This window comes from Lysinibacillus sp. COL-1, from assembly GCF_059814265.1.
Genome location: NZ_JCAWSJ010000004.1, coordinates 401,573 through 632,258 on the forward strand (window position 1 = coordinate 401,573; position 230,686 = coordinate 632,258).

Genomic DNA, 230,686 nt, shown 5'->3' on the forward strand with positions numbered 1-230,686 from the left:
TACTATTAGTTTTGTTGGAGATGATGAAATATTAAAAACTTATACACTCACAAAAGATAACAATGTAATTAAAGTTGATATCCCAATTGATGTGAAAAGGACATTTGGAGTAATTATAGAAGGTGACGTAACGGATTACTCAATTGTCACATTACTAGGATCAAAATTTATAAATAAGTTGAACAGGTAACTTATATAAAAAAACTTTATTTGTAGGCAGTAAGCCACTAATGCGTTTAAAAAGCATCTAATGAAAAGTGGACTCTTTCAAACCTCAAAATGCATATTATGGAAGATAACCCTGAATACATATAAAAAATTAAAATAATCGTCGTATTAAATATGTATAATTTCCATTTCTTAAGTAATTGGAAAAATAAAAAAAGTAGCTAATTTATCTTGAACTGAACCCCGAATAGTGGACACTTTAAAAAAAGTGGACCTATTCGGGGTTTTTTTATTTTCAACATTTGAAAACCCCGTTATACTAACCATACCATTTATGAACGGGAGAACATCATGAGTAAAATAATTTTTAACGAACACCAACGCAGACAAATTGAAGCGAATCCAAATGTCGCCTCAGTATCCGACCGCTCAATTCAATATACAGCCGACTTTAAATTAAAAGCTGTTCAGGCAAATTTACAAGGAAAAGGTCCAGTCCAAATCTTCAGAGAAGCGGGATTTGACTTAGAGCTGATAGGAATTAAGAAAGCTAAAAGCGCAATTAGCCGTTGGAAGAAAACATATCAAACACATGGTAAGGAAGGTTTTTTAGAGGAACGTCGTGAAAAAGAGAGTACTGGTCGTCCACGCCTTGAAAACTTATCCGCAGAAAAGAAACTTGAGAAAGCGGAAGCGCGTATTCAACTGTTAGAGGCAGAGCTTCATCTGCTAAAAAAGCTCGACGAAATGGAAAGGCAGGCGAAAAAGAATCGTTTTTAACACCGAAAGAGAAATACACGCTTTACGTGAAGAAGCTGATTATCAAGATTACATCTTATTAAAATCAATTTATGATCAAGCGAAAGGGAAAATTGGTTATCGTGGATTTTATATGGCACTGGTAGATGTGCTGGACACACCGATGAACCATAAAAAGATTCTTCGTCTGATGCGTAAGTTCAATTTATATGCGAAAGTACGTCGTGCGAATCCGTATCGTCTGTTAGAAAAAGCAACAGAGGCGCATCGCCGTATACCGAACCATTTAAACCGAGCATTTAAGCAAGAAGAGCCAGGAAAAGTATTCTTAACAGATATTACGTATCTGCAATATAGAGGTGGTTAAAGGGCGTATTTATCATGCGTGAAAGATGTCGCAACACGAGAAATTGTAGCATACGAATTATCTACTACGTTAAAGATGTCCCTTGTCTATAAGACGCTTGAAAAGTTAAAAACACATCTAGAGGGCAATCTTCATCCAGAAGCGCTGATTCACTCGGACCAAGGTATTCATTATACACACCCAGAATATCAGCAGCGTGTAAAAGAAATGGGACTTCTTCAGTCAATGTCCCGCAGAGGAAATTGTCTTGATAATGCGCCAATAGAATCGTTTTTCGGTCATTTCAAAGATGAAGTAGACTATAAACAAGCAGAAAGTTTGGCAGAATTACACACAATAGTGATGGACTATATGAACCATTATAATCACACACGAAAGCAATGGACATTAAAAAAGATGGCTCCGGCAACTTACCGAAGCCATCTCATTGCGGCTTAACTTAAAACTACATCCCTTTTTATTAAACTGTCTACCAAATAGGGTTCAGTTCATTTTACAAATGGCTTTTTTTCGTATAGATTGTTGCTTCCGAAAAAGTTTCTGAAAATATTATCGAAGTAAAGATAAAAAAGAAGCAGCAGCATAAATTATCACACCAATACCTATGATTGCCAATCCCATACTAATCAGTCTCCAATGGCCCGATTCTTTTTGCATCTCCTTATAACATTTTGTCGTCAAAAATGCACCAGTCATCATTATGACCACACAAGCCGCATACGAAAGAATTCCCCCACCATCAATCTTACTTTGATCGATGATTCGCATCGCTATATAGTTTATAAAAGACACAATTGAAAAAAGAGATGTTTCCTTTTTTTCTAATTTTCTATCTTTCTTTTTTGACACTCTATACTATTTTTTCACATCTCCTTGAGATACATATTGCTCAACAATAGCTTCTACTTGTCCTGCATATTCTTTTCGAAATTTGACTGCATAAAACACTATGTATACTTCATTATTTTTTTTCGAGCGGAGTCTTTCGGACGGCTGCCTTAAAATATCTTTGATGCCTAGTTCAAACGGAACGCTTTTTCTATCTAAGTGTTCGATAATTGCCTGGACAGTATCTTCTGAATGACCAACTAATATTTTCTTTTTAAACAAACTCAGCACCTCTTACGAAACATGTTAAATACCCTTAATTATACTATTTCATTAGACCTTTCCAATGATCCAAAATATAACAATATCTTTTAAATATCTAATGCTTTCATTTAGCAGCATTCTTTGAAAAAGGCTATTTTCTTAAAGATTATTGTTATTCAGCTAACGTGGCCGGTTAGTTGAAGAGTGTTGTTTAACTTGTTGTTCAAAAATCGGGCCGTACTCTTGAGGAATGTTTAATTATAGGAAACATTTACCATAAATTTTCGTTCTCTATATTGAGATTATGAATAATTGTATTTAAAGCAAAAAGGAAATTTAAGGGTTATAGAAAAACACTTCGAGGTGAGTAAAGAAGTGGAGATTATGGTGAAGTTCCAATAAAGTGTACAGGTGTTGCAATTGTTCTATTAAAAAAGATTGAAAACGAGTATAAAGTACTGTTATTGAAAAGGTCTACATCTGTTTTTAAAAATGTTTGGTGTTATATTGGCGGAGGTATCGAGGAAGGGGAATTGCTTGGGAGTCTGCTGTAAGAGAGATCAAAGAAGAAACTAGTATTACAAAGGTTTTATTATATACTACTAATAAATTTGTTCATATATATTCACCAAAAGAAAATTATATTTATGTTGCACCTGTATTTGTTGGATATGTTGAAGAACAACAAGAAGTCACATTAAATTACGAACACAGCGAATATAAATGGTTATCGTTTAAAGAGGCAATTGCCATGGTTTCTTTATCTAGAAATGATGAAGTCTTAATGTCTATTGAAAAACATTTTGTCATGAGAAATCCTTCCGAATATTTGCGTATTCGCGTATAGAAAACTAATGCACATTAGTATTATTATATGACATAAATAAAAATATATGGAGGTATAGTTATGTGGATAATATTAGGGATTATTGCAATAGTAGCAACACTTATAAATTTTTATATGTATGTAGCAGGAAAGGATTATAAGCTTGCTATGGCGATAGGATTATCATTTACAGCATTAACACTTTGTTCAGAATACAGTCTTGTATCAGGGTGGGTAAAAGTGGAAGACTGGCCAGCTCTATTGGATGTAGTACCTGGTATGGAAATGGCATTATGATTTTTGACAATTTTTTTTATATTACTAAATATAACTCCTATACTTTTAGAACTAAAAGGTAAGAGATAATTACATATTGTCTCATCATTTATATAATATGCAATTATTATGTCTGTTTGTATAACTAACAAGGGCGCTTTTGGATTATCTATTGGATTTCCATATCTTTCACAAGTGTTAATCTCAGGAATTACGTTTGGGATTGTTCATGGTGCATGGCTATTATTGCGAGGAGAAATAAAAATTGCACTTCCAGCCATTCTTTCAACTACGATCTTAGGTTGTCTTCTTGCTATGCTCTACATATATACAGGAAGGAGCATCCTCGCTCCAATTATAGCGCATGTTTTAATCAATATGGTAATAGAGCCATGGTTTTGTTATCTGCCATTACAGGGAAATGGAAAATAAAAAAAGTTTAAAGTAATAATTGAGGGAATGTTGAATAATTTCGCCTCTAAATTAAATAACTTTATGGGTAAAAGGCTAGTTAATATATCACCGTTAGTCAGAAGTATAAAATGAAATTTAATATTTGTAAGAAGGTTTAGATAGCTGAGAAAAAGGAATGATAGCTATTAATCGCTCAGCTTATTAGCTATCAACGTCTAAATTATACCTTTTTATAACATTGGAAATATGGAAAATTATATATGTAATGTGATAAATTATTCCTAGAGGTGAATAAAGATTATGGATAAACGTCAAGAATAGCAATAAGAAGTCATGACATTACAATAGGTTTAGGCAATAAAAAGAACCAGAGTTTGAGATGTTAACAGAAATCTGAAATATGGTTAAATTCGCATTAAATATCCGAGGGCTTCCGATGATTGAATACCAAACTTTAAAGTTAGCAGCATATCATTTCTTAGATATTCTTACGTACATGTGTAGTGTATAGTGGAATATCTTGCAGAGATTGAATTTCTTAAAATATCATCGGAAGGAAAGAACGAACAAGCGGTTAAATAATTTCTATTTTACTTGTGAAATGTATTCCCTAAAAGTTTGGCATTCTGTCTTTTTTTATGGTGATTATTTGAAGTTAATTTGTTCATTATGAGTTAGTAAATAAAAGGAGGATTCAATGTTTATTGTATTTTTTATTCTATTAATCTTAATTATCGTTACTACAATTTTTGTAAGCATTTTGTTAAAGAAAAAACCTCTCATTTCTGTCCTTGTACTTGCGTTGATATGCGTGACTGCTCTGTTCACAAGGCCTTCAGAAACTACGTACTATAATGAATTGGCAAAGAAACATGGTTTGCAATGCTATGACAACGGCACATGCACTGCCGGTCAACACGTTTATACGGTAGAGCAGTTTAGCAGCCACAATTTAGGTCTTTTTACAACGTATCATTTAAAAATGACTTATGGTGGCGGTACACATTTGCGCGAAATTGATAGCATTGGAGCCTTCTACAATATTTTTACGTATACAAATAGATAAGATGCTGGGACATAAAGTAGTAGTCTCACTTTTTTAGCTTCAATTGACACGTTCTTATCGAATTTAAGGGCTAATTTCGTGCTTAAATATGCTAATCTTATAACCTTCATAATGAAATAACGTTCCCAAAAAGGTTAGGGAAACAGCCACCCCCCTATTCAATTGAATAGGGGGGTGGCTGTTTATAATCAGTATGAATGTTATTCGGGATAAGGTTAAATGGTCGAAGCCCGAATGACCTTCTAAGGGCCATGAGGTCAAGGCTGGACAAAAACAGTTTGAACGGCAGGGTAGCGCTGAACCTAACGAAATTGAAGGGTAGTTTTGCAAAGGCAAGCGCAAGTAAGAGTGGGTCCTTATTCAAGCACGCCTTCAAAGAACCAGAGAGATGATTATCGTTCTACAATTTCTCCTCAACAATATAGAAAAGGTCTTCGGGTACTTTTTCGCCAATTTTCAATCGATGTATTTAAAAGATATTGGCTACATTTTTCCATAAGGGAATAGCAGGAGCTCTTTGCAGAAGCTTTTTTAATAACTTCTATTTTAAAATGTTAATTATTACTATATATGTAATTAATAATATATAATACACTTTTTTGTTTAATAGTTTATTTTTTCCTTTTTATGTGATATATTTGCATCAAGAATCGATTCGAATATATTGCAATGTATTAAAGAAATATAAATTTTTTTAGGAGTGGAATTATGAAAAATAAAATTATTAAAATGTCTGCTATTGCTGTTATTTCTATTAGTCTTTTTAATTTTGGGACTAACGCAAGTCTTGCAAAAAGTGAAGGAGATAGTTTTGAACAACTTGTTCAAAAGTTGGAAGAGACAAAAAATTATATTCAGTCTGGTATTGAATTATCAATTAACGAAAGAGACCAACTATCAATAGAGAATTACAATATGTTACATGACTATTTAGAAGAAAATCCAAACATTGATCATGAAAAAAAAATATCAATTGTAGATCAAGTAAATGACCTTGATGTTATAATATATGATTCTCAATTAGAAAATAAATCAATCAGTTATACAAATAATGATGATACTGCTATTTCTCCATTTGCTTTAGAGATTGGTGGTGGAACTTCTAGATATAAAGGAGATATTTTAATTAGTAACGTAGCTAAATCTTATGATGTTATTCGACATGGACATACTGCGTTAATGAGTACAATTCCTAATTACGTTGTTGAAGCTGTTCGTTCAGGGGTTGTACATAATCCCGCTTCAGTTTATTGGGGTCAGTCACATATAAATGATGAAGAATTATATTATGTTAAAGATGCCCCTGATTCTGCATATTTAGCAGCATATCAATTTGCGGTTGATCAAGTAGGTGAACCATATAATGTAAAAACTGGTTTTGACAATAATGATGAATGGTATTGTTCAAAACTTGTATACAAGGCTTGGCAATCTGCTGGCTATAGAGTTGGACCAAAAATGGGTCCTGTATTGCCGATTGACATTGCTGCTAGTGGTAACACAATAAAATATTCTAATGTTCCCAAAAATATGTTCTAAGAATTATTACATATGGGTTGTCTTAAAAGGGGTATTTTAATCAAAAATGCCCAAATAGCGAAAGCAGAAACGTTGATTTAACAACATTTCTGCTTTTCGATTTTCACATAAATTCACTTCAAAAAGTCCTTTTTATACAATTTTATATAATTATAAGAGATATAGGTGTAAATATGAAAATATTAAAATTTTTTGCTGTTTTTATTACTTTATTATTACTTTCAAGTTGTGAAGAACCTATAGTATATAAAGAATCCGAAAAAGAAATAGATATTATTGAAATTAATGATGTTACAAATTTCACAACTGATAGACAGGGAGATTATTTAGTGTTTAATTTAATGGATCCTGTTGCAGAAAAAGGATATATACAAGAATTTAATTCAAATGGTGAAATTATAAAACGCTATGAAATTTCAGATAGACTTTTCGCTCCTTCTAACATTTATTTTTTCCAAAATAAATACTATTTTGCTAGTAGTGGATATTCAGGCGATTCTAAAATCATGTCGTACAACCCAAATAATTCGAAAATCTCGTTTATTAATACAGGTCAAAATGACTTTGTAGAAAGATTCTATATGGATGACGATTCAAAATTTATTATGACAAATATGGATAAAAATTTAGATAATAAATTTTGCAAAATTGGACCCAATAAGTGCATTGAATTTCCTGAAAATTACAGAATACATGATATTACAATACTTGAAGGTGCTCCAATTGTAGTAGGGATTGTAAAAGATGCACAAGAAAATAGTGAGGATATTTTAAAAATAAGGAAATATAATGAGGACTTAGAAATTATAGATGAAGTTAATTTAAACCAGTATCCTAATTATTTTTCTTTTACTGGTAAAAATAATAAACTATATTTATTTATGTATAGTGGAGATATTGTAGAAATAAGTAGTGATTTAAAAGTAAGCACTTTTTCTTCTGACTTTTCAGCTATAATGGATGATATAGTTAATATAGAATTTAAAAAAAATTTAATGCTAGAGAATGGAGATCTTTTGATAAATATTGTATTAAACTCTATTGATCAAAAATTAAATTTTATAGTAAAAGTATCATTTAGTACTGGTTCTCCTCAAATGGAGATAATAGAAAATACAGCTAATAAAACTCTATTAAATGTTGATTATGATGCCAATGAATTTTATACAGCTTCTTATAAAGAGGATAAAAATGTAATTTCTATATGGGATTCAAAAACTTTAAAAATAAAAAATAAGTTTATGCTTGATAGTACATATAGCGTTTATTTAGTAGATAAGATAAACTAGTCTAAAATCAAATTTTGATATGCTAAAATCTGTTGCTAAACTACCATTAATTCAATACTTACGACATAGTAATAACCAACAATTTAAACATATTTTAGATTTATTAAATTTAGCGATTTGGCAACTACCCAGCCTCTCTTCACGATTAGAAGAGGGGTTTTTTAGTACTCTGAGCATGTGCTATAACCTGTTATTTATATATTGCACAAGTGAAATTAATACACTACAAAAAACGAATTCGATATCATCTAACTAAGTATCATTAACGAAAATCAGCTATATTTATAGTGTTCACATCTGTCCAATCAAGCATCGTCCAACCTAGAGATGTTTTGAATGTAGTAATCCTCAAATACTTCATTTTCTATGGTGATTACCCAAAAGCATGTAACTTTTTTTCTATAAAACAAGTCTAATTAAGAAAATATAACTTTACTGGGAGTTCTAATAGTAATGAAGTTACTTATCAAATATTATTCACATATAATTTGATAAAAAGCTGACTTCATTACCTTTAAAATACAGTACGATGGGGGTTATACATAAGGATTTATCAAGTAGCAATGAGTTTGATAGAAAATGTTCATGGAGATTTGGAAATAGCCTTTTCTTTCTATGAAGCTTTTGAAGGAGAGGGGTTAGCACTCTAGTACCGAATTCAACTCTTTTCGATAAAAATCCCACATTTTAGGGTTTTTTCGTGTTAAGATGTTAAAGACTATGGAATGTGAAAAAGGAGATTAGCATGTTTAAGAAACTTAGGAATACATGTATTGTATCGGCAGTTGCTTTGGCTACCATTTTGCCTGGACAAGCATCTGCAACAGCTATTAGTAAAGATGGAATTCAGATAAAAAACAATGTTTCGATTACGATTAATGGAGAGACGATTAGTGTCAATGACCCTATCTTAAATAAATCGGATTTCTTATTATTACCGATGCGTGCATTATATGAAGCGATTGGTGCGAATGTGGAGTGGAATAAGGATACATTGACAGCGTCAGCTACTCGAAATGGTAAGCTTGTCGATTTAACGATTGACTCTATGAACGCATTAGTAGATGGGGAAGAGGTGGCGATGGATGTCGCACCGTTTATGTATAAGGACCGAACTTATATGCCATTACGCTTTGTCAGTGAAAACTTTGATGGCACTGTGAATTGGGACCCCGATACTCAAAGTGTAGATATTACGTTATCTGATGAAACACCAGAGCAACCTCAAGAAAACCCATATATTTTACATATTAATAATCATCGCATTGTGATGAAAGATCCAATTGTGATGAAGCAATCAAGATCCTACATCCCAGCGAATTATATATATGAATACCTTGATGATTCAACAGGCATGTGGCTACCAGATAACTCTTTTGAATTACAAATAGCTGGCATGAGCTTTGTTTTTAAGGATAACAGTAATCAAGTTTTAGTGAATAATGAAGTTGTCACTTTAGAAGAGGTTCCTTTTGTTCAAAAAGGGAAGATGTACGTTCCTATTACCTTTGTAGTGAATGCATTAGGCGGAAACTTGCGTTATATAAGTGAAAAACGAGAAATGTATTTATATGTCTATCATTATATGTATACAAGCTCTTTCCTTGAAAAATCATTTGGCTCAACAGCTTATCCAGAAGCCGTTCCTTCTGCTCGTTTAGAGGGAGATCGTGATTTATTTATTAGTGACAACCCAGAAACTTTAACACGTAAATTAGTTCCTAAATCTAATGCTACGCTTGCACAATATGATGTTAATGCAACAGCAGCAACGAATAAGCACCGTATCTTTGGTTGGCATTATAACACATTAGGGACAGATGTGAAGCTTGGGATTACGGTTCAAAATAAATCTACTACAGAGAGTATTAAGGTAACAGAATCGAAGGGCATTAACCAAAAAACTGGGAACAGCTGGGTAGGCCACGATATTGGTTTAACAATTGCTGATGCTGTTTTAAATAACAAGCTTCAAAGATCAACAAGTAAAGGTACTGTGATTGAACCAGGAGAAACAAAGGTTATTGAAACATACGATTTAGAATACGACTATATCATTGGTTTTTTACATGATTTAGATATCCAAGCGGCTAACGGTGGAAAGCCAGAGTATACAATTCGTACAGTGCTTACAAAGGATAATAGTGACTTAAGAACGATTCAATCAGAGCAGGTTGCTGTTGATGAATATGCTAAACATCCAAGGGGTGCTTGGCCAAGTGCTACAATTCTAGCAGAGCTACCAGCTTATACAGTAGATTCTCCAGAGGTAGGCTATAACATTTCTAACGGCCGTACAGATCATTTACAAACGGCTGAAAATTCCTTCTCCCAAATCAATGGAGCAGTAGGGAATCCAGGTCATTTTGGCATGAACTATAAGGTGTCGATTCCAGTGGTGAATTCATCTGGCACATCAAAAACGATTAAGATGAAATTAGCTGGTCGTGGTGGTTTATATAGTGGTGCTATTAAGGTCAATGGCAAAGTATATTTAGTGCCTTCTTTACGAGTAGGAACAGAATATGTTGAGCTGCCAGAGTACACAATTGATGGTTCATCAGGAACAATTGAATTAGAACTAATGCATGCTGGTGGTGTCAATCTTCCAGTAGCTATCTATGTAGGAACAAAATAAAAAAGTCACTGGCACGGGTCATGTGACATGAGATCGTGCCATACTTTGAATATATTCGGAGTGAAGAAATTGGCAAGAAAACTAGTAACAATTATTGTAGCCCTATTTGTGCTTATACTAACAGTTAGCCCAATCAATGGACAAGCAGCTGGTTTAGGCAATAAAGTCAGTGAAGTTAAAACGGAGGTTTCACCACAGGTAACACATATACAGCAAAGCTATACTTCAGGTTCTATTCGTGAGTTTGTAAATGTTTTAGATGTTAATTTAAATAATACATATACAAAATTAGAAATCGGTATGCCCAATCCTATTAATTCATTAAAAACAACATCAGCGATGGCAAAGCAAAATACGTATGATGGACATCGTGTTGTGGGAGCTGTCAATGCTTCTTACTTTTTAGGTAATGGTATGCCCGCGAACTTGTTAGCGGAAAAAAATGAAATAGTGAACTATGGTATTTTAGGAGATACATATGATAGCCCAACACAAAAACCAGTTGCGTTTGGTTTGTCAAAATCAGGGAAAGCGATAGCAGATTATTATACAACAAATCTAACGTTCCAAGTGAATGGCAAAAGCTATCCTATTGATCTCATTAATAGTGAACGAGGAACGAATAAAACAGTTTTATATACACCTGAAAAAAGAACGACAGGTACCAATACATGGGGTGTAGAATTAGTGGTGACCGGTGCTAGCCAAGATACAAATGTCTTGCATTTTGGCGATCAGTTTTCAGGCACAGTTTCGCATGTAACAGCCTATGGGGCAGAAGGTAACTCATCTGTACCAGCGGATGGCTTTGTTATTTCTGTTCAAAATAAAGAGTTAGCTGCTGAATTAAGTACAATTACTTCAGGCACGAATGTGGAAGTAAGCTTATCCATTGATCAAAAATGGATGGATGCTCAATTCATTTTAGCTGCTGGACCAATGCTAGTGCGAAACGGCAAAGTTGATATTTCGATGCCGACGAATTCTGGCTTTGCTTCAACACGTAGTCCACGTACAGCAGTTGCAGTAGATGCCACTGGTACGAAGGTATCTCTTGTAACAATTGATGGTCGCATAAGCGGTCACAGTAATGGGGTTAATTTATCAGATTTAGCTTCTCATTTAATTTCAATGGGCGCTTCTTCGGCTATTAACTTAGATGGAGGCGGCTCTACAGCGATGGTCGTGCGTAATCCAGGTGGCTATTTTGCCAACCTAGTGAACAGACCATCAGAGGGCAGTGAACGTCGTGTATCAGCCATTTTGCAGGTTGTGAATACAGCGCCACCAGGACAAGCAAAATCGATTACATTAAGTAGTGTCAGTCAAGTAATGAAAGGTTCGTCTGTAGATATGCAGGTAGCAAGTGCCTATGATCAATACTTGAATCCGATGACGATCAACCCAGCCAATATGAAATGGACTGTGGAAGGAAATATCGGGAAAATGGATGGGGCAACCTTTACTGCTACACAAAAAGGTGAAGGGGAAATTATCGCAGAATATGAAGGAATCCGTACGTCTACACCTGTAAAAGTAATAGACTTAGCAGAAAAACCTATCGTACTAGATAGCTTCGATAATGCGTCATCTTGGACAACTGAAGTGGCAAAAGCCAATGCTTCATTAGCAAACTCTAAAGAGTATGCTAGACAGGGAACTGCTAGCTTACAATTAAACTATGATTTTACGACAGCAGGCACAGGCACAAAAGCGGCCTATATGGTTGCTAAGACACCAATTGCTATGACAGGTCAGCCTAAAAACATCGGTCTTTGGGTATTTGGTGATGGCGGTAAGCATTGGCTAAGAGGTGTAGTTGTTGATGGTTCTGGCGCTAAGCATACGATTGATTTCACAAGTCAGGGTGGTTTAGACTGGAATGGCTGGAAGTACGTTACGGCGAATATTCCGAGTGATTTAGCGCAGCCATTGAAATTTGAACGTTTATATGTTGCTCAACCAACAGCGTCTCTTCAAAAGAAAGGGCAGCTATACTTCGATCAATTACAGGCTGTCTATAAAGATAATCATGAGGAATTAATTTATACAGATGTTGCAAAAGGACATTGGGCATTTTCTGAAATCCAAAGCCTAAACAATAAATTGCTTATTAAAGGGTATGCCAATGGAACATTTAAGCCAGAAGCATCGATTACTCGTGCAGAGGCAGCGACAATCATTGCTAGAGCTTTAAATCTAACAACGACGAAGGATTCAAGCTTTAAAGATGTGAGTAAAGGCCACTATGCATACAGTGCCATTGCTGCCGTAGAGCAGGCTGGCATTATTAAAGGGCAAGAAGCAGGGAAGTTTAATCCAAATGGACAGCTTTCACGTGCAGAAATGGCTGCGATTTTAACAAGAGCGTATAAATTAACAGGTACAAGTAAGGTAAGCTTCACAGATGTTAAATCAACACATTGGGCATATAGCAATATCCAAGCACTTGTGGCGAATAATTTAACTGGAGGTTTCCCAGACAATACATTTAGACCAGATGCACAAATTACACGTGCTCAATTTGCAAGCTTCTTAAATAGATGCTTATCATTCAAATAATATTGATGAATCCCCTGTAGTTACTACAGGGGATTCGTTCGTAGCAAAAAAATCCGCTTCGCTCATAAGAGAGCGAAGCGGATTTTTTATTTAGAATACAATGTATTTCACATATTGTTTCCAAGTTAAATCTTTAAAATGGCTCCATTGTATTTTCTCAACAGGCAATGTGCGGAAGGTATAGGCTGCAATATTACGTTTCTCATTAGAGAGCATTGGCGTGCCTTCCTCTACATAGTCCATAAAAATAGCGGATTTCGCTGTGTTAAATTGCACATTGATATCGATCAGCTGGATTTTGCCCTCCTGATTGATAATATAAAGCTTTTTATTTCCTTTTTTAGTCGTCGCTAGCCACGATTTATCGACTTTGTAAGAATCGAATGCTTCATTGACAATAATGGATGCCTTGCCTGTAGTTGAAAATGGGATGTCCTCTAATGGAGCATCTTGCTGTAACGTTACTTCATAATTTGTTGGCTGTGGTAAAGCTGCTGTTTTGGCTAGCTCATTTGCCCAAAATGTATGATCATCTGTAGCGATCATTTGTTTTTCTAAAACCACACCTGATAAGGCATCTTTAACATGTTTGACTTTAAAATCAACGGTTTGGCCTTCCTGTACCTTTTGCCATTCCTTTTCTGATAAATAGGCATACATTGCTTTTTCATTAGAATAGATTTCAAACGTTACTGTACCGGCTTCTTCTTTAATGGCAGATACGATACCGTCAATAGGGCTGACAATGCCTTGACGAGATTGAATTTGTGTAATTTGTGCTTCAATTAGCGCAATTTGACGATTTGTTTCGGCAATATGTCGATTTAACAGTGCAACGGCTGTCGATGCTGAATTTTGTTGAGCAAGCTCTAATTTTAGCGTAACAGATAGTTTATCATTGATTTGGTCCGTATTAATCGAGCTTTTCGGATTAGAGCCATCTCCATATTCATCCTCAATTTGGTCGAGTGCATCCTGTAAATCACTTAATTCTGTTTCATAGGCAGTACGTTCTGATTCAAGCTTTGTTATCTCTTCATCTACCTCATCAGTTTGATAGGTAGCAAGCAAATCATTCATCATCACTTCCTGACCACGTTTTACATTCACAGCCGATAAGCTAGTTGCATCAGCGGTAATGGTGAACGTTTCAGCAGGTGCTACAATCGTTTCTTTATTGACACGCTCAGTATTTGTGCCGATATAGGCTTTTTGAAACTCGTTGATAAAGTAGGATCGTGTGATGTTGCTATCATTCTTGAACACTAAATAAGCATTTATACCGATTACTAGCATCGCCAACACAATGGTCATACTTGTCCATGGTCTTGCTTTGATAAATGCCATCATCCTAACCCCCTAGCAATCCATTCTTTTATTGGTAGCACACTAATCATCCCAACAAATAAGGCCATAAATAGTTGTACACCAATCAATTTGACTACTAATATTTTTCTACTAGCTGCTTCCTCCCATTTAGATAGGAATAGATACTGCACAATAATGATTAAAACGGTCGTTACTGTCAATTGGTTGATGCTAAATAAGACGAAATCTGTTTCAATCACCTGTAGGGCAGCTGGAGCTAATGAGAAGAATGAAAACATTGTTGTATAGCCTACTGCGTAGAAAACAGCAAAGAGAATTGCTTTTTCGATTAATAAGAAGGCAACAACATAAAGCTGGACTTTTTTAATCCAAGAGTAAGGAATGTCCGTTAATAGATGTAATAGATAGGTAACCCCATAATAATGGAAGCAAAAATAGACGATTGCCCATAATACAGCACCGAGCATGGAAAGTACGCGTGCTACAAAATAATCATTTTGTTGATCCATTGCGAATAGGGTCGTTAAATTTTCCGTCCCCATTCCCCAATATTCGCGTACAGCATACAACAGGATAAATAAAATAAACACTGATAATACGCGTTTCTTATATCCGATGACCTCACCTTCCTCTACTATGTTTGTAAAGTAGGTAGGATTTTTTAAGCTATGCCAGAACTTATAATGGTAAAACATAAACAGCGTCCTTTCTTCCAAAATAGGATTTCAAAGTTGTAGTATACACCTTGTAAAAAGATTATGACATATGAAATTAGCTGTTTTTTTTCATTAATTTCGTAGAAAAAAACATATGCCGTCATTACATGTCGGTTGATGTAAACATCACATAAATCTATTGTATAGTATAATTGAAATAACTTCCTGTTTTTCTAGCTAGTAAATTTGAAAAAATATTTTTGATACTCATAATTTTGTAAATATACTAGAATGTCTTGAAAACATGATATTTATACCGATACTAAAGTAATGATTATCAATTACACTTTGCTGTAATTACGTCCGGATTTTTTCGAGCTTGCTCGAAACGTTTTTTTTCAAAATCTGTGACATCCGCCAGAGGTATTGGGGCTACATGATGCTGGTCACACACCTTCATTACTACAAGACGCACCACATTTAGACGGTGTTCCCTTATTTCGGTGGGCATTTAATTAATCGATGAAAAAAGTAAAACAAGAATTTAACTCTGTATAGTGGAAGGGGATAAATTCTGAATCAAGATAATTGAAAATGAACATAATCATTTTCCCATACATAAAAGATGAAAGGGTGGTTCGATTGAATCGAAAATTGACAGCAGGGGTCATAACAAGTCTTTTACTTGCACCTACGGCTATAGCGAATGCACAGGAAAATGATGCGCAAACTCGTGTGACACCACAGACAGAGCAAGTTGGCTATGCCAACGTGGTAGCAGCTGCTACGACAAGAGAGCAGCTCATTGCAGAATTTGGTAAGTTATCTGAAATTTCTTCAGGTGATGAGATGGTGATTGCAGAAGGAAATCTCATTGTTGTACAAAATTCTGGAGATTTTAATGCTGATGAAAAAGCAATTATAAAAGCGAAGTATGAATATGTAGTAAAACATCGCGAGCTATTAACAAAGCTTAAAGGAATGGGCAATAAAGTTAATGGAATTTTGTATTCAAGTAAAACGTTTTTTGAAGAAGTTGAAGCTGTAAATGACGAATATGTTAAATTTTTAGGAGAAAAAGAACCAACAGATACAACATCCTATCTATATGTACAAGCTCAATTTAAACAGGCCGTTGATACAGCGCTTATAAATAACGCAAGTAGTATTGCTCCTACTATGCGTAACTCGGTGTTGCAATATGGTTATGATAAGGCAGCACGTGATGCGTATTTTGGCAAAAAAGGACTGGACGTTGGAAAACTATCAAAATTAGGTAAGGATGTAGAAGCTACTGAATTGATTGCTAGCGAGCTAGTGGATTTAGTTAATTTATTGGAGAGTTCTGCAAATTTTGAAGATATTTCGACTGCACTAAACAGTTTTACAACTGGATATAATACCTTAACTGCAGATCAAAAGAAGGTGGTTGAAGCTTATAATCCAAACGATGCTTCCGTAACGCCCTTCAAAAAATATAAGGACGCTCTAACGAGTCAGTCTGCTGTAGAAAAAGTTATTTTAAGTATTAATCAGCTGAAAGCAAAACAACCATCTGAATTCACATCAGCAACAAATTTCATTAGTGCGGTATCGTCTGTTGAAAAAGCATATAACAGCCTTGATACGGCATCAAAAAATTTGGTGACAAACGCTTCTATACTTGAAGAGTATAAAAAAGCGGCTGAAATTTCCAAGCGAATTTCAGCACTACGTGTATCAAGTGATGCTGCTTATCGTACAGAAGTAGCTTCAATTAAAGATATTTATGATAATCAATTAACCCTAGAAAAGGGATATATAAAGAATGCGGCTGATTTTGAAATAGCGGTCGCGAATATTGCTTCTGCACAACAGATTGAAGGACTTATCTTGGCAATTGCAGGTGCTTCAGATAAAGTACAAGCAATTAAAGATGCTCGAACTGCTTATGATGCTCCTCCAGCACCATCTGGAACAACAATCAATGCGGCAAATGTCAAAAAAATTGTTAATAATCTAGCAGAGTTAACGAAGTGGGAAAAGGTTTATAACGCGTCTTTAACTGTGGATAAATTAATCGACAGTATTGATCCAACAGCTTCTACTTTTGAAAGCAAGACATTAGCTGCACAGGCTGCTTTCGATAAGCTTGGAGAAAGTGAAAAGACGTTAGTTCAAGGCATAAATAAACTAACTCTGTTTTTCAAATATGCGGATGTATCGAAAAAAGTGAATGCACTAAATTCTTCTGTGTCTGACTACAACGCACAGCTTGAAACATTGAAAAATGCAGTTGCTGCTTTAGATGCATCGGGCAGTGAATATGCAGCAGCGCTTGATAATATCAAAGATAAACTCAATGAAAAATTAACAGTTCTTACAAACGAAGCATCAGCAGTAACAGATGTTATGAGCAAGATCGACAGTTTAAATACATCATCTAATCTCGTACAGGATATGCTAGATGCCCGTTCAGCTTATAATGCACTACCATCAGCAGCAAAAAGTCGTGTAACGAACATTAAAGTTTTAACAGATTTTGAAAAATCACATAAAGCTGTTGTGAATGTCATCTCACTCTTTGAAAAACTTGATCCATCTTCTAAAAGCTATATTTCCAAAGCGAAGTCAGCTTTTACTGCTTATGCAAAGCTAGATGACAATAATAAAGTATATGTAAAAAATTACAAGGATTTAAAAGATATAGTACCAGTTGTAGATGTCATTGTTCAAATTAATGCTTTAAATCCTTCTAAAAAAACGTATAAAGTGGATGTAACAAAAGCAACAGAGGCATACGCGGCATTAGCAGATGCAACACTTCAAGGAAAGGTTGTCAATTATGCTGACCTAATAAAAGCACAGGGGTATATCGATACAGCCAAAAACTTTGATGCCCATGTCGCAGCATTGGCGAATGAGAATCCTGACACATTTGTCAAAAAGGTAGCCGACCTAGCTGCAGAATATAAGGCGATGGATAAAAATGTTAAAAAGCTGGTGGAAGAGTACAAAACGTTAAGTGCGTATGAAAAAAACAATAAGGCTGTAGTAAAGGTTATTCAAATGATTGATGCCTTAAACCCAACAAGTAAGGATTATACGAAAAAGGTACTTGCTGCACGCAAAGCCTATAATGCGCTTGATACAGTATCACAAAAACGAGTGACGAACTATGATAATCTGACAGCAGTTGAGGATGTAGCTTCTTTGATTGGTCTTATTGCTTCATTAAAGCCAACGAGTAAAACATTCTATCAGGATATGAAAACAGCTCGTGAGCTTTACGATTCACTACCTGAAGCGAAACAACAAGCTATCATCAACTATGATGCTCTGGTGGCAGCAGAAAATGAACAGGGCTTAGCGCAGAGCGTGATTGAGCTTATTAATTTAACAGAAGAACAAGATGCAGACTATTTAACGAAGCTGATGAATGCACGAGTAGCCTATGATAAGCTGTCATCGAATCAAAAGAAATTAGTGACAAATATTAAAGATTTAACAACACGTGAAAAAGCGGTTAAGCCGATTTTAAGTGTGATGGTTCAAATTAATGAACTAGATCCAGAAGCGCAAAACTTTGTTAGTAAGTTTAACGCCGCACGTAAGGCCTATGACAAACTATCAAAGGATCAGAAGAAATATATTGATAATATTGATATACTCTTAAAGTTTGAGCCCGTTTCTAATGTGATGGAATTGATTAGCAAACTAAAATCTTCTAATAGTACATTCCTTCAGGATACATCACGAGCCCGTTCATTGTACGATGCACTGCCTGCTGATTTGCAGCAATATGTGACAAACTATTATTTATTGCAAGCAGCTGAGTCTAGTATTTTAGGTGCTGGGAATGTAATGCAGATGATCAATGACTTACCATCTGTTGATCCAAAGCAATATGTGAAACGTATTCAAGAGATTCGTGCGGCTTATAATGCTTTACCAAAGGATCAGCAGCGAGCTGTACAAAATTACAGAGTGCTACAAGATCAAGAGAAGCTAATTAAGCCTGTTATTACTGTGGTAGAGGATATTGACCGACTATTAACAGCCAAAGATATGAACAGCCAGTATCAAAAGATTTTAAAAGCCTATGATAAGCTCAATGCCGATCAAAGACGCTATGTCTATAACGACCAGCTATTGCTATCATTAGACAACGTGATAAAAGTTTATAATAGCATTGCTAACTTGAATCCGAAGGATAAGTTCTACTTTGGTATGATCGAAGCGGTGCGTAGAGAGTATGATAGCTTGAATACAATAGATAAACAGCGTATTTCCAACTACTCTATTTTATTAGAGGCAGAGAAAAGCATGGCTGACGTCAAGAAAGTGGTTGAGTTAATAGCAGGACTTTCACCAAGCTCGCCAACCTATATTGAAGATGTGGCTAATGCAGTTGCTGCTTATAAAGCGCTGGATTCAAAAGTACGAGGACAAGTCATCAATGAGGATGTATTAAAGCAGGCTGAAAAAGATGTGGCAGCTGTTTTGAAAGTTGTCCAAGCCATTGGCGGCATTGATCCAGAAAGCTCATCCTTCGAGAAAAAAGTATTAGCTGCTCAAAAAGATTATAGTAATTTATCGATTGAGCAACAGGGGTTAGTTTATAATTTCCGCATTTTAGAAGAATATCTAAAAATGATACAATAGTCTGACGAAAAAGGAGTTTCCCCAATGAAGATTGCGGGAAAACTCCTTTTATAACGAGAAAATAATGGTTCTACTTATAAATTTCCAAAAAAGTGAAACTATATCAGATGAAATTCGTATCTTATAATGTGCTTACTTATTTTTATTGCATCATGGATACATATTCATTTGACAGAGTGAGGAGGTAGCCCTGTTGAAAAAAATACTTTGTATAGTGGTCCTTTCAATAGCTGCAACCATAGGAAGTTTAACTAATTCAAGTCAGGTAGAAGCTGCATCTGCAAAAGCTGTAGATGTGACTAGTTCATATTGGGCAAATGCTTCCATTCAACATATGCTCACTAAACAATATATGACTACATATAACGATCATACATTTAAGCCTGAGCAAGCTATTACGAGGGCTGAGGCTGCCGCTACCATTGCTCGTTCTCTCCAGGTAAATGTAGACATTGCGAATTCCGCAAAATTTAAGGATGTTCCTGCAACACATCCATATTACAAGGAAATTTGTCAGCTCGTTCAGCTAGGTGTTATTCAAAAAGGTGATGAATTTCATCCAGAAGAGCCTTTGAAGCGAATGCAGGTAGCGAAAATGCTAACACTTGCCTATCAGTTTAAAGTAGATAGCAAAAACAACAGCCAGTTTGCAGATATTGCTAGCACACATTGGGCAAAGGACTATATCGAATCCTTAGCAGATATAGGCATTGTTAGTGGAGTGGATACAAAACATTTTGCACCGGACCAATTGGTGACGCGTGCACAGTTTGCTGTTTTTGTTGAGCGCAGCATAAATTTTCAGCAAAAGATAAAGAAGCTGGAAGTAGCCTATGATTATTTAGCGAAGCAATATATCCCAACAAAAAACCTTTCTACAGAATGGTCTAAAAAGGTCATTGAATTAATCAATGTGGAAAGAAAAAAGAATAAGCTAGAAACGGTTGTCTATGATCCAGAGCTGACACAAATCGCGATTATCAAAGCACAGGACATGGTGAATCGCCATTATTTTGAACATGTTTCTCCATTTTATGGTGCACCTTGGGATTTAGCGACATTATTTGATTACGATTACACAAGCTTTGGCGAGAATATTGCCAGAAATATAAAAACACCTGAAATTGCTGTAAAGGCGTGGATGGCTTCCACTAGTCATCGAGAGAATATTTTAAAAGAACATTATACAAATACAGGTGTTGCGATAGCACAGGACATCAAAGGAAATTACTATTGGGTTCAAATGTTCTCTAGTCAATAAGTTGTTGTGTAACAAAGAGTCTCTAATATTACAGGAATGTTACGAAAGATCCAAAATACGATAAAAAAATTTCCTTTTGAACGCTGGAAATACCACCAAACGTTGGTATTACAGCGTTTTTTTGCTGTCTAAAACCGTTACACAATTGAAAAATAACAATCGCTTTTTTTGTGATAGTCTATGTATAGGCAAAAAAGTTTTGAGAGGGGTATAACAAAAGTATGAATAAGAAATGGTTATTACCGATTTTTGCATCTTTTATGTTATTTTCAACAGCTCATATAAACACTGCTGAGGCAGCGACTAAAGCAGATGTAACTGATACAGCTTCTAAATACGTAGGTATTCCATATAAATACGGCGGTACAACAACAAGTGGTTTTGATTGCTCTGGCTTTACTTCTAAAGTATTTTCAGATTTAGGCATTCAATTAAATCGCACATCTGGCTCACAGTATCAACAAGGTACTGCAGTAGCGAAAAGCGATTTGCAAGTTGGCGATTTACTATTTTTCAATACAAGTGGTAGTGGTATTTCACATGTGGCTATATACATAGGTGACGGTAAAATGATCCACTCTCAAACTGGTCAAGGCGTAAGTTATTCAAGTGTGAATGATCCATACTATTGGAGCTCTCGTTATGTAGGTGCTAAACGCGTTGCGACATTTGATACACAACAGCAAGCAGAAGTTAAACAAGCAGCAATTGACTTTTCAGTATATGCTTCTCGCGCAGAGGTAGCTGTCCAAATTGCGAAAGCTTTGAACTTAGATACATCTGATACAAATGCTGGTTTTGTAGACGTAAAACCATCCAATGCCCATGCAGGTGCAATCGCAGCTGTGGCAAAACTAGGCATCTTTGAAGGCGATGCGAATGGTAAATTCAACCCGTCTTCACCAATTACACGCGCACAAATTGCTAAAGTATTAGTGGTAGCATTTGGCCTTGAAAACAATGGTGGAAGTGTAGCATTTAGCGATGTACCTCAAAATAGCTGGGCTAATGGATATATTTCGACTTTAGCATCAAATGGTATTACAAATGGCGATGGAGAAGGTAGCTTCGGTTCAGATGAGTTACTTAAAATCGACCAACTAAAAGTATTTATCAAACGAATTCAACAATAAGTTCATAAAGTTAACACTTTAATTGTGTTATAGATTGCAAGAATTGATCTTTTGAATAGCGTATAATGGAAGAAGGGTTTGCAATCGCAGACTCTTCTATTTTTATGATAATTTTGTAGGAAAGGGTGTGACTTGGAAAATTAAATTTTAACAGTTCTATTGTCTGATGCATTATTTAGCTAATTTTGTTAAAATGGACACGTTAAGAGAACAAGAAGGGAGGAAATAAGACATTGAACATCAAAAAAATTAGTCTTATCTTGTGCGTCTTATTGATTTCGGCTTCTATGTTTACGATACATAGTGCAAGTGTCAGTGCAGCTACCAATTCAAATATAACATTTGAAGATGTCACTAAAACACACCCAGCCTATGAAGAAATCAATTATTTAGTAAGTTTAGGTGTTATTCAAGGATACTTTGTCAATGGTAAAAGAGTATTTGGCCCAAATAACAATGTAACAAGAGGACAAGCTGCTAAGATGGTTGTAGTTGCTTCAGGTAACAAACCATTAGTTGTTAATAAATCAAGCTTTTCAGATGTTACAGTAGGCACTGAAATGTCAGGTTACATAGAGCGTGCTGTCCAATTAGGATTTTTCGACAAAAATATAAAAGGTGAATTCCTACCAAATAAGCCTCTAACTCGTGGAGAAATGAGTTATGTATTAACAAAGGCATTCAATTTAGATACTAGTGAGTATGAGGGAATTGACTCACCATTTACGGACGTAGCGATTACACATGAATATGTGAAATACATTAATACCATTTATTATAATGGTATTACGAACGGAACGGGTGATAAGTATTTACCAAATAGTACTGTAACACGTTCACAATTTTCTTTATTCGTTGCACGTGCAAAAAGTGAAAAATATCGCTTAGAATTACCTGTAAAAGGTGTACAAGTGCCAGATACATCACAAGTGATTGGCTTAGTAAAAGTTACTACAGAGGGGTTAAACATCCGTAAATCAAAGGATTCCTCTTCTAGTACTAACATCGTAGGTAAAGTCAATACAGGCGGTAAATTATCAGTATATGCAGTTGAAGGCAATTGGTTAAAGGTAACTTATAAAGGTGCATTTGCCTATGTTTTTAAGCAATACACTGAATTTTTAGATGCAGATGGCAATGAGCTAGGAGCAGTCGAAAAAGAAGTTACGACAAATGGTGCTGTAAACTTATATGTGAAGCCAACATCTTCCGCAAAAGTAATTTCATCAGTTAAAGCCAACGAAAAACTACCAGTTTACAAAACAATCGGTGGCTATTATTTAACACAAGTAAATGGTTTGCCAGGTTATATTGTAGCAAACAGTACTACGGATGCTACTGGAGAAGTAAAACCTAATCCGGATCCAACACCACCACCAGCTTCTGGAGATGTATTAGGTAAGGTAACGGTTGCTAACCTAAATGTGCGTAGTCAAGGTAACTCAACTTCGCCAGTGCTATTTAAGCTGAACAAGGGAGAGTATGTCCAAGTTAATAGCATTAATGGTTATTGGGCAGAAATCACCTATAATGGTCAAACAGGATATGTTCATAAATCCTATTTAAAACTATTAAATCAAACAGCTAAGCCTTTACAAAATCGTATTATCATCCTAGACCCAGGTCACGGTGGTAAAGATCCAGGTACTGTAAAAGGTTCTGTTTCTGAAAAAAGCATTACATTAAAAGTCAGCACACAAGTTAAGCAATTACTAGAGAATGCTGGTGCAAAAGTTTATATGACACGTACTGGTGATACGTATCCATCATTACAAGATCGTGTAGATTTTACACAAGCAAACTATGGTGAGATTTTCGTTAGTGTCCATGTTAACTCTGCTGCCAATGCGTCAGCACAGGGTACTGAAACATATTATGCAATATCTACAGGAGATATGTATCAAGAGGACATCGATTTAGCTACATTTGTGAATAACCAAATTGTTAACAATTTAAATATGAAAAACCGTGGTGTGAAGCAAGAGCAATACTACGTCATTCGTAACATGGTGATTCCATCTATTTTAGTAGAGCTAGGATTCTTAACGAATACAGAGGATCACAATAAAATGACGAATGATCAATACGTTAAATTATTTGCAGAATCTATTTACAATGGTATTTTGCAATATTATAAGAAACAATAATAGTTGAAGAACGATTCCAAAGGGGTGCTATCTTTTGGGATCGTTTTTCTTACTTTATACATACCCGCATTCGAAAAATACAAACAAATCTATAAAAAAATGGCTGCCTCGTTTCTTAGGAGGCAGCCATTTACTATTATTTCACGGTATTGATGAATTTAATATAATCCTTACTAATATAGGCAGGTTCAGTGGGTAATTTATCTGAAACAACTTGATACCAACCATTTGCTCCTGTATCTGTGACAATGACGGGCATATTACTTTTGCTAAATGTGAACAATGGACTTTGACTTGTTGATGCGTCTGCACGAACATTTAGACCAGCTGTTGTAGTTAGTGCAATTTTATAAGGGTTATTTGCATCTTTAAAGCCTAAAGCCTTTTCTGCACGATAGTAGTGTCCAGCAATTTTAGCGCCCCAGAATGGATCTGAAGCGTATTTTACATTGAAACCGATAGCCTTAGAACCGACCACTGCACCATTCGTATAACGTCCTCCTGGTGTAATATAATTTGGCTGTAAGAACCTTTCAACAAGCTCATTAATGTTTGCACCAACACTATCAAACTTTTTGTTTAGTGGGTTTGTGTCATAGACATATAAACCAAATAGATTGTTCAAGTTTTGTGCGTGATCACTCATCCCATAAGCGCTCTCATGCTGTGCTAGAGATAAAATAAGCATAGCATTAATATGGGCATTCGCTTCTACTTCCTTTAACACAGAGCCTAAGCCAATTAACTTACTTTTTGTTGTTGCATCCTTATAAATGGTAGCACCTGAGCTTTCAACTTCCGCTAATTTTTGCAAAATATATTGATCTAGCTCTTCTGCTGTATATTGAGTTGTCGCACGAGCGGGTAGGAATTGATAGTAATTATAGCCTTCTCCTTTTGAAGAACCATTGGCATTTGTAAAATTAATGCCATCCCAGCTAAAGTATTTTTCGCCTTGCTTCATAAAGCTAGGAGCCTTACCGTACACGTAACTAGAGGAATACTTATTCGTTTTATAATCATATAGGGTATGCTTGATTTCACCATTTTCATTTGAATAGAAAGAACGTCCCTTCACTAATGCAGAAGGAATTAAGCTAACGTCAGCCTGTTTTAAATAGCCTACATGACCAGCTAAGCGTACTTTTACTTGTGTGGCATCACTGCCTAGATACTCCATTTCTGTATTACCAGCAACAGCGATTTGATCCTTAATTGTTTCAGAGTTCAGTGCAACGTAATTATTCGTTACAACATAACCCGAAGTCATTTTTATAATTTTATTATTTTGAGTAATCACTAACGAATTACTTGTCATCGCTTTTTCAGCTGCTTCAAAGGTAGGAAGGCTTTGCTTGTCTACTAGATTGCCATTTGAAATTTCTTTGATGATATATGCTGTAGTATTACCGTTATTCCCAGTATTTTCGTTGTTACCAGCGTTTCCATTATTATTGCCATTATTCTCTGAGTTTCCGTTGTTTTCGTTATTCTCAGTATCCATTTGATCGGCAAGAAGAATTAAACGTAGAATGAATGTTGAAGCTTCACCGATAGTGGCATTGTCTCTAGGTAAAAACATGCCATTAGAGCTTCCTTTAATCAGTCCTAATTGTGCACCAATGGCAATATCCTGACGGAAATCTTTAAAAATAGTGGCATTGTCTTTAAATGTAATAGAAGAAGTACCTTTTGGTATTTTTAAATAATCCACCGCTCTAATTAGCATAACTGCCATATGCTCTCTTGAAATGCGTGCGTCAGGCTTAAAAGAGCCATCTGTATACCCTGTGATAATTCCAGCAGTAGCGGCAAGCTTAATTTCATTTGCATATAAATAGGTGTCTGAGACATCTGTAAACGTCATGTCGCTTTTTGTACCTAAATCTAAAGCTTTTGCTATGTATGTGGCAAATTCACCGCGTGTAACCGTGTCATTTGGACGATAGCTGCCGTTTGCATCTTTAATCAATGCATCTTTAGAGATTAAATAACGCAAGCCACTTTCGTGCATATGGCCTGATAGCTCATCAGCATTGGCCGATTGTGGTTGCCAAATGACTACACTAATAAGCATCATAAGCAACATAAAAATTGATCGTTTTTTCATAGTTTTACCCTCCTAAACTGATATCATTTTAACAAAGTTATACAATCAAGTTAAGGGTCAAATGTTAGAAATATCATAAAATATGCCAACGAATTCTAGGAAATAAGTAGGCTTTTCGTTTTTGTAGAAAGATTTTGTATGGAATAAGGGAGGGGGAGTGAATCAAAATTCATATGAGTTTCTTCTATTATATAGTGGTTTTCTGTTTAGCCCAAAAAATAATGCCGCCCATTGTTTGGAATGGACGGCATTTTTGAAAAATATTAAAGCATTTCTGAAGTTGTTTTTGCTTGCATATGCAGTTGTAGGTAGTCTGGTCCACCTGCTTTTGAGTCTGTACCTGACATGTTGAAACCACCAAATGGTTGGTAGCCAACGATGGCACCTGTACAGCCACGGTTGAAGTAAAGGTTTCCTACATGGAATTCTTCACGTGCTTTTTCTAAGTTCACACGGTTTTTCGTGATGACTGCACCTGTTAAACCGTATTCTGTATCGTTCGCAATTTCAATAGCGTGATCGAAATCTTTTGCTTTTGCGATTGCTACCACTGGCCCGAAGATTTCTTCTTTCATAATACGTGCAGAAGGTTCTACGTCTGCGAACACAGTTGGCTGTACGAAGTAACCAACTGAATCATCTGCTGTACCACCAGCCACTAGACGACCTTCGCCTTTACCGATTTCGATGTATTCCGTAATTTTGTTGAATGCCGCTTGGTCAATAACTGTTGCCATGAAGTTGCTGAAATCTGTTGGATCTCCAACTGTTAAAGCATTTGTTAATTCTTCTACACGATTAACAACTTGCTCATATACATCTTCTACGATGACTGCACGAGAACATGCTGAACATTTTTGACCTGAGAAGCCAAATGCTGATTTGACGATTGATTGTGCAGCTAATTCTAAGTCTGCTTCTTTATCAACTACGATTGTATCTTTTCCGCCCATTTCAGCGATGACACGTTTAATCCAAATTTGACCATCATTTAATACAGAAGCACGTTGGTTGATACGTAAACCAACATCACGTGAACCTGTGAAGCTGATGAAGCGTGTTTTTGGATGATCGACTAAGTAGTCGCCTACTTCAGCACCAGAACCTGGTACGAAGTTCACGGCACCTGCTGGAAGACCTGCTTCTTCTAATACTTCGATAAATTTATACGCCACTACTGGTGTTGTAGAAGCTGGTTTTAATAAGACTGTGTTCCCTGTTACTAAAGCGGCCACTGTTGTACCAGCCATGATAGCAAATGGGAAGTTCCAAGGAGAAATAACGATACCGATTCCTAGTGGAATATAGTCATAACGGTTGTATTCACCTGGACGGCTTTCTACTGGTTGACCGCCTTTAATGCGTAGCATTTGGCGACCATAGTATTCCAAGAAGTCGATTGCTTCCGCTGTATCTGCATCTGCCTCTGCCCATGGTTTCCCTGCTTCTTTTGTTAATAATGCAGAGAATTCATGTTTACGACGACGAATAATAGCTGCTGCTTTGAACAAAACGTCAGCACGAATCGCAGGGTCAACTTTTTTCCATGTTTTGAATGTTTCATCCGCTGCTTGCATCGCTTTTTCAGCTAACTCTTTGCTTGCTTTTGACACACGGCCAATCACTTCTGTTTTCTTTGCAGGATTGTACGAAACGATTTTGTCTTCTGTTGTAATGCGCTCGCCACCAATAATTAGTGGGTAGTCTTGACCTAAGTAACCTTCAACTTTATTTAAAGCCTCCACATAAGCATTGTAGTTTACCTCTTGTGAAAAATCTGTGAATGGTTCGTGTTTGTATGGAATCATGTCAGTTTCCTCCCCATGAATAAGTGATGCCAAATGATTATGCACCTTTTAAGATTGTGATAATTATATAATGCAATATAATTTGGCATTTATCAACTCAAATCTTAAAATTTTTTCAATTTTTGCATCTGTTTTTCGTATTGGTGTTAGAATAAGCTTAATGGAATACAGGAGGACAAGATGGATAATAATGTACTACAAAGTATTTATAAATATGTCATTGAAAAAGGTGATATGGGAATTTGCGTCGTAGATACGGATGGCAAGTTGCTCATATATAATAAAAAAATGAGGGAATTAGAGGGTGTTAACGAAGATGAGTTTGAGGAAAGGCGAGCCTTAGAGATTATTGATTTTGAGATTGAAAAAAGTGATATTTATAAGGTCCTCAGCTCTGAAACACCCATTTACAATATCAAAAAAACGTATTGGAATAAAAAAAATCAAGAAGTGACCTATATAAGCAATATTTATCCGTTGCACTATGAAGGTGCTTTAGTGGGGGCTGTGGAATTTGCGCGAGATATTACACAGCTTGAATATATGATGTATCAGCCATTAAGAAGATATGGAGCACCATTGACATTTGATATTATCACCGCTGTATCACCAGTCATGAAGGATGTTATTGAAAAAGCAAAGATTGTAGCGCTAAGTAGAATGCCTGTTGTCTTAATAGGGGAATCAGGTACAGGCATTGATATGGTGGCTGAGGGAATTCATCATGATCTAAAGGTTCAAAATGATATGTTTATTGCTTTAATTTGCCGTCGAGACGAAAAAACGGTTTTAAAGCAATTTGAAAAATATATTATTGAAAAGGAAAAAATCACTTTTTTTGCAGAGCGTATCGAATATTTATCGCTTGAAGCACAGGAAAAGATTGTTGAGCTTTTTAATAATCACCCAAATCATCAGCATGTTCTAATCGCTAGTGTTGGCAAAGACCCAATTGATTTAATTCAAAAGCAAGAGCTATCTAAAAAGCTGTATCGACTTTTTTCTGGCATCACAATATATGTACCACCTTTACGAGAAAGAAAAGAGGATATCATGCCCTTTATCGATGACTATTTCAAACGGCATCGTGATAGCTTTGGCTCATCAATTCAAGGGCTTTCAGAAGAAGTGCGTGAAACCTTTTTAAAATATGATTGGCCAGGTAATCTAAAGGAATTGGAAGTTCTATTGGATGAAATTACGTCGTTGATTACCAATGAAATGATTGTGGAGTCACATATGTTGCCTGTCCATTTCAAATGGAAAATCCAAAGCTCATGTGAGGAAACGGAAAAAGAAGTATCTACGAGTGACTTGTTTGTAATTAAAAATCAGCAGGATATCCGACCGTTAGACGTCTACATGAAAGAGGTAGAGGAGTACTATATTTCGAAGGCGTTAGATTTTCATCAGGGGAATATTTCTAAAACTGCTGCGGCATTGGGGATTCGTCGTCAAAGCTTACAATATCGCGTTAAAAACTATAAGCTCAATAAAAAAAGCGAAAACATTGATTAACGATGTTTTCGCTTTTATTGTTGATTTGATGGATAGAATCACTAAATTGATGGATAGGGCTATCTAACTGGTGGATAGACTCCCAAAAGTGACGGATAGAACTATCTAACTGATGGATAGCATCTAGCTTGTAATGATTATTTTCCTTTTTTTGAAAGGCGACCAAGAGCAAATGCCGCAGCTCCTAAGCCGATTGCCATATTTGTTTTTTTATTAAACACTTGTTTTGTCACAAGTGCCACATTTTGTGGGCGTTCTGCTAAACGGCGCATAAAGTAACCGTACCAATCGTTACCAAATGGTAGGTATGTGCAGAAGTTAAAGCCTTCACGTGCAAGATCTAGCTGCATTTCTTTACGGAAACCATATAGCATTTGGAATTCGAATTTTTCATTTGGAATATTATGTTGTTTCACAAATTGTTTTACATGGTTAATAACATTATGGTCATGTGTAGCAATCGAAGTAAATTTACCATGTAATAAATGATACTCGATTAGTTTTAAATAGTTGCGATCAATATCACCTTTTGATTGATATGCTACATTTTCTGGCTCTTTGTAGGCACCTTTAACGATTCGTAATCGGAAGTTTTTGTATTTCTCAATATTTTCTTCTGACTCGAAGAAGTAAGCTTGAATAACTGTACCTACGTTATCAAACTCTTTGTGTAGTTCCTCTAATAATTCAAAAGAGCTGTGTAAGCGTTCGTAGTTTTCCATATCGAAATTTACGAAAATGTTATATTGATGTGCCAGAGCCACGATTTCTTTTAAGTTTTCGTAGCAAAATGCATAATCAATATCTAAACCTAATTGAGAAGGTTTAAGGGAGATGTGAGCATCAAGCTTTTCATCATGAATAGCTTGAACAACAGCTAAAATATTATTTTTTGCAGCTGTTGCTTCTGATTTTTCGTAGACGAATTCGCCTAGATTATCGACTGTACATGAAATATTAGCATTGTTTAATTCTCTAATCGATTGCACAACTTCAGGTAAGCTTGTTCCAGCAACTACACTTTGAGCACCCATTTTTAGACCATATTTTTGTGCAGCGCTATTTAATAATTTGTTTTCTGATAAGTAAATGAAAAAATCACGTAATACCATCATATGCCTCCAAAATTGAAAATTTTAAATTCTTGGCGATTATAACACTTTTTTTGAAAAGTAAAATGGCTAGATTTTTAGAAAAAATTTTTTTGAAGAAGCGATAAGGGGAGAAAACTATTGTATTGATTGACTTTTGAAAGTGAAAAAAACAAATAAAAAAATTTTTTTCAATAAAAGGGACTTTTCAAAATAATAGTTTTGAATTATGTTGAAAGGTATGTGTATTACACAAAGTATGTAATTGTTAAGAGAATTTTCTGATATTTAATTAAGGTGCTCAATTGATTTTTGAGTCCTTTTGGTATTTTAATATAATGTTAAAAGTAATTATCTTTAGAAGAAATTCTAAGATAATTACTTTTTTATTTCCATTATAAATATCATATTAATAGTAGTTCATAGTAAAAAAAAAGTGGGTGTATTATAATAGAATGGTGTATAATCATGGATAAAATATGTACAATTTGTGAAGATATAGTTACTTTTGATTTGTAATACTGAAGGCAATATGACTACTTTAAACTAAGATAAGGTGGAAAGTATGGCAAGAGGCAGAAAATTTAATTCAAATGGAGAGCGAAGCAAACAAATATTACTTGAAAAAGCGATAGAGCTATTTTCTGATAAAGGTTATTATCAGACAAAAATTAGTGACATTGTAAAGGCTGCCAATGTAACACAGCCTACTTTTTATCTGTATTTTAAAAGCAAGGATGCCCTTTATAATGATTTAAATATACAATTCCAAAGTGGATTTTTGGAAGCGCTGGAAAGTCAATCAACTGAAATTGTTGAAAACGGCTTAATAGGATTTGTCACACTGTTAGAGCAAAAGTTATTAAACTTGTTCATTTATATTACGGAAAATCCCAAATTGACAAAAATCGGTTTTATCGAATCAGAGCAATCCCATATAGTGAAAACACAACTGACACAGCAAATTATCCACCTAATTTATCTTCATGATTGCGACAAAGATTTGCAGATGTATAGTGTGGATATGAAAATAATGATAGACAGCTTAGTCGGATCAATGGAGCGACTCATCATAATTTATTTATTAGAGCAAAAAAAATTACCTGCTGATCTGGCAAATGATATTATACAATTATATTTTGGGAAAACAAAAGAAACGATATAAAAAATTCCTCTCAACGATAAAATGTCTATCGATGAGAGGAATTTTTTTACTGGTTTATTTTTATATGCTGATAGTAGCCTTTTTGACCCTTGCTATTTGCATGAATAAGTAGCATATATTCTTGATCTGCTACTAAAGGTTTTGCAGGGGTAACGACAAGTGTTTGCCCTTCAACTTTAGCAGTTATAGATACTTCATTTGCCCCTAAAGCAACTAGTTGAACGTGACCTTTAGCAATTTGTGAAGAAAGAACTGCAGGAATTTTCACACTTACTTTTTCTTTTGTTGCATTACTCTTTGCAGTAGATAACTTTCTATATTTTGGATACTGTTCCTTTAGAGCATCAAAATGTGCTTGGAAAATAGGAGCTGATGTTGTTTGTATATTTGGCTTAACCCCTACTTCGTGAATAGTCTGACTAGCAGGTCCTGTAAATTTACCGACTGTTAGCTTTAAATAACTTCCATCATGTAAGGTATAAAAGCCTTGCATAGCACCTTTTCCATAGGTTGTTTCACCATATAATATAGCCGCCTTTTGGTCTTTTAGTGAGGCGGAGAGCATTTCAGAAGCACTAGCACTATAGCGATTCACGAGAATACGAGTATTTTTAGGAAACTTTGTGTCTTGGTGAACTGCTGGTATCGTGTAGGAGGCGTGTGCTTCCTCTAATAAATAGGCGATTTTAGCAGATGGGAATAATCCTGTCATTTCTTCCGCTGTTGTCACATAACCCCCACCATTATTTTGTAAATCCAATATGAACGATGTTGCACCACGTTGTTTTAAGTCAATAAGCGCTTTTTTGACAAGCTGTGCGCCATCTTCAGAAAAGGAAGCCAACGAAATATAGCCAACATGTCCAAACAGTAATTCAGATTGTACATTTGGTAATGTGAATTTTTTTCGTGTAATAGTTTTAGTTGTTGTCGTTTCATTACTATGCTTGATTGTAACCTTCACTTGGGTCCCTTCATTACCGATTAAGAGGGAAGAGGTTTCTTGTGTAGAGCGACCAATAATAGACTCACCATTAACAGCAATGATGATATCTCCAGCCTTAATACCGGCTTCAAAGGCGCCGCTACCTTCAATTACTTGTAAAATATGAATCCCATCTTCGTGTTCTTCAATTATAACACCAATCCCAATTGTTGATAGGTTAATGCTATTCATATAATCCTCAAATTCTTGCTTTGTAAAATAAGTGGAATATGGATCAAGCATCTCCATGATTTCTGAGATGGACGTGGCTTTCTCTAAGTTTCCATCGATTGTTCCAACATAAGTATTTTTAATGATCTCCTTAATTTCCTTCATAAGCTGTTGATCATTACTTGCAGCATGAGTAGCCGTGAAAGGAATTAGAAAGAAGGCTAGAACAAATACAAACGACCACATTAATTTTTTCATTGGACACCTCTTTTCTAGAACTCGAAAAAGGAATGCACCATGCTCATTAGGCGTTTAATGGATGGATACATTTTACAATTGAGTATCTATTTTTTATTATACATGAGCTGTAGGAATTGTGGGGGGATTAAATAAGATAAAAGAATCTGCCTGTTATGAACAACAAGCAGATTCCAATAAATTATTTTTTTATTTCGCTGAGGCGTTATTAGTTAGCTTATGAATCATAATGCCAATAAATGCGCCAACTATGGCTGGTAAAAGCCATCCTAAATTTTGCTCATACAGAGGCAATGCTTTTAGCATGTTTTCATACGGCGCGATTTCTACCTTCATTTCTTTTAAGCCACCGTAAAGGCTAACAAGGAAAGTTGGAATGAGCGCTAAAATATAAACAATTTGTTCACCTTTAAAGAAATGGTCCGCTAATGATAATACCATCAATACCATCGCCAGTGGATAAATGATTAACAGTACAGGTAAAGATGCACTAATAATTGTTGAAAGACCAACATTTGTAATAGCTGCACTAATAATAGTGAAGACAATCAAAAATGTCTTGTACGAGATTTTTGGGAAGAGCTTGTGGAAATATTGGGCATTAGCAGTTAATAAACCGACAGCCGTTGATATACAAGCTAGTAAAATAGTAGCAGACAAAATAATACTTCCAAGACTACCAAAAAGCACTTCCGCTGATTTTGCAATAATATCTCCGCCATTGGCAGAGGCACCAATTGCAGTAATACTTGTATTCCCAATATGACCGAGTGAGATATAAACGAAAGATAAACCTATAGCCGCAACCACACCGGCAAAAATCGTCGTATTGATTTGCTTTTTCTTATCTGTCATGCCCATATCACGTAAAGCTTGTAAAATAACGATACCGAAAACAAGTGCACTTAGAACATCCATTGTTAAGTACCCTTGTACAAAGCCTTCAGCAAAAGGAGAGCTAATATATTTTCCTGCTGCTTCCCCTGGTTCTCCCATTGGAGAGATAAAGCTTTTGACAGCGAGCAATAAAATAACTAGAAGCAGGGCAGGTGTTAAGATTTTTCCTACTCGATCGACAAGCTTCGAAGGGTTAATAGAGAGATAAAGAATTAGGGCGAAAAATAAAATAGATGTGATTAAAAGCGGCGCCCAATGCCCCTTCATCGCTTCAGGAAGGAACGGTGCAATCCCTATTTCATAGGACACAGATCCAGTTCGCGGTACAGCGAAGAACGGTCCAATGGCTAAATAAACAATGGATGTAAAGATTACGCCAAAAGCAGGGCTAACACGATTGGCAAGCAGCTGTAAATCGCCTCCTGCTTTGGCGACAGCAACGATAGCTAATAGTGGTAAACCGACACCTGTTATTAAGAAACCGATCATAGCAACTGTGATATTTTCACCTGCTTGTTGACCTAATAACGGTGGAAAAATAATATTCCCAGCACCCAAGAATAAGGCAAATAATAGCAATCCTACTGCTAAATTTCCTTTGATGAAATGCAAGATGTTTTTCATAAGTATAAAAACTCCTTTAAGATTGAAAAGATAAAACTTTCTAAAAATTTTAAATACAGAAGTGTATGTTATCATAGGAACAAGAATCTGGCAATGAATATATTATTGCAATATAGTCGGATTTTGTCGTATTCTATAGGATTACTAAAATGTTTGAAAAATAGTCAGTATTTCCGATTTTTCATGAAGCAGTTATCTAGTATGATAGACACACAAGGAAATATTCTAGCACGAACGGAGGCAATTTGGTATGCAAAAGACAAAAAAATGGAGAATTCTTGTTTTAAGTACTATCGCAACTTCCTTTTTAGCACTACAAACAGCAGAAGCAGCAACTTACACCGTACAAAAAGGCGATACTTTATCCAAAATCGCGCAACATCATCAAGTTACGATTGAGGATATTATGAAGTGGAATAATCTATCGAAAGATACGATTTTTGTAGCTCAAAAGCTTGAAATTCAAAAGCAAACAACGAGTGAGGGGACAAAACCTTCAACCCCATCAACATCTGTCAAACCTACTGCTGGCTCTCATACAGTGGCGAAAGGTGACACATTATCAAAAATTGCAAAGCAATATAATGTGTCAATTAAAGATATACAGGAATGGAACAAGCTTGAGAAAGACATAATTTACATTGGACAAGTATTAAAGATTTCTTCAGGAGCCGTGAAACCCGGGGGTGAATCTATACATAATAATGTGACTTCAGATACGGGCACACCATCCAAAGTGACAGATAAAGATCCTACAGCAAATGGACAAGCTATTTATAAAAAAACAGTTGAAGTGGCAAATACATTGGTTGGGACACCCTACTTATACGGTGGTAATACGCCAGTGGGTCTTGACTGCAGTGGATTTATTTTCTATGCCTTTAATCAAGGCGGATTAAAAATAGGAAGAACAAGTAGTGAGGGGTATTTTAATGGCAACACAACACTTGTGGAAAACCCAGTACCAGGAGATCTAGTTTTCTTTGAAAATACATATAAAGAAGGTATTTCTCATATGGGCATTTATATTGGGGATAATAAATTCATCCACGCGGGCACAGATGGTGTAGAAATTTCAGATGTTACTTACGCTTACTGGTCTTCTAAACTAGTAGCTTATAAACGTTTTGATAGTGTGAAATAAAAAAGGAGTGATTTTTACTTACGCAGAAATCACTTTTTATATGACATAAACAAACCCCCTTCTTAACGAAAGAAGGGGGTTTTGATGTTATTGTGTAACACGCGCTGTCCAACGGGAGAGATCAGCATCATTTGCATCAACAAGCTCTGCTGGGAAAACAAATGTCCAAGGCTTAGTTGAGTTTGGTTGCACAGTTAAGATTGGGTCCATTTTAAATGAACCTTTGGCAATTTGTTTGCCTGTTGCATCAATAATTTCTAATGGCAATTGTTCAAGATTAATTGCTTTATTGTGGCCATTGCGGATAAAGATCGATACATTTAAATTACCATTTTCAGCTAGCTTTGCCTGTAAACCTGTGAAGTTTACCTCTGTTTCGCCTAGCTCTGGTAATGTTTTAACGATTTTTTCAAGCTCCTCTTTTTGAGCTGCTGGTAATTGCTTTTCCCAAGATGGATCAAGCTCTAATTGGTGTCCGCGAAGGGAAACAAGGTTAAAGGCAATTTTCCAGCCTTCTTCAGGAACCTCATCAACTTTGATTGTAGACTTGTCAAATTCGAATACCCATGGACGAGCACTTTCTGCTGGAATTGTGCCAAGTGCTTTAAAATCGAATTTTTTAGATGCTACAAGCTCATCATTTTTATCCATAATGAATAGTTCGATTTCACCTAGCTCAATCGCTTGTGGTAAAGATGAACGGAAAAATGCACGTACTAACCATTTTCCACCACGACCTTCTTCAATACTAATAGAAGATAGAGATAATTGATTTGGTTTCAATGGTTCTAGCTCATTAGCAAGGAAGTTAAAGATATATTTTTGCTCCTGAGGTACGTCCCATTCTGGATGGAAAGAAAGCTTTGTTTCAACATCACGGTTTTCACCTTTATTTGTAGAAACAGTACCTAGCAAGTCTTTTGAGTCAATTGTGTTTTCTTGAACGATTTTATCTGATTTTTTAAAGAATGAAAATAAGCCCATTATTGTTCCTCCTGCTGTGCTTCAATTGTTTTCATGAAGCTTGTAATTTCTATAATGATTGAACGACGTAGTTCTTGGAAATTTTTACCGAACAATTCCAGTCCTTCACGTTGATAAATTCGCATCGGATCTTCTTGTTGATAATGACGTAAGCCTATTCCTTCTTTTAAATGCGCCATGGCTTCCAAATGTCTTACCCAGCCACTATCGATGTAGCTAAGCATAACTTGAGGGATAGCTTGAAGTATTTGCTCATTTTCAGAGAATCCTTCGATTTTATTAAGTAGTTCTAGTTCAGATGGTTCGATATCTGCTAGTATCTGTTTAATTCTTCCGACCTCACGATCGATTGTAACAGGCGTAATGAATAGTGAGTTTAATGTTTGCTCCATACGATCATAATCCCATTCGATAGAAGAAACATCTTCTGGTGCAGCATCACGAACAGCAAAATCAACTGTTTCACGTAGCATTTTTTTCAGCTCGCCCATTAAGTCTTCACCAGCTAAAATTTTGTCACGTAATCCATAAAGAACCGTGCGTTGATCATTAATAACATCATCTAGTTTTAAGTTGTATTCACGCATGCCGTATTGAGAACCTTCCACAATGCGCTGCGTACGATCTATAAGCTCCTGCACCTCTTTGTTTTGAATAATGCCATTTTCATCTGTGACCATTTTTGCAGAGAATTTTTCAACTTCTTCTTTTGCGTAACGACGGAACATATCATCTTCAATAGAGAGAATGAAGCGGCTTTCGCCTATGTCTCCTTGACGACCTGAACGACCACGTAACTGATTATCTACACGTCGACTTTCATGCTTTTCTGTACCCATTACATATAAACCACCAAGATCATGCACTTCTTCCCCTAGCACGATATCTGTACCACGACCAGCCATATTTGTTGCTACAGTAATACGACCTTTTTGACCTGCTTGTGAAATAAGCTCTACTTCTTGCTCTACGGTTTTTGCATTGAGTAATTGGAAAGTTAATTTTTCTTTTTTTAGATAATCAGCAACCGTTTCGGACTGTAAGATTGATGTTGTACCAATGAGAATTGGTTGACCTTTTTCATGACGTTTTTTAGTCTCAGCTGCAACATATTTATATTTTGCCTCTTGGGTGCTAAAAATAATATCAGGCTGATCGACACGTTGACGTGGACGGTTGGTTGGAATTTGCACAACTTCCATACCGTACACTTCTCGAATTTCCTTTTCCTGTGTTTTCGCTGTACCCGTCATCCCAGAAAGTCTCGGATACATACGGAAATAGTTTTGAATTGTAATTTGCGCCATTGATTTATTTTCATCCGTGATGGTAACGCCCTCTTTGGCTTCAATTGCTTGATGTAAGCCATCAGAGAGTGAGCGACCTTCTAAAATACGGCCAGTAAACATATCAACAAGCTCAATTTTGTCGTTTTTAACGATGTAATCTACATCACGTTTAAACATGACGTGTGCACGAACTGCTTGAATCACATAATGGAAAAGTGTTTGATGTTCTAAATCATACAGATTATCAATATTGAAGGCAGCCTCAACCTTTTCAATACCTTTGTCTGTTAGGGAAGTAGCTTTTGTTTCTTCATCAAAATCATAATCTTCCTCGACTTTGAAACGTTTGGCTAGCATGGCAGCAATTTGATGTAATTCGTTATTCGATGCCATTTTACCTGCGATAATGAGAGGTGTTTTGGCCTCATCAATCAGGACACTATCTACTTCATCAATAATGGCAAAGTGATATGGTCGTTGAACCTTATCTGCCAAGCTATGAGCCATATTATCACGTAAGTAATCGAAACCGAATTCAGTTCCAACACCGTATGTAATATCTGCGTTGTAAGCTAATTTTTTTTCATCTTGCTCCATCATCGGTACATTTAAACCAACAGTTAAGCCAAGGAACCGATGGATTTGACCAACTAACTCATAGTCTCGTTTTGCAAGGTAATCATTTACTGTGATAACGTGAACGCCTTTACCTTCTAATGCTCGTACATAAGAGGGAAGGGAAGCAACGAGTGTTTTACCTTCACCTGTAGGCATTTCAGCGATATTGCCTTCAGTCAATACAAGACCACCGATAAGCTGTACATCAAAATGACGCATACCTAATACACGCTTTGAGGCTTCGCGTACAACTGCAAAGGCGTCCGGGATGATTGATGTAATAGGCTCACCTTGTTCTAATTGATTTTTGAAAATAAAAGTCATTTCTCTTAATTCAGCATCTGACTTGTTAACATACGTTTCTTCAAGATTATTAATTTGATCTACTATTTTATAGTAGCGCTTTAATTGACGAGCACTAGTTTGCTCTTTGTTACTTTTGAAAATTGAGAACATGAAATATACGCTCCTTTAAAGTTGTCTACATGCTAGACACTTCATTATTTTATCAAATTTTGCGAATGGTGACTACAATTGACTGTATAGGAATCTGTGAATGCTAAAATGTACAAAATATTTGTGAAATCGTGGAAAATGTTTAGAAAAAGTATATTTCAATGCTTGTTCATGCTATAATCAATTTGGATTTCAATGTAGATTATTTATTTGAGGAGGAGAGACATGCTTTACGTGTCTTTAATAGCAGCGTTCGTTGCATCCATTTTGTTAACTCCATTAGTGAAACGTTTAGCGTTTAGAATAGGTGCTGTTGATGCACCAAACTACCGAAAAGTACATGCTCGAATTATGCCAAGACTTGGCGGCTTAGCCATTTTCCTTGCGTTTATAATTGGTGTGACGATTTTATATTCATTTTTAATCCATACTAAACATGGTAGTCCCGAATCTTTGTTAGCAATCATTATAGGTGCTTGTATTATCGTTGCCACTGGTGTTATTGACGATATGCGTGAGATTTCTGCCAAGGCAAAGATGATTGGTCAGCTAGGTGCCGCACTAATTGTTGTTTTTGTAGGTGGAATTCAAATTGAAATGGTTAACTTACCATTCTTAGGTACATTAGACTTTGGTTTACTAAGTATCCCATTAACAATTATTTGGATTGTTGGGGTTACAAATGCTATTAATTTAATTGATGGCTTAGATGGCCTAGCAGCAGGTGTTTCTACAATTGCACTCATTACATTAGCAATCATGGCGTTTATTATGAGCAATATGTTTGTTTTAGCGCTAGCAGCCATTTTAGCTGTAGCTTCACTTGGTTTCTTATTTTATAATTTCCACCCAGCGAAAATTTTTATGGGTGATACAGGGGCATTGTTCCTCGGATTTATGATTTCCGTGTTGGCATTACTTGGTTTTAAAAATGTTGCATTCGTAGCTTTAATCATCCCAATTATTATTCTTGGTGTACCGATTTCTGATACATTCTTTGCGATTGTTCGTCGTGTACGCATGAAGAAGAAATGGTCTGATCCAGATAAATCTCACTTACACCACCGTTTACTGGATATGGGCTTTACACATCGTCAAACTGTATTAATTATTTATGGCATCGCGATGATGTTTGGATTAGCAGCGATCATCTTCTCTATGGCAAAATTATGGGGAGCTATTTTACTTGTAGCTGTTATTTTAACAGCCATTGAAATCTTTGTTGAGGTCATTGGGCTAGCAGGTAAAAACTATAGACCATTATTAAACTTTGTACGGATTTTCAGTAAATAAAACGAAAGCAATCATACATTTTGTATGATTGCTTAGACTGTAGATAAACTCAAAAAAATTGAGATTATCTACAGTCTTTTTTTATTAAAACCGTCGATTGATGCTAAAGGCGGGGGCGAGTTGCTACCCTCGCTTTGTTATTGCCACTACTTCGCACCAATCAGCTTCTACATAAAATACTTCATCGTGAACGATTAGAGATGTTAACGATCGATTAATAAGTACCTAAGAAGCATTTAGTACGAAAATGAAAGAAATCGCAACGAATATGGCGTATTGCCAATATAACCATGCATCACAATGTACAGAAAATAACTCATTCAACACCATATTTGGGAATTATATTTAGAGGAAGCTGAACATTTACGACATTCCTATGACAGCAAACCAATTTATGCAAAGCGCAAAGAGACGATTGAATGTGTCTTTGCGGACGCGAAGCAAAAGCATGGATTGTGATGGAAAAACCTTAAGAGATCTAAAAACATTGTTCATGCAGGTGAGGCTTACTTTTGCTGCCAAAGAAACTGGCTACTTGGATGTATAGCTTAAAAGAGCGCTTCTCAATGTCTTTCTTATTGATAAGCATAAATAGCAACTTTGAGTGAACTATTACGGACGGACATTACCATTAGAATGTATAGGAAATAGAAAGGGAGGAAAGCTAAAATAGGCTTGTTTAACTAGTTCATGACAGGGTAAATGAAAAGAGCAGTTTAATCTTTGGGGAAGTAATATAAAAAGCCCCTAGACAAGATGGCTTGTCTAAGGGCTTTGGAAAGTCATTACTGGTTATTCAATGGCTGAATTATCATCGCTTGCAGCACTGTCTGTTCCTGAAGTATTGCCACTTGTTAGGCTTGATGAACTTTCATTTCGTCCAAGATGGTTATTGAAGATTTCCTTCACTTCATCTACAGAATCCTGATTTAACTGATAATAATAAATACCAGTAGACATGTCATCTGTACCATCCAATGTTAAAGAGTCGATACGTGGAGCACCTTTTGATAAATAAGATATGAAGGATTTCATTTCAGTGAATGTCATATCTGTTTTCATGTTATCACCAAGGGCTTTAATGACATCATCATACTTTGTGATGGAACCAACAGAAGCAACTTTTTTGATAATAGCTGAAAGAATTTCTTGTTGACGTTTACCACGCTCAATATCACTATCTTGCTTACGTGTTCTTGCAAGGGCAAGAGCCTCACTACCGTTTAAATGCTGTAAGCCTGGCTGTAAATTGATTGTGAATTTATCAAATTCATCTAATTCGTGTAAAGCATAAGGTACCTCTGCTTCAATACCACCGAGTGCATCGACAACGTCAATGAAGGCATTGAAGTTCATACGCACATAATAGTCGATTGGAATGTCAAATAGTTGTTCTACTGTTTCGATAGTAGTAAGTGTTCCACCCATTGCATGAGCATGAGTAATTTTATCTTTATAACCGACCTTAGGAATATAAACGTAAGAATCACGAGGAATACTTAACATTTTAATTGTATGTGTTTTGTTATTTAACGTAGCTAAAATAAGTGCATCGGAACGTGAGTTTTCAGAACCCTGTCCACGATTATCACTATCATCAACCCCGACAAATAAAATAGATACATTATCATGTACTGGCTCTACTTTTTCTTCTCGCTGAGTAGAAACCTGTCGACCTTCTAATTCCTCGTATGCTGAGTTTGCAGCATGCTCTACCTGTTTTGTAAGGTAAACACCATAAGCCGTTACACAAATCACCAAGCTGGCAACTAATAGTAGTGTAACTTTTATAATTAAGGAAGCTTTAGAAGATCTTTTTTTGTACGGTTTAACAGATCTTTTTTTCATATTAGATATATTCTCCTCTAATTATTGGGAATAATAATGCGATAAAGCTAAATTTTATTCAATTACAATAAAGCAAACGAATGGTCAATAAAAATAGCCTAACAAAAAAATTATACTATGCATATTTAGTTTCGACAATTAAAACTATTTATTTGACAATAAATTCTATAAATTGAGCATCTTCGAATGTAATGGATGCTTGTCCATTTGTGATTTCTGTAATCCAATTTCGGAACTGCTCTTCTTCCTCTTTTAACACAGAAGTAATGATTTCGACACCCTCTAAATACCGTATTTCCTCTAAAGAGTAAGATGAACCTCTTATTTCATTTTCGACTTTCCCTAGCCATGTGTAATCAATGGCTACCTTCATGAAATGATGAAGTTTACGTTCAACTACTTGTGCAGCAATGAGACCCTCTGTTGTCGCTTTCCCGTAAGCACGAATGAGACCACCGCCACCGAGCTTAATACCTCCAAAATAGCGAGTAACTACGACGACCGTATCTTTTAAGCCTTGTTTTTTTAAGACCTCTAACATAGGGACGCCAGCCGTACCACTAGGTTCCCCGTCATCATTCGCTTTTTGAATATGATCATGCTCACCAATAATATAGGCTGAGCAGTTATGTGTTGCATTATGATGCATTTTTTTTATACGATCTATAAAGGAAATTGCATCCTCTTCCGTTTCTGCACGTTCTATATAAGTGAGAAAGCGGGATTTGGAAATAACAATTTCGCTTTCACCATATCCTTTTACTGTTAAATAGTTTTCTCTCATCCGTATCAATCTCCTTTTAATTAGAGTTCTATTCTATAATTTTCGTGTAGAAAAAGCATTAAATTTTAGCATGGTAATGCTATAATGGGTGTAGACTATGGAATATATGAAATTGGTCTATTAAAATAGTGAGTAATCATAAGACATTAGACTGGGGAGTATACTATGTTTTCAAATGATACCTTCGATTTAAAGTCGCTTGATGACATTTTCAATCGAATGTTAGATACAATCATGAGCTCAAAGGATGACATCTTTATTATAAGTGAACAAAGCCGAAGAAGCTTTGAAGATATGCAAAAAGAGCTGGAAATTGTTCGAAAACAAATATCAATTGTAATTGATGAAGGCGATGCTCTGGAAAAAAGTACGCAGCTTGCTAAGCAAAGACTTGTATTAGTAAGTAAAGCTTTTGATAATTATACCGAAGAACAAGTTAGAGAAGCATATGAAACTGCACATGATTTCCAGGTAAAGCTCTCCGTTATTAGAACGCAAGAAAAACAGCTACGCGATAAAAGAGATGATCTAGAGAGAAGATTAAGAGGATTACTCGATACGATTGAACGTGCTGATCATATTGTCAATCAGGTAAATGTCATTTTGAATTACTTAACTTCAGATTTAAAAAATGTTGGTTTAGCGCTTGAACAAGCAAAAATGAAGCAAGATTTTGGGATACGTATTATTGCAGCTCAAGAAGAAGAGCGTAAGCGTTTATCAAGAGAGATTCATGATGGACCTGCTCAAATGCTTGCAAATGTACTAATGCGCACTGATTTAATAGATAGAACGTATCGTGAAAAGGGTATTGAAAATGCATTGGCTGAAATTGCTGATTTAAAGAAAACGGTGCGAAATGCTTTATCTGAGGTGCGACGTATTATTTATGATCTACGACCAATGGCACTTGATGATTTGGGAATTGTTCCGACATTAAAGAAGTATTTATCGACAGTAACTGAATATAATCCAGGTGTTGAAGTTCATTTCCAATCGAGAAGTACAGAAAAACGTATACCTTCAAATTATGAGGTATCCATTTTCCGATTAGTGCAGGAATGCGTAACAAATGCCATGAAGCATGGAAAATGTAAAGACATTTGGGTAAAGCTTGAGTGGTTAAAAGAAGCTGTCAATATCGTTGTGAAAGATGATGGCATTGGCTTTGATCCACAAGTAGTGAAAGACCATTCCTTTGGGATTTTAGGAATGAAAGAACGTATCGAAATTTTAAATGGTACAATCACGATTACTAGTGAAATCAATCGAGGGACAACGGTTTTATTTAAAATACCGTTAGAAGTAGAGTGATGCAATGTTGCAGAAATTTAGGGGGTAAAGACAAATGACAAAGATTATAATTGTAGACGATCACCAGCTATTCCGCGAAGGAGTAAAACGCATTTTAGATTTTGAAGATACGTTTGATGTAGTAGCTGAAGGTGATGATGGTACTGACGTGGTTACGTTATATGCTGAAAACGAACCAGATGTTGTATTAATGGATATTAACATGCCAGGTAAAAATGGAGTAGAAGCAACGTCAGAGTTAATCAATGATTTTCCTGATGCGAAAGTGATTATGCTGTCGATCCATGATGATGAAACATATGTGACACATGCATTAAAATCAGGTGCTCTTGGCTATATGTTAAAAGAGATGGATGCTGATGAAATCGTTGAAGCGATCAAAGTCGTTGCTAATGGTGGATCTTATTTACATCCAAAAGTAACAAAAAACCTAGTAGCTGAGTTCAAACGCCTGTCTGAACACGAAAATAAAGGGAACTTCCACCAAACGGAAATTCGTCGTCCATTCCATTTATTAACTAAACGTGAATGTGAAGTATTACAGCTATTAACAGATGGACAATCAAACCGTACAATTGGTGAGACATTGTTTATCTCTGAAAAAACGGTTAAAAACCACGTTTCAAGTATTCTACAAAAAATGAATGTTAATGATCGTACACAAGCTGTTGTAACAGCCATTAAAAATGGTTGGGTGGAAGTACGATAAGTGCTAAAACTGTTTTTAAAGGCTACTTTCTATTGAAGTAGTTTTTAAAACAGTTTTTTATTGTTTTTTGGTAATTATTTATAAAGGTTTACGAAATCATGAAGAGGCTATTCACAATTTTGTAACATTGCTAAACGGGACTGTTTATACGTATAAACATGAAAACTAACAGAACGTGCAACATTTTACAAGCAAATGCGTCATAAGAAAGATGTAGCACCTAAATGTTGAAAAAGCACAACAAAATTCCTACTACAGCATTTATATGCTACAATATGCGCGGGAGGTTTTTTGATGTTAAAGAAAAGTTTTCTAGCAGTGTTAATCTTATTCGTATTAACTTTAACTGCATGTGGTAATAAAGAAGAGAAGATGAGTGACGAGGATCGAGAAAAAGTAATAGAAGATGGTACAGTAGGCTTTGAGATGATGGGTGGTAACGTGGAAAAAGCTGAAAATGTGCCAGCAGCAGATGAAAAGGCAATTTTAGCATCTTTCGATGAGTATATTGCTGCATTAAATGCTGAAGAAATCGAGCGTTATATGAAGACAATCTCGAAAAATCCAAAGGGTTTTAAATACGATGAAGAAAAAACATATGCAACAGAAGTATTCGATCAATTTGATATTAAGCGTGATGTAGAAAACGTAACGATTGCTAAATATGAACCAGAAGAGGCTCAGGTGTTTGCCAACATGAAAATGCACTCTCTTCAGATTGAGACAAATGTTGAACACGAAAGTGCAGGACGTCAAGTAACAGTCTTTGTGAAGGAAGACGATGATTGGAAGGTTACAAGTGTCTTTTATATTGGTGATGACTCACAGTCTAGTACAGGCAACTAACAGGAGCTATCTTCATTCAATATAAGAATTGAGTGAAGATACGCCTACTATACATAGATAATGAATGCGAAATGAATAACGAAAACGTGAATCTCACGTTCGTCATTCATTTTACATTCATTTCTTTTTGTTTTCATTCCGTATCCTGTGCGACAACGAACGAACAAACAACAACAATTGCACCAAGAAGAAATAGATTGTAAACTAAGAATCATAGGAGAGTGGACATGGATGAGGACGGCAATCGTAACAGATAGTACTGCATATCTTTCAGCTGAGGAACGTGCACGCTTAAACATTCACATGATACCTTTAAGTGTTAATATCTCAGGTGAACTATTTGCAGAAGAAGTAGATATCACAGCATCTGAGTTTTACGATAAGGTGCGTGGAGCAAAAGAATTCCCAAAAACAACACAGCCTCCAATCGGAGAATTTGTTGCTCTCTTTGACGAGCTAGCGAAGGATTATGACGAGGTTATTTCGATCCATTTATCAAGTGGTATTAGTGGAACATATCAAGGGGCAGTACAGGCAGGTGAAATGGTAGAAGGCATAAAAGTGCATGCCTTTGACAGTGAAATTTCCTGTGCGGTTCAGGGCTTTTATGTTTTAAAAGCTGCTGAAATGGCGAAAGAGGGCCATTCAGCGCAAGACATACTGGCGGCATTAGCGGACATGCAGCAGTATATCCGTGCTTACTTCATTGTAGACGACTTAGCTCATTTACAACGTGGTGGGCGTTTGTCTTCTGCGGCAGCCTTGATCGGCGGCTTATTACAAGTAAAGCCTGTTCTACATTTTGTAGACAAGGTGATTGTGCCTTTTGAAAAAATCCGAACACGTAAAAAAGCATTAAAACGTGCTGAGGAATTGCTAGCAGAGGATGCGAGAAAGTATGAAGCTGTGGACGCTGTTGTCATACACGGCAATTGCCAAGCAGAGGCACAGGAATGGCTAGAGCAATTAGCAGAAGCGTACCCGAACGTAAGTTTTAAATTAAGCTATTTCGGCCCTGTCATCGGCACACATTTAGGTGAAGGATCGATGGGCTTAGGCTGGACAAAAAAATAAAATTTCTATGAGAAGGTCTCTACAGCAAAGTAGAGGCTTTTTTCTATGGAGGGAGAGAAATTATGAAATATAAAGGCTGGCTGTTACCACCGGCATTACGTGATTTCCATGAAGGTCGCATTTGGTTAAAAAACCATTCTCCATTTTCATCAGCACATATTGATAAGGCAATCGAGCGAAAATATTTTAATTTAATAGAAGGAATTCAAATGAAGCCAGTTATTCGTTGCAATCGCTGCCACAATACAAACCCGCAATTATTCACTCTATTTGATTGTTCAAAATGCCAGCAACAATGTTTATATTGTCGGCACTGTGTCAAAATGGGGAGGGTGAGCAGCTGTACGAATTTGATGGTTTGGATTGGCCCTAAAGCCATTAAGACGTACAAGCATTTATTCAAATGGGCAGGGCAATTCACGGAACTCCAACAGCTGGCTGCAAATGAAACTTTAGCAAGTGTGGAAGCAAAGCGTTCGCATTTAATTCATGCAGTGTGTGGTGCTGGGAAAACTGAGCTACTTTTTCCAACGGTTTATGATGCGCTAAAGCGAGGGCTACGTGTTTGTATTGCAACACCACGCACAGATGTAGTGTTGGAATTGACGCCACGCTTCCAGCAAGTATTCCCTGAAACTATTATTCATGCATTATACGGTGGTGTCTCACAACAACATGGCTATGCCCAGATGGTTATAGCAACGACCCATCAGCTTTACCGATTTGACAAGGCTTTTGATGTTATCATTGTCGATGAAGCAGATGCTTTTCCTTATACATTTGATGAAACCCTACAAAGAGCAGTAGGAAAGGCTAAAAAAGAACATGCTCCTATTGTATTTGTTACAGCAACCCCATCACCATCATTACTACATGCCTTTCAGCAAGAAAGCTACTCCTTTATTCCAAAACGCTATCACAATCATCCATTGCCAGTTCCTCAAGTGCGTGCTTTATGGGGCTATGATAAAAGCTTCCAGCGAGGTACGATCCCCAAAAGGTTAAAAAAATGGACAGAGGAACGTCTTAGCCAAAAGCAGCCATTTTTAATCTTCTTTCCAACAATCGCCTTAATGAATAGAGCAGAACCCCTTTTTCAGTTGCTAGATGAAAAGATAGTAGCTGTGCATGCAGCAGATTCGGAGCGAAAGGAAAAGGTGCTGAAGCTAAGAAATAAAGAAGTTCCAGGATTATTAACTACAACTATATTAGAAAGAGGCATTACAATTAGCAATGTACAGGTGGCAGTAATCGGAGCAGAGTCATTGATTTTTACTGCCAACGCTCTTATTCAAATTGCGGGTCGTGTTGGGCGGGATAGACATTTTCCTGCTGGTGAGGTCTTGTTCTTTCATCACGGCATCACAATAGAGATGGATGAGGCATGTGCAAAAATTGCTTTATATAATAGAAAAGGATTTCCCCAATGAATAAAATAGAATCGCATTGCTTAATTTGCTCGCAGTCGTTGACATCAACCATATCCTGGAAAATGCTTTTAACAAAACAGTTTTCACCGACTATATGTGATAGGTGTGCTGCTCGCTTTGAACATTCACAGTCAGCTACAGCACTCTATCAGTATAATGACGCGATGAAAGATTACTTACATCAGTTTAAATTTCTTCAGGATGTAGCTCTTGCAAAAGTATTTCGACAGGAGCTTTATGCTCGATTTAGAAAAGAGAAAGCGATGATTCTACCAATTCCCATGCATCCCCTCAAGCAACAGGAGCGTACCTTCTCACACACAGAGGAACTATTAAAGGCAGCTTTTATTCCGTACATTCAGCTATTAGAAAAGACAACAACAGAGACACAAAGCTCCAAAAATAGAGAGCAGCGCATACATGTAGCACCTCTTTTTCGCGTAAAGATAGGCTCACAAGTAGAGCATAAAGATTACCTTCTTTTTGACGATATTAAAACTACAGGAACAACCATTCAGCATGCCGCAGATGTGCTAATGCAGGCGGGTGCTAAAAATGTCCAATACTTCACATTAATTGAAGGATGAATTTTCCAACGTATTATGTATAATAGATGATGGGTATAGCATTCGTAGATAAGATTTCTTGAAAGAGGAGGAAAAGCAGATGGCTGAGGTTCGTAATTGTCCAAAATGTAATGAATTTTTTAATTATACAGGGGTCCGAGAAGTATGTCATAAGTGTGCACAATCAGAGGAAGAGCTTTATCAAATCGTTTATCGCTTCCTTCGTAAACGTGAGAACCGTGCAGCAACAGTTGAGCGTATCGTAGAAGCAACTGGAGCAGAAGAGGAGCTATTGTATAAATGGGTTCGTAAAGGCCGCTTGCAGCCAGCCATGTTCCCTAACCTTGGTTATCCATGTGATAACTGTGGTCATCTGACAACCATAGGTAAGCTTTGTACAAAATGTCAAGATGAATTAAAGGCAGACTTACGTACATTTGAAGCAGCCAAGGAATTCCGCGACAGTGTAGAGCAACGCGATCGTGTAACCTATCACGCAGAGCGAAAACGCTAATAACGGGAAGTGTGTTAATTTTAAACAAAATTAGCACACTTTTTTATATGTGAAAACTTAACATTATGTGAGACAATCCGAAATAATAGGAAGATAAGATTTTTAGATGGGGGGTTTCAAAATGAAAATTACATCTTATGGAATTAATGCAGTAAACGCCTATAAAAACCAAGTACGTAACGTTAAATCAGATACAAACAAAGCATCTTTTGCTGATAAAATTGAGATTTCGAAAGCTGCTCAAGATATGAAAAGCGTATCAACATACAGTACAGAGCGAGCTGACCGCGTACAACAGCTGAAAAAAGACATTGATTCTGGTGAATACAAAGTAGATGCTCGCAAAGTAGCAGAGGATATGCTGAAATATTATCGTTTCTAGGGAACAGCAGAAAGGGTGTATAGCGATATGTCTGTAGAAGCGATTAATTCTACATTAACGATGCTAGAAAGAATGCATAAAAGTTTACTTGAACTAGCCTTGAAAAAAACAGAAATCATTAAAGCTGGCGATATCGAAGCTCTAGACCAATTGCTCAAGGATGAGCAGGCACACATAGCGGCCATCGATAAGCTCGAGCAACAGCGTCAGAAACAGGTAACGGACTACCTCGAAGCAAAGGGACTTGCTTCATCTGACAAAACGACTGTCGCAGATGTCATCGAGGCTGCTGACCAACAGGCTGACAAAGCAACCTTATCAGTAGTTCGCGATCGTTTACTGCAAATTATCACTGACCTACGAAAACAAAATGACTTAAATCAAAAACTTGTTTTCCAATCACTACAAATCGTCAACCTAACATTAGATGCTGTAAGACCTCGCACAGAGCAAATGAACTACTCTAGCAACGAGGTTCACGGCACAAATAACATAGCTAAAAAATCATATTTCGATTCACAAGCCTAATAAGGGAGGAAGAAACATGCGCTCAACATTTATGGGTCTAGAAACAAGTAAACGCGGCCTCTTTACTCAACAAACAGCTTTATACACAACAGGACATAATATTTCCAACGCCAACACATTAGGTTACTCACGCCAACGAGTAAACATGCAGGCGACACCAGGTTTTCCAACAGCCGGTTTAAACCAACCAACCTATCCAGGACATCTTGGTACTGGGGTGGAAGCGGGGTCTATCCAACGTATTCGTGATCAATTTATTGATCGACAGTATCGTCAAGAAACGAATAAGTTGGGGTATTGGGATTCAGCAGCAAAGTCGATTGCGCAGATGGAAGATATTATGGCAGAGCCTTCAGAATTTGGTATCAATCAATCTTTTACTGATTTTTGGAAGGCAATGGAGGATGTTATTGATAACCCTAAAGACTCTGCGGCAAGACAAGTGTTAATAGCAAAAGGAAAATCAATAGCAGATTCCTTTAATTATATGGATAGACAAATAAAACAGATTCAGGGCAATATTGGAAATGAAATAAGTGTATCAACAGATAAAGTAAATTCAATTCTTAAACAAATTGCAGCCATTAATAAGCAAATCCAAGAAGTAGAGCCTAGTGGCTATGTACCAAATGATTTATATGATGCTCGCGATTTATTAGTAGATGAGTTAAATGAACATATTCCTGTATCAATATCTTTTGAAAAATCAGGTGGATTAGCAAAAGACGTAGCTGAAGGATCTATGACGATTACATATGTACCAGCGGATGGTAGCACACCTATTAAATTAGTAGAAGGTAAAGAATATGCTGCTCTTGCAACGATGGATACAAATAATCAACGTGTCGATGGTGAGGTGGATGACCAAGCCACTGGAGGATATTATAACTTTAGTGAACTTAAAATTTCAGCTATCGGCGCACCACCAGGTGATCCAACGACTGGCCCTTATACGATTGATTACAGTCAAATGGATCAAGGGAAAGGTTCATTGCGTGCTTTAATAGATGCGTATGGACATAGTGGTGGACAAGGTACTTATCCAGAAATGATAGATAACCTAGATAAACTAGCAAATGAATTTATTACAAAATTTAATGATGTCCATAAAGCAGGTTTTGGTTTAGACAATAGTACAGGTCTAGACTTCTTCTCTGGAACAACTGCTCGTGATTTCAAAGTAGTGATTACTGATCCAAAACAAGTAGCCGTATCAGATACAACGGGTGAAGAAGGAAATAACCAAAACATGCGTAAGCTAGCAGAGCTACAAACACAGGCACAAGCAAACTTAAAGCAAGGAACATTCCAAAGCTACTATAAATCATTGGTGGGGGATTTAGCAGTAAAGGGACAAGAAGCAATACGTAGTGCATACAACTCTGAAACATTGCACTTGCAAATTGCTAGTAACCGTGATTCCATGAGTTCGGTTTCCTTAGATGAAGAAATGACTAATATGATAACATTCCAACAAGCATACAATGCTAATGCACGTATGATTACAGTTGTGGATGAAACATTAGATAAAATTATCAATGGTATGGGAAGAGTAGGGCTATAAAAATAGTCACTTAACTGAGAGGAGATAAATTATGCGTGTCACACAATCAATGCTATCTAGTAATATGCTACGCAATTTAAATACAAGCTACAGCAAAATGTCTAAGTATCAAAATATGCTAGACTCAGGTAGTAAAATTTCAAGACCATCGGATGATCCAGTTGTAGCAGTAAAAGGGATGGGCTATCGTATAGATCTTGATAAAAATCAACAATACCAAAGAAATATTCGCGATGCAAATACATGGCTAGATACAACAGATGAGTCTCTCGATCAAGTAGGTGCTGCATTAAAACGTGTAAAAGAGCTTATAATACAAGCAGCAACTGATACAACTACTACTGATGATCGTCAAAAAATAAATGCAGAAATGAAACAGATTAAGGAACAATTACGTGATATCGCCAATACAAAAGTGGGAGAGAACTATATTTTTTCAGGTACGCATACAAACCTACCGCTTTATACTGATAATACAGGACCACAAAACCCGGCCCTTACCCCAGCTGGAGGACAAAAATCAATTGATATTAACGTTTTTGATGGCATCTCAATGAATATAAACACACCAGGTGCTGATTTATTTAACGATATCGATGGGTTTATGACAAATATAAACACGCTTTTGCAAAATGGTGCAACAGCTGTTGAAATCGGAAATACACTTGGATTGCAAACGACAAATGGTGCTACTACAATCCCTGGTTTAGATGGTATTTATGAAAGCACGTTGACTGTAAGAGCAGATGTCGGCGCTCGACAAAATCGCGTAGAGCTGATGGAAAATCGACTAAGTATTCAGGAAGTCAATGTAACGAAACAATTGTCTCTTAATGAAGATACAGATTATGCTAAAACGATTACAGATATGGTAACACAGGATTCTATTCATCAAGCTGCTTTATCTGTAGGAGCAAAAATTATTCAGCAAACCTTAGTAGATTTTATAAGATAAAATCTACTAAGGTTCTGCCCCGTAAGTGAGATGGCAGGGGAAACTTTATACTAAACAACCAAGCGTTTGGACTATTTGTTCAGACGCTTTTATTGAAAGGAGATGTATACGTGAGGCTCCCACAAATTCAAATTCATACAACAGATGTCAAAATAGACCTAAATATATCAAAGCCACAGCAATATATTAAACAACCTAAAGCAACACAACATATTGAACAGCCAGCAGCTATTTTAGAAATACGGACAACTAGAGGGATATTAAAAATAGACTCTTCACAGGCAAGACGGGATATAGGAATGATTGGTCCATTGGAATCAAGTGCTAACTACGCAGAAAAAGGAAAACAAGAGGCACTTAAGGGGATGGCGCGTAGAGCAAGAGAGGGACGTCAAATGATGGACAACGCTGGAAAAGGTCAAGGACGAGCTACTATTCAAAATATTGCAAAACAAAATTATGGTCCACACCATGCACAAATTAACGTTAAATTTGTACCCTCTATAGGGTCAGTGCAAATCGACTATACACCAGGTACAACGGATGTTAATATTCAGCGCAAAGAACCAATAATTGACGCTAAAGTGAACAAACCAATCCATGAATACACACCAGGAAAAGTAACTGGTACAATGATACAAAGACCGGATGTTGATATCAATGTCATCATATAAAGGAGCGCGAAGAATAGATGAAAATTGCGACAAAATTTTTAGGTGAAGTCGAAATTGAAGAAAAAGACATACTTTTTTTTGAACATGGACTACTAGGATTAGAAGAACATAAAAAATTTGTATTACTACCCATCTCAGAAGAACATCCACTAGTATTGCTACAATCAGTTGAGAAATATGAAATAGGTTTTATAGTGGCTTACCCATTTGCGTTTAAAAAAGACTATAGCTTTGATTTAAGTGAAGAGGATTTAGAACAACTCCAAATTGAAAATGAAGAAGATGTTCTCGCATACGCTGTTGTCACAATGAAGGAAACACTACAGGACTCTACCATTAATTTACTTGCACCACTAGTTATTAATATGGATAAAAAATATGGTAAACAAATCGTACTTCAGGATAGTAAGGCTTTTCCATTACGCTACCCAATGCAAACACTGGAAGGAAGTGCGAAGTAATGCTAGTCTTGTCACGTAAGAAAGATGAATCTATTATGATTGGGGACCATATTGAAATAAAAATATTAGCAGTGGAAGGTGAACAAATTAAGTTAGGTATCATCGCACCTAAAACGGTCAAAGTTCATCGTTCTGAAGTTTTTGAAGCTATACAAGTACAGAACAAAGAAGCTTTATCGACATCGTCAAATTTCTTGGAACAACTAAATAAGAATTAAATTTATTAACTGTTTTAATAAAAAGTTAAACTCGAAAAAATCTATTACATAAAAAATAAAAAAAAATTAAAAAAACTATTAAACATTTCCAACTAATTACGATATATAGATTGTAAGGGGCGGGAAGTACATAACTACCTAATCCTAAATTCCACACGGATGTGGAATAACAAAACAAACATTCAAGGAGGAATTCCAAATGAGAATTCAACACAACATTTCAGCTTTAAACACACACCGTAATCTAGCTTTCAACAACTCTCAATCAGCTAAAAACCTTGAGAAATTATCTTCAGGTTACAAAATTAACCGTGCTGGTGACGATGCTGCTGGTTTAGCAATCTCTGAAAAAATGCGCGCTCAAATCAAAGGTCTTGACATGGCATCTAAAAACTCTCAAGACTCAATTTCATTAATTCAAACTGCTGAGGGTGCTCTTAATGAAACTCACGCTATCCTACAACGTATGCGTGAATTAGCAGTACAATCTCGTAACGATACAAACGAAGCAACAGATCGTAACTTCTTACAAGATGAAATTGTTCAATTAAAAGATGAAATTAATCGTATTGCAACTACTACTGAATTCAATGAAAAGAAATTATTAAATGGTGCACAATCTAAAGATGGTCTTACTTTCCAAATTGGTGCAAATTCAGGTCAAACTATGAATTTGAAAATTAACAATATGGCAGTTTCAAAACTTGATGCAGATCTTAAAGATGCTAGTATTTCTACAGGTTCTAAAGCAAGTAAAGCAATTTCTATTATTGATAAAGCAATCAAAACTGTTTCTACTCAACGTTCTGCACTTGGTGCGGTTCAAAACCGTTTAGAGCATACAATCAATAACTTAGGTGCTGCTTCTGAAAACTTAACAGCTGCTGAATCACGTATTCGTGATACTGATATGGCTGCTGAGATGATGGCATTCACTAAGAATAACATCCTTACTCAAGCTGCACAATCTATGCTAGCTCAAGCTAACCAACAACCACAAGGTGTTTTACAATTACTACAATAATATTTTCCAATCAGTTGATGAAAACTCGTGTTTCTCTTTGAGAAATACGAGTTTTCAGACTGTAGACAAACTCGATGAATTTTGAGTTTGCCTACAGTCTTTTTTCTTTTACAATGAAATAAAGTAAAGCCGTTGATTTCCACTACGGGCGGACGCTTTCCGCGGGCGGGGTCGAGCTGCTTCCCTCGCTTCGCTCAGTCCAGGATCTCGACTTTCCCGCTTTTCCCGCAGGAGTCGCCGCCCTTCGTTCCAATCAACTTCTACATAAGGAATTCCTTATTCATCTATTGATAAAAAGTAAACTTTTGAGGTGATCAACCATGATGACGAAAAATCATACCAATGAACGTGAACAATTAGAAATGTTAACGATTGATCAATTAGTTCCCAACGATCATTTAGTGAGAAAACTGGAGGCTGCTATTGATTTTTCATTTATCTATCCTTTAGTAGAACATCTCTATTCACCTAATGGGCGTCCAAGTATTGATCCTGTTGTTCTCTTTAAAATGACGTTTATTCAATATGTTTTTGGCATTCGCTCCATGCGTCAAACGATCAAAGAAATTGAAACGAATATGGCGTATCGCTGGTTTTTAGGATTTGGCTTCCATACAGAAGTCCTGCATTTCTCTACCTTCGGTAAAAATTATGTCCGTCGCTTTCAAGACACCGATATATTTGAACAGATATTCTATCGTATTTTAAAAGAGATTATGCATCAAGGACTCCTCCATGCAGACCATTTATTTATCGATTCTACGCATGTGAAAGCGAGTGCGAATAAACGGAAGTATGATAAAAAGGTCGTGCGAAAAGAAACACGGGCTTATGAAGAGAAGCTTCAATTAGAGTTAAATATGGATCGTGAGGAACACGGAAAAAAGCCCTTTCCCCCGGAGAAATTTGAAAAAGAAGAATGGAAAGAAATAAAGGAAAGCACGACAGATCCTGAAAGTGGCTATTACGTGAAGGATGAACGTACGAAGCAGTTTGCATATTCCTTTCATGCAGCCACAGACGAAAAAGGCTTTGTCTTAGGTACCATTGTGACTCCGGGAAATGTGCACGATAGCCATGTATTACAGCCACTTGTGGAAAGGGTCATTCAAAACGTTCAAAAACCAATCGCCGTTGCGGCAGATGCAGCCTATAAAACACCAGCGATTACGAACTTTTTGTTAGAGAATCAAATGTTGCCTGTTCTTCCGTATACACGTCCTAAAACGAAAGATGGATTCTTCCGAAAGCACGAGTATACATATGACGAGCACTATAATTGTTATCTTTGCCCACAAGGGCAGATATTGAAGTATGCGACAACGACGAAGGAAGGATATCGCCAATATAAATCGAATCCTTTGATTTGTTCGAAGTGTCCAAGCCTTTCCCAATGTACAGAAAGTAAGCATCATCAAAAACTCATTCAACGCCATATTTGGGAGTCGTATGTGGAGGAAGCTGAACATTTACGCCATTCCTATGACATCAAACAGATTTATGCAAAGCGCAAAGAAACGATTGAGCGTGTCTTTGCCGATGCAAAAGAAAAGCATGGTATGCGATGGACAACCTTAAGAGGTCTAAAAAAATTGTCCATGCAGGCGATGCTTACTTTTGCTGCCATGAATTTAAAGAAACTGGCTACTTGGACGTGGCAAGTAGCTTAAGAGAGCAACTAAGCTCGAAGAGTATGTTGAATTTGGTAGTATATTACCAAATGTTGAAAATAAAATAGGAAGAAAAATGACAAAAGCCATCGAGAGTGAACTTCTCGATGGGCTTTTGTCTACAATCTGAAAACTCGTGTTTCTCTTTGAGAAATACGAGTTTTTCTTTATTTTTGAAAAATAAAACCGATAAATTATAAGAGGTGAAATTTATGGAACAAACCTACGTTATTGAAGATGTCATAACGAAAAATGGAATGAAAACATTACGTGTAAATGGATATTACTTACATAGCAAATATAATCCTTTTTTAGAGGCTGAAAATTTTGTGTTGGAAAATTTTAAACCTCAGAATATACATATTTTATTTGGTTATGGAACAGGAATCATAGTAGATGCTTTTTTGAAAAAAATGAGTGAAGAAGATAGCCTGATTGTTATAGAACCTATTCTAAGTAATATATCAGTTGAGGATAATAGGGTAACTTTGATTAACTATATTAATAAGAATCAATTAAAAAATGATATAGCAAACAGTTTCACTATTACTAACAACGTTACAATTTGTTGCTCGCCGAATTATGATAAAATTTGTACAAAAATGTATATAGATTTTTTGAGAGTTATAAAAGATAAATTAGCTATAGATCGCGTAAGTGAAAACACAATTAATTTAATGTCTGAAGAATGGCAACGTAACTATTTATATAATATAAGACAGGCTATTCATGATAGTTCAATTTATGAATTGAAAAAGTGTTTAACTAGTCCTATCGTTGTTGTTTCTGGGGGTCCATCTTTAACGAAACAATTGCAAACAATAAAAAAATATCGTGATAAGCTTATATTAATTGCTTCAGGCTCAGCAATTAATACGTTGTTAGCTTTTTCTATAGAACCTGATTTTGTGGTTTCGATAGACAGTCAAGAAGTTAATTACAATCATTTTAAGGAATTGCAATTAAGTCATTCAAATTTTGTATATTTAATGTACAGTCATTATAAAATTAGAGAATCATTTACAAATAAATCATTTTATTTTTTAGGGAGAGGTGATGAGTCATTTAAAGAACATCTTGAAAAAACTACAACCGATAATGTAGTTGTTTTACCAGGTGGAGGATCTGTTGCCCATTTTGCATTATCCCTTGCAACGTATTTGACAACTGGACCAATTACACTTATTGGTCAAGATTTAGCATTTACATATAATCAAACTCATGCGGAGAGCAATAAAAACTTCAAAATCCTTACTGAAAGAGAAATTAAATCAAAGGGGTTTATCAAAGCTGAAGGCTATAATGGTGACGAAGTATTAACTGACTATTCTTTTATGGCTATGAAACAGTCATTTGAGTTTTTAATAAAAAATGATTTTAATGATAGATTGATATTTAATAGCACTGAAGGAGGGATAAAACTAGAAGGATTTGTACAAATACCTTTTGGGGATTTTTGTGAAAAATATACTGATGAAAAAATAAAGATAAATAATAAGTTTAATAAAAATAAGGATAAAAATATTGATTATGAATTATTAATAAAAAATTTCAGTAAAGAGTTAGAGAATCTTGATACTATTGAAGTAATTCTAAGGAAAAACTTAAAATTGATGTCTAAAAATACTTTGAAAACTAAATTTAATAATGATATTTTGAAAAAAATGGAGTGTAACGATGAAGAAATCTTAAATTTACAACAAAAAACTTCATTAAATGTAATTGTTGATCCTATAAATTTACATGTGCTTAAGCATTTTTCTGCTACTAAAAATGAAACACCTGAACAAGCTTATAAAAGAGTATATAATCAGAGTAAAACATTATATACAAAATATATAGATGCAGTAATAAAGACACGTAAATATACTATGAATCTTATAAAAAAATTAAGAGAAGATAAGGAGAATGAAGAAAATGGATGTAATGCATAAGGATATTATGGAAAGTTATAATAATTACTTATTAAATATTCCTAATGGATGTCAACAAATTGTAAATCATATTAGAGAAAATAAAATACAAGAAGCTTTAGGGATGATTTTAGATTTTAGTGAAGGTGTTAATTGGTTAGTTGATGTAAATCAAATATTAAAATTTCACGGAATTTCTAAATTATTAGAGGTTGAAAAAATTCATGATTTTTTAGAAGAAATTAATAATGGATTAGCAATTCACGATTTTTTACTGGTTGCTGATTTATTTGAATATGAAATTATGCCTTTTTTTGAGCAAGTTGAGATTTATGAAGTACCAGTGAATTAAAGAATATAGAATTTTATAGGTAAAGGTGATTAATTTATGGAAAAAAATCCATTGATGAATAAAATAGTGCTAGTCACAGGAGGAACAGGGTCATTTGGAAAAAAGTTTATAAGTAAGGCACTTACATTAGATGTAAAAAAGATAATTGTTTTTAGCCGAGATGAGTTGAAACAATACGAAATGAAGCAAGAATTTAAGGATGAACGTATTCGTTTCTTTATCGGTGATGTTCGGGATAAAGAGCGTTTATACCGTGCATTTGATGGAGTAGATATTGTTATACATGCAGCTGCTATGAAGCATGTTGATGCATGTGAATATAACCCTTTTGAGGCAGTAAAAACAAATATTCATGGTGCCCAAAACATTATTGAAGCAGCGATTGATCGTGGAGTGGAAAAGGTCATTGCATTATCAACAGATAAAGCTTGTTCACCTGTCAATTTATATGGTGCTACAAAACTAGCATCTGATAAGCTATTTGTTGCTGCTAATTCGTATGTAGGAGAAAAGAAAACGCGCTTTTCAGTTGTCCGCTATGGAAATGTTGTGGGAAGTCGAGGAAGTGTAGTTCCTTTTTTCAAAAAGATAAAGGAAGCAGGTACTTTACCCATTACTGATGACCGGATGACTCGATTTTGGATTACACTTGAGCAAGGAGTACAATTTGTTCTGAATAATTTAGAGCGAATGTATGGTGGAGAGATTTTTGTACCGAAAATCCCAAGTATGAAGGTAACAGATTTAGCAAAAGCAATTGCTCCAGAATGTGAAATAAAAATTATCGGTATTCGACCTGGTGAAAAATTACATGAAGCGATGATTATGGAAGACGATGCACGCCATACGATAGAGTTCGATGACTATTATGTTATTCAGCCTGAGCTTGCTTGGTGGCCTCAAGGACAATTAAATGGTGGAAAAGCTCTACCTGATGGATTTGCTTATACAAGTGATAATAATAACGAATGGCTAAATATTGAACAATTAAGAGATTTAGTAGAAGAAATGTAGTCATTGACTGCATTTTTTCTTTAAAGGAGCTAAATAAAATGAGAGATACATATTTACCGTATGGACAACAATGGCTTGATGATCAGGATATACAGGCTGTGGTGAATGTTTTAAAGAGTAGTCATTTAACGACTGGTCCAACAATTTCTAAATTTGAAGATGCAGTCGCCGAATATGTAGGTGCCAAATATGCAGTAGCATTTTCTAATGGAACTGCTGCACTTCATGGTGCGTGCTTTGCTGCTGGTATTGTAGAAGGAAATGAAGTTATTACCTCACCAATAACTTTTGCAGCTAGTGCAAATTGTGTACGTTATGTAGGGGGAACAGTGGTTTTTGCAGATATTAAGGAGGATACATATAACATAGATCCATTAGAAATAGAAAAAAATATTACGCCGAATACAAAAGCAATTATTCCTGTTCATTTTACTGGGCAGCCTGTGCAGTTAGATAAAATTCATGCCATCGCAAAAAAGTATAAATTAATTGTTATTGAAGATGCAGCACATGCACTTGGTGCTAAATATAAAGGACAAAAAATTGGTGCATTGAGCGACATGACGATGTTTAGTTTTCATCCTGTGAAGCATGTCACAACTGGTGAGGGTGGAGTGATTACAACAAATAATTATTTCTATTATAAAAAGCTATTACAATTCCGCTCACATGGTATTACGAGAGATACTGAAAAGATTATTAAAAATGATGGCCCTTGGTACTATGATATGCAGTTTTTAGGCTACAATTATCGAATGACAGATATTCAGGCTGCTTTGGGAATAAGCCAGATGGAAAAGCTAGATCGTTTTGTTGCACGCCGGTGTGAAATTGCACAAATGTATGATAAAGCATTTAAAGATAGTGAGTTATTAATAACCCCTCAACCACTTAAAGGGTGTTTTTCAAGCTGGCATTTATATGTTATTCAATTAAATCTGGAAAAGCTTAATGCAACACGGAGGGAAATATTTGATTCATTAGTGGCACAAAATATAGGTGTGAACGTGCATTATATACCAGTGCATACATTGTCATATTATAAGGAGTTAGGCTATAAAGAAGGTTCAATGCCAAAAGCTGAAGCGCTATATAAAGCAATGATTACATTGCCGCTTTTCCCTAAAATGACAGATAGTGATGTATATGATGTAGTCGTAGCAGTGTTAAGTGAGCTAGAGAAGGTGAGTAAATGAAAGTTGTAGCAATTATTCAAGCGAGAATGGGCTCAACACGCTTACCTGGTAAAATTTTAAAAGAAATAAACGAAAAGCCACTACTTTCCTATCAGCTAGAGCGTTTAAGCAATAGTATATTCATTAACGAATTTGTTATCGCAACAACAAAAAAAGAACAAGATGATAAAATTATCACTTTTTGTGAGGAACAAAATATCTTGTATTATAGAGGTTCTGAAACAGATGTACTAGAAAGATATTATGAAACTGCAGTTGAATTTAATGCAGACGTTATTGTAAGAATTACATCCGATTGCCCTATTATTGATGTACAGGTTGTTGATAAAACGATTGGATTTTTTTTAGAAAAGGGTCATTTTGATTACGTCTCTAATACAATAGAGCGTACATATCCACGAGGATTAGATACTGAAATTTTTACGTTCGCAGCTTTAGAAAAAGCTTATAAAGAAGCGACATTAGAAAGAGAACGTGAGCATGTAACTGCATTTTTTTATTCAAATCCTAATATTTTTAAAATTGCTAATGTGAAAAATGATTTTGACTATAGCAAATTTCGCTGGACAGTAGATACAACCGAAGATTTTGAATTGATTAAAAATATAATACAAGCATTATACGTTAAAAATCCAAGATTCACTTTACTAGATACAGTAAATGTAATGAAAGAAAATCCTGATTGGTTTAATATTAATGCTCATATAGAGCAAAAGAAAATATAGGTGATAGTATGAACGTATTAATGCGAGTGGATGCTTCCTATGAAATAGGCACAGGACATGTAATGCGTTGTTTAACTTTAGCTCATAGACTAGAAAAAGAAGGAAATACTATTGCATTCATTTGTAGACGCGCTAAAGGTGACTGTATAGATTTAATAGAACAGCAAGGTTTCCATGTATATAAATTGCCTATTTGTGAAGGTTCTTTATGGAAATATATATCAAAAAGATGGGAAGTAGATGCTAAGGAAACTATAGAGATATTGAGGGGGAGTTCTGTAGATAAGCTAATTATTGACCATTACTCAATTGATTTCAAATGGGAAAAATTAATGCGGCAATATACAAAAAAAATAATGGTTATTGATGATTTGGCTAACCGTCAGCACGACTGTGATATTTTACTGGATCAAAATTTTTATTTAAATATGGATAATCGGTATAAAGATTTAGTCCCTTCTACAACAAGGATGTTATTAGGCCCCAAATATGCGTTGTTACGAGATGAATTTATTATAGCTAAAAAGAATTTTAAACAATTTAATGGTAAAATGAAAAGATTATTTATTTTTTTTGGGGGTAGTGACCCAACAAACGAAACAATGAAAACATTAATTTCAATAATTCCTCTAGTTGAAAAATACAATTTTGTGATTGATGTCGTTGTAGGTAATTCTAATCTGAATAAAAACCGTATAGAAGATATTACTTTAAAACAAAGAAATATTAATTTTTATTGTCAAATTAATAATATTGCTGAATTAATGGCTAAGGCTGATTTGGCAATTGGCGCAGGTGGAGCGACAACTTGGGAAAGAATTTTTTTAGGACTACCTTCGATTGTCATTGCCGTGGCTGAGAATCAAATAGAAGTTGCAAAAGCAGTAGCAAATAGAGGGGCAATTATTTATCTGGGTTTCTCTAATGAAGTAGATGTTAATCAAATTGTGAAAAAAATTGATTTATTATATAGAAATCCTTATAAATTGTCTTGTATTAGAAAGAGTTGTATTAATTTAATGTCATGAAGGGATGTAATATAGTGTTAAATGCATCACTTAGGGATATAGTAATAGATGATTTAGAAAAAATTTTAGCATGGCGCAATCAAGAACATATTAGATGTGTAATGTATAACAGGGATATTATTTTATGGCAACAACATTTAATTTGGTTCAATGAATTAAAGAATAACAAATATAAACTTTCTAAAATTTTTTCTATAAACAATGATGATTATGGTGTAATAAATATTAATAATATAGATAGATATTCAAATAGGTGTACTTGGGGTTTTTATATAGGAGAACAAAAATCCCCAAAAGGGACTGGTTTATTATTAGGTTATACTACTCTCGAATTTATTTTTAAGGAATTAAAATTCAGAAAATTATGTGCAGAAGTTATCGAATCAAATAAAATCAGTCGTAGTTTTCATGAAAAATTAGGTTTTAAATTAGACGGTACATTGCGTAAGCATTTAAAACTAAATGAAGACTATCAAGATATTTATATGTATAGTTTATTTGCCGAAGAATGGGAAGAAAAGAGAATAGGATTGAAGCTAGAGTTAGAGGAGAGATTTAAATGAGACAAATTAAGGTAGGGAATTTTGAAATTGGCTCACTTTCTAAACCATTCATTATTGCAGAAATGTCAGGAAATCATAACCAATCCCTAAAAAGAGCTTTGGAAATAGTAGACGCTGCTGCTGCCTCTGGAGCTAATGCATTAAAAATACAGACGTATACAGCAGATACGATGACTTTAAATATAGATACTCCAGATTTCAAAATAGATGATAGTTCCAACCTATGGGATGGACAAAATTTGTATGAATTGTATCAGCAAGCATACACTCCCTGGGAGTGGCATAAGCCAATCTTTGATCGTGCTAAGGAGCTAGGTATGGTTGCTTTTAGTACACCATTTGACGAGACGGCAGTTGACTTTTTGGAGCAATTAGAGGTACCCCTCTATAAAATCGCTTCTTTTGAAAATACCGATTTGCCTCTAATAAAGAAAATTGCATCTACAGGAAAACCAATGATTGTATCAACTGGTATGGCAACATTAGCCGAATTAGATGAACTTGTTCATACTGCAAAAGAAGCTGGGTGTAGAGACCTTGTGTTATTAAAATGTACAAGTACTTATCCAGCATCACCAGAAAACACAAATATATTAACAATACCCCATATGAAGCAATTGTTTGAAGAAGTGCATATAGGATTATCTGATCATACAATGGGCATTGGGGTGGCTGTAGCTAGTGTTGCATTAGGTGCTACGGTCATTGAAAAACATTTTACACTAAATCGAGCTGATGGTGGTGTAGATGCAGCATTTTCTATGGAGCCAACTGAAATGAAGGCGCTTGTAGAAGAAACAAAGCGTGCTTGGTTGGCTATGGGGAAAATTACTTATGGGCCAACTAAAAAAGAAAAGAATTCTCTAAAATTTCGACGATCGATTTATGTATCTAAAGATATTAAAGCTGGGGAAAAATTCACAAAGGATAACATAAAAATTGTTCGTCCAGGATACGGTCTAGAACCAAAACATTATGAAACTATTTTAGGGAATGTAGCAAATAAGTCATTGGCTAAAGGAACGCCTTTAAAGTATCAACATCTATTTTAAATAACTCATTATAAATGGAAATAGAAACTAGGATCTAAAGTATTGAAAAGACTATAAAAAATTTCCTTTATTGATTAACAACTTTCTAATAATAATTAAAAAAATTCTAAATCATAGGAATTTCGCCAATGATTTTATTATCATTCTAGATTATCTAAGAGAATAGTAAAGGTAATGATAAATATTAATAAGGAGAGGAAACCTTTGAGTTATAATGATACTTTAAAAATACCAGCTCATTATAATATATATACTGGTGTAAATGGAAGAGAACTCAGAATTGATTACTCAATTCCTCAGAAGGGAACTAATGCGGATACAGGTATCTTTATTTTTGTCCCGGGATTTGGTGGCCATATTGATTCTAAAATTTATAAAAAAATGCGTGAACATTTTGCTGAAAAATATAATGTTGTAACTGTACAGTGTGATTACTTTGGAAGTAGATTTATGCAATCTTCTGATAGCTTTCGACTTAAGAATGATATTAATATTGTTTTAAATCAATTAACACTTGAAGATCAGCTTATAGTTAAAAATGATACTTCCACATTTATTAATATTATTAGTAAATATAATATTAATTTGCCTGTTCACGCAGTAATAGATGAATCAATAGATGAATTTGTTGATATGGGATACATGCAGTCAATTGATGTTATTACTGCTATTGAAGCTATTAAAATACTATTAAGTGAGAATAGCTTAGAGTTTGATGAAGGTCGAATATTAGGCTTTGGACAATCACAGGGGGCATACATTTTACTGTTAGCGAATAGGTTGGTGCCTCATTTGTTTTCACAAATTATAGACAATGCTGCTTGGGTAGAACCACAATATTTATATAACAATCGATCACTTATAAATAGTGTTGGAAATGCAATTATAACGTTTGAATTTGAATATCTAGCAAAGAGGGTAGTCAATAATAAAAAGTCACTTTCTTTACATAATATATATAATGGATTTGAAAATGGCTCTTTTATTTATTCATGCCTAGGAGTTACAGATGTATTGGTAGATGTACAGGATAAAGAGCGGGCAATTGGACATATAAAAAATTTAGAATTTGAAGTTATTGATAATAAAGATGTTGATGGTACAATCTTCAAATCTACTAACCATGGCTTAGACGCGGATTTTATTAATTTAATAGACTATGCTTTAGCTAAAAAAACTTTTCACAGAAATACAAATATGAAACAATTTAAGTATATAGTGAATATTTCAAAAACTAAATTAAGTGTTGATTATTCTAATGGGCTACCTATATTTCAGTTTGTAAATAGTTAAAATAATAACTTTAAAGCTGCTCTTGTAAGAGGTTTTGAAAGTTTTGAAGGGAATAATTTCAAATGGTTAGCTGGTTTGAGCTCGGTGTACACCGGACTTAAACCAGCTAATTTTGCATTTATTCTTTTTTATTATAGTAATAGATATAATCATCAATCTTTATTTTAGCTCCAATTTTAAAATATTTCTTTGATTTATTATAGTTCTTGTTTGTTTAGAACGGATTTAATCCTAGTAGGATTTTTTTGTGATAATGAGATAAACAAGAGCTCATAACTCTAAATAAATATCCGTCCGTTTCTTTGTATAAGTGCTAGAACTAAATCTTTCTACTATTTTCTATTTTTTCACTAGTTGCTACGCTGGATAGTGACACGTTATCTTCAAACTTCTAGTAATTGTCCCAGCTAGCCATCCATTAAATAAGGGTTGTTCATATTAAATTCAATAAATGTATTTAGGTAAAACGGTCTCTTTCTATCATAAAATTTAATCCATTCGAACTTAATTCTTATAGTCACACACTTACCTTTTCAGCAGAGCTTCAGAAGGAACAAGGTATGTATAATTTTTGCATTTAAAACAGTTGAATGGTAACTTTCTGTTCAAACTTTTTGTTACAACATCTAAAAAGACCATACCTATAATTATATTATTATTCGAATTATTGGAAATATATTAGAGAATATTTATAGTACTAAAAAATGCGTTTGGGGGTAATAACAGTTTTTTTCTTTATAAAACTGTAACAATACAAATTACTTCCGATAATACTTATAAGAATATGAAATGTTTAGGAGGTTGAGTGTAATGCGTATTGTGTCCCAAGGAAAAACAGCAGAAACAGTGGCAAATCCTTCAACTATTATTCATATAGATAGTACACAACAAAGTAGCAAAACGAATGAGATAACTCAGTCAATAGCACAAACCACTGTAGATAATATATCAATTCATGATAATCAGGAATTTTCCAAAGAACAATTACAACAAGTGGTGGAAATGGTAAATGAGTTCTTACAAATAAACAGTAGTGCATCTAAATTTGTTCTGCATGAAGGGTTGGATCGCTACTTTGTTCAGGTTATAGATTCTGAAACTGAAGAAGTACTAAAAGAAATACCACCAAAGAGATTATTAGATGCATTTTATGAAATGCAAAAACTACTTGGTATGATAGTCGACGAAAAAATCTGAAATAACCTAGGAGGGTAATAATTATGGTAAACCGTATTGGTGGACTAGCATCTGGTATGGATATAGATGCATTAGTAGAAAAGTTAATGGCGGCTGAAAGATCCCCACTTATTAAATTACAGCAAAGAAAACAAACAACGTTATGGACACGTGATGCTTATCGAAGTATAAATACAAAATTAGAAACTGCTAGACAGAATATTTATGATAATTTATTACTTAAAAGTTTTAATACTAAAACTGCAGCCACATCTAATTCTAACTTTGTAACTGCAACAGCAACATCAAATGCTGCTGGAACACTAACTATAGAAGGGGTGTCTCAGTTAGCAACTGCTGCTCGGAAAACAGGTTCCCAAATTAATGCGACTCAAAATTCTAATTTAATAGATTTAGGAATTACGGAAGGATCTATTTCTTTTAAAGCAATAAAATCTGATGGGACATTAGCAGAAAACGCAACTAAAATTGAATTTGATCCTGCTACTACAACACTTAGTCAATTAGTTGAAAAAATAAATAAAAGTAATGCAGGTGTTACTGCAGTTTTTGAAAACGGGCGTTTTTCGATAACAGCTAAAAATACAGGGGATGTCAAGAGTGGAGCTGAAATTGTTGTTGCAAATGAAGATACTAGCATACTAAATAAGCTTGGATTGGGAACTTCAACAGATTTGGCAAATAACGGTCAAAACGCAATGTTTACAGTTAATGGTATTACAACCGAACGTTCTACGAATTCTTTTGAAATTTCAGGATATAAAGTTACACTCCAAACTACATTTAATGCTACTAATACAATTAATGAATCACTTAAGGCTGCTTATGCAGAGAGAAAAAATGCTAAAGATAGTCTACCTTTACTGATATCAACAGCAGCAGATAAAGAAAATGCATACAATACTAAATTAAACAATTTTAATTCAATTTTTGATAGTGCTTTTTTAACAGGGCTAAGTGTTGATGAGAAAGCATCTTATAGTACAATAAATAATTCAGGTTTCTTGAATGATTTAACGCAGGAGGAAATAGATGAATTAGTAACATTAGATTTATCTACTTTAGATTTTGAGGATGCTAATAATGGGGTTTCCAAATCGTTAAATGATAAACTTAACTCACTTAAACCAGAACAATTAGCAGCACTAGATAACCTTGATAAAACCCAACTTCAAAAAATACAATCAGTAGCTGCTAAAGAAGTTGCTTATCAGAATGCTGATTCTAGGTTTTTAGCAAGTCTAACAGATGAAGATCGGGTAATTATTGCATCTATCGATTGGACAGTAGATAAACCATTAGAAGGATTAGCAGATAGTGAGACGAAGAATAAGTTAAGTAAGCTCAACAATACTCAACTTCAAGCACTAAAAGGTTTGAACGAAAGCGATTTAGCAACATTTAAAGATGTAGCTTCTAGCCAACTTGATTTAAAGACAGCTGAAAATGAAATGATATCATCTGCAAATGCTTTAAAAGCTGGTGAAAAGCGTGTTGACGATGCTTTAGCAACTGTAAATGCTGCCAGAGCAGCTGCAGGCTATCCTGCTATTGATGACACTGAAGATCCTAACAATACTCCTCCACAAATTACTGGCCCTGGTACAACCGAACCACCAGTTACGGTTACTTCTACAACAGATGTAGATGATATAATGAAAAAAGTAAAAGATTTTGTAACAATGTACAATGGGCTAATTAAAGATTTAAATGATCAAACGAAAGAAACGAAGTATCGGGATTACGCCCCTTTGACAGACGAACAGCGAAAAGAGATGTCAGAAAATGATATTAAATTGTGGGAAGAAAAAGCAAGAAGTGGTTTGCTTCGAAGTGATAGTATTGTTCGAGGTGGATTAGCGAAAATGCGCAGTTTAATTTATGAATCAAATCCCGGTGTAGAGAATGAAAAGTATAATACACTATATAGTATTGGTATTACTACATCGAAGTCATATAATGATGGTGGTACTCTAGAAATTGATGAAGAAAAGTTGAGAAAAGCGTTAGAGGATGATCCTGATGCTATCACTGCGCTGTTTGCAAATAATGGAAACAAAGAAGAGAAAAAAATTATAGATGGTGTTGAACAAACCGTTGATACTAGAGGTTTCCTAGTGAAACTCCGTGAATCAATGAATAATTTTAAACTAGATATAGAGAAAAAAGCAGGCCGTGCAACATTGACAGATAACCAGTATTCTATCGGTAAAAATATTATTGATATGGATAAACGGATTGATACGTGGAAAGATAAGCTTGAAAAAATTGAAGCACGCTATTGGAAACAATTTAGTGCCATGGAGAAAGCTATTAATAAAGCAAACTCACAATCTTCCTACTTTGCACAGTTTAGTGGACAGGCATAATATGCTATAATTAGTAAAAAGGTTATATAAAGGAGTTGTCTTTTATTGGCAGCACAAACATCAGCTCATAATGCATATAAACAAAATAGTGTAACTACAGCCTCTCCAGGAGAATTAACACTAATGTTATATAATGGATGCTTAAAATTTCTTAATAAAGCGAAGTTGGCAATTCATGATAAAAATGTTCAAGAGAAAAATATTAATCTCCAAAAGGCCCAAGCAATAATAAGTGAGCTAAGGGCTACGTTAAATATGGAAATAGAAGTCTCTAAAAATATGTTGGCGCTATATGAATATATGAATAATAGATTAGTTGAGGCGAATATTCGCAATGATATTACTATAATCGAAGAAGTTGAAGGGCTGGTTACTGAATTCCGTGATACTTGGAAAGAAGTTATTCGTATAAATCGTCAGCAACAATTTGGAAATGGAGACAGAATATGATGGGACCAGTTGAACGTTTGCTCTCTATTTCAGCTAGACTTTATGAGCATATGTCAACCATTCCTAATGGAGAAGACCGAGAAGAGTTTATAGAAAAGATAGATGTATTACTTGATGAACGTGGAACCATAATCAAAGAATTACAACAATCTGGTAAATCTTTAGATGGTCATCAATTAAATAAACATTTACAAGAGCTTGATCATAACATACAAAAACAATTACAAAAGGTTATGACTGCTATTAAAACGGATATGAAAACTCTCCAACAATCAAAAAAAACAGAGCAACAATATTTAAATCCATACAGTTCTGTTCGAGTAATGGATGGTATGTATTATGACGGAAAAAAATAATATAAACATTTAGAGATACTTATAATTGATTACATCAAACCAGGACTCATTTAAAAATGAGCTTCTGGTTTTGTGTTTTCCTCTACATAGTTTGATATATTTCGATAATATATTTATTCCTAACATTTTTCGACATTTTTTAATCATCGTATAAAAAGCGTGAATACATTTCTAATCTTTATAAAATGGTTTAAGTAAAATAGTCATAAATTAGGCATTTCAACGGTAAAATATGTTACTTATTCCCCTAGCAGTAAGATGGGCATCGTGTCATAATCAAAGCAATATAAATGTTTAACAATATACTGGGGTGGGAATATGATTTTTAAGCGTCAAGAAGGTTTCCGATTTAAATTTGAGGAACCTGTTCAAATAACTTTTGCTGTTTATGAAAATGGGCGAGTTAATCATGGGCAGACGGCTATGGCTGAATTGCTGGATATTAGTCCTCGTGGGTTAAAGATGTATACGGAAGTGGATTTAGGTGTGAATCCCCCACCATTAGATATCCATTTTGTGCTTGATACGCAAGAGGTACGGGCTTATGGTGAAGTGATTTGGAGTCGTCCATTTGGTAGTGGTAAGCAATATGGCGTTTATTTTAATGATCAAGGTCGTGTTGAAGAGTTAATTGTAGATGAATTAAAGCTACGACGCAAAAAAGAAGCGGCAGAAGCGAAAAAGCAAAGCCAATATTAATTTTATAAAAGTTTTTTGTAAAATAAAGAATTATTTTAGAGGAATTTCACACACTTGTGTAGAAATAGATAGTATAGCAGTTATAAAGGAGGAGTTTACATGTTAAACTTTAACATTCGTGGTGAAAATATTGAGGTAACTCCAGCTATTCGAGAGTATGTTGAGAATAAAATCGAAAAAGTTGAACGTTATTTTAACGAGGATGTTAACGCCAATGCTAACGTAAATTTAAAGGTTTATAATGACAAGCAAACAAAAGTGGAAGTTACAATCCCAATGAAGAACTTAACTCTTCGTGCTGAAGAGCGTCATAATGATATGTATGCTGCGGTTGATCTCATTGTTGATAAATTAGAGCGTCAGATTCGTAAGCATAAAACGAAAGTAAACCGTAAATTCCGTGAGCGTGAAGGGGCAGGCCTTTATTTTGCTACTACTCAAGCAGTCGCTGATACGACTTTGGATGAAGAAGAATACTCCATTGTACGTACTAAGCAATTTGATTTAAAACCGATGGATCAGGAAGAGGCTGTATTACAAATGAATATGTTAGGGCATGATTTCTATGTCTTTACAGATGCTGAATCAAACGGCACAAATATTGTTTATAAACGCAAAGATGGCAAATACGGCCTAATTGAAACAATTTGAGATTTTTAATTGTAAAAAACTCTCACATATGTGAGAGTTTTTTACAATTAAACAAAAGAAAAGTAGGAAGTGTTGAAAATGAAAAAAGAAATACTGATTCCAAAATATTATAATGATTTTGCTTGTATAGGTGCTAAATGTGAGGATACTTGTTGTGCTGGTTGGAAAGTAAGCGTAGATAAAGCTACATTTCATAAATATAGAAATATTGGAAAATCTGAATTAAAAAATGAATTAAAAAAAAATATTTCCCGAGAGCGCTCAAATCCATCAGACTATAATTATGGAAAAATTAAAATGAATGAAAAAAATGTATGTACAATGCTGACACAGGAAGGTTGGTGTAAAATTCAATCAGAGCTAGGTGAAGAGTATTTATGTAATACATGTTCAACATATCCTAGAATCTATAATGAAGTTGAAACACGTATAGAGAAAAGTATGACAATTTCTTGTCCAGAGTCAGCTAGATTAATTCTACTTAATAAAGAGGGGATAGATTTTATAGTTGATGAAGAGCAGCTCAATACAAGTAAAATGATTATTGGCAAATTACCATTAAATGAGGAACAATATTTTTGGGATTTAAGATCATTTACAATAAAACTACTGCAAAATAGAAAGCAATCATTAGAAGACCGATTAATTGTTCTAGGAATGTTTAATCAAAAGTTATGTGAAATACCAATAAAAGATTGGTCAATTCAATTACAGCCATTAATGAATCGCTATGAAGAAATTTTGGATGATAATGAACAAATAGAGTTAGTGAAGAATTTGCCTCAGAATTTAGCCTTTCAAATGAATATGGCTAAAGAGCTTATAAAATATAGATTAACAGGTGGAGTTTCAAGTCAACGCTACTTAGACTGTCTGAATGATATGTTAACTGCCTTAAATTTGAGTGATGATTCAAATATTGAAAAATCAGAAAAAATGTATAAAAAACATTATGATAATTACTATTCACCATTTATGAAAAACCATGAATACATACTTGAAAATTATACAGTTAACTATGTGTTTAAAAATTTATTCCATTTTCATCAGCAAAATTTGTTTGAAAGTTATGTAATGTTAGTATTGAATATTTCGTTGATTAAGTTACATTTAATTGGTATGGCAGGGCTCCACAAAGGGCTAACAATTGAACTGGTAATAAAGTTAATACAATCTTTTGCCAAAACCATAGAGCATAACTCTGACTATCTTCAAAATGTTCGTAAGATGCTTCAAGAGCATAATTACACAACAATGGCTCACATGATAGTATTATTAAAAAGCTAATATGTATAATAATGAATAATGACCTTCTGATTTTTGAGAAGGTCATTTTTTAGGCATGACAATTTGCACCATGTCTATACACAATGGTAAAATGGAAGTTGAATCTATATAGGAAGTGAAAAACATTCATGGCAAACCTATTAAATAAATTATTTGATTTCAATAAACGTGAGTTAAAAAAATTAGAAAAAATCGCTGACCAAGTAGAGGGATTTGCTTCTCAAATGGAACAGCTTTCAGATGAACAATTACAAGCAAAAACAGAAGAGTTTAAAAAGCGTTATGCTGATGGAGAGCATTTAGAGTCGATTCGTGCAGAGGCTTTTGCTGTTTGTCGCGAAGCATCTAAACGTGTTTTAGAGATGTATCCTTTCCGTGTTCAAATCATGGGGGCTGCTTCACTGGATGAAGGTAATATTTCAGAGATGAAAACAGGTGAAGGTAAAACATTAACAGCTACTATGGCGGTTTATTTAAACGCTATTACTGGTAAAGGTGTACATGTTGTAACAGTCAATGAATATTTGGCTAGTCGTGATGCTGCTGAGATGGGACAGCTGTATAATTTCTTAGGTCTTACAGTAGGTTTAAATTTAAATAGCCTGTCAAAAGAAGAGAAGCGTGCGGCATATGAAGCGGATATTACTTATAGTACAAACAATGAATTAGGATTTGACTATTTACGTGACAATATGGTGCTTTATAAAGAAGAGCGTGTTCAACGACCGCTTCATTATGCTGTAATCGATGAGGTGGACTCTATTTTAATTGATGAGGCTCGTACGCCATTAATTATTTCGGGTCAAGCTGGGAAATCAGCACAGTTGTACAAACAGTCTAATGCTTTTGTACGCATGTTAAGTGCAGATACAGATTACACATACGAAGAGTCGACAAAAGGTGTTACATTAACAGATGCAGGTGTAGAAAAGGCAGAAAAAGCATTTGGGATCGACAATTTGTTTGATTTAACACATGTACGCTTAAATCATGCCATTAACCAATCGTTAAAGGCACATGTGAGTATGCATAATGATGTTGACTATGTTGTCCAAGAGGGCGAAATTGTAATTGTTGACGGCTTTACGGGCCGTTTAATGAAGGGCCGTCGATATTCTGATGGACTTCACCAAGCAATTGAAGCCAAAGAGGGCGTTGACATTCAAAATGAATCAATGACAATGGCTACCATTACGTTCCAAAACTATTTCCGTATGTACCAAAAGCTTGCGGGTATGACAGGTACAGCGAAAACAGAGGAAGAAGAGTTCCGAAATATTTACAACATGAGCGTTATTGCGATTCCAACGAATAAACCAATAGCTCGTGATGACCGTCCAGATTTAATTTTTGCTTCGATGGAAGGAAAATATAAAGCGGTGGCGGCCGATATTGCTGAGCGTCATAAGGCAGGACAACCTGTGCTTGTTGGTACAGTTGCGATTGAAACATCTGAAATTATTTCGCAGTTACTTGATAAACATAAAATTCCTCATAATGTCTTGAATGCGAAAAACCATGAACGCGAGGCAGAAATTATTGCAAATGCCGGTACTAAGGGCGCAGTAACGATTGCGACAAACATGGCGGGTCGTGGTACAGATATTAAACCAGGTGAAGGTGTACTAGAAATTGGTGGTTTAGCGGTCATCGGGACAGAGCGACATGAATCACGTCGTATCGATAACCAGCTTCGTGGACGTTCTGGTCGTCAAGGGAATCCAGGGGTTACGCAGTTCTATCTATCCCTAGAAGATGATTTAATGCGTCGTTTTGGCTCTGATAATATGAAGTCGATGATGATGCGCTTAGGCATGGATGATTCTCAGCCATTGCAATCAAAAGTTGTGTCGAGAGCTGTAGAATCAGCGCAGAAACGTGTCGAAGGTAATAACTTTGACGCACGTAAACGTTTATTACAATATGACGATGTGCTACGTCAGCAACGTGAGATTATTTATAAAGAGCGTTATGATGTATTGGAAACAGAGAATATGCGTGTACTCGTAGAGTCTATGATTCAAGAGACAATCGATAATGTTGTTGGTCTGTATACTCAGGGTGAGCAGAAAGATTGGAACTTAAAAGCAATTGAAGATTTTGTAGCGGCTAATCTGTTAGAAGAGGGTCAGCTTAAAGTAGCAGATTTCCAAGGCAAGTCTGCTGAAGACATTAATCAGTTGGTTTCGGATGCTGTTCATGCTCGTTATGATGAAAAAGAGGCAGAACTGACACCAGAGCGTATGCGTGAGTTTGAAAAGGTAATTTTATTACGTTCTATTGATACGAAATGGATTGATCATATCGATGCGATGGACCAACTTCGTCAAGGTATCCATCTGCGTGCATATGGACAAAATGATCCACTTCGAGAATATCAACAAGAAGGCTTTGCTATGTTTGAGGATATGGTTGCGTCTATTCGTGAGGATGTTGCGAAATATGCAATGAAGGCAGAAATTCGCAGTAATCTTGAGCGTGAAGAGGTGGCGAAGGGCCAAGCGGTTAATCCGAAGGAAGAAGGCGGCTCAGCTCCGAAAAAACAACCTGTGCGTAAGTCTGAAAATATTGGTCGTAATGATTTATGCCCATGTGGAAGCGGCAAGAAATTTAAAAACTGTCATGGTGCAGGTCAATAATATATTAGTGAAAAAAATCATTTTAACTACATGTTGAAATGGTTTTTTTCTTTTGACATTATACTGTTTTAGGAAGAAATTTAGGAATAAAAGTCAGAATTTATAGACAATTGAAAAATATGGGTATACAATAGCTGTAATATTAGGATTTTAGTTCAGGGAAGCTCCCGTTATTATCCTAAATAAGAAGGTGCTATGAAGACTTAGACCTAGAAAGGGAAGGGGTGCTATGCATGATAATAAAGCAATTTTACGAGTCACAAACATCTGGAATATACGAATATTGGTATATCCCTTTTTATTTTAATTGAAAAAACATAAAGTGTATAAAGGAGGACTATAGGTGCATAAAAAAGATATTATGAATAGTGAAACGATGATGTATATGCCTGTGTACGATTCCTTTGGAAATTTATGTACGCGGGTGATTGAGAAAAATAATGAATATCTATCGAAATTAGCACCAACGAAGTTAATGGACTATAACCTTCGTTATTTTGGTTCGAGTTTAAGAGGGGCATTTGATGGCTCGAAAATGATTTTAGGAAAGCTTAATAAAAATCCAATTGTAGTGGATGAACGATGTAATATTTTATGGTTTCCAAGTAAGTCTCCTCTACAACCTGAATGTATCTGGTTCGCCGTTCATCATATTGATGAATATATCGCTGTGGATAAAAAGAGAGCAAAAATAACTTTTACGAATGGCACAGAACTGGTAGTGGATGTCAGTGTTAAAGCGTTAGAATATCGTATTCAGAGAGCCTATTTATTAAAATATAGGTTAGAAAAACGAACAAAGCATTTGCTTGTTCAGTATGACCGTGTAAAGGTTTTTCAGCGTCTCGCTCTTAATATGCTAGAGGACGAGACGCAGGATCATTGATTACTCCGAGAAAACAACTGCTAGATAGTATGTTTTCCTTTGTAAAAACGTTATAATGAAAAGATACGGAGCTTTGTGAGTGCAATGTTAGCTCCATTACTAACGTTCGGAGGATTTAACAATGATTGAATTAGCAGATGTACGCAATGTGTTAGACACTACAGCCAAAAAACTGGCGGACTTCAGGGGGTCTCTTTGACTTAGAAAACAAAGAGGCACGCATTCAGGAGCTAGATGAAATGATGCTAGAGCCTGGCTTTTGGGATGATCAGCAAGGGGCACAGGTGACCATCAATGAAGGCAATGGCTTAAAAGCAATCGTCAATGAATATAAAGATTTAGTGGAAACCCATGAAAATTTAGATATGACACTGGAGCTTTTACAGGAAGAGCCAGATGAAGAGTTACAGGAAGAACTAGGCAAAGAGCTAGCAGAATTCCAGCAAAAAATGGGGGATTTTGAGCTGCAATTGCTGTTAAGTGGTCCATATGATCAAAACAATGCCATTTTAGAGCTACACCCTGGTGCCGGTGGAACGGAATCTCAGGACTGGGGTTCTATGCTGTTACGTATGTATACAAGATGGGCGGAGAAACGTGGATTTAAAGTGGAGACTGTGGACTATCTTCCTGGTGATGAAGCAGGGATTAAATCGGTAACATTGTCGATTAAAGGTCACAATGCTTTCGGTTATTTACAGGCTGAAAAAGGCGTGCATCGTCTAGTGCGTATCTCACCATTCGATTCGTCAGGCCGTCGTCATACATCATTTGTTTCTTGTGATGTTATGCCAGAGTTCGACGAAAATATTGAAATCGACATTCGCACAGAGGATTTAAAAATTGATACGTATCGTGCTACAGGTGCGGGTGGTCAGCATATTAATACGACAGATTCAGCAGTTCGTATTACACATATTCCGACTGGTACTGTTGTACAGTGTCAAGCAGAGCGTTCACAGATTAAAAACCGTGAAAAAGCGATGACGATGCTAAAAGGGAAATTATATCAATTAGAGTTAGATAAGCAGCAAGCGCAACTAGATGAAATACGTGGTGAGCAAAAGGAAATCGGCTGGGGCTCACAAATTCGTTCGTATGTATTCCACCCATACTCTATGGTGAAGGATCACCGTACGAATGAAGAAACAGGTAATGTTGGTGCAGTGATGGACGGCGATTTAGATCCGTTTATTAATGCCTATTTACGCTCGAAAATTGGCTAATACACAAATCCCCCAAGAGGTGTTCTTGGGGGATTTTCTAGTTAAAAGGGAGGGTGATATGGCGCATCTTGGCTAAGCTGCTTGCGCTCGTTCATGTAATATTTATAGAGCATCGATGCATTCAAAAACTGTTTACTAATCGAGGCATATTGAATAGGTAGTTCAATTGTTTTACCATTTTTTAATGTGACAACACATCCCGTCTGACTTGGTGTAATATTGATAATCGCGTGAAGTCCAATCCATATATTATGAATGGAGTTCGGGGAGTAGGTTGGTAGAAAAATACAGGGATAGCCGTAGTCAAAGGCCACGACGATTGGTAGCTTGTGTTGATTGCCGAAGAAACGTTTAGCCGATAGTTTTGCAGCTTCATAGGTTGAACCTAATGAGATACAAGATTTTCGAAGCACATGCATCGGTTTACGCGTGACGATCAGCTCATTGTGCTTATCGATAACATGAGTGAAAACCTTGGAGTTGTGCTGAATAGGTTGAAGCAAGTAAGTGTTGAATGAAATTAAGTAGCTATTGACAAAATTGCTAGTCATATAGAGAGAGCCTCCTTTTTCTGTTGATAACGGTAGTGTAGAACAAAAGGGGAGTTTCAAAAAATAGACAAAGTAGCTGAAAACCCTTCAGAAAAGAATGAAATGCTTAGAGAATTCACTGCAAATGTCACGAGATTAATAGCTAATCCAAGTTATTTTCAATTCGTAAGCATTGCAATTTAATTTCAATTTTCATATAATTTAGAAAAGGATCGAGGTGAGATCGTTGGATAAATATTATTCGTACACAGATTTTCTAAAAGCCGTGGGTCAGTCGAAAAAAGTTGATGAGGCAGAGAAATTATTAAACGAGATTTATTTAGATTTATTTTTAAATCGTATCCAGCGTATGCATCGTCAAGAGCAACTCATGGTTCTGATAGACAGAGTACTCGATGAAAAAGATGAAAACGCATTTTACCAATACGCAGCCGAACTACATTCCTTGCAGCAAACAGAGGATGAATCATACTAAACGAACCCGCTCCCCATGTCTAGTGGAGAGCGGGATTTTTTTGATTGAAGGAGGGCTGCTCGTTCAAAAAGTGAGAGTCTTCGCTTATAAAAGAGGGAGAGTTGCTCAGAAAGTAAGAACTCCTGCTCAGGAGTAAATCCGCTCTCAAAGCAAGAGCCCTGGCTCATAAAAGAATGCAACCCACGCCAAAAATCTGTTACCCCACTCACAAAAGCAGAAGCCCTCTACTGAAAGTATTATGACTTCTACTCAAGAATCGAAATCTATTGAATAGATTAAGCTTGAAAACGTGTTGAAGCGGCTATTATGAGAGTAATAAGTATTCTTCGCTTCACGGTTATTCATTTAAATTTTAGGGATAAAAAAATTTTTTACAAACATTCGTTCGTTAAATGTTCGAAATTTTAATATTGCTATGCTAAAATATATGTACAAATTGGAAGGAAAGGACGGGGACATGTGTGCAAACATTTGATTTACAAGCGCCATATCAGCCTAACGGGGATCAGCCACAGGCAATTGCGGAATTAGTGGAGGGTGTGAAAGCGGGCAAGCGTCATCAAACATTACTTGGTGCTACGGGAACAGGTAAAACGTTTACCATTTCTAATGTCATCCAGCAAATTAAAAAACCAACACTCATTATGGCACATAATAAAACACTAGCTGGCCAGTTATATAGTGAGTTTAAAGAGTTCTTCCCGAATAATGCTGTTGAATATTTTGTCAGCTACTATGATTACTACCAACCAGAAGCCTATGTACCGCAGACAGATACCTATATAGAAAAAGATTCCAGCATTAACGATGAAATTGATAAGCTGCGTCACTCTGCTACTTCTGCATTATTTGAGCGTGATGATGTCATCATTATTGCATCTGTGTCCTGTATTTATGGTTTAGGTTCTCCTGAAGAGTATCGAGAAATGGTTGTATCGATTCGCACAGGTATGGAAATTGAACGTAATCAGCTACTGCGCAAACTTGTAGATGTTCAATACGAGCGTAATGATGTCAGTTTTACTCGGGGGACATTTCGGGTACGTGGAGATGTAGTGGAAATTTTCCCAGCCTCACGTGACGAGCATTGTATTCGGGTGGAGTTTTTCGGTGATGAAATCGATCGTATTCGAGAGGTGGATGCCTTAACTGGAGAAATTTTATCGGATCGAGAGCATGTTGCTATATTCCCAGCATCCCACTTCGTTACACGAGAAGAGAAAATGCGAAAAGCGATTGAAAACATTGAAAAAGAATTAGAGGAACGTCTTGCGTTGCTACGTGCAGAGGATAAATTACTAGAGGCACAGCGCCTAGAACAACGGACACGTTATGATTTAGAAATGATGCGTGAAATGGGCTTTTGCTCAGGGATTGAAAACTATTCACGCCATTTAACATTGCGTGGAGCAGGTGCCACTCCATATACATTGCTAGATTACTTCCCAGATGACTTTTTGCTTGTAGTAGATGAAAGTCACGTAACACTTCCTCAGGTTCGTGGTATGTACAATGGTGACCAAGCTCGTAAAGGTGTACTCGTAGAACATGGTTTCCGTTTGCCATCAGCACTTGATAACCGTCCACTACGTTTTGAAGAATACGAAAACCGAGTGCATCAGGCCATTTATGTATCAGCCACACCAGGCCCTTATGAGCTGGAGCATACGCCGGAAATGGTTGAGCAAATTATTCGACCTACTGGATTATTGGATCCGTTAATTGAAGTGCGACCTATTGAAGGGCAAATCGATAATTTAATTGATGAAATTCAAGATCGAATTGCCCAAAATGAACGGGTTTTAGTGACAACATTAACGAAGAAAATGTCAGAAGATTTAACGGCTTACTTGAAAGAAATGGGCTTAAAGGTCGAGTACCTACATTCCGAAATTAAAACGCTAGAACGTATTGAGATTATTCGTGAGCTACGTAAAGGAACGTACGATGTACTCATCGGTATTAATCTCTTGCGTGAAGGGCTTGATATTCCTGAGGTGTCACTTGTAGCGATTCTTGATGCTGATAAAGAAGGATTTTTACGTTCGGAACGTTCATTAATTCAAACGATTGGTCGTGCTGCACGTAATGCAAATGGTCATGTCATTATGTATGCGGACCATGTAACAGATTCGATGAAAAAGGCAATTGATGAAACACAACGTCGTCGTGCATTGCAAATGGCTTACAACGAGGAGCATGGCATAACGCCTCAAACCATTATCAAGAAAATCCCAGATGTAATTCGTGCGACACAAGTGGCAGAAGAAGAAGAATCCTATGTGACAAAGGCTACGAAAGGCAAAAAGCTGACAAAGGCGGAAAGAGAACAGCTTTTGGCTTCCTTAGAGGTCGAAATGAAGGAAGCAGCAAAAGCGCTTGATTTTGAACGTGCGGCTGAGTTGCGAGATACAATATTTGAATTGAAGGTAGAAGGGTGAATGACTTGTGAAAAATACTGAAATTGTCGTGCAAGGTGCACGTGCTCATAATTTAAAAAATATCAATGTCACAATTCCACGTGACCAATTAGTCGTATTAACAGGTTTATCAGGCTCAGGAAAATCTTCTCTAGCATTTGACACAATTTATGCGGAGGGCCAACGTCGTTATGTTGAGTCCCTTTCTGCCTATGCCCGTCAATTTTTAGGACAAATGGATAAGCCAGATGTCGATGCAATAGAAGGATTATCGCCTGCTATTTCCATTGACCAAAAAACAACGAGTCGTAATCCACGTTCTACGGTTGGTACGGTAACGGAAATCTATGATTACTTACGATTACTTTATGCACGCATTGGTAAACCGATCTGTCCAAATCATGGCATAGAAATCACTTCCCAAACGATTGAGCAGATGGTAGACCGTTTATTATCATATCCAGAAAGAACAAAAATGCAGCTTCTTGCGCCGATGGTTTCTGGACGCAAGGGAACCCATGTTAAACTGCTAGAGGATTTAAAAAAGCAAGGGTTTGTTCGTGTGCGAATTGATGGGGAATTACGGGATTTAGATGATGCGATTGATCTTGATAAAAATAAAAAGCACTCGATTGAAGTAGTAGTGGACCGTGTTGTTATGAAGGAAGGTATTGCCTCACGTTTGAGTGACTCCTTAGAAACAGCTTTACGTTTGGCTGATGGTCGTGTACTTGTTGATGTGATGGAGTATGAAGAATTATTATTTAGTGAACATCATGCTTGCCCGATATGTGGTTTTTCTATAGGCGAGCTAGAGCCTCGTATGTTTTCATTTAATAGCCCGTTTGGTGCTTGCACAAGCTGCGATGGCTTAGGCTCAACACAGGAAGTGGATTTAGATTTAGTCGTTCCAGATTGGGATCGTTCCTTGTTAGAGCATGCTATTGCCCCATGGGAACCGACTAGTTCACAGTACTATCCACAATTATTAAAAGCGGTGTGTGATCACTACGATATCCCAATGGACGTGCCTGTGAAGGATTTACCAAAGGAAAAGATGGATAAGGTTTTATATGGCTCAGGAAAAGACAAAATTCACTTCCATTATGAAAATGAGTTTGGCAATGTGCGAGACCAAATGATTGAATTTGAAGGTGTTGTGCGCAATGTGGAACGCCGTTTTAAAGAAACAACATCCGATTATGTTCGTGAGCAAATGGAAAAATATATGGCACAGCAGCCATGTCCGTCCTGTAAAGGTTATCGTTTAAAGCCTGAGACGTTAGCTGTGAAAGTAGCAGATAAGCATATTGGTGAAGTCACACAATATTCGATTCAGGAAGCGGACACATTTTTCAAAGAGTTGGATTTAACTGAAAAGGATATGCAAATTGCTCGACTGGTTTTACGAGAAATTGAAGAACGATTGGGCTTCCTTGTCAACGTAGGTTTAGATTATTTGACATTGAGTCGTGCAGCAGGGACATTATCAGGCGGAGAGGCGCAACGTATTCGGCTCGCTACACAAATCGGCTCACGTTTAACAGGAGTTCTCTATATTTTAGATGAGCCTTCTATTGGTTTGCATCAACGTGATAATGATCGTTTAATTAACACGCTGCAAAATATGCGTGATATCGGCAATACGTTAATTGTGGTAGAGCATGATGAAGATACGATGTTGGCAGCCGATTATCTTATTGATGTGGGACCTGGAGCAGGTGTTCATGGCGGTCAAATTGTGGCAGCAGGCACACCACAGGAAGTTATGAAGAATGAAAACTCTCTAACAGGGCAATATTTAAGTGGTAAAAAATTCATTCCATTACCAGTGGAAAGACGTCAACCAAATGGTCGTAAGCTGTCCATTAAAGGCGCTAAGGAAAATAATTTACGTAACGTCAAAGTGGATGTGCCACTGGGTTTATTTGTAGCGGTGACAGGTGTGTCAGGCTCTGGGAAATCGACACTGATAAATGAAATTTTATATAAATCATTGGCACAGAAGCTGAATCGTTCAAAGGTTAAGCCTGGAGAACATAAAGAAGTGACGGGCCTAGATGAGCTTGAAAAAGTAATCGATATTGACCAATCACCAATTGGTCGTACGCCTCGTTCAAACCCAGCAACGTATACAGGTGTCTTTGATGATATTCGTGATGTTTTTGCGGCAACAAATGAAGCAAAGGTACGAGGCTATAAAAAAGGTCGCTTTAGCTTTAATGTGAAAGGTGGACGCTGTGAAGCATGTCGAGGAGATGGCATTATTAAAATCGAAATGCACTTCCTTCCAGATGTTTATGTTCCATGTGAGGTATGTCATGGCAAACGTTATAATCGTGAAACACTTGAAGTGAAGTATAAAGATAAGAGTATTGCAGATATTCTTGATATGACGATTGAAAATGCAGTAGTGTTTTTCGAAAATATTCCTAAAATCCAGCGTAAACTACAAACAATTGTCGATGTGGGCTTGGGCTATATGAAATTGGGACAACCAGCTACCACTTTATCGGGTGGTGAGGCACAGCGCGTAAAGCTAGCCTCTGAGTTACACCGACGATCTACAGGGAAATCCTTCTATATTTTAGATGAGCCAACGACAGGTTTACATGCCGATGATATTGCTCGATTGCTCGTCGTGTTGCAGCGGCTTGTTGAAAATGGGGACTCTGTATTAGTCATTGAGCATAATTTAGACGTTATTAAAACCGCTGATTATATCATCGACTTAGGGCCAGAAGGTGGAGATAAAGGTGGCACTATCGTTGCGACAGGTACACCAGAAGAGGTAGTAAAAGTCGTCGGCTCTTACACAGGGAAATACTTAAAACCTATTCTGGAACGTGATCGTCTGCGAATGGATGCATTGCTAGTAGAAGCGTCTCAATCTTAAAAGACCCAATTTATTCAATTTTGCAGTGAAACTTTTCACATGATGAATCGTATAAATAGTATAACGAACTGAGGGAGGCTATTTATTTATGCAAAATGAACGTCAACGAATTTTAGAACTTGTAGAAAAAGGAACGATTTCGGCACAAGAGGCGATTACATTACTAGAAGCATTAGAGCAACCTGGCAAGTCTACTCAAAATGTTATGGATGATGTGTCAAAAGAGGCGCAATCCTTTTCAACTGAAAAAGAAGAGTCACTATTTGAAGAAAAATCAAAAGATGGTGACAAGAAAAAAGATGATTTTATGAAATATTTCCAAGATGAAATGCAAGATTTTCGTAAGGATTTAACGCAAATCGGTTCTCTTTTTATGGATATGATGAATACCGCTGTTAAAAAGGTAAAGGAATTTGATGTAGCATCTCCATTTGGAGATAAAATTGAATTTACACATACAGAAGAAGTGGCAGCTGCTAACGTAGACAATGTTATTGTTGAATTGCCAAATGGTAATTTCTCATTGGAAGCAAGTGAAGGAGATACGATTCAGGTAGTTTGTAAGGTGAAAGCACCGCTGATGAATGAGAGCGAGGAAGAAACACGCAATCACTTTTTAGAGCAATTTGTTGTAAAAGAGGATGAGCGTTCACTTCGCATTTTAAGCCAATTAAAGCTTGTTCAAGTCAATGTAAAGGTGCAAGTACCTAAGGATAAACTTGAAAAATTATCTGTTCGTCTCATGAATGGTAGTGCGTCACTACAGGATATAGAATTTGAAGAATTAAAAGTTAAAACATTGAACGGAGCTATTAAAGGCACTAAGTTTAATTTTGGAAAAGCGGAAGTGGACTCTTCTAATGGTTCCATTGAATTAACGAATGTTCGTGGTAAGGATTTAGAGGCCGAAACATTGAATGGACGTGTCTATTTAGATGGTGCTTTGGATGAGGTAGAGGCGAAGTCTGTCAATGGACATGTAGTGGTAACAACTTGTTCCACAAATTCATCTAAAATAAAAGCTCAAACAGTTGCTGGAGCGGTGGAAATATATGTCCCACGTACCATTTCATTAAGTGGTAAAGTTGTGACGAATTTCGGGAAAGTGGATGTTGGCATTCAGGATGTTTCTAAAATGGAGTCACAGGACCAATTCCTATCCAAAGTAGTACGCTTTGATAAAGAAGTTGAAAGTGCAAATCGCTTATTTATCGAAGGCGAATCGAAAACTGGCGCCGTTTTAGTGCGCTACACAACAACGGACGAACAACAAATGTAACATGGGAAGCATTCAGGCGAAAGCTTGAATGCTTCTTGCGATTTCAAACAGTATTCGACTTGGTTTATCGTCGATTGCTGTTTTTATTTTTGTCATTTTTTTAATGATAATGGCAATGAAAGAACGAAATAGAAGGAACTGGCACGTATTGAAATGAAACTGTAATAAAAAAACAGAAATAGAGTGCTATAATAGTAAAAGAAATACCTCTTACATAGATGAGAGTTTTAGGTGGTTTAATCATGATAGAAATGAAAAATGTGACAAAGAAGTACCCAAACGGTGTAGTTGCGACAAATGGTATTTCCGTTAATATAAAGCAAGGCGAATTTGTGTATGTAGTTGGTCCAAGTGGAGCAGGTAAATCTACATTTATTAAATTGATGTATCGTGAAGAAAAGGCAACATCAGGGCAAATTATAGTCAATGGTATTGATTTAGCAACATTAAAAAATAAGAAGGTCCCTTTTTTGCGCCGTCAACTTGGCGTAGTTTTCCAGGATTTCAAATTACTACCTCGTTTGAATGTTTATGAGAATGTAGCATTTGCACTTGAAGTAATTGAGGAAAATCCAGATGAAATCCGACGTCGTGTGATGGAAGTATTAGAACTGGTGGGATTAAAGCATAAAGCAAGAATGTTCCCGAATGAGCTTTCAGGTGGGGAACAGCAACGAGTGTCGATTGCACGCTCAATTGTCAATGTTCCTAAAGTGGTGATTGCAGATGAACCAACAGGGAACCTCGATCCTGAAACATCGTGGGAAATCATGAATTTATTTGAGGAAATTAATGCTCGAGGGACAACCATTGTGATGGCGACCCATAACCGTGAAATTGTCAATACGATTCGTCGTCGTGTTATCGCAATTGAAGGCGGTTTAATTGTCCGTGATGAACACGGAGGTGAATACGGCTATGAAATTTAATACAGTAAAGCGCCACTTCCGAGAAAGTGTGAAATCACTTGGCCGAAATAGCTGGATGACCATTGCGTCTGTCAGTGCCGTAACAGTTACGCTTATACTAGTAGGCGTTTTTGCGCTTATTATGATGAATTTAAATAAAGTAGCGACTGATTTAGAAAACGATGTTGAGATTAAAGTTTTAATTGATGAGACAGCAGATGAAGCTGCAGAAAAAGCACTCGTCGAAAAAGTCAAAAAATTGCCTGGTGTGTCAGAGATGACCTATTCCACTAAGGAAGATGAGTTAACTAAGTTAGTAAAAGATTTTGGTGATGATTTTAAGCTATTTGAACAAAGCAACCCTTTACGTAATGTAATCTATGTAAAAGCTGCTGATCCCCAGCAAACAGCTAAAATTGCAAAAGCGATAGATAAATATGAGTATACGTATGACGTTATGTATGGCGAAGGAAAAGTTGAAAAACTATTTAACTTCTTAAATATTAGTCGTAATGTAGGCATCGTACTTATTTTAGGGTTATTATTCACGGCGATTTTCTTAATTTCGAATACAATTCGTATTACTATTATTGCTCGTAGAGATGAAATTGAAATTATGAAACTTGTAGGGGCTACGAATTCATTCGTACGTATCCCATTCCTATTGGAAGGTATGTGGCTCGGAATTTTAGGTTCGATTATTCCGATTGCGGTTGTCACAACCCTTTACCACAATGTATATAAAATTATTGCACCACGTTTACAAGGTGAGCTAATTCAATTACTTGATTTTTCTCCACTTGTGTATCAGGTGAGCGGTCTCCTGTTACTCATTGGCGTGCTTATCGGTGTTTGGGGAAGCTTTATGTCAGTGCGTAAGTTTTTAAAAATTTAGTCACAACGGATATTTGTGAAGAAGAAAAAGAATAGTCGAAGGGGAGTTCAATCGGTGAAAAGTAAGGCGAAAAAAACATTGAAAACACTTGCAGCAGCATCTGCTCTATTTCTTTTTATCCAAACTCCATCAGCATATGCAACAAGTTTATCGGATTTAAAAGAAGAAAAGAAACAAATTGAAACAAAGAAATATGATTTAAATTCATCCATTAGTAATAAGTCAAATGCCATCACGGCTAATCAAGAAAAGCAACAAAAAATCTTAGATCAAATTCAAGCATTGAACGCTGAAATCGACAAAACCAATAGTAATATTAAAAATGTTCAAGCAGATATTCATACAACAAATGAAGAAATAAAAAAATTAGAAGCTTCCATTAAAGAACTTCTGCATAAAATTGAAGAGCGAGATTTATTATTACAAGAACGTGCACGTGCGATTCAAGCTGGTGGCTCGGTAAGCTATTTAGATGTTTTGCTTGGATCTAATAGCTTTGTAGATTTCATTGATCGCTTCTCTGCAGTTAATGCACTATTAGAAGCGGATCGTCAAATTATTCAAGATCAAAAAGATGATAAACAACAGTTAGAAGAGCAAAAGCAAAGTGTAGAAGAAAAACGTCAAAAATTGGAAGGCAAGAAAGCTGAGCTTGAACGATTAAAGGCATCTTTAGATAGCCAAAAAGCTGAGAAAAATAAACTAGTTGACCAATTAGAAAAAGAGCAAGAAAAGCTCAAATCTGAAAAAGTATTACTTGAAAAAGAGTACTCAGAAGCATTAGAAGTAAGCCAAGAATTACAAGATCAAATCATTGCTGAGCAAAAACGTTTAGCTGAAATTGCTCGCCAACAAGAAGCAAAACGTAAAGCAGCTGCTGCGGCGGCAGCGGCTGCAGCAGCCAACAATGGTGGTGGTTCATCAGGTGGTACTGTGAACGCGCCTCAATCAAATGGTACTTGGATTAAACCAACGAACGGCCGCCTAACATCACCTTATGGCTGGCGTAATATTGGAGCTGGCCCTGAATTCCATTACGGTGTGGACCTTGCAAATGCAACAGGAACACCGATTTGGGCAGCGGCGGATGGTGTAGTTTCTTATGCAGCACCACTTAGTTCTTATGGTAATGTTGTCATTTTAACGCACTCAGTTGATGGACAAATTTATACAACAGTTTATGCCCATTTAAGTGCATTTAATGTTAGTGTAGGACAAGAAGTAACACAAGGTCAGCAAATTGCAGCAATGGGTAGTACAGGTCGCTCTACTGGCCCTCACTTACACTTTGAAGTGCATATTGGTCCTTGGCGAGGACAAGCTGTGGGCAGTGTAAACCCACTAAAATATATTCCATTGTAAAATAGAACAGCTATACATTAGAGAATTCTAGTGTATAGCTGTTTTTATTTCATCTATATCTTTAGAAGATAAGAACTCCCTCCTCTATGAGTAACGGCTATTATAAGATTCTATTTAATGTTATGATGAATATATACATAGTGGGGTATTTTTAACAGATGTTAATTTCTGAAGATTTTCTGAACACAGTGTGAAATATTCTTATTTTAAAAGGGTTCTATGCTATGCTGTATCTAACTTTCGGAGGAGGATTTGTTGGAGTGATTAATACAGAGTGGTACTCGATTCGAGCACTAACTTTACCAGCTACTGCAGTGGCTTTACTCATTACATTTTTTATAGTGTGGCTCATATTACGCGTGCAATTTTCAAAAAAATGGTCTGAAGTATATGCTGATGCGATTTTTACATTTCTCATTGTTTGGAAACTAAGCCTATTTGTGACTGATTTCAAAGCTGTTGTGAATAATCCAATGTCATTACTTTATTTCAATGGCGGTACAATAGGTGTTTATCTCGGCGTCATCGTAGTGTCCTTACAAATATGGAGAAAGCGGCACAATCTTCAGCTTGAAAAACAAGATATTATCCCTTGTAGCTGGGCTATTATTTTAACGCAATCTATTTACCAAATGATTGTCGTGCTACTCAATGACAACACTACATCGAGTGAAATCATTACATTAGTTGTGCTAAGTGTATTAACCATCATCATATTATGGAAACTAGCAGCGATGAAACAAGCTTTATTATTGTATACAGTTGGCTATTTGATCGTAGCTCTCTTCCAAACCCTTGGTATATGGCAAACAACTGTGGGTGTGAGTGTAGTACTACTTTGTTTGGGATTAGCCATTCAATATGAACGAATCAATGTGGGAGGTAAAGAATGAAAAAAAATATTGGGCTACTGATCGTTGTGCTATTAGTGATTGCGATGATTGGTACATATGTGAGACAACAAATTAACGAAGAACGTGCTATTGAAAAGTCTGCTCTTGGTAAGGATATGGAGGAGCTAGAAACGGGCTTGAAAAAAGGGGATATACCGCCTGATTTCACCTTAACAAGCTTAGACGGAGAAGATATCACATTAAGTGATTTGCGTGGAAAAAAGGTTGTACTAAATTTCTGGGCGACGTGGTGCCCACCTTGTAAGGCGGAAATGCCGCATATGCAAAGCTTCTACGATGAGTATGCTAAAGAGAAAAACGTTGAAATTATAGCTGTCAATTTAACAAGTGCAGAACGGGATGTGACTGCCGATGCCAAAGTAGACACAGTGATGACATTTAGAGATAGCTTTGAGCTAACATTCCCCATTTTATTGGACCCAGACAATGACGCTGGCTTAGATTATCAAATCATCACCATTCCAACCACTTATTTTATTGATTCCAACGGCTATATCCAACGCGCCATTAGAGGACCAATGGATGTAGATATGTTAAATGATTATGTAGATGCACTAGATTAATTCATAAAAAATCTGTTCGTTTTCTATAGTAGAAACGAGCAGATTTTTTATTTTTATAAGAATTAAGGAAATACTCGCGGAGTCAGAGGAAATACTCGCGGAGTCAGAGGAAATACTCGCGGAGTCAGAGGAAATACTCGCGGAGTCAGAGGAAATACTCGCGGAGTCAGAGGAAATACTCGCGGAGTCAGAGGAAATACTCGCGGAGTCAGAGGAAATACTCGCGAAGTCAGAGGAAATACTCGCGAAGGCAGAGGAAATACTCGCGAAGGCAGGGAAAATACTCTCGAAGCAACAACCAACACCCATGAGAAAAGTGAAATATTCTCTCTTCATAAATTTGAAAGGTAATCTTGTATGTTTGAAAAAATAGAGTCATACAGTAAAAGAGACGGAGGAGGGAAGAATTGCGCAAATTAACGGCCGGTGTCGGAGTCCTGCTTAGTAGTTTGGTGGTAGGTAGTGGTATTTACTTTGATTGGTTTTCTAGTGACGATAAAAAGGAGCCTGTTACGGAGGTTGATACAATTGGTGAAGCCATGACACTTATTGAAGAAAAATCAGTCTACAGCACAAAAAAGGATGCATTGGTGGAGGGGGCTCTTCGTGGTATGGCTGATGCCATTAAGGATCCATATAGTACGTATTACTCCCAGGAAGAGGCCGAGCAACATCGGCAAATGCTGGCTGAGGAAAGGGTAGGTATTGGGATTGAACTAGCAGAAAATAAAGGGAAGTTTATTGTTGTGTCTCCAGTTCGTTCTTCACCTGCTGAGAAAGCTGGTATGCGTTCACTCGATGAAATTGTACAAGTTGATGGAGTGCGTGTAGATGGGAAAACGATGAGTGAATTAATGCATTTAATTCAAGGTGAAAAAGGGTCGAAGGTAACTATTGTTGTCTACCGTCCGAGTGAGGATAAACATATTAAGATGACAATGGAGCGTGCTGCAATCTCTAATAAAACGGTATCGAGTGAGGTTATAAAAGTAGAAGATACAACCATTGGCTATGTGGCTATCTCGTTGTTTGGGGAAAAAACGGCCAATGAATGGGTTGCTGAAACGAGTAAATTGCTTCGTAAAGATGTTGAAGGTATTGTGATTGATGTACGTGATAATCCAGGTGGTTATTTACATAGCGTCGCAGCGCTACTGAGCACGGTATTGGACAATGGCAAGGTATTTGCATATATGCAAAATGCGGAAGGTGCTATGGAACCATTGAAAACGCAAACGAAAGGCTTTGATGAAAAATATGTAGCAACGATGAACAAAATCCCAATCGTTGTCTTACAAAATCAAGGTAGTGCTTCAGCGAGTGAAGTATTGAGTGGTGCTTTAAAAGGCTGGGGACGTGCTTCACTGATTGGTGTCAAGAGTTTTGGGAAAGGGACTGTGCAGGAATCTTGGGAGCTATCAAATGGTGGAGAGCTGAAATTATCAACTAATAAATGGCTGACACCAAAACGCGAATGGATTCATGGGCAAGGCATTGAAGCAAGTTTAGTAATTGAGCAAAATGAATTATTTGCTTTTCAACTACATCCATTAACAGGCAAATTTAAAGTCGGTGATATGAGTGAGGAGATCGCCTATTCACAAACTGCCTTACAGAAACTAGGCTATCAGATAGATCGTTTAGATGGCTATATGGATGAAACGACTGCAGAGGCCGTCAACCTTTATCGCAAACAGAAAAAATTAAAATTAGCAGAAGATGAATTTTATATGGATACAACTTTCTTCAATAGCTTAAATGAGACATTAAAAAATTATAAAGCGGATCGTCAAAATGACCAGCAATTCCAGATGGCCACTAGCTTTTTACTGCACACTATTGAACAATAAACCTATCTGACAGAACAAAAATAACATAATACAAAGCTTTCGATGAGTTTGTACTACGCAAGAGTGTAGTCGTTTGATACAATAAATTCATAGTATTCAAGATAGAAATGGCGGGTGTTCGTATGGTTAGTGAGATTTTAATAGAAATTGTAACAGCGATTGGCCGCTTTTTACTCAACCCATTACTGTATATAGTCATAATATTTGCTATTTTTTTAGGGTATCGTCGTGTAAAACAGGAGCGTAAATATTTTAATAGACGTATTATTTGGGGCTGGACAGAGTTAATCGGACAATGGAAAGATGGATGGCTTTATGCACTGCTCATTTCTCTTATTAGTATTGTCGCAGGGCTTACTGTACCAAAAGAATTTTTAATCATTTTAATAGTAATTTCTATAGTAGCGCTAGTCCTGTACCTTATTAATGCACTATCGCCCATTGTGACAATGGGTATTGCAACACTTGTGATATGGGCCATGTCCTATTACAATTGGACATTTACTTGGTGGATATTTTCCTTGGAGGGGAGCAATTTAGAGGATGGCGCAATTGTGACGATTACCATTTTGGCAGGCCTTTGTGTTATCGCAGAGGGGCTATTAATCCGTCGTGCTGCCATGAAGGTATCAACGCCTTCCATAGAGAAAACAAAGCGGGGTATGCAGGCTATTGTCTATCGCACAAAAAATGTATGGGTATTACCTATTTTCTTTGTTATGCCTGGTGATGCTATATCGGCTGTATTGCCATATTGGCCACTGTTTACGATAGGTGATAGTAGCTTTGCACTTGTTTTATTCCCTCTTATCATTGGCTTTGCTAAGCTATCAAGAAAGGAATTACCAGTCATAAAATTACCTAAAATAGGGCGATCTGTCTTATTGCTTGGAGAGCTTATTTTAATAGGTGGCTTAGCTGCTTATTTTGAGCCGATGATCGGTTTCATCGTACTTGGTGTTGGGGCAATTATACGTATCATCATCTCTATCTACTTTGCACAGCAGGATAAAACAGATCATTATGCCGTTGCACCAAGTACAAAGGGTGCCATTATCGCAGCTGTTCTTCCTGATTCGCCAGCAGAAAAAATGGGCTTGCTTGCAGGGGAATGTATTCGTAAAGTAAATGGAAAATCTATTTTTACAGAGAATGAGCTATACGAGGCATTGCAATTAAATGCAGCACACTGTCGTCTAGAAGTGTTGGACCGCAACAATGAAATTCGTTTAACACAGCATGTGATTTACAGCAATGATCATTACCGTATTGGTTTATTACTAGCTGAGCCGAGGGAAATATAATGGATGTTTTTGGAAAAATGATATTAGCGCTATTTATACCAGCGATCCTTGTCTTATTGTTTACAAGAATTACCTATAATCGCTATGTTGCGCTGTTATTAGCGATTGCACTTATCGCAGCTTCTGTTTATGCAGGCTATACATCTTCGCCTATTATTTATGTGATGGATGCATTTTCATTAACCGTAGGCTTTTGGTTAGCTAGTAAAATGAAGAAATAAAAAGGTCAGTCCTCTCAAAGGGGATTGACCTTTTTACATGAAAAATCGAACAGCTGCCATAATGATTACGCCTGCAATGACAGTAATCGATAAACTTTTTGTGATAAGTGCAATAATAAGAGTTGGCACAAATGTAACAAAGACGGGCCAATCAAGAGTCACTACTTTCCCACTTTCAGTATCGAATAAGTTTTCAATTACAAGAGCACTTAAGATACAAACAGGTATAAAGCTGAGCCACTTGAGTGCAACATCAGGGAGTGTTACACTACGTACAAAAATAAATGGAATGACACGCGGCAGCCATGTAACAAGTGCACAGCCAATAATAAGCCAGACCATATAAGAAGTTGTTGTCATTTATCTGTCACCACCCCAATTGTTGCGACAATGACTGTTGCTAGAAGCACAGCTACATGTGAAGGCACTAGATAAGAAAGGCCATACATAATAACTGTCATATAGCCGATTAACTTGATATAATGCATGATTTTGCTTTTGCCAACACTGCTCAATTGCAGTACTAACAATGCAACAAACATGGCAATTAAAGCAAAATCTAGGCCCCATTTTTCGGGATTTGCTACCCATTGTCCTAAAAAGGCACCTGCAACACAGGAGAGAATCCAAAAAATGTAGGCTGTGATGTTAAGCCCATCCATCCATTTGCCGTATAATTTGCCTGTTTGCATTTGCTTTGTTACTGCGACACCAAAGGTTTCATCCGTTAATAATGTACCGAAACCAACATTTCTAAGCATAGAGTAGCGCGTAAAATGAGGTGCTAATGTTAAACTCATTAATAAATGGCGTAGATTAACTACAAAAATGGTTACAATGATAGCAGAGGCAGGGCTGCTTGTTAAAAGAAGTGCACAAAAAATAAATTGTGCAGATCCTGCATAAATAAGTATCGTTAACAGGGCAATTTCAAGGACAGATAATCCAGAAGCGGAACCTACAACACCGAATGCAAGTCCTATACTAATATAACCGAGTAAAGTAGGTATGCAATCTTTGACGCCCTGTAGAAAGCTGTCGTTGGAAGGGCTTATGGAATCATCATGATGAAGCTCTGTTGTACTTGTCATAAATAGGCCATCCTTTCTTAATCATTTCCATGTATACTATTGATGGAATTGTTTGATAGTTCTTGATGTTTATTAAAGTATACATATGTCTGATAAAATAAACAATAGAAATTGGTGATTAAAATGGAACAAATGAGTCGAAATTTAGCATTTCAATTAAAGAAAATTAGACAGCAGCGTCATCTAAGTCTAGATGACGTAGCTAAAGCGACAGGTGTTAGTAAAGCACAGCTTGCACAAATTGAAAAGGGTGAGGCTAATCCGACTGTTTCAACAATTTGGAAAATCGCAGCTGGTATGCGCATATCATTCTCTTCATTATTACAGCCACCAACCGCTCATTACATGCGTTATAGCAGTAAGGATGTGCCGCATGTGGATGAAGATGAGGGACGCTATCGTGTCTACTCCATTATTCCGTATAATCCTGAGCGAGGCTGGGAATTTTATAAGGTTGAAATGGAGCCAGGCGCAATTAGTAAGAGTGAAGCTCATACAGAAGGGGTAGAGGAAACTGTAATGGTCATCAAAGGACAAGCAGTTATTTCTGCTGGGGATATGCATGAATTACTGGATGAAGGGGATACACTAGTATTCTCAGGGCATCAGCCCCATGAATATCGCAATACTTCGGAAGGGCTAACAATTTTTCATTTAATTTTACAGTATAAATAGAGGTGTCGATGTTGAGTGAATGGTTTACTGTAGAAAATATTGAACAGGTTGCGGCACAATATCGAACATTTGGCCCAATCATTGGTTTACTGCTACCATTTTTAGAAGCGTTTTTACCTTTTCTGCCATTAGTCGTATTTGTTGTAGCGAATGCAAGTGCATTTGGCTTATGGTTAGGGTTCTTATTATCATGGTTAGGCTCTGTAGCGGGCTCCTATGCTGTCTTCTTGCTTGTTCGCCATTTTGGCAAGCATCCAAGGCTACGATTTTTAACAGGCAGTAAAAAGGTTCAGAAACTTATTAAATGGGTGGATATGAATGGCATCAGCCCACTTTTTGTCCTCCTCTGTTTCCCTTTTACACCATCTGTTATTGTCAATATTGTAGCAGGGTTGTCCCATATTCATAAAAAGTTTTACTTAGTCGTTTTATTGGCTGGGAAGTTCGTGATGATTTTAGGCATGAGTGTGTTGGGCTATGACTTAAAATCGTTATTGACAAGCCCCGTCAGATTGGTCATTGCTGCTGTAGCCATCGTAATTTTATGGTGGGTCGGCAAGCTGATAGAGAAGCGCTTGAACGCTCGTGTGGAAAGAGACTTGAAGCAAGCGCGAAAATTGACGAAAAATCAGGATCACCATGCTCGCTAACCAATTGTTTGTAGCCTCTTTAATTTTTAAAGAGGCTGTTTTTTTGTGTCAATATCTTCTCACATGAAGGTTGATAGATAGTATTTACTAGTTTTTTTCGATAGAATTTAAGATAGACGATTAAAGTTAGGTACGTTAACTAACTAGCAAAGGAAATGCTCAAAAAGCGTATCAAATAATCAAATCATCAAAAGATTCACCCAAAATGGGCAAGTCAATGAGGAGGGGGAAAGAATATGTCATTGCGTATTGTTTCAGGACGTTCAGGAACAGGAAAATCCGCATTTATTCATCAGGAGATCATTGAACAGCTTAAAACGGAGCCATTGGGACATCCGATTTTCATAATTGTCCCCGACCAGATGTCTTATTCTACAGAATATGAGTTGACGAATAAGCATGGTTTACAAGGCTTGATCCGTGCACAAGTGATGACGTTTAAGCGTTTAGCGTGGCTGGTTTTACAGGAAACTGGCGGGATTGCTCGCAAAGAAGTGAATGGCTATGGCTATCGAATGCTCATTCGTAAACTTTTAGAGGAACAAAAAAGTGAGTTTTCCTTATTTCGACAAGCAGCAGGAAAACGTGGCTTTACGGAGGAGATTGAAACACTTTTAAAAGAATTTAGCCGCTATAGCGTCAATAGCTCAGTCTTAGCAGAGGTAACGGAATCATTAAAGGCAATTGATGCTCCAAATACCTTACAGGCTAAAGCAAATGATTTACATGTAGTGTTACAGGCCTTAGAGGAACGACTAGGCACGACATATGTCGACAGTGAGGGCTATTATCCAATTTTAACAGAGCAATTGAAGTATGCTGATACGATGAAGCAAGCAACCATTTATATTGATGGATTTACCGCCTTCACTGTACGGGAGTTAGAATTAGTACGTGAGTTGTTAAAAGTAACTAAACAAGTAACAATTGTTCTTCCGTTTGATCATTCAGATGAAGCGTTTGATGAACAGGCACTATTCCATGAGGCGGCTTTAACAAATCAACGGTTGCATGACATCGCAAATGAAGAGGGCATCGATGTTGATGCACCATTACATTTTTACAATACTAAAAGGTTCCATTCTGAAGATTTGCAGCATGTGGAGGCTAAATTTACTGATTTGGTGCCTAAAACGAAAAAATCTTCTGGAGATGTGATGGTACTTGAAGCGTCTAATCGTCGAGCCGAAGTACATGCGATTGCCCGGGAAATAACAAAGCTGACAAGAGAAGACGGTTATCGTTATCAGGATATAGTTCTTTTATATAGACAAGCAGAGCTATATGATCCACTTATTACAAGTATTTTCCAACAATATGAAATTCCTATTTTTACAAATACAAAAAAGACGATGTTACATCATCCACTAATCGAGCTAAGTCGTTCTGCACTAGAGGTCATGACGTCTACTTGGAAGTACGAACCTGTTTTTCGTAGTGTGAAAACAGATTTATTTTTCCCATTACATGCTGAGCTAACCATCTGGCGTGAGCGAGCAGATCGATTAGAAAACTATTGCTTGGCACAAGGCATCTATGGAGAACGGTGGTTTGAGGAGGCACGTTGGTTTTATAAAAAGTATCGTGGATTAGAATTCCATTCGCGTGTTCAAACAGATGAGGAACGTGCTATGCAGGCGGAAATCGAGGCTATTCGAGATGAAATTCGTCTACCGTTAAAGAATTTACAAGATAAGCTTGATAGTGCGAAAACGGGTAGAGATATTGCGACTGCATTATTTGAGCTAGTGGAGTCATTACAGGTTTATGATAAGCTTCAAGCAATGAAAGATCGTGAGCTAGAGCGAGGTGACGCATTAGCAGCGAGTGAACATGAGCAAGCTTGGAACGAATGGATTGGTGTTCTTGACCAATTCGTCTATATGTTTGGGGAGCAAGAAATGACTTTGGAGGAAGCAGCTAAAATTCTTGATGAAGGGTTTGATACGCTAGAATTTTCTCGCATTCCGCCGACCTTAGATGAGGTCATGGTCGCTACTGTTGATTTAGCCAGATTGTCTAATATCAAAGTTACTTTTGTAGTGGGTATGAATGATGGTGTTTATCCAACTCGAATGGAATATGAGGGTTTATTGTCAGATACAGAGCGAGAATGGTTTAGCCAAATTGGCTACGAGCTTGCACCAACCTCCACCAATCGTTTATTACAGGAAAATTACTTATTCTACCGTGCTATTACAACACCATCTGACAAGCTGTATATGACATATCCTACGGCAGATGAAGAGGGCAAGGCACTGCTATCCTCTCTTTATATCAAGAAAATGATTGGCAATGATAAAACAGCTGGTTTATTAAGTGAAGTTGTCATTGAGCGAGTGGTGATGGATCCCATTGAATTACTTAACGGAGATGTTTTACCCTATTTACGCCACCCTCGTACGGCTTTAGCGCATCTGATGGTGCAGTTACGTCAAGCTGAGCATAGCCGTGAACTAGCACCAGAATGGCTAGCATTACAAAAATTTTATAAACAAGATCCGTATTGGGCACTCATTTTTGAGCGTGTCCTCTATCCGATTACCCATAAAAATGAAGCTGAGCCACTTGAAACATATATTACACAGGAATTATATGGTCAGAAGTTAACATCAAGTGTGTCACGAATCGAGAAATACTTTAGATGTCCATTTTCTCATTTCACTACGTATGGTCTACGTTTAGAAGAACGTGCTGAATACCGACTTGAAACCTTTGCGATGGGTGATTTATTCCACGAGGCATTAAAGTGGATTACAGAAGAAACACATCGCCAGCAGTTATCATGGATTCGTTTAACAACACAGCAAATTAAACAATTAGCACGACAAGCAGTAGAGCAAATTGTGCCTGTCTTTTCACATCAAATTTTATTGTCGAGTGCTCGTTATCGCTATATTCAGCGTAAGCTTATTCGCATTGTTGAGCGCACAATGACTGCACTGACACAGCATGCTAATGTATCCCACTTCAAGCCTATTGCTATTGAGGCGTCGTTTGGTCCAGGGCAGCATGAACAGCTACCACCGCTTGAAATTGATTTGACTAGCGGCAAGAAAATGTTTATGCGAGGACGTATTGATAGAGTGGATAGTGCAACAATCGATGATCGTTCTTATTTGCGGGTTGTCGACTATAAATCATCAGCTCGAGATCTGGACTTAAATGAGGTTTATTATGGATTGTCCTTACAAGTCCTTACGTATTTAGATGTAGCAATGGAAAATAGCTCTTATTGGCTACCTGGTCAAACTGAACCAGCTGGAGTACTGTATGTCCATGTCCATAATCCAATGTTAAAGCTAGATAAGGATTTAACAGATAGTGAAATAGAGGAAGATCGATTAAAGCAATATAAAATGAAGGGCCTACTGTCAGAAAATGCTGAGGCGATTTTATCGATGGACGAGCAATTAGAAGAAAGTAGTGGGTACTCAAAAATTATTCCTGTATATATGAAAAAGGATGGGACACCGTCTGAATCACAATCACGCATTGTTCCTGTCAATGATATGAAAAAGTTACAACATTTCGTTCGACGTAAACATCAGGAAGCAGGGAATGGCATTTTATCTGGTGATACAGCCATTAGCCCCTATAAATTAAAAGCCAAAACAGCATGTGATTACTGTCAATTCGCCGCGGTTTGTCAATTTGATCCTTCAGATGGTAAACAAAGCTATCGTCAGTTGGCGCAAGCGAAGCCGAATGACATTGTTGATAAAATTCGGAAGGAGATGGAGTAGCATGGCACAAACAATTCCTATTAAGCCAGCAGATGTCACATGGACAGATGATCAATGGAAGGCGATTTATGCTAGTGGTCAAGACACACTTGTTTCAGCCGCGGCAGGGTCTGGGAAAACAGCAGTACTGATTAATCGGATGATTGAAAAAGTCATTGCTACCGAGAATCCTATCAATGTGGATGAACTATTGGTAGTGACCTTTACGAATGCTTCAGCCGCTGAAATGCGACATCGTATGTCAGAGGCATTAGAAAAAGCAATCGCAGAAAATCCAACATCTAATCACTTAAGACGCCAGCTTAGCCTTGTCAATAAAGCGCAAATTTCCACGTTGCACTCGTTCTGTTTAGCCATTGTGAAGCAATATGCATACTTGCTTGATATAGATCCAGGCTTTCGTATCGCCAATGAAGCAGAAATCGCTTTATTAAGAGATGATGTATTAACGGATGTTCTAGAAGATGCCTATGATGCTGAGGATGAGGCTCAAGTACAGGCTATTTATCGCCTTGTTGATAGCTTTACTTCGGATCGTGATGATCAAGCAATCGAAACGCTGATTAGTAAACTATATGATATGTCACGTGTACATGCAGAGCCTCAAAAATGGCTATGGAGTCTTCCTCAAGTATACGAGTTAGCAGAGGATGTAACGATTGATGATCTAGAGCTTTCTCAATATGTTAAATTGACCGTTCGCCATAGTTTGGAAGAAGCCTTCGTGTTAATTTCAGAAATGCGGGCGATTACATTACAGCCAGACGGACCGGCTCCTTATGCTGAAACGGCAGAAGTTGATTTTGCCATGATTCAAGAAGGGATTCGAATTAGCCAAAACGGTACATGGCAGGAGCTATTTGAATTTTTTGCGATGGTCAAATGGTCTACGTTAAAACGAGTATCCAAAGATGCATTAGTAGATGTAGAGTTACAGGAGCTTGCGAAGAAAAAAAGAGAAGCAGCTAAAAAAATAATGAATAAAATCAAAGAAACGTATTTTGTTCGTACACCTGCACGCCTACTTGAAGAAATACGATTAATGGCGCCAATAATTGCCACATTAGTAGACCTGACCGCTACTTTTAGTGAACAGTTCCGCCTAGCTAAGCTAGAACGGGGAATCATTGATTTTTCAGATTTAGAGCATTATGCGCTACAAATTTTGACAGTAGAAATAGATGGTGAACTTCAGCCTTCGCCAGTTGCATTAGATATGAAAAAACGTTTTAAAGAAGTACTTGTGGATGAATATCAGGATACGAATATGCTACAGGAAACCATTTTGCAGCTTGTCAAAACAGGGGAAGAGAGGGATGGCAACCTGTTTATGGTTGGAGACGTAAAGCAAAGTATTTATCGCTTCCGATTAGCTGAACCGAAGCTCTTTATGCGAAAATATAGTGATTTTTTGGAGATGCCTGATGTAACGGGAATGCGAATTGATTTAAATGCTAATTTCCGTAGTCGCAAAGAAGTGTTGAATGCTACAAACTATGTATTTGCACAAATTATGGGAGAGCGTGTTGGTGAGATTCTTTATGATGACAATGCATCATTAAAGCCAGCAGCACCTTATGATGAAAAAGAAATACCTGTTGAGCTTGTAGTGATGCATCCGCCACAGGATGAGGAAGCAACAGAAGAGCTTGAGGAAATGGGCAATGAAGCTACTACAGAGCTAGAAGAATTGAAAAAATCACAATATGAGGCGCGCTTTATCATTGATCGTATACGACTGATGATGGAAGATGGGACAACTGTTTATGATACGAAAACGAAGTCTGAGCGACCATTAAAGTATAGTGATATTGTGATTTTAATGCGCTCCATGACATGGTCGACAGATTTAGTGGAGGAATTTAAGCTGGCAGGGATTCCACTCTACGCTGAGTCATCTAAAGGCTATTTTGATGCGCTCGAAGTGATGATTATGTTAAATGTCTTGAAAGTAGTCGATAATCCCTATCAGGATATTCCACTAGCTTCTGTACTGCGTGCACCATTTGTTGGTTTAACGGAAAATGAGTTGGCAAAAATTCGTTTAGCCGATCAGAAGGTACCGTTCTATGATGCTTTACGTCAATTTATTCGTAGCGAAGGGCATGGCGTGCAATCAATTACATTTGAAAAGCTTCAACGCTTTATGCTGGCCTTCGAAAACTGGCGAGATTTAGCTCGTCGTGGATCATTGTCCGATTTAATTTGGAGGATTTATTTAGATACGCATTATTATGAAATGGTTGGTGCAATGCCAAATGGTAAGCAGCGTCAGGCGAATTTACGCATCTTACATGACCGTGCATTAATGTATGAAAAAACGGCCTTTCGTGGACTATTCCGCTTTCTCCGCTTTATTGATCGAATGCGTACGCGTGGGGATGATTTAGGTACTGCAAAATCAATTGGCGAAAAGGACGATGTTGTGCGTCTTGTGACGATTCACTCCTCAAAGGGATTAGAGTATCCAGTAGTCTTTGTTGCAGGAATGGGACGCCCGTTTAACAAAATGGATTTTCATCAACCTTATTTATTCGACCAAGATTTTGGACTCGCTGTCAAGGCTATTGACCCAGAAAATCGCATCACATATACATCTTTACCGTTTTTAGCGTTAAAAGAAAAAAAAGAGCTGGAAATGCGTGCAGAAGAAATGCGTGTTTTATATGTTGCCATGACTCGTGCGAAGGAACGTCTAATTTTAGTGGGCTCTGTGAAGAATTGGGAGAAAACACGTGACAACTGGCAGGATGCACAAAGTTTACCGATAGATGCGCCGCTACAGGAATATTTGCGAGCAAGAGCTAATAGCTATTTGGATTGGGTAGGACCAGCAGTGGCAAGGCATGCAGACTTTACTACAGTTGCTACCACTTCTTATAAGCCGTTAGAAGATCATTCACGCTGGTCGGTACAAGCGATCAACACAAGCCATTATTCATATGAAATACATGCGATGGATGAAGAAGTACAACAATGGCTCACGATGCCAGAGGACGAGGCATTACTAGATGAAATTACGTCACGCTTTCAAGCGCAGTACGCCTACCAAAGGTCTACAAAAAAACGTTCTAAAACGTCTGTTAGTGAGATTAAGCGCTTAGAAAACTTACAGCGCCAGGCGGAACCTGAATTTTACTTTGCCACACCTGCCAAGCAAAAAGCTACTTCCATTGCACCTCGACCAGCCTTTTTACAGGAACAACAGCTAACAGGTGCTGAAATTGGAACAGCTGTGCATACAGTGATGCAGCATGTCCCACAGTATGGCTTTGTTGAAATCCAAGATGTGAAGGATTTTGTAGAGGATTTAGTGGCGAGACAATTGTTAACTGAGGCAGAGGGAAAAATGGTTCCACTAGCGAAGATTTTTCATTTTTTTGAGACAGAAATAGGGCAGCGGTTCAAAAAGGCAAAGCAAATACGCAGGGAAATGCCCTTTACCATTAGTAGAGTTGATGAAGATGGCGATGCTCAAATTGTACAAGGGATCATTGACTGCTTATTTGAAGATGAATATGGCGATTGGGTCTTGCTAGATTATAAAACTGACCGTATCCTGCCACATTTTGCACAGGAGCCTGCCCTGACAAAGGAAATACGAAATCGTTATGCTGTACAGCTTCGTGTTTATAGTGAGGCCATTGAATCAATTTTACACATCAATGTGAGCGATAAAGTATTATATTTATTCGATAATGAACAGGCCGTACAGGCATAAAGAACTTGTTATGGCAAAGCAGGGCAAGCCTTTTTTGCCTTGCTTGCACCATAGCATTTAGTCAAGAGGAGGCTATTTCGTGGAGTCAAAACCGACCATGTTGCAGGAACGAATGGCAACATTAGATATTTTACGAGGCATTAGTTTGGTAGGTATTTTACTTGTAAATATGTATACCTTTTATTTGCCAATGCCGCATATTGATTTGGCATCGTGGTTTACAACACCATCTGATATCGTTTGGCAAAAAAATATAGACATATATGTGCAGGGAAGCTTTTACCCATTATTTGCAATGCTATTTGGTTATGGGCTTGCCATGCAGTGGCAAAAAGCACAGAGCCGTGAACAAAATTTTTACACACTAGGTCTTCGCAGACTGTCTGTATTGTTTGTTTTTGGTTTTCTACATGCTGTGCTGATTTGGTGGGGCGATATATTAATGATGTACGCGTTCTGTGGCGTTTTTTTAGTGCTATTCCTACGCTTTAGTCCTATTTGGTTAGTAGCTAGTGCATTTATTATTAACGGTTTAATGCAAGTTTTTATGTTATTCGTTGTAGGAATTATTCTTTTTAATACCAAGGTAGATGATTATTTAGATATCGTATTTGTAGAGAAGGCTATTACGGCTTATGGTACAGGCAATTGGGTAGATGCCTTTATGCAACGCTTAACAGATTTATCGACGCAGGCAGGCATAGGGATGTGGTTTGCAGCACTGTTCACTATTTTACCGTATATGTTAATAGGTGCTGCAGCGTCAAAATGGCGTCTAGTAGAACGAGCTAAAGAATTGAAATGGCTCTGGCTGACATTAGCGATCACGGGGTTGGTCATTGGTATCGGTGTTAAAAGTTTACCAATTATGTTTACAAGAACATATTTACTAGATTATTTAAAGGTATACATAGGTGGTCCAATTTTAGCAGTAGGGTATATCGGGGTCATTGTGTTACTTTGCTTAGTGCCAATTGTACCGAAGTTACTTAGTCCTTTTGCTAAAATTGGTCGTATGTCCTTAACGATGTATATTCTTCAATCTATTATAGGTACTTGTTTATTCTACCAATTTGGCTTTGGCTGGTACGGTAAAGTCACTGTGGAAACAGGGGTATTAATTGCTATCGGCATTATTGTTGTGCAAATGATCCTAGCTGAAGTTTGGTTATCTAAGTGGAAACAAGGACCATTAGAGGCGATATGGCGTAAATTAACGTATAAGCAAAACGTGGAATCACGTTAATATATGCCTCTTCACATGCATAATTTATGAAGATAGTACAACTTATAAAATTATTGTCGCAAAAGTAAGGCAATTTCTATCATATTGTTGTATTATGTAGAAAAAAGAAGGAGCTCTTAAAATCATGAAAATTTTATCATTCAAATTAGGTGGACATGTAAGCTTTGGACCAAAAGTAAAAAAAGAAGAAGCGGTATGGGATGTACTCGCTATTCAAAATGAACTTCAAGTTCTCCCTTCTTTTTCAAGTTCAATTGTGGATGGCATTGCTTTAGGCTTTGATTTCGTTGAACAGATTCGTAAATTAGTAGAAGCAGCAGAAAAATCAGATCGTGCCGATAGTTTTAAACGTGAATTTACAGATATCGAGTGGCTTTCACCAATTCCGCGTACACCCAAAAATATTATGTGTATCGGTAAAAACTATGATGAACATGCCAAAGAAATGGGTGCAGAAGCAGCACCAACAGATTTAATGGTATTTACAAAATCACCAACTGCTATTGCAGCGGATGGACAAACAATTTCCATTCATGCTGACCTTTCTTCCAAAATGGACTATGAAGGTGAGCTAGCGATTGTTATTGGAAAACGTGGTAAAAATATTCCTAAAAATTTAGCATTTGATTATGTATTTGGTTATACAATTGCTAATGATATATCAGCTCGTGATTTACAAGACAAGCATAAACAATTTTTCTTAGGTAAAAGCTTGGAAGGTACTTGCCCTCTTGGACCATACCTTGTGACAAAGGATGAAATTCCAAATCCACAAGACTTAACAGTGGTGACAAAGGTCAATGATGAAGTACGCCAAAACGGTTCTACGAAGGATATGATGTTCTCTGTTGAAACCTTAGTATCTATTCTATCTCAACATGTAACATTAGAGCCAGGAGATGTTATTTTAACAGGTACGCCTGCAGGAGTTGGAAAAGGGATGAACCCGCCACAGTTCTTAAAGGCTGGGGATACAGTAAAAGTATCTATTCAAGGCATTGGTACATTAGTCAACCATTTTGAATAATGACGATAACCATCCGCGTGAGTCTTTACTCCGCGGATTTTTTCTTTCTACACTCGATAGGCTGTGAGATGTCGAGCTATAATTGATGTAAATTATGTGAACACTGTTGTAATGTTTGAAACCCTTTCCATCGCATGGTAGGATAGAGTTTGATAGAAAAATGAATGAGGTGGGACAAACATGAGTTTTTTAACTAGCCAAACGCATTTGCATATTACTACGTGGGTTATTGCTATTGTTATCTTTTTAATCGCTGCACTAATGGGCAAGCAATCAAAGGGCTTACATATGGCTTTACGTCTATTCTACGTATTAATTATCATCACAGGTGGGGCATTATTCTTTAAATATCAGGCTGGAGACCCGATGATGTACGGACTGAAATTTTTATTCGGTATTTTAGTAATTGGTATGATGGAAATGGTATTAGTGCGTCAAAAGAAAAACAAACCAACAGGGATGTTTTGGGCATTATTCGCAGTATTCCTATTTATCACGCTGTTCTTAGGCTTTAAGCTACCATTAAACATTAATTTCCTAGCATAATAATTTCTTAAAGGTCGTGAAGTATTTGCTTCACGGCTTTTATTTTGCTAAAAGGGTGAATACGAGAGAACTGACACCTTTTTGCCCTAATTCATTTCGCATTTTCGTAAAATCTTTTGAAAAGATAGCGACGTGACAGTGTTATTTGGTAAAATGACGATGGATTGGTTTGAAAGAGAGGGAATAACAGTGAAATTTAAGAAGTGGATAAGTGCGACGGCTGCATCACTTTTATTAGCAACTTCATTCGTAAGTACTACACCAGTAGCGCATGCGGATGAAAAAGCGACAACATCGATAGCAGAAGAAAGCATCTTTGATTTACTCGTTGACCGTTTCTTTAATGGTTCGGGCACAAACGATTTTGATACAAATACGAAAGACCCTTCGAAATTTGCAGGAGGCGATTTTACAGGTCTGCAAGATAAGCTAAAATTTATTGGTGAGATGGGTTTTACAATTGTTTCTATTGGTCCTATTTTTTCTACAGAGAAATATGATGGATCACTACTTACAAGCTACACGACAATCGAACGTCATTTTGGAACAACAGAAGAATTCCAAAGTGTTGTAGAAGCCTATAAAGCTAAAAATATGTCCATCATGGTGGATTTCCCGCTCAATAATGTGAGTCCAAATCATGAATGGGCAAAGGACTCATCAAAAGCTGACTGGATTGCTTCTACGAATAATGGACAAGTACAATGGGATTTATCGAACAAAGCTGTGCAAGAGGCGCTCATTCAATCAGCCACTGAATTTGTTTCTACATATGATGTTGGTGGTATTCGTTTAACGAATATTGCAGAGGCTGATATAGCGTTTGTCAATGCGATGATTGCAGCATTAAAAGAGACAAAAGCATCTCTTTACGTGATTGCTAATGAAGAAAGTGATGCTGATTTTGATGCAACCTTCTCACCAGCAACAGCGGATATTTATCGTAATATTTTTAAAAACGTGGATATGGATTCGTCTAAATTAATGGAGCCTTTTACAGGAGAGAAGCCGACACAGATTATGGTGGATTCACTTGAAACCCATCGTTTTACATTCGATTCTGCGACTGAAAATATGTTTCCGCCTACACGCTTAAAAATGGCGATGGGTGCTTTATTTATGCTTCCTGGGATTCCCGTTGTGCAATATGGTACAGAAATCGCCATGAATGGGGAAGTAAAACCAGATACACATCAGTTGTATAACTTTAAAACAGACGAAGAATTGATTGATTATATTAAAAATGTTCAATCCTTACGTAATCAATCTGCAACTTTACGTAAAGGTGATTTTGAAGTAATTACAAATGACAATGGCCTACTTGTCTTCACACGTACCTCTGACGAAGAAAAGTGGGTAATTATGGTGAATAATACAGGCAAAACGCAACGTGTGGACTTAACACCAGCGCAACTTGGTGAAGGGAAAATGCTGAACGGAATTTTACATGAGGAAAAAGTTCGTATAAATGAAAAAGAGGTTTATCCTGTTATTTTAGACCGAGAAATGGTTGAGATTTATCAGGTTCGCAATGATGAAGGCTTAAACATGCCCTACATGGTTGCCCTTGGTTTAGTGTGGGTAATCTTTATCGGCTTTGTTGTTATCATCATTAAACGAGGAAAAGTTCGCCGTCAAGAACAAGACGTCCAACAACCATAGCACAACGAAAAAGCATGTTAGGAGCAATCCTAACATGCTTTTTATTAGCCTTGATAGCTTTTGTTCGTAAAGAAGATTGCAATAGTGCCTGGTCCTACATGTGAACCGATTGCAGAGCCAATCATAGTAATTTGAACAGCTTGAGGAGAAAAACGTTCCTGAATAGAAGCCTTTACTTCATTGGCAAAGGCCACATCATCACTATGACTAATACCAACAATTTTATCCGTAAAGCTTCCGCCACGCTCCTGCATTAAATCTAACATACGATTAAGTGCTTTTTTACGACCACGTGACTTTTCAATAGGTATCAGCTTGCCATCCTCTACATTTAAAATAGGTTTAATGCTCAGAAGACCACCTAAAAAGGCACTGGCCTTGGATACACGACCACCTTTGGCAAGGTAATCTAAATCTTCTACTGTAAATAAATGCTCCATCTGAGGTGCATATGCACTCATTTTAGAGGCCATATCCTCTAAGGATACCCCTATATTTCGAAGGCGAACTGCTTCCTCTACAACTAGACCATGTCCTAGTGAAGCGCATTTAGAGTCGATAATGACTAATTTTAATGAAGGATATTGCTCTAATACTTGATTGCGAATCATTTGAGCAGTACTATATGTGCCGGATAATTCCGATGAAAAGGCAATATAGATGCCTTCTTCTTCATTTTTAGCTAGTTCCTCAAAGTGCTTTAAAAACAGCTCAGGTGACACTTGTGATGTTTTTGGTTGAGCACCTTGGCGGATGGCATCGTAAATCTCTTTGGAATCAATCGTAATGACATCTTCATATTCTTTGTTGTTCAATTGCACTCGTAAAGGGAGTAACACGACATCATTTTCTTCATAGTAAGACTTCGGTAGATCGCATCCACTATCCGTAAAAATCTTCATTCTCTTGTCCCCCTAATTTCAACTTACTCATCAAGTATTTTTAACTTTATTCAGTCGGTACTCACTTAAGATAAATGGAAGGGGTACCACTGAATAAAGTTAAACTGGTAAAAATGGAATGTTAACTTGAACTTACTACTTAACTATGATAATTTCAAGCGTTCAATGAGGATTTTTGCGATTCCATCATCATTATTTGTTGCTGTAATTTCATTGGCAATGTTTTTAAGACTTGGAATACCGTTCCCCATCGCTACACCAAGTCCAGCATATTCGATCATTTCTAAATCATTGTCTTCATCACCAAACGCGATGATACGCTCACGTGGAATACCTAAATCTTTTGCCACATGCGCAATACCCACAGCTTTATTTAAGCCGCGACGTACAATTTCAATAATATGAAGTGGCGCGCCCCATCGACGATGCTCAATAACTTCTGCGTGCACCGCCTGTAAATGGTCACGTATAATGACCGAATTCGCTTCATTTGCTTGAATTAATAAACTTGTGGGATTTTCCAAGAGATGTGTGTATAAATCCCCAAGTGTGATTTTGGGATTACCCATATTAAAAATATTTAAGATACGATCATCTTCTGTGTGTACATAAATATCATCTTTTACCTCAGCGATAATATTTTCATACTCGTAACTATTGATGGATCCAACAACATCATGTACAACACTTAAATCAATCGGTGTGTGCATATGTTGCCAAGATACATTTTTGGGATGATGTACATATGCGCCATTAAAATTGACAATGGGTGTAGTGAGCCCAAGTTCATGATAATAAAGATCACTTGCACGGTATGGACGCCCCGTTGCAATCATCACTTGATGCCCTAATTCCTTAGCCTGCAATAATGTTTTTTTCGTTTTTGCTGAGATTTGTTGTTGGTCTGTTAATAAAGTACCATCTAAGTCTAGTACGATTAAATGCGGTTTCATAGCTCGTTGCCCCTTTCCTATAGTTTGAATAGTATCTCTTTGTCTTTCATTCGTCAAAATTTTGTCACAGTGAAAAAAGTTTGCTAACATAAAGATGAGACAATAGTTGGGAGTGACAAAAATGTTTGTAGAAAAAGAAGTGTGGGGAAATATTCCTTTATTACATATACATACAGACAAGATGAATGAAGAAACCCCAGTAGTGATTTTTTTGCATGGTTTTATGAGCGCGAAAGAACATAACTTACACTATGCATACCAATTGGTGCATAAGGGGGTGCGTGTCCTATTACCAGATGCAAAATTTCATGGTGACCGTAGCGAAGGCCTTACAGAAATACAAATGAACTTGAAATTTTGGGATATTGTTTTAAATTCTATTCATGAAGTGCAACAATTATATGATGAATTAAGGAATAAAAATTTATTGGCCAGTCATAATATTGGCATAGCAGGTACTTCAATGGGCGGTATCGTGACCTCCGGCTGTTTAAAACTTTATGATTGGATAAAAACAGCGTCAATATGTATGGGTGCACCAGGTTTTATTAAATTAGGTGAATATCAATTGCAGCAATTTGCAAAAAGCGGTATCAATTGGCCGATGTCAGAGGAAGATGTTCAAAAAGTGAATGAGCTCTTAGCTAAATATGATGTTAGTTTAACGCCAGAAAAATTCGCAGGTCGTCCAGTTTTCTTTTGGCATGGAGAATTAGATAAAACAGTACCTTTCCAAGAAACGTATAAATTTTATGAGACATTACGGGAATACTATCAAGCAAGCCCTGAATATTTAAAGTTTATGGTGAACAAAAAGGCAGGACATGCAGTCCCACGTGACGGTATGCTAGCAGCAACAGACTGGCTTGCACAGCATTTGGCATAACAGGATGCATCTGCTATGATAAGGTTAACACTATGATGGAAGGAGAAATACGAATGGATCAAGATATGAAAGATAGCATGTTTGGTGCTTTAGAAAATGTAATTGACCCTGAGCTTGGGATTGATATCGTCAACTTAGGTTTAGTATATGATGTAGATTTAGATGATGAAGGTGTAGCAACTGTTACGATGACATTAACATCGATGGGATGCCCACTTGGGCCAGTTATTGTGGATCAGGTGAATACGGCATTAGGGGAACTTCCAGAAGTGAAAAGTACAAATGTTAACATTGTATGGAATCCACCTTGGTCAAAAGACAAAATGTCACGCTATGCAAAAATGGCATTAGGCGTACGCTAAAATTGCAACATTAAAAATCCCTGCTTATTTTATAGGCAGGGATTTCATGTTGTTGAAAAAAGATGATGTTCATAGTAGAAAAAGAACCTTTAGCAAGGCGAGGGGTTGATTTCCGTTCCGCCAGCGTCCTTTCCAGGGGGCGTCCGATAAGCCGCTGCTCCAATCACCCATGTGGTAAAAGGATAGACTCTTATTTTCAATGTGGAGAGGTGATGAGTGACAACACCATCCATAAAGAGTAATGAATACCTTCACTTTATTTGAAAACCTTGCTAAACAGAAACATTTTTATGGATTGGAGTGGAAGGCTACTTGACTCCCGTGGGATAGCGAGACAGGCGAGCCCCTGCACGGAGGAAGCGGCTCGGCGCTCGCCCACAGGAAAGCAAGTAGCCTGCAACGGAAATCCATTTTCACCCTTCACAAAAATGCTATGGATGGTTTTGTTTTTAAACACGATAAAATCCCTGCTATATTTTATAGGCAGGGATTTCGTTTGTAACGAAATTAATCGATACGGCATATTTGTAATGGACAATTTTCACAAGCAATTTCATTTTTTAAAAATTGTAAATCATGAATTGTAATAAAGCCTTTATCAAAAGTGATAATATCGTGTTTTTTTAAATCATTCAACATACGATTAATCATTTCACGACTTGTTGCACACAAATTCGCAATTTCCGTATTTGTTAGCTGGAAATCAATAAAAATTGAGCCATTTTCTAAAGGTTTACCATACGTATTGGAAAGCCGAATGAGCGTTGAAAATAAAGCACCTTTTTTACCATTTAACACTAAATCACGCAAACGACTTTGATGCTTTAAGTTTTCTGTTTGCAACCACTTTATATATTCCACCATAACAGTAGGCTGATCTTCTAGTAAATGCTCCAATGATTTACGACTTAACACATACATCGTAGAAGGCTCTAATACCTTTGCAGTCATGGAATTATAGACTAGGTTACAAAATAATGACCCCTCTCCAATTATACTGTCAGGACCACAAATACGAATAGTTAATTCCTTGCCAGTTTCGGTTTCTTGGCTTATCGAAATCACACCAGATTGGATGTAATAAATTTCTTTTGCCCGTTCACCCTCTAGAAAAATTTTATTTCCTTTATTCACTTTGATAAAAACACCATGCTTTTGAAATAGATCCTTCATTTTTTCAAACATATTATCCATTAAAACCATATCTCCAACACATCGCTTTCTTTTTGTAATAAACGGCAATTATTACAAAAGGATAGTGGATTTTTCGATACTAAAACATAGAAACATACCATTATTATAACGTAAATTTCCATAATCCGTGAAAAAATTTTAGTGCGATTTCTTTGCGAAGCAATGTCGATTGATGTAAAATAAAGTTAGTCAAAAAAGGTCAAACTTTTTAAAAGAACAAGAATGGGTATAACAATGATAAGAAACATGATGGTAAAGGAGTGCTAGCTATGCAATTTCAACAAACAGATAACAAAAAACCACTAGAGCAATTTGGACGAAATTTGATTGAAGAAGTTAAAAACGGCAAAATGGACCCAGTTATCGGGCGTGATGAGGAAATTCGAAATGTCATTCGTATTTTAACACGCAAAACGAAAAATAATCCTGTATTAATTGGTGAACCAGGAGTTGGTAAAACAGCGATTGTTGAGGGTTTAGCACAGCGTATTGTGAAAGGCGATGTGCCAGAGGGCTTGAAAGAATGTGTGTTATATGAGCTAGATATGAGTGCTTTAATCGCAGGGGCAAGCTATCGTGGCCAATTTGAAGAGCGCTTAAAAGGTGTGTTAAAAGAGGTGAAAGATTCAGAAGGACAAATCATTTTATTTATTGATGAAATTCATACCATCGTCGGCGCAGGCAAAACAGACGGTGCTATGGATGCAGGGAATATGCTCAAGCCTATGCTTGCACGCGGTGAACTACATTGTATTGGTGCTACAACACTAGATGAGTATCGTATGTACATTGAAAAAGATCCTGCTTTAGAGCGACGATTCCAGCAAGTTCTTGTACGTGAGCCTTCGATTGAGGATACGGTTTCCATTTTACGGGGCTTAAAAGAACGCTTTGAATTACATCATGCAGTACGAATTCATGACAGAGCAATTGTTGCGGCAGCAGAACTGTCCAACCGATATATTACAGAGCGATTTTTACCTGATAAGGCAATTGATTTAATTGATGAGGCTTGTGCGATGATTCGTACAGAAATTGATTCGATGCCACAGGAATTAGACGCAGTGACACGTCGCATTATGCAGCTTGAGATTGAAGAACAGGCATTACGTAAGGAAAAGGACGAGGCAAGTAAAAAACGTCTAGAGCAATTGCGTGAGGAATTAACAAAATTAAAAGAATCCTCAGAGGGCATGCGCCAACAATGGGAAGCAGAAAAAGAAATGTTACACGACATTCAGAAAAAACGGGAAACATTAGATAAATACCGTCGTGATTTAGATGAAGCAGAAAGTAAATATGATTTAAATAAAGCTGCGGAATTACGCCATGGCAAAATCCCAACATTAGAAAAGGAAATTCAGGAACTCGAAAAACAGTTAGAAAATGGGGCAGAATCCCGCATTTTACGTGAAGAAGTAACGGCAGATGAAATTGCTGCGATCGTTTCCCGCTGGACAGGAATTCCTGTAACAAAATTAGTAGAAGGAGAGCGTGAAAAACTTCTACGATTAAAGGATACATTACATGAAAGAGTAGTCGGTCAAGACACAGCAGTACAATTAGTAACAGAAGCTGTATGGCGTGCACGTGCAGGTATTAAAGATCCACATCGTCCGATTGGGAGCTTTTTATTCTTAGGTCCAACAGGTGTTGGTAAAACTGAGCTTGCTAAGGCACTTGCTGCGCAGTTATTTGATGCAGAAGATCACTTTATTCGAATTGATATGAGTGAATACATGGAGAAACATAGTGTGTCTCGTCTCGTTGGTGCTCCTCCAGGCTATGTAGGTTATGAGGAGGGCGGACAATTAACAGAGGCTGTACGCCGAAATCCATATTCCGTGGTCCTCCTAGATGAAATTGAAAAAGCACATCCAGATGTGGCGAATATTTTATTACAAATTTTAGATGATGGCCGCATTACAGATAGTCAGGGACGTATGGTGAATTTTACAAATACAGTGGTCATTCTAACATCCAATATTGGCTCTAGTTATTTAATGGAGGCAAAAGAAGGCGATAATGCTGTTGAAGACTTAGTCATGGCGGCCCTACGCCAACATTTTAAACCAGAATTATTAAACCGTATGGATGACATTATCTTTTTCCATGCTTTATCTACAAAGCATTTTACTGCGATTGCTTGGAAGTACGTAGAGCAACTGATTAAACGTGTGGCAGAACAGGAAATTACTTTATCTGTCGAGCAAGAGGTTATTGATTGGGTAGTACAGCAAGGAGCGGATGCTCAGTTTGGAGCGAGACCATTAAAACGCTTTGTACAACGACATATCGAAACAGCAGTAGCTAGAGAACTGCTTCGTGGTGAGGTTTTACCAGGAGAAACTTTGCATGTGAAAATGCGTGATGGTCAATGTGTTGTGGAAAAATAACAGAAAAAACCTGTTCGGCAATATGCTGAACAGGTTTTTTCTAGATAAATTAATGATGGTCTGCAGCTTCTGGTGTAGGGTCGTTTGGAATGATTGCTCCAATAATAAAGATTAGAATGGAGAATACAACAGAAACGATTGCCCCTGTTTTAAAATCAAATGGTACACCAAGTACAGAGCTGACTACGTAGTTTAACATAGAAACTAGTAGGAATGACCATATGAACGTTACGATATATTGCATTAATTTCACCTCAACCGAACTTTTTTCATTATAAGGTTTTACTCATATTCATTATCATATCATAACATAAATCGAAAAAAAATGAACCTTTTATGTGAAACATGGCGAATTTGTCACAACAAATACGAGGATCTGCAATTTATATTCAACGGTATATCGTAGCATTTGATTTGCAGAAGGTATGCAGATGTTTAATGATAGGAAGTTAGTGTGTGCTTTGTAATGAAGAAGAGTCAGGGGAATTTGTCTCGATTAGGGTTTTTGCTCGTAACGAGTGAAGAAGCGCTCTAATTATAGTAGGGACTTGGCTCAGAGCTAGTAGAAAGCGCCCCTAAGTAAGACACTCCGCTCATAAAAAGGTGAACAGTACTATGACGTAGAAGTTCACCCGCTTAAAAATGACGATAATGCCAAAACTCTCGCCTAACCTAATAAAGAGTCAGCTCTCACCAAAAATAAAATCTCCACCACGTCTAAAACACATTAATTTTAAATCATCTTGCGTCCTTCCTTTCGTATGCGTTATAATTATGACCAGTTACTAATAATTGATAGTAAGAAAGCTGAGGGGTTGCTATATGAACGCTGGTATTATAGGAATTGGCAAATATGTTCCTGAGAAGGTCGTTACAAATTTTGATTTGGAAAAAATAATGGATACTTCAGATGAATGGATTCGAACTCGAACAGGCATTGAAGAACGTCATTTTGCGGCAGAGGATCAGGAAACTTCAGATTTAGCAGTAGCAGCTGCTAAAGAAGCTATTGCAAAAGCGGGTATTACGCCAGAGGAAATTGGTTTAATACTTGTAGCAACTGTCACACAGGATCAAACTTTTCCAAGTGTAGCATGTATGGTTCAGGAACAAATCGGAGCAGTGAATGCGGCGGCGATGGATCAAGCAGCGGCATGTGCAGGATTTATATATAGCTTAGTGACAGCGAAGCACTTTGTAGAGGCAAATACTTATAAATATGTCTTAGTAGTAGGTGTAGAAAAGCTGTCGAAAGTCATTGATTGGAAGGATCGTAATACAGCTGTTTTATTCGGTGATGGTGCTAGTGCAGCCATTGTTGGGCCAGTATCTGAAGGCAGAGGTATTGTATCATTTGAACTTGGTGCAGATGGTACAGGCGGCAAAAACCTTTATTTAACACAGCAAGACACAATTACAATGAATGGCCGTGAAGTGTTTAAGTTTGCTGTACGTCAAATGGGTGAATCGGCTGTCAATGTGTTAGAGAAAGCAGGATTAACAAAAGAAGACGTAGATTTTTTAGTGCCGCATCAGGCAAATATACGAATTATGGAATCTGCTCGTGAGCGATTAGAGCTACCACCTGAAAAAATGTCAAAAACGATTCATAAATATGGAAATACTTCAGCAGCATCTATTGGTATTTCCTTGGTAGATGAGCTCGAAGCAGGTAAGATTAAAGAGGATGACTTATTAGTCCTCGTTGGTTTTGGTGGCGGCTTAACATGGGGTGCCGTAGCCATGAGATGGGGAAAATAAGAAGGAAAAATGCTTGAGGGGAGTAAGACAATGAGTAAACGACGAGTAGTAATTACAGGAATTGGCGCAGTGACACCACTAGGAAATAGCATCGAAGAAACATGGGCTAACATCAAGGCTGGTAAATCTGGCATTGGTGAGCTGACACGATTGAATAAAGAACTTTTTGCAGCAAAAATCGCAGCAGAAGTGAAGGATTTCGATATTGAAAAATATATTGATCGTAAAGAAGCACGTAAAATGGATCGTTTTACGCACTACGCGTTAGCCGCTTCCATTATGGCAATGGAAGATGCACAATTAACAATTGATGAAGAGTTAGCTCCACGTGCGGGTGTATGGATTGGCTCTGGTATCGGCGGTATGGAAACTTATGAGCAACAATTTTTAACATTCCAAGAGCGTGGCGCAAGACGTGTCAGCCCATTCTTCATTCCAATGATGATTCCTGATATGGCTTCAGGGCAAGTATCTATTCACGTTGGTGCAAAAGGTATTAACTCATGTTCTGTAACGGCGTGTGCTTCGGGAACAAACTCCATTGGTGATGCCTTTAAAGTAATTGAACGTGGGGATGCAGATGTGATGATTTCAGGTGGTGCTGAATCACCAATCGTTACAATGGCTGTGGCAGGCTTCTGTGCAAATACAGCTTTATCATTAAATCCAGACCCACAAGCAGCATGTCGTCCATTTGATAAAAACCGCGATGGTTTTATTATCGGAGAAGGCGCTGGTATAGTTATTCTAGAAGAGTATGAACATGCAAAAGCTCGTGGCGCTAAAATATATGCTGAAGTTTTAGGGTATGGTGCAACAGGTGATGCGCATCACATTACGGCTCCAGCTCCAGAGGGTGAGGGGGCAGCACGTGCAATGATGCAAGCATTGACAGATGGTGGAGTTGATCCATCACAAGTTGATTATATTAATGCACATGGTACTAGCACACCTTACAATGATTTATTTGAAACACAAGCTGTTAAAACTACTTTTGGTGATCATGCGTATAAGCTTGCTATGAGCTCTACAAAGTCTATGACGGGTCACTTATTAGGAGCAGCTGGTGGTGTGGAAGCGATTTTCACAGCATTAGCCTTAAAAGAAGGCATTTTACCTCCAACAATTAATTTAGTAGATCCAGATCCAGAATGTGATTTAGATTATGTTCCAAACGAAGCGAGAGAAGCAAACATTCAATATGCGATGAGTAATTCTCTTGGTTTTGGTGGTCACAACGCCAGTCTCCTATTCAAAAAATATGAAGCATAATATATAAACTTAAAAAACGTCAGCCAAATTTAAACGGCTGACGTCTTTTTTTATAGTTTTGTGAATAAATGATAAGTAAGAAGAAATAGAAAGGATGCCTCTACTGTGTTTCGTCTCTTTTTATTTTTAGTAAGCTATGGCTTAATGATTCTCTCTGTAGGGAATCTCATATTGTATTTAAATTACCGAACATTAGGTTATTCCTGGAAGGTTGTTTTCAAATTTATTTTTCAAACAACGGAATTTTATATGGCGGTAGGAGCCTGCATTATCATTTGCGCTGTTGTGCTTGATTTAGGCTTTGATCGCTCCACAGACAAGCCATAAATTAGCGACGTGTGCGGCCGAGACCCATTGCATCTTCCATGCGTTTTAATGTAGCACTGGCAATCGCATTCGCCTTTTCAGCACCTTCATCTAAGATGACATCTAATTCAGAGGATTCTACTAAATGATAGAATTTTTCTTGAATTGGTGTTAGATGTTCGATAACAGCTGTTGCAACACCTTGCTTGAATCCACCATAACCAATTCCCTCATATTTTTTGACTAAATCTTCAATGGCTATACTAGAAATAGCCGATTCGATTGTCAATAAATTCGAGACACCTGGTTTATTTTCTACATCAAATGCAACAATACCATCAGAATCCGTAACCGCTGATTTAATTTTTTTCTCAATGTCCTTCGCAGTATCTAGCAAACGGATTGTCGCTTTCGTATTAGGGTCAGATTTACTCATTTTCTTTGTTGGCTCTTGTAAGGATTTAATACGAGCGCCTGCTTTTGGTAATTGAATTTCTGGAATTGTTAAAACGTCACCAAAGCGTTTATTAAAACGTTCTGCAAGGTCACGAGTTAGCTCGATATGCTGCTTCTGATCATCGCCGACAGGGACAATGTTTGTGTTGTAAAGTAGAATGTCTGCAGCCATTAACGGTGGATATGTTAAAAGAGCAGCAGAAACGCTTTCTTTACCATGTGATTTATCTTTAAATTGTGTCATACGTTCTAGCTCCCCGATAGACGTAACACATTGTAACATCCATCCTGCCTGAGCATGCGCTGGCACCTCTGATTGAATGAATAACGTAGATTTTTTAGGGTCGATGCCAGTAGCAATATAGGTAGCTGCCAGCTTACGAATGCTTTCACGTAATTCTTTAGGATCTTGGGCAACCGTGATCGCATGCTGATCAACGATACAATAAATAGCATTTCCTTCGTCTTGTAGTGCAGGGAATTGCTTGAATGCTCCTAAATAGTTCCCTAAAGTAACGATTCCTGTAGGCTGTACGCCTGAAAAAATAGTTGTCATTAAAAGTTCCTCCTCGAATTCAAATTCCGTGACGGTTGTCAGTGGCGTTTTGCTCACTTTTTCACCTCACGATAAAGACAAAAAAACATCATGCGTCCTCATTAGATTTTTTCTAATGAAGGGACGAATGATGTTTTGAATCCGCGGTACCACCCAGCTTGCCTAAAAGGCCACTCAGCTTCGTAACGTGAAGGGACGAGCTTTGCTAATAGCTTCTAATAGCGTTCACAAAGCTAACTCGGAAGTCCATTCCATATGCCTCCACGATCTGTTTGCAGCAACCACAGACTCTCTAAACGTGAAATGAACATATGTACTACTCTTCGTCAGCGTTTTTCTCAATTTAAATTATTCAAATTGATTTGTTTGCAAAGAATTATATTATAAAGATTCCATTGTGTAAAGTCAGACTTTTGACGGTGGTTTTTTTCGAGAAAAAATTATATGCTTTTTTTGTTGTGTAATTTTGTTATAAATATAAAATTTTTTATTAAAATTGTGTTTAGGTGTACACGTCAAATTGACAATTTTCTCGTTTATTCTTTTTAAATGAGAACAACTAAGATACATGCTTGGATGTTTAAAATGCACTGAAAGTGGGAATGTTAGTAGTAGCACATAAGTATAGAAGGAAATACGCTTTATTAAAAGCTGTATAAAGAGACAGAATAATTTGTGACGGGTTGAGTCTTTTTTTATTGGAACTATATTCAAATACAGCTGAGTACTGTATAATGGTACTGTGTATTTTACTTTACATTAATTCTAATTTAACACTTTGGTTCTGGTTTATAGATAATGATTACAAAATGAAAGGATGTGTCAGAATGATCGTAACCCTATTTACATCACCAAGTTGTACCTCTTGTCGTAAAGCGAAAGCTTGGTTAGAGGAGCACGAAATTCCATATACAGAACGTAATATATTTTCTGAGCCACTAAGTATTAGTGAAATTAAAAAAATTTTACGTATGACAGAAGACGGGACAGATGAAATCATTTCTACTCGTTCAAAAATATTTCAAAAATTAAATGTGGATGTTGAAAGTTTACCACTACAACGTTTATATGAATTAATTCAGGAGTATCCTGGTTTATTACGCCGACCAATTATTTTGGACGAAAAACGTCTACAAGTCGGCTATAATGAAGATGAAATTCGTCGCTTCCTACCTCGAAAAGTTCGAGCATATCAGCTTCAAGAAGCGCAACGAATGGTGAATTAAACCTACTCATTTTGAATAATATATATTGTAGATGTTACAAATGTGGAATGCATGTTGTGACATCTATTTTTTTATGTTTTACTTATGTAAAACCTTCTATATGAAGTATAATAATTGATAGGGAAAAGTCATATATTTCCGTAAAAGTATGTTAAACTTGATTTAAGTTAAATAGTTTACTACAATTTCAATAATTCAAATATCTTCTGTGAAACGGTGTATATCCTTTTCATTTTATGACAGAACAGCATACAATAGAGTTAGAGACAACTGTGAACAAAAAAAATCATGTTTGCGGTTCCTCGATGGTTTTACTGAGTGTGGTCAAAGGTTGAAAAACAAATGCAGTATGAAGGTTAAAAACAAAGAATAAAAGCATACTAATGAAACAAAACTGTTTTTCAGCATATGACAGTGAAGGGAGATGAGGTCTAGTGGACATCGAACGTGTAAATGAAAATACACTCAAGCTCTTTATTACGTATAATGATATAGAGGATCGCGGCTATAGTCGTGAAGAAATTTGGTACAATCGAGCAAAGGGTGAGCAACTTTTTTGGGATATGATTGATGAAGTAAACACGGAGGATTACTTTGATGTAGAGGGTCCGATTTGGATTCACATCAATGCATCTGAAGTAGGCTTAGAAATCATTGTCACACGTGCACATATTTTAAAAGACGGTGAAACATTAGATGGTCATTCGAGTTTTGATGAACACAAAGAAATGTTTGCACCATTCGATGAAGTTGGAGAAGATCTTCTTAGCCAGCTAACTCAACTTGGTGACATGGATGAGTCAGAGTTATTTATGGATACAGACATTTATGTTTATAAATTTAAAGATATTGATGAGTTAATCCCTGTCGCAAAACGAATGACAGACGAATTAGTGGATTCCTCATTATTCAAATATGAAGATTGGTACTATTTAGTTGTTGATTTCGGGAACGCAGATGAGGATTTAAATCGTCATGATCGAAATGCGGTCATCAAGGAATTTTTAACACCATCCAATTTAACCATTCACCGTCTAGAGGAGTACGGTGAAAAGATTATGGAATTTAATTGCTTTGAAACAGTTCGAAAATACTTTGCATAAGCATTAAAATACCTCATTTTTTAGACTGTAGTAAAACTCGTAAATTTATTGAGTTTTGCTACAGTCCTTTTTTTGCATTCATATTTAAGCTATCATCGGTTAATTGACCAGCGTTGTACAGGCCTCTCTGCTCATGCTGTGAAATCTGCTGAATGAAGATATATGAGACGGCATTTTTTAAATTTCAAGAAATAATTGCTTAATTTTTGTGAGGGCAAACCAACTCCATTATAGTTGACTAAAAAGGAGTTGATTAAATGCTGGTAGCTTATAACAACAAACAGCAGCTATTTCTCCCATATCAATATACGAGGAAAGCTTTACAACGATATAGGCGACAAATGAAATTTTTTTGTCCTCAATGTCTAGAACCAGTTCAATTGAAAGTAGGTCAACATAATATTCCCCATTTTTCACACTTCGCCAAAAAGCATTGTCCACAATTGTTCGCTGAAGGTGAATCTAAACTTCATCTCCAAGGTAAAATGCAATTATTTGAATGGCTCACAAAGCATGGATATCAAGTGGAGCTAGAGCCATTTTTAAAGCAGCTTGCTCAACGCCCGGATTTGCTCATTACAATAAATGATCGTCACTATGCAATTGAATTTCAATGTAGCACAATCTCCCATGAAAAATGGCAACAACGTACAGCTGGCTACGAAAAAAACGATATACAAGTAATTTGGCTTTTTCAAACGCCTCAAAGCAAAGATGCAATCAACGGCATCAGCAAAATTACCATTTCCCCATTGCTGCAAAAATCGTTTATGACAAATACATCAGGTGTACCTTATTTAATGACGTATAACGCTAGGACGGCCCATTTTACTTATTGGACGAATCTTCTTCATGTACATGGGCATACTTTCATAGGTAAAGTTCAGACAATACCAGTCAATCAACAACACTTTCCTTTTTATATACCGAAGCAAATTACTCAAGAAGAATTTCAACAGTATTGGCAACTTTATAAACAAGCATGTAGGCAATTTGTATCTGCGCGTCTTTTATATAGTAAAAAGGGGGCGCAAGATTTATTTTTACGAAATTGCTATGAATTAAACTTTGCGTTAACTGCTATGCCTTCCTACATTGGAATCCCAGTGAAGGGTGGAGCAGCCATCTCCTTGTTTACTAGTGAATGGCAAACGATGCTGTTGCATTTTAGTAAACAATTAGGTCGACAGCCCTTTATGTTAACGAAGCAGGAGATTCACCATTTTTTAAGTAAGCATCAACTAGAAGTGACAACACAGGCGGTAAGTGCTGTCCTGTATTATGGACAGCTCTTGAAGCATATGACTCAAGAAGAGCAGTCGCTAGATATTTGTGAGCATGTATATGTACATTTATTTGCAATTGCCACAATATATTGAGAAAATATGAGAGTAAAAGGAAAAAAGCACATATAAAGGGGGCTGGCATACATGGCTAGTAACAGTAATCAGATTTTGGTTAGAAATGAAGTACCCGCAGAATTAACATGGCGCTTAGAGGATATCTTTGCAACAGATAAAGCTTGGGAAGAGGAATTGAAGGAAGTTGCAGAGCTTGCTAAACAAGCACCGAGCTATGCAGGTACTTTAAATAATGGGGCAGAGGCATTATTAACAGCTTTACAATATCATGATCATCTATATGAGCGTGCGATGAAGCTCTACACATATGCCCATATGCGCTATGATCAAGATACAACAAATAGCTTTTATCAAGATATGAACAGTCGCATTCAAACATTGGCAACTAGTATCTCAGCTGGTCTTTCATATTTAACACCAGAGATTTTAGCATTAAGTGAAGAAACAATTGAAGGCTACTTAGCAGAAAATCAAGACCTACAATTATATAAGCAATCTTTAAAAGAAATTACAATGGCACGTCCACATGTATTACCAGCTGAGCAGGAGGCATTGCTAGCGCAAATGTCTGAGGTAACGGGTACAGCTTCTAATACATTCAGTATGTTAAACAATGCGGACATGGTTTTCCCTTATGTGAAAAATGAAGAGGGAGAGGAAGTACAACTTACACATGGTAACTATATTAAGTTTTTAGAGAGCAAAGATCGCTCAGTGCGTGAAGGTGCATTTAAAGCTATGTACGAAGCATATGGCAAGTTTAAAAATACGTTCTCGGCAACGCTAACGGGTAATGTGAAGAAGCATAATGTGAGTGCTCGTATTCGTCATTATGATTCTGCACGCCATGCAGCCATGTCTAATAATTTCATTCCGGAAAATGTGTATGATCAATTAGTTGAAACAATTCATAAGTATTTACCAGCTATGCAGCGTTATATTTCGTTACGTAAGCAATTATTAGGTGTAGACGAATTGCATATGTGGGATTTATTTGCACCACTTGTTAAAGAAGTGGAAATGAAAGTCACTTATGATGAAGCGAAAGATATTTTAGTGAAAGCACTAGCTCCATTAGGCGAAGAATATCAAAGCATCGTCCAAAGTGGATTGGATAACCGTTGGGTTGATGTATTAGAGAATAAAGGGAAACGTAGTGGAGCCTACTCATCAGGCGCGTATGGTACGAATCCGTATATTTTAATGAATTGGCAAGACAATGTGAATAATCTATTTACATTAGCGCATGAATTTGGCCATAGTGTTCACAGCTATTATTCACGTAACAATCAGCCATTCGTTTATGGAGATTATTCTATTTTTGTCGCAGAGGTTGCTTCAACATGTAATGAAGAGTTATTAAATGACTATTTACTAAAAACAATTGATGACCCTCAACAAAAAATTTACTTATTAAATCATTGGTTAGATGGTTTCAGAAGTACGGTATTCAGACAAACAATGTTTGCAGAGTTTGAACATCTTATTCATCAAATGGATAAGAACGGTGAGTCATTAACAGCTGATCGTTTAACTGAGGTTTATTATGAACTAAACAAAAAATACTTCGGCGATGATATGATTGTAGATGAGGAAATTGGCTTAGAATGGGCTCGTATTCCACACTTCTACTATAATTACTATGTTTATCAATATGCGACTGGTAAATCAGCCGCTACAGCATTGAGTAAACAAATTTTAGAGGAGGGGGCACCAGCTGTAGAACGTTATATTAATAACTTCTTAAAAGCTGGATGCTCTGATTTCCCAATAGAAGTATTAAAGGCAGCAGGTGTTGATATGAACGTTGCTAAGCCGATTGAAGATGCATGTAAAGTATTTGAAGAGCGTTTAAATGAGTTAGAAAAATTATTGTTGAATAACTAATTAAAAGGGCGGTGGGAATATTCCTACTGCTCCTTTTTATATATTGTCCATGTTATTTCAAATGAAAGAATAATGATTTTTTTTGATTTCTAAATAGTTTAAAAGTGTGCATCTTGGAAAAATACTGTTTGTAATCGCTTTCTATTTGACAAATTTGTGAATCTAGTATTGGTTGCATTGCTAAATATATTATTCCATGATAGAGTAATTCTTGTGAAATAAATCACAAAACAAACATACACCCCTTTGTTTGAACGTGAACATTTCTCCCATCCCCTTTGTGAAAAAGAAGCGTCTCTATCGGTCGAGGATAGAGGCGCTTCTTTGTATTTTGCTTTATCTAACAAAATATCCATAGAATTTATGTGAAAGGTGAAAATGGATTACCGTTGCAGGCTACTTGCTTTTCTGTGGGCGAGCGCAAAGCCGCTTCCGCCTCGCTATCCCAAGGTAGTCAAGCCTTCCACTTCAACCGATAAAAATATTTCTCTTTAGCAATGGTTTTTAAATAAAGGGAAGGTGTTCACTACTCATTTTATGGAGGAGCGGTACGCATCATTTCTCCACATTGAAAATAAGAGCCTATCCTTCCTCTAATTATGCTCGTATGAAAGATAAGGAAAAGACACTTTTGCCACATGGTGATTGGAGTGGAGCCAGCGTCACTCCTAGGGGATTAGCATCACAACTGATACCTTGGGACGAACGCAGTGGGTGAAGTGACTCGGACGCTGGCGGAACGGAAATCTATCCCAGGCTTTGTGAAAAGGTGTATTATTGCTATTGACATGACCTTTTTTCAACAACATGAAAAGGACTCCATCATGAAAGATTGGAGTCCCTGTCGTTTCTTGTATTATTTAAGACGCCATAACGTAGCGTGAGTTGTCTGGATTCGTTCGATTTTTTGTTGTAGCATGCGTTTCTTTAATTCACGCTCTGCTGCTTGCTCTGTAAATGAATAGATAAAAGCTATTTCATTTGTAGAAAGTGTATGGAATTTAGAAAATAAGTCCTCTATTGATGGTAATGGCTGACGGACAAGCTGTTCGTTCAGCATTTCTTGTAAAATATGTTCATAAACTTCATAGGAATAGCTACCGCTGACTTTTAGTCCTTCATCTTCAATACATTCATTGAAAAACACGATACTAGGGACTTCGTCAACTTCCATTTCACGTTTAATATATAAATCGCATTGGAAAGCTCGTGCTGCTTCCTTTGAGCCAAAGTCGACAGTGAATTCATTCATGTCTAGTTGAACATCCTCTGCAATTTTTAAAAGCGTTGCATAGGAGTTTACATCTTGGTGGTTTAGTAATACATATTCTTGTAGTTTCGACAAATAGCGTGCACCTGCACGTTTTCCCTGTAGTTCGGCTGCTTTAATAGCAATTGAAGGTAAGACAGGGTGATTAATATCAAGTTCGACTCCCGAGATACAACCTTTGACACGTTTACTTAAGCAATTTAAAGAAGTAAGCTCTGTGCTTAAAACAAAGCGCCACGTGAAATAGTGGTTGTATTCAAGCTGTAATTTACGAAGAGTTGCTTGCATACTGAAAGCTTCAGGGCAAAGTGGATCTACGAAAATATACAATTCAATAGGCTTGTTGGCAGTAGAAATCGTCGGCGTTGGCTCTTGCAGCAACATTTGAATATTATTCACGTAACAATTCCCCCTCATCGTCATTTGGCGTATTAACCATGTGATGAGCTGTTAATACTAAACGTTGATAATAAGTTTCACGGAACTTCCCTTCCAAACCTACCTCATCCATTGCTTCTGACATACACTCTAGCCAAGCTTGAGCACGGTCAGGTGTAATCGGAAAATTCATGTGACGTGCACGCATCATTGGATGTCCATGTTCCTCAGTAAAGAGATTTGGTCCACCTAAATACTGTGTTTGAAATTGAATTTGCTTACGGGCTGTCTCTGTTAAATCCTTTGGAAAGATTGGAATAAGATCAGGATGCTGAGCCACTCTTTTATAGAACGCGTGAATGAGTTCTGACAGTTTTTCAGCTCCCAGCTCCTCATAAGGAACAGTGTATTTTCGACTCATAGGTTATATGCTCCTTTAATTCTTCTTTATATCTTAAAGTATCATTTTATCGCATTCAGCAAGTGTTCAAACGACTGCTGAATCTAGAACACCGTCAAAAAGCGCTACGCCTGTGGCAATGAAAGTGTTGCCACAGAGCCCTCCGGCAGTTGTCGCAGGACGTGACTTTCTTAGGTTAACTTCTACTTTTCTGCTCGGAAAAATCTAGACACATCGTTAGCGGCAATTAAGCCGAAGCGTTATTGATATACTTGTCATCCTCAAAATGTGAATTTCTTGTGACTACCTTCATTCTATCAACGTCTTTTCGTTAACACAAACAAAGAGCTCTTTCGAATTGTTGTTCGCTAAAATAGCACAAATTTCACCACAATGGGTGAAATTTGTTGGAAAAAGTATGGATAAAAGGAAAGATGCGATTACACTGTGTAGTAATTCATCACTTTTTTGACATAATTCTGTGTTTCTTTGAAAGGAGGAATCCCTCCATATTTCGTAACGCGAGACGCGCCAGCATTGTAGGCTGCTAAAGCTAGTGTAGGGTCATTATTAAATTTATCTAGCATTTGACGCAAATATTTTGCCCCAGCCATAATGTTTTGCTCTGGGTCAAAAGCGTTTGTCACGCCTAAATATTGTGCTGTTGTGGGCATTAATTGCATTAAGCCCTGCGCTCCTGCATGACTCACTACAGTTGGATTAAAATTAGATTCTTGCTTGATGACAGCCGCAATAAGCTTTTCGGGTACCTGATAAGTAGCGGCAGCTTTTTCGATAATAGCGGCATATTGATTGGCTCCTGTTAGTGAATTGGCGTACGCTGTAGAGCCTATAACATCATCTGAAACATAAGAATCAAGCTTTGTGCCAGTATAGTTGTTTGCTAAAGCTTGTTTGACAGATTCAGGGATAAACACAGCATTAGAGCCTTGATAAAGCAATGATTCGAGTGAGCTGCCTTCTGAATTATTGGCTAACATTGTCAGCTGATTGACGAAATCTGAATGATTTGCTGTTCCAGAAGCAAATAAGCTAGACAATTTGGCATTGCTTGCTGTCGATGCTTCTCCTAATAATTCATTAATCATGTCAGAAAAAATAGAATTATTGTCTGTCAGATTGTTTGTTGATGCATTTTCGGTAGCTCCAAGTGTTTGCAATGCTTGAATTTCTAGTAAAGATTTTAGTGATTGAATATCCAAGGAGTCAGTCACCTTCCTTTTTATACTATTATGAATTTTGTGCTTGTAGAGCTTTCATAAAGCGGGCTATTTTTTTATCTGTAGCCTGTTTTTTAATTCCGTATTGCTGTAAAAATTCGTCGAAAATTGTATTTCCTTTTATTGCATCTTTTGCTTCATATTCTACCTCATAATCGTCGCACTGCAAATAGTAAGAATGGTCAAAAACAAGAAGCCCCTCTTTATAAGGAATTTCGACACGATCTGTAGTGAGTGAGCCAAATACTTGTAATTGTTCTAAAGGAATACTGTGGCTGGCTAATTTTTTTGCTACTTCTTGAGCAAAAAAGCCTTTACCATCAAGCATTTGCTGTGCCTGTACTGCAGTTAATTCATCTGTTGTTTCAAGATGAGCATGCTCGGTATTTTTCTCTTTGAGTGTACATTCGTAATAATCACCAATTTGTCTAATTCGCAGCCCGCTTTGCAGTTGACGAATGGCCTGTGTAGGCGTGTCAAAATAATGATTTACTTGTCGATGAATAGCATTTTGGCTAATGTGGAAGTCTTGTAACAATTGCTCGTATTGTTGTTTTGTTAATAGATTTTTAAACTCAATTTCAATTTCTTGTGTCATTTATATTCACCTATTTAATTTTTTATTTTTCATTCGTTGTTTCGCTTGATTTAGTATTTACACACTGCAACTATTTACCCTGTGTGATAAAATAAGAGGAAGAGTACAACGAAAAGGGGAACCGCAGTGCGTAAAATTTATACAATAGAAACATCGAATTTTGAACAAGATCAACTTCATTTTAGTTTAAACGACAATGAAGTAAATTTACAGTTAAAACCTGCTGGACAACTCATTGCAGATTCAGATGAGTTTGCATTTATTTATTTACTTGATGCAGGCGAAGACTATCATTACTTGCGTTTTCCACCGAGTAGTTGGGAGAATCTTGTACATATTTTACAAAAAAAGAAAGATCCAATACTACGAATAGGTGAAGAAGAGATTGAGCTGACAAATTTCTACGATGAATTGGAAATGCTCGTGTATAATATTGAAGGAAATTACAATTACGGGGCAGAATTTGTCCAAACCGTGGAACAACACTTTCAGGCAATTCTTGCTGAATAGAAAGACAAAACGAACAGACGGTGGTGTTCGATACCGAATGTCGGGAGGTTTTTACAATGGGACAATGGGAAATATTTTTAAGTCCTTATAAACAAGCAGTAGACGAGTTAAAAGTAAAATTAAAAGGCATGCGTTCTCAATTTGGTATTGTTAATGCCAATTCACCAATTGAATTTGTAACAGGACGTGTTAAGCCTTTAGCAAGTATATATGATAAAACATTAGAAAAAGGATTAGCTTTTGAGCCCTCTAAACAACTTGGTGATGAACTTGGTGATATCGCCGGGCTTCGGATTATGTGTCAATTTGTTGATGATATCGCAACGGTAACAGAGCTTATTCGTCAGCGTAAAGATATGCGTGTAGTGGAAGAACGCGATTATATTACACATAATAAGCCAAGTGGTTACCGCTCCTACCATATGATCGTGGAATATCCTGTTGAAACGATTCAAGGAAAAAAAGTAGTGTTAGCCGAAATCCAAATTCGAACACTAGCCATGAATTTCTGGGCATCTATTGAGCACTCTTTAAATTATAAATATAAGGGCATGTTCCCAGAGGAAATTAAAAATCGTTTACAAAGTGCAGCAGAGGCAGCATTTCGATTGGATGAGGAAATGTCATTGATTCGTAGTGAAATTCAAGAGGCACAGGCCTACTTTAGCGAATACAAAGAAGCATCGAATCCTAATTTACTAACAGAGAAGGAGCGTGACGCCCAATGAAATTTTCGATTCAATCACGTAGAGATGCACAATCTAACGAGCTAATGGAGCTAGCTAAAACTTATTTACAGGATTTTGGCTTAACTTATGATGAGGAAACACCAGAAATCGTTGTTTCTATTGGAGGAGACGGCACGCTTTTGCATGCCTTTCATCGATATTCTCATTTGTTAGACCAAGTAGCATTCGTTGGTATTCATACGGGGCATTTAGGGTTTTATGCGGATTGGAAGCCATCTGAATTAGAAAAATTAGTTTTATCCATTGCTAAAAAAGACTTTAATGTTGTGGAGTATCCACTTTTAGAAGTAAAAGTAGAGCATCACAATGCCGATTCGAATACGTACCTAGCGTTAAATGAAGCAACAATCAAATCGCCAGATGTAACACTTGTTATGGATGTCGAGCTGAACGGCAATCAATTTGAGCGTTTCCGTGGAGATGGTCTATGTGTATCAACGCCTTCTGGTAGTACGGCTTATAATAAAGCACTTGGTGGGGCAATTATCCATCCTACATTAGCGGCACTACAAGTCACTGAAATTGCATCCATTAATAATCGTGTTTTCAGAACAGTAGGATCACCATTAATATTACCAGCACACCATCATTGTGTGTTACGTCCGGTAAATGAACAGAACTTTAATATGACCGTTGATCACTTGCAAATTACACAAGGTGATGTCAAGGCTATTGCATTTAATGTAGCAAATGAAAAAGTACGTTTTGCCCGTTTCCGACCATTCCCATTTTGGGAGCGCGTGCATGAATCTTTCGTCGCTAATGAATAATATGGATACAAGGTTTACATTGCACTTTGTGGCTGATAAAGAGGGGCAATTATTACGAGAAGCCCTTCAGGAATGGCGTATATCCAAGAAAGCCTTAACCGCCATTAAGTTTGATGGTGGCTTATTAACAGTCAATGGTGTCGAACGTAATGTGAGACATGTCCTTCAAGAGGGTGACTGTGTGGGAGTGACATTTCCTCCTGAGGAAAGAAGTGACGGTCTTGCTATTGAGCATGGTGATTTAACCATCGTATTTGAGGATGATGCAATCTTAGTGCTTGATAAACCAGCTCACCAGAGTACAATTCCCTCAAGAGAGCATCCAACCAAAAGCATTGCAAATTTAGTTTGTGGCTATTTTGAGCAACAAGGATTAGCTTCCACAGCCCACATAGTCACAAGGTTAGATCGAGATACATCAGGCTTACTCTGTATTGCCAAGCATGCGCACATTCATCATTTAACAGGGCTTGCTCAGCGTAGTAGAAACATTTCAAGGCAATATGAGGCGATTGTGCATGGCCATGTCGAACAAAATTTTCAATCCATTGTGGCTCCTATAGGGCGTAAAGTGACGAGTATTATTGAAAGAGAAGTACGAGAAGATGGGCAATATGCACATACAGATGTAACCGTGCTAAAGCGGTTTTTACTTGATGCTGAACCAGTGACATATGTACGATTGCAATTGCATACAGGACGTACACATCAAATTCGCGTACACATGGCGTACCTTGGGCATCCACTTGTTGGGGATGACCTTTATGGTGGAAGCCGTCATTTGATTGATCGACAAGCACTACACTGTGTCTCCTTAAGTATGGAGCATCCACTGACTGGTAGGCCATTACACTTTACAAGTATGTTAAATGAAGACATGCAGAGATTATTGAAGTAGTCTTTGACTGATAGAAAGGAGATGTTCGCACAAACGGGCATCTCCTTATCATTTTTGATGTAATAACAGTGTATAGGAAGTATCTTTACACCGACTTTATAAAATTAATGTATAGTAAAATAGAAATCGTCATGATTTTACGCTTAAAATCGAATTTTATAAAAATCTGTACACCGACTCTGATGGATAACTTAAAAAAGGGTTTGCAGAAAAGGTATAATACACTCTATTATATAGAAGGTAGATTTTACGGCATTGCCCGTAAAGATGATTGAAAGCTCGGAAGGAGGGGACAAGCATGATAGAGGAAAGAAATGAAAAGGATGATGTGCAATTTGATGAGGCACATCTACGAGGAATGCTCGAAGCACATAATATTGATGCATTCCGTGATGAGTTTTTAGAACTTCATCCATATGATCAGGCAACGTTTTACGAAAAGGTGGAACCTGATATAAGGAAGATCATCTATTCGTTCTTGTCTCCGACAGAAATGGCTGATATTTTTCAGGCAATCGATATCGAAGATGATGAATATAAAGCGTACCTAGCTGAAATGGATCCTTCATATGGGGCAGAAATGCTTTCGCATATGTATGCTGATGATGCGGCAGATGTCTTAAATGAGCTGGATTTGGCACAGCGTGAAAGCTATTTGGAAATGATGGATGAGGAAACGGCTGAAGAAATTAATGAGCTATTAAGCTACGATGAATATACAGCCGGTTCTATTATGACAACTGAATACGTTGCTATACCAGAAAATTCAACAGTGCGTTCAGCAATGGCCATTTTGCGTAAAGAAGCACCAGATGCAGAGACTGTTTATTATATTTTCGTGGTGGATGAAGAACACCGTTTGACAGGTGTTATATCACTACGAGATTTAATCATTGCTGACGAGGATACACGTATTCGATCCATTATGAATGAACGTGTTGTGATGGTACATGCAAATGATGACCAAGAGGAAGTCGCACAAATTATGAAGGACTATAATTTTTTAGCGACACCTGTTATTGATGATAAAGGGGAACTGCTCGGTATTATCACGGTCGATGATATTATTGATGTTATTGATGAAGAGGCTTCTGAGGATTACTCAAAATTAGCCGGTATTTCGGATATGGATAAGTTTGATGTAACACCTTTCCAAGCAGCTAAAAAACGTTTACCTTGGTTAGTAGTACTACTGTTTTTAGGTATGCTGACAGCCAATTTAATGGGGCAATTTGAAGATACTTTAGATAAGGTAGCCTTACTAGCTGTCTTTATTCCACTTATTTCAGGAACATCAGGGAATAGTGGAACACAAGCATTAGCCGTGGCGATCAGAGGTATTGCAACAGGAGACGTGGAAGAACATAGTAAATTCAAGTTACTATTACGTGAAGCAGGTACAGGCTTAATGTCAGGCGTTGTTTGTGGATTAATCGTTATTGGCATTGTTTATTTCTGGAAACATGAACTTGTTTTAGGAATGTTAGTAGGAGCAGCACTTTGTGGTTCTATTTTAGTCGCGACATTAGCGGGTTCCTTTATTCCGTTGTTAATGCATCGACTAAAAATAGACCCTGCTGTGGCATCAGGACCTTTTATTACAACTTTAAATGATATAACAAGTATTTTAATTTACTTAGGATTAGCGACAGTTTTTTTAAGTCAAATAGGCTAAGAACCAATTTACTTACTTTCGCATATTGTATGGAAAAAAGGGAAGTGAGTAAAGTGGATCGAGAGCCACGCTTGTTTATAAAATCACCATCATATTTTTTAAATATTTCTAAGGCGTTACATGAACTTGATTTGGATGAAAGTACATCCGTATATGTAAGGGACAACATTTTCGATGAGCAAACAGTTGATGGGAAAGAAGATATCGTAGAAGATGTACAAATAGATCCGTACTTACTAAAACAACTTCAATTTTTAGAAAAGCCATTTCGTCAGAGGGCCTATCAGCCATTATTAGTTTGCTTAAAAGATGGTAGAAAATTAACTGGAACTGCCTCAGAAGTACAGAGTGATTCTTTAATGCTAACATCATTAGAATTAAAAACACAGGAAATCATTCATTTTGAAGAGATACAACAAATACTGTGGCGTGGAAGAAAATTGCCAACATTATAAAAAAAGTGTACAGCAGAGGATGCTGTACACTTTTTTTTATGTGTGTGTGTCAAAGGTGAAAGAAATTAATCACAAATCCCTAAGTCAACATCAGCGATACATTGTACAGCGCAGAAACAAGATAAATCTACAGTAATACAGCTATCTGTTGAGTTCCAGTCATCTACTTTACAGATTTTCTTCATGTTTACGCAACAGCCGTCACGACTTAATAAGTCTACTGTACTTTCACTAGAGTCAAATGTACATAATGGCTCTAAAACACGTAAAGTTGCACAGCACTCATCAAACATATCTTCTACACGGAAGAATACGGATGTACAAATACAAGGATCTGCTGTTGGAGAGTTAAAGAATGCTTTGAAAGGAGTACCATCTTTTGTAATTAACATGAATACACGTGTATCTGCTTGAGAGCGTGCAGGACTAACAATTCCGCCTAGTGGTTCTAAGAAACAGTTCGCTGTACATGGAGAACACTCATCTCGCACCGCTTGATTTTGAATATCTAAAATAGCGCGAACTACGTCACAAACGCAGCCTGCTGAATGGATTGGTCCAATAGGATTTGTTGGCTTACCACAACCCATATTGTCACCTCCTTTCCTTGTTACTACTTCTACAATATGTACTTTTGAAAAATGGACTCGGGCTTTCGTATATATCTTCGAATGAATAGTTTTTTTATGTGTGGAGAAACTGTAAAGAAAAGGAGGGGAAAACATTTGAGGCTACTAGGAATGACATTACCTCTCTTAGTCGTTTTATCGCTGTTAAATGGTTGTGCTGAAAAAGAAAAATTTATTGTCTATGGGTCGCCACAAAATGAAAGTGAAGTCGAAGCCCTTATAAAAGAAGAAGACTATGTTGAACGATCAACGGTTATCCAATATGACGATAGTATGCTTGTTGCAGTACAAATCAAACCATGGGAAAAGTGGAAAAAGACTAAGCTAGAGAAAAAATTGCAAAAGAAATTTGATGAGAAATATCCAAACAAAGATGTATTTGTCTCAGCTGATTATAAAATTTTTTATGAAGCCAATAAAATAAAAAAGGATCAGATTGAAGATAATAAATTGAGCGATAAAATTACAAAACTAAAAGAGCTTGCAAAGGAGCAGACATAAATGGAAAAAGAACAATACCAACAGTTAGAGCAATATGTTACACCAAAGCCCCCTTATTTAAAGAATATAGCTAAGGCATTCTTTGTTGGTGGACTGATTTGTGCAATTGGTCAAGCTGTGTCCCTTTTTTATATTATTTTCTTCAATTTTACGGAAGCAACAGCAGGAAATCCAACTGTTGCCACAATGGTATTCTTTGCCATGATTTTAACAGGCTTGGGCCTTTATAAAAAAATTGGTCAATTTGCTGGAGCAGGCTCAGCAGTTCCAGTAACAGGCTTTGGTAATGCCGTTATTTCTGCGGCTATCGAACATCGGTCAGAAGGGTTGGTACTGGGCGTCGGTGGCAATTTATTTAAATTGGCAGGGTCAGTTGTATTATTTGGAGTAGTATCTGCATTTTTCGTTGCTCTCATTAAATATATCCTTGTGACGATAGGAGTGGTTTCATGGTAATCGTTTTTCAATCGAAACCATCTCTTTTAGCTGGTGGAGTAGTAGCTGGCCCGTTGGAGAACCGCAGTATTTTTAGTCAGTATTTTGACTCGGTCTATGATGATGAACGATGGCAGATGAAAACAAATGAACAGGGGCATCGCAAAATGATCGAAGAGGCCTGTGAATTTGCTATGAAAAAATTGGGCATACAAAACGGAGATATTGATTATTTAATGGGTGGGGATTTGGTTAATCAAATGACACCGACCAATTTTGCAGCTAGAGATTTAGAAATCCCCTTTATTGGATTATTTTCGGCTTGTGCAACATCTGTATCCTCTGCCATTATTGCATGCCTATTAACAGAGTTAGGTGTGGCTAATTTTTCATTAGCTGGTGCCTCAAGTCAGCATAATTCCATTGAACGTCAATTTCGTTATCCCATCAATTATGGTGCTCAAAAACCTCAAACTGCACAATGGACTGTGACAGCTGCAGGCTATGCCCTTATTGGAAAGCATCGTGAGGAGTATCCTTCTATAGAAGCAGCAACGATAGGCAAGTCAGTTGACTATGGCATGGATGATCCTTTCCATATGGGTGCAGCGATGGCACCAGCCGCCTTTCAAACGATTCAATCTCACCTACAGCAAAGAAACCAAAAAATTTATCATTATGATTTAATTTTAACGGGTGATTTAGGTCAGCTTGGATTAAAGCTGTTGAAAGGAATGCTTGTGGAAAATGGTGTGAAGAATGAAGAGCTAACGTTATTACGTGATGCAGGTGCCGAATTTTATGGACAGGATGAAGCATTCCAATCTGGTGCAAGTGGAGCAGGCTGTTCGGCGGCTGTTTTTTTTAGTTATGTTATTCAACAAATGCGCGCAGGGAGTTATAAACGAGTATTACTTGTGGCAACAGGGGCATTATTATCGCCGCTATCCTATCAACAAGGCGAGACGATTCCATGTACGGCACATGCGATAGAAATTACAATGAAATGAGGCAAAAACCATGGTTATGACATTTGTATTTGCATTTATTATTGGAGGCATTATTTGCGTCATAGGCCAATTATTAATGGATGTTGGCAATTTAACACCGGGACACACACTAAGTACGTTGGTTGTCCTCGGTGCCGTATTGGATGGTATGGGTTTATATGAGCCACTAATCAATTTTGCTGGAGCAGGAGCTACAGTACCCATTACATCCTTCGGGAATTCATTAACTCATGGGGCATTGGCGGAAGCAGAAAAGCATGGACTTGTTGGCGTATTAACAGGCATGTTCGAAGTAACAAGCTCAGGGATCAGTGCTGCTATCGTATTTGGCTTTATCGGTGCATTAATTTTTAAACCAAAAGGAAATATTGACTAGACGAATACCCCTCCCATTTTTACAACCGAAACATATTATAGGTTGTAGAAGGGAGGGGTGCTTTTATGGGATATCAAGGCTGGTCCTCACAACCTTATGGAAATAATGTTGGTGGGTGGAACAATAGCTATTGCGGAGGTTACTCTGGAGGCGGCAACAACTATGGCTATGGTTCTACGTTTGTTCTAATTGTTGTCCTATTCATTCTATTAATTATTGTTGGCGCTACTTACATCTAATTTGATGAACATAAAGGCTTTAGCTTCTATTTAGGACTATCTAAATAAGGTTAAGGCCTCCACCATTTGCGAAATGTTTCGTGCAAGACGCAAGGTCAATTTGAGTTTTAATGATAGGAGGGAAAACATGCATCGCTCGTTTTTTAATTCGATTGAGCAAAAAACAGGTGTATCGATGGATGAAATCTTCGCATTAGCCAATGCCATTCAACATGCGGATTTTACCAGTGAAAAACAAGTAAGAAAAATTGTAAGACGTGTAGCTAAAATTTCTAACAGATCGATTACGCAAGAGTTGGAAGATAAACTTGTACAATCTATTATTCAAGATGGCGCATCACTAGATTTAGATAAAATCACTAGAATGATGAAGTAGCGTATGGCATATCTACTTGGCAATGTAGCTTGTTACGATGGAGTAGATAAATGGTGGCAAGCGAATTCGTGTCTATTTAAAAAGGGTGTTACGACAATGCGCAATGCATATCGTAACACCCTTTGATTACATTTTTTTCTCCATAGCACGATGTGGAATACCTGCATCCATAAACTCAGGAGAGGTAACTGTAAATCCAAGCTTTTCGTAGAAGGGAATGGCATAGCTTTGTGCATGCAATTTTAATATTTCCTTGTTGATAGAAATGGCATGCTTCTCCATTTCCTTCATCATTAAAGCTCCTAATTTTTTACCACGCTGAGATTGTAAAATACAAACACGTTCAATTTTAGCTGTTGTGCCGTCAATACTACGTAAACGTGCTGCTCCTACTGGTTCAACGTTATCATACATAATGAAATGTGTTGCAGTGGCATCCTCAGCATCACATTCTAGATGAAGCGGAACACCCTGCTCTTCAACAAATACCTTTTGCCGAATAGCAAAGGCATCATCGTGTTCTTGCTTTGTTTCAACAATTTTCACCTGATACAAGAATCACTCAGCTCCAGACAAACGGAATGTTTCATATGTTGTCCATGAGCCATCTTCTAATTGATATAAAAGATGGATGCGATCAATTGTATCCTTTTCATCAACGCCAGTCATGCGTAATTGTCCAAAGATATCGTCATGCTCAGAAGCTGACATTTTTTGAGCGATTGTAATATGAGGAACAAATACATGTTTCATTTCCCCATGAGGGATGTTGTCTTGAAGTTCATGTTGGAATGCTACTAATTGTTCAGTTGGTTCAATGCGGAAGTAAATCGCATTTGTTGTAGGGAAAAACGAACTTATGCGAGATGCATGAATGTTTAAAGGTGCATATTTAGCAGCAAGTTCATCCAATTGCTTGACGATGGTTTGAATTTCTTCTTCAGATGCATCGAAGCTGTCCTTTAACGTCATATGCGGTGTAATCTTTGCATAATGAGGATCATAACGTTTGCGATAAGTGTTTGCTAAATCTTGCAATTTTTTTGATGGAAATGCCACAATACCGTACTTCATAGTCCATTACCTCCCGAAAATAAACAATTTTTCTATTTAAGTATAACAGAAATTTCAATTTTCGTAATTTGAATCACCCAATATTAATTGAAATTTTCAATTAAAGCACGTCGAAGGTCTGGTTTCCAATATTTCCATGTATGATTGCCTTCGAACTCGTCATAAAATGTAGTGAACCCTTTACTAATCATGAGCTCATGTAATTGACGGTTAGGTGTTAAAAAGTCTTTGATGGTTTTATCCATTGTCACTACCTGATCTTCGCCCTTACCTACTATATGGTAGATAGAAATCGCGCCAGGATCTTTAAATTTTTCAACAGCCTGTAAGACATCCTCATCAACATATGGTGATTGTAAAATGACTTTGCCAAAGATGCTTGGGTACTTTAGGGCAGCCATTAAGGAAGCAGTGGCAGCCATAGAGTCTCCAATGACGCCACGACTCATACCCATTTGGTAAGTGGCATATTCATTGTCTAAATAGGGTACTAGCTCATGAGCTAAAAAGCGTAGATAGGCTTCGTGTTGCTCACCGCTTGGAATATATTTATGACGTCGATCTTTAATATCTTTGTAAGGAACAAATGCTATAATTAAATTTTCGATTTCATAGTCATCAATCAGTTCATCAGCTAGCTTTGTAATGCCGCCGAGTTGGAAATAATCTTTACCGTCTGATGCGATTAAAATATTGTATTTATAAAGTGGAGAATAATTTGCAGGAACATAAATATAGAGCTGTAATTCTTCCTGTAATGCTTCACTATAAAATGTTAAATCCTGTACTGTTCCCTTATCCAATGATGACACTCCTTCTTGTGTTTGTAACAAAATTGTACCATATTACGAAAGTAAAGGTATAATAGGTTGGGCTAGCTTTATACTAGCAATAAAAATCGAAATGAGGGTTAATTATGCATAATAAAAGTATTCGTGTGCACTCTGACGAAGTAGCAAAGGCAGCTCAAGCCGCGTTAATTCGTAGAGGTGTAGCGATAGAGGATATCGCAAAAATTGTTTACGAAATGCAAAAAACCTATAATGAAGGTTTAACACTGGAGCATTGTGTTCATTCTGTTGAACGTGTTTTACGTAAGCGAGAAGTACAGCATGCTTTATTAGTAGGAATTGAATTAGATGAACTAGCAGAGAAAAAATTATTATCTTCACCACTGCAACAAATTATCGAATCGGATGAGGGGTTATTTGGTGTAGACGAAACAATCGCACTAGGATCTGTTTTTACATATGGCAGTATCGCCGTTACCACTTTTGGTCATTTAGACAAGCAAAAAATAGGGATTATTAAAAAACTCGATACAGAACCTGGACATCATGTCAACACATTCTTAGATGATTTAGTTGGCAGTATAGCAGCTTCAGCGGCTTCACGTATTGCACACCGCATGCGTGACCTAGAAGAGGAAGGCGAAACATTTGCTGATATCGAGCCTGAAGAGCTAGGACCAAAACCAAAATCACATAATGAAATATAAAATGAGTTTCTACTATTAAAAATGAGCCTTCTCAATTTTGAGAAGGCTTTCATGTTGTTGAAAAAAGATCATGTCAAAGGCAGAAAAAGCAACTTTGCAAGGGGAGGGGGTGATTTCCGTTCCGCCAGCGCCCTTTCCAGGGGGCGTCCGATGAGCCGCTTCACTCACTTACGTGCGCTCCAGGGTCTCATCTGTGACGCTAAATCCCCTAGGAGTGACGCTGGCTCCACTCCAATCAACCATTCTGCAAAGTGTCTTTACTTTTTTTCATAGTAATATAGCGATTAAATAGCCCATTATTTTTAGAGGGAATAAGCTCTTATTTTCAATGTGGGGAAGTGATGTGTGACAACACCTCTCCATAAAGAGTAGTGAAGACCTTCGCCTTATTTGAAAACCTTTGCTAAAAAGGTAATACTTTTGTAGGTTGAAGTGGAGGCTACTTGACTCCCGTGGGATAACGAGACAGGCGAGCCTCTAAACGGAGCGATAGCGGAGGAAGCGGCTCGGGGCGCTCGCCCACAGGAAAGCAAGTAGCCTGCAACGGAAATCCATTTCTACCTTCCAATTGACTGTTTTGTTTTTCAACACTAAGTGAGCCTTCTCAAATTTTGAGAAGGCTCAAATTAGTATTACTTATTATCGTTATATGCTTTTACAAATTCTTTTACTTTCTCGCTATCTGCCTCCAGTTTTAAACCAGTATCGATTAATGGAGATACTGTGGATACAGCTGGTTTTTTATTGCCTTGGTAATAGCTAATGAATTCGTCTTGGTTAATGGAGTATAGGATTGCTTTACGTAAATCTGCTGAATCAGAAACTGCACGTCCAGACGTATTCATTTGTAAGTAAGACACAGCATTACTATCTGCCGTATTTAATGTTAATTTAGCGTCTGATTTCACAATATCCAACTTCGTTTCTGGAACTGTTTGAAGAACATGTATTTCACCATTACGTAATGCAGATAGCGCACTATCAACATCAGAGATAAATCGAACATTAATTTTGGCGATTTTTGGTTCATATTCGCTACCTGCACGGTAAGCAGGGTTTTTCACGAATTGTGCTTCATAATCATTTTTCTTCACTAAAATGTAAGGACCACTTGCATATAGCTGATTGTTAAATGTTGCTGAACCTTCCGTTATAGTAGCTTGATCACCATAGGCAATGTCTTTATCAGGATCATAGCTAGCCACGTCATACGTATTAATGCTTGTTACTTGTTTTTCAGATACGATACCACCAGATTGGTGTGCTAAATAATTTAATACTTGTGGGAATGGAGTTGGCGTTGTAATTTTAACAACTTGGTATGCACCTGCTGCATTATGAACAGCACCTTTTTCCTTTGTTAATTGTGCTACTGAAGCAGGTAGGTTTTGTGATAATGCATCTAACACTGATTGCTCAGAGCCGGCTACTTTTTTGCTTTGTAATTCAGCTAAATCAGAAACGATTTCCACTGTTTCAATATTTTCATGAATGCTATAAGTACGATGATCTGGTACTGAATTAGCATCTTTTGCACGATTTAATGAGAAGACAACATCTTCAGCTGACACTAATTCACCTGTATCAACTGCTGCACCATCTTTCACAGCTGCAAAGTGGATATCATCACGTAAAATGAAGTAATATTCTTGATTACCTTCAGCCATTACATGGTTATAAGATAATGAACCATCTGAAACAACTTCATCTGTATCTGTTAAGTTAACAAGACGAACGTACATATTCGTGTTTAATGTATTGATGGAACCATCATTCCCTTTGATTGGGTCAAGTGAAGTAAGGGAGTTGATTGTTTGGTGTAAGATTAAAGGTTCTGTTGCATTTTTAGCCGCATCATTAAATTCAATTTTTTCCCAAACCTGTGCACGAGATTTTGGTAAAAGGACCGTTTTAGGATTTACTAATTCAGAGTAGATCCCTTGATATTTATTGGAAATATATAAAGGCGCAATATAAGCTTGATCGAATACTAGTAATTGCTCTAAATCTTTATATTTAGCTGCTGCTTCTTCACCAGTCAATGTGCTTGCTTCATCGATTAGTGCATCTAATTTTGAATCTGCAACAACACTGTAGTCACCGCCTGTTTTAAATAGACCACGTACAGCATAGTCAGGGTTCCCAGTTACTGTCGTCCAGCTTGAAAGAGCAAGATCATAGTTACCCGCTTCTTTTTGAGCAGAGAATGAACCGTAATCTGGTTGAATATTTAGTTTTACATCAAAACCATTTTTCACCAATTGGTCGCGTACAATATTCATATCTTCTTCAGCAGACGCCATTCCTAATACTTCAATGGCCACTTTGCCATTGCTCTTGTTATTATCTTTTGAATCTTTACTGCCTTCTACGTCAGTTTTTGTTTGTACACAGCCAGCTAAAGCTAGTACTGCAACGAATAAAAATACAAGTAATTTCTTCATAGTTACCTCCAATTAATTTGTTTTTGGATCTAAAGCATCTCGTAAACCATCTCCTAAGAAGTTAAAGGAGAGGACAAGAAGCATAATACAAAGACCTGGGAAAATCGCGACATATGAATGTGTCTCCAGGTACGTACTACCAACTTTTAAAATATTGCCCCATTCGGGAATATGTGGCTCAATACCAAGCCCTAAAAAACTTAAACTACTTGTTGAAATAACAGCTCCCCCAATCGTTAAGGTTGCTTTCACAATCATTGGTGCTAATGAATTGGGAACAATATGCTTGAAAATAATAGCAGCATCAGATGCACCTAAAGCTCTAGCTGATTCCACAAATTCAAAATTAGCAAGCTGCATAACATTAGCCCGCATTGTACGAGCATAGGTTGGAATTGCCCCAACACTCAGCGCAATAATGAGGTTCACTGTATTAGCACCAAAGGCAGCGATAATAGCAATAGCTAACAAAATGCCAGGGATAGCATATAAAACATCAAGGCTTCGCATGATGATATTATCAGTGGATTTTCCATAATAGCCTGACAAAGCGCCTAATGTTCCTCCCACAACTGCTGGAATAATCGTTGAGAAAAATCCGACGATTAACGATATTTGTGCACCAAATACAATGCGAGAAAATAAATCTCGTCCGTAATTATCTGTGCCTAGCGGATAGTCCAATGATGGTGTTTGCAGTAACGCACCATAGTTATTTTCTGTAGCAAAATCATAGTCAAAAGTCCAAGAGCTTGTGACGGACAATGAGAACATGAAAATAATGAAGAATAAGCCGAATACAGCCATCGTATTACGTAAAATCTTTTCCCATATTTTTTGCCACTTTTCTATAGAAGACGGATTTGCCTTTCGAGCCTTTTGAATCAGGCTATAGCCTAGTAATGTCGCAAATAGATTACCAGTGAAAGTTGCAATTAGTAATAAAACGCCGGGAATAATCATCCATTTAGGTGCCTCAGTAGCTGTCACATATTTCGTACATAAAATGGCCATCACGATATAAAATAGCGCTAGTACTAAGAAAACACCCATCGCCAGTAAAAAGGTATCCGTTACATATGGTTTAAATATATTCAATGCTGCAATACCAATGATGAATAATTGTGTAATAAAGGCATAGGCTGCAAAAGTATATTCTGCAGATTTTCTTTTCGACACAAGCATAAATGCAAAGGATGTTGAAAAAATATTGCCTGACAATATAGTGATTAACAATGGATAGCCCAGCACTCGAGTGCTTTTTTGAATGTCACCGTGCTTTGCTAAGTCCTTTTTAATTCGTAAATTGATGAAAGCAACATATGCCGTGGTAATAGCATAAATAACAAAAAAGAGTATAATAACTGGTCGCCAGCTATTGGTAGAAAAATTATAGCTATAGGCTAGAAACAAGAAAGAAAACAATAAGGAAAAGACAAAAGTGAAATGAGAATTGACATATTCCTGTGTAATCTTCAAGAGTAGTTTGACATGTAAGATGTTTTTCACAGGTGATCCTCCTTTAAGACTTCTTCATTTTCGAGCGAATGCGTGGATCAAAAAAGGCATACATGATATCAATCAATAAATTGACAATTGAAATAGTAATGGCAATATAAACAACGCCTCCAAGAATGGCCGGAATATCAGGGATAAATTGTTTATCGACGATATAGCTTCCAATCCCACTAATGTTGAATACCTTTTCTGTTACAGATGCGCCTCCCAACATACCTCCAAAAAGAAGTCCAATCACCGTAATAATTGGAATCATGGCATTACGAATGGCATGTTTTGAAATGACTTTAAATTCATTTAAGCCTTTTGCTTTTGCTGTAATAATGTAATCCTCATGAATCACCTCAAGCATACTCGACCTTGTCATCCTAGCGATGGATGCTGTAATGGATGTTCCCAAGACGATAATGGGCATGATGAGCGATAACCAATTGTGAGGATTATAGGTCGCTGGAAACCATTGAAGCTTTAAAGCAAACGTTAAAATAAAAATTAAACCTTGCCAAAAGCTTGGGATGGATAAACCGATTAAAGCAATGAACATAAATGTATAATCCAAATATGAATTTGGACGAACAGCTGAAATAATACCGACCGGAATAGCAATGGCGATAGCCATTAACAATGACAATACGGCTATTTCAAGTGTGACAGGAAATTTTGTCGCAATGCTGTGGGTAATATCTTCTTTACCTGCAAAGGATGTTCCTAAATCAAATGTAAATAGGCCAGATAGTGCGTTCCAAAGCTGCGATAAATAAGGCTGATCTAAACCGTGAATACGATTAAAATTCGCAATCTGCTCGGGTGTTGCTTCAACTCCGAGTAGGTTTCTTGCTGGGTCAAATGGTGATAAATACAAAATAGTAAACACCAATGTAGCTACACCAACAATGACAATGAAGCTTTGTAAAAGACGTTCAATAATAAATTGTAGGAACGGATTCGCAAATAAGATAAGTACTACATAAAATAAAAAAGCTGGTAGAAAGGTAAGAGCGATAAAGCGTTTGTTTGTTAGTAGCTGATTAAAAAATTGGTTATACGTTAGTTGTTGTATGCCCTCTTTTTGTAAATCTTGATCCACTTGCTGTTGTAGTTTATTTTGAGCTAATTGCTTGGCTGTTGCTTGAATTTGTGACTGTAATACAGTCTCTTTAAAAAAGGTAGCTTTTGCTATTTCTTGTTGTTCAAAGTCCTTTTGCCAGTGAGCAACCAAAGCCTTCTCTAGGTAGTACTGACTACGTAATGCAAAAGCCTGATCATAATTGTTTGAATGTTTTCTTTTCCGATAGATAAAGTATGTAAAGGGATGAACTAAAATACTTAAGAAAAAAAGAATCAAATGGTAAGGCTTTTGATGCATTAGTTTTTGATAAACCGTAGAAAAGAAAATAAATTCCTTAGGTTTTAAATGATTTTTTGAAGTAACCATGCATTTCCTCCAAACGTAAATAAAATATTCAGCATCATATTGTATAATTCCTATCAGTATTGTAAAGTATGGATTATACTTGTAAGTAAGTCAATCACAAATTTTAAAAAGGATGGGTCGAATGAATGAAAAGCTTTTAGAAATCAATAATCTTCGCGTGTCCTTTATCACAGGGGAGACAGAATTCGAAGCTGTTAAGGACGTTAGCTTCCATCTAAATAAAGGTGAAACACTCGGAATTGTAGGAGAGTCTGGAAGTGGAAAAAGTGTAACGGCTCGTTCCATTATGCGTTTATTACCATCGCCGCCTTCATTTCTGAAATCTGGCACTATTGTGTTTAAAGGCCAAGAACTCACGGAATTAAGTGAAAAACAAATGGAAGGGATTCGTGGACAAGATATTAGTATGATCTTTCAGGATCCGATGACATCAACAAACCCTACCATTCGAATAGGAGATCAAGTGGCTGAAAGTTTAATCAAGCATCAGGCCATGTCAAAAACAGAGGCCTACCAACAAACAATTGAATTATTAAAACTGGTTGGTATTCAGGATGCTAAAGAAAGATATCGACAATACCCTCACGAATTCTCAGGTGGTATGCGCCAACGTGTGATGATTGCCATGGCACTTGCTTGTAACCCATCCCTGCTTATTGCGGATGAGCCAACAACAGCACTTGATGTAACGATTCAAGCGCAAATACTGAAATTGATGCGTGATATGCAGAAGAAAATGGGGACGTCTATTGTTTTAATTACACATGACTTAGGCGTGGTTGCAGGTATGTGTGATCGTATCATCGTCATGAAAGAAGGAGAAATTGTTGAACAGGGCACAACGGAAGAGATTTTTGCGAATGCTCAGCATCCATATACCCAAAAATTATTGAATGCGCTACCAAAGCTGCATGAAAAAAAGCAGCCAAAAGAGATAGCCAATATTCAGTCAGGTATCAATCGTCATAAGCCATTGATTGAGGTGACACATCTGTCGAAGGAATTTTCACTAGGTCGTGGTCAAACGCTAAAAGCAGTCAATGATTTATCCTTCCATATATATCCTGGTGAAACATTGGGCTTGGTTGGTGAATCAGGCTCAGGAAAATCTACTACAGGTCGAACGATTCTTCAGCTTCATCAGCCTACAAATGGAGAGGTTTTATATCAAGGCATACCCGTAACAAGACTAACGAAAAAGCAGTTAAAGGCAATGCGTCGTCATATGCAAATTATTTTCCAAGATCCTTATTCATCGTTAAATCCTCGAAAAAAAATCTTAGATATTATCGGGGAAGCTCTGGATATTCATGGTCTAGTGAAGACACATGAAGAAAGACGACTACGAGTAGAGGAATTGCTTGAGCTTGTTGGTTTAAGGAAAGAACATGCTATGCGTTATCCTCATGAATTTTCAGGGGGGCAACGTCAGCGAATTGGGATTGCTAGAGCATTAGCAGTCGAGCCAAACTTTATTGTTTGTGATGAACCTTTATCAGCACTGGATGTTTCTATTCAAAAGCAGATTGTAGATTTATTAAAGGAATTACAGCAAAAACTTGGTTTAACATATTTATTTATTGCCCATGATCTGTCAATGGTGAAACATATTAGTGATCGTGTTGCGGTCATGTATGGTGGGAAAATTGTTGAATTGGCGGAAAGTGAAGAACTATATACTAATCCACAGCATCCTTATACCCGTGCATTATTACGCTCAATACCTATTCCAGATCCTGCAATAGAGAAGAAGAAATATAATGATGCCGAATATATCGAAGATAAAAAAGTACGCTATGAAGTAGAAAATAGTCAGCTAGTAGAGGTTTCTCCTAACCATTGGGTAGCTGTGACAATGTGATAGCTTGAATGTAGTAGCTTGATATTTTACAATAGAAACATCGTGCAACTTTTTGTTTTCCTAATGATGAGTTGCACAACTTATGCCAAGCGTAGGTATAAGCAAAGATGATTAGTTGTGAGGGGCCTACTACATGAAAATGCAAGATATAAAAACATTAATAACAAGTGGTACGATTATTCTGGCTGTAGCATTGTACATGATATTTGGCAGATCACCTGCGGAAGATCAAGATACTAAATCAATGACAGATCAGCAAGGAACTATTTCAATTGAACAAGTGGAAGAAAAAACAGGAAATAAACGCTTTGAGCTAGACTATATTAAAGCATATGATGGAGATACGATTCAGGCGACAATTAATGGTGAGAAACGAAAAATTCGTCTGTTAATGGTGGATACACCTGAAATGAATTACAACAAAGGCGATGCCCAGCCATATGCTGAACAAGCAAAAGATTACACGATTAATTTATTGGAAAAGGCTAAAAAAATTGAAGCAGTCTATGATGTTGGGCCAGAAACAGACAATTATGATCGCCTTCTAGCCTATGTTTTTGTAGATGATGTATTATTGCAGGAATCTTTATTAAAGGAAGGTCTTGCAGTTGTACGTTATATTCATAAGCCAAACAACACATTTGAAGATGCATTTAGAGCTATTCAACAAAAAACACAGGATGCAAAATTAAATATTTGGTCACATGATGACTACTTCCAAAATGATGGTTTCCACCCTGAAGTAGTTCAATAAACTAAAAATCCCTTTACTATACGCCTTTTAAAGGGCAATTTCAAAAAAGCTACTGTCTGTATTCTACAGGCAGTAGCTTATGTTGTTGAAAAAAGGTAATGTCAACGGCATAATAAGCAATTTTTTAAGGCGAGGGGTTGATTTCCGCTCCGCCAGCGTCCTTTCCAGGGGGCGTCCGATGAGCCCGCTTCACTCACTGCGTTTCGCTCCAGGGTCTCATCTGTGACGCTAAATCCCCTAGGAGTGACGCTGGCTCCACTCCAATCAACCATTCTGCAAAAGTGTCTTTTCCTGAACAAAATAGCCCATTATTTATATTATAAGAGAGGATAGCCTCTTACTTTCAATGTGGAGAAGTGATGTGTGACAACACCCCACCATAAAAGAGTAGTGAATACCTTCACTTTTTTGCTAAAAAGTGAACATTTTTATTTTATGGATTGGAGTGGAAGGCTACTTGACTCCCGTGGGAATAGCGAGATAGGCGAGCCCCTGCACGGAGGAAGCGGCTCGCCGCTCGCCCACAGGAAAGCAAGTAGCCTGCAACGGAAATCCTTTTTCACCTTTCACATAAATTCTATGGATGGTTTTGTTTTTCAACACTATGAGCTACTGTCTGTATTCTACAGGCAGTAGCTTTTTTAACCTAATTCTCTTAAAATCACCAAACCTAATTTTAGCATAATAAGATGTTGGGGTTTTCGTTAGTAGATGTATCCCAAAACAACTAGTTGGATTTGGTCGCTTTCCTTACTCAAAGGGAAGATTAACTAAAGAAGATGAGATGATTATTTCTAAATATATCGATTTCTTAGACTTAACTGATTTAGAGAATAGATATTTAGATGAACTTTCTGGTGGTCAAAGACAAAGGACATATGTAGCGATGGTTTTGTGTCAAGAAACTGAATATGTACTATTGGACGAGCCATTGAACAACCTTGATGTTGCTCGTTCTGTTCAAATCGTTTGCAGTAGCAACTGTCTGTTTTCCGTTCTAGCTTTTAAAATAATTTGTGTTAGTCTGCACACACTATCCTACAATAAAGGGATACAGTTTCAGCAACAATTGTTGATGGTCTTCCAATAATATCGAGCAATAGAAACAATGATGAGCCTAGTAACCTTATTTATATTCATTGGAGCAACGATAGTTTATAAAAGTAATTGAGGGTAGATCGTTACTGATTGAACTTTGCTAATAAATATAGTATTTGTTAGCATGAAAAAAGAAGTTGAACAAATTATAAGATTATTGTTGACAAGTTAAATGAAAATGATTATCATTATCATATAAAGAATATTCCTTGACTACAATACAGTGTAGCAAGGATGAACTTTAGCTACTTTTCTCCAGAAGTTTGCTAGTTCATGATTACGCTCCTGAAACCCCCCTCATTTTTTGGGAACGTGAAAATCTCAGACGACTCATCTATCATAGGTGAGTCGTTTTTTTATGTTTTGAGCATAAAAAACAGTCTGTGATAGTAACTCAACAAGCTGTCTCTCATTATTTTTATATAAAAGATACTGCAAAATTAATACTTCAAGCACTAATAAAATATATGAACTAGGTGGTCTACTGAGCCCATATAGTTTTAATTTTCAGGTACTATTTGATATTAGTCAAAATTGGATTATTAAAAACCAAAATATAGAGAGCATCGTTTACATATAGATGATTCATTTCGAAATTTGTTTATTTTTAGAAAAATATTTTAAGAAAATAGAGTAGTAGATTGAGCTATTGAAGAAGGGGTATATTTTCTGAATTTTCGGATAGGTCAACTCATATACGTTTTATTTAATTTATACTAGCGAACAAAACCTAGGGTATTGACATATTAAGTGTTAGAATTATATATTTATTCCAGTTAAATTTTTGGAATATTCATTACATTTTTTGTTTTAACTTGTACCTACAACGTGTTGACGTGTAGTGGTGTTGTTATGAATAGTTTAATTTGATTTGTAAACGTTTACGAAATACAGGGAGCAAGGATAAGAGGGGGAATTACAATGAAAAAAATACGAATTGGTGTAATTGGAGCCGGTTTAAGAGGGGGCTTAGCACAATACTGGCATAAACCTACTGGAGCATCAGAAATAGTAGCATTAGCTGATATCTCTCAAGAACGTTTAGAAAAATTTCAGGAAAAATTTGATACACCATTATTTTTAACAAAGGACTATAAGGGATTATTAACAAGAGATGATATCGACGCAATTGCGGTTTTATCACCAGATTATCTGCATGAAGAACATATTATTACTTGCTTAAGTGCAGGCAAGCATGTATATGCTGAAAAACCATTAGCCATTACTGTGGAAGGGTGCGATCGAATATTAGATGCATGGAAAAAGTCAGGAAAGCATCTAATGGTTGGCTTTAATATGCGTTATATGAGTATGTATCAAACGATGAAAGGCTTAATTGACTCAGGAGCTATTGGAGAATTAAAGGCTATATGGGTACGTCATTTTGTTGGATTCGGCGGTTACTTCTACTACCACGATTGGCATGGTAATTCAAAAAATACAACATCTCTGCTACTTCAAAAAGGCTCACATGATTTAGATGTCATTCATTGGATTTCTGGGAAATATGCAACGAAAGTCTCTGCATTTGGTAGCTTAGATTATTATGGTGGAAATCAGCCAAATACGTTAACGTGTCCAACATGTGACCAGAAAAAAACTTGTCCAGAATATGTTGAACATACATTTACGGAATGTGCATTCCGTGAAGAAATTGATGTAGAGGATAATAATATGGTCATTATGGAATTGGAAGGTGGCATAAAAGCTTCTTACTTACAATGTCACTTCACACCAGACTATTCACGAAATTATACATTCATAGGTACGAAAGGGCGTATCGAAAATGATGATATCAATAATAAAATTTATTTAAAAACACGAAAATCAAATTCTTGGGAAGAACTTAGTGATGTTGTTTACGAAATGAAGCCTGAGGAAGGAAGCCATGGTGGGGCTGATCCAAAAATTGCCCAAGATTTTGTAGAACTCATTCTCTACAATAAAGAACCTTTAACAACGCCATTTGCAGGACGAATGAGTGTTGCGGTGGGCTGCGCAGCAACAGAGTCTATTCGTAACGGAGGCAAGGTTATGGAGATCATACAGGAATCTACCATTCTGCAACATTGATAAATTGGGGGTGTAATTATGACGCTTTTAGATAAAACAACTGTTGAGGACAAAACATCTAAAACACAACGTTTTTTCAAAAAGCAATCAAAAGTAAAGAAAAATCACTTGGTAGAGTGGAAAAAATCTATCAAAAAAAATTGGGAGCTTTATTTATTACTAGCTCCTGTCATACTTTACTTTTTGGTTTTTCATTACTATCCACTATATGGGGTACAAATTGCCTTTAAGGATTTCATTGCTACAAAGGGAATTATGGGAAGTCCGTGGGTAGGGTTTAAGCATTTCGAACGTTTTTTTGATAGTTATTATTTTTGGCGCTTAATAAAAAATACGATAGGGATTGGTGTATTCACTTTACTTATATCTTTCCCAATACCAATCATTATTGCATTGCTATTAAATGAAGTGAAAAGTCTCCGTTTTAAAAAATTTGTACAGACAGTTATTTATGCCCCACATTTTCTATCAACAGTAGTCGTTGTGGGTATGCTGTTACTATTCTTAAAGTCTGATGGAATGATTAATCAAATAATTTTGTTATTTGGGGGTACACCAATTGATTTTATTTCAGAACCAGCATGGTTTAAATCAATATACGTACTATCTGATGTTTGGCAAACGATGGGATGGAGCTCCATCATATATATTGCCGCTTTAGCAGCCGTAGATCCAGCACAGCATGAGGCGGCAATGATAGATGGGGCATCAAAATTCCAAAGAATTATTCATATTAATATTCCTGCGATTATGCCGACTATTGTCATTTTATTTATCTTAAATGTAGGATCTGTCATGGCAATTGGATTTGAGAAAGTATTTTTAATGCAAAATGATTTAAATATGTCGGCATCGGATGTTATATCAACTTTCGTTTATCGTAGCGGGATTTTAGAAGCGCAATATAGCTTTTCAGCAGCTGTTGGCTTATTCAACTCTATCATTAATTTTATCCTCCTTATTATGGTTAATAAAATAGCTAAAAAAGTGAGTGATACAAGTTTATGGTAAAGGAGAGATTGACATGAAAGAATCAAAGGGCGATCGTGCGTTTACACTCTTTAATTATATTTTTTTAACAATTGTAGCAGTTGTTGTTTTGTATCCACTTATTTTTGTTTTAAGTGCTTCCCTTAGTAATCCGGAGTACGTAATCTCGGGGGATATATGGCTATGGCCAAAGGAATTTACGGTGGAGGCCTACCAAAAGGTATTCCAAAATCCAGATATTATGAATGGATTTATCAACACTTTGAAATACACATTCTTTGGAACATTACTAAATATAGTTATGACAATTTGTGCAGCCTACCCTCTTTCTCGTAGACATTTAAAAGGAAAAGGCTTTATTATGGCATTTATGGTTTTCACCATGTTTTTCAGTGGAGGACTAATTCCTACATATTTATTAATTCGTGATTTGGGCATGATTAATACTTTTTGGGTCATGATTATTCCGAACGCGGTAGCTGTATGGAATATCATTATTATGCGGACATTTTTCCAGTCCATTCCATATGAGCTAGAGGAATCTGCCATGATTGATGGCGCAGGGAACTTCCGTATTTTGTGGAGTATTGTTCTACCACTATCATTACCAGTTATGGCAGTCATGGTTTTATTTTACGCTGTAGGACATTGGAACTCTTATTTCCAAGCATTGATTTACTTGCAAGACCAAGATAAGTTTCCACTACAACTTATTCTGAGGCAAATATTAATTCAAGGACAAGCTGACGATATGATTAAAGCGACGTCAGAAAGCTTTTTAGCTCAAAAACTTAGCGTTGAAGGGTTAAAGTACGCAGTTTTAATCGTTGCTAACCTACCAATGTTAATGCTTTATCCATTCTTACAAAGATATTTTGTAAAAGGTGTCATGATTGGTTCATTAAAAGGTTAAAGAATAGGGGCGATTTTAAATGAAAGTGAAAAAAAAGCGTGTTTACGGTTTAGTAACAAGCCTGATGTTAGCTGCAAGTTTGCTAGGAGCATGTTCAGATAATAAAGATAATGGTGGAGAAAAAAGCGGTAATCTAGATCATTTGAATGCAACGGATATGCCTATTACAAAAGAGAAAATTGAAGTAGACGGTTTTGCAGCAAAGTTTTTTGCATCACAAGATTGGAACAATCTAATGTTATGGGAAGAATACGAGAAAATGTCTAACATCCATATTAATTGGACAACTGTTCAGACTGAAGTATTAGCGGACAAAAAGAACTTACTTTTAGCTGCTGGAAATTATCCAGAAATATTCTTTGCATCAGCATTTTCAAAAACTGATTTAATCAAGTATGGACAACAAGGTGTATTCTTACCGTTGAATGATTATATTGATCAATATGCTCCAAATTTTAAAAAACTATTAGAAGAATACCCATCTGTAAAACAAGGTGTGACGATGGCAGATGGCAATATTTATGGCTTCCCAACAATTTACGATCCGAAGTTTTCATCACTTCGCGTCGGAGCTCCATGGATTAACCAGAAATGGCTTGATAATCTAGGTTTACAATCACCTGAAACAACAGAAGACTTGTATAACGTGCTGAAAGCATTTAAAGAGAATGATCCTAATGGCAATGGTTTACAAGATGAACAAGGCTGGGGAACTGGCTATGGTATTGAACAAATTATTTCTTATTTAAGAGGTTCATTTGGCTTGAATAAACAAGGAACGATGAATCTGAATTTAGACTTTAAAAAAGGAACTGAAGAATTCCGTTTCGTGCCAACGACAGACGAATATAAACAATTACTTGAGTTTTTAAATAAACTTTACAAAGAAGGTTTAATCAATAAAGATGTATTTACGACAGAGCCTCAGAAATTTGCGGCAGAAGCAGCTAAAGGGACGTTTGGTATGCTTAGTGAAGTAGACCCGAAAGAGTTATATAAAATAGATGGTTATACTGGTGCACAAGTTTTAGAAGGACCGAATGGGGATAGACAATTTACTGCGATGACTAATGGTCTTGGTAATTTAGGCATGTTTGTTTTAACAGATAAAGCGAAAAATCCTGAAGCGATGGTTCGTTGGATTGATCATTTATATGGTGATGAAGGAGCTAAAATGTTCTTTATGGGCTTTGAAGGTGTCACTTACGAAGAAAATGCGGATGGTACTATTCAATATGTAGAAAATATTACGAATAACCCAGATGGCAAAAACTTAGATCAAGCGATAAGTGATTATTTAACATGGCCAGGCGGCTATTACCCTGGGATTGTAACGAAAAAGTACTTCCAAGGTGCAGAGGCTAAGGAAAATTCTATTAACAATGCTAACCAAGTAATGCCATATGCATTGAAAGATGATGAAATTATTCCAGGATTGAATTACACAGTAGAAGAAAATGATCGAGTGTCAGCCGTTTTAACAGACATTCAAACGTATGTAAATGAAATGACGGCAAGTTTTATTACAGGTAAAGAAAGCTTCGATAAATGGAATGATTATAAGAAAACAATTGAGAAGATGGGCTTACAAGAATATTTGGAAGTAGCACAAGGGGCATATGACCGATCAAAATAAATAGATTTAGATTTCCTTCAAGCTTAATAAGAAGGAGAAGGTCACATAAGCTAAATAGTCACTTTTGATTCCAAGCTTATGTGACCCTCATTCTATAAACCTTCTTTCTAATGACGTGTCTAGTTAGAGAAACCAACTCTTCACACTTAAAATGAAGCATGCACGATATATAGTTGTATGTGAATCGTAGGGAGGTAATGTACTTGGAATTTGAAGGGTGGAAAAGTAAATTATACTGGATTGTAGAGTGGATCACATTGTTAGCAGTGCTACAGATATTATGGACAGGCTTAACTTTGCTTGGACTTGTTTTATTTGGACTATCCCCAGCAACTGTTGCAATGTTTACTACTTTACGTAAAAGATTACTAGGAGAAGATGACTTAAAAAGATTAGTAAAAATATATTGGAATACATATAAAGTCGAATTTATTCCATCTAATAAAATAGGTATTATCTTACTGGGTTTAGGCTACTTTTTAATCATTAATTTTCAGATTATTATAACATTTAATGGCATACTTGGTTTACTTTTGCTAACAATGTTCATCACAATTAGTATGCTATTCGGTATTATTCTAGTGAATATATTTCAACTATATGCCCATTATAATTTACCATCATTACGTTACTTTGCTGCTTCCATCATATTTAGTATTGCGTATCCATTACAGATGATTAGCAGCATTATAGGGCTTGCCATACTATATAAAATTTATAGTTGGATTCCTGGCTTATTACCATTCTTCGGTGTTAGCTTAACTGCATTATTTTTAACTTGGATGTCATCTCATATATTTAAGAAAGAAATTGAAGCAGAGGAACAAACGAATCTACCACAGTATTCTGGTGGAGGGATAACCTCATGAATAAAATATGGATTATTAATGCTAATATCGTTTTGGAAAATCAAATTTTAAATAACGGATTTCTAGAAATGTCGGGAGGGAAAATTACAGTAATTGATCAAATGGATAATTGTCCTTCACTAGCTTCGATAGAGAATGTAATAGACTGTCAGCTAAAAGGTTATATAATCCCTGGAATGATCGATATCCATGTACATGGTGCTTTAGGACATGATTTTATGGATGCTGATCAAATTTGTTATTCGAAAATGGCGAAGTATTTAGCTAGTGAAGGCATAACAGCTTTTTTAGCAACAACGATGACAGCTCCTATGTCAGAGATTGAAGCTACTATTGAGGAACTTTCTTCTTATTATAAAAACCAACCTACAGCAGTAGCTGAAATGTTAGGAATTCATTTAGAAGGTCCATTTATTAATGGGGCAAAAAAAGGAGCCCAACCAGAAGAGTATATCTTAAAGCCAAATGTTCAACAATTTAATGATTTATACGATAAGTCTCAACAATCCATTCGTCTTGTCACATTTGCACCTGAGGAAGATAGCAATTTCGAATTACTAAAAGAATTGACTAGTAAGGGAATTATTGCATCTATTGGTCATTCTGACGCTGACTATCATACGGCAATCCATGCATTAAAAGCTGGTATCACTCATGCAACACATCTATTTAATGGTATGAGTGGACTTCATCATCGTGATCCAGGTGTTGTTGGAGCAGTGCTTTTAGCTGAAGATGTGTATGTTGAGGTAATTCCAGATAATATTCATTTCCATAAAGATTTACTACCAATGGTTTACAAAATGACGGGCTTAGATCGTTTATTAGTCATTACAGATGGTATACGTGCAAAGGGGATGCCAGATGGTATGTATAGTTTAGGTGGAAATGAAGTAGAAGTAATCAATAATCAATGTATTCAACGTAAAACAGGATCCTTAGCTGGAAGTGTGTTGAATATGAATACAGCAAGGAAAAACATAGAAGAGTGGCTTACACTTTCAATCGTTGAACAAATGCGTCTTGTTTCTTTGAATCAAGCAGTACATTTAGGGTTCGATAAGCGAAAAGGGTCTATTGCACTAGGAAAAGATGCAGATGTTGTTTGGTTGAATGAAGAAGGAGAAGTGGAGAAAACTTTTTGCTTAGGGAATCTTGCCTTTGAGAAGGGTTGATATATCAATAGGCATCTTTTTATATAGATGGTATATTGATTACAAAACCTAGAGAAGGAAGGAAAAAAGATGCATTTGTTAGATCAATCCAGTGTAATCCCATTGTATCACCAATTGAAACAAATATTATTTGCAAAAATACAATCAGGTGAATGGAAGCCAGGAGATAAAATTGACTCAGAAAACCAATTAATGGAAATGTTTCGAGTTAGTCGAAATACAGTAAAAAAGGCAATTGAGGAATTAGTAAAGGAAGAGAAATTATATCGTATACAAGGGAAAGGGACCTTCGTTTCGAAACCTAGACTTGAACAATCGCTTGGAGGATTTTATAGTTTTAGTCGCATGATTCAAGAAAAAGGTTTAAATCCAAGAGATGAAGTGCTAGAAATACAGAAGGTTTATCCCTCAACAAAGGTTAGGTCCAATTTAGCATTAGAGGAAAATGAGCAAGTAGTAGAAATGAAGCGTTTACGATTTGCAGATAATGAGCCTATTATTTTGGAATCATCATTTTTACCTTTAAGTATTATTAAGGATAGTGAAATATTAAAAGAAGTAACTACTTCCTCTTTATACAGCTTATTAGAACAACGGTTTAACATTATTGTTGTAAGGGCGCGAGAAGCTTTTGAACCAGTCCTTATTAATAAAGATGAAGCGCCTTTATTGAAAACAGATGCTGGAAAACCAGCTTTATTACTAGAACGAACTGCGTTTGATACTTCAGGAAAACCAGTTGAATTCTGTATTTCGATTGTAAGAGGGGATCGTTGCCGATTTTATACAGAATTAAACTAATTGAGTAATTCCCTCTATTTTTTTACGTTATAGATTATACCAACAACCCATTGAGGGAGGAATTCTATTATGCCATTAGTGACAACTAAAGTTATGTTAGAAGATGCTTATAAAAATAATTATGCAATCGGTGCTTTTGGAGCACATAATTTGGAAATTATAAAAGCAGTAATTGCTGGTGCAGAAAAAGTAGGTGCACCTGTCATTTTGCAAACAACTTCAAGCACTTATAAATATGTTGAGATGCCTTATATGATTGCACTTGCAAAAACAGCAGCTGAACAGGCAAAAGTACCGGTGGCATTACATCTGGATCATGGTGAATCTTATAAGATTGTTATGGAATGTTTACGGGCAGGCTATACCTCTGTGATGATTGATGGTTCCTCCTTACCTTTTGAGGAAAATATCTTATTAGTAAAAAAAGTAGTAGAAGCTGCAAATGCGTTAAATGTGCCTGTTGAAGCAGAGCTTGGGACAATTGGTGGTGTCGAAGATCGTTTAAGTGTCCATGAGGATAATGCATTCTTTACTGAACCCAAGCAGGCTGAACATTTTGTAAAGGTTACAGGAATCCAGTCATTTGCTCCAGCTTTTGGTACAGCGCATGGTAAGTATAAACAAAAGCCAAAATTACAATTTGATCTTTTACAAGAAATTCATTGTTCTACAAATGTGCCCTTAGTCATGCACGGAGCATCTGGAGTGCCAGAAGAGGATGTGCGTAAATCTTTGAATTATGGCATTGCAAAAGTGAATTTTTCTACTGAGCTGAAGGATTTATTTGCTGAGCAATTAAGAGATTATTTTAAGGATAATCCAACTGAAAATGATCCAAGAAAGTATTTCCTTCCAGCACGTGAATCTTTAATTAAGTTAGTAGAGCAAAAGATTGAGATGTTACAAAAATGATTACTACATTAACCTTAAACGCAGCCATTGACCAAGTATATGAGGTAGGTTCTTTAATGGTTGGTCAAACCAATCGTGTATCGCAGAAGTCACAACAAGGTGGAGGGAAAGGTGTTAATGTAGCTCGTGTTATCGTGGCACTTGGTGGCGATGTAATTATTGGCGGTTTCGTTGGTGGATTAAATGGTAGTAGAATAACGGAACTTTTACGTGAAGAAAATTTACAAACAGAGTTCATACAAATACAGGAAGAAAACCGAATTTGTTTAACCGTTATTAATCAGCAAAAGAAGGAAATGACAGAGCTTTTAGAGACAGGACCAACCATTTATGAATATGAATGGAATAAAATGTTAAATTGGGTTGAGGCACAAGCCGAACATACTAGCTATTTTGTGTTGTCAGGAAGCCTACCTAAAGGTATCCCAAAAACGGCCTATGCGGAGATTATTCATAGATTAAAGCAAAAAGGGATTCGAGTTGCACTTGATACAAGTGGTGATGCGTTGAAACATGGTATTAAGGCAATACCCTCTATCATTAAACCTAATGAGGATGAAATGACTCAATTGATTGGTAAGCCAGTTCTAGCTCAGAAAGACTTAGTTCAAGCTGGTGTAAAATTACAAGAATTAGGGATTGAACATGTGTGTTTTTCATTGGGCGAGCAAGGGGCTTTATTCGTTAATTCGTTAGGGGTTTACAAAGTGAATGCACCACGGATAAATGTTGTCAATACAGTTGGCAGTGGTGATGCCTTTTTAGGTGGACTTATTTATAAGCTCTCACAGGGTGCAGACCCTACAGAGGCATATAAATGGGCTGTTGCATGTGGCTCAGCGAATGCAGAAAATAAAGAGATTGCAAAAGTACAAAAAGTGACTGTTGAAAGTCTCTTAGCCGAGATACAAATAACTAAAATTAAAGAGAAGTAGGGATTTGTTTATGTACACTTACAATGAGATTATGGCACAAGGACAAAAGTTAGAAAAAACAAAAGACATTGTTCAGTCAATTGCATTCAATAAAAGTGCTGTAGATGTCGTTCTTTTCACGGGATGTGGAACATCATTTTATTTAGCGATTGCTGCAGCACGTTATTATCAAGCTGTAACTGGAGAGTTTGCTATTGCTGTACCAGCATCTGAGTTATTTTTACACACAGAAACGTATATTTTAAAAAATAAAAAGTATCTTATCATTGGCATTTCACGTTCGGGGACAACTTCGGAAATCATTATGTCTTTAGAACATTTGAATGATGCGGAAAATATACGTACTATGGCAGTGACATGTAATGGGGACACACCTATGGCTAAATTAACTGATGAATTGATTGCTTTAAATGATATATCAGAAAAAAGTGTGGTAATGACTCAATCATTTTCTAATATGCTATACGCTCTCCAATTATATGCAGCGAAAATTAGTGGACGAACGGATATGATGAAACAGTTAGAGAAAATTCCTACACTTGTTCATTCGGCATTAGGCAATGGAAAGCAATTAACACAGGTGACAGAAGATGTCTCAAAAAAGCGTTTTATCTTTTTAGGGTCTGGTGCTTATAATGGGTTGGCTAAAGAAGCGACATTAAAGCTAAAGGAAATGACACAAACGGAATGTGAAAGTTACTCCAATTTAGAATTCCGTCACGGCCCTATCTCTATTGTCGATAAGGAAACGGTTGTTATTTTATTTACACAAAATGAAACGAAGGAATATGATCACGCATTAGTGAAAGATATTCAAAAGCTGGGAGGTTTCGTTGTTGTCATCGGTATAGCTTCAGAAGAATTAGAAGCAGATTTAATTCTCAAGTTATCAGAAGAAGTAGATGATTTAAATCGACTTGTTGAAGCTATTCCTTATTTCCAACTATTGGCTTATCAAAATGCAATATTTAAAGGTTGTGATCCTGATAAGCCACGTAATTTAACGCAAGTCGTAAATCTTTCATAACATAAGCAGATGCAATGAAGAATAGACATATATATAACCTTTACTTTCTGAGAATTGCGAATTCGAGTAGATCATGTGGCGAAAACTGGTGGTGGAAAGATGCGTTATATTTTAGTAGCAGATGTTGGCGGAACAAAATTAGCAACGGCTTTATTCAATCAACAGCAACAGTTGTTAATCAAAAAAGAGGTACCAAGTGATGTTACAAATAGAGAAACTTTATTCCATTGTTTAATTAATAGTTTTGAAAAGCTATGTATAGAGCAAGAAGTCTCTATTAATGAGATCTCTAAGGTATGTATTGGTGTACCTGGTATTGTGGATGTTCAAAAAGGTCTAGCAGTTTATCAAAATAATATACCGTGGAGTAACTTTCCGATTTCTGAGCGTTTAATTGAATTTTTTCCATATGCACAAATATTGATGGATAACGATGTTAACATGGCAACCTGGGGAGAATACAATGCTAGAGGGTTCTGCAAAGAAGTGATGGTATATGTAACATTAAGCACCGGATTATCTTGTTGTACAGTTGTAAATGGCGAATTTATAAGAGGAACAGGATTAGCTGGTGAAATAGGTTTTAATATCGTTGGTAATGATGGAGAAACATTGGAAGAAAGTGTGTCAGGACCTGCTATAGAAAAGTTAGGAAGAGCGTTACTGGGGAATTCGGAAATTCGATTAAAAGATATGATGGAGCTCTATTACAAGGGAGACCTCATCATGGATAAGCTTTTGCAGCAATTAATCTACTGCATGGAAAAACAATTGCATCAAATGATTTTGATGCTTGACCCACATTGCATAGTGTTAGGTGGCGGCTTTTTTAATCACCATCCGAAAATCATAGAGCAGATTAAAGAGGTGATTCAGCAACGTTTGTTAAACACACCTTTTGAAGGGAAAGAGCAAATTATAGGCAGTAGTATTCGTAAAGGTGAGGCGGGACTGTACGGTGCAGCAATGAAATAAAAAGAGCAATCGTTTTTATACTTAATATTATAAATCTCTACTCCAAAATAGCGGTACCGTTAGGAAAATAGGGATTTACATCGATAAAAAAAATCCAACTTCCTTATAGATTCTATTGAGAAATTTTTGACATGAAATGTTTCATTTCTACAAGACGGAGGTAATAGTTGAAAACCTCATATAAAATAGTTGAGATAGCTTAGTGGCGAAATGACAGTGTATTTTTCCATCTAGCTATCTTTTTTGGTTATTTTGCTTTGTTTTATATAAAGTAATAGCAAAATAACATCCACCAAGTAAAATACGATTGTTGGATGCAGAAACACTGATGATCTTCTAAAATCTAATCAGATCAGTGAAGTTGGTTGAATCTAAAGTCAATCAATAATCGAGTATGGACTATGAGTGGGAGGTAAAAAAAGCGGGAAACAGACTCTTTGCCTGAATCCCTTTCTATGAGGATTAATATTTGCAGTACTTTTTGCTTCTAACGAATGCGTTTCTCTGTTTCTAAGTCAAAGAAATGTGCCCGAGACATATCAAATTGTAGGTGTGCAACTTGGCCTTGTGTAATTTTTGTATCAGAGTTAACACGTGCAATATAAGGCTGTCCATTTAACTGGGCATGTAACATCAGCTCAGCACCTGTTAATTCTGATACTTCAATATTTGCCTCGATGGACGAGAAGAAAGGCTCAGAAATGACAGAAGAATTTTCATAAATATGCTCAGGACGAATGCCAAGAATCAGCTCTTTTTGTAAGTAGCCTTGTTCTAATAATAATTTTGATTTTTCTGCTGGAATAGTTAATGAAATAGGACCGATCTGAATTCCTTCTTCATGGAAAACCCCTTTAAAAAAGTTCATGGATGGAGAGCCTATAAAACCGCCAACAAATTTATTTTCAGGTAAGCCATATACTTCTTCAGGTGTACCAATTTGTTGAACAATACCGTCCTTCATGACAACAAGACGCGTTGCCATTGTCATTGCTTCAGTTTGGTCATGTGTTACATAAATTGTCGTTGTTTTTAAGCGCTGATGAAGCTTGGTAATTTCTGCACGCATTTGTACGCGTAGTTTTGCATCTAAATTGGACAAAGGCTCATCCATTAAGAAAATATGTGCATCTCGGACGATTGCTCGACCAAGGGCAACCCGTTGTCTCTGACCACCCGATAAAGCTTTAGGCTTGCGATCCAAATATTTTTCTAAATCAAGAATGGCTGCTGCATTGTGGACACGTTCTTTAATTTGTTGTTTTGAAAATTTTCGAAGCTTTAAGCCAAATGCCATGTTGTCGTATACCGTCATATGAGGGTATAGTGCATAGTTTTGAAAAACCATCGCAATATCACGTTCCTTTGAAGGTACATCGTTCATTCTCTTGTTATCAATAAAAAAATCGCCTTCCGAGATTTCCTCTAAGCCAGCTATCATACGTAAGGTGGTTGATTTCCCACAACCTGATGGACCAACAAGTACAATAAACTCTCTATCCTGAACAGTTAGATTAAAATCAGATACAGCCGTTACACCGCCATCGTATATTTTATAAATATTATTAAGTATGATTTTCTCCATATTTAATCCCCTTTGTTCTTTTTTACAGTTTAAATAAAGTGAGGAAGAAAACCAATGTCTAAAATGCATAATTTTCAGTTAACTATTTTTGTGCATTTTGTAAAAATGACCAAAGATAACTAGCAAAGTAAACAAGTATTGCACCATCTAAATTTTTTATGTTAATATTTGTGATTTCCTGGAATTTTGATAAACGATAGGTTAATGTATTACGATGCATGTGCAACTTCTTAGATGTCAACGAAATATTTAAACCACATTCATAAAAAGTTTTAACAGTTTCAAGTAATTCTCTATCAGACTTTAAAGGTATAATAATTTGCTCTTCTAAAAATTTTAGAATAGAAGTAGGCAATTGTTGTGTTAGTAAAATAGGGAATATCGTTTGAAATGAATAATAAGGTTCAGCAAATCTTAAATGTAAACATTCCTTGAACCATTGTGCTTCTCTTTGGAATTTATATGGAAATTTCTTATCTATTTCATAAAATTCTCCAAGATATAATTGGATTCTGACATAAAAATCTGCTTCAATTGTACGAATAAGTGCAATAAAATCTTCTTTCTCATTCATAGAAAGACTCTTAGGTTCAATGAGTAAAAATTGATTTGTAGTAACTTGAATTAATATCGTATCTTCCTGAAAAAAATTATAAAGAGCTTCTTTTAAAGCCTCTAAAGGAGGGTTTTCATTTATAAAAGTAATTTGAATAACTCGAGCTTTATTAAAGGATAAATTGGATGGTATATCACCATTTGAATAGATAAATTCATACCAAGTATCCGATGCCTGAAATAGTGAAGAGGTAGCTTCAGTATAAAAAACAGTAAGCCATTGGTAGTCTCGCTGTGAAACCTCATGCTTTGAGATGGAAAACCATTCTTTTGTTTGGTGATGGTAGAAAATATAAGAGTCATATGATAGCTGAGTTGGCTTTGTTCGATAATAACGATATGAAGGAAACAATGCTTTGAGATTTAAGTTCATTAAATATTCCTCTTCTTTCAATATATAGTAAAAAATATAAAAAGCGCTAAATGAAAGTCATACAATTTTGTAAAAGACATAGGTTGGAAAAAAACAACGTTTATATAAGCATTTCAAAAGGGTTATAAAACTCCAAATATGTACAATCAAAAAATATGTGATATAAATTTTTCTCCTATTACTAGTAATAATAAGTGCTAGGATAAAAAAAGTTAATAAGTATAGCTTTGATTCATGGAGCATCACCCCAAAGGATTTATTTTTTATTTATCTATGTAGATAGAGTGCTTTATGTGAAATTAGTGGATTTACTTCATTTAATTGTAAAAGAAAAAAGACTGTAGGCAAACTCTCAAATTTTTTGAGTTTGTCTACAGTCTGAATCCAATGACTAATGATGAGTAATTGGATCTTTTGTAGTTGTTATGCCTTTACATCTTTTGTCCAATCTGCGACTTTGTCTTGGTTGTTTTCAATCCATCTTTTTGCTGCTTCTGTGGCACTCATACCTTCCATAATATCGAACATCACACTTTCTATATCTTCGGAAGTCCAATGGAAATGATCAAGGACACGATAGGCATCGGGATCATCTTCTTTCAAGCCATTACGAGCAAATGTGCCAATATATTCTTCTGTCCCATATAAACCTTTTGGGTCATCTAAATATTTTAAATCGTATGCATTAAATATCCAGTGCGGTGACCACCCTGTAATGATAATTTCTTCATTATTAGTAATGGCTTGACTAAGGGCGGCTGTCATTGCACCTGCAGAAGAAGTAAGTACATTCCAGCCTTCTAGATTGTTATATTCCTTATAGGCATTTTCTGTCGTAGCCATCATATTAGCCCCAGGTTCAATGCCTGTAATTGTTTTATTGGCTTCAGTGGTTAAGTCTTCGATTGAATCGACATCCATATAGCTTGGAACAACTAAGCCAATTTTAGCCCCAGTTAGATTTTCACCTAAATTCTCTATTTTATCTTTGTATTTCTCTACTTGCGGAGCATGTGTTTGCGGTAACCAAGCAGATACCATACCGTCAACCTCTCCGTTTGCAAGTGCCTCCCACATAATGCCATTGTCGAGTGGCGTTAATGTTACCTCATATCCTAAATCCTCTAAAACTTGTCCTACTACGTGAGTAGAAGCTACTTCAGTATCCCATTCAACATAGGCTAGGTTGATTGTCTTTCGATCTTCTTTTTTAGATCCTGCATCTGCTGAACTACATGCAGTTAAAACGAGTAGACATAGTAAAGAAAAACCTATTTTCCATAATTTTAGATGTCTCATAAATTTCCCCTCTCTAGCAATTCTTATATTCTTGCGAAAATTAAAAAATCAATAAGTAACAACTTAATTTTAATGACAAGTTGTTACTTTTGTCAAATGGATGTTGTACAAATCAAGAGGGGAATCATGGGATTAGCCGTGCAGTCTATATTGGGCTGCCCAAAAATCTTTCTATTGATCACATATGATAGGTGAAAATGGAAACGGTGATTTGAGGAGGCTTAGTATGCATTGGATTACCATTATTTTAATAGGAATTGCAGCGAATTTAGATAATTTGGGAATCGGCCTAGCTTATGGCGTCAAACAAGTTAAAATTCCGATTTTATCCAATGCTGTGATTGCTGTCATGTCAATGATTGTCACATACATCGCAGTAACAGCAGGCAGCACAGTTGTTGCGTATATTTCACCGCATACTGCCAATTTATTAGGCAGCTTGCTGTTGTGTATTATTGGGCTCTGGACTTTAATGTCCAATAATTTTTCTAAACAACAGATAGCTGGCAACCCTGAGTTATTTGATGAAGATAAAAACTTAGTGATTTCAATGCGAGAGGCAATGGCACTCGGCTTCGTTTTATCAGCGAACTGTTTAGCAGGGGGCATTGCTATTGGGGCAAATGGCATTTCGGCCCTTTGGACGGTCATATCGATTGGTGTGTTTTCGTTTATTACAGTGGGAGTGGGGAGTCAATGTGGCTCTTTACTATCAAAAACGTATATTGGTAAGCATTCAACTGCGATCTCAGGATGGCTGCTAATTATGATTGGCATTTTCGAGATTTTTGCTAAATAACATATGAAAACAATGGGTAACCCCCACACCATATGTAGATGGAGTATTTAATGTAGAAGTTGATTGGAACGAAGAGCAGCGACTCCAGCGGGAAAAGCGGGATGGACTGAACGGATGTTTTTTCTACGAAAGCGAAGCGACAGTAACGACGCAAGGGAAGCAGCTCGGCCCCGCCCGCGGAAAGCGTCCGCTCCTAGTGGAAATCAACGGCATTACTTTATTTCATCGAGTTTGTCTACAGTTTGAGAATATAACCATATTTTGGTTATATTCTTTTTATTAGGAGGAAAATTTGACATATTGAGGACGAATTTGGTTTAACGGTTGACATACACTGGTATCAACGATTATTCTTGGGAGTAGAATCGTAATTGAGAATAATTTTCGTTTAGGTGAAAGTGCTTTCATGAGGATATTTTTTCAATTATGATGTTTTACTATGACCAAGGGAGGCGTGCAATACATGAAGAAAATGCTCATGTTGATCATGCTTGTTAGTATTATTGTCGTTAACTTAGGGTTGACACAAGCATCTGCTCAACTGGCTGATGGCACACATTCGATAAAATATCAGGTCAATAAACCTGACAGTAACTCTGCATCCATTGCCAACGATTATTTTGTAAAACCAGCAAATGTAACAGTGAAAAATGGTACTGCTACAGTACAAATTACTTTAAAAAGCAGTGCGTGGATTACGAAATTTCAACCACCTGGTGGAGCAACTGTTGTGAGTGAAGATAAAGCAGCAGATACTCGCACTGTACAATTCACAGTTAATGATTTATCAAAACCAGTAGTAACAGCTATGAAAATTGATATTGATGATATTAATTATCACCATGAATACAGTGTATCGCTTGTATTTGATGCCGTATCGACTGCTAGCCCAGCTGCTACAACGCAACAAGCAACACAAAATGAATCAAAGTCACCCCAAGCATCTACTACAGAAAGTCAAGTGCCGAACCCACAGACAGGTGACGCAACACCTTATCTATTAATTGTTGCTTTAGTGGGATCAGCATTTTTACTTTATAAAAAAAAATACCAAACAAAAACGGAGGGTCAATAAATGACTAAAAAACGTCAATCTCGCGCAACTAAAATAGTACTAGCTTCATTGCTAGCGGCATCTCTTTCAGTCCCATCTTTTGCATCGGCAGCAGAGGTAGTAACTACAAATACTGAAGTGAAGGCAGAAGCAACAAAAGCTGACAAAACGGCAGCAGTTATCAATTTCCAAATCTTCAAACCTGGTACAACAGAAGCACAACCTGCTATTAGCTCTCATCTAGTACCACAGGGTTCAATCGTTGAAAAAGATGGAAAATTTGAAGCGAATTTAACGATTACAGCTAAATCAGCACCAATGATTGCAGGTCTACAAACAAAGCAAGGTGATAAATTTGTAGATGCTACAGAAGTGAAAAATAGTGATGGCACAATTACATACAGTTTCCCTGTTGTTGTTGATGAAGTAAAATCAGCAAAAATCCATGTGGTTGTTCCTTCTGCAAATATGGACAAATGGTATGATTTTGATTTAAAAGCAGTGAAAGAAGTAAAAGAAGAAGTAAAAGTGGATGAAGTAGCTGTTACTGTTTACAAAAATGGTACAACAGAAGAATCTATGATGAAACAATATATTGCACCGAAAGTAGGCGTTTCTGCTAAAGACGGTAAAAATATTGTGACAATGACATTCCCTCAAGGCCAATATGTACATGGTTTTACTGTAGAGGGGAAAGAAGCAACACTAGTGAAACAAGATGATGCTACAAATGCACGCACATACTCATTTGAAGTAGCAGATTTAAAGAAACTTGTGAATGCTCAATTACACATCGTTGTTAATGAACCAGCACAAGGTGTGAAGTATGACGCGAATCATACAGTACAATTTAGTTTTGCTGTCGAAGGTGCAGTAAAGCCAGTTATAAATCCATTTAAAGATATTAGTAAAGATGCGAATAAAGAAGCCATCCTATCACTTTACAGCTTAGGAATTGTTAAAGGACAAGACAACTTTAATCCAAACAATAACATTACACGTTCTCAATTTGCCTTAATGGTGGCACGTGCATTGAACGTCTCTTCTACAAAAGATGCAGGATTTAAAGATACAGGTAAGCTTAGTGCAGAAGCTGTTCAAGCTATAAATGCATTAGCGGAAGCTGGGATTGTTAAAAAAGCAACAAACTTTAATCCAAATGACACATTAACTCGTCAACAAGCAGCTGTGATGATTTACCGCACAGTAACACATGTAGCAGGTAAAGAAATGAACTTTGGCGACCCAAGTCTTTCTTACTATGCTGATGGGGCAAAAGTGAAAGATGAAGAAGCGAAAAAGGCCTTTGCACTTCTATATGCAGGTAAAGTGATGACTGGTTCACCTACTGCAGATGGTAAAACAGTTATTGATGCAAATAGCCCATTAAAACGTTCACATATGGCAAAAATTTTAAATGGTTCATTGCAATACATCAACAAATAATGATCTTCACAGCAACTTCCTTTCTCATATTGATGGGGAAGGAAGTTCCTGTGCTTTTAAAGAAATGGGAGGCTATGATGCAATGATTCTAAAAAAAAATAACCTTTGCATAGTGGCTGTTTGTACAATTTTATTAATCTTTTTTTCTCCATTCATTTTTCTAGAAGCAGAAGCAGAGGAATCTGTTATTGCAGATGGTAGTTATCAAGTTGAACTAAGTTTTTCTCCAATCGAAGGCTTTGAAGGAAGTATTTTCAAACAAGTAGCAACGCTCGCAGTTAAGGATGGGCAATATCAATTAACGATGAAACTTGAAGAACTCAATCCTATAAGAGATATACATATCGAGCAGCAAGGCAATGAGCTTTCTTTTACACTAGATAAAATAGAAAATTTAGTTCAGTTTGATGTTTTAGCCTTACAACAACCAATTGTCCTAAAGGGCAATATAGAGCTTGCAACAGAAGAACAATATGCTTCGTTTTCCCAAGAGCTTCGCCTCAAAGTGCAGACACTGTCACCAAATATTCCACAAGGTGAAGGTAGTGAAGAAGTGGCTGAGGGAATAAATTCAGAAGGAACAATGGGCCAGGAATGGTCATTGGATTATGAGTTAATGGTAGATGGTAAACAAGAGCCCTCTATTATGAATAGCTATGTGAATCCAGTGGCAAAGGTGATCGAAAAAGATGGTAGATACTACGCACAAATGACGATTTTACAATCAGCTTGGATCACAGGATTAACGGTAGATTATAAAGGACAGCAAGTTGAACCTAAACTACTTTCACTTTTAGATAATGTACGAATCGTGGAATTTGAGGTTGAAGATTTAACACAACCATTACGATTGTGGGTGAAGATCGATATTCCTGATATTTCTTATCATCATCAATATTTTGTTCAATTAGTATTTGATCCAGCACAGGTTGCAAAGATTTTAGATAAACCTTCAGAAGAAGTATCCTCCGAACCCAAAGACAGTGATAAAACAGCAGAAATAGTAGGAAAAGAGCAAGTGCAAAAGCAAGTGCAAACGCCGTTGGAACAAAACAATGTGAAGAAGGAAGCGAACTCGGCTACATCGACAGTACCCACTACCCAATCGATGCTTGTTGTACCACAGGAAGAAAAACTAGCATTTGATCGGACACTGGATGAATCAGTGGACGAAGCAGAGGAAGAGGCAGCAGAGGAAAACAAAAAAGAAGAGGTTGCCACTGATAAGGTAGTGAACCATTCTACGGCAAAGCAGCAGATCGAGCCGCTAAACATTGTAAAAATTATGTTGCTAATCGCTATTTGCCTTGTATCAGGTTGGTTACTCATTCGCCGTATTAAAAAAGCCAAAAAAGATCGTACTGAGCAGAAATAAGTAGGAGATGACATAATGAAAAAGGATTGGAAAATTGGGATACTGTTAATGACATTACTATCACTGCTTCTTGCTGCTTGTAGTGGCAGTGACAAACCAGCAACAAAGGATAAAACAGTTGCAGTAAGTGAACAAGTAGCTGAAGAGAGTGAGCAACGAATCATTGCTGGAACAGTTGTAGTGGCAGATATTCTAGATAAGTTGGAGCTTGACGCAATCGCAGTACCGGAAACGGAAAAGCAATTAGCCAAACGTTTTGAGGATTTGCCGACCATTGGTAATGCAATGGAGCCTGATATGGAAATTGTGAAATCATTGAATCCGACAGAAGTATTATCGGTATCGACTTTAGAGTACGATTTACAGGATAAGTTTAAACAGTTGAATATTCCTGTAGACTTTTTAAATTTACAAAGTGTTGATGCGATGTTAACGGAAATCACAACACTTGGTGAACGCTATGATCGTGTAGCACAAGCTGAGGAATTAGTGCAGGATTTACAGAAAAATATGGAAGCTGTTCAAGGTGTTGCTGCGAATAAAGAGGGGCCTCGTGTCTTAATTTTACTTGGTATTCCAGGAAGCTATTTAGTCGCAACTGAAAACTCTTATGCAGGGGATCTTGTTAAACGAGCAGGAGGAATCAATGTCATGGAAGGGCAAGATGCTGAGTATTTATCTTCAAATACGGAGCATTTACATAGCAGTAATCCTGATATTATTTTACGCTTATCACATGGTATGCCTGATGAGGTTGTGAAAATGTTTGATGAGGAATTTAAAACAAATGATATTTGGAAACATTTCGATGCAGTGAAAAACGGTAAAGTGTATGATTTAGAGGAAGAATTATTCGGGACGACAGCCTCCTTACAGGTACCTCAAGCTTTAGGACAACTGATGGAAATCTTCTATCGTAAATAGTAACTAGAATTGTCGCTCGTATGATGTATTACTACTCGTCATAGAGCGTTTTTCTTATCCTGAGAGAATATAAATATAAAAAAGGAAATCCAATATGACAAAAAGAATCGTCAGTTTTTTTATTGTAACTGTTTTATTACTAGTGACAATCGTTTATTCAGCTACAACAGGTAGTATAAAAATGGGCTTTTTCGAGTTTATAGGGGCATTATTTGAGGAAGGGAATAGCCAAATGGAGGCTATACGAGATTTAAGGTTTCCACGTATCATTGTGGCATTATTTGCAGGTGCAGCACTTTCAGTCTCTGGGGTGCTTTTACAATCCGTGATGCGTAATCCTTTGGCTGATGCTGGTGTCATTGGGATATCTTCTGGTGCAGCATTTGTACAGCTCTCTATCATTGCCTTTTTCCCCGCATTATTTTTTATGACACCTGTCTTAGCATTTATGGGTGGTGCATTGGCTTGTTCACTCGTATTTGCACTTTCGTGGAAATCCGGCTTGAGTCCACTTAAATTGATCTTAGTGGGGATTGCCATTAACGCCATGTTTACAGGATTAACAGAGGCACTTATTAGCTTAGGTGGTTCCTTGAATACGTCAGCTTCCAGTGTAATCGGTTCTAATTTAACGATGCGTACATGGAAAGATGTCTCTACGATTGTGACCTATGGGACAATCGGATTAATTGGCGCATTTGCATTATATAGTTGGTGTAATTTGCTTGTATTACAAGATAAAACAGTCAAAAGTTTAGGGTTTCAAGTAGCACGGGCACGCTTACTGATTGCCGCTGTCGCTGTTCTATTAGCGGCTGTTTCAGTTGTTGTGGCTGGAGTTATTTCGTTTGTGGGGCTATTAGTACCTCATATTGCACGCAGATTGGTTGGGCATGACCATCTTGTGCTTATTCCTTTTACAGCACTTGCTGGTGCCTTATTAATTTTAGTAGCAGACACGATTGGCCGGACAATTATTGCACCTATTGAAATTCCAGCCTCTACCATTATGGCAATCATAGGTGGTCCATTCTTAATATTCTTATTACGAAAAGAGTGACGAAACATGGATATACAAGACATCATTGTATCGCATGATAATACACGTAACCATTTAAATGGTGTTTCAACAACGATTGTCCAAGGGAAAATTACGACAATCATTGGCCCAAATGGCTGTGGGAAATCTACATTATTAAGTGTTATCTCTCGCCTTCATTCACCTAAATCAGGGACTGTCTCGTTAGAAAATAGAGATTTACTGCACTATAAGCCGAAAGAATTTGCTAAAAAACTGGCCATTGTGTATCAACAAAATGACATACCGAGAGATTTAACGATTGAAAAACTAGTTGGGTTTGGTCGTTTGCCACACCAAACAATGCTAAAAAAGAATCACGATGAGGACTCAAAAGCCATTGAATGGGCACTTGCCTGTACAAATTTACAGCATAAAGCTACAACAAATTTAGAGGCGTTATCAGGTGGAGAGCGGCAGCGAGTGTGGATTGCTATGGCATTAGCACAACAGTCAGAAATATTATGTTTAGATGAGCCTACAACCTATTTGGATATATACTATCAAATAGAATTGCTAGAGCTGGTGAAAACATTAAACGAGCAGCATGGTTTAACGATTATCATGGTACTACATGATATTAATCAAGCCATTCGCTATAGCGACCATATTATTTTGATGAAGGAAGGTCAAATATTTGCAGAGGGTGCGCCACGTGATGTGATTACGAAAGATATGATTAAAGAAGTGTATGGAGTGGATGCAATCTTTAATGAAGATAAACAGCTTGGCTATTATATGATGCCAATGGGAATATAAGAAGGTAATCCAATGAAAAAGAAAGTATCCAAGTTGCTAACACTGCTATATTTAGGCATATTTTTATTTTCTGTTTTTTCACTTGCAAAGTATCTATATACGTATTACGAAACGTCAAAATCATTAAAAGAAGTACAGGATATTTATCAGGCCACATTAGCAGCTAATGAAGAACAGCCAGCAGAACAAATCGAGGAGACAGAAACGACAAATGATGTATCAGCATTCACTATACGACCACAGTTCCTTGATTTATTGGCGATTAATCCTCAAATTATTGGGTGGATTTCAGTAGACGGAACAAAGCTGAATAATCCAATTTTACAAGCTGACAATAATGACTATTATTTAAATCATAACTTTAAAAATAAGGAGAGTCGTGCAGGCAGTGTTTTTATGGATTATCGAAATCAAATACTAGACATGAACAAAAATACGATTTTATATGGTCATGCCATGAAGAACGAGACGATGTTCGGTAGTTTAAAAAATTACTTAAAGCAAGACTATGCAGATGAGCATCCCATCCTATATCTTGATACCTTATATGAGGGCTATGATATTGAGGTTTTTGCTGCATATGAGACGACGATTGATTTCTATTATATTGAGACCGACTTTGCCAACAATGAAGCTTACCAAAACTTTATAGAGGAGATACAACAGCGATCTTCTATTCAGATGAATGTCGATCTAAGTCCAGACGATAAAATTCTGACGTTATCTACTTGTAAGGATGCGGTTTTAAGTGACGACCATCGCTTTGTCGTGCAAGGCAAGTTAGTTAAGCGTTGAGGGGAAGAAATGTAAAGGGTGAACCTTTAAGCTTGTTGGCAAGAATAGCTCCAACCTTGATTTTTCACAGCGAGTTGGAGCTTGCCTTCATCTCATTGTCACCTCTTCATATTTAAACCTTCATAAAAGCTTATATCAGTAGACAGAATGATCTCTACTGTCTGAAAGGATGTACCGATAATTTGGATATCCTTTTTTATTTTTAAAATTACTTGACGTAACTTTATTATTAATATATAGTAAGTTACATAAAGTAATTGATTGCTTTTCGTAATCATAATGTTTAACCAATCGAGTAACTACAAATGTTTATCCAATTCTGTTTTGGGTAACATAAATACTGTAGTTGCTTCATATTTTAAAATATATCTCGAAATCGAGATATAATCAACTTATTTGGAGGAATTTATAATGGCAAAATGGAACATTGATTTAGGACACTCAGCAGTAAACTTTCAAGTAAAACACATGATGGTATCAAAAGTTAAAGGCGTATTTGATAGCTATTCAGCTGATATTGAAGCGACAGACCTTGCAGACTTAACAACTGCTAACATTAACTTTACAATTGATCCAGCGAGTATTAATACACGTAGTGAAGATCGTGATAATCATTTAAAAGCAGAAGATTTCTTTGATGCTGAAAAATATCCAACAATTACATTTAAATCGACAAACATTGCTAAAAAAGCAGGAGATGAATATGCAGTAACTGGTGATTTAACAATTAAAGGCGTGACAAAGTCCGTAACGTTTGATACAGAATTCAATGGAAAAGGTACAAATCCATGGGGACAAGAAGTATATGGTTTTGAAGCTGAAACAACAATCAATCGTGAAGACTTTGGCCTAACTTGGAACGCAGCGTTAGAAACGGGTGGGGTTCTTGTTGGAAAAGATATTAAAGTAACTGTTGAATTAGAAATAAACCCAGCTTAAAAATAGATGATAGAGCATGCTTGAAGTAATTTTCAAGCATGCTTTTTATATAGAAAAATATAGACGTTTTTTAGTTAATCATTCTAGTAATGCTATTCTGTTAGAAATTACCATCAAATAAGTTTCTTGCATATTTTTAGTAATTACTGCATATAAATCATCATATTGTTTTTGGGGGCGATAGGATGAATGTATTAGTGACAGGTGGCTATGGTTTTATTGGCAGTGCCGTAGGTAGGCGTTTTTTCGAAGAAGGTGCAACAATTTATATTATTGATAATTTAAGTACGGGTCATTTACGAAATGTTGACTTTGAGCATAAATCCTATCTTTTAAATGTAGAGGATGAGGTTTGTGAGCATCTTTTTAAAGAAATACATTTTGATGTAGTCATCCATTGTGCGGCACAAACGAGCGTACAACAATCCATCCAAGAGCCAGTAAAGGATATTTTGACAAATATCGTTGGGCTAAGCCAAATGCTTTTTTTAGCTTCTAAGTATAATGTACAGCATTTTGTTTTTGCTTCGTCAGCATCGGTGTATGGAGATAGTCATTATCCGCCATTAGAAGAAACAGATGTCTGTGAACCGATATCTATGTATGGACTCAATAAGAGCATTGGGGAAACCTACTGTGAGAAATGGCATAAAGATTATCGTTTACCTATTCTCATCTACAGATTTGCTAATGTTTTTGGTCCAAGGCAACAAATGCAGGGCGAAGCAGCAGTGATCCCAAGTATGCTAAAAAGCAGTATGGCAGGCAAACCTTTTACGATTTATGGTGACGGTGAACAAACACGAGATTTCATTTATGTCGATGATATTGCAGATGCTATTTACGCTGGTGTATCTGCCCGTTTGCAAGGCACGTATAATGTATCCACAAATGAAGCTTGGTCTATTCACCAAGTCATCTTACTGCTGCAACATTTAAATCACCCACTTGAAATTCAATATGCCCCTGCACGTGAAGGAGATATCGAACATTCATTTTTAAATAACGACAAATTAGCCAAGGCCATTGGTTGGAGGCCAAAAACTTCTTTTGCAGAAGGAATCGAACGTACATTGCATGCATTACAAAATGAAAAACTAGCAGAAATTCAACAAAATAGTGGCTAAAGGGCATTTAAATTATGTAGGCATATTACATCGTGTAATATGTCTTTTTCTATGTCTATAGTATAATAATTCATTAAAGAAATGGTTGTGGACGGAGGCTTATTGATGCTTGTAGATTTTAGAGTGAAAAATTGTTTAAGTTATAAAGATGATACGTTATTTTCAATGGTAGCGGGCAGCCGTCTGCGAAAATGGAAGGATACTCATACCATTCAATTTGATTCACTTCGACTTGTGAAAAGTGCATTTATTTTTGGACCAAATGGTAGTGGGAAATCCAATCTTTTTACGGCTATTAAAGTATTACGTACTTTGCTTTTTAATTTTGAAAATTTAAATAATGTTAAGCAGTTACGTTTACCCTATCAACCGTTTAAGTTAGGAAGACAGCAGGGCACACCAACAGAGTTTATGATATCGCTTTTTTTAGATGGTGCTCTTTATGATTATGAAATACAGTACAATGCTTCTCAAGTTCTCTATGAGCGTCTTGTGAAGACGAACAAGTTGCAAAAAGAAGAGCTGTTTGTCAGACAATGGGATGGTACACAATATTCATATGAAACAGCTCAAACGAGTGCACAGGAGCTGACAAAATATACACGTAACAATACGGCTTTTTTGTCTGTCTTGCATGTTTTTAATGATTCAGATGCTTTAAAGATATTCGATTGGTTTTTACATAAAATTCTATTTCTTGATGAAGCAAATCGGTTATCAAGTCATCCTCTAATTCGTAAACTTGAAGAGAAGCCCTTTAAAAAAGAAGTGATCAAACTCCTTAAAATTGCAGACCTATCCATTCAAGATGTCACGGCCAGACGTGTGGAACGTCGAGAGAAAAATACAATTGGTTATGAGTATGAATCGTCTGAGGTGATTCAAGAAGTAGATATTGACCTACATTACTTATCATTTGATGAAGCTGGTGCACCGATAGGAACGGAAACGATTAATTGGACAATGGATTCGAAAGGCACAGTACGAATGCTACATTTAGCATGCGTGATGGTGGATGCTTATAATAAAGGAAAAACGATTTTTATAGACGAATTCGATACGGCATTCCATGTGTCGATTTGTGAGTTTTTAATGGCCATTATGAACAGCAAACGCAATCGAAATAATCAATTTATCGTGACAAGTCATGAAATAGAATTGCTAGATCAGCCATTGCGTTTAGATCAAATTTGGTTTGTTAATAAAAGCTTTAAAAATGAATCAGAGCTTTACTCTTTATTTGATTTTGCAGATTTACAAAAGAAACGTGGAGATCTTTCTTATGCGAAACGCTATATAAAAGGTGAGTTTGGTGCAATGCCTGTTATCAATGAGTATTTATCTGAACAATATTTAGAAGAAGCGGAGGTATCTGAGCCTTGAGAGTACGTCAACAAGGGAGCCGAACACTGCGTAAAACGATTTTAATTTATTGTGAAGGTGAGACAGAACGTATTTATTTTGAACAAATGCGTATATTAAAGCGCTCTAAAATGGTTAGTGTCAAAATAAAAAACGTTAAACGTTCAGCTATTAAGCTTGCTCAACATGCTTATCGAGATTCCAGCTATCAATATTTTGATGAGGTTTGGATTGTTTTTGATAAGGATGACTTAACCGAAAAGCAATTAGAGGAAGTCAATCAATTTTGCGAGGAAAAAAATATTCGCATTGCCTATACCAATGAAGCATTTGAATTGTGGCTACTCCTGCATTTTGAGGAAGTCGACAGTTCAGAAAAATATCCTCGTGCTGTTTTGAATGACAAGATGGAACAGCATCTTGGCGTAAGTCGTTATTTCCGTCACAAGGCAGATGAATCCATTATTGCCCCCATCGCATTACGACATGAGGTAGCGATTAAAAATTGTACAGACATGATGGCTCTTCGAAAGACGGAGAGCCGCGACAACCCTTACTGTAACATACATGAAATGATACGATACATATTTTAAGCGTGAGTAGGTTTTCTATTTCCAAATAGAGACCTGCTTTTTTATTTTTACACAATGCATTGTCGAAATGAAAGCATGTTTATTTTTCCAAAACATATAGTGTATATGGAGCGAAAGTAGTAAATAGATGAAAGGGGATTGTGTGGATAACTCAAAGTCGAATCAACGCAAAAATCTAGAGGAGAATGCCAAGGATCAGCAACTAGAGCCATTCCGTGTCGAGAATGAAGGCACGAGAATGACAACCAATCAGGGGCTAAGGGTGTCCAATGATGAGGATTCGCTTAAGGCAGGCGTTCGTGGGCCAACAATTATGGAGGATTTTCATCTTAGAGAAAAAATTACCCATTTTGATCATGAACGTATTCCAGAGCGCGTCGTACATGCCAGAGGTTTTGCAGCACATGGCGAGTTTGAATTGTATGAATCCATGGCAGAGTATACGAAGGCGAAATTTTTGCAGGATCCGAAAAAGAAAACACCTGTGTTTGTCAGGTTTTCAACAGTGGTAGGGAGCTTAGGATCGATGGACACAGCTCGTGATGTACGCGGATTTGCAACGAAATTTTATACGGATGAAGGAAATTATGATTTAGTCGGTAATAATATTCCTGTCTTTTTTATTCAGGATGCCATTAAGTTTCCCGATTTAATTCATGCCGTAAAGCCTGAGCCACACAATGATATGCCACAAGCAGCCTCTGCACACGATACCTTTTGGGATTTTGTAGCCAATAATCAGGAAATTGCGCATATGGTGATGTGGGTGATGTCTGACCGTGCCATTCCGCGAAGCTTTCGTATGATGGAAGGTTTCGGCGTGCATACATTCCGCTTCGTCAATGACAAGGGAAGATCGAGATTTGTCAAATTCCATTGGAAGCCTGTACTCGGTGTACATTCTCTTGTTTGGGATGAAGCCCAGATAATTGCTGGGAAGGACCCCGATTTTCAGCGACGGGATTTATGGGAAGCCATCGAAATTGGCGATTATCCAGAGTTTGAGTTAGCTGTCCAAATTCTTGAACCTGAAGATGAATTTAAATTTGATTTTGATATTTTAGATGCGACAAAGCTTTGGCCAGAGGAAATAGTACCAGTGAAGAAGATTGGCAAAATGACCTTAAATCGTAATGTGGATAATGTTTTTGCTGAAACAGAGCAAGTTGCCTTCCACCCAGGTAGCGTTGTACCAGGCATAGACTTTACGAATGATCCTCTGTTACAGGGACGATTATTTTCATACTTAGACACACAGTTAATCCGTCTAGGTGGACCAAACTTTGCAGAAATCCCCATTAATCGACCGATTTGCCCAGTGCATAACAATCAGCGGAATGGCTTTAGTCGACAGACCATTAATTTAGGAAGAGTGAGTTATCATAAAAATTCGCTGGCTAATAATACACCCGCCACTTCTACTGCAAGGGAAGGGGGATATGTTCATTATGAGGAAAAGGTTGAGGGACGCATCACAAGAGCGCGCAGTAAATCCTTTGATGATCATTTTTCACAAGCACGACTCTTTTGGAACAGTATGTCCCCGCCTGAAAAACAACATATTATAGAGGCATTTAGCTTCGAGGTAGGAAAAGTGAAGAGTAAATCAGTTCGGCAGCAAGTTGTGGATATGTTTGTCCATGTAGATAAAGCAATGGCTACAACAGTGGCAGACAATGTTGGCGTTAATCGCCCTACAGGAGAGCAGTCCAAGGTCACAGCCTCCTCACCAGCACTTAGTCAAGCCAATACCATTAAATTGCCTTATACACTTAAGGTCGGAGTCTTAATTGGCGATGGCTTTGATGCAAATGAGGTCGGTGAAGTATTGAAATATTTAACAAGGCAAGGTGTACGCTACAGCATTATCTCCGATCGACTAGGTGTTGTGACAGGGAATAATGGGGTTCAATTAACGGCTACTGACACATTTATCACAACTGATGCTGTATTATTCGACTCGTTATATGTTGTTGGGGTAAAGGCAAGCAATCAGGCGAAATTCAATACTTATATCGTCAATTATATCAATGAAGCATATCGTCACTTTAAGCCGATCGGATTTGCTGCTACTGGCACAACTTTCTTCAATATGTCCAATGCAAACGTAGGCCCTGGCATTGTGTTAGCAACAGGTAACAAGGATTTCGCTAAAAAGTTCGTAGCAGCCATTGCCCAGCAACGATTTTGGCAACGAAATATCTATTAAATAGATCGGTGAGTAGTGAATACTTTCAGAACGAAGAGAAATACTCGCGGAACGAAGAGAAATACTCGCGGAACGAAGAGAAATACTCGCGGAACGGAGAGAAATACTCGCGGAACGGAGAGAAATACTCGCGGAACGAAGAGAAATACTCGCGGAACGGAGAGAAATACTCGCGGAACGAAGAGAAATACTCGCGGAACGGAGAGAAATACTCGCGGAACGGAGAGAAATACTCGCGGAACGAAGAGAAATACTCGCGGAACGGAAAGAAATACTCGCGGAACGAAGAGAAATACTCACGGAACGAGAAGTGAAATACTCGCGGAACGGAGTGAAAACTCACGGAACGAAGAGAAATACTCGCGGAACGAGAAGTGAAATACTCGCAAAAGGTAAGTAAATATTGTGCATGTCAAAAGGCCTTTCATTGAATGAGAGGCTTTTCCTCTGTCTGTCATTGCATTCAAATTTTGCGAATGATATGGTGATACATGAGGTGAAAATTATGGAAAAATTTGATATTGCTATCATTGGAGCGGGACCAGGTGGTTATGTGGCTGCCATACATGCAGCGAAACATGGCAAAAAGGTTGCTCTCATCGAACGGGATAAGCTAGGGGGAGCCTGTTATAATGTTGGCTGCATTCCTTCAAAAATTTTATTAGAGCATAGTAAGCTTGTACAGGAAATTAAACGAGGGACGAGCTGGGGAATTGCAGTGCCTCAAGTGGAAATTCATTTTCCTCGATTGATGCAGCGAAAAGATACAATTATTCAAGAGCTGTTAAACAATATTGAGCACTATATTGTCAGCAATCAGATTACTTTATATCGTGGTGAGGCCTCTGTCGCAAAGGATTTAACGATTACAATTGGGAATGAGACGATAATGGCTACAGATATTATTTTAGCGACAGGCAGTAAACCATTTGTCCCCCCATTTGAGGGTTTAGCAACTTCGACCTATTTTACAACGGATACATTTTTTGATATAGACGAGTTACCAGCTCAATTAACCATTATTGGGGGTGGGGTAATTGCAGTTGAAATGGCCTTTAGTTTAGCGCCACTTGGTACAAAGGTAACGTTACTGAATCATAGTGAGGACATATTACAAACGGAAGAGGCTGAAGCAAGACCGCTGATTCGAGAAAAAATGAAAAAACTTAATATCGAGCTTGTGACAGATTTCAAGTTTGAAAAGTTTGAAGGCAATAGCATCCATACATCTAAAGGTGCTTATACATATGAAAATCTCTTATTTGCAACTGGTCGTCGTCCCAATACAGAAATCGCTCAGCAATTAGGCTTAACTTTAGATGGTCGATTAATTGCAGTGGATGAACATTTACAGACAAGTCAGCCACATGTTTATGCCATAGGTGACTTAGTAGATGGTTATCAGCTAGCGCATTCTGCCAGTGCTGAAGGCATTTACGTTGTCGATTATATTGTGGGCAAACAGCCAACATCAATTGACCAAACTTCAATTCCTCGTTGCGTTTATACACATCCGGAAATTGCTACATTTGGTTTATTAGAGGAGCAGGTCACAATACCTTACACCGTAACCAAAATGCCACTACAGACAAATCCTAAGGCATTAATGGAGGGGAATACAGAAGGCTTTGTGAAGTTAATTACAGCAGAGGAAAGTGGTCAAATTTTAGGTGCATGTGTTGTAGCCGATGGTGCCACAGAAATGCTTAATGCTATATTGGCAACAAAAAATGCAGGTGGTACAGCCCAATCACTTGCGCAGATGATCTTCCCACATCCAACGGTGTCGGAGCATATTGGAGATGCCGCAAAGGCTGTTTTTGGAAAAGCAATTCACCAATCATAAAAAAGCTATTGACATTCAGAGAATTTATGTTAGATTAATTTTATAAGAATACTTGGTATTAGAGTTGACTAGGCAACTAGAGGCTTCTATTTTACAAAACGGTAATCCGCCTGATTGTAAAATAGAAGCCTTTTTTAATGACAATGATTAAAAGGAGTGGGAAAAATGACAAAAGCAGTTATTTTGAATGGGAGCAATTCGAAAAATTCTAGAGTTACAGCCATTCATGAAAAGGTGGAAAATCATTTTATTGCGCGAGGAATAGAGGTACATTCCAATTATGTACATGAACTACCAGCTACCGATTTACTCACTGCCAATTTTGCCAGTAAGGAAATCCAAGCAGAAAATGCGCATGTTGAGGAAGCTGATTTTATTGTCATACTAACCCCTATTTATAAAGCTTCCTATACAGGTATTTTGAAGACCTACTTGGATTTACTGCCTCAAAAAGCCTTGCTTGGGAAGATCGTACTTCCTATTGCTGTAGGAGGTTCAATCGGTCATTTATTGGCATTAGAATATGCATTAAAGCCAGTTTTAGCTGTGCTTGGAGCAACATCAATTACCCATTCTGTTTATATTGTGGATAAACAAATTATTCGCCTTGAGGAAGGTGGCTTTGCGATTGAAGAAGAGGCTAGCAGCAGATTGGAAGCGGTGTTAGAACAATTACAGAAAGTGTTAATCGTTAATTAACGTGGTAAAAGCGCATTATAGGGGCATCCTATAATGCGCTTTCTTTAATTGATTTCAACATTTTCTTCATTCTCCATAGGTATTGTAGAGAGATATAAAAAAGCTTCATCTTGCAATAGCAATAATTTTTCTTCACAAATTCCGTGTGATAATGGTCCAGAAAATATGGACTCCCACCATGTCCCAGTTGTTGTTGTCATTCATCTACGCCCCCATTTCAGTTTTAATATGTAGTTGTATATTTCCCGAGATAAAAAAACTAAAACATTTCATTTTCACATAAAGCCATTTCACCCCCGATGCAGAAAGAGGATTTTTGCCCTTCGATGTTGTATCGTATAGACAATGATAGTTTGTTTCAAAATGAAAAAACTATGTATGGCATTTTAAAAAAAGGGGTGCTTTATTGATGAATTTTACGTCACAAGATGTGGAAAATATGATTACAGAGCAGCGTCAATTTTATTTTTCTCGTGCAACAAAAAGTGTAAAGTTTCGAAAAGAACAATTAAAAAAATTAAAAGCTTCCATTTTAAAATACGAAAAAGACATCTTGAATGCGCTGTATTTAGATCTTCGTAAAAGTGAATTTGAAGCATATGCAACTGAAATTGGCATTGTTTTAGATAGTATTTCATATATGGTAAAGCATGTAGAAGAATGGATGGAGCCAGAAGCAGTTAAAACACCGATACAATATCAAATGGGCAAAAGCTTCATTGTTCGTGAACCCTATGGTGTCACATTAATTATTGGACCGTTTAATTATCCATTTCAACTAGTTATGGAACCATTAATTGGTGCCATTGTTGGAGGGAACACAGCAATTGTCAAGCCGTCAGAAGCGTCTGTCCATACAGCAGCTATTGTGAAAAAAATAATTGAAGAAACGTTTCATTCCTCCTATGTACGTGTGGTAGAAGGTGAAAAAGAAGAAGTAACAGCTCTTATTCATGCGTCCTTTGATTACATTTTCTTTACAGGCAGTGTAGCTGTTGGAAAAGTGATAGCAAAGGCAGCAGCAGAACGTTTGACACCAATTGCTTTAGAGCTTGGTGGAAAAAGTCCAGCGATTGTCGATCAAACTGCAAACTTAGAAGTAGCAGCAAAGCGGATTGTATGGGGTAAATTTACAAATACTGGGCAAACATGTGTGGCCCCCGATTATTTACTTGTTCATAAAGATGTTTATGACCGTTTTATGAAAATCTTAAAAGAAACGATCCGATCGTTTTATGGCAAAAATCCTTTAAAAAGCCCTGATTACGGACGTATTGTGAATTTGAGACAATTCGATCGTTTACAACAAATTATCAAGGAAGAACGAGATGCCATTACATTTGGCGGCCGAATTGATCGTGATGATTTATATGTTGAGCCAACAATCATCGAGTATGTAAAATGGACAAGCCCATCTATGCAGGAAGAACTCTTTGGTCCTATTTTACCTGTTATGATGTATAATGAGTTACCACTGGCGATTCATCAAATTCGTCAATTACCAAAGCCTTTGGCGGCATATTTCTTCTCAGAACATGAAAAGGCCATACAATACTTTTTGGAGGAATTACCCTTCGGTGGTGGATGTATAAACGATACCATCACCCATGTTGGAAATTTACATTTACCATTTGGTGGTGTTGGACCATCTGGTGTGAAAGCGTACCATGGCAAAGCAAGCTTTGAAAACTTTACACATCCTAAATCCATTTTAAAGAAGTCCTCTAAGCTTGAGACAAATGTATTGTTCCCACCATATAAACAAAAAGTGAAAATTGTGCGGTCCATTATGAAATAGAAATTAGAAGGGAGATATCTTAGGATGTCTCCCTTGAAAAATAACCTCTTTGTCCTCAAAAAATCTTCCTAATTATGTCGAAAATCGTCGATTTGTGATTATAAATGAAAATTTCGAAGAAAACATAATTATTTCTTTAAATGAAAGCGTTTTCGTTGAAAAAACACATCTGAGGCATTTTATTTATCATGAAATAAGTAGTAAAATAAGTTCAATAGAACGTGGGGGTATTCATCTTGTCGTTTTTTGTCGAGTAATCAAAAATGATGATATGAGTGTAGAGATTGATTGGAGGACTATGAAATGTATGCAGAGGAATTGTTAAGCGCATTACCTTTGAAAAAAATAATTGGCGTGTTGCCAGATCAAGTTAGTGATATTGTAATTGACTCAAGAAGTGTGCAACCAAATAGCATGTTTGTTTGTATCAAAGGTTACACAGTGGATGGGCATGATTATGCGCAAAAGGCAGTGGATGGTGGCGCAACAATCGTTGTAACAGAACGTCAATTACCGTTAGGAGAGACAATTGCACAAGTGATTGTCAGAGATACAGATCGTGCGGTAGGCTTATTAGCCGCAAAGTTTTTTGATTATCCTTCTAAGGATATAACGATGATTGGAGTAACTGGAACGAATGGTAAAACATCCGTAACAGGAATTATTCAAAATATCATGCATGGTATGGGCGAAAAATCCGCTTTATCCGGCACAATCGGTTTTAATTTAAATGGTATTTTATATGAATCTGCCAATACAACGAGTGATGCTTTATCGACACAACAAATGATTTTCCGAGCAAAAATGGAAGGTTGTCGTTTAATGACGATGGAAGTTTCATCACATGGCTTAGCACTTGGACGTTTAGCAGGTGTTGATTATGATATCGCTATTTTCACAAATCTAACACATGATCATCTTGATTTCCATGGTACGATGGAGGAATATGGCCATGCAAAAGGCTTATTATTTTCCCAACTTGGACAAGATTTAGAAAAGAGCAAATTTGTTGTCTTAAATGCTGATGATGCATGGTCAGAGCGCTATGCCGCAATGACACCATTTCCAGTGTGGACATATGGTTTAAAAAATGAAAAGGCCGATTTCCGTGCCATTAACTGTGAATATCACGACTATATGACTTTGTTTGATGTGGAAATGCCAGAAGGGATTTATCGTGTAAAAATGAATTTGCTTGGTGAATTTAATATTTACAATGTGTTGGCAGCTATGATTGCATTTTACGGTCGTGGGTATTCTATGGAGTCCATTATTGAGCAAATAGAGCAACTACCGCCAGTTAAAGGTCGTATGGAGAAAGTTTGTTCAGATTTACCTGTACAAATTTTTATTGATTATGCCCATACACCAGATGCAATTGAAAAAGCGATTGAAGCGGCACAGCCTTATAAAAAGGGTAAGCTGATTTTCTTAGTTGGAACAGGTGGCAATCGTGATAAATCGAAACGTCCTGCGATGGCTGAAAAAGCGTCTGCTGCAGAATATGTCATTTTGACGACAGATGATCCACGCTATGAGGACTATGATAGCATTACGGGCGATCTTGCCAAAGGGATGCTTCATGACCATTATGCTTGTATCGGGGATCGGGCAGAGGCAGTACGTCATGCCATTGAGGTTGCCGAACCAGGTGATATGATTATTTTTGCTGGTAAAGGTCATGAGGATTATCAAATTATTGAAGATACAAAATTTCCACATAGTGATGCAGAAATTGCAATAGAAGCTGGCCGATTAAAATTTGTTTAATGAAAGATTAAATGTTAGGAAACCCTTTTAGTTGAACTAAAGGGTTTTCTTTTTTGAGATTTCATGTAAAAAGGTTGTACGAAAGGCAAGTCTTCTTTTATTATTATTAAGTATGAAAAAAGGAGAATGACGAGATGAATTCAAATTTAGAAAAAGATATACTATCACGTCGTACTTTTGCCATTATCAGTCACCCTGATGCTGGGAAAACGACGATTACAGAAAAGCTTTTACTATTTGGTGGTGCCATTCGTGACGCAGGGACAGTAAAAGGGAAAAAAACAGGTAAGTATGCAACGTCTGACTGGATGGAAATTGAAAAGCAACGTGGGATTTCGGTTACTTCATCCGTAATGCAATTTGATTATAATGGTTCTCGTGTGAATATTTTGGATACCCCTGGTCACCAAGATTTCTCTGAGGACACATATCGTACATTAATGGCTGTGGATAGTGCTGTCATGGTAGTGGATGCTGCCAAAGGGATCGAGGCCCAAACATTAAAGCTATTTAAAGTTTGTAAAATGCGTGGTATCCCTATTTTTACATTTATCAACAAATTGGATCGTCAAGGGAAAGAGCCACTTGAGTTAATAGAAGAGCTTGAAGAAGTACTTGGCATAAACGCTTATCCTATGAACTGGCCAATCGGTATGGGGAAAGAGTTCCTTGGTATTTACGATCGTTATAATAAACGTATTGAGCAATTCCGCACAGATGAAGCTGAACGATTCTTACCAATTGACGACAATGGAGAGCTTGCTGTGGAGCATCCAATGAAAGTTACTTCTTATTATTCACAAGCAATGGATGATGTTTTACTGCTAGATGAAGCTGGAAATGCCTATTCTGAGGAAAAAATTCGTCGTGGAGAATTAACACCTGTATTTTTTGGTTCAGCATTAACAAACTTTGGTGTGCAAACGTTCCTTGAAACCTATTTACAATTTGCACCGACACCTCAGCCTAGAATTACCGAAGATGAGCAATTTATTGATCCTGTTGAACATGATGAGTTTTCAGGTTTCATTTTCAAAATTCAAGCCAATATGAATCCTGCCCACCGTGACCGCATTGCCTTTGTACGCATTGTTTCTGGTAAATTTGAGCGCGGAATGAATATGACATTAGCTCGTACAGGTAAGTCATTTAAAGTGACTCAATCTACACAATTCCTTGCAGATGATCGTGAGACCGTAGATGAAGCGGTTGCGGGAGATATTATTGGGTTATATGATACAGGAACTTACCAAATTGGGGACACTGTTGTAGGTGGCAAGAAAACATTCCAATTTGAAAAATTACCGCAGTTTACACCAGAGCTATTCGTACGTGTAACAGCGAAAAACGTAATGAAATCAAAGCAATTCCATAAAGGGATTTTACAATTGGTACAAGAGGGTGCTATTCAATATTATAAAACGCTGCATACAGAGGAAGTCATTCTTGGTGCAGTTGGTCAATTACAATTTGAAGTGTTTGAGCATCGTATGAAAAATGAATACAATGTGGAAGTAAGAATGGAGCCAATCGGTTCTAAAATTGCACGTTGGATTGAAAACGAAGAGGATGTTAAAGAGTCCATGTCTTCTGGTCGATCTATGCTAGTGAAAGACCGCTTTGATAATCTTGTTTTCCTATTTGAAAATGAGTTTGCCATGCGCTGGTTTGCTGATAAAAACGAAAACATTAAACTTTATAGCCTTCTATAATTACCAAACACGAATCGACAATTTTGCGATTCGTGTTTTTTTGCAAGGAAAATTGACACTGTTTGTAGAATATAGACAGTATTAGGAAATATATTGCACGACGAACTAATTGAAGGGGGCTTAGCTCATTTATAAATCGGCTATCCTAGAAAGGAAGAGGTAGAAAAAGGAGTTTGTTTATATGAATATTAGTCATTTTTCCATTAAAAGACCCGTCTTTACAATTGTTACGATGCTTTTTGTCATCCTGTTAGGCGGTGTTTCCTTATTAAAAATACCGATTACGTTAATTCCAGAGTTAAATCCCCCCATAGGTGTTGTTGTCACTTCTTATCCTGGGGCAAGTCCAACAGAGGTGAATGAGAAGATAACGAAACCATTAGAGGCTACACTTGCCACCTTGCCTGGCATAAAAAAACTACAGTCAACCTCACAAGAAGGCTCTAATTTAATTATGCTTGAGTTTAATTGGTCCACGAATATGGAAGATATCCAACTCGATATTTTACAGCGAATTGATATGACACCGCTGCCAAATGATGCGGGCAAGCCTAGTTTTTTAAAGTTTGATCCGTCTCAATTTCCCATTATTCAACTATCATTACGTGCAGAAAATAATGATGTAGATGTACGTTTATTAGCAGAGGACTTAGAAAAAGAACTGCGACGGACAGAGGGTGTTGCAAGTGTAAATGTTTCTGGCAAGTTGATCGAGGAAGTTCAAATAATATTAGACGAAGCAAAGCTAGTGGAAAAAGGCTTAACACAAGCAGACATTATACAAATTATCCAAGCGAATAATGTATCTCTCCCTGGTGAACCTGTTTCAACAGATGATGGTAAGCTGTTAACAACACGTATTGTAAGTACATTATCGTCACCTGAAAGTATTGCAAGTTTGATCGTTTCAGTGAACCCGTTAACAGGTGAAGCGCTAACTGTGAGCGATCTTGCAACCGTAGAGAGGACAGAGCAACAATCTATTACGACAACTCGTGCCAATGAGCATCCAGCAGTCCTTATGTCCGTTTTACAGGAATCTGGCGCGAATACAGCAGAAGTTTCCAAAGCGTTTCAGCAAACATTAGATGAACTACTTAAGAAAGAGCAATATAAGGGGATAACGGCAGACATTCTTGTCGATCAAGGTAATTATGTAGATTTAGCTATTCATAACATTGGCTCTTCTTTAATTTTAGGTGGATTATTTGCGATGTTCATCCTATTTGTTTTTTTACGTAGTGTAAAGAGTCCAATCATTATTGGTATTGCTATTCCTTATTCGGTTATTGTGACATTTGTGTTGATGTTTTTTGCTGATTTTACCCTTAACATCATGACATTAGGTGCTCTTGCACTGGGTATCGGTATGCTAGTGGATAATGCCATTGTTGTTATTGAAAATATCGAAAGACATTTAGGGCTAGAAAAGGATCCTATTACTGCAGCGCAGGAAGGAACTAAGGAGGTTGCACTTGCTATTACGGCTTCCACGTTAACTACTATAGCCGTATTCATTCCTGTTATGTTTATCGAAGGATTGATTGGACAAATATTTACAGAATTCGCCCTAACGATTTCGTTCAGCCTAATCGCTTCTCTAGTAGTTGCGCTTACTGTCGTCCCAATGCTAGCAAGTCGTCTTTTAAAAATGAAAAATACCAATTTTTATGAGCAGCGCAGTAGCTCTAAATTTTACAACCATTATAAATCCTCTATTGTATGGGTATTACGGCATCGACTGCTAATTCTAATTTTCACGGTGATGTGCTTTGGTTTATCCTTATTTGGGCTGACTAGAATTGGTACAGAATTTTTACCACCTACCGATGAAGGATTCACATCTATAAGTGTCAATCTTGAAAAAGGTGTCGCTGTATCGGAAACAGAAAAGGTAGTGAAGCATATTGAGGAGCGCTTGAAGCAGGAAAAAGATGTGGATGTTTATGTTAGCTTAATTGGGGGTACGCAACAATCGCAAGCGCGTGGACAAACGAGCGCCAATCAAGCTGAAATGTATGTCAAACTAGTACCATTAGCAGAAAGGCAACGTTCCATTTTTGAATTTGTGGAAGAGCTGGAGCAAGATATAAAGGGAGAGCTTGGAGAGCAAGCTGATATTACATTTAATGTATCAACAGCAACGGGTTCGTCACCACATACATTAACGTTCCGATTAACAGACTCAGATGAACAAAGGCTACAGCACACTGTTAAAAAAGTGCAGCAAGAGCTACAAGCGATTCAAGAAGTAACAAAGGTTTCAACGGATCTAGACCAGACTGTGCCAGAGATTCAAATTGAGGTTGATCGAGAAAAAGCAAAAGACTACGGTTTTATCCCAGCACAAATTGCTCAAACCGTGAACCAAATGACAAAAGGACAATTAACGTCTCAACTACTTACTGAGGACGGCGCTGTATTACCCGTTTATACGGGTTTTGGACAGGTATTTAATACGAGTATAGATGCGCTAAAAGCCATGCAGCTTCGTTCTCCAGCAGGATTGTTTGTGAAATTAGAGGATGTTGCTACTGTCTCTATACAAGAGGGACCCGTGTCCATTCGTCGTTCTGATCAGGCAGCAGCAGTAGCCTTTTTTGTAGATTATGAAACAAAGGAATCATTGGGCGGCATTTCGGCAAAAGTAGATAAAGCATTGACCCAAGTTCATTTACCGCCTGCTACTCAAATTGTTTTTAGTGGGGATCGAGAGCTTTATGATAGTGCAATTGACGATATGCTATTAGCAGTTATGCTAGCAATCGTACTAGTTTATATTGTAATGGCTGCGCAATTTGAGTCATTTAAATATCCGTTTGTCATCATGTTTACAGTCCCATTAATGATCATCGGTGTGGCGATTGCTATGTTCGCAACACATACTTTAATCGGTGTGACGTCTGTTATCGGTATTTTAGTGCTTGTAGGGATTGTCGTGAACAATGGCATTGTGCTTGTCGATTATATTAACCAGCTAAAGGCGAAGGGCATGTCTGCTTATGAAGCTATTTTACTGGCTAGCCAAGATCGTCTTCGACCGATTTTAATGACGGCATTAACGACTATTTTAGGACTGTTTCCACTAGCGCTTGGTATTGGTGAAGGAACAGAGATGAACCAACCGATGGGGATTGCGGTTATTGGAGGCCTTGTAACCTCGACATTGCTAACATTGTATATTGTACCGATTATCTATAGTTTAGTGGATAAAGAAACAAGAAAGATGCGCTAGATTTCAAGGGGGAATAGGAGATGAACGTTCATTTTTTTACTGGATTTCCTGGTTTCATTTCAAGTCAACTCATTCGGACATTATTCCAAAAGAGACAGACACAACAAGTTATTGCGATTGTGTTGGCAGGTGAAACCATTAAGGCAGAGCAGGAAAAAAGCAAAATAATAGAAGCTTTCCCTGACTGTTCAATTCATATTGTAGAAGGCGATATTACGCTGCCAAATCTGGGTTTAGACGATCAAATAATCAGTGGAATTGTACCAAAAATAGAAGTGCTTTGGCATTTAGCCGCTATTTATGATTTAGCGGTACCACGTGATCTTGCATGGAAAGTGAATGTCCATGGTACAACAATGGTCAATGATTTTGTGCGCACCTTACCGAATTTAAAACGCTATATGTATTTTAGTACAGCCTATGTGGCAGGCACACGTGAAGGGATACTGCGTGAAAATGAACTCATTCGGCCTCCAGCATTTAAAAACTACTATGAGGAAACAAAATATGAGGCCGAGCTTCGAGTTGAAGATTTAAAATCAGAAATACCACTTACGATTATTAGACCTGGGATAGTGCGAGGGCATTCAATGACAGGTGAAACCATTAAATTTGATGGACCTTACTTCTTTTTAAATTTAGTAGAACGAATAAAGGGTTTACCCTTTATTCCATACATCGGCCGATCGACATCAACGATTAATGTCGTGCCCGTTGATTATATTTTAAATGCCTCAGTTTTTGTAGTGAATGAACAAGGTGCAGAAGGCAAGACACTTCATTTAACAGATCCCAATCCTCACCCTGTACAGGAAGTATACCGTACTATGGTGAAATTAATAACGAATGTCTATCCAAAGGGACGTTTCCCATTTATATTAGCAAAGCTATCGTTACAAGTTCCTTTTATTCGAAAAAAACTTGGAGTTGAACAAGAAACGCTGGATTACTTAACATGGAATGCCACATTTGACACAGCTGAAGCACAGCAAATTTTACAAAAAGGTGGTATTACATGCCCTGATTTTATACAGACGATGCCAAAAATGATTGCCTTTTATTTAGCACATAAGGAAGAGAAGAGCTATCAAATTCAGATTAAGTAAAAACAATATAGATATTTTTGTCAGTTGTAAATGATAGTGCTATAATGATGGAAAGAAGATACCTTCGACAATTTGTCAAAGGGGAGTAGCTAACAGGAATGATATGTCCTGGTTTCACATTCGTCAAGACATGGTTATGACCATCGGGTGTGATAGTGAATGGCTCTATACGTAATGACGTGTAGATTGATGTACCATAAAAGAAATAGGTACGAATTTACTTAGCGAGACCTTTGCCTGAATTAGGGCAGAGGCTTTTTTCTTTTGTACTTTAGATAAAATGGTCGTTTTAGGGATAGAGCTTAGAGGAGGCACTAGAATGGAAGCAATTATATTACAATACGGCTGGGTGTTAATTGTCCTTGTTGTATTAGAAGGATTACTTGCAGCTGATAATGCGGTAGTGATGGCTGTGATGGTCAAGCATTTACCACAGGAACAGCAAAAAAAGGCGTTATTTTATGGACTATTTGGAGCACTGATTTTCAGATTTTCCGCCTTATTTGTTATTACAGTATTGGTAAACTATTGGCAAATCCAAGCAGTCGGTGCGGCCTACCTATTGTTTATGTCTGCGAAAAATATATATGATTTGCGTAAACATAAAGATGATGAAGAGGAAACAGCTGAAAGAGCAGAGAAAAAGGGTTCTGGATTCTGGTTAACGGTTCTTAAGGTTGAAGCAGCAGATATTGCATTTGCTATTGATTCGATGCTGGCAGCCGTTGCGATCGCTGTAACTTTGCCTCACTTAGGAAATTTTGATATTGGTGGCATCAATGGAGGACAATTTATTGTCATGCTTCTTGGTGGATTTATCGGTGTCATTATGATGCGTTTTGCAGCACAATGGTTTGTTAAAGTATTGAACGATTATCCTTCACTTGAAACGGCAGCATTTCTTATCGTTGGTTGGGTCGGTGTGAAGCTCGTTATCTTAACATTAGCTCATGAAAAAGTAGGGATATTACCTGTAGAGTTTCCTCATTCAACTGCCTGGGAATTAACATTCTGGATAGTCTTACTAGGCATTGCATTTGTGGGCTACCTAGTGGGAGTTCGTCATAAAAAAAATAATTAGTATCTAAATGGGAGGAATAGTTGTTACTATTTCTCTTTCTTTTTTTATGTATCTTTTCTATACTATTATCTATCTAGTTGGGCATCATATGTGGGAGGAGTTGTTAAAGTGCCTTGGAAAAAATCATCAAATAGACTTGTCACACCATTTCAGGTACTTGTTTCTTATTACTTTATAGCTATAGCGATTTCCTTCCTGTTATTACGACTTCCAGGCGTTCATCAAGAGGGCGTAAGAATTTCCTTTTTAGACAGCTTGTTTACAGCAGTAAGTGCAGTTAGTGTCACGGGCTTAACAACGATTACTATTTCGGAAACCTATACAACCTTTGGGCTTGTGATGATTCTTGTTATTTTACAGTTAGGGGCCATTGGTATTATGTCACTTGGTACCTTTGTGTGGCTGCTAGTAGGGAAAAAAATTGGGATGCGTGAGCGTCAATTAATTATGATTGACCATAACCAGTATAATTTGTCCGGTGTTGTGAAACTAATTCGTGAAATCATAAAGATTTTATTTGGCATTGAAGTTGCGGGTACGATTATTTTAACGCTACATTTCACCAATTATTTTGATACATTAGAAGAAGCCTTTTTACATGGGATATTTGCTTCCATCTCTGCTACAACAAATGGTGGTTTCGATATAACTGGAATGAGCTTACTGCCATTTCATGATGATTACTTTGTACAAATGGTTACAATGGTACTGATCGTGTTAGGTGCTATCGGCTTCCCAGTATTAATCGAATTAAAAACGTTCTTGCTCAATCGACGTGAGAATTTTCGTTTTAGTTTATTTACTAAAATTACTACATCCACATACGCTATTTTATTTGTTGTAGGTGCACTTGTCATTTTACTTCTTGAATCTTTCCATTCCTTCAAGGAAATGTCCTGGCACGAGGCGCTATTTTCGGCGATGTTCCATTCAGTATCAACAAGATCGGCTGGATTGACAACATACGATGTTACGACATTTAGTGAAGCAACAGATATATTTATGAGTTTCCTTATGTTCATCGGTTCTTCGCCAAGCTCAGTTGGTGGAGGGATTCGCACAACTACTTTTGCCTTAGCTATTTTATTCTTAATTACTTTTGCTAGGGGAAGAGAAGATATTCAAGTATTTGGGCGAGAAATTCATTTAATAGATGTCTTTCGCTCATTCGTTGTTATTTTATTAGCATTTTTTATGGTGTTAATTGCTACACTTATCTTACTCATCACAGAGCCACAAGCATCACTGATTCAGATCATTTTTGAAATCACTTCAGCGTTCGGTACTTGTGGTATGTCGTTAGGAATCACCGAGGACTTATCTGTCATTGGTAAAATCATTATCATTATTTTAATGTTTATCGGTCGAGTAGGGTTAATTTCCTTCCTTTACACACTTGGTGGTGGGGGTAGAGGGAAAAAATCAAGCTTCCATTATCCAAAGGAACGCGTAATCATTGGGTAATTATACAGAAACGATGGTATATAAGGGCTTTGTAAGGGACAATCATTAGATTGCCCTTTTTTGCCCCCGAAAGTTCAATTTTCTAGATAATCACTGAATTTTTTGAGGGGACTTCTTTCATGTTCAGTGGTTACATGTAAATAGCTATTTGCAGTTATCTCTCTATTTTTGTGAGCAAGAATGGTACTAACATATCTACATCAGCTTCTTACTTCATAACTGAGAGTGTGTATGCATCTTGAAATACTCATGCTAACTAGGGAGCATAACACATTACTATTAATATGATTCTAAAAAAATAATTACCCTATTTTGACCAATCAATACTAATATATAGTTTCTAAATATTGGTATCTTATAATAGTTTAAAGTAAAAGATTATTTTATGAATAAAACGAATTTACTGGTAAATATTATAAGTATAGTAAATGACTTTCTTCTATTATATATAGATAAAAAGAAGTAATTTGTCGAAAGTTGTCATTACAGGTGTATATACATAAGGGAATACCCTTTGTTCGCGTCCCCTATCAAAAGTTAATTTTAAGGAATTAAAAAGTAATTGCCTTAATATAGGTAGTTCAAATACAATAAAAAACACATAAAAAGGCTACACGAATAAATGCGTAATAATGGGGAATGTTTTAGAAGAAAATGATACTTAATAAAGAACATTCCTGCGTATTTTTCATTAAAAAAGGTGAAAAATACGAAATTGTCATACAATTTTCAAAAAATTTAAAATTGTTTTTCCCGCATTTTTAAAATTTTTGTGGGTATTATTTACAAAATAGAACTAGCTTGTCTTTAAGGCATTTGCCCTAAACTTTTGGAGGGAGGCTATGAATACTTGACTAACTCATTTAGTTAGTCGAAGAAAGTACATATACAGTCATGTTATTTTTGTGAAAAGGATTTAAGAATTGTTTAAGAAAGAAAAAAACTAGTCCTGACTGTTAGCACAGGACTAGCTTTTATTATTAACTAGAGTGGATAGATGCAAAATATGGTTGCTGACCGTGACGGAAATAGGTTAACAGATAGCCATTTTTTTGTACAATTTTGCCATTTAGGAAATTGTGATAGTCAAGGCCATGAGGGATAATCAGTGTATGCTTAAACAACTCTTTCTCAGATAGCTTAAAGCTAGCAAATTCCTCGCCAGCGATAGTAGGATCTTCGCGTAATGCTTGATAAAGGGCTTTTTGTTGCTCTTCTGTTGGGCGTTCATTCCACCACAGCTTACGTGGTTGGAACTGCTGTGCCATTAGATAATCAAGCTGCATGAGACTCTGGATAATATTTAAATTCACGCCCTCCACAGTTTCCAAAAACATTAATAAACGGCGGAATAAATCTTCCAACTGATGGCCAATACGAGACCAACCTTTTGTTTCCCAATACGTCCCAAAGTTTTGGAAAAAATCAAATGGTGTGTCAAAGACCTCAGTAACTAAGTATTCAATCGTATGATCCATCCGATGGTCATTCCAATACTTCTCAAGAACATCCTCTGCATGTTTAATGCGTACGATATCATCAAAGGTTAGCACATTATTTGAAAAGATTTCGTAAGGAGAGACATCCACATAGGTATAACCAAACTTTTCCGCTTCTAATCGAAGGCCTGTACCACGTAAAAGCTTTAAAAATCCTAGCTGTAACTCTTCTGGTCTCATCGCAAAAACGTCATTAAACGTTTGACGGAAGCTTGCGTAATCTTCCTCTGGTAGACCAGCAATTAAATCTAAATGTTGATCTATTTTTCCGCCATCCTTCACCATTGTTACCGTTCGTTTTAGCTTTTCAAAGTTTTGACGACGTTTCACGAGTGTATTGGTTAAATCGTTTGTAGATTGTACGCCAATTTCGAAACGGAACAAACCTTTTGGTGCATTGTCATTTAAGAATTGAATCACCTCAGGGCGCATAATATCTGCAGTAATCTCAAATTGGAATACAACACCAGGTTTATGTTCATCAATTAAAAACTGGAACATTTCCATTGCATAGCTACGGCTAATATTGAAGGTACGATCCACGAATTTAATTGTCCGAGCTCCGTTATCCATTAAAAAACGAATATCTTCTTTTATTTTTTCACGGTTAAAGTATCGTACACCTACTTCAATAGAAGATAAACAAAATTGGCAACTAAATGGGCAGCCTCTACTTGTTTCGATATACTGAATGCGTTTACCTAAATGGGGAAGATCCTCCTCAAAGCGGAATGGACTTGGTAATTCACGCAAATCAATTTTAGGTGGCATAGCGTGAATTTTGACTTTTCCATCCTCTAAATAACAAATGCCTGGAACATCCTCTAACAAAATTTCACCGTGGAAATAGCGTAATAATTGTTTGAAAGAAGTTTCTCCTTCGCCCATGACAATAAAATCTACCTCGGGTATTTGACGTAACCAATGATGAGAATCGTAAGAAACCTCAGGACCTCCTAGCAAAATTTTAACATTTGGACAGACAGTCTTTAACATTTTTATAACGTGAATGGTTTCTTCTATATTCCAGATGTAGCAACTAAATCCAACAATATCAGGTTTTTTTTGGAATAAATCTGATACAATATTAAAAGCAGGATCCTTAATAGTGTACTCTGCTATAATTGGATTAAATTCTGGTAAAGCGGCGCCTTTAAGATAGCGCAATGCTAAATTTGTGTGAATATACTTTGCATTTAAAGTAGTTAAAATAGTATTCATGCAATAATCTTCCTTTCAACATCTTATTGTATCAGTCAAGTATCTGACATACAATATAATTCTTTTTACCTATTTATTTTGTGAACGGTTCGTGAAATAATTTAAAATACTTAAATTTACTAAATTTTGTAATAATAGAATCGTGCTGTCATAAAGTATAGTAAAGGCTCAAAATTCGATTTAGAGGTTTTTTACTCTTTTGAAAGGTTCGGTGAGAAAGTTGAAGCAAAATGATATTAATCAATGTTTTGGAAATCTTATGAAAAGTACTTCGTCACCAACACTTATACTCAATAAAGCAGGGAAAATTTTGAACGTTAATGAGGCTGCTATTAAACGTTTTAATCTTAATTTAACGTATATTGGCTATTTAGCTATGGACGAGCCATCTAATTTTAAATGGACTAAATTCGTCAAACAATTACAAAATGATTTACGTTCAGAAGAAATTTTTAATATTCGTACAACTGGAAACGACTATGAAATGCTGTCTTTTAAATGTTTTTATGATCCTAATACAGAAGAAATTGTTGCGCAAATTTCTACACTAAATGATGATGTTGCTCATAAATTATACATGAGTCAGGCGCATGAAAGATCACAATCTTTTAATGCATACGATTATTTACCTTATGCTGTTATTGTAAGTGATGCTAGCGGTATTATTCTTGGGCTTAATAAGTATGCGGAAATGTTTCTGAAAGTTGAAAATTCGCAGTTGCTCCATAAAGCACATCAACATATATTCGATTCATTTACATTGAAAAAGGGACAAATTACATCATACCTGTCTAAGCTGATGGGTGACAAGCATGCAAGTATTCATGTAGTCGATGAAACACAAGTAAGCAGAACTTGCTATTATGAAATTTCCAGTATTTTCGATGAATACAATAATATTATTGTCACGGTTATCAATGATGAAACAGAGAAAAAACAACTTCAGCATAAAGTCGAGCATCAGCAAGCATTAAATGTTGTGGGACAGATGGCTGCAAGTATTGCGCATGAAATTCGTAACCCATTAACTTCTTTAAAGGGATTTACTGAATTATTAAAGTTAAATGCTGATGATGAATCACGCATGTATCTCTCTGTTATTGACAGTGAGCTTCAACGGATGGAACAAATTTTATCCGAGCTTTTAGTGTTGTCTAAGCCAACGACGATGAAAGTTGAATTATTAGAACTGGATCATATTGTAAAGCAAGTCATTGAGTTTATGCTACCAGATGCACTCATGAAAAATATTATGATTCAGTACATTTCTCCTTCTAACCAAATTTATATCGGTGGCAACGAGAATCGCTTAAAGCAGGTGTTAATGAACCTAATTAAAAATGCAATGGAATCCATGAATAATGGTGGCACGATTACAGTTGAAATGGCGACAAATGACTGTGCGATTGTCGAGCTTATGATTAAAGATGAAGGGGTTGGCATGGACAGCACGACACTTCAAAACCTATTCCAGCCTTTTTACACGACAAAATCAACAGGGACAGGACTGGGCCTTGCTTTCGTGAAAAAGGTGATTGAAGAACATGATGGGGTAATAGGCGTTAATAGTGAACTACAGAAGGGGACATGCTTCCATCTGCAGTTCCCAATTTACACATTTAATCAACTTGATACATTGGAAGTATCCTCAAAAGATTCTGCTTATTTAGTAACGTAAATAGAGTAAAAATGGTGAGATAATTCACAATAAAACCTTCTAAATCATATAATGCTTTTGACAATGCTTTTCTAATATCGCTATAATGTCATATAAAGAGCGAAGTGAGAGGAAAAGAATATGAAGTCAGAAGATCTAAAACAATCTTTAAAATTATATATTGTACTATCGCGTGCATTGAAAGCGATCAATGAGACAACACATCAATTATTTCAGGATAATGGTTTAAACCCAACTGAATTTGCTGTTCTAGAGCTTCTTTACCATAAAGGGAGACAACCTTTACAGCAAATAGGCAATAAAATTTTGCTCGCTAGTGGGTCTATTACGTATGTCATTGATAAGCTTGAAAAGAGAGGCTATTTATTACGTGTTTCTTGTCCTTCAGATCGTCGTGTGACATATGCAGAAATCACTGGAGAAGGTGAAGCCTTTATGGCAGAGCTATTCCCAAAACACGAGCAGCATTTGCATGAATTAATGAGTGTGCTATCACCGCAAGAAAAGGAACAAGCAATTACGTTATTAAAGAAAATAGGCCTTTCTATTAAGGATTTATCTTATTAAAAAAGTTGTCTCATTGATTTGAGACAACTTTTTTATAATGGAAATAAAAGGACGATAGACAATGTCTATCGTCCTTATTGTCTTACTATTTTTTAGAGATAGTGGCTGCCATATTAAGCATAGCATCTGTTAAATCTTGTTTATCGTTATCGTGAATTGTTAATTTTGTAATGAGACCATCTTTTTCAAAAACAACCCCAATAACTTTCTCTGTGTCAAAGTCTACGACATAACCCTCGATATGTTGAACATTTTTAAATGCTGCTAATTCTTCAGTAGTTAAAGCTACTGTTTCGCCTACAGCATTCATATAATCTTGCATAGTTGTTTTCACTTCATCAAAGCTTGATTGTGATGCTTCAATTGTTTCAATACGCATAAACACTTCGTCATCATCATTAGATACTAACATATCTTTACCTGGTTCTTCCTGTGTCATTGTAAATCCTGGAAGCTGTTGTAGCTTGTAGGTTTGATTGACACTTTCAGACTGAGTGGCTGTTTCCGTTTTATTTTCGCCTTTTTGTACGTATTTCACATCTTGTTGTGGCTGTTTAGAAGTATCCTCTGTATTTGTATCATCTGATGCAGGAGTTTCCTCTTCTTCTTGTGATTCGCCTGCAGTTTCATCTCCAGATGGTTTTTGATCAACACCAGTATTGGATGGCTCATTTTGTTGAGCATCTGAATCCCCTGTTTTATCAGAGGTATTACAACCTACAACTAATACGGCTGTTAGTACTAATGCAAGAATTGAAAATAATTTTTTTTGCATAAAAAACCCTCCTTTTCTAAATTAAACGTTTGTAAAGATAAAATGTTTCCAAAATTAAATGTTATGATGTTAAAGGCAACACTAAAAATAATAATAGTACAAAAACGACATGAGCTACAATAACAAGTGGCATACTTTTTTTCCACTCATAGATGAAGCCCCAAATAATACTTGCCAAAAGTACAGCTATAACACCAAGTATAAAACCACTTAGAGCAATTGATATCGCACACAGTATGGCAGTTACTATAACGGCCAACGATGGACGCATAAAGCGTTTTAACTGCTGTTGGATATAACCACGCCAAAATAGTTCTTCACCTATGGCAACGATGAATACAAGTAAAACATAGTGCCAAATATTTTGTGGTCCATAGTTTGTTAAAAACTTTTGAACGGATTGTACTAAATTATTATTAATATATGGAGCGAGCCAGTAACCAAAGCGAATGATACCATATGTGATGGTACCGTATCCAATACCAAAGAGTAAAAATTGCCATGTAGGTAATTTATCTTCAATGGAGCCAGCTAAGATGGCGATGGCAATACATACTAATAAAGTAAATGCATACATGTACCAAAATACTGCTTGGTTAGCAAAGGTAAAAGCAAGCATGCCATAAACGAATAATAAAGAAAGGAGAAATAGTAGTGTTTGTTTCGAATTTGTTAGCATATTCGACCTCCATACTTTAATTTTATCAAAAAAATAGCCCCTTATCATCTATAAAGACAAATAGGGACTATTCGGACTATTAAGCTTCATTAGTATATAAAATTTTATAACGTTTATGATTGACGACCGTTTTCTCTTCAATCTCAAGGGAATCAAAATTCTCCATATATGTTAAATTAACAATCACCGAATTTTCATTTACCTTTTCGACAATACCTTGTAGACCATTTTTAAACTCGATAATATTTCCAACTTCAGCTATTTTCACAGACAGTCAGCTCCTTCATCGACTAATAATATACAGTTTGCATGAAAATTTGGGAAACGTAAAGCTTTTTTTAAATAATTCATAATTTATTACACAAAAGATGAAAAGAGAGGTATAAAATAAATGGAAAAATACGAAAATATGCTTAAACAATTACAAAACGGGGAAATAGAAAGTATTGAAATTCAAAAGGAAGATTTTTATGAATTTCGCGAAATACTTGTAAAGCATCCTTTATTTAAACATTATAGGGGTGAGGCCAAACAAAATGGACGGATTATATATACTTATACTGAACTTCCGAGAAGTTAAAATTTGTCGAACATTGTCGTAAGTTAATGCTGTAAGAAATAAAATATAAATGTATAATAATGGTATGATTATTTGTGTGTGGAGGGTTGTATGAATGGTCAATCTACTCTTGAAACAAATGGAACAAACTCGTGAGATGATGATTCGCTCAGGTGTAGAAAACGGGTTACAAAATGCAAAAACCATTCAACTGAGTCGCAGATTAGATCAGTTAATGAACACTTATTATAGACAGATGGCATTTGAGGAAGAAAAAGACCAAGAAAACTAAAAAGATTGTTCCAGTATTCAGAGTAAAAACATTTTAACATATATGTTTAAAATGCATTTCAATGGGGAATAACTTACTATGAACACAGCAACATTCTCATTTCCCCCTTTAGAGCAGTGATCCCCCAATCACTTGCTCTCTTTTTTTTCGCTTATTCGGTATATATGTCATACATAAAAAGTTTAGTACAAGTTATGGGAAGAGTTTGAATTATATGTTTCCTTCACCTAAACTGAAAAGATACAGAGTTTGGATTCTCACCGAGAGTGCAGACATTCTAAAATAAAGGAGCATGTACATATGACGAAGAAACGTATAGCATTTATTGGCACGGGTGTGATGGGTGCTAGCATCATTAAACATTTAATAAAAAATGGGCATGAAGTATCTGTGTTTACGCGGACAAAGGAAAAAGCAGAACCTCTTGTGGCATTGGGAGCGTCTTGGGCAAGTTCGCCAGCAGCAGCATTTAAAAATCGTGACATTGCCTTCACAATGGTTGGATATCCTTCAGATGTTGAGGAAGTATATTTTGGGCAAAATGGTCTTTTCCAAACAGCAGAGCAAGGTAACATTGTCGTTGATATGACGACTTCAGAGCCTTCCTTGGCAAAGAGAATTTATGAACACGCCCTTTCAATGGGTGTAGAGGCTTTAGATGCTCCTGTTTCAGGTGGTGATATAGGAGCACAAAATGGTACATTGTCCATTATGATTGGTGGCGATCAAGCTACCTATGATAAGGTATTGCCAATTATGAAGCATTTTGGGGGAAATATTGTTTATCAAGGTGAAGCGGGTGCTGGGCAACATGCAAAGATGTGCAACCAAATTGTCATTGCTTCAGGTATGATTGGAGTGTGCGAATCACTAGCATATGGTTTAAAGGCAGGTTTAGATTTACCGACGGTATTACAATCAATCGCATCAGGGGCAGCTGGCTCATGGTCTTTAAGCAATTTAGCTCCACGCATGATACAAGGGGATTTTGCTCCAGGCTTTTATGTTAAACATTTTGTCAAAGATATGAAAATTGCTTTAGATGAATCCAAAAAAATGGGTATCTCTTTACCAGGGCTTTCATTAGCATATGACATGTATGAGAAATTGATTGAAGAGGGCTATGGTGATAATGGTACACAAGTTCTTCTAAAGTATTATAAATAGTGGCGTGAATAGGAAACCTGAAGTCTCTTTATTTCTTGGGAGACTTCAGGTTTTTTAGTACTACTCTTTACCAAAAAGTTGAGAATCTAAAGAGAAGTTAGATGCTCCTGCTAAAGCAAAATAAAGAGCTATAGCGCCTAAAGCTAAATCTAATTCATAACCAGCCAATCCATCAGCTCCGATAAAGCCAATGCTTAGTTTTGCTGTAAAGATAGCAACGATCATTGTAATCGTTAGTAAAGCGCCAAAGATTCTAGTGGCTAAACCTAAAATAATGGCAATTCCGCCTACTAATTCAATAATCGCAACGATATACGCCATAAATCCTGGTATACCTAGACTATCAAAGAAGTCAGCTGTGTAGCTGATTCCACCTTGAAACTTTTGAAAACCATGTACGGCAAAAATAATGCCAAGAACGACACGTAAAATAGTTGAACCAATCATTTGCATAATAAAATAACTCCTTTTCTTTAACTTACATTTCGTAACCTAGTTTATTTTTAAAAATAACTTTTGTCAAGTAACTTAATGTATTTTTAGAATTGGTTTTTTAGAAAAAGTGCTATACTGTTAAATAGGAACTAACAACAATGGAGGCTAGTAGATTGGATCAAAAAAATATTTGTCCACGATTTGAAAAAGCACTCATGATATTAAATCATCGATGGAATACTTTGCTAATTTATCAGTTGCTCGATGGTCCACAACGTTATTCAACCATTAAAAATCAGTTGAATATTAGCAGTCGTGTTTTAACAGAACGATTAAAGGAGTTAGAGACAGAGCAAATCGTGTTACGTACAGTAATTCCTTCGACACCAGTTGTCATTGAGTATGAGCTTACGGAAAAGGGATATGCTATTGCGCCAGTGCTAAAAGCAATTGAACAATGGTCTTCTGACTGGGTGACACTAAATGAAAAATGATAAAAAGGTATTCAAGTGAGGGGCTTGAATACCTTTTTATCGTGTTGAAATACAAACAATCAATAGAATTTGTGAAAGGTGAAAATGGATTTCCGTTGCAGGCTACTTGCTTTCCTGTGGGCGAGCGCCGAGCCGCTTCCTCCGCTACCGCTCCGTTTAGGGGGCTCGCCTGTCTCGCTATCCCACGGGAGTCAAGTAGCCTTCCACTCCAATCTATAAAAATGTTTCTTGTTAGCAAAGGTTTTCCAATAAAGTGAAGGGTATTCACTACTCTTTATGGTGGGGTGTTGTCACTCATCACTTCTCCACATTGTAAATAAGAGCTTATCCTCTCTCTAATAATATAAATAAAAGACTATTTTGTTCAGGAAAAGACACTGGAGCGAACGCAGTGAGCGCAGCGGCTCATCGGACGCCCTCTGGAAAGGACGCTGGCGGAACGGAAATCACCTCCCCTCACCTTGTCAAAAGATCTTTTTTGATTTACACGGAAAACGATGGAAAATGAGTGTTCATTTATCGGTCATTTGGCAGTTATTTTTCAATGAAATTGCTGTTATATTGTAAATAATATTAATTTTCTTTAAAAAAAGATATTTTTTATTACAGAGAGAGGTTAATTGATTATTATAGAAAATAGAGGGGAGGTTTTATATGAAGAAAGGTACAGCAATCGATGTACAGCATCGAAGTCAGTTAGCCATTTATTTATCATTGCCAATACTTTCATGGGCATTTTATGATTTTGCGAATACAATTTTTTCTTCAAATATAAATACAATTTTTTTCCCGTTTTACATGGATGAAGTGCTGGGTACGAATGAAGTCATGCAACAAGTAGCAAGCACCTTTATATCCTACGCCAATGCGATTGCAAGCTTGTTGCTCGTTATCTTTTCACCGCTTTTTGGGGTTTGGATTGATAACACTGGCTACAAAAAGAGGTTTATCGTATGGTTTGCATCTATTTCCATTCTTTTTACATTTATGATGGGGATCTTTGCAAATGTACAATCGACAACCAACTACTCAGGTGTCCCTCTTAGTTTATTTTTAGTAGTTGCAAGCTTTGTCATTGCAAAATTTTTCTTTAATTCAAGTCTAGTATTCTACGACTCTATGATGGGTGATTTAGGAACAAAAGAAGAGATGCCATTAATCTCAGGGTATGGAGTTGCAATTGGTTATTTGGGCACACTTTTCGGATTACTTGTATATTTATATGTCGGTAACAGCGATTTTCACCGAGCGTTTATTCCAACAGCTATCTTGTATTTATTATTTTCATTGCCATTATTTTTAATTAATAAAGATACACCTATTCCAAAAGCGCAGCGCAAGTCCATAAAGTTTTTAGACGGCTATAAAGAAATCATTCAAACTTTTAAGGATATGAAGCAATATAAGGCCATTTTTACGTTCATGATTGCTTATTTCTTTTTAAATGATGCCATTGCTACGACGATCGCCATGATGGCTGTTTATGCTACGGCAATTGTTGGATTTAGTTCTGGTCAGTTTATCGTTCTTTATTTGGTCTCTACGGTATCAACAATCATTGGTTCTCTTGCATTTGGCTATATAACGAAATCCATAGGAGCTAAACGTGCCATTACGATAGTTGCGCTCATTATGATTATCGCTTTAGTGTTCGCTGTTTTTGCCTCAGCACAATGGATGTTCTGGCTAGCAGGTAGTCTATTTGGGATATCCCTTGGATCCATGTGGGTGACATCTAGGACCTATATTATTGAATTATCACCATATGAGAAACGCGGGCAGTTTTTCGGCTTATTTGCCTTTTCAGGTAAAGTATCATCGATTATCGGTCCAGCCGTATATGGAACAGTGACATTATGGATGAAGGATTATGGCACCCTTGCTAGTCGTGTCGCGTTATCAACATTAATAGTGATGACAGTAATCGGCCTATTGGTACATCTAAAAGTTAATGATAAAAATGGAAATAGCAAGTAGGAGAAATGTATTGCCTATGATACAATTGAATTATAAATAGATGTAGAGAAAGGAGCGGGATTGCATTGGAACATAAAGGAATATTATTAGAAAGTGGCACAAATGAGCTAGAAATCGTTGAATTTGAAGTAGCAAACAATAAATTCGGCATCAATGTCATTAAAGTGAAAGAAATTATTCAACCGATACCAGTAACATTTATCCCACACGCGCACCCGCATGTAGAAGGAATTATTCAATTACGAGGTGAAGTATTACCGGTTGTAGATATGCTGCGAGTATTAGGAATTCAAGGTGCGGAGCGTAATCCTCAACAAAAATATATTGTGGCTGAATTCAATAAGCAACGTGTTGTTTTCCATGTAGATAATGTGACACAAATTCATCGTATTTCATGGAATCAAATTGAAAAGCCATCTGATATGTATCAAGGTGGGACATCACAAGTAATTGGCGTAATTAAACAAAATGAACAAATGATTCTATTGCTAGATTTCGAAAGAATTATGGTGGATATCAATCCTGAATCAGGAATTAGTGTGGAATCTGTTAAAAAGCTTGGTAAACGTGAACGTTCTGGAAAGCGTATTTTAATTGCAGAAGATTCACCATTATTACGCAAATTATTATTCGATACAATGAGCGAAGCTGGTTATGACAATGTAGAATTCTTTGAAAATGGTCGCGATGCTTATGAATACTTAGAAGGAATTGCGAATAGTGGTAGCGATATCTCAGAACATATTCAATTAGTGGTAACTGATATTGAGATGCCACAAATGGATGGTCATCATTTGACACGAAAAATCAAAGAGCACCCTGATCTTCAAAAGCTTCCTGTCATCATTTTCTCAAGTCTCATTACAGACGATCTTCGCCATAAAGGGGATCAAGTAGGAGCAGAAGATCAAATTAGTAAGCCAGAAATTGCAGAGCTCATTTTACGTGTTGACCAACTTATTCTGTAATGGTAATGACTTACAAGATACTTCACAATTTTAATAATGGGTATCCTAAAAGTAAAAATAAATGAAAGAAAAGTCGGATGCCTTAAAAGGGTGCCGACTTTTTTGTATAGGTCCACATTTTATGAACAAAATAGGCTTGGAGGATGTGATGATTTGAATGAACTAAAAACAGCCATTATTGATATCGGCTCCAATACCATTCGATTAGTATTATATCAGTATGATAATGAAGAGGGGCTTCGTGAGCTAGGAAATATTAAAACGGTAGCACGTTTGCGTACATATATATTGCCTTCAGGAGAAATGTCTGAAGAAGGTATTCAAGTGTTATCAGAAACTTTATTCACATTCAAAGCGATGCTAGAGGATTTTGAAATAACTGATGTCAAAGCAGCTGCAACTGCTGCTATCCGACAAGCCACTAATCGAGATCAAATTATAGAGGAAATGAAAAAACGAACTGGTATCCAAATTGAGCTTTTATCAGAAGAAGAAGAAGCCTATTTTGGCTATGTTGCAGTTGCCTATTCCATGGGTACAAAATCGGCCGTAACAATTGATATTGGTGGTGGAAGTACCGAAATTACGCTCTTTGAAAATAAAGAAATTCAGCAATCACATAGTTTTCCATTTGGGACAGTTTCTTTAAAGCAACGATTTGTAAAAGGCGACATTATGAATAGTAGTGAAAAAGTGGAACTCATTGCCTTTATTAAAGAGCAATTTCAAACACTCCCTTGGATACAAAATGTCGCATTACCTATTATCGCAATTGGTGGTAGTGCGCGGAATATTGTACAAATTCATCAGCAAAAGCATGACTATCCAATTGCAAGTGTGCATGGCTACGAAATGTCTAAGGCAGATTTGGATGATTTAAGCTCATTTTTAGGTCAACTAAGCTTTCAGGAATTGAAACAATTAGATGGGCTTTCATCGGATCGCGCAGATATTATTGTACCTGCATTAGAGGTATTTAGAGTATTAATGGAGGCGGTTGGTAGTGGGACATTCCAACTGACAAAGAGAGGTTTACGTGAGGGACTCATTTTTCAACGGATTTTGCAAACAGATGCACAGGCCTTTGATAAATACAATGTATTTGAAGGGAATGCAAGAAGATTAGCACGTCAGTATGGTCGAACTGAAATGGAAGTTGATTATTTAATGAATTTAGCAGACCAATTGTATCGTGAATGCTGTCATTTAGGTTATTTGCAATATCATCCAGAAGATTTGCATTTATTGTCGAAAGCGGCCAAGGTTTTTAATATTGGAGAGTATATTGAATTAAGCTCTTCCAGCCAACATACTTTTTATTTAATCGCAAATCAATCCATTGATGGTTTAAATCATTTAGAACGAGTAAAACTAGCACTTCTTGCATCCTATAAAAATAAAGATTATTTTGAACGATTTGCCGCTCCGTTTGCAACATGGATGGATCGTGAGGAATATCGCAAATTACGAGATTTTGGAGCGTTATTAAAATTTGTCTATGCGTTAAATGTGTCAAAGCGCAATGTTGTTCATGCCATTGAGATGCGCACAGAAGAGGATCATGTACAACTGGATATTTATGTGAAAAAGAATGCAGCTGCTGAAAAGTATCAAGCCAATCGCCATAGAAAACATTTAGAACGAGCATTAAAAATCCCAATGAGGATCAATTTTATTGAAGAAGGGTGGAACAATGGATGACAACTGAAGTAACGAAAAACGAGCTACATGAGGAAGACTTTTCAGAAAAACATAGTCGGTTATTAGAGGAGATTGCCAAGCCTCAGTACTATAATAATCGGGAATTGAGCTGGCTTGCCTTTAATGAACGAGTATTAGAGGAAGCGGAGGATATCAATAATCCTCTGCTAGAGCGTTTGAAATTTTTAGCTATATTTAGCTCAAATTTAGATGAATTTTTTATGGTGCGTGTTGCAGGGCTACAAGATCAAGTTCGAGCTGGCTTTCATAAACCTGAAAATAAATCTGGATTAACACCAAAGGAGCAGTTGGCGAAAATTGCAGAGCGTACACAAGCATTAGTTCGTCGACAGACAGAAGTTTATCGTCATTTAATCTATGATTTGCTTCCACAGCATAATGTACATATTGCAGATATGAAAGATTTAAACAGAGCACAAAAAGCATTTATCAATGAGATGTTTGCGGAAACAATCTTCCCAGTTTTAACCCCTGTAGCAGTAGACGCGTATCGTCCTTTCCCAACATTATTTGGTAAGACATTGAATTTACTCGTACTGTTAGAGCAGGATGAGACAGAAGTTGAAAGTCGGGAAAAAGTAGCCATCGTACAAGTCCCTTCTGTTCTAGACCGTTATATAAAAGTGCCATCCGAAGAAGGGAAAACAATTGTTGTTTTATTGGAGGACGTGATTGTAGCGCATATTGAAAAGCTATTTTATGGCTATAGTGTAAAATCAGCACAAGCTTTCCGTCTAACAAGAAATGCAGATTTAACGATCCATGAAGAGGGGGCTCGCGATCTGCTAGTTGAAATTGAAAAGGAACTAAAAAAACGAAAATGGGGCGTAGGGAGCCGTTTAGAAGTTCGAGTTGGAGAAATGAATGAGGAAGTACTTCAATATTTATTAGATGAATTTGAAATTGAAGAAACAGATGTGTTCCATATTGATGGGCCTTTGGATTTAACCTTTATGTTCTCTTTTGTTAAAGGTATTTCTGTTGGTCGCGAGCATCTAGAATATGAAAGCTTTATTCCACAGCCACCTTTAGATTTACAATCAGATGAAAATATTTTTGAAAAAGCTCTACAACAAGATATATTTTTCCATCATCCATATGAATCGTTTGCTCCAATTGTTGATTTTATTGCAGAGGCAGCGGTTAACCCAAATATATTAGCAATCAAGCAAACATTATATCGAGTAAGTGGCAATTCACCAATTATACAAGCATTAAAACTTGCGGCTGAAAATGGCAAACAAGTAACAGTGCTAGTTGAACTAAAGGCTCGTTTCGATGAAGAAAACAATGTACACTGGGCAAAACAATTAGAACAAGCAGGCTGTCTTGTGATTTATGGCATGAATAATTTAAAAACGCACTCTAAAATAACACTAGTTGTTAGTCGTCGTAACGGTAAAATTGAGCGTTTTGTCCATCTTGGGACAGGAAATTATAATGATGCTACTGCAAAAATTTATACGGATATGGGCATAATAACTACAGATAAAGAGTTTGGCATTGATGCGACAAACTTCTTTAACTACTTAAGCGGCTATACAGAAAAGCCTACCTTTAATCATTTAGTCGTGGCACCATTTGATATTCGAGATGAATTTATTCGTTTAATGGATGAAGAAATTGCTTGTCATAAAAAACATGGTAATGGTTTTATTAGGGCAAAAATGAACTCACTGACAGACAAAGACTTAATGATGAAGCTTTATGAAGCATCTATTGCAGGTGTAAAAGTGGAACTCATTATACGTGGTATTTGCTGTATTAGACCAGGTATTCCTGGTATAAGTGAAAACATTACAGTGACAAGTATTGTTGGCCGTTTCCTAGAACATTCTCGTATCTATTGGTTCCATCATAATGGAGAAAATAAAGTCTATTTATCGTCAGCAGATATGATGACACGCAATATGATTAAACGTGTAGAAATATTGTTCCCTGTATATGCAAGTGAAGCAAAAACTCGTATTATTGACATAATGAATGCACAATTAATGGATACTGCGAAAGCACGTATTCAAGACTCGAATGGTAAATACCATTACAAAGAGTTTGATCGTAGCGAAGATCCGTTAAATAGCCAGGAAGTTTTCTTAAAGGATGCATTAAAGCCTACGCTAGACGAAGAATAGAGCAAACACGCTACTTAGTGAGGGATAGAATGAAAAAATATAGAGAGAGTGTAGCGCCATTTGCAGATTATCAGCAGCTCATCCAACTGAATCCATTTGATGCAGTTGTCTGTTTGAAAAAAGTGGATACGGCCGTGTTTGAGGTTGTTGAATTTAATGATAAGCTATCTTTATTGCTTGAGTTACAAGATAGCTCAGCCAAGAACGCGGAGCATTTTTTTTCAGAGCCATGCTGGCTGCAATTGTCGGAACTGCTAAATCAAGATGTCAATCAACAGCATGTCCTAACATTAGGTACTGATCTTCAAAAAAAAACATTTGTGATTCATGTACAGCACTTAGCTAATTCTATGGTCGCTATGATCCTTCGTGCAACACAAAGTGAAATAGCGCCATATTTACAATTTGTGGAGCAACATGTGAGCCCAGTGTTAACGACAGATATACAAGGTCGTATTATCCATCAGAACGTTGCTGCTACCTCTGTCTTATCTAGAGAGCAGCACAGCCTAATAGGACTAGATATTTTTTCATTATTAGAAAGTAGATATAGCAATGAATTTAAATTATTATTTGCCAAAACCATTGAAGGTTCAGCTTTTGGCATGCCTAGGTGTTTATTAAAGGGCCAATTGCTAAGTAAAGAGCCTTTTTATTTAAGAACGCATCCAACTTATTATAATGGTGAGGTAATAGGGGTACATTTATTTGTCAAAGAAGCCAATTCATTTATGAATGATCATGAGGCATTTTATTACCTAGCGCTGATGGACGAATTAACAGGTATTTGGAACCGAAAGGCTTTTAAAGAACACTGGCTGCACCATTTAAATGATAAAAAGCAAGAACACAAGCAAGCTGCTCTAATTTTGGTTGATATTGATCGCTTTAAAAAATTTAATGAATCTCTTGGCGAGAGCAAGGGTGACGAGCTTATGCGTATGTTTAGTCATAGGCTTCGTGAGCTTTGTTACTCAAAATGCTCCCTTTATCGCTATAACAGTGATGAGTTTATCTTTGTGCTAAAAGATGCAACCATCCAAAAAATTGAGCATACCGCGAATGCAATCTTGGATGTTCTAAAACAGCCGTTTATGATAGATGGACAGGAATATTTTATTAGCGTGTCGATTGGCATTTCGCTTAGTCCAGCAGATGGAAGAGATTTAGAGACACTTGTACGGAAAGCTGATAAGGCTTTATTTTCTGCTAAAGAGCATGGCCGATCACATTACCGTTACTATCGTGAAGATATGACAGCTGTCTTTCCAAATGAAGCATTAATGGAGGCACATTTACGTCGTGCCATTGAATTTAATGAGCTGAGTCTCCATCTACAGCCACAAATGGATTTAGCAAACAATAGCATCAATAGCTTTGAAGCATTACTGCGGTGGAATAATCGTAAATTTGGTTTTGTGTCACCTGCACAGTTTATTCCGATTGCTGAGGCTTCAGGCTTAATAATCGAAATAGGTGATTGGATTATTGATGAGGTTTGTCGTTACCAAAGAGAATGGCAATCGAAAGGCTATCGTCCTGTACGGATAGCCGTTAATATTTCACCTAAGCAGTTTAGAAAAGAAAATTTCGCTCGAAAAATTAAAGCGGCTTTGAAGAAATATAGTGTACCACCCGAATTATTAGAGGTGGAGATAACCGAAAGTTCTATGACAAACGTTCATGAAACTTACTCGATTTTGACCGAGTTGAAGCAATTAGGCGTGTATGTGTCAGTGGATGATTTTGGGACAGGCTATTCCTCATTAAGCTATCTTAAGCGCTATCCAATTGATATCATTAAAATCGATCAGTCATTTATTGCAGATATTGCAAAAGATGACAAAAACGAAGCCATTATTAAGGCAATTATTTCGATGTCTCATAATTTAGGATTAGAGGTCATTGCTGAAGGAATTGAAGAGGCTTCACAAGTTGATTTTCTTAAACGTCATCGCTGTCAAAAAGGACAGGGCTATTTATATAATAAACCATTACCAGTGGAAACAATTGTTCAACAATATTTTGTTAGCTAATCAACGAGTAGCACTTTCATCGCCTAAAATGGGTGAAGTGCTACTTTTTTATTTATGGCTTTTAAGACCATCCAAGACAATAGTTGTGAATTGGGCCATTTCGGAAGCCAAATCGAAATCCTCACTATGAATTAACCAATCATAAACATTGGCACGCATACAGCGCCGAATAATTGCTTGTATGTTAGGAGCAGATACATCTTGTCTGAATTCCCCCTGTCGAATTCCTTCCTCAATATATGTATTCATAATTTGAAAGATTTTACGTTGTGGATTGATTAAGTAGTGATCTTGTTCTACTTGGTTTGTCATGGCAGCTGTATACACTGTGCGCAATAAATCTTTTCCTACAACTTTCGTTAAATAGTTCATTTGTTGTTGATAGACAAATAAAATTTTTTCACTTGCTGATAATGAAGGATCAATATTTTTTTCTACAGTGCTATAAAATTGATCCAGCTCCATAAATTTTTCTAATATAACATCATATTTGGATGGGAAATGTGTATAAAAGGTCCCTTTCGAAACATTGCAGGCTTTTGTAATTTGTTCAACAGAGACATGTTCAAAACCATACTTGTTAAATAAATCTAACGAGGTTTTTAATAATTTTTCCCGTGTTTCTAATGCCTTTTTCTGTCTGCTCGTTAATGATTCCATCGTAGCTTATTACCTCCAAAGTAAAGTATTGTAAAATATTTTTTGTAAAAATATTCTGAAAATATATTTTTTTTAATTGACGAGATGGAATTATTTTGATTATGATTTAATTGACCGCAGTCACTGACTATGGTCAACAAAAGTATCTCGTTATTAATGTTACGACAAAAAATAGGCGTTGGCTAGTGTATCATGCAGCTTGTCTGCTGAATTTTCAAAGATTGGGGGAAGTTTAAATGAAGGAGAAATTAGGTTTTATTGGCTTAGGCAATATGGGGTTACCGATGTCTATCAATTTATTAAAGGCAAATTATCAAGTGTATGGCTTTGATACAAATGCAAAGGCCATGGAGCAATTTAGAGCAGCGGGTGGCATTGGTGTGGAAACAGCAAAGGAAGTTGCACAGCAATGTGATGTGGTGATGACCAGCTTACCGACTCCACAGGTAGTAGAAATGGTGTATCAATCAGAACAAGGAATCATTCATCATGCGAAAAAGGGATGCTTACTCATTGATTTTAGTACAGTTAATCCCGAATTGAACGATTCATTATATAAAGAAGCAAAAGCCTTAGGGTTACGATATTTAGGAGCACCTGTAAGTGGGGGAGTAATTGGAGCAGTAAATGCTACTCTAACAATTATGGTTGGTGGTGACAAGGAAGATTATGAAAGTGCTGCAAAAATATTCGGAATAGTCGGTAAAAATAGTTACCATCTAGGAATTTCGTCAAGTGTAGGTACACGTATTAAATTATTAAATAATTTAATGATTGGATTTTATACAGAGGCCGTAGCTGAAACAATCGTACTTGGTGAAAAGATGGGCATTCATGCTGATGTGCTGTATGAAGTGTTAAGTAATAGCTATGGTCAAAGCCGTATTTATGAACGCAATTATGTGGAATATATGAAAAACGATAATTATGAGCCAGGCTTTTCGACAAACCTACTATTAAAGGATTTAAAGCTAGCGAAAGAAATGGCAGACGAAGCAGGGGTATCGCTGCGAATCGGGGAAAAATTGGTGGATTTGTATAGTGAAATTGCTCAGCAAGGCTATGGTGAAAACGATATGTCTGCTGCTTATTTAAGTTTAAAAGAAACTGCTAAAATAGAACAATTTTAAGAGGAGGAAAAGAAAAATGACAACAGCACAAGAAATTCAAACATTAACACATTTTATTGGCGGACATTTAGTGGAAGGAAAAAGCGGCCGTTATGGTTCAGTATTCAATCCTACAACAGGTGATGTCATTGCAAAAGTACCACTTGCCACAATAGCAGAAACACGGGAGGCAATTGAGCAAGCACAAGCGGCATTTCCTAAATGGCGTGACACATCTGTGGCAAAGCGAGCAGAAATTGTCTTAAGGTTTCGAAACCTTATTACAGAAAATATGGAGGAGCTACTGCAAATTATTTGTACAGAAAGCGGAAAGACGCTTGAAGATGCTAAAGGAGAAATCACCCGAGGACTTGAATCTGTTGACTTAGCTATCGGTGCCCCACACTTAATGAAAGGGGAATACTCTGTTAATGTTGGCGGGCAAATTAATGCCTATTCTGCAAAATATCCATTAGGAGTAGTGGCGGCCATCTCGCCATTTAACTTCCCAATTATGGTGCCTTTAGCACAAACAAGTATGGCTATTGCTGTAGGGAATGCTGTTGTGTTAAAAGCATCAGAACGTGTGCCAATGACTGCATTGTTTGTTAGTGAGCTGTGGAAAAAAGCTGGGTTGCCCGATGGTATTTGGACAGTGATAAATGGTGATAAGGATGCCGTTAATGAACTTTTGGAAAACCCAACTGTGCAAGCCATTTCATTTGTTGGCTCAACACCGGTGGCGAAGTATATTTATGAAACAGGCTCAAAGTATGGAAAACGTGTCACTGCCCTTGGTGGTGGTAAAAACAATATGGTTGTGATGCCAGATGCAGACCTTGAACAGGTAGCAAATGCCTTTATTGGGGCAGCATATGGTGCAGCCTCTCAGCGTTGTATGGCAATATCTACGATTATGCCTGTAGGGAAAGAGACAGCAGACCGTCTAGTGGCGATTCTTAAAAAGAAAATCACTAATCTGAAGGTAGGTCCATATACAGACCCTGATGCAGATTTTGGCCCTGTCATTTCTCAACAATCAAAAGAGGCGATTCTTGCTGCAATTGAGCGGGGAGAAACTGAGGGAGCATCGGTGATTTGTGATGGCCGTGAACTTGATATTGTCAAAGAATCTAAAGGCTTCTATGTAGGACCTACATTATTAGATCATGTAAAGCCAGGGATGGAAATTTATGAGCAAGAGGTATTTGGACCTGCTCGTAATGTTGTACGTGTAGATTCACTGGAGGAGGCTATTACACTTATTAATAAACATGAGCTAGGCAATGGTGTCACAATCTTTACGAATGACGGGTTAGCAGCTCGTCAATTTACGACTGAAATAGATGTTGGCATGGTAGGTGTCAATGTACCAATTCCAATTCCAGTTGGCTACCATAATTTTGCTGGTTTTAAAGGCTCTCGTTTTGGTGAAGGGCATATGTTTGGTCCAGATCAGGCACGATTCTTTACAAAAACTAAGACAATTTCAGAGCGTTGGATGGCAGGTAATGCCTCTACAGCATCTACATTTGCATTCCCAAGTAATAACGACTAATACAAACAAAGAGCTGTAGATTCTTACAGCTCTTTTTCTTAAAAAAGGAGAGGGAATGGTGTATGCAAGGAAAAACAGTTTTCATTACAGGGGCTGCTCGTGGCATTGGTCTTGCCATCGCCCAAGCATTTGCTAGGGAAGGAGCAAATGTAGTAATTACGGATAAAAATGAACAGCTTTTAAAGGAAGCGGTTGCTCAAAACCCTTCTTTAACGATATATACATGTGATGTGACAGAAGAACAAGCTATACGAGAGGCTATTGCATTTACGATTGAAAAATTTTCAACAATAGACATTTTAATTAATAATGCAGGATTTCAACATGTCTCATTGATTGAAGACTTTAAAACGGAGATTTTTGAGGCTATGCAAAAGGTCATGGTCGTTGCACCATTTGTGGCGATGAAATATGCATTACCACATATGAAGAACAATCAATTTGGTCGCATTATCAATATGGCCTCCATCAATGGGGTTATCGGGTTTGCCGGTAAGGCTGGTTACAACGCAGCAAAGCACGGTGTTATTGGGTTAACAAAAGTGGCAGCCCTGGAGGTAGCAAATGATGGGATTACAGTTAATGCCATTTGTCCAGGTTATGTGGATACAGAATTAGTGCACAATCAATTTAGCGATTTAGCGAAGACTCGAGGTATTCAAGTAGAGGAAGTACTAGAACAGGTGCTTTATCCACTTGTACCGCAAAAACGGCTGTTGGATGTCTCTGAAATTACAGGGCTAGCTTTATATTTAGCAAGCGATGTAGCAAAGGGGTTAACTGGTCAGGCGATTCTTTTAGATGGTGGTTATACGGCTCAATAGCTTAGGAGGGTGAAATATGATTCAAACGAAAACAATCTTTACCGTTCATTCACCAGGAACCATTGTATATGGGCGTGATTCTTTTAAGGAAGTAGGGGACTATGCCAAAGCATTAGGCTCTAAGGCATTAATCGTTAGTGATCCAATCATGGATCGCTTAGGTTTTGTTAAGCAGTGTCATACCTTGTTAAAAATCCAAGGTATAGAGGCTGTTTCATACTTAGGAGTGACAACTGAGCCGGATGATACGTATGTAGCCGAGGGACTACAGCTGCTGCAGAAACACCACTGTGATGTCATTATATCTGTTGGTGGAGGAAGCTGTATTGATACGGCAAAAGCGATTGCGGTAGTAGCTACAAATGGTGGCTACATAGGAGATTATATGAAAATGGCCAAAGTTGCAGCGCATGCACCAATACCGCATATAGCCATACCAACCACAGCAGGGACAGGCTCTGAGGCCACAGATGCAACTGTTATTACGAATACAAAAACGGCTGTAAAAATGATGATTAAACAGCCAGCTTTTATGCCAACTGTTGCAATAGTCGATCCTGTTTTAACTATAACATCACCGCCTGCGATTACAGCAGCAACGGGAATTGATGCTTTAAGTCATGCCATTGAAAGCTATTTATCACGTTTAGCGCATCCATATTCGAATGTTCTTGCATTATCTGCCATGGAATTAATCGTCAATAATATACTTAAAGTTTATGAGCAAGGAGATGATGTGGATGCGAGGGAAGCGATGTCATTAGGCTCCATGCAGGCAGGGCTGTCATTTTCAAATGCTTCTGTTGCCTTAGTTCATGGAATGTCGCGTCCAATCGGTGCACTCTTCCATGTTCCACATGGCATCTCCAATGCGATGCTTTTACCAGCTGTATTGGACTATTCAAAAGAAGCTTGTATAGATCGTCTAGCGGATTTAGGACAGTTTTTTAATAAAACAAAAGAGTCGTATTCACAAGAGGAGCTAGCACAATTAGCCATTACGTCCATTAAGGTAATGTGTAGGCATATGAAGATTGGCAATTTAAAACATTGGGGAATAGAAGAACAAGCTTTTTACAATGCTATCCCTAAAATGGCTGAGGATGCTCTTGCAAGTGGCAGTCCTAGCAATAATCCGAAGATACCAACAAAAGAAGAATTAATGGAACTATATAAAATTGCCTATACGTATGAGTTTTAATGATTGTGAGAGTTATTCAAACTGCTGAATAGCTCTCTTTTTTTGAAAAAACAGAAAATATTCTAGTAATCTATAGAATTAATATGACATATTCGAGAAAATATAGTAAAATTCTAATGAATCATCATTCATTTTTTTACTAAGGGGGAAATGGAATGTTACAGGGGAAAACGATTATTATTACGGGTGGATCAAGTGGTATGGGGCTTTATATGGCAAAGCAATTCGTCACTGAAGGTGCTAATGTTGTCATAACAGGGCGTGACGAAGAACGATTAGCAGAGGCTAAAAAATTTATTGCTGAGGCGGGTCCCTCTATTGAGACGTTTCAAATGGATGTGCGTGTACCTGAGCATGCAGAGGCCATGCTCGCATTTGCTATTGATAAATTCGGTCAGGTGGATGGGCTAGTAAATAATGCGGCAGGTAATTTTATTGTACGAGCTGAGGATCTATCTCCGAATGGGTGGAAGGCTGTTGTGGATATTGTGTTAAATGGTACATTTTTCTGTTCTTCAGTAATTGGGAATTATTGGATTAAAAATAATATAAAAGGATCTATTTTAAATATGGTGGCTACTTATGCTTGGAATGCTGGAGCTGGTGTTGTTCACTCAGCTGCAGCAAAAGCTGGTGTATTATCACTGACGAGAACGTTGGCTGTCGAGTGGGGAAAACAGTATGGTATTCGTGTTAATGCGATTGCACCTGGCCCAATTGAACGAACAGGTGGGGCAGATAAGCTTTGGGAATCCGAAGCAGCAGCAGCTCGTACGCTAGATTCAGTTCCATTAGGTCGTATAGGAACACCAGAAGAAATTGCTGATTTAGCTACGTTTATGATGTCTAACAAGGCAAGCTATATGAATGGAGAATGTGTAACACTGGATGGTGGGCAATGGCTCAATCAATATCCATTCTAAAAATATTTGCATAACAGTGAGCTGGGTTGACGCATACTAAGGGTAAAGAAAGGAGTGTTACCTATGGGTATGTGGTTAATTCCAGCTATTATTGCCATTGTGATCATTTCTGCAATTTCGTTTGTGTCTACGCTGAAAATTGCAAAAATGACCTCTGAACGGAAATCTGAAAATGATACACCGATTTCAGAAACAGTCGAAGAGTATGCCACGATGTTGAACCCCATTGTTTGGGTCTATGCGATTTTTTTGCTTTTTTTAGGGATTATGATTTTTTATTACTGGAGTAAGGCTGGTTATTAGATAGAAACCATCTTCATTCAGTTAAGTAGAAACTTGACTGAATGAAGATATACTTAGCTTTTGTAGGATAGACCAAAATAATTCATTGTTCATGAAAACTCTTCCCGACCTGGTCATGGTCATACATAGAAAAGTTATGATATGATGAAAGAGAAGGACTGTTCTCCACAGCGAGAACAGAAAAGGAGAAGAAGTTCATGATTTCAACTAACAGCAAAGACTTATTAGCAATGCCAATTAGTGAATTTATTATTTCCTCTGAAAAAGTTGCGCATGTACAAAGTGGAAATAGTGCAGAACATGCACTCCTTGTACTAACGCGTACAGGGTACTCGTCCATACCTGTATTAGATCTGAAATATCGACTTCAAGGTTTACTTAGCATGAAAATGATTACCGAATCGATTCTTGGTCTTGAGCATATTGAATACGAAAAGCTACCTGATATTAAAGTTGACTCTATAATGGACAAAGAAATTGCCGTATTGAAGTTGACGGATACGTTCCAGCGAGCTTTAGATTTAGTCATTAACCACGCCTTTTTATGTGTAGTAGACGAAGACGGTACATTTGCAGGGATCTTAACAAGACGTGTTATTTTGAAGCAATTGAAAAAATATATTTATCAAAAAGAGTAGTAGCTTAAGAGGGAACTCAGATGAAAATCATGAGGCCCTCTTTGCTTGTAGTGGAGGTTTAAAGATTGATGGCAACAGAGGCAGAAGTATTAAAAATTTTAGCTGAAGAACGCAATATGCGGAAAGCAGCAGAGCGTCTATTCTTATCCCAACCGGCCCTTTCTCAACGATTACAAACGATTGAAAAGGACTGGGGTGCACAGTTATTTATTCGCTCACAAAAGGGGCTAACTGCAACTCCCGCTGGAGAACAGGTGATTGCGTATGCGAAGGAAATGCTAGCTAAAAAAGAAGAGATTTTTGAAACCATTCAATCCTTAACAACAAAGGTCAACGGGACATTAAAAATTGCCTGTGCATCCATTGTTGGTCAAAACTGGCTACCTAAAATTTTAAAGGATTTTGTGTCAAAATATCCTGAAGCTAAAATATCACTGATGACGGGCTGGAGCTCTGAAATTGTCAAGGCACTCTATGAGGGCGAGGCACATGTAGGCATTGTACGTGGCCAAGTTGACTGGAAGGGAGAAAAGATTCACCTTTTCAGAGATACTCTTTATTTAGTGGACAAAGAAGTTAAGACCATTGAAGATGTGTTGAAGACAGACCGTCCATTTATACAATATAAAAGTGATTCTAACTACTATCAAGAAATTCAACAATGGTGGCAACAGCATTTTGCATCAAATCCTAGAAAACAAATTTTAGTGGATCAAATTGAGATTTGTAAGCAAATGGCCTTAAATGGCATCGGCTATGCTATTTTACCTTCCATTACTTTAAATGACCACGATGCCATTCATAAAATCCCGCTGTCCAATGATGAAAAGGAATTTGGGCTTACGCGAGATACTTGGTTAATTGGCTATGAATCCTCCTTTGAATTGAGACAGGTAGAGGCTTTTGTTGAAGTAGTGCAGGATCATGCACGTTGTTTGTTTGATTATACAAAATAGCCAAAAAGGCAGTTCCAAGTCATATCGGAATTGCCTTTTTGTATTCCTTATTAAATCGCTTATTTCTTAAGAGTTTATGAATATTCATGAAGATATCATAAGAAATGGAACAAAATGCAATTTAAATCGTATAATTATGTAACCATCTATTTACATAAAAAGGAGTTGAGCTTTTGAAAAAGACAAAAATGACGGCACTGACCTTATTAGTCATGCTTGTAATTAGCTTTTTATTGCCTTCTACACAGGCAAGTGCTGCTGCTACATTAGAGGTCAAAGCAACAGCGGGTATTTCAGGTAAAGCTAAATATCAATCAGTGGTGCCACTTCAAGTAACAGTAAAAAATAATGGTGCAGATTTTTCTGGAGATATGGCCATTAATTCTGCCAATTCTTATGAGGCTGCATCAGCAATCGTCGTTCCAATCGATATAGCAGCAGGAGAAGAAAAGACATTTACTTTCTATCAGGATGGGTTAGCTGACTATAGTTATTCGGACGCAGATTTATTTGCCTTTTATGAGGGAAGCATTGAGAAAGGAAAAAAGGTTGCCTATAAAGGAACTAAACGCCTACAATCTAATTTTTTAGATCCTTCAGCAACGTTTATTTATACATTAACAGATAAAAGTGATCGACTATCGGCCTTTTTACGTTTATCAACATTTGTTGTTCAAAGCAGTGTCGAAGTATTTAATATTAATCAATTAAAAGATTATACATTCCCAGAAGATTCACAGGGACTTGCTATGGCCAATGTCATTGTAGTGGATGAAGTGGCGATAGCCGATTTAACACAAAAACAACAAGAGTCCTTACTAAAATGGGTACAAGATGGCGGTACATTACTCTTAGGGGCTGCTGACCAAATTGATGCCACAGCAGGTATTTTGAAAGAGTATTTACCATTATCATTATCACAAGAGATGACTTCTATTTCTGCAGAGGCATTAACTAAATTATCGGGTGGAGGCATTTTTACACAGCCTATTTCGGTTTACTCGTCTACTAGTAGTGAAGGAAGTTTACCAGTACTAACAGAAAATAATACAGTGTTAGCAGCAAAGAAAAAAATTGGTAGTGGAGAAATTATTCAAACAGCTTTCTCTTTAGGTGATCAACCGCTTGCATCAATGGACGGCTATGCTGCCCTTATAGCTAAAATGATTGATATTCAGAACATTTCGCAGCAAGGGATGATGAGACAGGGGCAATCATCACTCGACCAAATTTCTTATGAGCTTCGTAACATTAATGAATTATTTCCATCCTTTGAAGTATCAGTAAGCTATATGCTAATTGTCATTATTCTTTATATTTTAATTATCGGGCCACTGCTTTACGTTGTTCTTAAAAAAATGGACAAGCGTGAGCATGCATGGTGGATCATTCCATCGATTTCAATTGTCCTTTCAATTGTTCTCTTTATTGTTGGAGCCAAGGATCGTATTGTTCAGCCACAAGTTCAACAATCTGCATTCTATAAAGTAAACGAAGATAGTAGTGTAAATGGTTATTATGTAGAGTCGATTCTAACAAATCGTAGTGGGGATTTTGTGGTCAATGCTGATCAAAATACGACTGCCATTGCTTTGAGAAATTACAATAATTTCACAGGGACGATGGGAGCTTTGCATGAATCTTCTTATATAAAAGAAAATGCTAACGGTTCGACGTTAACATTACGCGACTTAAGCTACTGGTCTGTGCAATCCTTTGGTGGAAAAACGTCAGCTCAAAATATGGGCAAGATGGATATTGATATAACATTGAAAAATGAAAAGCTAACAGGAACGGTTAAAAATAATTTCCCATTCACATTAAAAGATGTCACATTAATTTCTGGTGTGAAAGAAGTGAAGCTAGGGGATATTGAAGCGAATGGAACGTTACAGGTTAATAAGGAACTGAAAACAACGGTTCTTCAAAAACCATCGATATTCAATAATTATAATTATAGTTACCCATCGAAGAAGGATGAGGTAGACCCAATGCGTATTGAAAGAATGAAATCATTAGCATTACCGCTTGTAGAAAATGATAACCAGCCGATACTCACAGCTTGGACAGATCAAGCTCTTGTAGGAGTAGAACTAGAAACAAGTGCTAATATGTCACCGATTACTACGCTTGTTCAACCGTTTAAAGGAAAAGTGGAGCTATCAGGTCCATTTACAATGAAGCGCAATAACTTCACTTATACATTAGTACCACTTTCAGCAAGTGGACACTATGAAAAAATTGATGAATTGAACAATTGGTACCTATCTGATGGTTTATACGAAGTCACAATGGCAATGCCAGATCAATTTATGGATGCTGTTCAATCACTTAATGAGCTCACAGTTTCCAATAAGGATGTTGCACGTATGCAGATAGCGATCTGGAATAATGAAACTAACGTATATGAACCACTGGTAGATACAAAGCAAGTGTTTACGGATAAAATTTCAAAGTACTTTAATCAAGATGGAGAACTGCGAATGGAAATAAAATATGGTCCTGATCCATCTGGAGAACAAACGAAATTACCAGATATAGAGCTGAAAGGAGTGGCAAAATAATGATAGAAATTCGTGACTTAACGAAACGATATGGCTCCTTTACAGCATTAGATCATTTAAACTTGTCCTTAGAAGAAGGCGTTGTATTTGGATTTGTTGGTGCTAACGGGGCAGGGAAATCTACAACATTCTCTATTTTAGCCACACTATTGTCGCCAACTTCTGGTGATGCCTTGATCAATGGCAAAAGTGTTGTGAAGGAACCGAAGGAAGTGCGCAAGCAAATTGGCTATATGCCTGATTTCTTTGGTGTCTATGACCAGCTAAAAGTAGATGAATATTTAGATTTTTATGGTGCGAGCTACGGTATTCAGCTAGCAGAGCGTCAAGTGTTAATTCCACAACTATTAGAGCTAGTGAATTTAACAAACAAACGCTATGAATATGTGGATTTATTATCACGGGGGATGAAGCAACGCTTATGTTTAGCCCGTGCCCTTATCCACGATCCCAAGGTATTGATTTTGGATGAGCCTGCATCAGGTTTAGATCCGCGAGCTCGTGTGGAAATGCGAGACATTTTACGGAATTTAAAATCCATGGGGAAAACCATTTTAATTTCCTCGCATATTTTGCCAGAGCTTGCTGAGATGTGTGATGAAATCGGCGTCATTGATAATGGCAAGTTAATTGCACATGGCAATGTAGCTGCGATTCAAGCACAACTACAGGGAGAAAAGCGTATTGTGTTGAAAGTGACAGATCGACTCGATGCAGTACGTGCATTTTTAGAGGAAGATCCCCATATTTCTTCTATTGATGTCATCGACAATCGCTTAGAAATAGCTTTTAATTATCGTGGAACAGACGCAGAGCAAGTGTCATTATTGAAAAAGGCGATGCTTGCCGATTTACCGATTTATGCATTAAGTGAGGAAGAGAAAGATTTAGAGGATGTCTTTATGGCAATCACGAAGGGAGCGGACAATCAATGATGGAAAGATTTTATAATCCGGTACTCGTAAAAGAATTGAAGTTGCGCTTCCGTTCTTTTAAAAGCTTCTCAGGGTTAATGTTTTATTTAGCAGTACTGTGTATTTTCATTGCAGGATTTTTATTGCTTACGACTGAATTTACTGGCAGGGGCTTCTTTAGACCAGAAACAAGCTTTATGATGTTTGCTGTGCTAACCATTTTACAAATGGCATTAGTTCTTTTCATTACTCCAAGTTTAACTGCAGGTGCCATCAGTAGTGAACGTGAGAAGCAAACTTTAAATATTTTACTAACAACAACACAAAGTTCTACACAAATTGTTATTGGAAAATTATTATCCTCTGTAGCATTTCTAGTATTGATGCTGGTAGCAGGATTACCACTATATAGCTTAGTATTTCTATTCGGTGGTGTATCACCTTCACAGCTTATTTCTATATTTTTATTTTATTTAGTTACTGTAGTAGCAATAGGTAGTATTGGTGTGATGTTTTCAACAATTACAAAGAGAACCATTGTGGCCATGATTGCAACATATGGATCGATTATTTTTTTAGGTGGTATTACAGCATTCTTCTTCTTTTTAACAATGGCCTTTCATCAAATGGGTAATGCCATTGGTACAAGCACCTCCTTTATGACTTATTTTTGGGCGTCTATCAATCCAGGTGCCTTGATGTTGACGCTTATTTCACCAGAGATGGGTGATGCGTTAGCTGAGCTTTCTGGTATAGAACTACCTGTATGGATTATGTATTTAATTGCTTATGTATTGATTATTGTACTTTGTTTAACGATTGCAATTAAAAAATTACGTGCCAACATGAAAAGTAACCGATGAGGAGGAATTGGTATGGAGCGTCGTAAGCAGTTACGAAAATATATTCAGCGTGCAAAGTCGAGCTTAACTCTTGAAAGAAGTATTCCCATTGCACAGTACGGTTTGTTTTTGGCATTGCTTTCGAGTGCTTCTCTCGTTTTAATTTCCCGACTATTTGTTTGGCCATATTATCGTCAAATAGCATTAGGTGCATTCATTACTGTTATGGCTGCAACTACTGTTTACATATGGTGGAAACGTGTCAACGAAAGAGAGGCTTTGCATACTCTGGATCATTATTTTTCTCATAATGAGTTAGTGACAGCATTATCGTTTAAAGATGATCAGGACCCTCTTGTCCAATCTTTATTATCTAAAGCCATACAAAATGTTGAAAAAGCTTTTGCTGACTTTAAGGCTCGAAAGAAACATCTGTTTCGTCCAAAGGCATTTATCGGATTATTCGTCACAACAGTTGTACTAGCCATTCTTTATATGTTCCCGGCAGCGACGCAAATAGAAGCAATCGAGGTTGAAAAAGAGCAAGCTGTTATCGAAGATATGAAAAAGGAAGTTGCTGAACTAGAGAAAAAAGCACAAACAAAAGAAGTTAAGGAGCAATTGCAAGAGCTTCAAAATACTTTAAAAGAGGCTGAAACGGCAGAAGAGGCTTTACGGGAAGTTGTGAAAAAGCAAAAGGAACTAGCCCTAAAGGAACAGCAATTAAAGGATAAACAAACGGCTAGTCAAGATGGGGCAGAAGAAGAACAAAGCTTATCGAAGGAAGAGGTTGAGCAGCTAAAAGAGCTTGCTCAAATGCAGCAAGGGCTAACGGAAAATGCAAATGCTACTCAAACGGCTATGAGCAAGCTTGGTAAGCCAGCAAGTAATTCCTTACAAAATGCTATTGCTAGTGCCAATCATAATGCAAGCAGTAACAAACAAAACAATCAACAGTCTTCTGGCAATGCCCAACCTAGCAATCAGCAAAGCCAAGCAAGTCAGTCTGGTCAAAATAATGCTCAAAGTGGTTCCAAACAACAAGGACAAGGCCAGGGACAAGGCCAGGGACAAGGCCAGGGACAAGGACAAGGACAAGGACAGGGACAAGGACAAGGACAAGGACAGGGACAAGGACAAGGACAGGGGCAAGGACAAGGACAGGGGCAAGGCCAAGGCCAAGGACAAGGTCAAGGAGCAGGAAGTGGCCAAGGCGGTCGAAATTTATTGACGACACCTAATCGAGTTGGCGGATCAAGTGAGACATCAGTAGATGGTGGAGCGTTAGGAGATGGTTCTCATGTATCTGAGCAACAGGGAAATGGACCAATAACAAAGGGCTCTATTCGACCATATGAAGAAGTAATTGGCTCCTATAAAGACAGCTATTTAGAAAGCTCAGAGCGTTTACAATTACCAAAGGATTTACAAAATGTCGTGCAATCTTATTTCACGTCAATTGAGTCGCAGTAGGAGGAAAAGAAATGGCATTTACAGAGCAACAGTATGTAGAGATGAGCGCGAAATTACACCAAGTAAAAGAAGAAATTCATCGCTTCATTGTTGGACAGGAAGAAGCAATTGATTATACGCTGTATGCAGTTCTAGCAGATGGTCATGCCTTATTAGAAGGTTTACCAGGGTTAGGGAAAACAATGTTAATCCGTACAATTTCTGAAGTACTAGATTTGTCGTTTTCACGTATTCAATTTACACCCGATCTTATGCCTGCTGATATAACAGGGACAAGTATGATTGAACGGACGCCTGATGGCAAGCAACAATTTACATTTCAACCTGGGCCAATCTTTAGTCAAATGGTGTTAGCCGACGAAATTAACCGGGCAACACCGAAAACACAAAGTGCCTTGTTGGAAGCAATGGGAGAAAAAACGGTGACGATTTTGGGGGATACGAAAAAAATGGCGAAACCATTTTTCGTGTTAGCGACTCAAAATCCTATTGAAATGGAAGGAACCTATCCATTACCTGAAGCACAAATGGACCGTTTCCTTTGTAAAATTCTTGTACCGTATCCTGAAAAAAGTGAACTTATGGAAATTATGAAGCGAACGACAGGTGCGCAGGAAATTGGTTTACAGAAGATGATGAATACTGAGGGTCTTATGGAAGCTCAGCAAATGGTGAAAGAAGTAATGGTTGCCGATGAAATGCTGGAATTTGCCACAGATCTAGTGGTGGCTACGCATCCTGAAAGACCAGATGCTCTGGATGAAGTTAAACAATACGCCATGTATGGCAGTGGTCCACGTGGTTTGCAAAGCTTAATAAAACTAGCAAAGGCTAGAGCACTTATGAACGGACGTTTCCATGTTTCTGTAGCTGATATAAAATCTGTTGCAAAACCGGTTTTACGTCACCGAATGCTGTTGAATTATGAAGGGGAGGCTTCAGGGAAAACAGCTGATGATGTAATTGATGTTATTTTAGAAAAAGTTCAACAAGGTGTTAGCAAGTGACAGCAAAATACTTATTGCCCGAAGACTGGTTAGCAAAAATCAGTCGCTTTCAAGTAGCGACGGCCTCCAAACTACGCGGGCAGCATAAGGGTTCGCACCGTTCACAACGCTTCGGGGCTTCTCTCGATTTCTCAGATTTTAGAGAATACCATTTAGGTGATGATGTACGCCAAGTAGATTGGAACGTTTTTGCTCGAACAGATAAATACTTTATCAAGAGGTTTTTAGACGAGCAAGAGATGCGTGTACACATTTTACTCGATACTACTAAATCAATGGGGGAGAGCGCTAAGTGGCTATTTGCTCGTCAAATTGTGGCCTCCCTCGGCTTAATGGTGCTCGGTCGTGATGATCGTTTGTCTTTTTCGTTTGTCCAAGATGAGGTGAAACCACCGTTTCGACGGAAGGGTGCCGTGTATCGTCGAGCTTTTTTACAAGTAGTAACAGATATAGAAGAAGCGAATTATGCCAATCGATTTGCACAGGGTGCACTAAAAGCTATGCCTAAGGATAGTACCGTACTCTTCATTATTACAGATGGGTTAGAGCCAATTGAGGAATGGGAGCAGCTGTTAAAAAGGCTACCACGCTATGCTGGGGATGTTCGCATTTTGCAAATTGTTACGCAAGAAGAGTTATCACCAAATTATTTGGGGGATGTCCGCCTTCTTGATCGTGAAACAGGCAATGATGTCAATGTGACGATGTCTACTAAAGTATTAGACACCTATCATGCAAGACGATTATTACATGAAGAAGAATTTGAAGCCATTTGCCGTCGCTTTGGCGTTCGAAAATTACAATTGAAAGTGGAAGATGGACTGCAACATGCGATCTTTCAACAATTATTAAAAGCACATTGGATTAGGTGAGGTGAGCCGTATTGGGCTTTAGTCAAATTATATTTAGCTGGACGGCCATCATCCCGGTCATTGTCCTACTCTATTATTTCTTTCGTAAAAAATATACTGATCAAACTGTCTCTTCGACTCTATTTTGGTCTGAAATTATGCAGGAAACCCGTGTATCACCTTATTTAAAGCATTTACAAAAAAATGCCTTACTATATTTACAGCTGCTAGCCTTACTGCTACTTGTATTGGCGCTGATGAATCCATATGTGAAAAAATCAACCATTGTGGGTGCGCAAACGATATTTATTGTTGATACATCAGCCACGATGCTAGCAGGAAAAGATTCATCAACCTTTGACACACATAAGCAAGAAATGTTGACATTGATGGAAGAGTTGAATAGGCGACCTGTTACATTGATTACAACAGGTGCCGCTCCAAAAGCCGTTTTGCAGCAAGAAACAAATATGAATGACATTGAAAAAGCGATTAAAGATTTACAAGTATCCTATGAAACGGCTGAAATGACGAAGGCACTGGATGTTGCACAGGCATTTGTGGGTGATACACCGACTTCTATCTATGTTTTTACAGATACGCTTGATAAAAAGCAATTACCAATGGATAAAGATTCAGTGAAATGGCTAGTTAGAGGTGCTGCAAAAAACTTAACAAATATTGCCATTACACGCTTTGCTGCAACGACAGATGGTCAGATTACGATGGCACTTGTACAGCTCCATAATGATACAACTGCTGAACAAAAGGTGACATTAGCGATACAAAATGCAGAGGGTGAAAAGCTGGTAGCAGAACGTGTCGTTGTGCCTCCAAATGAAGCCATTACGAAAACCTTCAAAGATTTACCCTTAGCAAAATCGATGACAGCTATTATTGATGCAAAGGATGATTATGCCGTAGACAATCAACAAACCGTCTTACTACAAACGACTACTTCAAAAATTGTTGTTGATCAGGGTATGCATCAGTTGATACAAAAAGGTTTTCAAAGTGTCAGTAGCGGCGTGAAAATCGTTCCGTCTTTACAAGTAGCTGACAATCAGGATGCAACTGTCATCACAAACCAAACGGCCTTATTGGAGAAGATGGAGAAACCGCTAGTATTATTTGGACGTGATGATGCCGAAAAAGTGGAAACAAGTGGTACAGTAAGTGCTAAAAGTGATGCATTATTTGCTTTTAGCGAACTAAAGGATATTTATGTTAGTGCTATTTATCCTGGATTTTCGGATTATGAAACCATTGCTTCTGTAGGAGATGAGCCGTTTATCCAACGCTCTCCTAAAGGGGATATCGTTGTTTTAGCGGATATTGCTGATACAGATTGGCCATTGCATCCATCATTCCCGCTATTTTTATGGAGTACTGAGCAACAGTTAACAGAATCAGTCGGTTCACTTGGTATTTTCACACCGAATGAACAGCGTGCAGTAGCCTTAGCGCAAGGAGACTGGAGTGTTTATTCGCAAGAAGATGAGTTTCTTTCTTCTATTACACAGGGCATGTTAATTGCACCAAAACAACCAGGTATTTATATGGTACGTTCAAATAATGAAGAAAAACAATTTATTGTGCAATTGCAAGCCCAGGAACGTGTTATTGAACAAGGAACAAGCTATACATTAGGCGACATTTCAGACAATGGGAAGGAAGAGGTATCGATGGCCTCCTTCGTACCTTGGTTAATTGTAATAGTTTTAATTTTGCTTGTTGCAGAGTGGGAGGTGCAACGACGTCGTGGATTTACGAATTGATACGCCATTAGTATTGTTGCTATTACTTCCATTGTTCTTGTATTTTGGATGGACTTATTTTCGAGAACGGCAGCGACTAAAAAAGAGTCATATTGTTGTGCTTGCTATTCGCATAGTAGCGATATGCTGTTTAGTTTTGGCACTTGCAGGGCCGTATTTATTATTACCGATAAAAGAAGAACAGATCGTGTATTTACTAGACCGATCTGCGTCTATGAATGGTACAGAAGATGAGATGGTTCAGTTTATACAGGAGAGCCTACAATCTAAAAAAGAACCCCAACTTGCAGGGATCTATTCTTTTTCTTCCACTTTACAAACAGAAGCCATTTTGTCTAAAGAATTAAAGGATGTACCGAAGCTTACAGAAATCAAAGCAACAGATCAAACGAATATTGAACAAAGTCTACAGCTTGCAACAGGCATTGTTGATCCAAAAAAAGCGACTCGCCTTGTATTATTAACAGATGGCAATGAGACAAAAGGAGATGCTTTAGAATTTGTCTCCAGATTGAAAGGTGCCAATATTAGTGTGGACGTTGTACCTTTTAGTCTACCAGTTGTCCATGATGTGTCGCTCAAAAGCTTTGTCTCTCCTCAGGTTGCTTATGTAGGAGAGCAGCAACAATTAGTAACAGAAATTCATGCAACAGCAGCAGGGCAAGGGGAGCTGTTATTATATGAAA

The 230,686-nt window shown here is 36.9% G+C and carries 199 protein-coding genes, 4 pseudogenes and 1 other annotated feature (2 of these 204 cut by a window edge); of the genes and pseudogenes, 160 read left to right on the forward strand and 43 right to left on the reverse strand.

The features are described 5' to 3' along the window. Together AC6BKE_RS10250 and AC6BKE_RS10255 are read left to right on the forward strand one after the other, a co-directional pair. Positions 1-190, forward strand: the 3' portion of a protein-coding gene (locus AC6BKE_RS10250) for a hypothetical protein (RefSeq protein ID WP_499856764.1). 524 nt of this gene lie to the left of the window's left edge; the window shows 190 of its 714 coding nt (coding positions 525-714); its start codon lies off the left edge, out of view; it ends in the stop codon at positions 188-190. Between the two features lie 329 nt (positions 191-519). Beyond that, positions 520-1,732: pseudogene (locus tag AC6BKE_RS10255) on the forward strand (IS3 family transposase). Between the two features lie 111 nt (positions 1,733-1,843). Here the strand turns inward: AC6BKE_RS10255 and AC6BKE_RS10260 are convergent. Beyond that, a complete protein-coding gene (locus tag AC6BKE_RS10260) occupies positions 1,844-2,143 on the reverse strand; it encodes a hypothetical protein (RefSeq protein ID WP_499856766.1) in 300 nt (99 codons plus the stop codon). Positions 2,144-2,149: 6 nt separating this feature from the next. Continuing rightward, positions 2,150-2,404 (reverse strand): hypothetical protein, encoded by a 255-nt coding sequence (locus AC6BKE_RS10265; RefSeq protein WP_499856768.1) that lies wholly within the window; start codon positions 2,402-2,404, stop codon positions 2,150-2,152. Positions 2,405-2,885: 481 nt separating this feature from the next. On the opposite strand from AC6BKE_RS10265, the gene AC6BKE_RS10270 reads away from it, so the two are divergent. From AC6BKE_RS10270 to AC6BKE_RS10305, 8 genes and pseudogenes are all read left to right on the forward strand, one after another. Continuing rightward, a complete protein-coding gene (locus tag AC6BKE_RS10270; protein ID WP_499858304.1) occupies positions 2,886-3,233 on the forward strand; it encodes an NUDIX domain-containing protein in 348 nt (115 codons plus the stop codon). A 60-nt stretch (positions 3,234-3,293) separates the two neighbouring features. Continuing rightward, positions 3,294-3,578 (forward strand): annotated as a pseudogene (locus tag AC6BKE_RS10275) (hypothetical protein). Positions 3,579-3,617: 39 nt separating this feature from the next. After that, a complete protein-coding gene (locus tag AC6BKE_RS10280) occupies positions 3,618-3,920 on the forward strand; it encodes a CPBP family glutamic-type intramembrane protease (protein ID WP_342504126.1) in 303 nt (100 codons plus the stop codon). A gap of 679 nt (positions 3,921-4,599) precedes the next feature. Next, the gene (locus AC6BKE_RS10285; RefSeq protein WP_499856771.1) at positions 4,600-4,968 is read left to right on the forward strand and encodes a hypothetical protein; all 369 of its coding nucleotides are present in this window, start codon (positions 4,600-4,602) and stop codon (positions 4,966-4,968) included. 708 nt (positions 4,969-5,676) lie between these two features. Then, positions 5,677-6,507: a YiiX/YebB-like N1pC/P60 family cysteine hydrolase gene (locus AC6BKE_RS10290; protein ID WP_330493580.1), complete on the forward strand. Its 831-nt coding sequence runs from the start codon at positions 5,677-5,679 to the stop codon at positions 6,505-6,507. A 173-nt stretch (positions 6,508-6,680) separates the two neighbouring features. Further along, a complete protein-coding gene (locus AC6BKE_RS10295; protein ID WP_499856773.1) occupies positions 6,681-7,796 on the forward strand; it encodes a hypothetical protein in 1,116 nt (371 codons plus the stop codon). Between the two features lie 745 nt (positions 7,797-8,541). After that, positions 8,542-10,434 (forward strand): stalk domain-containing protein, encoded by a 1,893-nt coding sequence (locus tag AC6BKE_RS10300; protein ID WP_058845003.1) that lies wholly within the window; start codon positions 8,542-8,544, stop codon positions 10,432-10,434. Between the two features lie 60 nt (positions 10,435-10,494). Further along, positions 10,495-12,996 (forward strand): S-layer homology domain-containing protein, encoded by a 2,502-nt coding sequence (locus AC6BKE_RS10305; protein WP_499858305.1) that lies wholly within the window; start codon positions 10,495-10,497, stop codon positions 12,994-12,996. A gap of 90 nt (positions 12,997-13,086) precedes the next feature. On the opposite strand, the gene AC6BKE_RS10310 is transcribed toward AC6BKE_RS10305, so the two are convergent. After that, on the reverse strand, positions 13,087-14,343 hold the full coding sequence (locus AC6BKE_RS10310) for an HlyD family secretion protein (protein WP_499856776.1): 1,257 nt from the start codon (positions 14,341-14,343) through the stop codon (positions 13,087-13,089). Beyond that, positions 14,343-15,020 (reverse strand): hypothetical protein, encoded by a 678-nt coding sequence (locus tag AC6BKE_RS10315; RefSeq protein ID WP_058845006.1) that lies wholly within the window; start codon positions 15,018-15,020, stop codon positions 14,343-14,345. The genes AC6BKE_RS10310 and AC6BKE_RS10315 overlap by 1 nt, the downstream gene beginning before the upstream one ends. Positions 15,021-15,614: 594 nt before the next feature. Between AC6BKE_RS10315 and AC6BKE_RS10320 the strand changes: the two genes are divergently transcribed. The 4 genes from AC6BKE_RS10320 to AC6BKE_RS10335 all read left to right on the forward strand — a co-directional run bounded on the left by AC6BKE_RS10320 (position 15,615) and on the right by AC6BKE_RS10335 (position 24,166). Then, complete coding sequence (locus AC6BKE_RS10320) at positions 15,615-19,625, forward strand: cell wall-binding protein (protein ID WP_499858306.1); 4,011 nt, start codon at positions 15,615-15,617, stop codon at positions 19,623-19,625. A 193-nt stretch (positions 19,626-19,818) separates the two neighbouring features. Next, complete coding sequence (locus AC6BKE_RS10325) at positions 19,819-20,886, forward strand: CAP and S-layer homology domain-containing protein (protein WP_036124284.1); 1,068 nt, start codon at positions 19,819-19,821, stop codon at positions 20,884-20,886. 221 nt (positions 20,887-21,107) lie between these two features. Next, on the forward strand, positions 21,108-22,019 hold the full coding sequence (locus tag AC6BKE_RS10330) for a C40 family peptidase (protein ID WP_036124282.1): 912 nt from the start codon (positions 21,108-21,110) through the stop codon (positions 22,017-22,019). 233 nt (positions 22,020-22,252) lie between these two features. After that, a complete protein-coding gene (locus AC6BKE_RS10335) occupies positions 22,253-24,166 on the forward strand; it encodes an N-acetylmuramoyl-L-alanine amidase (protein WP_089932944.1) in 1,914 nt (637 codons plus the stop codon). A 136-nt stretch (positions 24,167-24,302) separates the two neighbouring features. Here the strand turns inward: AC6BKE_RS10335 and AC6BKE_RS10340 are convergent, their stop codons facing one another. After that, entirely contained in the window at positions 24,303-26,276 is a 1,974-nt protein-coding gene (locus tag AC6BKE_RS10340) for an S-layer homology domain-containing protein (protein ID WP_271912385.1), read from the reverse strand. Positions 26,277-26,539: 263 nt separating this feature from the next. Continuing rightward, positions 26,540-28,084 carry an L-glutamate gamma-semialdehyde dehydrogenase gene (pruA, locus tag AC6BKE_RS10345; protein WP_340812558.1) on the reverse strand — a complete coding sequence of 515 codons (1,545 nt, stop codon included), beginning with the start codon at positions 28,082-28,084 and terminating at the stop codon, positions 26,540-26,542. A 180-nt stretch (positions 28,085-28,264) separates the two neighbouring features. Between pruA and AC6BKE_RS10350 the strand changes: the two genes are divergently transcribed. Then, complete coding sequence (locus tag AC6BKE_RS10350; RefSeq protein WP_036121141.1) at positions 28,265-29,602, forward strand: AAA-type ATPase lid domain-containing protein; 1,338 nt, start codon at positions 28,265-28,267, stop codon at positions 29,600-29,602. A gap of 137 nt (positions 29,603-29,739) precedes the next feature. On the opposite strand, the gene AC6BKE_RS10355 is transcribed toward AC6BKE_RS10350, so the two are convergent. Continuing rightward, entirely contained in the window at positions 29,740-30,714 is a 975-nt protein-coding gene (locus AC6BKE_RS10355) for a proline dehydrogenase family protein (protein ID WP_036121138.1), read from the reverse strand. A 544-nt stretch (positions 30,715-31,258) separates the two neighbouring features. On the opposite strand from AC6BKE_RS10355, the gene AC6BKE_RS10360 reads away from it, so the two are divergent. Beyond that, a complete protein-coding gene (locus AC6BKE_RS10360) occupies positions 31,259-31,858 on the forward strand; it encodes a TetR/AcrR family transcriptional regulator (RefSeq protein ID WP_499856780.1) in 600 nt (199 codons plus the stop codon). Between the two features lie 46 nt (positions 31,859-31,904). Here the strand turns inward: AC6BKE_RS10360 and AC6BKE_RS10365 are convergent, their stop codons facing one another. Next, positions 31,905-33,272 (reverse strand): S41 family peptidase, encoded by a 1,368-nt coding sequence (locus AC6BKE_RS10365; protein ID WP_499856782.1) that lies wholly within the window; start codon positions 33,270-33,272, stop codon positions 31,905-31,907. A gap of 189 nt (positions 33,273-33,461) precedes the next feature. Then, the gene (gene brnQ / locus AC6BKE_RS10370; protein ID WP_499856784.1) at positions 33,462-34,793 is read right to left on the reverse strand and encodes a branched-chain amino acid transport system II carrier protein; all 1,332 of its coding nucleotides are present in this window, start codon (positions 34,791-34,793) and stop codon (positions 33,462-33,464) included. Between the two features lie 250 nt (positions 34,794-35,043). Between brnQ and AC6BKE_RS10375 the strand changes: the two genes are divergently transcribed. After that, positions 35,044-35,937: a C40 family peptidase gene (locus tag AC6BKE_RS10375; protein ID WP_499856786.1), complete on the forward strand. Its 894-nt coding sequence runs from the start codon at positions 35,044-35,046 to the stop codon at positions 35,935-35,937. Between the two features lie 87 nt (positions 35,938-36,024). Here the strand turns inward: AC6BKE_RS10375 and AC6BKE_RS10380 are convergent, their stop codons facing one another. Both AC6BKE_RS10380 and secA2 read right to left on the reverse strand, forming a co-directional pair. Next, positions 36,025-36,921 (reverse strand): accessory Sec system S-layer assembly protein, encoded by an 897-nt coding sequence (locus AC6BKE_RS10380; RefSeq protein WP_036121124.1) that lies wholly within the window; start codon positions 36,919-36,921, stop codon positions 36,025-36,027. Then, complete coding sequence (gene secA2 / locus AC6BKE_RS10385) at positions 36,921-39,284, reverse strand: accessory Sec system translocase SecA2 (protein ID WP_499856788.1); 2,364 nt, start codon at positions 39,282-39,284, stop codon at positions 36,921-36,923. Before secA2 ends, AC6BKE_RS10380 begins: the two co-directional genes overlap by 1 nt. A 225-nt stretch (positions 39,285-39,509) precedes the next feature. Here secA2 and AC6BKE_RS10390 point away from each other — a divergent pair, with 225 nt between their 5' ends. After that, entirely contained in the window at positions 39,510-40,577 is a 1,068-nt protein-coding gene (locus AC6BKE_RS10390) for a glycosyltransferase family 4 protein (protein ID WP_036121117.1), read from the forward strand. Positions 40,578-40,892: 315 nt separating this feature from the next. Further along, positions 40,893-41,185: pseudogene (locus AC6BKE_RS10395) on the forward strand (transposase); the annotation flags it as partial. 184 nt (positions 41,186-41,369) lie between these two features. On the opposite strand, the gene AC6BKE_RS10400 reads toward AC6BKE_RS10395, so the two are convergent. Beyond that, positions 41,370-42,425, reverse strand: a complete 1,056-nt coding sequence (locus AC6BKE_RS10400) for an LCP family protein (RefSeq protein WP_058843858.1) — start codon at positions 42,423-42,425, stop codon at positions 41,370-41,372. Positions 42,426-42,573: 148 nt separating this feature from the next. Then, on the reverse strand, positions 42,574-43,209 hold the full coding sequence (locus AC6BKE_RS10405; RefSeq protein ID WP_036121111.1) for a YigZ family protein: 636 nt from the start codon (positions 43,207-43,209) through the stop codon (positions 42,574-42,576). A 165-nt stretch (positions 43,210-43,374) separates the two neighbouring features. Here AC6BKE_RS10405 and AC6BKE_RS10410 point away from each other — a divergent pair, with 165 nt between their 5' ends. The 35 genes from AC6BKE_RS10410 (at position 43,375) to prfB (ending at position 78,034) form a co-directional block, all read left to right on the forward strand. Beyond that, the gene (locus AC6BKE_RS10410; RefSeq protein WP_036121108.1) at positions 43,375-44,523 is read left to right on the forward strand and encodes a sensor histidine kinase; all 1,149 of its coding nucleotides are present in this window, start codon (positions 43,375-43,377) and stop codon (positions 44,521-44,523) included. A 34-nt stretch (positions 44,524-44,557) separates the two neighbouring features. Continuing rightward, the gene (locus tag AC6BKE_RS10415) at positions 44,558-45,232 is read left to right on the forward strand and encodes a response regulator transcription factor (RefSeq protein WP_036121104.1); all 675 of its coding nucleotides are present in this window, start codon (positions 44,558-44,560) and stop codon (positions 45,230-45,232) included. A 294-nt stretch (positions 45,233-45,526) separates the two neighbouring features. Then, positions 45,527-46,078: a DUF3225 domain-containing protein gene (locus AC6BKE_RS10420; protein ID WP_036121101.1), complete on the forward strand. Its 552-nt coding sequence runs from the start codon at positions 45,527-45,529 to the stop codon at positions 46,076-46,078. Positions 46,079-46,309: 231 nt separating this feature from the next. Then, positions 46,310-47,152, forward strand: coding sequence for a DegV family protein (locus AC6BKE_RS10425; protein ID WP_036121098.1), 843 nt, complete (start codon positions 46,310-46,312; stop codon positions 47,150-47,152). Between the two features lie 62 nt (positions 47,153-47,214). Further along, positions 47,215-48,582 (forward strand): ATP-dependent helicase ComFA, encoded by a 1,368-nt coding sequence (locus tag AC6BKE_RS10430; RefSeq protein ID WP_499856791.1) that lies wholly within the window; start codon positions 47,215-47,217, stop codon positions 48,580-48,582. After that, complete coding sequence (locus AC6BKE_RS10435) at positions 48,579-49,169, forward strand: ComF family protein (RefSeq protein WP_499856793.1); 591 nt, start codon at positions 48,579-48,581, stop codon at positions 49,167-49,169. The genes AC6BKE_RS10430 and AC6BKE_RS10435 overlap by 4 nt, the downstream gene beginning before the upstream one ends. 79 nt (positions 49,170-49,248) lie before the next feature. Next, positions 49,249-49,662: a TIGR03826 family flagellar region protein gene (locus tag AC6BKE_RS10440; protein WP_271912391.1), complete on the forward strand. Its 414-nt coding sequence runs from the start codon at positions 49,249-49,251 to the stop codon at positions 49,660-49,662. Between the two features lie 121 nt (positions 49,663-49,783). After that, on the forward strand, positions 49,784-50,044 hold the full coding sequence (flgM, locus tag AC6BKE_RS10445; protein WP_036121087.1) for a flagellar biosynthesis anti-sigma factor FlgM: 261 nt from the start codon (positions 49,784-49,786) through the stop codon (positions 50,042-50,044). A gap of 27 nt (positions 50,045-50,071) precedes the next feature. Further along, positions 50,072-50,572, forward strand: coding sequence for a flagellar protein FlgN (locus tag AC6BKE_RS10450; protein WP_058843853.1), 501 nt, complete (start codon positions 50,072-50,074; stop codon positions 50,570-50,572). Positions 50,573-50,588: 16 nt separating this feature from the next. Next, positions 50,589-52,136: a flagellar hook-associated protein FlgK gene (gene flgK, locus AC6BKE_RS10455; RefSeq protein WP_340812565.1), complete on the forward strand. Its 1,548-nt coding sequence runs from the start codon at positions 50,589-50,591 to the stop codon at positions 52,134-52,136. A 31-nt stretch (positions 52,137-52,167) separates the two neighbouring features. Then, a complete protein-coding gene (flgL, locus tag AC6BKE_RS10460; protein ID WP_340812566.1) occupies positions 52,168-53,091 on the forward strand; it encodes a flagellar hook-associated protein FlgL in 924 nt (307 codons plus the stop codon). A 110-nt stretch (positions 53,092-53,201) separates the two neighbouring features. Next, entirely contained in the window at positions 53,202-53,765 is a 564-nt protein-coding gene (locus AC6BKE_RS10465; protein WP_340812567.1) for a DUF6470 family protein, read from the forward strand. 17 nt (positions 53,766-53,782) lie between these two features. After that, positions 53,783-54,226, forward strand: coding sequence for a flagellar assembly protein FliW (gene fliW / locus AC6BKE_RS10470; protein WP_340812568.1), 444 nt, complete (start codon positions 53,783-53,785; stop codon positions 54,224-54,226). Beyond that, positions 54,226-54,444, forward strand: coding sequence for a carbon storage regulator CsrA (gene csrA, locus AC6BKE_RS10475; protein ID WP_340812569.1), 219 nt, complete (start codon positions 54,226-54,228; stop codon positions 54,442-54,444). The genes fliW and csrA overlap by 1 nt, the downstream gene beginning before the upstream one ends. Before the next feature lie 199 nt (positions 54,445-54,643). Further along, on the forward strand, positions 54,644-55,468 hold the full coding sequence (locus AC6BKE_RS10480) for a flagellin N-terminal helical domain-containing protein (protein WP_340812570.1): 825 nt from the start codon (positions 54,644-54,646) through the stop codon (positions 55,466-55,468). A 320-nt stretch (positions 55,469-55,788) separates the two neighbouring features. After that, positions 55,789-57,138, forward strand: coding sequence for an IS1182-like element ISBsp5 family transposase (locus tag AC6BKE_RS10485; RefSeq protein ID WP_499856098.1), 1,350 nt, complete (start codon positions 55,789-55,791; stop codon positions 57,136-57,138). Positions 57,139-57,350: 212 nt separating this feature from the next. Continuing rightward, positions 57,351-59,072 carry a motility associated factor glycosyltransferase family protein gene (locus tag AC6BKE_RS10490; protein ID WP_340812572.1) on the forward strand — a complete coding sequence of 574 codons (1,722 nt, stop codon included), beginning with the start codon at positions 57,351-57,353 and terminating at the stop codon, positions 59,070-59,072. After that, on the forward strand, positions 59,056-59,403 hold the full coding sequence (locus tag AC6BKE_RS10495; protein ID WP_340812573.1) for a DUF8042 domain-containing protein: 348 nt from the start codon (positions 59,056-59,058) through the stop codon (positions 59,401-59,403). The genes AC6BKE_RS10490 and AC6BKE_RS10495 overlap by 17 nt, the downstream gene beginning before the upstream one ends. 36 nt (positions 59,404-59,439) lie before the next feature. Beyond that, positions 59,440-60,417, forward strand: coding sequence for a UDP-N-acetylglucosamine 4,6-dehydratase (inverting) (pseB, locus tag AC6BKE_RS10500; protein ID WP_340812574.1), 978 nt, complete (start codon positions 59,440-59,442; stop codon positions 60,415-60,417). A gap of 38 nt (positions 60,418-60,455) precedes the next feature. Then, entirely contained in the window at positions 60,456-61,613 is a 1,158-nt protein-coding gene (gene pseC / locus AC6BKE_RS10505; protein ID WP_499856796.1) for a UDP-4-amino-4,6-dideoxy-N-acetyl-beta-L-altrosamine transaminase, read from the forward strand. Then, positions 61,610-62,338: a cytidylyltransferase domain-containing protein gene (locus tag AC6BKE_RS10510; RefSeq protein WP_340812576.1), complete on the forward strand. Its 729-nt coding sequence runs from the start codon at positions 61,610-61,612 to the stop codon at positions 62,336-62,338. The genes pseC and AC6BKE_RS10510 overlap by 4 nt, the downstream gene beginning before the upstream one ends. Positions 62,339-62,346: 8 nt before the next feature. Beyond that, the gene (gene pseG, locus AC6BKE_RS10515) at positions 62,347-63,366 is read left to right on the forward strand and encodes a UDP-2,4-diacetamido-2,4,6-trideoxy-beta-L-altropyranose hydrolase (RefSeq protein ID WP_340812577.1); all 1,020 of its coding nucleotides are present in this window, start codon (positions 62,347-62,349) and stop codon (positions 63,364-63,366) included. A 14-nt stretch (positions 63,367-63,380) separates the two neighbouring features. Next, the gene (gene pseH, locus AC6BKE_RS10520; RefSeq protein WP_340812578.1) at positions 63,381-63,929 is read left to right on the forward strand and encodes a UDP-4-amino-4,6-dideoxy-N-acetyl-beta-L-altrosamine N-acetyltransferase; all 549 of its coding nucleotides are present in this window, start codon (positions 63,381-63,383) and stop codon (positions 63,927-63,929) included. Next, complete coding sequence (pseI, locus tag AC6BKE_RS10525) at positions 63,926-64,981, forward strand: pseudaminic acid synthase (RefSeq protein ID WP_340812579.1); 1,056 nt, start codon at positions 63,926-63,928, stop codon at positions 64,979-64,981. Before pseH ends, pseI begins: the two co-directional genes overlap by 4 nt. A 204-nt stretch (positions 64,982-65,185) precedes the next feature. Then, complete coding sequence (locus AC6BKE_RS10530) at positions 65,186-66,274, forward strand: DUF2920 family protein (RefSeq protein WP_340812580.1); 1,089 nt, start codon at positions 65,186-65,188, stop codon at positions 66,272-66,274. An 810-nt stretch (positions 66,275-67,084) separates the two neighbouring features. Continuing rightward, positions 67,085-67,471 carry a flagellar protein FlaG gene (locus tag AC6BKE_RS10535; protein WP_340812581.1) on the forward strand — a complete coding sequence of 129 codons (387 nt, stop codon included), beginning with the start codon at positions 67,085-67,087 and terminating at the stop codon, positions 67,469-67,471. Positions 67,472-67,494: 23 nt separating this feature from the next. Further along, positions 67,495-69,840 carry a flagellar filament capping protein FliD gene (fliD, locus tag AC6BKE_RS10540; protein ID WP_340812582.1) on the forward strand — a complete coding sequence of 782 codons (2,346 nt, stop codon included), beginning with the start codon at positions 67,495-67,497 and terminating at the stop codon, positions 69,838-69,840. 45 nt (positions 69,841-69,885) lie between these two features. Then, complete coding sequence (gene fliS, locus AC6BKE_RS10545) at positions 69,886-70,290, forward strand: flagellar export chaperone FliS (protein ID WP_340812583.1); 405 nt, start codon at positions 69,886-69,888, stop codon at positions 70,288-70,290. Then, a complete protein-coding gene (gene fliT / locus AC6BKE_RS10550; RefSeq protein WP_499856799.1) occupies positions 70,287-70,646 on the forward strand; it encodes a flagellar protein FliT in 360 nt (119 codons plus the stop codon). Before fliS ends, fliT begins: the two co-directional genes overlap by 4 nt. Positions 70,647-70,964: 318 nt before the next feature. Continuing rightward, positions 70,965-71,345: a PilZ domain-containing protein gene (locus AC6BKE_RS10555; RefSeq protein ID WP_008178814.1), complete on the forward strand. Its 381-nt coding sequence runs from the start codon at positions 70,965-70,967 to the stop codon at positions 71,343-71,345. A gap of 99 nt (positions 71,346-71,444) precedes the next feature. After that, positions 71,445-71,996, forward strand: coding sequence for a ribosome hibernation-promoting factor, HPF/YfiA family (gene hpf / locus AC6BKE_RS10560; RefSeq protein WP_340812585.1), 552 nt, complete (start codon positions 71,445-71,447; stop codon positions 71,994-71,996). A gap of 78 nt (positions 71,997-72,074) precedes the next feature. Next, the gene (gene fliB / locus AC6BKE_RS10565) at positions 72,075-73,283 is read left to right on the forward strand and encodes a flagellin lysine-N-methylase (protein WP_340812586.1); all 1,209 of its coding nucleotides are present in this window, start codon (positions 72,075-72,077) and stop codon (positions 73,281-73,283) included. Positions 73,284-73,411: 128 nt separating this feature from the next. Next, complete coding sequence (secA, locus tag AC6BKE_RS10570; RefSeq protein ID WP_036120997.1) at positions 73,412-75,922, forward strand: preprotein translocase subunit SecA; 2,511 nt, start codon at positions 73,412-73,414, stop codon at positions 75,920-75,922. A 343-nt stretch (positions 75,923-76,265) separates the two neighbouring features. Further along, positions 76,266-76,808, forward strand: a complete 543-nt coding sequence (locus tag AC6BKE_RS10575) for a competence protein ComK (RefSeq protein WP_499856802.1) — start codon at positions 76,266-76,268, stop codon at positions 76,806-76,808. A 121-nt stretch (positions 76,809-76,929) separates the two neighbouring features. Beyond that, positions 76,930-78,034 (forward strand): peptide chain release factor 2 gene (gene prfB, locus AC6BKE_RS10580; RefSeq protein WP_283778204.1). Its coding sequence is split into 2 segments (ribosomal slippage): positions 76,930-77,004 and positions 77,006-78,034, totalling 1,104 coding nucleotides; the frame shifts between segments, so codons are not numbered across the junction. Positions 78,035-78,075: 41 nt separating this feature from the next. Here the strand turns inward: prfB and AC6BKE_RS10585 are convergent. Continuing rightward, the gene (locus AC6BKE_RS10585) at positions 78,076-78,585 is read right to left on the reverse strand and encodes a competence protein ComK (protein WP_036120991.1); all 510 of its coding nucleotides are present in this window, start codon (positions 78,583-78,585) and stop codon (positions 78,076-78,078) included. A 226-nt stretch (positions 78,586-78,811) separates the two neighbouring features. Here AC6BKE_RS10585 and AC6BKE_RS10590 point away from each other — a divergent pair, with 226 nt between their 5' ends. The 12 genes from AC6BKE_RS10590 (at position 78,812) to AC6BKE_RS10645 (ending at position 93,672) form a co-directional block, all read left to right on the forward strand. Then, positions 78,812-79,060, forward strand: a complete 249-nt coding sequence (locus AC6BKE_RS10590) for an IDEAL domain-containing protein (RefSeq protein ID WP_036120988.1) — start codon at positions 78,812-78,814, stop codon at positions 79,058-79,060. Positions 79,061-79,521: 461 nt separating this feature from the next. Continuing rightward, a complete protein-coding gene (gene uvrB, locus AC6BKE_RS10595) occupies positions 79,522-81,501 on the forward strand; it encodes an excinuclease ABC subunit UvrB (RefSeq protein ID WP_141904760.1) in 1,980 nt (659 codons plus the stop codon). 7 nt (positions 81,502-81,508) lie between these two features. Beyond that, positions 81,509-84,376 (forward strand): excinuclease ABC subunit UvrA, encoded by a 2,868-nt coding sequence (uvrA, locus tag AC6BKE_RS10600; RefSeq protein ID WP_058843822.1) that lies wholly within the window; start codon positions 81,509-81,511, stop codon positions 84,374-84,376. Positions 84,377-84,464: 88 nt separating this feature from the next. Next, positions 84,465-85,655: a DUF4097 family beta strand repeat-containing protein gene (locus AC6BKE_RS10605; RefSeq protein ID WP_036120976.1), complete on the forward strand. Its 1,191-nt coding sequence runs from the start codon at positions 84,465-84,467 to the stop codon at positions 85,653-85,655. A gap of 242 nt (positions 85,656-85,897) precedes the next feature. Further along, complete coding sequence (gene ftsE, locus AC6BKE_RS10610; RefSeq protein ID WP_036120973.1) at positions 85,898-86,584, forward strand: cell division ATP-binding protein FtsE; 687 nt, start codon at positions 85,898-85,900, stop codon at positions 86,582-86,584. Continuing rightward, on the forward strand, positions 86,574-87,458 hold the full coding sequence (gene ftsX / locus AC6BKE_RS10615; RefSeq protein WP_036120971.1) for a permease-like cell division protein FtsX: 885 nt from the start codon (positions 86,574-86,576) through the stop codon (positions 87,456-87,458). The genes ftsE and ftsX overlap by 11 nt, the downstream gene beginning before the upstream one ends. A 54-nt stretch (positions 87,459-87,512) precedes the next feature. Then, the gene (locus tag AC6BKE_RS10620) at positions 87,513-88,820 is read left to right on the forward strand and encodes a murein hydrolase activator EnvC family protein (RefSeq protein WP_058843821.1); all 1,308 of its coding nucleotides are present in this window, start codon (positions 87,513-87,515) and stop codon (positions 88,818-88,820) included. A gap of 260 nt (positions 88,821-89,080) precedes the next feature. Next, on the forward strand, positions 89,081-89,713 hold the full coding sequence (locus tag AC6BKE_RS10625) for a hypothetical protein (protein WP_499856806.1): 633 nt from the start codon (positions 89,081-89,083) through the stop codon (positions 89,711-89,713). Further along, positions 89,710-90,297: a peroxiredoxin family protein gene (locus AC6BKE_RS10630; RefSeq protein WP_036128486.1), complete on the forward strand. Its 588-nt coding sequence runs from the start codon at positions 89,710-89,712 to the stop codon at positions 90,295-90,297. The genes AC6BKE_RS10625 and AC6BKE_RS10630 overlap by 4 nt, the downstream gene beginning before the upstream one ends. A 407-nt stretch (positions 90,298-90,704) precedes the next feature. Then, the gene (locus AC6BKE_RS10635) at positions 90,705-92,147 is read left to right on the forward strand and encodes a S41 family peptidase (RefSeq protein ID WP_036120961.1); all 1,443 of its coding nucleotides are present in this window, start codon (positions 90,705-90,707) and stop codon (positions 92,145-92,147) included. A 122-nt stretch (positions 92,148-92,269) separates the two neighbouring features. Continuing rightward, complete coding sequence (locus AC6BKE_RS10640; protein WP_036120958.1) at positions 92,270-93,451, forward strand: PDZ domain-containing protein; 1,182 nt, start codon at positions 92,270-92,272, stop codon at positions 93,449-93,451. Further along, a complete protein-coding gene (locus tag AC6BKE_RS10645; RefSeq protein WP_036120955.1) occupies positions 93,451-93,672 on the forward strand; it encodes a DUF2198 family protein in 222 nt (73 codons plus the stop codon). The genes AC6BKE_RS10640 and AC6BKE_RS10645 overlap by 1 nt, the downstream gene beginning before the upstream one ends. A 33-nt stretch (positions 93,673-93,705) precedes the next feature. Here the strand turns inward: AC6BKE_RS10645 and AC6BKE_RS10650 are convergent, their stop codons facing one another. Both AC6BKE_RS10650 and AC6BKE_RS10655 read right to left on the reverse strand, forming a co-directional pair. Beyond that, positions 93,706-94,032 carry an AzlD domain-containing protein gene (locus AC6BKE_RS10650; RefSeq protein WP_036120943.1) on the reverse strand — a complete coding sequence of 109 codons (327 nt, stop codon included), beginning with the start codon at positions 94,030-94,032 and terminating at the stop codon, positions 93,706-93,708. Further along, a complete protein-coding gene (locus AC6BKE_RS10655) occupies positions 94,029-94,763 on the reverse strand; it encodes an AzlC family ABC transporter permease (RefSeq protein WP_058843818.1) in 735 nt (244 codons plus the stop codon). The genes AC6BKE_RS10650 and AC6BKE_RS10655 overlap by 4 nt, the downstream gene beginning before the upstream one ends. A gap of 123 nt (positions 94,764-94,886) precedes the next feature. On the opposite strand from AC6BKE_RS10655, the gene AC6BKE_RS10660 reads away from it, so the two are divergent. The 8 genes from AC6BKE_RS10660 (at position 94,887) to AC6BKE_RS10695 (ending at position 108,036) form a co-directional block, all read left to right on the forward strand. Further along, entirely contained in the window at positions 94,887-95,438 is a 552-nt protein-coding gene (locus AC6BKE_RS10660; RefSeq protein WP_036120940.1) for a helix-turn-helix domain-containing protein, read from the forward strand. A gap of 11 nt (positions 95,439-95,449) precedes the next feature. Continuing rightward, a complete protein-coding gene (locus AC6BKE_RS10665; RefSeq protein WP_170829911.1) occupies positions 95,450-96,088 on the forward strand; it encodes a TVP38/TMEM64 family protein in 639 nt (212 codons plus the stop codon). Positions 96,089-96,324: 236 nt separating this feature from the next. Continuing rightward, a complete protein-coding gene (addB, locus tag AC6BKE_RS10670) occupies positions 96,325-99,834 on the forward strand; it encodes a helicase-exonuclease AddAB subunit AddB (RefSeq protein WP_036120932.1) in 3,510 nt (1,169 codons plus the stop codon). A 1-nt stretch (position 99,835) separates the two neighbouring features. Continuing rightward, positions 99,836-103,555, forward strand: coding sequence for a helicase-exonuclease AddAB subunit AddA (gene addA / locus AC6BKE_RS10675; RefSeq protein ID WP_499856808.1), 3,720 nt, complete (start codon positions 99,836-99,838; stop codon positions 103,553-103,555). Between the two features lie 79 nt (positions 103,556-103,634). Beyond that, on the forward strand, positions 103,635-104,801 hold the full coding sequence (locus AC6BKE_RS10680; RefSeq protein ID WP_499856809.1) for a DUF418 domain-containing protein: 1,167 nt from the start codon (positions 103,635-103,637) through the stop codon (positions 104,799-104,801). A gap of 124 nt (positions 104,802-104,925) precedes the next feature. Further along, complete coding sequence (locus AC6BKE_RS10685) at positions 104,926-105,828, forward strand: fumarylacetoacetate hydrolase family protein (RefSeq protein WP_036120924.1); 903 nt, start codon at positions 104,926-104,928, stop codon at positions 105,826-105,828. 180 nt (positions 105,829-106,008) lie between these two features. Then, positions 106,009-106,374: a YisL family protein gene (locus tag AC6BKE_RS10690; RefSeq protein WP_036120921.1), complete on the forward strand. Its 366-nt coding sequence runs from the start codon at positions 106,009-106,011 to the stop codon at positions 106,372-106,374. A gap of 132 nt (positions 106,375-106,506) precedes the next feature. Beyond that, positions 106,507-108,036, forward strand: a complete 1,530-nt coding sequence (locus AC6BKE_RS10695) for an alpha-amylase family glycosyl hydrolase (RefSeq protein WP_499856812.1) — start codon at positions 106,507-106,509, stop codon at positions 108,034-108,036. 44 nt (positions 108,037-108,080) lie between these two features. Here AC6BKE_RS10695 and AC6BKE_RS10700 read toward each other — a convergent pair whose 3' ends face one another. Together AC6BKE_RS10700 and AC6BKE_RS10705 are read right to left on the reverse strand one after the other, a co-directional pair. Then, the gene (locus AC6BKE_RS10700; RefSeq protein WP_058843814.1) at positions 108,081-108,938 is read right to left on the reverse strand and encodes a DegV family protein; all 858 of its coding nucleotides are present in this window, start codon (positions 108,936-108,938) and stop codon (positions 108,081-108,083) included. A gap of 143 nt (positions 108,939-109,081) precedes the next feature. Next, positions 109,082-109,891: a Cof-type HAD-IIB family hydrolase gene (locus tag AC6BKE_RS10705; protein ID WP_036120914.1), complete on the reverse strand. Its 810-nt coding sequence runs from the start codon at positions 109,889-109,891 to the stop codon at positions 109,082-109,084. 121 nt (positions 109,892-110,012) lie between these two features. On the opposite strand from AC6BKE_RS10705, the gene AC6BKE_RS10710 reads away from it, so the two are divergent. Both AC6BKE_RS10710 and AC6BKE_RS10715 read left to right on the forward strand, forming a co-directional pair. Beyond that, positions 110,013-110,777 (forward strand): prolyl oligopeptidase family serine peptidase, encoded by a 765-nt coding sequence (locus AC6BKE_RS10710; protein WP_036120911.1) that lies wholly within the window; start codon positions 110,013-110,015, stop codon positions 110,775-110,777. Positions 110,778-110,830: 53 nt separating this feature from the next. Beyond that, positions 110,831-111,139, forward strand: coding sequence for a metal-sulfur cluster assembly factor (locus AC6BKE_RS10715; protein WP_036120908.1), 309 nt, complete (start codon positions 110,831-110,833; stop codon positions 111,137-111,139). Between the two features lie 507 nt (positions 111,140-111,646). On the opposite strand, the gene AC6BKE_RS10720 is transcribed toward AC6BKE_RS10715, so the two are convergent. Beyond that, entirely contained in the window at positions 111,647-112,333 is a 687-nt protein-coding gene (locus AC6BKE_RS10720; protein WP_036126671.1) for a Crp/Fnr family transcriptional regulator, read from the reverse strand. 269 nt (positions 112,334-112,602) lie between these two features. Here AC6BKE_RS10720 and AC6BKE_RS10725 point away from each other — a divergent pair, with 269 nt between their 5' ends. Next, positions 112,603-114,729 (forward strand): ATP-dependent Clp protease ATP-binding subunit, encoded by a 2,127-nt coding sequence (locus AC6BKE_RS10725; RefSeq protein ID WP_080717137.1) that lies wholly within the window; start codon positions 112,603-112,605, stop codon positions 114,727-114,729. A gap of 49 nt (positions 114,730-114,778) precedes the next feature. Here the strand turns inward: AC6BKE_RS10725 and AC6BKE_RS10730 are convergent, their stop codons facing one another. Then, positions 114,779-114,973, reverse strand: a complete 195-nt coding sequence (locus tag AC6BKE_RS10730) for a YjzD family protein (protein ID WP_004227469.1) — start codon at positions 114,971-114,973, stop codon at positions 114,779-114,781. 578 nt (positions 114,974-115,551) lie between these two features. Between AC6BKE_RS10730 and AC6BKE_RS10735 the strand changes: the two genes are divergently transcribed. The 3 genes from AC6BKE_RS10735 to AC6BKE_RS10745 all read left to right on the forward strand — a co-directional run bounded on the left by AC6BKE_RS10735 (position 115,552) and on the right by AC6BKE_RS10745 (position 118,089). After that, positions 115,552-116,490, forward strand: coding sequence for a beta-ketoacyl-ACP synthase III (locus tag AC6BKE_RS10735; protein WP_089934871.1), 939 nt, complete (start codon positions 115,552-115,554; stop codon positions 116,488-116,490). A gap of 30 nt (positions 116,491-116,520) precedes the next feature. Further along, the gene (gene fabF / locus AC6BKE_RS10740) at positions 116,521-117,762 is read left to right on the forward strand and encodes a beta-ketoacyl-ACP synthase II (RefSeq protein WP_141904777.1); all 1,242 of its coding nucleotides are present in this window, start codon (positions 116,521-116,523) and stop codon (positions 117,760-117,762) included. A 105-nt stretch (positions 117,763-117,867) separates the two neighbouring features. Continuing rightward, entirely contained in the window at positions 117,868-118,089 is a 222-nt protein-coding gene (locus AC6BKE_RS10745) for a YuzI family membrane protein (protein WP_036126664.1), read from the forward strand. 1 nt (position 118,090) lies between these two features. Here the strand turns inward: AC6BKE_RS10745 and trpS are convergent, their stop codons facing one another. Next, positions 118,091-119,080 carry a tryptophan--tRNA ligase gene (gene trpS / locus AC6BKE_RS10750; protein WP_499856815.1) on the reverse strand — a complete coding sequence of 330 codons (990 nt, stop codon included), beginning with the start codon at positions 119,078-119,080 and terminating at the stop codon, positions 118,091-118,093. 116 nt (positions 119,081-119,196) lie between these two features. Continuing rightward, positions 119,197-119,419, reverse strand: a binding site (T-box leader). Positions 119,420-119,910: 491 nt separating this feature from the next. Between trpS and spxA the strand changes: the two genes are divergently transcribed. The 4 genes from spxA (at position 119,911) to pepF (ending at position 124,657) form a co-directional block, all read left to right on the forward strand. Then, positions 119,911-120,306 carry a transcriptional regulator SpxA gene (gene spxA, locus AC6BKE_RS10755; RefSeq protein WP_025116803.1) on the forward strand — a complete coding sequence of 132 codons (396 nt, stop codon included), beginning with the start codon at positions 119,911-119,913 and terminating at the stop codon, positions 120,304-120,306. A 434-nt stretch (positions 120,307-120,740) separates the two neighbouring features. Next, the gene (mecA, locus tag AC6BKE_RS10760) at positions 120,741-121,409 is read left to right on the forward strand and encodes an adaptor protein MecA (RefSeq protein WP_036126663.1); all 669 of its coding nucleotides are present in this window, start codon (positions 120,741-120,743) and stop codon (positions 121,407-121,409) included. 257 nt (positions 121,410-121,666) lie between these two features. Further along, positions 121,667-122,788 (forward strand): competence protein CoiA, encoded by a 1,122-nt coding sequence (locus AC6BKE_RS10765; protein WP_499856816.1) that lies wholly within the window; start codon positions 121,667-121,669, stop codon positions 122,786-122,788. A 51-nt stretch (positions 122,789-122,839) separates the two neighbouring features. Continuing rightward, positions 122,840-124,657 (forward strand): oligoendopeptidase F, encoded by a 1,818-nt coding sequence (gene pepF / locus AC6BKE_RS10770; RefSeq protein WP_058844598.1) that lies wholly within the window; start codon positions 122,840-122,842, stop codon positions 124,655-124,657. A gap of 856 nt (positions 124,658-125,513) precedes the next feature. Here pepF and AC6BKE_RS10775 read toward each other — a convergent pair. The 4 genes from AC6BKE_RS10775 to AC6BKE_RS10790 form a co-directional block, all read right to left on the reverse strand. Continuing rightward, the gene (locus AC6BKE_RS10775) at positions 125,514-126,326 is read right to left on the reverse strand and encodes a DsbA family protein (RefSeq protein WP_036126658.1); all 813 of its coding nucleotides are present in this window, start codon (positions 126,324-126,326) and stop codon (positions 125,514-125,516) included. Next, a complete protein-coding gene (locus AC6BKE_RS10780) occupies positions 126,319-126,726 on the reverse strand; it encodes a globin domain-containing protein (protein ID WP_004227447.1) in 408 nt (135 codons plus the stop codon). The genes AC6BKE_RS10775 and AC6BKE_RS10780 overlap by 8 nt, the downstream gene beginning before the upstream one ends. 419 nt (positions 126,727-127,145) lie before the next feature. Then, positions 127,146-127,928 (reverse strand): lytic transglycosylase domain-containing protein, encoded by a 783-nt coding sequence (locus AC6BKE_RS10785; RefSeq protein ID WP_036126656.1) that lies wholly within the window; start codon positions 127,926-127,928, stop codon positions 127,146-127,148. A 28-nt stretch (positions 127,929-127,956) separates the two neighbouring features. Beyond that, a complete protein-coding gene (locus tag AC6BKE_RS10790) occupies positions 127,957-128,544 on the reverse strand; it encodes a CYTH domain-containing protein (protein WP_036126653.1) in 588 nt (195 codons plus the stop codon). Between the two features lie 126 nt (positions 128,545-128,670). On the opposite strand from AC6BKE_RS10790, the gene AC6BKE_RS10795 reads away from it, so the two are divergent. From AC6BKE_RS10795 to AC6BKE_RS10820, 6 genes are all read left to right on the forward strand, one after another. Next, positions 128,671-129,054 (forward strand): UPF0738 family protein, encoded by a 384-nt coding sequence (locus AC6BKE_RS10795; protein ID WP_036126652.1) that lies wholly within the window; start codon positions 128,671-128,673, stop codon positions 129,052-129,054. Positions 129,055-129,110: 56 nt separating this feature from the next. Then, complete coding sequence (gene yjbM, locus AC6BKE_RS10800) at positions 129,111-129,782, forward strand: GTP diphosphokinase (RefSeq protein ID WP_036126650.1); 672 nt, start codon at positions 129,111-129,113, stop codon at positions 129,780-129,782. Then, on the forward strand, positions 129,779-130,573 hold the full coding sequence (locus AC6BKE_RS10805) for an NAD kinase (protein ID WP_036126648.1): 795 nt from the start codon (positions 129,779-129,781) through the stop codon (positions 130,571-130,573). The genes yjbM and AC6BKE_RS10805 overlap by 4 nt, the downstream gene beginning before the upstream one ends. A gap of 1 nt (position 130,574) precedes the next feature. Then, on the forward strand, positions 130,575-131,471 hold the full coding sequence (locus AC6BKE_RS10810) for an RluA family pseudouridine synthase (RefSeq protein ID WP_058844601.1): 897 nt from the start codon (positions 130,575-130,577) through the stop codon (positions 131,469-131,471). A 298-nt stretch (positions 131,472-131,769) separates the two neighbouring features. After that, positions 131,770-133,146: a magnesium transporter gene (gene mgtE, locus AC6BKE_RS10815; RefSeq protein WP_036126643.1), complete on the forward strand. Its 1,377-nt coding sequence runs from the start codon at positions 131,770-131,772 to the stop codon at positions 133,144-133,146. Positions 133,147-133,199: 53 nt separating this feature from the next. Next, positions 133,200-133,601, forward strand: coding sequence for a hypothetical protein (locus AC6BKE_RS10820; protein WP_230593938.1), 402 nt, complete (start codon positions 133,200-133,202; stop codon positions 133,599-133,601). A gap of 65 nt (positions 133,602-133,666) precedes the next feature. Here AC6BKE_RS10820 and AC6BKE_RS10825 read toward each other — a convergent pair whose 3' ends face one another. Further along, on the reverse strand, positions 133,667-134,191 hold the full coding sequence (locus AC6BKE_RS10825) for a CotY/CotZ family spore coat protein (protein WP_008174263.1): 525 nt from the start codon (positions 134,189-134,191) through the stop codon (positions 133,667-133,669). Positions 134,192-134,326: 135 nt separating this feature from the next. Between AC6BKE_RS10825 and AC6BKE_RS10830 the strand changes: the two genes are divergently transcribed. The 6 genes from AC6BKE_RS10830 (at position 134,327) to AC6BKE_RS10855 (ending at position 137,167) form a co-directional block, all read left to right on the forward strand. Next, positions 134,327-134,731, forward strand: coding sequence for a YhcN/YlaJ family sporulation lipoprotein (locus tag AC6BKE_RS10830; protein ID WP_230593937.1), 405 nt, complete (start codon positions 134,327-134,329; stop codon positions 134,729-134,731). Beyond that, on the forward strand, positions 134,732-135,187 hold the full coding sequence (spoVAC, locus tag AC6BKE_RS10835) for a stage V sporulation protein AC (protein WP_036126638.1): 456 nt from the start codon (positions 134,732-134,734) through the stop codon (positions 135,185-135,187). Further along, positions 135,181-136,176: a stage V sporulation protein AD gene (locus tag AC6BKE_RS10840; protein WP_036126636.1), complete on the forward strand. Its 996-nt coding sequence runs from the start codon at positions 135,181-135,183 to the stop codon at positions 136,174-136,176. Before spoVAC ends, AC6BKE_RS10840 begins: the two co-directional genes overlap by 7 nt. Positions 136,177-136,192: 16 nt before the next feature. Beyond that, positions 136,193-136,552: a stage V sporulation protein AE gene (spoVAE, locus tag AC6BKE_RS10845; RefSeq protein ID WP_170829916.1), complete on the forward strand. Its 360-nt coding sequence runs from the start codon at positions 136,193-136,195 to the stop codon at positions 136,550-136,552. Between the two features lie 65 nt (positions 136,553-136,617). Next, positions 136,618-136,791 (forward strand): YjcZ family sporulation protein, encoded by a 174-nt coding sequence (locus AC6BKE_RS10850; RefSeq protein WP_080717135.1) that lies wholly within the window; start codon positions 136,618-136,620, stop codon positions 136,789-136,791. Between the two features lie 127 nt (positions 136,792-136,918). Further along, positions 136,919-137,167, forward strand: a complete 249-nt coding sequence (locus tag AC6BKE_RS10855) for a stage VI sporulation protein F (RefSeq protein WP_036126630.1) — start codon at positions 136,919-136,921, stop codon at positions 137,165-137,167. Positions 137,168-137,293: 126 nt separating this feature from the next. On the opposite strand, the gene AC6BKE_RS10860 is transcribed toward AC6BKE_RS10855, so the two are convergent. From AC6BKE_RS10860 to AC6BKE_RS10870, 3 genes are all read right to left on the reverse strand, one after another. Beyond that, a complete protein-coding gene (locus AC6BKE_RS10860) occupies positions 137,294-137,722 on the reverse strand; it encodes a GNAT family N-acetyltransferase (protein ID WP_101966426.1) in 429 nt (142 codons plus the stop codon). A 3-nt stretch (positions 137,723-137,725) separates the two neighbouring features. Beyond that, entirely contained in the window at positions 137,726-138,241 is a 516-nt protein-coding gene (locus tag AC6BKE_RS10865; protein WP_036126625.1) for a YjcG family protein, read from the reverse strand. Positions 138,242-138,324: 83 nt separating this feature from the next. Further along, entirely contained in the window at positions 138,325-139,044 is a 720-nt protein-coding gene (locus AC6BKE_RS10870) for an alpha/beta hydrolase (RefSeq protein ID WP_058844600.1), read from the reverse strand. A gap of 113 nt (positions 139,045-139,157) precedes the next feature. Here AC6BKE_RS10870 and AC6BKE_RS10875 point away from each other — a divergent pair, with 113 nt between their 5' ends. Continuing rightward, complete coding sequence (locus AC6BKE_RS10875) at positions 139,158-139,739, forward strand: phosphatidylglycerophosphatase A family protein (protein ID WP_036126573.1); 582 nt, start codon at positions 139,158-139,160, stop codon at positions 139,737-139,739. A gap of 15 nt (positions 139,740-139,754) precedes the next feature. Here the strand turns inward: AC6BKE_RS10875 and AC6BKE_RS10880 are convergent, their stop codons facing one another. The 4 genes from AC6BKE_RS10880 to AC6BKE_RS10895 form a co-directional block, all read right to left on the reverse strand. Beyond that, on the reverse strand, positions 139,755-139,907 hold the full coding sequence (locus tag AC6BKE_RS10880; protein ID WP_499856818.1) for a hypothetical protein: 153 nt from the start codon (positions 139,905-139,907) through the stop codon (positions 139,755-139,757). A gap of 464 nt (positions 139,908-140,371) precedes the next feature. Then, positions 140,372-142,183 (reverse strand): ABC transporter substrate-binding protein, encoded by a 1,812-nt coding sequence (locus AC6BKE_RS10885; protein ID WP_499856819.1) that lies wholly within the window; start codon positions 142,181-142,183, stop codon positions 140,372-140,374. Between the two features lie 12 nt (positions 142,184-142,195). After that, positions 142,196-143,692 carry an ABC transporter permease gene (locus tag AC6BKE_RS10890; RefSeq protein ID WP_499856820.1) on the reverse strand — a complete coding sequence of 499 codons (1,497 nt, stop codon included), beginning with the start codon at positions 143,690-143,692 and terminating at the stop codon, positions 142,196-142,198. A gap of 13 nt (positions 143,693-143,705) precedes the next feature. Continuing rightward, the gene (locus AC6BKE_RS10895; RefSeq protein ID WP_499856821.1) at positions 143,706-145,136 is read right to left on the reverse strand and encodes an ABC transporter permease; all 1,431 of its coding nucleotides are present in this window, start codon (positions 145,134-145,136) and stop codon (positions 143,706-143,708) included. Positions 145,137-145,257: 121 nt separating this feature from the next. Here AC6BKE_RS10895 and AC6BKE_RS10900 point away from each other — a divergent pair, with 121 nt between their 5' ends. From AC6BKE_RS10900 to AC6BKE_RS10965, 14 genes and pseudogenes are all read left to right on the forward strand, one after another. Further along, positions 145,258-146,997: an ABC transporter ATP-binding protein gene (locus AC6BKE_RS10900; protein ID WP_499856822.1), complete on the forward strand. Its 1,740-nt coding sequence runs from the start codon at positions 145,258-145,260 to the stop codon at positions 146,995-146,997. Positions 146,998-147,130: 133 nt separating this feature from the next. Further along, entirely contained in the window at positions 147,131-147,751 is a 621-nt protein-coding gene (locus AC6BKE_RS10905) for a thermonuclease family protein (protein ID WP_499856823.1), read from the forward strand. Between the two features lie 718 nt (positions 147,752-148,469). Then, a pseudogene (locus AC6BKE_RS10910) lies at positions 148,470-148,721 on the forward strand (ATP-binding cassette domain-containing protein); the annotation flags it as partial. Positions 148,722-149,770: 1,049 nt separating this feature from the next. Continuing rightward, positions 149,771-150,922 carry a Gfo/Idh/MocA family protein gene (locus tag AC6BKE_RS10915; RefSeq protein ID WP_499856824.1) on the forward strand — a complete coding sequence of 384 codons (1,152 nt, stop codon included), beginning with the start codon at positions 149,771-149,773 and terminating at the stop codon, positions 150,920-150,922. An 18-nt stretch (positions 150,923-150,940) separates the two neighbouring features. Further along, entirely contained in the window at positions 150,941-151,933 is a 993-nt protein-coding gene (locus AC6BKE_RS10920; RefSeq protein WP_036126514.1) for an ABC transporter permease, read from the forward strand. Positions 151,934-151,946: 13 nt separating this feature from the next. Continuing rightward, complete coding sequence (locus AC6BKE_RS10925) at positions 151,947-152,825, forward strand: carbohydrate ABC transporter permease (RefSeq protein WP_036126512.1); 879 nt, start codon at positions 151,947-151,949, stop codon at positions 152,823-152,825. Between the two features lie 19 nt (positions 152,826-152,844). Then, positions 152,845-154,461 (forward strand): extracellular solute-binding protein, encoded by a 1,617-nt coding sequence (locus AC6BKE_RS10930; RefSeq protein WP_082673726.1) that lies wholly within the window; start codon positions 152,845-152,847, stop codon positions 154,459-154,461. Between the two features lie 197 nt (positions 154,462-154,658). Further along, positions 154,659-155,330, forward strand: a complete 672-nt coding sequence (locus AC6BKE_RS10935; RefSeq protein ID WP_058844173.1) for a YesL family protein — start codon at positions 154,659-154,661, stop codon at positions 155,328-155,330. Continuing rightward, positions 155,327-156,505, forward strand: coding sequence for an N-acetylglucosamine-6-phosphate deacetylase (gene nagA / locus AC6BKE_RS10940; RefSeq protein WP_089931848.1), 1,179 nt, complete (start codon positions 155,327-155,329; stop codon positions 156,503-156,505). The genes AC6BKE_RS10935 and nagA overlap by 4 nt, the downstream gene beginning before the upstream one ends. Before the next feature lie 69 nt (positions 156,506-156,574). Then, complete coding sequence (locus tag AC6BKE_RS10945) at positions 156,575-157,306, forward strand: GntR family transcriptional regulator (protein ID WP_058844171.1); 732 nt, start codon at positions 156,575-156,577, stop codon at positions 157,304-157,306. A gap of 69 nt (positions 157,307-157,375) precedes the next feature. After that, on the forward strand, positions 157,376-158,218 hold the full coding sequence (locus AC6BKE_RS10950) for a class II fructose-bisphosphate aldolase (protein ID WP_271912435.1): 843 nt from the start codon (positions 157,376-157,378) through the stop codon (positions 158,216-158,218). Continuing rightward, positions 158,215-159,153, forward strand: coding sequence for a 1-phosphofructokinase (pfkB, locus tag AC6BKE_RS10955; protein ID WP_499856825.1), 939 nt, complete (start codon positions 158,215-158,217; stop codon positions 159,151-159,153). Before AC6BKE_RS10950 ends, pfkB begins: the two co-directional genes overlap by 4 nt. 10 nt (positions 159,154-159,163) lie before the next feature. Next, positions 159,164-160,180 (forward strand): SIS domain-containing protein, encoded by a 1,017-nt coding sequence (locus AC6BKE_RS10960; RefSeq protein WP_330493541.1) that lies wholly within the window; start codon positions 159,164-159,166, stop codon positions 160,178-160,180. Between the two features lie 99 nt (positions 160,181-160,279). Continuing rightward, positions 160,280-161,155, forward strand: coding sequence for an ROK family protein (locus AC6BKE_RS10965; protein WP_089931850.1), 876 nt, complete (start codon positions 160,280-160,282; stop codon positions 161,153-161,155). Positions 161,156-161,642: 487 nt separating this feature from the next. On the opposite strand, the gene AC6BKE_RS10970 is transcribed toward AC6BKE_RS10965, so the two are convergent. The 3 genes from AC6BKE_RS10970 to AC6BKE_RS10980 form a co-directional block, all read right to left on the reverse strand. After that, complete coding sequence (locus AC6BKE_RS10970) at positions 161,643-162,740, reverse strand: ABC transporter ATP-binding protein (protein ID WP_036126498.1); 1,098 nt, start codon at positions 162,738-162,740, stop codon at positions 161,643-161,645. Between the two features lie 82 nt (positions 162,741-162,822). Next, positions 162,823-163,728, reverse strand: coding sequence for a PucR family transcriptional regulator (locus AC6BKE_RS10975; protein WP_036126495.1), 906 nt, complete (start codon positions 163,726-163,728; stop codon positions 162,823-162,825). A 423-nt stretch (positions 163,729-164,151) separates the two neighbouring features. Beyond that, complete coding sequence (locus AC6BKE_RS10980; protein ID WP_499856826.1) at positions 164,152-165,027, reverse strand: glycine betaine ABC transporter substrate-binding protein; 876 nt, start codon at positions 165,025-165,027, stop codon at positions 164,152-164,154. A 226-nt stretch (positions 165,028-165,253) separates the two neighbouring features. On the opposite strand from AC6BKE_RS10980, the gene AC6BKE_RS10985 reads away from it, so the two are divergent. The 15 genes from AC6BKE_RS10985 (at position 165,254) to ssuE (ending at position 182,032) form a co-directional block, all read left to right on the forward strand. Then, complete coding sequence (locus AC6BKE_RS10985; protein WP_499856827.1) at positions 165,254-165,826, forward strand: manganese efflux pump; 573 nt, start codon at positions 165,254-165,256, stop codon at positions 165,824-165,826. 463 nt (positions 165,827-166,289) lie between these two features. Continuing rightward, positions 166,290-166,901 carry a heme uptake protein IsdC gene (gene isdC / locus AC6BKE_RS10990; RefSeq protein WP_231745045.1) on the forward strand — a complete coding sequence of 204 codons (612 nt, stop codon included), beginning with the start codon at positions 166,290-166,292 and terminating at the stop codon, positions 166,899-166,901. Continuing rightward, the gene (locus tag AC6BKE_RS10995) at positions 166,902-168,326 is read left to right on the forward strand and encodes an NEAT domain-containing protein (RefSeq protein ID WP_499856828.1); all 1,425 of its coding nucleotides are present in this window, start codon (positions 166,902-166,904) and stop codon (positions 168,324-168,326) included. 82 nt (positions 168,327-168,408) lie between these two features. Then, positions 168,409-169,701, forward strand: coding sequence for an NEAT domain-containing protein (locus tag AC6BKE_RS11000; protein ID WP_342535352.1), 1,293 nt, complete (start codon positions 168,409-168,411; stop codon positions 169,699-169,701). A 15-nt stretch (positions 169,702-169,716) separates the two neighbouring features. After that, a complete protein-coding gene (gene isdE, locus AC6BKE_RS11005; protein WP_058844163.1) occupies positions 169,717-170,625 on the forward strand; it encodes a heme ABC transporter substrate-binding protein IsdE in 909 nt (302 codons plus the stop codon). 94 nt (positions 170,626-170,719) lie between these two features. Then, complete coding sequence (locus tag AC6BKE_RS11010; protein WP_101966418.1) at positions 170,720-171,685, forward strand: FecCD family ABC transporter permease; 966 nt, start codon at positions 170,720-170,722, stop codon at positions 171,683-171,685. Positions 171,686-171,691: 6 nt separating this feature from the next. Beyond that, a complete protein-coding gene (locus AC6BKE_RS11015; protein ID WP_499856829.1) occupies positions 171,692-172,462 on the forward strand; it encodes an ABC transporter ATP-binding protein in 771 nt (256 codons plus the stop codon). A gap of 12 nt (positions 172,463-172,474) precedes the next feature. Next, positions 172,475-173,257, forward strand: coding sequence for a class B sortase (gene srtB / locus AC6BKE_RS11020; RefSeq protein WP_036126477.1), 783 nt, complete (start codon positions 172,475-172,477; stop codon positions 173,255-173,257). A 411-nt stretch (positions 173,258-173,668) separates the two neighbouring features. Further along, on the forward strand, positions 173,669-174,196 hold the full coding sequence (locus tag AC6BKE_RS11025; protein ID WP_036126475.1) for a YceI family protein: 528 nt from the start codon (positions 173,669-173,671) through the stop codon (positions 174,194-174,196). A 185-nt stretch (positions 174,197-174,381) separates the two neighbouring features. Then, positions 174,382-175,323: an NAD-dependent epimerase/dehydratase family protein gene (locus tag AC6BKE_RS11030; protein ID WP_036126473.1), complete on the forward strand. Its 942-nt coding sequence runs from the start codon at positions 174,382-174,384 to the stop codon at positions 175,321-175,323. 105 nt (positions 175,324-175,428) lie between these two features. Beyond that, positions 175,429-176,706, forward strand: coding sequence for an AAA family ATPase (locus AC6BKE_RS11035; RefSeq protein ID WP_499856830.1), 1,278 nt, complete (start codon positions 175,429-175,431; stop codon positions 176,704-176,706). Then, positions 176,703-177,278 carry an RloB family protein gene (locus AC6BKE_RS11040; protein WP_036126467.1) on the forward strand — a complete coding sequence of 192 codons (576 nt, stop codon included), beginning with the start codon at positions 176,703-176,705 and terminating at the stop codon, positions 177,276-177,278. The genes AC6BKE_RS11035 and AC6BKE_RS11040 overlap by 4 nt, the downstream gene beginning before the upstream one ends. A 127-nt stretch (positions 177,279-177,405) precedes the next feature. Further along, a complete protein-coding gene (locus AC6BKE_RS11045) occupies positions 177,406-179,487 on the forward strand; it encodes a catalase (RefSeq protein WP_170829776.1) in 2,082 nt (693 codons plus the stop codon). A gap of 505 nt (positions 179,488-179,992) precedes the next feature. Then, positions 179,993-181,333, forward strand: coding sequence for a dihydrolipoyl dehydrogenase (gene lpdA / locus AC6BKE_RS11050; protein ID WP_499856831.1), 1,341 nt, complete (start codon positions 179,993-179,995; stop codon positions 181,331-181,333). Positions 181,334-181,498: 165 nt separating this feature from the next. Continuing rightward, positions 181,499-182,032 (forward strand): NADPH-dependent FMN reductase, encoded by a 534-nt coding sequence (gene ssuE, locus AC6BKE_RS11055; protein ID WP_271912449.1) that lies wholly within the window; start codon positions 181,499-181,501, stop codon positions 182,030-182,032. Between the two features lie 44 nt (positions 182,033-182,076). Here the strand turns inward: ssuE and AC6BKE_RS11060 are convergent, their stop codons facing one another. Further along, complete coding sequence (locus tag AC6BKE_RS11060) at positions 182,077-182,232, reverse strand: hypothetical protein (protein WP_186436192.1); 156 nt, start codon at positions 182,230-182,232, stop codon at positions 182,077-182,079. A gap of 209 nt (positions 182,233-182,441) precedes the next feature. Here AC6BKE_RS11060 and AC6BKE_RS11065 point away from each other — a divergent pair, with 209 nt between their 5' ends. From AC6BKE_RS11065 to AC6BKE_RS11095, 7 genes are all read left to right on the forward strand, one after another. After that, positions 182,442-183,830: an aldehyde dehydrogenase gene (locus AC6BKE_RS11065; RefSeq protein WP_499856832.1), complete on the forward strand. Its 1,389-nt coding sequence runs from the start codon at positions 182,442-182,444 to the stop codon at positions 183,828-183,830. A 303-nt stretch (positions 183,831-184,133) separates the two neighbouring features. Then, positions 184,134-185,600: a UDP-N-acetylmuramoyl-L-alanyl-D-glutamate--2,6-diaminopimelate ligase gene (locus tag AC6BKE_RS11070; RefSeq protein ID WP_036125930.1), complete on the forward strand. Its 1,467-nt coding sequence runs from the start codon at positions 184,134-184,136 to the stop codon at positions 185,598-185,600. Between the two features lie 134 nt (positions 185,601-185,734). Next, positions 185,735-187,312 carry a peptide chain release factor 3 gene (locus tag AC6BKE_RS11075; protein ID WP_058845183.1) on the forward strand — a complete coding sequence of 526 codons (1,578 nt, stop codon included), beginning with the start codon at positions 185,735-185,737 and terminating at the stop codon, positions 187,310-187,312. A gap of 181 nt (positions 187,313-187,493) precedes the next feature. Further along, positions 187,494-190,547: an efflux RND transporter permease subunit gene (locus AC6BKE_RS11080; RefSeq protein ID WP_499856833.1), complete on the forward strand. Its 3,054-nt coding sequence runs from the start codon at positions 187,494-187,496 to the stop codon at positions 190,545-190,547. A gap of 20 nt (positions 190,548-190,567) precedes the next feature. After that, the gene (locus AC6BKE_RS11085) at positions 190,568-191,653 is read left to right on the forward strand and encodes an SDR family oxidoreductase (protein WP_058845181.1); all 1,086 of its coding nucleotides are present in this window, start codon (positions 190,568-190,570) and stop codon (positions 191,651-191,653) included. Between the two features lie 319 nt (positions 191,654-191,972). Beyond that, positions 191,973-192,734, forward strand: a complete 762-nt coding sequence (locus AC6BKE_RS11090; RefSeq protein WP_058845180.1) for a TerC family protein — start codon at positions 191,973-191,975, stop codon at positions 192,732-192,734. 108 nt (positions 192,735-192,842) lie between these two features. Continuing rightward, positions 192,843-194,198 (forward strand): TrkH family potassium uptake protein, encoded by a 1,356-nt coding sequence (locus AC6BKE_RS11095; protein WP_036125865.1) that lies wholly within the window; start codon positions 192,843-192,845, stop codon positions 194,196-194,198. 980 nt (positions 194,199-195,178) lie between these two features. On the opposite strand, the gene AC6BKE_RS11100 is transcribed toward AC6BKE_RS11095, so the two are convergent. After that, a complete protein-coding gene (locus AC6BKE_RS11100) occupies positions 195,179-196,918 on the reverse strand; it encodes a B12-binding domain-containing radical SAM protein (RefSeq protein ID WP_036125863.1) in 1,740 nt (579 codons plus the stop codon). Between the two features lie 310 nt (positions 196,919-197,228). Here AC6BKE_RS11100 and AC6BKE_RS11105 point away from each other — a divergent pair, with 310 nt between their 5' ends. Together AC6BKE_RS11105 and AC6BKE_RS11110 are read left to right on the forward strand one after the other, a co-directional pair. Further along, positions 197,229-198,596: an ATP-binding protein gene (locus tag AC6BKE_RS11105; protein WP_244504793.1), complete on the forward strand. Its 1,368-nt coding sequence runs from the start codon at positions 197,229-197,231 to the stop codon at positions 198,594-198,596. Positions 198,597-198,716: 120 nt separating this feature from the next. Then, positions 198,717-199,163 (forward strand): MarR family winged helix-turn-helix transcriptional regulator, encoded by a 447-nt coding sequence (locus AC6BKE_RS11110; RefSeq protein ID WP_036125858.1) that lies wholly within the window; start codon positions 198,717-198,719, stop codon positions 199,161-199,163. A gap of 85 nt (positions 199,164-199,248) precedes the next feature. Here the strand turns inward: AC6BKE_RS11110 and AC6BKE_RS11115 are convergent, their stop codons facing one another. The 3 genes from AC6BKE_RS11115 to AC6BKE_RS11125 all read right to left on the reverse strand — a co-directional run bounded on the left by AC6BKE_RS11115 (position 199,249) and on the right by AC6BKE_RS11125 (position 200,885). Then, a complete protein-coding gene (locus AC6BKE_RS11115) occupies positions 199,249-199,938 on the reverse strand; it encodes a DUF8580 domain-containing lipoprotein (protein WP_058845178.1) in 690 nt (229 codons plus the stop codon). Positions 199,939-199,999: 61 nt separating this feature from the next. Then, positions 200,000-200,617, reverse strand: a complete 618-nt coding sequence (locus AC6BKE_RS11120) for a CPBP family intramembrane glutamic endopeptidase (protein ID WP_036125844.1) — start codon at positions 200,615-200,617, stop codon at positions 200,000-200,002. Between the two features lie 79 nt (positions 200,618-200,696). Next, positions 200,697-200,885 carry a YkvS family protein gene (locus AC6BKE_RS11125; RefSeq protein WP_004224583.1) on the reverse strand — a complete coding sequence of 63 codons (189 nt, stop codon included), beginning with the start codon at positions 200,883-200,885 and terminating at the stop codon, positions 200,697-200,699. A gap of 123 nt (positions 200,886-201,008) precedes the next feature. Between AC6BKE_RS11125 and ykzS the strand changes: the two genes are divergently transcribed. The 3 genes from ykzS to AC6BKE_RS11140 all read left to right on the forward strand — a co-directional run bounded on the left by ykzS (position 201,009) and on the right by AC6BKE_RS11140 (position 202,635). Continuing rightward, the gene (gene ykzS / locus AC6BKE_RS11130; protein WP_036125841.1) at positions 201,009-201,197 is read left to right on the forward strand and encodes a protein YkzS; all 189 of its coding nucleotides are present in this window, start codon (positions 201,009-201,011) and stop codon (positions 201,195-201,197) included. A 94-nt stretch (positions 201,198-201,291) separates the two neighbouring features. Next, on the forward strand, positions 201,292-201,468 hold the full coding sequence (locus tag AC6BKE_RS11135) for an aspartyl-phosphate phosphatase Spo0E family protein (protein WP_080717115.1): 177 nt from the start codon (positions 201,292-201,294) through the stop codon (positions 201,466-201,468). Between the two features lie 300 nt (positions 201,469-201,768). Continuing rightward, positions 201,769-202,635, forward strand: coding sequence for an NAD(P)-dependent oxidoreductase (locus AC6BKE_RS11140; protein ID WP_058845177.1), 867 nt, complete (start codon positions 201,769-201,771; stop codon positions 202,633-202,635). Between the two features lie 60 nt (positions 202,636-202,695). Here the strand turns inward: AC6BKE_RS11140 and AC6BKE_RS11145 are convergent, their stop codons facing one another. After that, positions 202,696-203,088 carry a DoxX family protein gene (locus AC6BKE_RS11145; RefSeq protein WP_036125836.1) on the reverse strand — a complete coding sequence of 131 codons (393 nt, stop codon included), beginning with the start codon at positions 203,086-203,088 and terminating at the stop codon, positions 202,696-202,698. A gap of 155 nt (positions 203,089-203,243) precedes the next feature. Here AC6BKE_RS11145 and AC6BKE_RS11150 point away from each other — a divergent pair, with 155 nt between their 5' ends. The 6 genes from AC6BKE_RS11150 (at position 203,244) to AC6BKE_RS11175 (ending at position 212,399) form a co-directional block, all read left to right on the forward strand. Then, positions 203,244-203,564 carry a winged helix-turn-helix transcriptional regulator gene (locus AC6BKE_RS11150; protein WP_036125834.1) on the forward strand — a complete coding sequence of 107 codons (321 nt, stop codon included), beginning with the start codon at positions 203,244-203,246 and terminating at the stop codon, positions 203,562-203,564. A gap of 654 nt (positions 203,565-204,218) precedes the next feature. Beyond that, the gene (locus AC6BKE_RS11155; protein ID WP_058843413.1) at positions 204,219-205,541 is read left to right on the forward strand and encodes an MFS transporter; all 1,323 of its coding nucleotides are present in this window, start codon (positions 204,219-204,221) and stop codon (positions 205,539-205,541) included. 65 nt (positions 205,542-205,606) lie between these two features. Beyond that, complete coding sequence (locus AC6BKE_RS11160; protein ID WP_499856834.1) at positions 205,607-206,509, forward strand: chemotaxis protein; 903 nt, start codon at positions 205,607-205,609, stop codon at positions 206,507-206,509. 153 nt (positions 206,510-206,662) lie between these two features. Beyond that, a complete protein-coding gene (locus tag AC6BKE_RS11165) occupies positions 206,663-208,210 on the forward strand; it encodes a Ppx/GppA family phosphatase (RefSeq protein ID WP_036125740.1) in 1,548 nt (515 codons plus the stop codon). After that, the gene (locus AC6BKE_RS11170) at positions 208,207-210,363 is read left to right on the forward strand and encodes an RNA degradosome polyphosphate kinase (RefSeq protein WP_036125738.1); all 2,157 of its coding nucleotides are present in this window, start codon (positions 208,207-208,209) and stop codon (positions 210,361-210,363) included. Before AC6BKE_RS11165 ends, AC6BKE_RS11170 begins: the two co-directional genes overlap by 4 nt. A gap of 29 nt (positions 210,364-210,392) precedes the next feature. After that, positions 210,393-212,399, forward strand: coding sequence for a putative bifunctional diguanylate cyclase/phosphodiesterase (locus AC6BKE_RS11175; RefSeq protein ID WP_058843414.1), 2,007 nt, complete (start codon positions 210,393-210,395; stop codon positions 212,397-212,399). 48 nt (positions 212,400-212,447) lie between these two features. On the opposite strand, the gene AC6BKE_RS11180 is transcribed toward AC6BKE_RS11175, so the two are convergent. Next, positions 212,448-213,059 carry a TetR/AcrR family transcriptional regulator gene (locus AC6BKE_RS11180; RefSeq protein WP_058843415.1) on the reverse strand — a complete coding sequence of 204 codons (612 nt, stop codon included), beginning with the start codon at positions 213,057-213,059 and terminating at the stop codon, positions 212,448-212,450. 236 nt (positions 213,060-213,295) lie between these two features. Between AC6BKE_RS11180 and AC6BKE_RS11185 the strand changes: the two genes are divergently transcribed. The 16 genes from AC6BKE_RS11185 to AC6BKE_RS11260 all read left to right on the forward strand — a co-directional run. Beyond that, positions 213,296-214,189, forward strand: coding sequence for an NAD(P)-dependent oxidoreductase (locus AC6BKE_RS11185; RefSeq protein ID WP_058843416.1), 894 nt, complete (start codon positions 213,296-213,298; stop codon positions 214,187-214,189). Positions 214,190-214,205: 16 nt separating this feature from the next. Further along, on the forward strand, positions 214,206-215,726 hold the full coding sequence (locus AC6BKE_RS11190) for a CoA-acylating methylmalonate-semialdehyde dehydrogenase (protein ID WP_271912456.1): 1,521 nt from the start codon (positions 214,206-214,208) through the stop codon (positions 215,724-215,726). A 62-nt stretch (positions 215,727-215,788) separates the two neighbouring features. Further along, positions 215,789-216,550, forward strand: a complete 762-nt coding sequence (locus AC6BKE_RS11195) for a 3-hydroxybutyrate dehydrogenase (protein WP_340809983.1) — start codon at positions 215,789-215,791, stop codon at positions 216,548-216,550. Positions 216,551-216,566: 16 nt separating this feature from the next. Beyond that, complete coding sequence (locus AC6BKE_RS11200; RefSeq protein ID WP_036125723.1) at positions 216,567-217,751, forward strand: iron-containing alcohol dehydrogenase; 1,185 nt, start codon at positions 216,567-216,569, stop codon at positions 217,749-217,751. A 155-nt stretch (positions 217,752-217,906) separates the two neighbouring features. Next, complete coding sequence (fadH, locus tag AC6BKE_RS11205; protein ID WP_058843419.1) at positions 217,907-218,674, forward strand: 2,4-dienoyl-CoA reductase; 768 nt, start codon at positions 217,907-217,909, stop codon at positions 218,672-218,674. Positions 218,675-218,737: 63 nt separating this feature from the next. Continuing rightward, positions 218,738-218,977 carry a hypothetical protein gene (locus AC6BKE_RS11210; RefSeq protein WP_036125717.1) on the forward strand — a complete coding sequence of 80 codons (240 nt, stop codon included), beginning with the start codon at positions 218,738-218,740 and terminating at the stop codon, positions 218,975-218,977. 197 nt (positions 218,978-219,174) lie between these two features. Then, positions 219,175-219,615 (forward strand): cyclic-di-AMP-binding protein CbpB, encoded by a 441-nt coding sequence (gene cbpB, locus AC6BKE_RS11215; RefSeq protein WP_036125716.1) that lies wholly within the window; start codon positions 219,175-219,177, stop codon positions 219,613-219,615. Between the two features lie 68 nt (positions 219,616-219,683). Continuing rightward, a complete protein-coding gene (gene ccpC / locus AC6BKE_RS11220; protein WP_036125714.1) occupies positions 219,684-220,571 on the forward strand; it encodes a transcriptional regulator CcpC in 888 nt (295 codons plus the stop codon). A gap of 173 nt (positions 220,572-220,744) precedes the next feature. After that, the gene (locus AC6BKE_RS11225) at positions 220,745-223,135 is read left to right on the forward strand and encodes a DUF8725 domain-containing protein (protein ID WP_036125712.1); all 2,391 of its coding nucleotides are present in this window, start codon (positions 220,745-220,747) and stop codon (positions 223,133-223,135) included. Continuing rightward, positions 223,135-224,070 (forward strand): ABC transporter ATP-binding protein, encoded by a 936-nt coding sequence (locus AC6BKE_RS11230; RefSeq protein ID WP_089931897.1) that lies wholly within the window; start codon positions 223,135-223,137, stop codon positions 224,068-224,070. Before AC6BKE_RS11225 ends, AC6BKE_RS11230 begins: the two co-directional genes overlap by 1 nt. Further along, positions 224,067-224,912, forward strand: a complete 846-nt coding sequence (locus AC6BKE_RS11235; protein ID WP_036125707.1) for an ABC transporter permease — start codon at positions 224,067-224,069, stop codon at positions 224,910-224,912. Before AC6BKE_RS11230 ends, AC6BKE_RS11235 begins: the two co-directional genes overlap by 4 nt. Before the next feature lie 12 nt (positions 224,913-224,924). After that, a complete protein-coding gene (locus AC6BKE_RS11240) occupies positions 224,925-226,364 on the forward strand; it encodes a DUF8809 domain-containing protein (RefSeq protein ID WP_499856835.1) in 1,440 nt (479 codons plus the stop codon). An 11-nt stretch (positions 226,365-226,375) separates the two neighbouring features. Further along, positions 226,376-227,371 carry an AAA family ATPase gene (locus AC6BKE_RS11245; RefSeq protein ID WP_036125553.1) on the forward strand — a complete coding sequence of 332 codons (996 nt, stop codon included), beginning with the start codon at positions 226,376-226,378 and terminating at the stop codon, positions 227,369-227,371. Beyond that, positions 227,368-228,243 (forward strand): DUF58 domain-containing protein, encoded by an 876-nt coding sequence (locus AC6BKE_RS11250; RefSeq protein WP_340812613.1) that lies wholly within the window; start codon positions 227,368-227,370, stop codon positions 228,241-228,243. The genes AC6BKE_RS11245 and AC6BKE_RS11250 overlap by 4 nt, the downstream gene beginning before the upstream one ends. Before the next feature lie 11 nt (positions 228,244-228,254). Further along, complete coding sequence (locus tag AC6BKE_RS11255) at positions 228,255-230,000, forward strand: vWA domain-containing protein (protein WP_499856836.1); 1,746 nt, start codon at positions 228,255-228,257, stop codon at positions 229,998-230,000. Next, positions 229,984-230,686, forward strand: the start of a protein-coding gene (locus tag AC6BKE_RS11260) for a VWA domain-containing protein (protein ID WP_036125549.1). The gene runs 1,895 nt beyond the window's last position; only the first 703 of its 2,598 coding nucleotides appear in the window; the start codon lies at positions 229,984-229,986; the stop codon falls past the right edge of the window. Before AC6BKE_RS11255 ends, AC6BKE_RS11260 begins: the two co-directional genes overlap by 17 nt.

Coding starts and splice junctions, on each gene's coding strand:
- AC6BKE_RS10280 (WP_342504126.1), top strand. CDS start 3,618: ATGTCTGTTTGTATAACTAACAAGGGCGCTTTTGGATTATCTATTGGA.
- AC6BKE_RS10285 (WP_499856771.1), top strand. CDS start 4,600: ATGTTTATTGTATTTTTTATTCTATTAATCTTAATTATCGTTACTACA.
- AC6BKE_RS10290 (WP_330493580.1), top strand. CDS start 5,677: ATGAAAAATAAAATTATTAAAATGTCTGCTATTGCTGTTATTTCTATT.
- AC6BKE_RS10295 (WP_499856773.1), top strand. CDS start 6,681: ATGAAAATATTAAAATTTTTTGCTGTTTTTATTACTTTATTATTACTT.
- AC6BKE_RS10300 (WP_058845003.1), top strand. CDS start 8,542: ATGTTTAAGAAACTTAGGAATACATGTATTGTATCGGCAGTTGCTTTG.
- AC6BKE_RS10310 (WP_499856776.1), bottom strand. CDS start 14,343: ATGGCATTTATCAAAGCAAGACCATGGACAAGTATGACCATTGTGTTG.
- AC6BKE_RS10315 (WP_058845006.1), bottom strand. CDS start 15,020: ATGTTTTACCATTATAAGTTCTGGCATAGCTTAAAAAATCCTACCTAC.
- AC6BKE_RS10330 (WP_036124282.1), top strand. CDS start 21,108: ATGAATAAGAAATGGTTATTACCGATTTTTGCATCTTTTATGTTATTT.
- AC6BKE_RS10340 (WP_271912385.1), bottom strand. CDS start 26,276: ATGAAAAAACGATCAATTTTTATGTTGCTTATGATGCTTATTAGTGTA.
- pruA (WP_340812558.1), bottom strand. CDS start 28,084: ATGATTCCATACAAACACGAACCATTCACAGATTTTTCACAAGAGGTA.
- AC6BKE_RS10350 (WP_036121141.1), top strand. CDS start 28,265: ATGGATAATAATGTACTACAAAGTATTTATAAATATGTCATTGAAAAA.
- AC6BKE_RS10355 (WP_036121138.1), bottom strand. CDS start 30,714: ATGGTATTACGTGATTTTTTCATTTACTTATCAGAAAACAAATTATTA.
- AC6BKE_RS10360 (WP_499856780.1), top strand. CDS start 31,259: ATGGCAAGAGGCAGAAAATTTAATTCAAATGGAGAGCGAAGCAAACAA.
- AC6BKE_RS10365 (WP_499856782.1), bottom strand. CDS start 33,272: ATGAAAAAATTAATGTGGTCGTTTGTATTTGTTCTAGCCTTCTTTCTA.
- brnQ (WP_499856784.1), bottom strand. CDS start 34,793: ATGAAAAACATCTTGCATTTCATCAAAGGAAATTTAGCAGTAGGATTG.
- AC6BKE_RS10375 (WP_499856786.1), top strand. CDS start 35,044: ATGCAAAAGACAAAAAAATGGAGAATTCTTGTTTTAAGTACTATCGCA.
- AC6BKE_RS10380 (WP_036121124.1), bottom strand. CDS start 36,921: ATGGGCTTATTTTCATTCTTTAAAAAATCAGATAAAATCGTTCAAGAA.
- secA2 (WP_499856788.1), bottom strand. CDS start 39,284: ATGTTCTCAATTTTCAAAAGTAACAAAGAGCAAACTAGTGCTCGTCAA.
- AC6BKE_RS10390 (WP_036121117.1), top strand. CDS start 39,510: ATGCTTTACGTGTCTTTAATAGCAGCGTTCGTTGCATCCATTTTGTTA.
- AC6BKE_RS10400 (WP_058843858.1), bottom strand. CDS start 42,425: ATGAAAAAAAGATCTGTTAAACCGTACAAAAAAAGATCTTCTAAAGCT.
- AC6BKE_RS10405 (WP_036121111.1), bottom strand. CDS start 43,209: ATGAGAGAAAACTATTTAACAGTAAAAGGATATGGTGAAAGCGAAATT.
- AC6BKE_RS10410 (WP_036121108.1), top strand. CDS start 43,375: ATGTTTTCAAATGATACCTTCGATTTAAAGTCGCTTGATGACATTTTC.
- AC6BKE_RS10415 (WP_036121104.1), top strand. CDS start 44,558: ATGACAAAGATTATAATTGTAGACGATCACCAGCTATTCCGCGAAGGA.
- AC6BKE_RS10420 (WP_036121101.1), top strand. CDS start 45,527: ATGTTAAAGAAAAGTTTTCTAGCAGTGTTAATCTTATTCGTATTAACT.
- AC6BKE_RS10425 (WP_036121098.1), top strand. CDS start 46,310: ATGAGGACGGCAATCGTAACAGATAGTACTGCATATCTTTCAGCTGAG.
- AC6BKE_RS10430 (WP_499856791.1), top strand. CDS start 47,215: ATGAAATATAAAGGCTGGCTGTTACCACCGGCATTACGTGATTTCCAT.
- AC6BKE_RS10435 (WP_499856793.1), top strand. CDS start 48,579: ATGAATAAAATAGAATCGCATTGCTTAATTTGCTCGCAGTCGTTGACA.
- AC6BKE_RS10440 (WP_271912391.1), top strand. CDS start 49,249: ATGGCTGAGGTTCGTAATTGTCCAAAATGTAATGAATTTTTTAATTAT.
- flgM (WP_036121087.1), top strand. CDS start 49,784: ATGAAAATTACATCTTATGGAATTAATGCAGTAAACGCCTATAAAAAC.
- AC6BKE_RS10450 (WP_058843853.1), top strand. CDS start 50,072: ATGTCTGTAGAAGCGATTAATTCTACATTAACGATGCTAGAAAGAATG.
- flgK (WP_340812565.1), top strand. CDS start 50,589: ATGCGCTCAACATTTATGGGTCTAGAAACAAGTAAACGCGGCCTCTTT.
- flgL (WP_340812566.1), top strand. CDS start 52,168: ATGCGTGTCACACAATCAATGCTATCTAGTAATATGCTACGCAATTTA.
- fliW (WP_340812568.1), top strand. CDS start 53,783: ATGAAAATTGCGACAAAATTTTTAGGTGAAGTCGAAATTGAAGAAAAA.
- csrA (WP_340812569.1), top strand. CDS start 54,226: ATGCTAGTCTTGTCACGTAAGAAAGATGAATCTATTATGATTGGGGAC.
- AC6BKE_RS10480 (WP_340812570.1), top strand. CDS start 54,644: ATGAGAATTCAACACAACATTTCAGCTTTAAACACACACCGTAATCTA.
- AC6BKE_RS10485 (WP_499856098.1), top strand. CDS start 55,789: ATGATGACGAAAAATCATACCAATGAACGTGAACAATTAGAAATGTTA.
- AC6BKE_RS10490 (WP_340812572.1), top strand. CDS start 57,351: ATGGAACAAACCTACGTTATTGAAGATGTCATAACGAAAAATGGAATG.
- AC6BKE_RS10495 (WP_340812573.1), top strand. CDS start 59,056: ATGGATGTAATGCATAAGGATATTATGGAAAGTTATAATAATTACTTA.
- pseB (WP_340812574.1), top strand. CDS start 59,440: ATGGAAAAAAATCCATTGATGAATAAAATAGTGCTAGTCACAGGAGGA.
- pseC (WP_499856796.1), top strand. CDS start 60,456: ATGAGAGATACATATTTACCGTATGGACAACAATGGCTTGATGATCAG.
- AC6BKE_RS10510 (WP_340812576.1), top strand. CDS start 61,610: ATGAAAGTTGTAGCAATTATTCAAGCGAGAATGGGCTCAACACGCTTA.
- pseG (WP_340812577.1), top strand. CDS start 62,347: ATGAACGTATTAATGCGAGTGGATGCTTCCTATGAAATAGGCACAGGA.
- pseI (WP_340812579.1), top strand. CDS start 63,926: ATGAGACAAATTAAGGTAGGGAATTTTGAAATTGGCTCACTTTCTAAA.
- AC6BKE_RS10535 (WP_340812581.1), top strand. CDS start 67,085: ATGCGTATTGTGTCCCAAGGAAAAACAGCAGAAACAGTGGCAAATCCT.
- fliD (WP_340812582.1), top strand. CDS start 67,495: ATGGTAAACCGTATTGGTGGACTAGCATCTGGTATGGATATAGATGCA.
- fliT (WP_499856799.1), top strand. CDS start 70,287: ATGATGGGACCAGTTGAACGTTTGCTCTCTATTTCAGCTAGACTTTAT.
- AC6BKE_RS10555 (WP_008178814.1), top strand. CDS start 70,965: ATGATTTTTAAGCGTCAAGAAGGTTTCCGATTTAAATTTGAGGAACCT.
- hpf (WP_340812585.1), top strand. CDS start 71,445: ATGTTAAACTTTAACATTCGTGGTGAAAATATTGAGGTAACTCCAGCT.
- fliB (WP_340812586.1), top strand. CDS start 72,075: ATGAAAAAAGAAATACTGATTCCAAAATATTATAATGATTTTGCTTGT.
- secA (WP_036120997.1), top strand. CDS start 73,412: ATGGCAAACCTATTAAATAAATTATTTGATTTCAATAAACGTGAGTTA.
- AC6BKE_RS10585 (WP_036120991.1), bottom strand. CDS start 78,585: ATGACTAGCAATTTTGTCAATAGCTACTTAATTTCATTCAACACTTAC.
- AC6BKE_RS10605 (WP_036120976.1), top strand. CDS start 84,465: ATGCAAAATGAACGTCAACGAATTTTAGAACTTGTAGAAAAAGGAACG.
- ftsE (WP_036120973.1), top strand. CDS start 85,898: ATGATAGAAATGAAAAATGTGACAAAGAAGTACCCAAACGGTGTAGTT.
- ftsX (WP_036120971.1), top strand. CDS start 86,574: ATGAAATTTAATACAGTAAAGCGCCACTTCCGAGAAAGTGTGAAATCA.
- AC6BKE_RS10630 (WP_036128486.1), top strand. CDS start 89,710: ATGAAAAAAAATATTGGGCTACTGATCGTTGTGCTATTAGTGATTGCG.
- AC6BKE_RS10640 (WP_036120958.1), top strand. CDS start 92,270: ATGGTTAGTGAGATTTTAATAGAAATTGTAACAGCGATTGGCCGCTTT.
- AC6BKE_RS10645 (WP_036120955.1), top strand. CDS start 93,451: ATGGATGTTTTTGGAAAAATGATATTAGCGCTATTTATACCAGCGATC.
- AC6BKE_RS10650 (WP_036120943.1), bottom strand. CDS start 94,032: ATGACAACAACTTCTTATATGGTCTGGCTTATTATTGGCTGTGCACTT.
- AC6BKE_RS10655 (WP_058843818.1), bottom strand. CDS start 94,763: ATGACAAGTACAACAGAGCTTCATCATGATGATTCCATAAGCCCTTCC.
- AC6BKE_RS10660 (WP_036120940.1), top strand. CDS start 94,887: ATGGAACAAATGAGTCGAAATTTAGCATTTCAATTAAAGAAAATTAGA.
- addB (WP_036120932.1), top strand. CDS start 96,325: ATGTCATTGCGTATTGTTTCAGGACGTTCAGGAACAGGAAAATCCGCA.
- addA (WP_499856808.1), top strand. CDS start 99,836: ATGGCACAAACAATTCCTATTAAGCCAGCAGATGTCACATGGACAGAT.
- AC6BKE_RS10685 (WP_036120924.1), top strand. CDS start 104,926: ATGAAAATTTTATCATTCAAATTAGGTGGACATGTAAGCTTTGGACCA.
- AC6BKE_RS10690 (WP_036120921.1), top strand. CDS start 106,009: ATGAGTTTTTTAACTAGCCAAACGCATTTGCATATTACTACGTGGGTT.
- AC6BKE_RS10700 (WP_058843814.1), bottom strand. CDS start 108,938: ATGAAGATTTTTACGGATAGTGGATGCGATCTACCGAAGTCTTACTAT.
- AC6BKE_RS10705 (WP_036120914.1), bottom strand. CDS start 109,891: ATGAAACCGCATTTAATCGTACTAGACTTAGATGGTACTTTATTAACA.
- AC6BKE_RS10710 (WP_036120911.1), top strand. CDS start 110,013: ATGTTTGTAGAAAAAGAAGTGTGGGGAAATATTCCTTTATTACATATA.
- AC6BKE_RS10715 (WP_036120908.1), top strand. CDS start 110,831: ATGGATCAAGATATGAAAGATAGCATGTTTGGTGCTTTAGAAAATGTA.
- AC6BKE_RS10720 (WP_036126671.1), bottom strand. CDS start 112,333: ATGGATAATATGTTTGAAAAAATGAAGGATCTATTTCAAAAGCATGGT.
- AC6BKE_RS10725 (WP_080717137.1), top strand. CDS start 112,603: ATGCAATTTCAACAAACAGATAACAAAAAACCACTAGAGCAATTTGGA.
- AC6BKE_RS10730 (WP_004227469.1), bottom strand. CDS start 114,973: ATGCAATATATCGTAACGTTCATATGGTCATTCCTACTAGTTTCTATG.
- AC6BKE_RS10735 (WP_089934871.1), top strand. CDS start 115,552: ATGAACGCTGGTATTATAGGAATTGGCAAATATGTTCCTGAGAAGGTC.
- fabF (WP_141904777.1), top strand. CDS start 116,521: ATGAGTAAACGACGAGTAGTAATTACAGGAATTGGCGCAGTGACACCA.
- trpS (WP_499856815.1), bottom strand. CDS start 119,080: ATGACAACTATTTTTTCAGGCGTACAGCCTACAGGAATCGTTACTTTA.
- AC6BKE_RS10765 (WP_499856816.1), top strand. CDS start 121,667: ATGCTGGTAGCTTATAACAACAAACAGCAGCTATTTCTCCCATATCAA.
- pepF (WP_058844598.1), top strand. CDS start 122,840: ATGGCTAGTAACAGTAATCAGATTTTGGTTAGAAATGAAGTACCCGCA.
- AC6BKE_RS10780 (WP_004227447.1), bottom strand. CDS start 126,726: ATGAGTCGAAAATACACTGTTCCTTATGAGGAGCTGGGAGCTGAAAAA.
- AC6BKE_RS10790 (WP_036126653.1), bottom strand. CDS start 128,544: ATGACACAAGAAATTGAAATTGAGTTTAAAAATCTATTAACAAAACAA.
- yjbM (WP_036126650.1), top strand. CDS start 129,111: ATGGGACAATGGGAAATATTTTTAAGTCCTTATAAACAAGCAGTAGAC.
- AC6BKE_RS10805 (WP_036126648.1), top strand. CDS start 129,779: ATGAAATTTTCGATTCAATCACGTAGAGATGCACAATCTAACGAGCTA.
- AC6BKE_RS10810 (WP_058844601.1), top strand. CDS start 130,575: ATGGATACAAGGTTTACATTGCACTTTGTGGCTGATAAAGAGGGGCAA.
- mgtE (WP_036126643.1), top strand. CDS start 131,770: ATGATAGAGGAAAGAAATGAAAAGGATGATGTGCAATTTGATGAGGCA.
- AC6BKE_RS10825 (WP_008174263.1), bottom strand. CDS start 134,191: ATGGGTTGTGGTAAGCCAACAAATCCTATTGGACCAATCCATTCAGCA.
- spoVAC (WP_036126638.1), top strand. CDS start 134,732: ATGGAAAAAGAACAATACCAACAGTTAGAGCAATATGTTACACCAAAG.
- AC6BKE_RS10840 (WP_036126636.1), top strand. CDS start 135,181: ATGGTAATCGTTTTTCAATCGAAACCATCTCTTTTAGCTGGTGGAGTA.
- spoVAE (WP_170829916.1), top strand. CDS start 136,193: ATGACATTTGTATTTGCATTTATTATTGGAGGCATTATTTGCGTCATA.
- AC6BKE_RS10850 (WP_080717135.1), top strand. CDS start 136,618: ATGGGATATCAAGGCTGGTCCTCACAACCTTATGGAAATAATGTTGGT.
- AC6BKE_RS10855 (WP_036126630.1), top strand. CDS start 136,919: ATGCATCGCTCGTTTTTTAATTCGATTGAGCAAAAAACAGGTGTATCG.
- AC6BKE_RS10865 (WP_036126625.1), bottom strand. CDS start 138,241: ATGAAGTACGGTATTGTGGCATTTCCATCAAAAAAATTGCAAGATTTA.
- AC6BKE_RS10875 (WP_036126573.1), top strand. CDS start 139,158: ATGCATAATAAAAGTATTCGTGTGCACTCTGACGAAGTAGCAAAGGCA.
- AC6BKE_RS10885 (WP_499856819.1), bottom strand. CDS start 142,183: ATGAAGAAATTACTTGTATTTTTATTCGTTGCAGTACTAGCTTTAGCT.
- AC6BKE_RS10895 (WP_499856821.1), bottom strand. CDS start 145,136: ATGGTTACTTCAAAAAATCATTTAAAACCTAAGGAATTTATTTTCTTT.
- AC6BKE_RS10900 (WP_499856822.1), top strand. CDS start 145,258: ATGAATGAAAAGCTTTTAGAAATCAATAATCTTCGCGTGTCCTTTATC.
- AC6BKE_RS10905 (WP_499856823.1), top strand. CDS start 147,131: ATGAAAATGCAAGATATAAAAACATTAATAACAAGTGGTACGATTATT.
- AC6BKE_RS10915 (WP_499856824.1), top strand. CDS start 149,771: ATGAAAAAAATACGAATTGGTGTAATTGGAGCCGGTTTAAGAGGGGGC.
- AC6BKE_RS10920 (WP_036126514.1), top strand. CDS start 150,941: ATGACGCTTTTAGATAAAACAACTGTTGAGGACAAAACATCTAAAACA.
- AC6BKE_RS10925 (WP_036126512.1), top strand. CDS start 151,947: ATGAAAGAATCAAAGGGCGATCGTGCGTTTACACTCTTTAATTATATT.
- AC6BKE_RS10930 (WP_082673726.1), top strand. CDS start 152,845: ATGAAAGTGAAAAAAAAGCGTGTTTACGGTTTAGTAACAAGCCTGATG.
- AC6BKE_RS10935 (WP_058844173.1), top strand. CDS start 154,659: ATGTACTTGGAATTTGAAGGGTGGAAAAGTAAATTATACTGGATTGTA.
- nagA (WP_089931848.1), top strand. CDS start 155,327: ATGAATAAAATATGGATTATTAATGCTAATATCGTTTTGGAAAATCAA.
- AC6BKE_RS10945 (WP_058844171.1), top strand. CDS start 156,575: ATGCATTTGTTAGATCAATCCAGTGTAATCCCATTGTATCACCAATTG.
- AC6BKE_RS10950 (WP_271912435.1), top strand. CDS start 157,376: ATGCCATTAGTGACAACTAAAGTTATGTTAGAAGATGCTTATAAAAAT.
- pfkB (WP_499856825.1), top strand. CDS start 158,215: ATGATTACTACATTAACCTTAAACGCAGCCATTGACCAAGTATATGAG.
- AC6BKE_RS10960 (WP_330493541.1), top strand. CDS start 159,164: ATGTACACTTACAATGAGATTATGGCACAAGGACAAAAGTTAGAAAAA.
- AC6BKE_RS10965 (WP_089931850.1), top strand. CDS start 160,280: ATGCGTTATATTTTAGTAGCAGATGTTGGCGGAACAAAATTAGCAACG.
- AC6BKE_RS10970 (WP_036126498.1), bottom strand. CDS start 162,740: ATGGAGAAAATCATACTTAATAATATTTATAAAATATACGATGGCGGT.
- AC6BKE_RS10975 (WP_036126495.1), bottom strand. CDS start 163,728: ATGAACTTAAATCTCAAAGCATTGTTTCCTTCATATCGTTATTATCGA.
- AC6BKE_RS10980 (WP_499856826.1), bottom strand. CDS start 165,027: ATGAGACATCTAAAATTATGGAAAATAGGTTTTTCTTTACTATGTCTA.
- AC6BKE_RS10985 (WP_499856827.1), top strand. CDS start 165,254: ATGCATTGGATTACCATTATTTTAATAGGAATTGCAGCGAATTTAGAT.
- isdC (WP_231745045.1), top strand. CDS start 166,290: ATGAAGAAAATGCTCATGTTGATCATGCTTGTTAGTATTATTGTCGTT.
- AC6BKE_RS10995 (WP_499856828.1), top strand. CDS start 166,902: ATGACTAAAAAACGTCAATCTCGCGCAACTAAAATAGTACTAGCTTCA.
- AC6BKE_RS11000 (WP_342535352.1), top strand. CDS start 168,409: ATGATTCTAAAAAAAAATAACCTTTGCATAGTGGCTGTTTGTACAATT.
- isdE (WP_058844163.1), top strand. CDS start 169,717: ATGAAAAAGGATTGGAAAATTGGGATACTGTTAATGACATTACTATCA.
- AC6BKE_RS11010 (WP_101966418.1), top strand. CDS start 170,720: ATGACAAAAAGAATCGTCAGTTTTTTTATTGTAACTGTTTTATTACTA.
- AC6BKE_RS11015 (WP_499856829.1), top strand. CDS start 171,692: ATGGATATACAAGACATCATTGTATCGCATGATAATACACGTAACCAT.
- srtB (WP_036126477.1), top strand. CDS start 172,475: ATGAAAAAGAAAGTATCCAAGTTGCTAACACTGCTATATTTAGGCATA.
- AC6BKE_RS11025 (WP_036126475.1), top strand. CDS start 173,669: ATGGCAAAATGGAACATTGATTTAGGACACTCAGCAGTAAACTTTCAA.
- AC6BKE_RS11030 (WP_036126473.1), top strand. CDS start 174,382: ATGAATGTATTAGTGACAGGTGGCTATGGTTTTATTGGCAGTGCCGTA.
- AC6BKE_RS11035 (WP_499856830.1), top strand. CDS start 175,429: ATGCTTGTAGATTTTAGAGTGAAAAATTGTTTAAGTTATAAAGATGAT.
- AC6BKE_RS11045 (WP_170829776.1), top strand. CDS start 177,406: ATGAAAGGGGATTGTGTGGATAACTCAAAGTCGAATCAACGCAAAAAT.
- lpdA (WP_499856831.1), top strand. CDS start 179,993: ATGGAAAAATTTGATATTGCTATCATTGGAGCGGGACCAGGTGGTTAT.
- ssuE (WP_271912449.1), top strand. CDS start 181,499: ATGACAAAAGCAGTTATTTTGAATGGGAGCAATTCGAAAAATTCTAGA.
- AC6BKE_RS11060 (WP_186436192.1), bottom strand. CDS start 182,232: ATGACAACAACAACTGGGACATGGTGGGAGTCCATATTTTCTGGACCA.
- AC6BKE_RS11065 (WP_499856832.1), top strand. CDS start 182,442: ATGAATTTTACGTCACAAGATGTGGAAAATATGATTACAGAGCAGCGT.
- AC6BKE_RS11070 (WP_036125930.1), top strand. CDS start 184,134: ATGTATGCAGAGGAATTGTTAAGCGCATTACCTTTGAAAAAAATAATT.
- AC6BKE_RS11075 (WP_058845183.1), top strand. CDS start 185,735: ATGAATTCAAATTTAGAAAAAGATATACTATCACGTCGTACTTTTGCC.
- AC6BKE_RS11080 (WP_499856833.1), top strand. CDS start 187,494: ATGAATATTAGTCATTTTTCCATTAAAAGACCCGTCTTTACAATTGTT.
- AC6BKE_RS11085 (WP_058845181.1), top strand. CDS start 190,568: ATGAACGTTCATTTTTTTACTGGATTTCCTGGTTTCATTTCAAGTCAA.
- AC6BKE_RS11090 (WP_058845180.1), top strand. CDS start 191,973: ATGGAAGCAATTATATTACAATACGGCTGGGTGTTAATTGTCCTTGTT.
- AC6BKE_RS11100 (WP_036125863.1), bottom strand. CDS start 196,918: ATGAATACTATTTTAACTACTTTAAATGCAAAGTATATTCACACAAAT.
- AC6BKE_RS11110 (WP_036125858.1), top strand. CDS start 198,717: ATGAAGTCAGAAGATCTAAAACAATCTTTAAAATTATATATTGTACTA.
- AC6BKE_RS11115 (WP_058845178.1), bottom strand. CDS start 199,938: ATGCAAAAAAAATTATTTTCAATTCTTGCATTAGTACTAACAGCCGTA.
- AC6BKE_RS11120 (WP_036125844.1), bottom strand. CDS start 200,617: ATGCTAACAAATTCGAAACAAACACTACTATTTCTCCTTTCTTTATTA.
- ykzS (WP_036125841.1), top strand. CDS start 201,009: ATGGAAAAATACGAAAATATGCTTAAACAATTACAAAACGGGGAAATA.
- AC6BKE_RS11135 (WP_080717115.1), top strand. CDS start 201,292: ATGGTCAATCTACTCTTGAAACAAATGGAACAAACTCGTGAGATGATG.
- AC6BKE_RS11140 (WP_058845177.1), top strand. CDS start 201,769: ATGACGAAGAAACGTATAGCATTTATTGGCACGGGTGTGATGGGTGCT.
- AC6BKE_RS11145 (WP_036125836.1), bottom strand. CDS start 203,088: ATGCAAATGATTGGTTCAACTATTTTACGTGTCGTTCTTGGCATTATT.
- AC6BKE_RS11155 (WP_058843413.1), top strand. CDS start 204,219: ATGAAGAAAGGTACAGCAATCGATGTACAGCATCGAAGTCAGTTAGCC.
- AC6BKE_RS11170 (WP_036125738.1), top strand. CDS start 208,207: ATGACAACTGAAGTAACGAAAAACGAGCTACATGAGGAAGACTTTTCA.
- AC6BKE_RS11175 (WP_058843414.1), top strand. CDS start 210,393: ATGAAAAAATATAGAGAGAGTGTAGCGCCATTTGCAGATTATCAGCAG.
- AC6BKE_RS11180 (WP_058843415.1), bottom strand. CDS start 213,059: ATGGAATCATTAACGAGCAGACAGAAAAAGGCATTAGAAACACGGGAA.
- AC6BKE_RS11185 (WP_058843416.1), top strand. CDS start 213,296: ATGAAGGAGAAATTAGGTTTTATTGGCTTAGGCAATATGGGGTTACCG.
- AC6BKE_RS11190 (WP_271912456.1), top strand. CDS start 214,206: ATGACAACAGCACAAGAAATTCAAACATTAACACATTTTATTGGCGGA.
- AC6BKE_RS11195 (WP_340809983.1), top strand. CDS start 215,789: ATGCAAGGAAAAACAGTTTTCATTACAGGGGCTGCTCGTGGCATTGGT.
- AC6BKE_RS11200 (WP_036125723.1), top strand. CDS start 216,567: ATGATTCAAACGAAAACAATCTTTACCGTTCATTCACCAGGAACCATT.
- fadH (WP_058843419.1), top strand. CDS start 217,907: ATGTTACAGGGGAAAACGATTATTATTACGGGTGGATCAAGTGGTATG.
- AC6BKE_RS11210 (WP_036125717.1), top strand. CDS start 218,738: ATGGGTATGTGGTTAATTCCAGCTATTATTGCCATTGTGATCATTTCT.
- cbpB (WP_036125716.1), top strand. CDS start 219,175: ATGATTTCAACTAACAGCAAAGACTTATTAGCAATGCCAATTAGTGAA.
- ccpC (WP_036125714.1), top strand. CDS start 219,684: ATGGCAACAGAGGCAGAAGTATTAAAAATTTTAGCTGAAGAACGCAAT.
- AC6BKE_RS11230 (WP_089931897.1), top strand. CDS start 223,135: ATGATAGAAATTCGTGACTTAACGAAACGATATGGCTCCTTTACAGCA.
- AC6BKE_RS11235 (WP_036125707.1), top strand. CDS start 224,067: ATGATGGAAAGATTTTATAATCCGGTACTCGTAAAAGAATTGAAGTTG.
- AC6BKE_RS11240 (WP_499856835.1), top strand. CDS start 224,925: ATGGAGCGTCGTAAGCAGTTACGAAAATATATTCAGCGTGCAAAGTCG.
- AC6BKE_RS11245 (WP_036125553.1), top strand. CDS start 226,376: ATGGCATTTACAGAGCAACAGTATGTAGAGATGAGCGCGAAATTACAC.